The organism is Paenarthrobacter sp. JL.01a, from assembly GCF_025452095.1.
Taxonomy (GTDB): Bacteria; Actinomycetota; Actinomycetes; order Actinomycetales; family Micrococcaceae; genus Arthrobacter.
This window is the reverse complement of sequence record NZ_CP104877.1, coordinates 733,870-961,348: the sequence shown is the minus strand read 5'-3', so window position 1 is coordinate 961,348 and position 227,479 is coordinate 733,870. Positions and strand designations below refer to the sequence as shown.

Below are 227,479 nucleotides of genomic sequence, written 5' to 3'. Positions count from 1 at the left end.
AGTTGCTGAAGCAGCCGGTGTTTCAACCGCCACAGTCTCCCTGGTGATCAACAAAAAGAAGAATGCCCGCATCGCGGACGAGACGCGGCGGCGCGTCCAGGAGGCCATCCGGCGCCTGGGGTACCGGCCCAATGCCATGGCCAAGAACCTGGTCAGCGGAACCTCGAAATTCATCGGGCTCGTGGCGGACGGGGTTGCAACCACCCCCTTCGCCGGCCAGATCATCCACGGCGCGCAGGACGAGGCGTGGAAGCACGGCTATGCCCTCCTGATCGCCAACACCGAGGGCAACGTGGACCTTGAAAAAGACGCCATCGCCATGATGCTCGAGTACAAGGTCCGGGGCATCCTGTACTCCACGTGGTTCCACCGGGCCACGGAGGTTCCGGAAACGCTGCGGGAGTCGGACTTTGTGCTGGTGAACTGCTTTTCGCCCGATTCCTTGACCTCCCGGGCCGTAGTGCCGGACGAGGCACAAGGCGGGAAGTCGGCCACGGAAATCCTGCTGCGCGGCGGGCATCGTCGCATCGCCTTCATCAACACCACGACACCCGCGCCGGCCAAGGACGGGCGGCTTCAGGGTTACATGGACGCGTTGGCGGCTGAAGGAATTGCGTTCGATCCCGGGCTGGTGCTGGAGGCTTACCCGGACCAGGAAGGTGGCTACGGCGCTACGGAGGAGCTGCTCAAGCTCAACGTTTCCGCCGTCTACTGCTACAACGACCGCATGGCCATGGGGCTTTACGACGGTCTCCGGGAGCACGGGCTCGCCATCCCCGACGACATCGCCGTCGTGGGCTTCGATAACCAGGAGGTCATCGCTGCCCACCTACGTCCTCCTTTGTCCACAGTGTCCCTCCCCCACTACGAACTTGGCGCGGCAGGGGTACGCCTTTTGCTGGGCCTGGACCAGGCAAGCGGCGATGGTCCGGTGAAAATTGAGTGCCCGGCAGTTGAGCGGGCCTCGGTGGCAGTGCACTCGGCTGCTTGATACCGGGTCCATCGGGTTTGGCAGAGACGCCTCCACCTGTCTAGGCTGGAAATCATAAGCTTACTTAGCTTTGTGTTCCATGCCTAAGCAACCGGAGGACCACCATGACTGACCAGTACACCTTCCGCAACCCAGTCACTGCCTACGAGCAGATCTCCCCGCCAAAGCAACACCAGCCCGAACCGGGCCTCGACGCGGAGCTCACACCCAAGGCGGACCTCGGCGAGGAAAGCTACCGCGGGACCGGACGGCTCGAGGGCCGCAAGGCGATCGTCACCGGAGCCGACTCCGGAATCGGCGCAGCCACCGCCATCGCCTTCGCACGCGAGGGTGCCGACGTCGTGCTTTCCTACCTTCCGGAAGAAGAAGAGGACGCAGCGCGGATCGCGGGACTTATCGAGGCCGCAGGCCGCAAGGCCGTGAAGGTTCCGGGCGACCTCAAGGACTCCGCAACCTGCCAGGAAGTGGTGGACACCGCCGTCGAGGCCTTTGGCAGCGTGGACATCCTGGTCAACAACGCCGGCAAGCAGGTGGCCCAGGAAGACCTGGCCGACATCACCGATGAACAGTTCGACCACACGCAGAAGACCAACGTGTACGCGATGTTCTGGTTGACGAAAGCCGCGCTTCCCCACATGCCCGCCGGCTCCACGATCATCAACACCACCTCCATCCAGGCGTACAACCCGTCGCCCACCTTGGTGGATTACGCCACTACCAAGGCGAGCATCAACAACTTCACCAAGGGGCTCGCGCAGCAGCTCGCGCCAAAGGGCATCCGCGTCAACGCCGTGGCGCCGGGCCCCATCTGGACCCCGCTGCAGGTCAGCAGTGGCCAGCCCAAGGAGGAACTGCCCGAGTTCGGCCAGTCCACTCCCCTGGGCCGCGCAGGACAGCCGGCAGAACTGGCGCCCGCCTATGTCTTCCTGGCGTCGCCGGAGTCCAGCTATGTCGTGGGAGAGACGTTGAACGTCAACGGCGGCAGCCCCACGCCGTAGCGCGACACAACAGAAGTACGACGGCGACGCCTCCACGCGCGGGGGCGTCGCCGTCGTCGTAATGCCCTCGCGTCAGGGCCGGACAGCACTTGGGGGAAGTGCGTCCGGCCCTGCGCCGCGGATCCCTTGGGCAGCACCGGCCGACGAGGGGGGTCATGGGCCGTTGCAAGGATCCGCTGGATTCAGTAAAGGCGCGGCGGCGGCCAAAGACACGAGTAATCGGTACTCGCTTTTTGACACTCTCGACGTTCGAGCTACTTGCTTGCCCCGGAAGCCCTACACTAGGGCTGGAAGGGGGTGCATATGGTTTCACGGGGCATCTGCGTGGTCATCGAAGATGACCACGACATCCGCGACCTCATCGGCCTGATTTTGAGCGCCGAAGGCTTCGAGGTCCACTCGTTCGAAACGGGAACCGAAGGCGTAATGGCTGCCGAGCGGCTGAACCCCACCCTGATTACCCTGGATCTCGGCCTTCCGGACATGGATGGCCGCGAGGCGGCAAAGCTGGTCGCCGCCGTAACCCCGGCGCCGATCCTGATGATTACGGCGTTCGCCGAGCGGGAGGATGAACTCCAGGGCATGGCGTCCGGGGCAGCTGCCTACCTGATCAAGCCATTCCGGCCCCAGCAGCTCCGGGAAGCCGCACTGGAACTCGCTCCCCTCGAGCTGACTCCCACCCCGCTGGCTCCAGTCCCGCTGGTGTAGTCCGGCTACTTGGACATCATGCGGTCGCGAGCGGCCGCGCGATCCACCCTGAGTTCCTGGAGCAGGGCGGTCACGGGGTCGTGCTCCCCCCTCTCCAGCAGCGAAACCACAAGGCTCGACGACGTGATCTTCCTGGCTTTCTGGTCCACCGCGGATTTCAGCATCGCAGCCATGACTTCCTTGGCGCCGGAACTGAAGGGCGGCTTCCTTCCACGGGTTGGCATCGCAGCCCGGGTCAGGTCTTTGCTGTCGAATCCGATGGCCTTCAACGCAGCGGCGTCCAATCGCGCCGCCGCCTTCCGGGCATCCTCCAGCGAGACTCCCAGAGCCTCGGACGGACCACGTTCGTGAAGGGCGCCCAGCAGCAGGTGCTCCGTTCCCATCCTCTTGTCGCCCAGACTGCGTGCCTCCTCCATGGCATAGCCGACGATCCGGCGGGTGTCGTGCGTAAATTGCTCAAACATGGCTCAACTCATTCCCTGTACTTGGCGTGCACCGATTGCCGGGAAACGCCCAACGCGTCACCGATCTGCTCCCACGTCCAGCCCTGTTCGCGGGCAGCCCGCACATGGACGGCCTCGACCTGTTCACCCAGGCGATGAAGGGCGCCCACGGCCCGCAATCCGACGGCGGGGCTGGTGGAGTGGATCTGCTCGGACAGTTCATCGGCTTCCATACCCGTCAGGCTAGACTGACGGAACTTGGCTGTCAATACAGACTGACAGACTCACGTGGCATTCACAGCCTGCCGTCACAGCTAGACTCATCACCAGAAGGACGGATTGGGGGATCCATACGACGCGAAATCGTCGTTCCGCTGGTCGGTCGAAACCAGCGAGCAAAGGACAACTGTGGCCTTCTTCCAGGATTTCCCCCTCCCAACGCAGCCACAACGTGGCCGCCAGGTCCGGTACGTTCCACCGCCCTGGTCCGGCGCACCCCGCTACGAGCTCCCCGCATTGGTCCAGGTGGGCCAGTTCCTGCACTACAGCCCGAGTCGCGTGATCGCCGTCAAGAGCGTCGAGGTCTTCTCGACGGGCTGCAACATCGACCTGACCTGGATCCTCCGCCGGGTCGCAGAGACCGACGAAGAGTGGGAAGCGTTCAACGGGGTGTTCTTCCAGCACGGATTCCGGCCGAAAGCCGGCCAGAACCTGCTGGATGTGCTGTTTCTGTTCGGCGTCGAACTCCCTGACGGTTCCCGCGCCTTCACCGGGGCTCACGGAGGTAACCGGTACATGGACCCGTCCCAGCAACCCACGGCTCCCGTCCTGACCTTCAACGGCGGTGGTGGCAGCGGCGGGGATGACGAACTGGCAGGCTCGGGATCGCTCTGGCTGTGGCCCCTCCCTGAAGCCGGCGACCTCCGGCTGGTCACGCAATGGCCAGCCCTCGGCATCGATGAAAGCTCCCTGATTCTCGACGGCGGACAGCTGCGGGCCGCGGCGGCGGGGGCCAAGGCGTTCTGGACTGACGATTCCGCGGGATCCCAGGGCTGAACCCATGGCACCGTGGACCGTGCTTATTGCCGTGCATGCCATCACCGCAGGCTACGCGCTGATCTTTGGCGCTGTTAACCTGCTTCGCCGCAACAAGGGCACATCAGCCCACAAGATCCTGGGCCGGATCTGGGCAGTGAGCATGTACGTAGTGGTGCTCAGCTCCTTCGGGATCCGGACCATCGACGGCGGATTCAACTGGCTGCATGCCCTCTCCGCGCTGACGTTCTGCACCCTCACCCTCGGCTTGTGGGCGGTGCGCAAAGGCAACATAGCGTCCCACCAGCGATTCATGACGGGCAGCTATTTCGGGCTCGTCGGTGCGTTCATCGGCGTCGTCGCCGTACCCGAAAGGCGCTTGCCGCAGATGGCCGTCCACGACATCGCTGGACTCGCCCTCTGGGTTGCCGCGCTGGCGCTCACTGCCGGACTGACTGTTGCAGGTCTGGCGCAGCTGCGCGGGACAGCCGATGGCGTTCTCCAGTCCCGCAAGTCCGACGCCTAGCTTCCTGAAAGCCGTTGCGACGAGCGTCGCGGTTTTGAGAACAAGCAGGCCGGATATACTCATTTCCCTTCATTATGAGAAAACTGCCTCTCAGTCTTCTCAAAGGAACCAGGGGACTCCAAGAAGGACCGGGAGCCAGTAAGAGGGTGGACGGATCCACGCAGCCCGGTTGCCACCCGCCGGGTCTACCTCCGGACGTGCTGCGTCCGCATGATCGTGCTTGTTTGAAGCGTTATAACCCAAGTCAGGTTTTTCCGGCCATGGTTATTTGACAACTCAACATGATCGGCAGCCGGGAGGACGGGCCGGCCGTATGCGTAGTGCACCGCACCGAACCGATCGGCATCCTGGCGTCGACGACCCGTCAAGACGAGCACGGCATCGTCTGGGGGCATTCCTGCGGACCGGCCAACTCCGGGGCCGCCTGCCGGGCTCTTGGAGAAGCTCGGACTCCGAGCCTGCCGCTGTCGCTGCCGCCGCGAGGGACTTCCTATGAACAAGAGCCTGCAGCCATCCTCCTATCGCTTGTGTGTTCGAATTTTTCGATTATCCTCAAAGGTATGACTGCAATCATGCCGGACCACACTGTCCTACCTCCCGTGAACGAAGACGTGTTGCCTGCTGTCGCAGAAGCACTGCACCGCAATGACCACGCTGCACTGGTGACGGGCGATGGTTCCACCCTGGCACTGCCGGCCGAGGTGTACGAGGCATTGCGCGACGTCGTGACGGCGATGGCCGGCGGCCAGGCCATCACTATCGCACCTCACAACACCGTGCTGACGACCCAGGAAGCGGCTGATCTGCTCAATATGTCCCGCCCCACCCTGGTACGCCTACTCGAAGCCGGGGAGATCCCATTCACGCAGCCCGGCCGACACCGCCGCGTCTATCTGGCGGACGTGCTGACTTATCAACAGCGGCTTCGAGAAACGCGACGGGAAACCTTGGACACCATGACCAGGGATGCCGCGGAAGATGATTCCTACGCCAAGCTGAACACCTTCATCGAAACCCGCTGAAGCGCCCATGGCCTTCAGAGTACTTATCGACGCGTGCGTTCTGCTGCCCTATCAGCTCTGCGACCTGCTCCTTCGCCTCGGCGAAACGGACATTTACCAGCCGCTATGGTCCGACCAGATCCTGGAAGAAGTTGAACGCAACCTGGTCACATCCTTGGGCCGGACGGAGCAGCAGGCCGCCCGCCGTGTAGGGCAGATGCGAAAAGTCTTCCCGCACGCAACCGTGAGCGGATATGAGGCTCTGGTCCCGGCCATGACAAACGATCCCAAGGACCGCCATGTGCTGGCCGCAGCCATCCACGGACAAGCCGCACTCATCGTCACGGCGAACCTCAAGGATTTCCCAGCCGAGGCTTTGGCGCCCTATGGCATCGAGGCGGTGAACCCGGACGAGTTTCTGCTGGACCAGCTCGACCTCTACCCGCAACAAACAAACCGATGTCTGCAACAGCAGCGAGCCGCCTACAGGAACCCGAGCTTCACCCGGTCCGAGTTCTATAACAGTCTCAGCCAGACAGCACCACAGTTTGCTGATGCCGCTCAGGAATCAGAAGGAGCGGGCGTTTATCTGGAGTTTGTTGCGGGCACCGCGCACGGAACGGTCCCGGGTGGGTGATCACTGGTGCGAGGGGCACGGTCGGCCACCTCAGGGGTCAGCTTGAGGGCCCGGACAAGTGGTACGCCCGCAGGCGTGTCATGGTTCCGGGTTCGTTGGAGCCCCCTGTCGGATTCGAACCGACGACCCCCGCTTTACAAGAGCGGTGCTCTGGCCAACTGAGCTAAGGAGGCGCGCTCCGGTATCCCGGAGCAAAGCGCGAAAGAGCGCTAGATAAGGGTAGCCCAGACCATTCCCTTCAACGAAATCTGCCTGAACCAACACCCGGCTGAACCGCAGCGGCCGGCCACCCCCCTAACGCGAGGTGACCGGCCGCCGTCGTAATTCAACTAAGAGGCTTAGCCCTTTGCGGTGATGGCGGTCTGGATCTCAGCGTTGAGGTCGGTGCTGCCGTCCCACTGCTTGCCGTCGACGAAGACGGTCGGGGTGCCGGTGATGCCGATTGCGGCAGCTTCCTGGGTGGCAAATTTCACCCACGGACGGTACTGCTTGCTGTCAACGCATGAGTCGATGTTGGCAGCCCCAACCTCCGTGGCCATGGCCTTGAGGTCCTTGTCGGAGATGCCTGCGCTGCCTTCGGCGGGCTGGCGCTCGAAGAGCAGGTTGAAGAAGTCCGCGTACTTCTCCGGGGAGGTGTTCGCTACGCAAGCTGCTGCGTTGGCAGCGCGGGAGGAGTAGTTGGTGGTGGACTGCTGGTCCAGGAACCCGAGGGCGCGGTACTCGAGGGAGATCTTGCCGTCGTTGCGGAGCTTGGTCAGCGCATCACCGTAGGTGGTCTCGAAGCGCTTGCAGACCGGGCAGATGAAGTCGATGTAGGCAATCACCTTGACGGGCTTGCCTGCCTCGGCCTCGCCGCCGGGCACGGTCACCGTGGCAGGCTTGGTAGCCGGGGCGGAGGGGATGTCTGCCAGGTTGACTGAGCTGGGCTCGGACTTTTGGACTTCGCTGCCTGCCAGCAATGTGACACCGCCGTGGACGTTGCCGTTGGCCGGCGTCGGGCCCTGATCGGCGATCGGGGCGTTGTTCTGGATATTACCGACAACCACGGCTGCGATGATCGCAACAATGACGACGATGGCAACCACGATGCCCCAGCCGACCAGAAGCTTGTTGCGCTTGTCCTTCTTCAACTGTTCTTCGCGGATTGCCCGCGCTTTCTCCCGTGCCTGGGCGGTGCGTTCGGCCTTTGACAGGCGGGATTCGTTTGCGGGGCTCATCAGTTCCTCGGGTTACTCGACGTCGTAGTGAATAGCTAGGGCAACGGGGACAGTTTACGGGAGCCAACTTGGAGCTCCACCGCATACCCTCCCGTCCGGTTGTTGAACGATCAACCGCCGGGGAAGATTCCGCTAGTAGGCTGGGAGTTGAGTCACAGCAACCCCAGGGAGCATTAATGCAGGAACCGGCAAGCGAAAAACTCACAACCGAGCAGGGCACCCGGTCGTCTCCGACCAGGAAGCCCACGGCGAGCAAGTTCGAGTTCATGGTGGTCTCCAACAGACTGCCAGTGGACCGTTGCAATGACGACGGAGACGGCGGAGGCGGCTGGCGCCGTTCGCCCGGCGGTTTGGTCACGGCTTTGGCGCCAATGATGACGAAGTCCGACGGCGCGTGGGTGGGTTGGCATGGCGCCCCGGATGAGACTGTGCGCCCGTTCAGCCATGAAGGCATGGACCTGGTCCCGGTACAGCTGAGCAGCCATGAAGTTGAGCTGTATTACGAAGGCTTCTCCAACGCCACCATCTGGCCGCTGTACCACGACGTCATCGCTCCGCCGGAGTTCCACCGTACGTGGTGGGATTCCTACCGGGCCGTGAACAAGAAGTTCGCCGACGCCGTCATCCGCCACGCTGCCGACGGCGCCACGGTCTGGGTCCAGGATTACCAGCTCCAGCTGGTTCCCCGCCTCCTCCGTGAAGTCCGGCCCGACCTCAAGATCGGCTTCTTCAACCACATCCCGTTCCCTCCCCCGGAGATCTTCGCGCAGCTCCCGTGGCGCCGTGACATCATCGACGGCTTGCTCGGCGCCGACCTCCTGGGATTCCAGCGGCCCAGCGATGCCGGCAACTTCATGCGCTCGGCACGCCGGTTCCTGGGTGCCAGCGTTAAGCAGCAGCAGGTCCATGTGAAGGGCCCCGACGGCGAAGTCACGCATATCGCCAGGGCCCAGGCCTTCCCGATCTCCATCGACGTGGACCAGATCCGCGAGCTGGCAGGCCGCCCGGACATCATTGAGCGCGCCAAGCAGATCCGCAAGGACCTCGGCGATCCCAAAACCATCCTTTTGGGCGTGGACCGCCTGGACTACACCAAGGGAATCGGCCACCGGCTGAAGGCTTTCGAGGAACTCCTGGCGGACGGCCAGATCAAGGTCGAAGACGCCACCCTCATCCAGGTCGCAAGCCCCAGCCGTGAGCGCGTGGAGCAGTACCGGCTCCTCCGCGAGGAAATCGAAGGCACCGTGGGTCACATCAACGGCACCTACGACACCATCCAAAACACTGCAGTCCGCTACCTGCACCACAGCTACCCGGTGGAGGAAATGGTGGCACTCTACCTCGCGGCCGACGTGATGCTGGTGACGGCTTTGCGCGACGGCATGAACCTGGTGGCCAAGGAGTACGTCACGGCACGCTCGGAGGACGACGGCGCGCTTGTCCTGAGCGAGTTTGCCGGCGCCGCCGACCAGCTCAAGCAGGCGTTCCTGATCAACCCGCACGATATCGACGGCCTCAAGTCCGCAATCCTGCGGGCCGTGAACCTCCCGCCGAAGGAAGCCCGCCGGCGCATGAAGCTGATGCGCAAGCAGATCCTGGACCACGACGTCGACTACTGGTCGGCTGCGTTCCTGGCTGCCCTCGAAGAGAAGGTGGTCCGCGATGACAGCTGAGCACCTCTCCCTGGCACCTGAGCTGCTCGACGCAGTGCGCCGCATCTCCACTACCGAACATCTGCTGGTTGCACTGGACTTCGACGGCACCCTGTCGCCGATCGTTGACCGTGCCGAGGACGCACGGCCGTTGCCGCGGTCGGCGGCGGCATTGGAGAGCCTCGCCGAACTGCCACGCACGACGACGGCCCTCATCTCGGGCCGCGCCCTGGACAGCCTGCGGTTGGTCGCCTCTCCTCCGGCGGCCACGCTGCTGATCGGGAGCCACGGGGCCGAGGTGTGGCTGGGCGAGGGATCCCTTGGCTTGGAACTGGACGAGGACCAGCGGCAGAAGCTGTCCGCCGTCCGTGAAGTCCTTGCCGAAATCGTGAATATCGCCCCAGGCACGGTCCTCGAAGACAAGCCGGCCGGGGTGGTCCTCCACACCCGGATGGCTGACGACGACGTTGCCGAAGACGCCGTCGAAGCCGCCACCAGGGTCCTCAGCGAGCACCCGGGCGTCTATCTGAAGACGGGCAAACGCGTGCTGGAAACCTCCGTGGTCCATGCTTCCAAGGGCGAGGCCGTGGAGTTCCTCCGGCAGGCAACAGGGGCCACGGCCATCCTCTTCGCCGGTGATGACGTCACTGACGAAGACGCCTTGGGCCGGCTTATGGGCGACGACGTGGGCATCAAGGTGGGCCTCGATTTCACCCAGGCGCAGTACCGGGTGGAGGCTCCCGTCCACGTTGCGGAGCTGCTGGAAGCGTTGCTGCGGGAGCGTCGCCGCGTGACGGCTGAGGCTTAGGGTGATCAACACAACATGTGATGTTCGTAACATTTGAGCGGTTACTCAAAAAGTCTGACATACTCTTGCTTGTGACGTGACGCACAGTATCCGTGCGGCGTTGCAGGATCCTCCCCGGCCCTTGGCCGGGGAGTTCAACTGAAGAAAATGAACCATTCACAACGGATCGTCCGGCACGTACCTGCCGGTGAAGGGATTGATAACTGTGGCTACAGTTACTTTTGATAACGCTACGCGTCTGTACCCGGGCACAGATAAGCCCGCCGTCGATAAGCTCAACATCGACATCGCCGATGGCGAATTCCTGGTCCTCGTTGGACCCTCCGGTTGCGGTAAGTCCACCTCCCTGCGCATGCTCGCAGGTCTTGAGGATGTGAACGCCGGCCGCATCCTGATCGGTGACCGCGACGTCACGGATGTTCCCCCGAAGGACCGCGACATCGCAATGGTCTTCCAGAACTACGCTCTGTACCCGCACATGACTGTCGCGGACAACATGGGCTTCGCACTGAAGATCGCCGGCGTTTCCAAGGAAGAGCGCGCAGAGCGTGTCCGCGAAGCCGCCAAGCTTCTTGACCTTGAGCAGTACCTGGACCGCAAGCCGAAGGCACTCTCCGGTGGTCAGCGCCAGCGTGTTGCCATGGGCCGCGCAATCGTCCGTAACCCGCAGGTCTTCCTCATGGATGAGCCGCTGTCCAACCTTGACGCCAAGCTCCGTGTCCAGACCCGTACGCAGATCGCATCCCTGACCCGCCGGCTCGGCGTCACCACGGTTTACGTGACGCACGACCAGGTCGAGGCCATGACCATGGGCGACCGCGTTGCAGTCCTCAAGGACGGTCTGCTGCAGCAGGTTGACACCCCGCGCAACCTGTACGACCGCCCGCAAAACGTTTTCGTCGCCGGCTTCATAGGCTCCCCGGCCATGAACCTGCTGGAACTGCCGGTTGTCGACGGCGGCGTCCAGTTCGGTGGAACGGTTTACCCCGTGCCGCGCGACGTCCTCGAAGAGGCACACGGCCAGACCGTCACCGTCGGTTCCCGCCCGGAGGACCTCGAGACGGCTCCGCAGGGCGAAGGCCTCCAGGTTGAGGTCGACGTCGTCGAAGAGCTCGGCGCCGACGCTTACGTCTACGGCCACACCGTCCTCGATGGCAAGAGCCACGACATCGTTGCACGCGTCGACGGCCGCCGCCCTCCGATGAAGGGTGAGTCCATCTTCGTTCGTCCGCAGTCCGGCCACGTGCACCTGTTCGACACCAAGACGGGCCTGCGCCTGGGCGACTAACCGCGTCTGTACGTTCCGCATTGTGATGGCGGCCCGACCCCCTTCGGTCGGGCCGTTATCACGTTAACCTTCTTCCCGTAAAGAACGGCATGAACACCACAGACAACTTGATTCCACGGCCGTCCCACGTTGCGCCCCATGACGGTCCCGTCTTCACCCTCGCCCCCGGTGCCAGGATCGCCGCCAGCGGCGCCGCCGTGCCGGTCGCTGAACAGCTGGCCACGCTGCTCCGCACCGCCACCGGCTACGGACTGCCGATCGTTGACGCATCCCGCCCCGGGGACATCGCCTTTGAGTCGGAGGACGCGTTCGACGGCGGTCCGGAGGCTTACGCTTTGGACGTCACCACTGATGGGGTCCGGCTTACGGCGTCCACGCCCGCGGGACTCTTCAATGGAGTACAGACGCTGCGGCAGCTGTTCCCTGCCGCCATCGAGGAAAGCGCCGGAGACGGCGACGCCGGCACCTGGGTGGTTCCCGCCGTCGAAATTCTGGACGCCCCGCGCTTTGGGTACCGTGCGCTGATGTTGGACGTTGCCCGGAACTTCCTCACAGTGGAGGAGGTGAAGGAGCAGATCGACGTCATGACCCGGTTCAAGTTCAATGCCCTCCACCTTCACTTGACGGATGACCAGGGCTGGAGGATCGAGATCCACCAGCCGGCGGAGAGCCCTTCGGGCCTGGACTACAGCCAGCTGACGGCGGTCGGCGGGCAGGGCGCTGTGGAGGTGCCAACGGCAATTCCGACTCGGGGCAACTCCGGATTCTATACCCAGCAGGATTTCAAGGACCTCCAGGCCTATGCCGCGAGCAAGAACGTGGTGGTGGTACCCGAGGTAGACCTTCCCGGCCACGTCAACGCAGCCCTCGCCGCGATTCCCCAGCTCAACCCGGACGGCCAGGCAAAGCCCATGAGCACCACCTCGGAGGTGGGTTGGTCGACGCTGAGTGCGGCCCTGCCGGTGACGTACGAATTCGTCCGTGAGGTGCTCGGCCAGCTTGCCGCCATCACGGACGGCCCCTATCTGCACATCGGCGGCGACGAGGCACATGTCACCGGGCACGATGACTACGTCGCCATGGTCCAGGAGTTCGTCAGGATCGGCGCCGAAACCGGCAAAACGGTGGTGGGCTGGAACGAGTACGCCGCCGTCGAGCTTCCGGAGGGTTCGGTCATCCAGTACTGGTTCGGCGATCTGGACGCGACCGTCCGCAAGGCCTCCGCCACCGCACCAACCGTGATCATGTCCCCCGCGGCCACCACGTACCTTGACCAGAAGTACTCTCCGGAGAGCCCCATCGGCCTCGAGTGGGTGGAGGGTGGACCGTTCACCTGGGCCGAGTACTACAACTGGGACCCGGCCCAGGGCGGCTTGAAGGACGAGCAAATCCTGGGCATCGAAGGACCCCTCTGGACCGAAACTGTGCGCAACAACCAGCAGGCCCAGTGGCTGCTCTACCCGCGGGCAATTTCCCTTGCGGAAGTCGCCTGGTCCGAACAGGAGGTCCGCAACGCCGGTGACTTCCGACGTCGGCTGGGCGCCTTGGGTGAGCGCCTCGCCAAGCAGGGGGTCGTTTTCCAGGAGGCCCCCGACGTCGAATGGTCGGCAAAGCCGGCAGATCCCTTCGCGGCGCCAGGTGCGCCGGTATCCCCCGAGTACGGAACAATTGAAGCATGAGCGAGCAAAACGAAGCCCAGTGGCACGACGAACCCACCGACTACGGGCAGATCGGCAAGCTCCCCCGGACTGAGGCCGCCAGCGCGCAGGATTCCGCCCCTCCAGCCAGTGTGATTGGTTCGCTGAACATCACGGCCGCAGCCGCCGACCCTGAGCTCCTGGACCTGCCATGGCACATCGCCTTGGAGGACTGGCCCGCTGAGTACTTGGCTGCGCTCCCCCGCGGTATCTCCCGTCACATTGTCCGTTTCGCCCACTTGGGCGGCTCGGTGATCGCCATCAAGGAAACGTCCGAGCACGTGGCACGCCACGAGTACCACATGCTGCGCAAACTCGCCCGTCTGGACGTCCCGTGCGTGGAGCCCGTGGCCGTCATCACCGGCCGCACGACAGCCGACGGCAAGCCGCTCAACCCCGTGCTCGTGACCCGGCATCTGAAGTTCTCCATGCCGTACCGCGCCCTATTTTCGCAGATGCTCCGCAAGGACACCCTGACCCGATTGATTGACGCGCAGGCTCTCCTGCTGGTCCGGCTGCACCTGATTGGCTTCTATTGGGGCGACGTTTCCCTGTCCAACACGTTGTTCCGCCGTGATGCGGGCGCGTTTGCGGCGTACCTGGTGGATGCGGAGACGGGCGAGCTCTACCCGGACCTGTCCATGGGCCAGCGGGAATACGATCTTGAGATCGCCCGTGTGAACATCGCCGGTGAGCTGATGGATCTCCTCGACGGCGGACTGATCGAGGAGAAGGTGGATCCAGTGGCCACCAGCGAATTGATCATGGGCAGCTACCGCCGGCTCTGGACGGAACTCACTGAGAAGGAATCGTTCGAATTGGGCGAGCGCTGGCGCGTGGGCGCCCGCATCCGTCGCCTCAACGAGCTCGGCTTCGACGTCGAGGAATACGCCATCAAGACCACGGCGGACGGCTCCACCATCCAGCTTCAGCCAAAAGTTGTCGACGCCGGCCATCACCAGCGGCGGTTGCTGCGCCTTACCGGCTTGGATGCCCAGGAGAACCAGGCACGCAGGCTCCTGAATGACATGGACCAGTTCCGGGCTGACAACAACCCCGACCTGGACGAGGAAATCAGTGCCCATATCTGGGTCAGCCAGATCTTCGAACCCATTGTGCGTTCCATCCCCCGGCACCTGGCTGGAAAGCTGGAGCCGGCCGAAGTCGTGCACGAAGTCCTTGAGCACCGTTGGTACATGAGCCAGAAGCAGGACCGCTACGTGCCCTTGGCTGAGACTGTGCAGTCGTACCTGGATACCGTGCTGCAGCACCGCCGCGACGAGGCAGCCATCATGTTGAACCCGGACACGGAACTGCTCAAGATCCTTGAGGTCGAGGTAGAGGAATCCGGCCGGTACGACGACGAAGAAGACGCCTACCCCGACGCCGACGACTAGTGGAGTTTTTGTACAGATAACGCCCTTTAGAGGGCCTTTATAGGGCGTTATCTGTACAAAAACTCAAGGTTCCAGGGTCTCCGCGAGCCCGGCCAGGACAGGCTCGCGGCCCAGTTCAATGTGCGAGTACGCCAGGGAGTAGGCAAGGTCGGGCTTGCCCTTGAGGATCGCGTTGCAGAGCTCAGTGTGTTCATCGCGCTGGAGTTCATGGCTGCGGTTGTGCGTCAGCCCGAAAATCCAGCGCATCCGCCCGAACAACGGCTTCACCGACTCGATCAGGAGGCTGTTCCCGGAGAGGCGCACGATTTCGGCGTGCAGCTCGGCGCTGATCAAGGCGACGTCGTCAGTGCGGTCCTCGTCGATGGCCGCGCGGGAGGCCTCCATAAGTTCCACGAGCCGTCCGCCGTCGCCGCCCTCTGCCACCCGGGTAGCGGCCATGCGTGCAGCAAACGTCTCCAGGCAGAGCCGGACGTCGAAGAGTTCATTGACGTCAGTGAGCGTCAGCTGGCGCACCACGGCGCCGCGCCGCGGGAAGGTGGCCACGAAGCCGTCCTGCTCCAGCCGCTGGATGGCCTCCCGGACCGGGATGCGGGAGACGTTGTAGATCTCGGAAAGTTCACGTTCACGCAGCCGGGCACCCTGGGCGTATTTGCCTGTGACAATGCCTTCGAGTACCAGTTGGTACACGTTCTCCGCGCGGGCCTCGTCATCGCGGCCATTCCCGGTTTCCGGCGTCGCCTCAGCCACTGTGGAACTTCCCTTCATTCCTGCGTACGCTCCCGTCACCGGTCGGCGCCGGTCAGCGTTCCAACCGAGCATACACGGGAGGAAACAGCTCATCGGCAGGACGGTTCCTGATGTCACGTTGGCTGTAGGCCCGGCGCATCTTGTCGAAAAGTTCCTGCCCCCTGGAGCGCCAGAATTCCAGGTCAACTCCCTCGATCCTGCCCTCGGCCATGATGGTCCGTCCGGCTACAACTGACAGCACGGCCTGGCGGGCTGTTCCGTTGAGAAGGAGGGTCCGCAGCGGGTCCTCGTGGACGCCGTCGCGAATGTCCCCCAAGGAGAATGCCACCAGGTCCGCCTGCGCCCCTGGCTCGAGTCGGCCGAGATCCGGGCGCCTGAGCGCCTGCGCACCGCCGAGGGTTGCGGCGTCGAAGTATCCGGCGACGTCACCGGCGTCGTTGGTCCCGGCGAGGATCTTGGCGAGCTGAACTCCGGCATCGATGCCGCGAATGAGATCAGGCGGGAAAGAGTCCGTGCCCAGGGAGATGTTGATTCCCGCATCCTTATAGGCGTTGAAGGAATCCAGCGTGCTGCCGTAGCGCATGGAGGTCAGCGGGCAGTGGATGATACTGGCGCCACTCTTAGCCAGCAGGGCAAGGTCTCCGCGGTCCTCGCCATATACTGCGGGATTTCTGTCAGTGTACGTAGCGTGCGGGATCAACAGGCGCTCATTGAGCAGCCCGACCTGATCCAGGAGTTCCAGGGGCGTCATGCCGTGCCAGTCCATGATGAGCTGGCGTTCCACGAGGCCTTGGAGCGAGTGAAGGCGTACAAGGACGTCCCGTTCAGTGGAGGCAGCTGCGGTCTCCTTGAGCAGCTGGAGGTCCAAGGTCTCGATCCTGCAGGGAAGCAGGACTCCGTTGACCAGTGGATCGTTGAGTTCGTTCGCGTAGTCAATGAAGCGCAGGGCGTCGGCCAGCCCCTCACGGCCGCGTTCGTCGTCGAACATCACTGACCGCGCGCCGTTCTCCAGCACCACGTTCACTCCCGAGCGATAGGCGGGGCCGAGGTATCCGCGCAGGCCCAGGCGCCGGCTGGTCTCCGCCATGCCGGCCAGTTCCTCGAAGGGCTCGGCCCATTCGGAGTGCACCTCGGAGGCGATGGGCACGTAGGTGGTGATGCCGTGCAGGACCAGCTGTATCAAGGCGTATTCGCGGATCTGATGGCGTTCTTCGGCGCTAAAGACGTTGGCACGGCGATTCCGGAAGTAGTCCTCCGACCATTGGTGGCCTTTGGCCTGCTCCGGGCCGGCCCAGCTGTCCAGGATGAGGTGGTCGATGTCCGTGAGGGCATCCAGGTCAATCAATCCCGGCATCAGCAGGGCATCGCCCAGGTCCCGCTCCTCATCCACCGGTCCCGGGTAGTCGTATCCGACGTAGTCGATGGTGTGGCCGCTGTAGACCACGCAGGCGTTTTCCAACAGGACATGGCGTCCGTCGTGATGGCCCAGCACATAGCGGGCGGTGACCTTGGTGGGCACGGCAGCTCCTGTTTCCTGTCCGGGAAGGACAGCTCGTCATAGTCTCTGGTATTCCAAACAGTACATTATTTGTGATTTACATCGCACGAATCCTGATCTAATCTATTTTGGTATACAAAAACTCCGGAGCCCGCTCCAGATCATGAAACGAGCAGAACCGTTGACCCAAATACAGTCCGTCGAACCCAACACCGGCAGCCCGCCGTTTCCGCCAGCAACGACGCCGGCGACGACGGCCACAGCCGCTGCCCCCGCCGAAGCACGATCCCTGCTCGCCACCGCGTGGATGAGGATCAGGCGCAGCAAGATCGCCCTCACCAGCTTGTGCGTCGTCGTGGTGATCATGCTGTTCGCGGTCCTGGCACCCGTGCTCAGTGCAATGTCCGGGAACGATCCCTTCACCTCAAACACCAGCCCGGAGGTACTCGACGATTTCCAGACTCCCGGGCTGCCCCTCCCCGGTTACATGTACCCCTCGGCCCAACACTGGTTGGGCGTGGAGCCCGGCCTGGGCCGGGACCTTTTCGCCAGGCTCGCGTACGGCGGCCAGGTTTCCCTGACCATCGCACTGCTGTCCACTGCCGTCTCCGTGATCCTCGGAACCGTCCTGGGCGCCGCCGCCGGCTATTTCGGTGGCAAGACCGACGCCATCATCAGCCGGATCATGGACCTGTTCCTGGCCTTCCCGCACCTTCTGCTGGTGCTCTCCCTCACGCCCATCCTGCAGTCGCGCCTCCGGGACACCCCGCTGGGCGAGGGCAGCTTCCTCCCCATGGCTTCCCTGGTGATCATCCTGGGCTTCTTCGGCTGGGCGTACCTCGCACGCATTGTCCGCGGCCAGGTGCTGAGCCTGCGCGAGCGCGAGTTCGTCGAAGCCGCGCGGTCCTTCGGCGCCTCGCACCTCAGCGTCCTGTTCCGGCAGATCATCCCGAACGTCATGGGCGTCGTCCTGGTGTACGCCACCATGCTGATCCCCACCAACATCTCCGCTGAAGCAGCCCTGTCCTTCCTGGGCGTCGGTGTCAAGGACCCCACACCGTCGTGGGGCCAGATGCTCAACGCCGCCCAATCCGGCAACTGGTACCTCAGCGACCCATGGTTCCTTGCCGTCCCGGGCGTCATGCTCATCGTCACCGTTCTGGCGTTCAACCTCCTCGGCGATGCCGTCCGGGATGCACTCGATCCCAAGGCCTCACGCCACTAACAAACCCCCGTTTCACTCACATCCCTAGGAGCATTATGAAAACCCCCACGAGAGCACTGGCGCTTTCCGTGCTGATCGCAGTGGCCGCTACCGGCTGCGCGGCAGGCCAAAACCAGCCCAACAGCTCAAAGCCCGCCGAATCCGTCACCGAACTCGCACCCGTTGTGGTCAAGTCCGGCTTCACCGGCAAGGGCGGCAACATCAACGTCCTGATGTCCTCGGACTTCCAGACGCTCGATCCCGGAAACAGCAACTACGTTCAGACCGCCAACGTCGGACAGCTCTACTACCGGACACTCACCATGGCCAAGGAAACAGCAGGTCAGCCTCCGACGGTGGTGCCGGACCTCGCCACGGACACCGGCAAAGCGTCCGACGACGGCCTGAGCTGGACCTTCACCCTCAAGGAAGGCGTGAAGTTCGAGGACGGCACGCCCATTACTTCGGCCGACATCAAGTACGGCGTGGAGCGCACCTTCGCGCAGGACGTTTTCACCCAGGCGCCGCAGGAGTTGAATGCAGCGCTCGACGCCGGCGGGTACAAGGGGCCTTACAAGGATCCTTCCGCTGTGCTCAAGGCGGTTGAAACACCGGACGAGCGCACCGTGGTCTTCCACCTGAAGAAGCCGTTCGCCGAATTCCCGGCGCTGGCTTCCCGGTCCAACACCGCGCCGGTCCCCAAGGCCAAGGACACCAAGCTGGACTACACCAACCACCCAGTATCGTCCGGTCCGTACATGGTGGAGTCCTACAACCGGGGCAAGTCCTTGAAGCTGGTTCGCAACCCGCACTGGGACCCGTCCACGGACCCCAACCGTTCGGCGCTTCCGGACACGTTCAGCTTCTCCCTCTCCACGTCCCAGGCCACCATCAGCCAGCAGCTGCTGGCGGACTCGGATCCAAACGCCATCACGCTTGATTCCAACGGCGCCCTGCAGACCTCGGACTCCGCGAAACTCGCTGACGCCAAGGTCAAGGACCGTGTGGCATCCGGGCTGCTTGGCTGCAACGACGTCCTGAGCCTGAACACGGAAAAGATCAAGGATCCCGATGTCCGCAAGGCAATCGCCCTGGCCCTGGACCGCCAATCCATTCTGGTGCAGTACGGCGGACGACGCTTTGGCGAACTGACCCAGAGCCCGCTGAACGACAAGATGCGCGGCTACGTGGAGACGCCGCTGGAACTTGACCCGGCAGGCAAGCCCAAACTGGAAGAGGCCAAGAAGCTGCTTGAAGGAAAGGAATACCCCAAAACCCTCACGTACGGCTACGCCAACAACCGCGACGCCTTCAAGAACACCGGCACCGTGGTCCAGCAGAACCTGAAGGCCCTGGGAATCGACGTCGAGCTCGTGCCGATTCCCGCCCCGAACTACTACTCGGTCCTTGCCAGCGAGCAGCTTCCGGACATGGGCCGCTCCGGTTGGTGTGGAGGGGCCGATCCCGCTTCCGTCCGTACCTCCGCGGATCCGTTGCTGGGACCGAACAATGACGGCACCAGCTACGGCTTCTCCAACACGTCCCGCTACTTCGATCCCGTAGTTTCCAAGACGATGTTCGAGCTGCGCAACACGGACGGCTCCTCCGAGGAACTGGGCAAGAAGTGGTCGGAAGCCTTTGGTACAGCGTTGAAGACCTACCCAATTGTGCCGCTCATCCGCACCCACACCAACAGCGTCGTGGGCTTCAATGTCCGCAACGCCCAGGTGGGCTACTTCTTCGGTGGCATCGACCTCTCGATCGTCGGCGTCGAGCACTAACTGCGCTTTCGAACCATTAGTCCAGAAGGAGAAGCGGGCCGCCTGCAGTGGCGGGCGGCCCGCAACCACCACCATGATGACGTTCATTCTTCGCCGGGCCGGATCGTTGGTCCTGCTCCTTTTCGCGGTAAGTTTCATCACCTTCACCTTGTTCCAGCTGGGACCGTCCGACCCCGCAGCGGCTGCCTGCGGCCAGGAGTGCACACCCGAGCGCGTCTCCGAGGCCCGTGTTGCCTTGGGCATGGACCAACCGTTTTTCATCCAGTACTTCGACTACATCCGGGGGCTCTTCTCCTCGAGGATGATCGGAGCCCCGGGGGCACAGACCCTCTGCGAATGGCCTTGCCTGGGCAAGTCCTTCCAAACCAACGAGAACGTCGCTGACATCATCGGCCGATCACTGCCCTACACCTTCTCCATGGCCATCGGCGCGTTGGTGCTCTGGACCATCACGGGCGTGGGGCTCGGCCTCCTCGCTGCGTTGCGCAAGGGAACCCCGGTGGACAAGTTCATCGTCGGGGCCGCCTCTGTGGGCGTCTCGCTGCCTATCCCCGTCACAGGCCTCTTCCTGCTGCTCTTGTTCGTCAACCAACTCCATCTGCTGCCCTTCACCACCAACGAGATCAACAGCCCGTTCGGTCCACAGGGTCCGGGAGCCTGGGTGGCCAACTACCTGCTGCCCTGGATCGCCTTGGCAGTGCTCTTCAGCGCCTCCTACATCCGGGTGACGCGCACCAACATGATTGAGACGTTCGGTGAGGACTTCATCCGCACAGCACGCGCGAAAGGCCTCGCGCCCCGGACCGTCACGTTCAAGCACGGCGTCCGGGCCGGCATCACCCCGGTAGTGACGATGCTGGGCATGGACATTGGCCTCTTGCTCGGCGGCGCTGTCCTCACGGAGCAGATCTTCTCCGTCCCTGGCCTGGGTTTCACGGCAGTGCACGCCGCGATCTCCGGCGACCTCCCTGTCACCATGGCCATCACCATGCTGGCCGCGTTCTTCGTCATCGTCGCCAACGTTGCCGTGGACCTCGCCTATGCCGCCATCGATCCCAGAGTGAGGCTCCAATGACCCAGCTCCACACAGCAACAACGGCGGGCGCCACAGCTACCGCGCCTTTCCTTGAGGTCCGCGACCTGACCGTGAAATTCCCTACGGACGACGGCGTTGTCTCCGCAGTGAACGGCATGGACTTCACGTTGGATCGCGGCCAGACCCTTGGCATCGTGGGTGAATCCGGCTCCGGAAAGTCCGTGACCAGCCAGGCGCTGATGGGCCTGTTGAAGGGCACCTCGGCAAAGGTCAGCGGCCAGGCAATGTTCCAGGGCAAGGACCTTGTTGCCCTCCCCGAGTCGGCCATGCGCCAACTTCGCGGCCGCAACATCGGCATGATCTTCCAGGATCCCCTCTCGGCCCTCCACCCCTTCTACACGGTGGGGCACCAGATCGCAGAGGCGTACCTGGTCCATAACAAGGCGAGCAAGAAGCAGACCCGGGCTGCCGCCGTCGACATGCTGGGACGGGTGGGGATTCCCAGCCCGGAGCAGCGCTTCGACGAGTACCCGCACCATTTCTCGGGGGGCATGCGGCAGCGCGCCATGATCGCGATGGCGTTGATTTGCGAGCCCGAACTCCTGATCGCGGACGAGCCCACCACAGCCTTGGATGTAACGGTCCAAGCCCAGATCCTGGATCTCATGTCAGAGCTCCAGGAGGAGACCAACTCGGCGCTCATCCTCATCACGCACGACCTCGGCGTCGTGGCCGAGGTCTGCGACAACGTTCTGGTCATGTACGGCGGCCAGTGCGTCGAGTCCGGGACGGTGGACGAAGTCTTCTACGACACCCAGCACCCGTACACCTTGGGCCTGCTCAACTCAATGCCGACCCTCACCGGCGCTGCAAGCCAGCTGACCCCCATCCCCGGCCAGCCGCCGTCGCTCCTTGACCTGCCCAAGGGCTGCATTTTCAGCGCACGGTGCCAATACGCCGATCTCGCCGGCGACGGCGTCTGCGCCAGCCAGCGGCCCGGACTCCGCGTCGAAGATGGGCACGGCAAGCGCTGCCACCTGAGCGGCCCGCAGATCATCACCATCCGGAATTCCCGTTAGGACTGCCATGGAACAGCAAGCAATTCTCCAGGTAGAGAACCTGCAGAAACATTTTCCGCTGAAGGGCGGCCTCCTTCCGGGCGCCGCCAAACGTTCGGTCAAAGCGGTCGACGGCGTATCGTTCAGTCTCGCTCGAGGCCAGACTTTGGGGCTGGTCGGTGAGTCCGGGTGCGGTAAGTCGACCACCGGACGCATGGTGGCCCGGCTACTGGATCCGACCGGCGGACGAATCCTGGTGGACGGCGAGGACATCAGCCAGCTGCGCGGCCGGGACCTGTACAACTTCCGGCGCAAGGTCCAGATGATCTTCCAGGACCCTTTCGCGTCCCTGAACCCGCGGCAATCCGTGGGGACCGCCATCGCGGCTCCCATGGTGGCGCAGAAGATCAACCCACCAGGTGGACTGAAGAACAGGGTCAAGGAACTTCTGGACCAGGTGGGACTGAAGCCGGAGCACTACAACCGCTTCCCCCATGAATTTTCCGGCGGGCAGCGGCAGCGGGTGGGCATCGCCCGGGCCATATCACTGAACCCGTCGGTGATCGTGTGCGACGAACCTGTGTCCGCCTTGGACGTTTCAGTCCAGGCGCAGGTAGTGAACCTGCTCCAGCAAATCCAGCGGGACACCGGGGTTTCCTACATCTTCATCGCCCACGATCTCTCTGTGGTCCGGCACATCTCCCACGAAGTCGCTGTTATGTACTTGGGCAAGATCGTGGAACAAGGACCCCGTGATGTTTTGTTCAGCAACCCCTTGCACCCCTATACCAAGGCCCTGCTGTCCGCGGTCCCGCTGCCGGATCCGCGTGCTGCCCGGGAACAGGTGAAGGTGCGGCTCCGGGGTGATCTCCCCTCTCCCGCCAATCCGCCCAGCGGCTGCGTCTTCCGGACCCGTTGCCCGCTGATTGGCACGCTGCCGGAGGAACAACGCCGCCGCTGCATCGACTCGATTCCTGCACCGGCCACCCCCGCCGCGCCGGCCTGCCACCACGTGGACAATGCCGCAAAAGTCTTGACCGCCGCGCAATAACCGGCAGTCAATGGATTCACAACCGAAGGAGCAACCATTGAATACCCTGATCCGTGCCGTCCGCCCCTGGGGGCAGGCCCTCAGCGACGTCACCCTCGCCGCAGGCGAAGCGGGCGACGCCGAATCGGGCGGCAAGATCACCGCCGTCGAACCGCATGACCCGTCACGCGTCATTCCAGGTGACGTGAGCGTAGTGGAAGGCCGTGGGCGTTTGCTGCTGCCGTCCTTCTCCGACGTGCACGTCCACTTGGATTCCACCCGGATCGGCTTGCCGTTCCGTGAGCACACCGGCGGCCCGGGTGTGTGGACCATGATGATGAACGACAGGCAGAACTGGCGCAACGCCGAGGTGCCCTTGCAGGACCGGGTGAACGACACCCTGGGACGGATGATCGCGCGGGGCACCACCCGGGTGCGTTCCTACGCCCAGGTCGACGTGGACTGCCGTCTTGAGCGTTTCGACGCCGTTGCTGCCGCCAAGGAGAAGTTCGCGGCGCAGGCGTCCGTGGACATCATTGCCTTCCCGCAGGCTGGCCTGTTGCTGGAGGAGGGCACCGTGGAACTCATGGAAGAAGCCCTGAAAGCCGGGGCCAACGTGATGGGCGGAATTGATCCTTGCAGTGTGGACCGGGATCCGGCCAGGCATCTGGACATCGTGTTCGGCCTGGCGGAAAAATACCAGGTTCCCATCGATATCCACCTCCACGAACCTGGTGAACTGGGTGTCTTCAGCACCGATCTGGTACTGGAGCGCACCCGCGCTTTGGGCATGCAGGGCCAGGTGACCATGTCCCACGCCTACCAACTGGGCAGTGTTAATGAGGCCACCACCCGCAGGCTGATTGACGCCTTCGCGGAGCTTGACGTCTCCCTGGCTTCGGTTGCACCCGCTGCCGCCGGTCAGCTGCCGATTCCTCTGCTGACCGAGGCCGGGGTCCGTCTGGGTCTGGGCGAGGACGGCCAGCGCGACTACTGGTCCCCCTATGGCAACACTGACATGCTGGACCGGACCTGGCAGCTCGCCTTCACCCATGGGTTCCGGAAGGACGAGCTGATTGAGCACTGCCTGGCCATCGCCACCATTGGTGGTGCCAGCATTCTGGACCCCGGCGCGACCAGGCTGAAGGACACCGCCCACCGTCCCGGCGTCGAGGTCGGCGATCCCGCGGAGCTGCTCCTGGTGGACGGCGAAACCGTGGCCTCCACGGTGATGGACCGGGGCAAGGACCGCACGGTCATTCATGCCGGTCGCGTTGTGGCGGACCAGCTGGAACTCGTTTAGCTGTTGCCGAACCCGCTCTTGCACGGAGCTCTGGCCGTCGTACGGTGAGGGCTCCGCGTAAGGGCGGGTTCTTTGCTGCCCGGCCTACTCGCTCCGCGCCGTGGGTGCTTTATCCATCGGGGTCCACCACGTATCCGGCGGCGTCACCGTGAACCGGCGTCCGGTCACGGAAGAGGGAATGATCCTGATGAACTGGTCCTTCTGGCCCGCCTCCCAAGGGAAAAGCAGGAGGCCGATGGTATCCAGCACTTCCTGCGTCAGGCTCACAGCGGTGGCTTGTCCCTTGACGACTACGCTCCAGGCCACTCCGGTTTCAGGATTCACGCCGTCGGCCTCGATGGCGACAGGGGTATCGCTGAGTGCCGCGTGCAGCTTGGTGCCTTCTCCTGTCCGGAACACCATGGTGCCGTGGTCCACCTTGTAATTCACGGGAAAAATGTCCGGCTGGTGGTCCACCACCACGGCCAGCCGGCCCACCGAAACGCCGCGGAGCAGTTCCCAGCATTCGTTGGTTTCAAGGATTTCCGTTGCCGGGCTACTTGGCTGGTTCGTCGATGATGAGTTGCTCATACCGCGAGGATACGCCGCTGGATTGCCCTCTGACAGTCCCGGGACCGACGCTCACCAAAGGCCCGCGGATGGCGAAGAAACCGGCGACGGCGAGCACCACCGCTTCCGCGGCCAGCACGCAGAAGGTTACCTCCCAGCCTCCGGTGATCTCGTGCAGCAGCCCCGCCAGCAACGGACCCAACGAGGCCAGCGCGAAGCCAAACCCTTGGCTCATGGCGGACAGTTTCCCGGCCGACTCCGGTCCGGCTGATCGAATCACCATCAACGCCATGCCGAGTCCGAACCCGGCGCTTTGCACAACCCCCAGGATCCCCACTGCCAGGAACTGAAGCTCCGCAGGCGCCGCCAGAACACCCAGCAGTGCCGCAGCCACCGAGAGTCCCAGCCCCGGCGCCAGGATCCGAAGGATTGCAGGCCGGCTGGCCAGGACGGGAGCCAGCAGGCTGGCCGGGAGTCCGGCGAGGCTGAACCAGGCAAGGAGCGCAGCGGCATCGGCAGGGCCAAGGCCACGGGACACCAGGTAGACAGCCAACCAGGATGTGATGGCGAAGTACAGCATGGCCTGGAGGCCAAAGAAGGCCGTCACGGCCCACGCGGTGCGTTGCCTTCTGAGCGGAGCGCTAACGTCCGACGGCGGGACGTCCGACGGCGCTCCTGGCGCGCCGACCGCGGTGGCGCCGACCGCCGTGGCACCGACCGCCGTGGTGACGGAGGCGGACGAGGCGAGTGCCGCCGTCGGACGCCCTCCAGAGCGGTGGATCAGGAACGCACCGATGAGGGCCGGTACCGCCCACACCGCCAGGGCTGAAGCAAGATTGCCGCCGAAGGTCAGTTCCAGGGGTTGGACCAGGCCCGCACCGAGCGCAGCGCCAAGACCGAATCCCATGGTGCACAGCCCCGTCCACCATCCTGTGCCGCGGTTGGCTTTGACGATCTGGGGCACCAGCACGCTGGCGGTCATGATCGCCATGCCGGCCAGGAAGGTCCCGGGCAACAGGAGTGCAGGTACGGTCGAGCGGATGATCAATGCTGCCGCCAATACCAAAAGCGCGACGGCGACGGCCCGGCCTGTCCCGAGGCGTCGGGCCAACCACGGCCCGATCGGCCCGGACACTCCGAAGGCCAACACAGGGAGCGTGCCTAACAGGGGCAGCAGAGCCGGATCCAGGCCGAACGCGCCGGGCACCTGCGCCATGACGCCCGCGACTGTGGTGATGGCGGGACGGAGATTGACAGACACCAGCACCAAGGCGAGCAACACCAGAGCCGTAGGGACGTGGGAGCGACGTCCCGAAGATTGGGGCACCGCCCGGCGCTGTTCTGACACGTCGATCTCCTCATAGCCTCTTTGGTATACCAAACAAGAGTATGGGTTGATCGCTTGGATGTAAATCCGCGTTATTGCGCGAGGTCAACCTGACGTTCACTCGACCGCGAGTAAGCTTGGGATACCACTGAGAATCAGTGCTGGAGTGCCCCTCGCCCGCGGGTCACTGCATGCCAGCAGAAGGAACAGGAACCGTGAGCTGTTCAACGGCGATCCCACCGCCGATGACGAACTCCCCCACCACTTTCTTGCCGTTGACGTCATACACGGGAATCGCCACGGACTTCCCCGCCCGTGCCTCCTGCCAAGCCAAAGCATCGGCAGGGCTCCTGAAGGTCTTCATCGCAGCCGTCCCGTCCGCCTCTTCCAGATCCGTTCTGTACACGTAGCCCCGCGTTTCATTGGTCGCAATCACAGCGATCAGGTCCGGCGCCCCTTTTTCGTTCTCCATCCCGTAGGTCTTTCCATCATCGTTAACGGCCCATTCAGTTGTTTCCTGATTGACGTACTTTGCAGTGATCTTCCAGCGCGTGTTGGAGCCAGTGGAAATCGTCAGGCTCGTCCGGCCAGGTATGAGCGGGCTGATTCCCCGGGAGGTGTAGGGGCCCCGGACAAGGTCCTCGCTGGTGCAGCCAAGGCCAGCTCCCCCGTCGCCGATCTTGAGGAATCCAGGTGAAAGGCACGTGAGCTCCATTTGAATACCTGTGGTGCCGGCAGGCGGTTCGCCGAGGTCGACGGTGGCTGTTCCTTCATAGCTCCCCGAGACGGGCGCGGAGAGGGACGTCACTTGCTGGCTCCCCGGCATCACGAAATATCCTGCCGCCGCTGCGCCTACACCGCCCAAGAGCCCGACGCCCACCACGCAGCCTGCTCCCAACCAAAGCCGCATGTGCTTGCGTTTTCGGGACGGGGAGGCCTTGTGAACCCGTGCGACCAGCTCTGAGCGCAGGGCCCTGCTCAACAATTCATCCGGCTGTAACTGGCTCATGATCGGTCGCCTTCCAATGCAGGTGCTGACTGAAACGTGCCCCATGCCGCTTTCATCCTTTGACGCGCACGGTGCATCCGGGTTTTGGCGGCCGCGGGCGTCAGGTCCAACACTTTCGCGGCCTCGGCGATGGTGTAATCCTCGAAGATGACCAGGCTCACGAGCTGCAGGTCAAGATTGTTGAGCGTGCCCAGTGCCCGCGCAGCGTCCTGGTCCATCTCCTTTTGGAGCACGAACTCATCCGAGGCCGTACTCGCCGCTTCGAATCTCGGCAGGGAGTCGAGCAATTTCCTGTAACGGAACATGGCCCTCTTGCTGTTCCGGGCGATATTCGTGGTTGTTACCAGCAGCCACGGAAGCACCGATCCCTCGACCAGCCGAACTTTGGCCCTGCACCGCCACAGTTCAAGAAATGCCGTGGACATGATGTCTTCGGCTTCGGTCCGGTCCGCCGCCAGCCGGTAAGCGTGGCGGAAGATCCGGTCCCGGTGCCGATCGAACAGCAGTCCGAAGGAGGCACCGTCGCCCCTCAGGCTTTCCTGCCACAGCCGGAAATCCCCGGCCTCATTGTTCCCCATGCCCTGTATTGTCCGGGAGCCGGCAAAAGGTTTCACACCTTCGGAAAGTTCTGAAACTCCCGCGCAGCGTCTGACGCTAGATGGCCTTCCCCGGATTCAGGATCCCCTGCGGATCAAACAGCTCCTTGATCCTGCGCTGCAGCTCACGCACCGGCTCAGGCTGCTCCAGTCCAAGCCACCGCAGCTTGTACTGTCCTACCCCGTGCTCACCGGTGATGGTGCCGCCCATTTCCAGGCCCACACGGATCGATTCGTCCAGGGCAGCATTGAGTCGCACCAAGGCATCGGCGTCTGTTGCGGGATCCACCCGGTCCATCCAGAACGTTGGGTGCAGGTTACCGTCGCCGGCGTGGGCCACCACTTTGAGGTTGACCTCGAAGCGCTTGGCCATTGCCTCGAGCGAGGCTACGAAGTCCACCAGGCGCGACCGCGGAACCGCAATATCCTCCCCCACCCTGAACTCGTCGTCCACTTCCACGCCGCGGCTGTTGCGGCGCAGCTCCACCAGCATTTCGGCCTCGGCGCTGGCTTCCGTGGTCACAGTGGCGCCGCCTGCGGCGAGAACCTGCCGGACGACGTCGGCCTCTGCAGCCGCACCGAAACCGTCGGTTTGGATCAGGAGCAACGATTTCCCGCGCTTCTGCAGATCCCCTCCGTGGAGTTCATCGAGCTGGACCAGTGTTCCGTTGTCCAGCAGCTCCATGATGGCGGGCTGCACGCGCGCCTTGCCCACAGCCAGGACGCCCGCGGCAGCGCTGCGGAAGTCCTGGTAGAACGCCGCGATGGTGTGCACCTCCCGTGGCAGGTATTTCAGTCGGACGGTCACCCCCACCACGATGCCCAGGGTTCCCTCCGATCCCACCAGCAGCGCCGTGAGGTCGTAGCCGGCCACGCCCTTGAAGGTCTGGTGTCCGGTACGCATGAGCGACCCATCCGCCATGACGACGTCGAGCGCCAACACCGAGTCGCGTGTCACCCCGTATTTGGCGCAGCGGAGCCCTCCGGCGTTGGTGGCTACGTTGCCGCCAATGGTGGACATCTTGTAACTTGCCGGGTCGGGCGCGTACATCAGGCCGTATTCGGCGGCGGCGGCGTTCAGGTCGGCGTTGATGACGCCGGGTTCGACGACGGCGGTCTCGTCGTCGGGGTTGAGGTCCAGGATGCGGTTCATCCGCTCCAGGCTCAGGACGATGCAGCCTTCGGTGGCGTGCGCTCCTCCCGAGACCCCCGTTCCGGCGCCGCGCGCGACGATCGGCACCTGATGCGCGGCACAGCTGCGGACCACGTGCTGCACATCCGCCACCGATTCTGCCCACACGACGGCGAGCGGAAGGTGCCGCTCCACCATTGGCCCCTGATCGATCGAGTAAACCGTCAGTGTTTCTTCGTCCCGGGCTACCTGCTTGGCCGCAAGCCCGCTGGCTAACTGGTCCAGGAAAGCCGCTCCAGCCGGGGACACCCCGGCTTTTGCCTCACCCATGGTGCGGCTTCTGATGCTTTCTGCTGATGTTCCGGCGATGGCCGTTTCGTCCGACAAGACATTCCCTCCACATGAGCACCGCGGACACGCCAAACCGGCAGTCTTCGCAGTCGTCAGGCCAGTCTAGCCAGAGCATCGCGGATGCTTTCAGGGCCGCATCTGCAAACGTTTCCAACAGTTCGACTGTCACGCTGCACGCAATACGGCGTGCATGGCTTAGGGCTTGTAATAACAGCATCCTCAGCACTGGAAACGTTTACAATTTTGGTGATCCTCTTCTACGATGACTCCATGTCCGTTGATTCTCTGCTCCAGGATTCCGCCGTCGAGCCCCCTGCAGCGTTTACGCAAATCACCCCCATCCACGATGCCTCCACGGCCCACGGTTGGTGGCGTTCCGCCGTCATTTACCAGATCTATCCGCGGTCCTTCCGGGACTTCAATGGCGATGGCATCGGCGACCTTGCGGGCATCACCGCCGAGCTCGCGCAGCTGGCAGGCCTGGGAGTCGACGCCGTATGGTTGTCGCCGTTCTACCGCTCGCCTCAGCGTGACGCCGGGTACGACGTCAGCGACTATTGCGACGTCGATCCCCTGTTCGGAACGCTGACAGACTTCGATGCCCTGATTGCCGAAGCCAACCGGCTCAATCTCCGGGTGATTGCCGACATCGTCCCCAACCACTGCTCGGACCAGCACGTCGCTTTTCAGGCCGCTTTGGCAGCGGGGCCGCACAGCCCCGAGCGCGAAGTCTTCATTTTCCGGGACGGACTTGGACCGGACGGCAACGAACCACCCAACAACTGGCAGTCGCACTTCGGCGGACCGGCCTGGACCCGGGTCATCGAGTCGGACGGTCGGGCAGGGCAGTGGTACCTCCACCTCTTCGATTCCTCGCAGCCGGACTTCAACTGGGACAACCCAGCGGTTCACGCGGAGTTCGAACGCGTCCTCCGCTTCTGGCTGGACCGTGGGATTTCCGGTTTCCGCGTCGACGTGGCCCACGCGTTGGTCAAGGCCCCCGGCCTGCCAAACTGGGGCGGGCGGCCCGACGGAAACAGCTCGGAAGGCTTCCCCGGCCAGGACGCTCCCATGTTTGGCCAGCGGGCCCTGCATGACATTTACCGTCGCTGGCGTTCCATCCTGGAGGAGTACGGCCCGGACCGCATCCTGTGCGCCGAGGCCAACGTGGATCCGCTGCCCCGTCTTGCCCAATGGGTCCGCCCTGATGAAATGCACCAGGCCTTCAACTTCCCCTACCTCCACGCCGGCCTGGACCTCAACCGCCTGCGCCACATCATCACGGACTCGTTGATTTCCCTGGACGCCGTAGGCGCCCCGAGCACCTGGGTCCTGTCCAACCACGACGTCGTCCGCCACGTCTCGCGCTTCGGTTACGACGGCCCGGGCCCCCGTGACGGCGACGGTATCGGCCCGGACGACGAACAGCCCAATGAAGAACTCGGACGACGCCGGGCTGCCGCGGCAACCGCGTTCATGCTCGGCCTGCCGGGCGGGGCGTACCTCTACCAAGGCGAAGAGCTCGGCCTGCCCGACTCCACGAGCATCCCGGGAAGCATGCGCCAGGACCCCACCTTCGTCCGCACCGGCGGGGCCAGGATCGGGCGCGACGGCTGCCGCGTGCCGCTGCCCTGGCGTTCAGCTGAACCCCACGCGGGATTCGGGCACGGACAGGATCCCTGGCTCCCGCAACCCGAGTCTTGGCCCACGTTGGCGAGGGACCAGCAGGAGTCCGATCCGGCGTCGCACCTTAACCTGTACCGCGCGCTGCTTGCCGAACGGGCGCGGCTGCGGCTGGGCGCAGGGTCGCTCGCCTGGGTGGAGGACTACTGCACGGAATCCACCCTCGCGTATCTGAATGGAAACACCCTGGTTGTCATGAACGTCGGGGCGGAATCCCTTCCGTTGCCAGCGGGCGAGGTCATCCTGCGCAGCTCCGCGGCCGAAGCCACGCATCCACTAGGCTCGGGGGAGACAATCTGGCTTTCAGCCAGCTAATTTCCCACCAAGGAGCAGCATGACCGGCATCAAGGACGTGGCCGAGCACGCAGGGCTTTCCGTCGCTACGGTGTCGCGGGCCTTGAGCGGCAAAGGGCATGTCTCCCCCGCCAGCCGGGAGCGCGCACGCGCCGCGGCCGCCGAACTTGGTTTTGTGTTGTCTTACCACGCCTCAAGCCTGGCGTCCGGCCGTACGCACAACGTTGGCCTTGTGGTTCCCTCGGTCCACCGCTGGTTCTATTCAGCGGTGGTCGAGGGAGCCTCGGCAGCACTCCTCGAAGCTGGCTACGACCTCACCCTGTACAACATCGGCGAAAACCCTGCGCGGCGCCACAGCGTCTTCAGCGATTTCCTGCTGCGCAAACGCGTCGACGCTGTGATCGCCGTGTCCCTGGAACTCAGCGAAAGCGAGACCCGGCAACTCCACGCCATGCACCGGCCCATCGTGGGCATTGGCGGGCCGCTGCCGGGAGCGTCGACCATCCGGATCAATGATGCCGGCATCGCAATGCAGGCCACCAACCATCTGCTGGGACTCGGCCACAGGAAAATCGCGCACATCACGGGAAACGAAACGTACAACCAGGACTTCCAGCTGCCCGGAACCCGCCGCGGCGGCTTCGAAAAGGCAATGAACGACGCCGGCTGCCAGGTCAGGCCCGAATGGATCGTTACTGCTGACTTCACTATCGAAGGTGCGTACGCGGCTGCGCGGCAGCTGCTTGCAAGTGCGCCTGAGCGGCCCACAGCTGTCTTCGCGGCCTCCGATGAGATGGCTATCGGAATCATCCTGGCGGCCCGCGATTTTGGTCTACGTATTCCTGAGGATCTCTCCGTCATGGGCATAGACGGACACGACCTCGGAGCTGTCCTGGGCCTGACCACGATCGACCAGGACGCCAAAGGCCAGGGGGCGTTGGCCGTCCGGACGCTCCTTGGAGCGATCAACAATGGACTGGTCCTTGAGGCCGCCGATGCGGAGCATCCCACCAAACTGGTTGTTCGCAACAGCACGGCCGTGCCAAAAACTGTTGCTGGCTAGGCACGGGTTCACGCGTCTGGAATCATCTGCCAGCCAGCTACGGCAGCTGGCGCTCCATGAAGAGCTCCAGTTTGGTGGTGTCCTGCGGGTACGGCCGGCTGGCGCCCGTGATCACGAAACCGTGGCGGCGGTAGAAGGCCTGGGCACGCGCGTTATCCTCGTGGACACCCAGTTCAAGGGAATGGGCGCTGAGCTCCTTGGCCGCTGCCTCGACCGCCTGCTGCAGGAGTTCATCGGCCAATCCAAGTCCACGATATTCGGGCGCTACGTACACACTGATAAGCACTGCCTGCAGCGACCGCGCCGGATCCTGGGGATGCTTCACGGCCACCCGCATGAGGGCACAGAACCTGGAGCCGTCCTCACCGTCGTCGGCCACCAACGTGATGCTCGCGTCCCCGGACATGGCAACGGCGCGTTCCTGCCACTGACTGTCCGTCTGGCGTCGTGCAGCGTCAACACTCTCGATATAGGCCATGGGAGTATCCGCGAGCATCTCCAGACGGACCTTCTTCAGGAGTTGCCAGTCAGCTGCGCTGAGCCTGCGAACCCTAGGCAACTGCTCCGCCCATGAACCTTGCGTAACGCTCCAGAACCCGGGGCCAGCCTTCCGCGTACGACGCCCTGGAGGCTGCAGGGTCTTCGGCGCCCTCCCAACCGTCGTGGATGAGGCGCACTTCCGTGCCACCCTCGACTGCACTGAAGACCACCCGGATCTCGGTGGACCATAAGGGCGTGCCAGCGGGGTACCAGCTGGCGTGGAAGGACAACGGCGGCTGCCAGTCATCAATGGTGCCCCACACTGATGTACGGCCGTCCTCGGCTGTCTCCAGGATGAGGTTCTCCTCAAACTCCACGTGGGAGCCAGCGCCGTAAACGCTCTCCTCTTCCAGCGGCCACCAAAGGTGGGGATGATCCGTGAATCCCTGGAAGGCATGCGGGACGGTAGTGGGTACGACGACACTGACGATGAGCGGCTCAAGGTCCTCGCCGGTGCGGGACGCCTCGGGCTCTTGGTCAGGGTGGCTGAAGAGATTTTCCATGACCACCAACTCTACCGGGGGTGGAAGCGTCGGCGGTGGCGGAGACCAACCTCATTACATGGTGTTTGTGGTTGTTAAAGTCGAAAGGCCCCAACCGTCGTGGTTGGGGCCTTTCTGAATGTGTGTCCGGCGGTGTCCTACTCTCCCACACCCTCCCGGGTGCAGTACCATCGGCGCTGTGGGTCTTAGCTTCCGGGTTCGGAATGGGACCGGGCGTTTCCCCCACGCTATGACCGCCGTAACCTTGTTACCCGTTCCCCCGCTCTTGTGTGGTGGGGGTGGGAAGACTGTTGGTTACAACTGTGGTGTTGTTATTTAGTTGTTGGTTCCTGTTTCAACTGGTGGGTTGTTGGTTGGGAACCACATAGTGGACGCGTGCAGTGTGTTGTGTGTGGTGTAAGTTGTTGGCCTATTAGTACCGGTCAGCTTCACGAGTCGTTAGTCCTCGCTTCCACATCCGGCCTATCAACCCAGTGGTCTGGCTGGGGGCCTCTCACACAAATTGTGTATGGAAATCTCATCTTGAAGCGAGCTTCCCGCTTAGATGCTTTCAGCGGTTATCCCATCCGAACGTAGCTAATCAGCGGTGCACTTGGCAGTACAACTGACACACCAGAGGTTCGTCCGTCCCGGTCCTCTCGTACTAAGGACAGCCCTTCTCAAATTTCCTGCGCGCGCAGCGGATAGGGACCGAACTGTCTCACGACGTTCTAAACCCAGCTCGCGTACCGCTTTAATGGGCGAACAGCCCAACCCTTGGGACCTACTCCAGCCCCAGGATGCGACGAGCCGACATCGAGGTGCCAAACCATGCCGTCGATATGGACTCTTGGGCAAGATCAGCCTGTTATCCCCGAGGTACCTTTTATCCGTTGAGCGACGGCCATTCCACAATGTACCGCCGGATCACTAGTCCCGACTTTCGTCCCTGCTCGAGATGTCTCTCTCACAGTCAAGCTCCCTTGTGCACTTACACTCGACACCTGATTGCCAACCAGGCTGAGGGAACCTTTGGGCGCCTCCGTTACTTTTTAGGAGGCAACCGCCCCAGTTAAACTACCCATCAGGCACTGTCCCTGACCCGGATCACGGGCCGAAGTTAGATGTCCAAAGTGACCAGAGTGGTATTTCAACGATGACTCCACCCGAACTGGCGTCCGGGCTTCAACGTCTCCCACCTATCCTACACAAGCCACTCCGAACACCAATACCAAACTATAGTAAAGGTCTCGGGGTCTTTCCGTCCTGCTGCGCGTAACGAGCATCTTTACTCGTACTGCAATTTCGCCGAGTTTATGGTTGAGACAGCGGGGAAGTCGTTACTCCATTCGTGCAGGTCGGAACTTACCCGACAAGGAATTTCGCTACCTTAGGATGGTTATAGTTACCACCGCCGTTTACTGGGGCTTAAATTCTCAGCTTCGCTCCGAAGAGCTAACCGGTCCTCTTAACCTTCCAGCACCGGGCAGGAGTCAGTCCGTATACATCGTCTTGCGACTTCGCACGGACCTGTGTTTTTAGTAAACAGTCGCTTCCCCCTGGTCTCTGCGGCCCACACCCGCTCACGGAGAGCAAGTCTCCATCACGGGGCAGGCCCCCCTTCTCCCGAAGTTACGGGGGCATTTTGCCGAGTTCCTTAACCATAATTCTCTCGATCGCCTTGGTATTCTCTACCTGATCACCTGTGTCGGTTTGGGGTACGGGCGGCTAAAACCTCGCGTCGATGCTTTTCTAGGCAGCATAGGATCACCGGATCCCCCCGAACGGGGGTCCCATCAGATCTCAGGATCGTGCTCGAAACACACAGGAACGGATTTGCCTATCCCTGACCCTACATCCTTAGACCGGGGCAACCATCGCCCGGCCCGGCTACCTTCCTGCGTCACACCTGTTAATACGCTTACCTCCCGGGATCAGGTCCCGCGCTCGGCCAAAACCCACAACACCACAAGGGTGAGCGGGCAGGCTCCGGGCGGTTAGTATCCCCCGCTTGGCATGGGCGGTTTTTCGCCGGTACGGGAATATCAACCCGTTGTCCATCGACTACGCCTGTCGGCCTCGCCTTAGGTCCCGACTTACCCAGGGCAGATTAGCTTGACCCTGGAACCCTTGATCATTCGGCGGACGGGTTTCTCACCCGTCTTTCGCTACTCATGCCTGCATTCTCACTCGTGTAGGCTCCACCGCTGGTTTCCACCGCGACTTCACTGCCCACACGACGCTCCCCTACCACTCCACACCCCTGAACCACGAAGGCTAGGGTACTGTGTGAAATCCACAACTTCGGCGGTGTACTTGAGCCCCGCTACATTGTCGGCGCGGAATCACTTGACCAGTGAGCTATTACGCACTCTTTCAAGGATGGCTGCTTCTAAGCCAACCTCCTGGTTGTCTTCGCAACTCCACATCCTTTCCCACTTAGCACACGCTTAGGGGCCTTAGTTGGTGGTCTGGGCTGTTTCCCTCTCGACTATGAAGCTTATCCCCCACAGTCTCACTGCTGCGCTCTGACTTACCGGCATTCGGAGTTTGGCTGACGTCAGTAACCTTGTAGGGCCCATCGGCCATCCAGTAGCTCTACCTCCGGCAAGAAACACGCAACGCTGCACCTAAATGCATTTCGGGGAGAACCAGCTATCACGGAGTTTGATTGGCCTTTCACCCCTACCCACAGCTCATCCCCTCCATTTTCAACTGAAGTGGGTTCGGTCCTCCACGACGTCTTACCGTCGCTTCAACCTGGCCATGGGTAGATCACTCCGCTTCGGGTCTAGATCACGCCACTACACTCGCCCTGTTCAGACTCGCTTTCGCTACGGCTACCCCACACGGGTTAACCTCGCGACGTAACACTAACTCGCAGGCTCATTCTTCAAAAGGCACGCCGTCACAACTACAAAGGCTGCTCCGACGGATTGTAAGCACACGGTTTCAGGTACTGTTTCACTCCCCTCCCGGGGTACTTTTCACCTTTCCCTCACGGTACTGGTCCGCTATCGGTCATTAGGAAGTATTTAGGCTTATCAGGTGGTCCTGACAGATTCGCACGGGATTTCTCGGGCCCCGTGCTACTTGGGATACTCTCCAGGCGGCACACAACATTACGGTTACGGGGCTCACACCCTCTCTGGCCGGCCTTTCAAGACCGTTCACCTATGCACGCACTCTCACCTCACTGGCCCGGCAGAACCAGAACGGAAAGTCCCACAACCCCGCCCATGCAACGCCCGCCGGCTATCACACATGGAAACGGTTTAGCCTGATCCGCGTTCGCTCGCCACTACTAACGGAATCACTCTTGTTTTCTCTTCCTGCGGGTACTGAGATGTTTCACTTCCCCGCGTTCCCCCCACGCACCCTATGTGTTCAGATGCGGGTCACACAATCACCTTGCAGCGTTGTGCGGGGTTTCCCCATTCGGACATCCTGGGATCAACGCTCGGTTATCAACTCCCCCAGGCTTATCGCAGATTCCTACGTCCTTCTTCGGCTCCTAATGCCAAGGCATCCACCGTGTGCCCTTAAAAACTTGACCACACACATCGAACAAAACGCCCGATCATGATGCATCAACTACTCGAGAGAACCACGACCACAAAAGGCCAGGTTCATCAAAAAGAAATTGCTGTAGAAACACACACACAAGTGCGTGTGTCTCAGATGCTCGCGTCCACTATGTAGTTCTCAAACAACAACCCCATCAACCAGACCACCACACCCCCAACAAGGGAACACGGCAGTACCGGAAGCAGGAACAAAAGAAACACCAGTCTCCAATGCATTGCTGCAAAAAGGTCCTGTTGCCTCAGGACCCAACAGTGCGCCAAACACAACCCCCACAACCAACACCCCGGACACGTTCCCAACAACCCCGAAGGACCGCCGTACTAGCACCAGGACACCACCGCAAAGGCCATGCCAAAAAAATGATTCGTTGATATTCCACCCATGAGCACCCACCGCAGAACAAACGCCTGCGCAATGGGCAACACTGACAACCACACCCCCACCCATGCAGGCAGGGACAACAGATTGTAAGCAGCTCCTTAGAAAGGAGGTGATCCAGCCGCACCTTCCGGTACGGCTACCTTGTTACGACTTAGTCCCAATCGCCGGTCCCACCTTCGACGGCTCCCCCCACAAGGGTTAGGCCACCGGCTTCGGGTGTTACCAACTTTCGTGACTTGACGGGCGGTGTGTACAAGGCCCGGGAACGTATTCACCGCAGCGTTGCTGATCTGCGATTACTAGCGACTCCGACTTCATGGGGTCGAGTTGCAGACCCCAATCCGAACTGAGACCGGCTTTTTGGGATTAGCTCCACCTCACAGTATCGCAACCCTTTGTACCGGCCATTGTAGCATGCGTGAAGCCCAAGACATAAGGGGCATGATGATTTGACGTCGTCCCCACCTTCCTCCGAGTTGACCCCGGCAGTCTCCTATGAGTCCCCGGCCGAACCGCTGGCAACATAGAACGAGGGTTGCGCTCGTTGCGGGACTTAACCCAACATCTCACGACACGAGCTGACGACAACCATGCACCACCTGTAAACCGACCGCAAGCGGGGCACCTGTTTCCAGGTATTACCGGTTCATGTCAAGCCTTGGTAAGGTTCTTCGCGTTGCATCGAATTAATCCGCATGCTCCGCCGCTTGTGCGGGCCCCCGTCAATTCCTTTGAGTTTTAGCCTTGCGGCCGTACTCCCCAGGCGGGGCACTTAATGCGTTAGCTACGGCGCGGAAAACGTGGAATGTCCCCCACACCTAGTGCCCAACGTTTACGGCATGGACTACCAGGGTATCTAATCCTGTTCGCTCCCCATGCTTTCGCTCCTCAGCGTCAGTTACAGCCCAGAGACCTGCCTTCGCCATCGGTGTTCCTCCTGATATCTGCGCATTTCACCGCTACACCAGGAATTCCAGTCTCCCCTACTGCACTCTAGTCTGCCCGTACCCACTGCAGAACCGGAGTTGAGCCCCGGTCTTTCACAGCAGACGCGACAAACCGCCTACGAGCTCTTTACGCCCAATAATTCCGGATAACGCTTGCGCCCTACGTATTACCGCGGCTGCTGGCACGTAGTTAGCCGGCGCTTCTTCTGCAGGTACCGTCACTTACGCTTCTTCCCTACTGAAAGAGGTTTACAACCCGAAGGCCGTCATCCCTCACGCGGCGTCGCTGCATCAGGCTTTCGCCCATTGTGCAATATTCCCCACTGCTGCCTCCCGTAGGAGTCTGGGCCGTGTCTCAGTCCCAGTGTGGCCGGTCACCCTCTCAGGCCGGCTACCCGTCGTCGCCTTGGTAGGCCATTACCCCACCAACAAGCTGATAGGCCGCGAGTCCATCCAAAACCACAAAAGCTTTCCACCCCCCACCATGCGATGAGGAGTCATATCCGGTATTAGACCCAGTTTCCCAGGCTTATCCCAGAGTCAAGGGCAGGTTACTCACGTGTTACTCACCCGTTCGCCACTAATCCCCCAGCAAGCTGGGATCATCGTTCGACTTGCATGTGTTAAGCACGCCGCCAGCGTTCATCCTGAGCCAGGATCAAACTCTCCGTTGAAGTAAAACAAATCAAACAGACACAACCACACCCACCGGAAATAACGGCAAGAACGCGGCTGCACAAAATTCGAAACCAGCTGAAAACCAGACCACCACACACGGGGGTGCGCGACAGTACTGGCATAAATTTCAACCAATCAAAAAACAATCGGTATCAACAAACTTGGCACACTATTGAGTTCTCAAACAACAGACACTACCGGCACCACCACCAACCCCACAGGGCCACTGGATCGCTCCGAAGCAACTTTTCAAACTTACACGCTGCCTGCCTCCGGGTCAAATCGGTGAGCTGGACTTGATTTTCCTTGCGGGTTCTTGTCAGCATCACCGCCCTCCACTGGGGAGCAGCGCGGGTATTAACTATACACACACTCTGCCGGGTTGGCAAAGCCCCGGTTCGGCGGGCATGTGCCCGCCGAACCGGGCAGGTAACCCGGCAGTGTGTGGTCCTGGCTTCCGGCGCCGTTCGGAACCCAAACGCCGCAGCCGGGGTCCGCCGTCGAACGCTTCACTGGCACCTAACCAGCAACGCTCCTCCACCGCAGTGAAGGAGCGTCGCGTGAAAGCGGCCGTTACGTGAGCGAGCATCCGCACCAAACCCCGGGAACATGAGCGAGCATCCGCACCAAACCCCGGGAACATGAGCGAGCATCCGCACCAAACCCCGGGAACATGAGCGAGCATCCGCACCAAACCCCCGGGAACGTGAGCGGGCGTCCGCTACTCAGCCGGACTGAACCATGCGGCTCCGAGCGGCGGGAGGGTGACCGACAGCGCGGCCGGTTGCCCGTCGGTTCCCGGCGTCGTGGCCTTCAAGGTGCCGGTGTTGATTACCCCGGAACCTCCATAGGATTCGGCATCCGTGTTCAGCACTTCCGTCCACTCCCCTGCTGAAGGAACACCCAGGATGTAGTCGTGGTGCGGACCGCCGGAGAAGTTCACCGCACACACCAGGGGCTTGCCGTTGTTGCCCCGGCGGATGAAGGTGAGGACGTTGTGGTCGGCGTCCCCGCCGTTGATCCACTGGAAACCACTGGCCTCGTTGTCCTTCTCGTAGAGGGCCGGCGTGGACGAATAGACCTCGTTGAGGTCCTTCACCAAGAGCTGCAGGCCGCGGTGCGCCGGAATGTCCGCGAGGAACCAGTCCAGTCCGTATTGCTCGGACCACTCAGCTTCCTGGCCGAATTCGCTGCCCATGAAGATCAGCTGCTTGCCCGGGTGCGACCACTGGTAGGCGAAGAAGGCGCGGAGGTTGGCCAGCTGCTGCCAACGGTCGCCCGGCATCTTGCGCAGCATGGAACCCTTGCCGTGGACAACCTCGTCGTGGCTGATGGGCAGCAGGAAGTTCTCCGTGAACGCGTACACCAGGGAGAAGGTGACGGTGCCGTGGTGCCACTTGCGGTTGATGGGGTCCTCGGAAATGTACTTGAGGGAGTCATGCATCCAGCCCATGTTCCATTTCAGCCCGAAGCCCAATCCGCCATGGTTGGTGGGTGCCGTAACACCTGGGAACGCAGTGGACTCCTCAGCGATGACGATCGCGCCCGGGTGGGTTTTATAGACCGTGGCATTGACTTCCTGCATGAAGGAGATCGCCTCGAGGTTTTCCCTGCCGCCGAACTTGTTCGGACGCCACTGGCCTTCTTCACGGGAGTAGTCCAGGTAGATCATCGAGGCCACAGCGTCCACGCGCAGGCCGTCGACGTGGAACTCCTCGAGCCAGTACAGCGCGTTGGCCACCAGGAAGTTGCGGACCTCACTGCGGCCGAAGTCGAAGATCAGGGTTCCCCAGTCAGGGTGCTCCCCCAATGCGGGGTCTGAGTGCTCGTAGAGTGGTTGGCCGTCGAACTGCGCCAGCGCCCACGAGTCCTTGGGGAAATGCGCAGGAACCCAGTCGAGCAGGACACCGATGCCGGCCTGGTGGAGCGAGTCCACCAGGAACCGGAACTCGTCCGGGTGCCCGAAGCGTGACGTCGGCGCGAAGTAGGACGTCACCTGGTAACCCCAGGAGCCGCCGAAGGGGTGCTCGGCAACGGGCATGAATTCAACGTGGGTGAAGCCGAGCCACTTCACGTACTCCACGAGCTCCTTGGCGAGTTCCTTGTAGCCAAGGCCCAGGCGCCAGGAGCCAAGGTGGACTTCGTAGACGCTCATGGGCGAGTTGTGCGGGTCCTTCTTGGCCCGGGCGGCCATCCACTCCGCGTCTTTGAAGCGGTAGCTGGGGTCCACTACGCGCGATGCCGTCAGCGGAGGAACTTCGGTTCCGAAAGCCAGCGGGTCGGCCTTTTCGATCCAGTGGCCGGACTTGGTGAGGATCTCGTATTTGTAGCACGCCCCTGCTACAACGCCCGGGATGAAGAGTTCCCACACCCCGGAGGAGCCCAAGGACCGCATGCCGTGCGAACGGCCATCCCAGCCGTTGAAGTCACCCTTGACGCGGACAGCCTGGGCATTCGGAGCCCAGACGGCGAAGGAAACACCGTCCACGGCGCTCAGCGAGGAACGGTAGTGCTGGACGTGCGCCCCCAAAACATCCCAGAGCCGTTCGTGGCGGCCTTCACCGATCAGGTGCAGGTCCACCTCACCCACGGTAGGCAGGTAGTGGTACGGGTCATCGATGGTGACGGGTTCGACGTCGTACACCACTTCCAAACGGTAGTCCGGCACGTGGCCGGCCTGAAGCGGTTCGAGGACCGCTGTCCACACGCCGTGGGATTCGTGCTCCATGGGGGTACGGCCGGCCTCGGTCACTACGGTGACGGTTTTGGCCAGATGCTTCACCGTCCTGATGGTCACATGGCCGTGGTCATCGAGGTGGGCACCAAGGACCGAATGCGGCGCGTGGTAAGCGCCGGCCGCCACGCGTTCCAAGGTCTCGGAGTCCACGTGCAGGGGAACTCGGGGCCGTTCGGTACGTGCTGAGCCAGTCATGTCATTACCTTCCGCTGTTGCTGCCGCATGCTTGCCGCGGCTTGTATTGTCGAGGATTTGTCGCGATGCGTGGACCGGTATCGACAACCAGTCGGGCCGGTTACGCAGCTCGTACACCACCTCGTATAAGGCCTTGTCCAGCCACAATGCCACAAAGAGCGGCGACTGGCGGTCAATGGTTCCAGGGGTGACGTCGCTGTACCCCTCGATGAAGGCTGCGGCGCAGTCATCCACCCAGTTTTCCGGCACCTTCGCCTCGGGGTTTTCCCGGATGGCTGCCCCGGCTGCGTAGTCGAACGAGCGCAACATGCCGGTGACGTCCCGCAAGGGAAGGTCGGGGTTGTTGCGCTCATCGATCGTCCGGAGCGGCTCACCTTCGAAGTCCAGGATGGCCCAGCGTCCAGGCTCCCCCGCTGCGCCGGGAACCTGCAGGATCTGGCCCAGGTGGAGGTCGCCATGGATGCGCTGCAACTGGCCCACGGACTGCGGATCGAGCGCCGACAGCAGCTCTTCAAGACTTCCGTCATAAGGCCCGACGGCGGTTGACGCCTCAGCCCACGACTGCCGGACGCGCCGGGCAAGGGTTGCGATGATGTCGGAGCCCTGCTCCTGGCCGTCGTGGGTGCCAAAGGTTTCCGCCAGCCTGGCGTGGACTGTAGCCGTGGCCTTTCCCAGTCCACGGGCTTCGTCCGTGAAATCCTGGCCGGCCGCTGCCGAGTCAACAGCCAGGCGCCAAGCGTCCAGGCCACCGCTCAGGAATTCGTGCGCAACCGTCAGCTCGCCGGATGACTCCGCAATGGACTCCCCAGCATTGGTTTTCGACGCCGGCTCATGCCACGAGCCCGTGATCCACCCCAACGTCGCGGGAACCTCGCGGGTGTCAGCGGCTGTCAGGGCGGCGCCCAGCTCCACTTCCGGGTTCTTGCCTGCCGAGAGGACGCGGAAGATTTTCACGATCGCGGCCGACTCGCCGTCGTCGATAATGACGGACGTGTTGGACTGCTCACCGGACAGGACCCGCACCGATACCGGAGTCCCCGGGAGCGGAACGCGACCATGGGTGAGGTGGCCCTGGACCGAAGCCACTGCTCCTTCGCTGCTCATCAGCTGCAGCCAGGCCGAAATAAATCCGGGATCGTAGACGGCGTCGTACACCAGGCGAAGGCCAGGATCCGTGATCTCACCCAGGAGGGCCGTCGGCGCGTCAACCAGCGGCTGGCTGTGGAAGCTCAGCGGTACCTGCACGACGTCGGTCCGCGGACCGCCGTCGGCCGTCCTGTGGGTGACGGCCAACAGCAGGACTTCCAACACGGCGTCGCCGCCGCTTGGAAGCCGGAAGCTGCCCACTTGCTCCAGTGCAAAGTCGGGGCTCTTGACCGGGAACCAACGTTTGCCGGGAAGCCATGCCCGAAGAAGTCCTTCAACGGAGGGGTTCAAGTTTTCCTTGTTCATCTCATCCTTTGGAGGTCACCACTGGAATCGCCTGGGTAAAAGGCGACGAGGGATTGGAAAATGCCGAGCGGAGCCGCAGCCAGTAAAAACTGTGGCTGCCCAGCATCACGGTCAGATGACCGTTGTCGCCGACGGCCGGGAAAGGCTGGCCGCCGAAAATATCGCGCAGGCCGCGGCCCGCGAACTCGGGAACATCCAGCGTTGCCGCCACCGGGTGCTGGGAAAGGTTAAAGACGCACAGAATGGTTTCCGCGTCCGCCCCTTCCGGATTTCCCGCCGGCAGCTCCCGGACGTAGGCCAGCACCACCTCATGATCAGCTTCGATGTGGCGGAAGCCGCCCAGGCCAAACACTGGATGGTTCTTGCGGACGCTGAGGATCTGCCGGGTCCACCGCAGGAGGGAACCGGAATGAGCGGCTTCGGCCTCGACATTGGCCATGCTGTAGTTGTAAACCAACGACTGGATCACCGGCAGGTAGAGCTTGCCCGGGTCCGCCGAGGAGAAGCCCGCATTGCGGTCGGGATTCCACTGCATGGGCGTGCGGACGGCATCGCGGTCATCGAGCCAGATGTTGTCGCCCATGCCGATCTCGTCCCCGTAGTAGAGGAAGGGACTGCCGGGCAGGGACAGCAACAGGGCATTGATGAGTTCGATCTCTGCCCGGGAGTTGTCCAGGAGCGGAGCCAAACGACGGCGGATGCCGATGTTCGCCCTCATGCGTGGGTCCGGGGCATACCAACCGAGCATCGCCGCGCGTTCCTCCGCGGGAACCATCTCGAGCGTCAGTTCGTCGTGGTTCCTCAGGAATGTTCCCCATTGTGCGCCGCGCGGGATCTCGGGGGTATCACGCAGCGTCTCAATGATGGGTGCGGCTTTTTGGTCCCTGAGGGCGTAGTACAACCTGGGCATGATCGGGAAGTGGAAGGCCATATGGCATTCGGGGGCTTCGTCAGTGCCGAAGTACTCCACCACTTCATGCGGCGGCTGGTTTGCCTCCGCGATGATCACCCTGCCGGGATAGTTGGCGTCCACCATGCGGCGGAGGTCCTGCAGGAACGTGTGCGTCGCCGGCAGGTTCTCGCAGTTGGTCCCTTCCTCCTCGAAAAGGTAGGGAATGGCGTCAGCGCGGAAACCATCGATTCCTTGGTCCAGCCAAAAGCGGATGACGTCGTACAGCGCCTCGATGACTTTGGGATTCTCGAAGTTCAGGTCCGGCTGGTGGCTGAAGAACCGGTGCCAGAAGAACTGCCGCCGGATGGGATCGAACGTCCAGTTGGATTCTTCGGTGTCCACGAAGATGATGCGGGCGTCCTGGTATTTCTCGTCAGTATCGCTCCATACATAGAAATCGCCGTAGGGTCCCGTGGGGTCCTTCCGGGATTCCTGGAACCACGGGTGCTGGTCCGAAGTGTGGTTCAAGGGAAGGTCGATGATGACCCGCACACCCCGGGCGTGGGCCTCGGCAACCAGGCGTTTGAAGTCGCTGATGGTGCCGAATTCGTCAAGGACGGACGTATAGTCGGCGATGTCATAGCCGCCGTCGCGCAACGGGGAATGGAAGAACGGCGGCAGCCAGAGACAATCAACGCCCAGCCACTGGAGGTAATCCAGTTTGTCGATCAATCCCTGGAAATCGCCGGAACCATCCCCGTTGGCGTCCGCAAAAGCCCGCACCAGCACTTCATAGAAGACTGCCTTGCGGTACCAGAGCGGATCATGCTGGAGACCTGGGGCATTCAGCTCGAAGGTGTTCTTCGGAGTGAAGTACTGGCTGGGATTCTGCGGGGAAAAACTCACTAAGGCTGCCTCCGGATGCTCAGGACGTGTGCCGGCTCAACGTGTGCATCCAGTCGGACGTAATTGTGTTCCCCCCACCACCAGCTCTGTCCGCTGATCAGGTCATCCACGCGGAACTGTCCGTCCTCGTTGAGGTCGGCCGGGTCCAGCGCCAAGGCTGCCAGGTCCAGCGAGACCGTGCTTTCACGGGTGCTGTGCGGATCCACGTTGACCACGATGATCAAGGTGTCCTTGGTGCCGTCGGGCAGCGTCTTGTGCTTCGAGTAGACGATCGTGGCGTCATCGGTGCTGCGGTGGATGGTCAGGTTCTGCAGGTCGCCCAGCGCCAGGTGGTCCTTGCGGATGGTGTTGAGCCTGGTGATGTACGGGGCCAGGGTGCGCCCGGACCCGGCCGCGCCTTCCCAGTCCCGCGCCTTGTATTCGTACTTCTCGTTGTCGATGTACTCCTCGGCGCCCGGCCGTGCCACGTGCTCGTACAACTCGTAGCCGGCATAGACACCCCAGAGCGGGCTGGCTGTCGCGGCAAGGACGGCGCGGATCTTGAAGGCCGCCGGGCCACCGTACTGCAGGTACTCGGTGAGGATGTCCGGGGTGTTCACGAAGAAGTTCGGCCGGAAATATGCCGGGCTGACGTGGCTGACTTCGTAGAAGTACTCTTCCAGTTCAGTCTTGGTGTTGCGCCAGGTGAAGTAGGAGTACGACTGCTGGAAGCCGGCCCGGCCCAGGGCGTGCATCATGGGCGGGCGTGTGAAGGCCTCCGCCAGGAATACCACCTCGGGGTTCTTCTTGTTGATCTTCCCGATCAGCCATTCCCAGAACCACACGGGCTTGGTGTGCGGGTTGTCCACACGGAAGACCTTGACGCCGTGGCTGATCCACAACTGCACGATGCGCAGGATTTCCTTGGACAGGCCCACGGGATCGTTGTCGAAGTTCAGGGGGTAGATGTCCTGGTACTTCTTCGGAGGATTTTCGGCGTAGGCGATCGAACCGTCCACGCGCGTGGTGAACCATTCGGGGTTGGACGTGACCCAGGGGTGGTCCGGAGCTGCCTGCAATGCCAGGTCCAGGGCCACTTCGAGGCCGAGCTCGTTGGCCCTTGCCACAAAAGCGTCAAAATCCTCGAACGTTCCCAGCTCAGGGTGGATGGCATCGTGGCCGCCGTCCTTGGAACCGATGGCCCACGGCGAGCCCGGATCCTGGGGCCCTGGAGTCAGCGTGTTGTTGCGCCCCTTGCGGTGCTGGAAGCCAATCGGATGGATGGGCGGCAGATAGATGATGTCAAAGCCCATCTCTGCCACGGCGTCAAGCCTCCTGGCCGCGGTGCGGAAGTTGCCGGAGGTCCACACACCCGTGGAGTGGTCCAGCACGGCGCCTTCGGACCGCGGGAAGAACTCGTACCAGGAGCCGCGGCCGGCCAGGTCCCGTTCCACCTGCAGCGGGAATTGTTCGGAAACGGTCACCAGTTCACGGATGGGCAGACGCTCGACGGCGGCAAGCACCGCGGGGCTGAAACCGGCGCCAAGGCGCTCCTCGGCGGATTTGGTGGTGTCGGCGAGAGCGACTGAAGCGGCACGCAGGGTGCGCTTTTCAGCGCCGGTACGTCCGGCGTCGTCGGCTGCTCCGGACAGAAGGGCCGCACCCTCGGCGAGCATCAATTCGACGTCGATGCCGGCGGCGACCTTCACTTCGGCGTTGTGGTGCCACGTGCCATAGCGGTCGTGCCAGGCCTCGATGACGAACGACCACGCACCTGTGCCGCTGGGGGTGATCAGGCCCTCCCAGCGGTCAAGGCCCTTCCACTGCTCGCCCTGGGCCGGGGCCAGCCGCACGCGCTGTCGCTCCTTGCCTCTGGGATCGAGCAGCACGGCGGTTACGCCCAGCTGGTCGTGCCCTTCACGGAAGACCGTGGCGCCAACCACGAGGTCCTCGCCAGGCAACGCCTTCGCCGGGAAACGGCCACCCTCCACCACCGGCTGCACGGCCGTGATGGGAAACCGGCCGAAGCGAAGTCCGTCGGTGATGTCCGTTGTCGTCTTGGATTTCAGAGCGGTGGTGGTTCGCGCAGTTTTCGTCACAAACATGACGTTAGCGAGAAAAATCACAGAATGCTAAGCAAACGAGGTTTCTACTCGACGCAAGATGACATTTACCTAAAAGAAACCCGATCCTGTTCCGACTGCCATGTGAGTCGGTTAGTGTGGCGCTCGTGAAGGCAATTCGAAGGTTTACAGTCCGTACCGTCCTCCCCGAGCCCATCCGGCCGCTGGCCCGATTGGCGACCAACTTGCGCTGGTCCTGGCACCGGCCAACCCGGGAACTCTTTGAGAGCATCAACCCCGGTCTGTGGGAGGCCGCCCAGCACGACCCCATAGCCCTTCTCGGATCCATCAGCCGCGAACAGCTGCAGGACCTGGCCAACAACGGCGAAGTAGTGGACCGCGTGCAGGCTGCGGCTGCGGACCTTGACCGCTACCTCAGTGAACCGCGCTGGTACCAGGGCCTCGGCCAGGACGCTCCGGCGTGCATTGCCTACTTCTCCCCCGAATTCGGCATCACGGAAGTTCTGCCGCAGTACTCCGGCGGCCTGGGCATCCTTGCCGGTGACCACCTCAAGGCCGCTTCGGACCTCGGTGTGCCGCTGATCGGCGTCGGGCTCCTCTACCAGGCCGGCTACTTCAAACAGTCCCTGTCCCGCGACGCCTGGCAGCAGGAAACCTACCCCGTCCTGGATCCCGACGGCCTCCCGCTGACCCTGCTTCGCCACCCGGCCAAGGACGGCGGCCAAGGCAAGCCTGTCCATATCTCCCTGCCGCTGCCCAACGGCCGCGAGCTGCACGCGCACGTGTGGCGTGCCGACGTCGGACGCGTTCCGCTGCTGCTGCTGGACTCCAACGTCCCCTCGAACGACGAAGCCGCGCGCGGAATCACCGACCGGCTCTACGGCGGCGGCGGCGATCACCGCCTGCAGCAGGAGCTCCTGCTGGGCATGGGTGGCGTCAAGGCCCTGCGCGTCTACCAGGAACTGACCGGCACTCCTGCGCCGGAAGTCTTCCACACCAACGAGGGACACGCCGGGTTCCTGGGGATTGAACGCATTCAGGAAGCCATGTCCGATGCCGAAAACCCGCTCAGCTGGGACGAAGCACTCGCCGCTGGCCGTGCGTCCACTGTGTTCACGACACACACGCCCGTACCTGCCGGCATCGACCGTTTCGAGGCGCTGCAGATCAAGCACTTCTTCGACGCCGGACTGGCACCGGCGGTGCCCACGGAACGGATCCTGGAGCTCGGCCGCGAAAACTACGACGGCGGCAACCCCTCGGTCTTCAACATGGCCGTGATGGGCCTGCGCCTGGCGCAACGCGCCAACGGTGTGGCCAAGCTGCACGGCGTGGTCTCGCGCGAAATGTTCTCCGGCCTCTGGCCAGGGTTCGACCATTCCGAAATCCCGATCACCTCCGTTACCAACGGCGTCCACGTGCCCACCTGGGTGGACCCCCGGATTTCCTCCCTGGCACGCCACCAGTTCGGTGCCGAAGCCGAAGCGTTGGGACGCTGGGACCTGGCCTACAACGTCAGCGACGAGGACGTGTGGGGGCTCCGCCGTGAACTCCGCACGCAGCTCATCGAAGACGTCCGACGCCGGCTCCGGGCATCCTGGAAGAAGCGAGGCGCCGCCGATGCCGAGCTGGGCTGGACCGAGAAGGTACTGGACCCGGATGTGCTCACCATCGGTTTCGCCCGCCGCGTGCCAACGTACAAGCGGCTGACGCTCATGCTGCGCGACCCTGCGCGCTTGAAGGCCTTGCTGCTCGACCCCAAGCACCCCATCCAGCTGGTCATCGCCGGTAAGTCGCACCCGGCAGATGACGCCGGCAAGAAGATGATCCAGGACCTGGTCCGTTTCACCGACGACCCCGACGTCCGGCACAGGATCGTGTTCCTGCCGAACTACGACATCGCCATGGCACGGACGCTGTTCCCGGGCTGCGACGTATGGCTCAACAACCCGCTGCGTCCCCTGGAAGCCTGCGGCACGTCCGGCATGAAGGCCGCGATCAACGGCTCGCTCAACCTTTCCGTCCTGGACGGCTGGTGGGATGAGATGTACGACGGCGAGAACGGCTGGGCCATCCCGACGGCCAACAACGGCGCATCCGCCGACGAACGGGATGACATCGAGGCCGCGGCGCTCTATGAGCTGCTTGAAACCCAGGTGGCACCCCGCTTCTACGGCACCACGGTTGCCCAGGGCGCCGGAGCCGCAGGACCGTCCGAGTCCAGCCACGAGACCGTGCCGACCCACTGGGTCTCCATGATCAAGCACACTCTCGCCCACCTCGGTCCTGCCGTTTCGGCTGAACGGATGCTCCACGACTACGTGAACAACCTCTACTGCCCGGCCGCGGTGTCAGGCCGCAGGGCTGTTGCCGAGTCCTTCAAGGAAGCCAAGGAACTCGCAGCGTGGACGTCCAAGGTCCGCGAGGCGTGGCCGCAGGTTGTGGTGGAACACGTTGACTCCGTTGGTGTGTCCGAGGAGCCCCAGGTAGGCGACAGCCTCCAGGTCAACGCCTACGTCGCGCTGAACAACCTGACTCCCGACGACGTCTCCGTGGAAGTGGCCTTCGGGCGTGCGGAGGAATCCGACGAACTCGAAGACATCGTCGTGGCGGAGCTGGACCCGGTGGAGGACCTCGGAAACGGGCGGCACCTGTTCAACGGCTCGCTGGTCATCAACCGCTCGGGCTCCTTCGGCTACACCGTCCGGGTGTTCCCGAAGCACTCGGCGCTGGCGTCCAAAGCTGAACTTGGGTTGATCGCGAACGCCTAGCCCCAATCACGTCGGTGACCCGCTTTTACGTTGTTGCCCAACAACGTAAAAGCGGGTCACTGACGTTTTAGTGCTCGAAAACTGCGATGATCGCCAGGTCACGGCCTGCGTAGCGCTCTGCGTCCTGCAGGATTTCGCACACGACGCCGAAGGAACGGTCCGTGCGGTAGGCGGCGGGGACCTGCCAGATCATGGTGACGGGGCTGCCGTCGTCCTCTGACAAGGCATCGGCGTAGTCGTGGAGGGAATCGTTCAGGGCATCCAGGTTCACGCCGTAGTACTCGGGGAAGTCCAGGACCTGGCCAAAGACCTCCAGGACTGCCTGCTTGGTTGTTGCCGGTGGCACAAGGACTGTCCTGCGGCCGGCGTCGGAAAGCTGCTCCTGCAGTTCCTCCACGGTCCAGGTGTCTGCTGAGTAGATCTTCATGGGCTCCTCTATGTGTCCTCGGCTACTTGTCCTCGACGATGAACGCGAACGACTCGTAATGGTCCGGCGTGTAGTACTTCGCGGCGTCCTTACCCACGATGATCCGCCGCGCTCCGCGATCCGATTCCCCCGGGGTGGGCACGGTGTACTCCTTGTAGAAACCCCCAGGCTTCTTGGGCAGCAGGCCCTCGAAATTGCCGAAGTTCACGCCGTCACGGTCGTAAGGATACGGGCCCCCTTTGGCGATCAATGCCAGAGTTTGGCGGGCTTCCTTCGGCAGTTGCGAGGCGTTGATGGAGGGCAGGCCGGAGGGGTTCTCCACAGCCTGCGGGGCCGTGGTCTTCCCAGGCACGGCGGCCGTTGACGTGGGCACAGGGCCAGGTGTCGGCGTCGTGGTTTGGACGCTTGGCGCCGGTGACGGTGCCGTCAGCGCGCCTCCGCCCACCATGGCAACCACCAGCACGACGACGGCGATCACCAGTCCCGCGAAAGCCACCAGTTTGCTGCGGCTGCGGTTCATGCGGAGAACTCCCTGTGCTTGGTACCTAGGTGCGGTAGATGTTGATGGTGTTGGCTTGCAGGATATCCCGCTCGCCGCTGGCCACCAACGCGCCCTTCCGGCGGTCATGCAGCACCGAGGTGGTGAAGCGCAGTTCGAACATGCGCTTGCCGATGCCCGACTCACTCAGGATCTCCGGAAGCACCATCTTCACGTCGTGGTTGTTGCCGTTGACCACAATCAGCCCGCGGATTTCGCTGTCCTCATGGCCCATCAGCAGCTGGACGGCACGAACACCGGGATCGTTCCAGCGTGCCGGCGTCATCCGCTGACCCTTGTCATCGAACCACTGAAGGCTGGAGCTGTTGGCCTGGCCGGGGAAGCTCTCCGGCTGGTGCCGCAGGAACCAGCGGCGCAAGCGCACCAGCTCCCGTGTGGTCCGGAACATGGCGTTGGCTTCCTGGGTCCGGCTCCAATCCAGCCATGCCGTGGGGTTGTCCTGGCAGTAGGCGTTGTTGTTGCCCTGCTGGGTGCGACCCAGTTCATCACCGGCAGTGATCATGGGAACACCGATGGAGATCAGCAACGTGGCCATCAGGTTCCTGATGGACAAGGCCCGCGCCGCAACGATGGCCTCGTTCTCACTACGGCCTTCCACCCCGTGGTTGTAGCTGCGGTTGTCTCCGTGGCCATCGCGGTTTTGCTCGCCGTTGGCCTCATTGTGCTTGCGGTCGTAGCTGACCAGGTCCTTGAGGGTGAAGCCATCGTGGGCCGTAATGAAGTTCACTGACGCCAGGCGAGTGCGGCCCGAGGACCCAAAGAGGTTTGCGGACCCCGCCATCAGCTCGGCCAACGACGCCACCGAACCGCCCTGGCCGCCGGCTTGCATGGCGGCACGGTCAGAAAGCCAGAAACTGCGGACACCGTCCCGGAAGTGGTCGTTCCAATCAGACCAACCCTGCGGAAAACGGCCCGTCTGCCAGCCGCCGTAGCCCACGTCCCACGGCTCGGAGATCAGCTTGACCTCCGACAAAACCGGGTCCTCCGCAATGGCCTGCAGAAAGGGGTGCCGGGGATCGAAGGTGTTTCCGGCGTCGCGGCACAAAGTCACGGCGAGGTCGAAGCGGAAACCATCCACATGGAACTCGTTGACCCAGTAGCGCAGGGAATCGAGCGCAAGGTCCACCACCACGGGTTCGCTGAAATCCAGGGTGTTGCCGCACCCCGTGGTGTCCAGGTAGCGGCCATGGGCATCATGGCGGTAGTAGCGCTTCTCCCCCAGACCCCGGAAGCTCAGGACCGGTCCGTCGGGGCCGGCTTCAGCGGTGTGGTTGTAGACGACATCGAGGATGACTTCGATCCCGGCCGCATGGAGCAGCTTCACCATGCCCTTGAGTTCGTCCTGCACGGCATGCGGACCTGCATTGCGTGCAGCTTCCGTGGCGTAGTCGGCGTGCGGAGCGAAGAAGGCCGCGGTGTTGTAGCCCCAGTAGTTGGTCATGCCGAGGTCCTGGAGGTGCGACTCATCCAGGTGGAAGTGGATGGGAAGCAGCTGCACGGCCGTAATGCCGAGCTCGGTGAGGTGCTGGATCATCACAGGATGCGCCATGCCGGCGTAGGTGCCGCGCAGGTGCTCGGGAATTTCCGGGTGAAGCATTGTCTGGCCCCGGACGTGGGCCTCGTAAATGACGGACGTCCGCATCGGGGTACGCGGCGGCTGGTCGTTGCCCCAATCGAAGCCGGTGTCCACGTGGACGCTCGTCAGGAACTCGCCACGTTGGTCCACGGCCCGCCCGTAGGGGTCCAGCAGCAGCGGCTGCCGGTCGTCGTCGTCGAGGTCCAGCGCCGGAACCGTCATCGGAAGCAAGCCTTCGGACGGCGCGGCCCGAAAGCCGTAGCGGGTTCCCGGAGGCAACCCGCCAACCAGGCCGAAATGCACGTCATTTTCCGTGTTGGGAAGGATCTGGGCACGCCACGATTCGCCCGGCGCTTGGAACACGATCTCCACCCGCTCCAGGTCCGGCGCAAAAACGGCCACGTTCAATTCATGGTTTCGCGTTCTCTCCGCATCCGAAAGAGCGGGCTGGGGTGCGCTCAGTCCGAGGGGGCGGGGCCGCGACGCATCTACGGCGGCTTCTGTGTCAAAGATAGGCATAACCATTGAAGGCAAGTTTAGTTCCACGCCCGGTATGTGCAGCCTTGGCGGCCCATATGACGACGAACTGCCCACTGATTTCATTAGTTGGCATACTGGGAGGCAGAGAATTGGAGGTTCTATCGTGCGCGTGGCACTCGCCCAAGTCATCTCCGGCCGGGACCTGGCCGACAACCTGCGGCTCCTGGAGGAGTATGCACGGCGCGCCAAAGACGGCGGCGCCGAGCTGGTGGTCTTCCCCGAAGCCATGATGCGCGCGTTCGGAAACTCATTGCTGGACATTGCTGAACCCCTGGATGGGCCGTGGGCGGCCAAGGTTCGCGCCATCGCGGAGGAACTGCAGCTGGTCATCGTCGCGGGCATGTTCACACCAGGCGCTGCTACGGAGGCCGGAGCACCCCGTGTACGCAACACCCTTCTGGCCACCGGCCCCGGCGTGGACGCCAGTTACGACAAGGTCCATCTTTTCGACGCTTTTGGCTTTGCGGAGTCGGACACCGTTGAGGCCGGCACAGATCCCGTAACGTTCGACGCCGGCGGCCTCACCTTTGGTTTGGCCACCTGCTACGACATCCGCTTCCCTGCCCTCTTCACTGCCAATGCGCAACGCGGTGCCCTGGTAAACATTGTGTCGGCGTCCTGGGGAGCCGGTCCCGGGAAGGCCGACCAGTGGCAACTTCTGGCCCGGGCACGCGCAGTGGACACCACCACGTTCGTTCTGGCGTGCGGCCAAGGCGATCCGGCAACCCAAGGCATTGAAGCGAAGGGCGCGGCGCCCACGGGAGTCGGGTACTCCGCCGTCGTCTCCCCCTTCGGGCAGGTCCTGGAGGGCCTCGAAGGTGAGCCGGGGTTGATCTTCGCAGACCTCGACCGGGCTGTGGTGGACGACGCCCGCCAGAAGCTCCCGGTCCTGGCCAACCGCCGCGACTTCTGACCCTCTCTCACATCCCCCGGGATTGGCGCGAACCCTCACTCACATCCCACCTGCTTCACGCCAACCCTCACGCACATCCCCTGGGCAATGACCGGGAGGGGGCTACCGCCGTCGTGTCTTCGCGACCGAATCACGCTGGACGTGAGCGAGCGACGCCACCAAACCCGCGGGACGCGAGAGAGCGTTGGTATGCAAAAGGCGGCGGCCGCGTCAGCGACCACCGCCCTTAAAGCAACCGCTTACTTGGCGGAGCGTTGCCGGGAGACCTCGTACAGCGAGATTCCCACGGCCATGGAGGCGTTGAGCGATTCCATGGCTGAGTCGATCGGGATGGAGACGATCTGGTCGCAGTTTTCGCGAACCAAGCGGCTGAGGCCCTTGCCCTCTGAACCAACCACGATGCAGACAGGCTCGGTGGCAACCGTGAGGTCGGGCAGCGAGACATCGCCATCGCCGTCCAGGCCAAGGACGTAGATGCCCATGTTCTTGAACTGCTTGAGCGCGTTGTTAAGGTTCGACGCGCGGGCCACCGGTACGCGGACAGCGGCACCGGCGCTGGTCTTCCAGGCGGACGCCGTAACGCCCACCGAACGACGCTCGGGCACGATCACGCCGTGACCACTGAAAGCGGACACGGAACGGATGATGGCGCCGAGGTTGCGGGGATCGGTAATGCCATCCAATGCCACGAAGATCGGGGCGTTGGAAATGTGTCCCTTCTTCCACTTCTCCACGGTTTGTTCCGCGAGCTCGTACGCGTCCTCATACTCGTACGGCGGGATCTGCAGAACGAGTCCCTGGTGGACGGCGTCCTCGGTCATTCGGTCCAGCTCAGGCTTGCCGGTCTCCAGCAACGGGATACCGCGCTCGGCCGCGAGCTTGAGGGATTCCTTGACGCGGTCATCCATTTCGATGCGGATGGCAACGTGCAGCGCCTTGGCCGGGATGCCCGCGCGCAGGGCTTCCACTACGGAGTTGCGGCCGGTGACCAGTTCCTCGGTGGCACGGCCCTTCGGGCCCGAGCGGGCGCCTGCGCCACCCGGACGTGCCGGTCCGCGCTTGGCAGCCGAGCGCTCGGCAAGCTCCTTGTTCTTGTAGGCCTTGTGGTAGACGCGGTCCTCCGCCTTGGGAGTGGGGCCCCTGCCTTCGAGGGCCTTGCGGCCGTGGCCTCCGGTACCAGCGGAGGGGCCCTTCTTCTTCTTGACCGACCGGTTACCGTTGTTGGCCATGGGGTTCCATCCTTGATTTTTGTGAGTAAGTCTGGAATCAAGTCTACTGACCCAATGCAATTCGGCCGCAGCGCCGCTTTGTCAGTCGCGCTTGAGGCTCCAGCTGGCGCCGTCCGCACCATCTTCGACGACGACGCCGGCGGCCGCGAGCGTATCGCGGATCGCGTCGGACGCGGCCCAGTCCTTGCTGGCCCTGGCTGCGGCGCGGGCTTCGAGCTGTGCGTCGACGAGGACCTTCAGCGCAGCATGTTCACGGCCCTGCTCGGCTTCGGGCTGCTTCACCGCGTCCAGGCCTAGTACCTCGGTCATGGAAAGCACGCTGTACAGGGCTGCCTTGGCGGCGTCCAGGTCACCTGAGGCGAGGGCCGTGTTGCCTGCCCGGACGGTTTCGTGCAGCACACCGAGAGCCTGGGGAACATTGAGGTCGTCATCCATGGCGGCGCTGAAGGCTGCAGGCATGTTGGCTTGTGGTGCCACGTCCATGCCACCGGGGACTTTCGCGGAAGCTTTCGAGATAAATCCGTCAATGCGTTCGACGGCGGCCGCGGCCTCCTGCAGCGAAGTGGGCCGGTAATCCAGCACGGACCGGTAGTGGGCCTGGCCAAGGTAGTAGCGGACGACGCGGGGTGAGGCGAGTTCAAGCATCTCGGCCGGGCTTACGGTGTTGCCGATGGACTTGGACATCTTTTCGCCCTCGTACGTGACCATGCCGTTGTGCATCCAGAAGTTGGCAAACTCATCGCCGGCGGCCTGTGACTGGGCCATCTCGTTCTCGTGGTGCGGGAAGCGCAGGTCCAGTCCCCCACCGTGGATGTCGAAGCGCGTGCCCAGGTATTTGGTGACCATGGCTGAGCACTCCAGGTGCCAACCGGGCCGGCCTGCGCCCCAGGGAGAGTCCCATTTGGCGGTGACGGGTTCGCCCTCTTTGAATCCCTTCCACAGCGCGAAGTCGCGGGGGTCGCGCTTGCCCCGGGGGTCGGCGTCGGCGGCGCCTTGCATGTCGTCGATGTTCTGTCGCGTCAGCGAGCCGTACTTGCTCCAGGAGCGCACGTCGAAGTAGACATCGCCGGAACCGTCCAGAGCGGCGTAGGCGTGGCCGCGGTCCATGAGGCGCTGGATCAGCGCGTGCATTTCCGGGATGTGCCCTGTGGCACGCGGCTCGTAGGTGGGACGCTGCACGCCCAGGGACTCGTAGGCCTTCTCGAATTCCTGCTCGTAGCGGTAGGCAAGGGCCCACCACTCCTCCGCCTGGCGGGCCGTGGGTTCACTGTCCCACTCCGGCCCGAACGACTGCGCGGACTTTGCCAGGATCTTGTCGTCGATGTCCGTGACGTTGCGTACGACAGTCACGCGCAGCCCGCGGAATTCGAGCCAACGGGTCAGCTGGTCAAAGGCGATCGCTGACCTGACGTGGCCCACGTGGGGCATTCCCTGGACAGTGGCCCCGCAGTAGTACACGCTGGCCTTGCCGTCTTCGAGGGGAACGAAGTCACGGACTTCGGCGGAGGCGGTGTCATAAAAGCGCAGGGTCACCGCTCCAGATTAGCCGATGACGCGGCGTGACTTGCCTACTTGCAGTATTCACCGATCTTGTTGAACTGAACCTTGAGTTTTTCCTGCTGCTCCTGCGTGGCCGCTCCCAGCGACGACGCGGCGGCCTTGTCCATGATCGCGGCCATTTCCTTGATGGGATCGCCGATTTCCGGCGCTACCTTATCCGCGATCTCGTGATAGTGCTCAGCAAGCTGCTTCGACTGCTGCTGCTGGTTGCCGTCCGGCTTGAAGGCGTCGTTGTTCAGGAAATCGCAGCTGGCCTTCACATCCATCCTGGGCGTCCCTGCGCAACCTCCCAGCAGGAGCACGGTGGCCAGCGCGGCCGCCAGCACCACTGCCGAACGCACGACGCCGGCACTTGGCTTACGCATGGGGCGCACCTTTCGCCGGGCCCGGCTCAGCGGGCGGTACCTCATGGCCGGACACCACGTAGACCAATGCAGTGGCCACGGCCGAAATGCCCTCGCCGCGACCCGTGAATCCCAGGCCATCGCTGGTGGTGGCCGTGACACTGACCGGGGCCCCGGCTGCTTCGCTGAGGACTTTCTGCGACTCTTCCCGCCGTGGCCCGAACTTGGGCCGGTTGGCCACGAACTGGACCGCCACGTTTCCGATCTCGAAACCTGCCGCTCGAACGATCCGGGCGGCCTCTGAAAGGAGCGTCACGCCGGAAGCGCCGGCGTACTCGGGCCGGTCCGTGCCGAAGTGTGTGCCAAGATCACCGATGCCGCACGCGGAGAAGAGGGCATCAGCGGCAGCGTGCGCGACGCAGTCGCCGTCGGAATGCCCTGACAGCCCCTGTTCGCCTTCCCACAGCAGGCCGCCCAACCAGAGCGGCTGGGGGTCATCTTCAGGAGCGAAAGCGTGGACATCGATACCGATGCCGGTCCGCGGCAGGACGTTGTTCTCCAGCGCCATCAGCCCTCCACCCAACGCATTCCCAGCGGACCTTCGAGGAGCCCCTCGGCGATGATGAGGTCCAATGGCGTGGTGATCTTCAGGGACTGGCTCGCCCCCCGGACAGCGTGGACCGGGACACCGAGGAGTTCCACCAGCATGGCGTCGTCGGTTACTGCGGCAGCCTGCTTGTCATCGAAGAGTTCGGCGGCCTGATGCGCCCGTTGCAGGGTGGCGAGCTCGAAACCTTGGGGGGTTTGGACGGCCCGGAGCTGCTCCCGGGGAGCGGTGCCCGTGACAACTTCCGGCGCAATCGAGGCATCCGAAGGATCCGTTTCCGCGACGGTCTTGATGGTGTCGACCACCGGCATCGCGGGAATCACGGCCTTGGCACCGGACGACAAAGCATCGGCAACGCGCTGGAACACCCGTTCAGGGGCCAGGGCCCGGGCAGCGTCATGGACGAGGACGAACTCGGTACCGTCTTCCAAAGCAGCCAAAGCGGCGCGGACGGAATCCGCGCGGGAGGATCCGCCGTCGACGACTGTCACTTCAGGACCACCGTCCACCAGGTCCACCGTGAAGTCCGCGATCGAAGCGCGCAACACGGTGTCACCCTTGGGCACAGCAACGCAGATCTGGCGGGCGACGTCGGAGGCGACAACTCCGCGCAGGGCGTGCATCAGGATGGTTTCGCCGCCCAACGGAACCTGGGCTTTGGGCATGCCGTAGCCGAGGCGCTCACCGGAACCGGCGGCAACCACAATCACGGCCGTAACGGCGCGCTTGGAAGGATGAGTCATGCGCTCAAGGGTATGCAAGATATGCATGAAATACCCACATTCCGGGTATTTCCGCCGTGCAGCAGCCTCTGAGGGCAAAAAGAAACCCGGCGGCGCTTTCGCACCACCGGGCATCAATTCTTAGGAAGCCAAGACCTCGTCAAGAACGCTTGCAGCCTTCTCTTCGTCTGTCTTTTCGGCCAGGGCCAGTTCTGAAATCAGAATCTGCCGCGCCTTGGCCAGCATGCGCTTCTCACCTGCGGAAAGGCCGCGATCGTGATCACGACGCCAAAGATCGCGGACGACCTCTGCCACCTTGATGACATCGCCTGAAGCAAGCTTCTCCAGGTTTGCCTTGTAACGACGTGACCAGTTGGTGGGCTCTTCAGTGAACTCGGCGCGGAGAACATCGAAAACGTGCTCCAAACCGTCCTTGCCCACTACGTCCCGGACCCCAACAAGGTCAACATTCTCTGCTGGAACTTCAATGGTCAGATCACCCTGAGCCACCTTGAGCTTGAGATACATCTTCTCTTCGCCCTTGATGGTGCGCATCTTGATTTCCTCAATTTTTGCTGCACCGTGGTGAGGGTAAACTACTGTCTCGCCGACCTCAAAAACCATGTGGACTTTCCCCTTTCCCGCAGACTAGTCTATCACGATTAAGGCATACGACTGGCATCGAACAGCTGTCTCGCCCGCGCCAATACTGGGAAAGAGGCCCCAAACGGGTTCATCCAAGCTCTTGACGTATTCGCCGAAAGATGCATCGGGCAGGCAACGCGAGGCGCCGGGCTTCTCCGTCAACTCCGCCACAAAGCCCTCACGAATCCTTGTTTTGGGCCGTTTGCCGATAGGCTATGGCTGAAAAAGTTTCCAATGACTCTAGGAGTAGGTGTCGTGCGCATTTCTGCGATGAACACTGTCCAGCGCGGCAAGCTGGCAATTGCGGCCGCTGCAATCGGCGTCGGTCTTCTGTCCGTTACCGGCTGCGGCTTCGTCAACGCCCAGCAGACTTCGCACCAGTACTCGGCTTCGGACGGGGTCAGGGCCGACCTCGGAAAGCTGCAGCTGCGGAACATCCTCATCGTCGCTTCCGGCGAGAAGGAACCCGGCCGCGTCATCGGTGCCGTGTTCAACCAGTCCAACTCCGACGCCACGCTGACGCTCAGCGGAGCAAACGGCGCCCAGACCGAAATTCCGGTCAAGGCAATGTCGGAAACATACCTCAACGACACCGCCGACGCCGCGATCCTCAGCACCGCGGGCGTGATCCCCGGTGGCCTGACCCCCGTGACCATCCGCAGCGGATCCGACTCCGCAACGATCAACGTCCCGGTAGTCAACGGCACTCTCCCGGAGTACGCCAAGTACCTGCCCAGCCCTTCGGCAACCCCCAGCGGCTCGGCAACTCCTGGCGCAACGGGTACCGCCACCAGCTCGGCAACCCCGTCTGAGACCTCCACGAGTTCCGCAGCCGGCCACTAACGGCCGGGGCCAGCGAACAGACAAAAGGAAGGGTCCCGCCGCGGCGGGACCCTTCCTTTTTGCCCCCACTGAGCGAGTTTTTGTACAGGTAATGCCCTTAAGAAGCGTTCTTAAGGGCATTACCTGTACAAAAACTCCCGGGGGGACGGGGCAGGCGGTGCGGGGGTTACGGCTCGAACTTGTAGCCCAGGCCCCGCACCGTCACCAGGTACCGCGGCGCGGACGGATCCGGCTCGATCTTGCTGCGGAGCCTCTTCACGTGCACGTCCAGGGTTTTGGTGTCGCCAACGTAATCCGAACCCCACACACGATCAATGAGCTGTCCACGCGTCAGGACCCGGCCGGAATTGCGGAGCAGCATTTCCAGCAGTTCGAATTCCTTCAACGGCAAGGAAACCTGCTCGCCGTTGACGCTCACTACGTGGCGCTCGATATCCATGCGGACAGGTCCCGCCTGCACGGTGGAGGTGATGAGTTCCTCGGGTTCGCCCTGCCTGCGCAGCACGGCGCGGACGCGGGCCACCAATTCACGGGACGAGTAGGGCTTGGTGACGTAGTCGTCCGCCCCCAGTTCCAGCCCAACAACCTTGTCGATCTCCGAGTCCTTGGCGGTCAGCATGATCACCGGGACGCTGGAACGCTGCCGCAGCTGGCGGCACACTTCCGTACCGGGCGTTCCCGGCAACTGCAGATCCAGCAGGACCAGGTCCGCACCGTTCCGGTCGAACTCCACCAAGGCGTCGCTGCCGTTGTCCACTACTTCGACGTCGAATCCCTCTTTGCCCAGAAGATAGGACAGGGGGTCGCTGAAGGACTCTTCGTCCTCAACTATCAAAATCCGGCTCAAGCGCTGGCTCCTTGTTCTCGGGCGCCGCTGGCGCCCCCTTGCTGATTCACGTGCTGGGGTTGCTGGGTAGCAGGTTCACGTTCGACGGCGGCCGGGCCACCTGCGGACCCAACGGCGACTGCCGCGGTGGCTACGGAAGGCGGAAGGCCGGCGTCGTCGTCCTGCTCTTCCATCTCCGGCAAGCGGATGGTGAAGGTGGAGCCCTGGCCGGGCTGGGACCAAACGGTCACTTCGCCGCCATGGTTGGAGACCACGTGCTTGACGATGCTGAGTCCGAGACCGGTGCCGCCTGTGTGCCTGGAGCGTGCTGCGTCAACGCGGTAGAAGCGTTCGAACACCCGCTCCTGGTCCTCGGGCGTCAAGCCTTCGCCTTGGTCGGTGACTGAAATGGCCACGACGCCTTCGCGCGTCCGGACACCGACGCCCACGCGCGTGTTCTCGGGCGAATAGCGGATGGCGTTGTCGATCAGGTTCCGCAAGGCAGTCACCAGGAGGTCGCGGTCGCCGAACACCAGGGAATCGGAATGGCCGCCCACCACGATCTGGATGTTCTTGCTCTCGGCCGGAAGCTGCGAACGGTCCACGGCTTCGGTGATCACCGTGTTGATGTCCACCTTGTTGCCTTGCTGCGCGACGTTGGCACCCTGGAGGCGGGAGAGTTCAATAATGTCCTGGACCAGCGCGGCCAGGCGGCCGGACTCCTTGTGCATCCGCTTGGCGAAGCGGCGCACGGCTTCCTCGTCATCGGGCGATGCTTCCAGCGCCTCCGCGAGGAGGGAGATCGCGCCGACGGGGGTCTTGAGTTCGTGGGAGACGTTGGCCACGAAGTCGTTCCGGATCTCCTCGGTGCGGGTGATCTCGGTGCGGTCATCGGCCAACAGAACGATATATTCCCAGCCGAGCATGGCCGCCCGGACCTGGACCACAATGGTGCCTTTGCCCAGGGGTCCGCGCGGGAGTTCGTACTGCTCCTCAAGGATCACGCCGTCACGGCGGACCTTTGCCGTCATGTCCAGGAGCTGCTTGTGGACCACCGTGTGTCCCCGGACCAGGCCATAAGCGTAGGCGGCAGGGCTGGCGCGGACGACACCATCGATGGCGTCCACCACCACGAACGCACGCCCGACGACGGCAAGGACTTCCGCTGCACCTTCAGGGAGCAGTGGCTCGGTGACATCCAGATCCACGATGCTGCGCTGACGTTCGCTGATCCTGAAAGCGAGCATGCCAAAGACGCCCAGCGACAGGCCAACCAGGCCTGCAATGACACCTATAAGCAACGGATCCACGTGTCCAGCTTATGCTGTGGAATCAGGCCGAAGCATTGATCCGGCGCCAAACCTCCACGGTTCAACAAACGTTCATCTAAAGGTGCCAAACAGTTCATGGTGCCCTGACACAGTTACTGGTTGGACTGCCAATGGTTTTGAAGTCCGTCCCCGCCCCGGGACAGGATTTCCAAGGAAAGGACGCCTTAGTGCGCAAGGTTTTTCAGGAGGAGCTCACCCAGGTAGGTGACGACCTCATCGAGATCTCCAAGCTGGTTCACGAAGCAATCACGAAGGCTACAACGTCCTTCGAAGGCGCTGACGTGGATCTTGCACAGGATGTCATTGCGGCAGACGCCCGGATCGACTTCCTCCAGAACAGCCTGGACGAGCGCGCCATCGACATCCTGGCGCTGCAGGGCCCGGTGGCGAGCGACCTTCGCATGATCGTTGGTTCGCTCCGCATGAGTGCTTCGCTCGAACGCATGGGTGACCTCGCCCGCCACGTGGCCCAGCTGGCACGCCTCCGCTACCCCGCAACGGTGATCCCGGCTTCGCTGACCCAGACCTTCAAGGCCATGGCCCAGCATGACATCGAGATCGTCGCCAAGGTCATTGAACTGCTCGAGACCCGCGACCTTGAAGTTGCCCGGGACATCCTCAAGATCAACATTGCCGTGGACGACCTCCACCTCAGCGTCTTCAAGGCGATCGCAGCCCCGGACTGGAGCGAATCAGCAGCCACCACCGTGGACGTCGCGCTGGCCAGCCGCTACTTCGAGCGCTTCGCCGACCACGGCGTCTCCGTCGCCCGCAAGGTCACCTACCTGGTGACCGGCGAATGGCAGCCCGAGGGCTTCTAGCGCTCAAACTGCAGAACATACGACGGCGGCCGGTCACCCTGAGGTGACCGGCCGCCGTCGTTTGCCTATTTCTTGCCTTGGTTCGCTACTGCGAGGATGGCCTCGGCCGCGGCGTCGGGATCCAGGTAGGTTCCACCGGGGGTGACGGGCTGGAAGTCTTCATCGAGTTCGTACACCAGCGGGATGCCCGTGGGGATGTTCAGGCCGGCGATGGCGTCGTCGCTGATGCCGTCCAGGTGCTTGACCAGCGCGCGCAGGGAGTTGCCGTGGGCCGTGACCAAAACGGTCTTGCCGGCCTTGAGGTCTTCCTTGATGTCCGATTCCCAGTACGGAAGAAGACGGACAAGGACGTCCTTGAGGCACTCGGTGCGGGGCAAGGCGTCGCCGAGGTCCTTGTAACGGACGTCGTGTGCCTGGGAGAACTCGCTGTCATCGGACAGGGGCGGCGGCGGAGTGTCGTAGCTGCGGCGCCACTCCATGAACTGCTCTTCGCCGAACTCGGCAAGGGTCTGGGCCTTGTCCTTGCCCTGCAAAGCGCCGTAGTGGCGTTCGTTGAGGCGCCAGTCGCGCTTGACCGGGATCCAGCCGCGGTCAGCCTTGTCCAGGGCCATGTTGGCCGTGTTGATGGCACGCTTAAGGAGCGAGGTGTAGAGGATGTCCGGGAGGATGTTGTTCTCCACCAGGAGCTCCCCGCCGCGCACTGCTTCTTTGCGGCCTTGGTCGTTCAGGTCAACGTCCACCCAACCGGTGAACAGGTTCTTGGCGTTCCATTCGCTGTGGCCATGGCGCAGCAGAATCAGCTTGTAAGTCATGGTTTTCATCCTAGCTGAGCGGCCCCCTGCCCTGCCCGGCGTTACGGGCAGCACGATAAAGTGGGGCCGTGGTGCAAAAGGCGGAACGCGTGGGCTCTCCCCGCAGCAGGGGCGGCAAACCGGTCGGCAACATTACCCGTGGAACCACCAACCCCAACCGGATGCGGCGCCTGGACCGCTGGCTCGCCGGACCGCAGGCGTGGCGGCTGCGCACCGCCGTCGAGCCCCTTGTGGTGGACCTGGGCTATGGCGCCTCGCCGACCACCGCCGTCGAGCTGTTCGACAGGCTGCAGGCCGTCCGCCCGGACGTGCGGGTGAGCGGAATCGAGATCGAGCCTGAGCGCGTACGGACCGCGAAGGCGCTGGAACGGCCCGGGCTGAGCTTCCACGTGGGCGGCTTCGAAGTCCCGGTGCCGGGCAATCCCGTGCTGGTCCGGGCATTCAACGTGCTGAGGCAGTACGAGGAGGCGGACGTACCCGCTATCTGGTCGCTGGTGCAGTCGCGGCTTGCCCCGAACGGGCTGTTCATCGACGGCACCTGCGACGAAATCGGCCGCCGCGTCACCTGGGTGGCACTCGACCGGGAGCGAGCCTTGAGCCTGAGCTTCTCTGTCCGGTTCGGCAGTTTCGAGCTGCCGTCCGAGGTTGCCGAGCGGCTGCCCAAGGCGCTTATTCACCGCAACGTGCCGGGCGAGCCAATCCACGCCTTTCTGCAGGCCATGGACAAAGCCTGGCTGGACGCGGCGCCTCTGGCGTCGTTCGGAAACCGGCAGCGTTGGACAGGGATGTGCCGTTCACTGCGCGACGCCGGGTGGCCGCTTCAGGATGGACCCTCGCGGTGGCGCCTGGGTGAACTGACGGTGGCGTGGGACGCCGTGGCGCCGAACTGACCCCGTTTTACCAGGGGCCGTACGGACCCACGTTCCGGTTACCGCCACTGCCCGCTTCACGGACAGCCGGGCGGACATCGGCGAGGTAGACGCAGGCCGCGGTGACGGCGGCGATCCCGAAGAGGCCAAGGCTGCTGCCGCCTGTCAGCAACGTCAACGCCCCGATGGCCAAGGACACACCCGTCAGCGCAAGCCAGAAGGTCTTGGTCCGCTTGGAAGCAGCCACGAACAGGGTGGGCCGGTGCCGCAGGCAATCAGCGAACGCCCACAGTTCCAAGGCCAGGGCCACCAGCCCCAGGATGAGGTAAACGCCGGTGCTGACGTACGCGATCAAGATTTTTCCGTCCACGCCCTCCAGCCTAACTGTCCAACGCCTTGAGTGCTTGCTCGAGGTCGGACCAGAGGTCTTCAACGTTCTCGATTCCAACACTCAAGCGGACCAGGTTGTCCGGGACGCTGAGCGGCTCGGCCGTGTGCCGGCGCCGTCGTTCGATCAATGACTCAACCCCGCCCAAGGATGTCGCCGGTAGCCACAGCTGCAACGCGCGGACCAGTTCGTCCGCGGCGTCGGCGCCGGAGCGGTGCTGGTCTCCGGCGAGCTGGATGCAAAGGATGGAGCCGAAGCCCTTCATCTGGTCTTTCGCCCGCTCGTGTCCGGGGTCGGCGGCCAGGCCCGGATACCTGATGGCTTCGACCCGGGGATGCGTGCTGAGCCGTTCGGCGAGGGTGGCTGCCGAGGCCTGCGAGCGCTCGATCCGCAACGCCAGGGTACGCAGGCCGCGAAGGGCCAGCCAGGCCTCGAACGGGCCGGCGATGCCGCCGTGGATGATGCGGTGGTGCAGCAGGGCCGCGCGCAGCTCCGGGTTGGATGTCACCAAGGCGCCCAGGACGACGTCCGAATGCCCGGCCAGGTACTTGGTCACCGAGTGAAGCACGACGTCGGAGCCCAGGCTCAGGGGCTGCTGCACCAGGGGCGTGGAGAAAGTATTGTCGGTGACCACGATCGCGCCCGCGGCATGGGCGGCATCGGTCAAGGAGCGGATGTCGGCGATGCCGAGCATGGGGTTGGTGGGGCTTTCGAGCCAGAGCAGGTCTGCCTTCCTGCCGTGTTCCGGGCTGATCAGGGCCTTGACCGCTTCAGTGTCCGTGATGTCCACGGTACGGAGTTCAAGGAAGCCCTTCTCTGCCAGTTCCGTGGCCATCACCAAGGAGCCCGCGTAGCTGTGGGTGGGCATCACCACGACGCCCCCTGCCGGCACCAGTGAGAGCGCTGAACTGACCGCGGCAAGGCCTGATGCGTACAGCAGGCCCGGGAGCGTGGCGCCTTCCAGTTTTGCCAGCGCGTCCTCGAAGGGGTCCCAGGTGGGGTTCGCATAGCGGCCGTAGCCTCTGTCGCCGTCGCCCAGGCTGCCTGTACCGAAGTATGTGGAGGACAGGACGATGGGCGGATTCACCGGTTCATCGTGGGATCGATCCGGACGACCGGCAGCAACCACAACGGTTTCAGGCGACAATTCGGCGGCGTGCTGATCGGAAAGGCTCATGGTTTCAGCGTAGTCGCGGGCGATGCTGTGGATGAAAGGCATTACGCGCCTTTGCTGTCAGGGAAGCTCGGTAGGCTAGACGCGTGAGTATTCAGAGCACAGGTCTTTTCATCGCGTTCGAAGGCGGGGACGGAGCGGGCAAGTCCACACAGGCCGCCCGGCTGTCCGATGCCCTCGAATCCCGGGGCCTATCCGTCCTGCGGACCCGCGAACCGGGTGGCACCCCGATCGGCGAGAAGCTGCGCTCCCTGGTGCTGGACCATGGTCATGGGACCATCGATGCCCGTACCGAGGCCCTGATGTTCGCCGCTGCCCGCGCCGCCCACGCCCACCAGGTCATCCGTCCTGCCTTGGCCAACGGGACGGTGGTCATTACGGACCGCTACATCGATTCCTCTGTCGCCTACCAAGGTGCCGGCCGCGGCCTGGGTGCCGACGGTGTCTTGTCCCTTAATGAATGGGCCACCGAAGGGCTCCATCCGCACCTGACCGTTTTGCTCGACGTCGATCCCGCCGACGGCCGCCAGCGCCGCACGGCCGGGGACGCTGCCGAGGACCGGCTTGAATCCGAGCCGGACGAATTCCACTCAGCCATCCGCCATGCTTTCCTGGACCTGGCCGGGGCCGCGCCCTCGAGCTACCTGGTCCTGCCTGCCGGCGATGACATCGAGGCACTCGCCGCCCGGATCCTGGAGCGGGTGGAGTCGCTGTTGGGTGACCGAGTTCCCGGCCTCCGCCCGTGAGCGTCTGGGACGACCTCCAGGGGCAGGCTCCCGTTGTCGCGCAGCTGAAGCAGGCGGCGCAGGGCGAGTCGGGCCTCACCCATGCGTGGCTCTTCACCGGTCCCCCGGGCTCCGGACGCTCCAACGCGGCCAAAGCCTTTGCGGCCGCACTGAACTGCGAACAGGACGACGTCACCCAGCGAGGCTGCGGCGTCTGCGCGGCCTGCCACACCATCCTTGGTGAGACGCACTCGGACGTGACGTTCGTGCGAACAGAGAAAGTCACCATCACCATTGATGAAGCCCGCGAACTCGTTTCCAAAGCCGGCGACCGGCCGGCCACGGGCCGCTGGCGCATCATCGTGGTGGAAGATGCGGACCGCATGGCCGAGCGCACCACCAATGTACTGTTGAAGGCCATCGAGGAACCAACGCCGCGCACCATCTGGATGCTCTGCGCCCCCTCCCCTGCCGATGTCCTGGTCACCATCCGTTCCCGCTGCCGCCCGGTGAGCCTGCGGCTTCCCCCGGCCGCCGACGTCGCCGATCTTTTGGTAAGGCGCGACGGCGTAGACCGCCAACTCGCGGAACGGGCCGCCCGCGCGGCCCAAAGCCACATCGGCATCGCCCGCAGATTGGCCCGCGACGCCGAGGCCAGGGAGCGTCGCCTGGAGACCGTCCGCATTCCCCTGGGTTTGCGGGGAGTGACAGCTGCCGTGATGATGGCCGAAAAGCTGGTCAAGATCGCAACGGAGGAAGCCAACAGCTCCAACGATGAACGCGATGCCGCCGAGAAGATCGCGCTGCTCGCCAGTCTGGGCGCGCCCGAGTCCGGAACGTTGCCGCCGTCGATGCGCAGCCAGGTCAAGCAGCTGGAGGATGACCAGAAGCGGCGCGCCAAGCGCTCCATCACCGACTCCCTGGACCGCACCCTGACGGACCTCTTGTCCTTCTACCGGGACGTGCTGATCATCCAGTTGGGGAACGCCGTTGAACTGGTCAACGTTGAGCTCAGGGGCGAACTGGAAGAATACGCAGGCCGTTCAAACCCGGAAACCACCCTGGCCCGGATGGACGCCATCAATAAAGCCCGGGTCCGCATTACCACCACCAACGTGGCGCCGCTGTTGGCGGTCGAGTCCATGGCAACCAGCCTCATCCAGCAATAGGAGAACGCATGACGTCCGCACGACGCCGGCCCGCCGGTAACCCTTCAAGGGACCGGTCTGCCCAGCCTTCTGCCGGTGGTGCTGCGTACCGTGGCAAGGCACGGCCGGGATCCCGTGCCCGCGGGTTCGCGGCAATGTGCGTGGCCTTGGCAGCCATGCTGGCCCTCAGCGCCTGCACCGTACCCTTCCTGCAGGGGCCCACGGCGAAGCCCTCCACCAGCACGGTGGAACCATCCATCGCGGCGTCGGCTCCCAAGGGGTTGGAGAAGTTCTACTCGCAGGCCGTGGAGTGGAGCTCGTGCGGGGACGGCCTCCAGTGCGGGAGGGTCCGTGTTCCCATGGATTACGCCCAGCCCGGAGCCGATGAAATCACGCTGGCCGCGATCAAGCTGCCCAGCACGGGCAACAAAAAAGGTTCAGTCCTGGTCAACCCCGGCGGCCCCGGAGGCTCGGGCGTGGACTTCATCAAGGACGCTGGCACCACCCACTTCACGGAGAAACTCCGGAACAACTACGACGTCGTGGGCTTCGACCCCCGCGGCGTGAAGGACTCGGCACCGGTGAAGTGCATGACCGACGCCGAGCGCGATGCCGCCCGCGCAAAAGTCTTCCGAAAAGATACCGATGAGGGCCTGGCAGCTGCCATCGCCTTCAACAAGTCCTTCGCCGGGCAGTGCGCCCAACAGACCGGTCCTGTCCTGGGACACATCGACACCGTCAGCGCCGCGAAGGACCTGGACATCCTGCGCGCCGTGGTCAATGATTCCAAGCTCAACTACCTGGGCTTCTCCTACGGAACGTTCCTTGGCTCGACCTACGCTTCACTCTTCCCGGACAACGTGGGCCACTTGGTTCTTGATGGAGCCGTGGACCCGTCCATCAGCAACGAGGAACTGACTTCGGGGCAGGCCCGCGCCTTCGAAAAGGCCATCCACACCTACGTGGCGAGCTGCCAGAAACAGAACCAGTGCCCCATGAGCGGCTCCGTGGACAACGGCGTCCAGGAAATCAGGGACCTCATCAGCGCTGTGGACCAGAATCCGCAAACTGCCAAGGACGGCAGACTGGTGACCGGAAACGACTTCGTCAACGGCCTCATCCTGCCGCTGTACAACGACCAAAGCTGGCCGGCATTGACCCAGGCATTGGACAGCGCCTTCTCCGGCGACGTGTCGCAGATGATGCGCCTCGCCGACCTCGGCGCGGACCGCGAACCCAACGGCACGTACAGCTCCAACTCGGCCTTCGCCTTCCAGGCCATCAACTGCCTGGACTACCCGATGGTCATGGACACCGCCGGAATGCGTGCTGAGGAAGCCCGTCTTCTCCAGGAGTCCCCCACCTTCGGCGCATTCTTTGCCTACGGCGGCGTGAACTGCAAGGACTGGCCGTACCCCAGCACGCGCACACCTGCACCGGTCAAGTACTCCGGCGAAGCCCCCATTGTGGTGGTCGGCACCACCGGAGACCCTGCCACTCCCCTGGAATGGTCCCAATCGCTGCGCAAACAGCTTGGGAACGCCTCCCTCGTCACCTGGGAAGGCGAGGGGCACACCGCCTACGGCCGCTCGAACTCCTGCGTCAGCACCGCCGTCGACGACTACTTTGTTGACGGGAAGCTGCCGCAGGACGGCCTCACCTGCTAGAGGTGCCTGGCTTCGCGCTTCTCCACCAGGAGCGGGAGCTGCTTGATGGAATCGACGACGACGGTAGCACCGGCCGCGCGAAGGGTCGCCTCTGAGTGCGAGCCGGTCAGCACGCCCGCAATAAGGGACGCCCCGGAGCGGACTCCTGAGAGCATGTCCGAGCTGGTGTCCCCGACCACCGCGACTTCCCGCACGTCATCCAGGTCAAGGGCGAGCACAGCGGTGAGGATCATGTCCGGGTAGGGCCGTCCCCTGCCTGCGTCTGCCGGGCACAGGCTGAGATCGGCCAGCCCCATCCACCCCAGAGACTCGAGCACCATGTTCTGGGTGTGGCGGCCGAACCCCGTGGCCAGGCAGACCTGCATGCCGGACTCACGCATCCACAGGATGGCGTCCTCCGCGCCTGGGATGGCGCGGACTCCGCCGTCTTCGATGAGTTCGTCATAAGCCCGCTCAAATACTTTGTTGGCACTGCTGGCCACCGCGGGGTCCTCGAAGAGGCGGCTGAAAACGGTCATTTTGGAGAAGCCCATGGTGTCCCGGGCGTAGCCGAGCATGCTTTCAAAACGGCTGCTCCCCGGCTCAATGCCGTGTTCGGCCAGAGCACGGGACAGGGCCTGTTCGGTGCGGCCGTCGTCGGTGATGGTGGTCCCCACCATGTCCACCACAGCCAGCCGCAGCCGGTTGGGTGTGGTGTTGGCGTCCCTGGTCAGTGCGTCCCCGGTCATCGAGCGGCTCCTTCGGCTGGTGGTGTGGCGACGTGGTGCCACAGGTGATGCCCCAGCTTCCGGCGACCGGGAAACAGCCGCCTGAACCCGGCCCGACGCCCGGGTGAACATCCCCGCAACGGCGGCCTCCTCGCTCGTTTTGACCCGGGCGCGGTGCCTCTATTACAGTTATGTCTTGCGTGATCGCCCGGGAAACCGGGGATAAACGCGGTGCTTCCTTAGCTCAGTCGGTAGAGCGTTTCACTCGTAATGAAAAGGTCATCAGTTCGATTCTGATAGGAAGCTCGGAGCAGAAGAGGCCCCAATCCCAGTAGCCACAAGGGATCGGGGCCTTTCCCATTCCCCCACGTAACGGCCAAGAAACTGCCCAAGTGTAGCCAACGGTGTAGCCGACGACGCTAAACGTGCATGGAATGGAACCAGCGTGCATGAGGTCCAAAAGTACCCGAAAAGGTGTAGCCATTCACTCTGGCAGGAATCCTGGTAGCCGCTTCCCCCACTGCGCAGGCCGCAACCACTCCGGGCATCGGTTGTATTGGTCGATGTCCCATTCGGACTCGGTGACTGGTCGGACTTGGTCGCGGAGTAGCCAGGCTGTGAGGCTGTCTTTGTTGTCGTCGTGCCAGCGGACGTGGATTTGGGTTCGGTTCCAGTGGGTGGCTTCTGCGTATACGGTGATGGTCCCGCCAGTTTTGAGTGGGATTTGCGCCTGGACTTTGGGTTGGTTGCCGAGGCCCCATGATTGGACGTCTTCCACCGGCCCTATGCGGTCGGGCTGGATGAAGTCGTAGGTGACGCCGTCAAGGTGGAACGATGTTGGCGGGAGGATCGGCATACGTCCCATCATGCCAAGATGGTGGGGTGGAAGTTATCTTGACCATTGAGAACGCGGCCGGCGGACAGAACACCGTGCGAGCATCCGGCGCCGACTACGCGACGGCTTACGCTGCTGCCCAGGCACTGATCCCCGAAGACTCCAAGGCCATCGTCATCCGCACCTCTTAAACACGGCAAGAGCCCCACCCTCAGAAGAGGATGGGGCTCTATTACGCAGGGGAACAATACCGGTCTTATTTGCCCCTAGCGGGCACCGTAGAATGGCCTTTGACTTTGCATAATCTGGGGATGGGGAATGATGGCACGGAAGCGGCAGCGTAACGCTCGCGTAGGTGTAATTGTTGGGCTCGCAGCGCTGGGCATCGCGGCTGCTGGTGTAGCCGGTTTTGCGGTCCTTCGCCCCACACCCCCGCCGCCGGTCTCAGAGAAGGTGGCCAACTACTCAGCCACTCCTCTTCCCACAAAAGCAGCTCCGGTCAAGGTGGCATCGATTGGTGACTCTTATTCAGCAGGGTCGGGTGCCACGAATCTTGACCTCGGCTGGGTGCAGCAGCTTGGCCGCAACCAGGCATGGCAGTTGCAGAACTTCGCACGCGGGGGGACTGGCTACGTGGCTGGGACCAAGGATCCAGTAAAGGCTAAGGATGCCTGCAACCGCGAGGCCTGCCCAAGCTACGGGGAGATGATCGCCGAGGCTAAGGCATTCGCGCCCGAAGTCGTCATTGTTTCCGGTGGGCGCAATGACTACGCCATCGAGGTTGAGGATGAAGTCGCCGCAATCAAAGGCTTTTACACGGATCTTCGTCGGGAGCTACCGAACGCGAAGATCGTAGCTTTCAGCCCGCTTTGGGATGATGATCCCGCTCCTGCTGCCATCCCAACCATCGCGGCGGCCGTGAAGGAGTCTGTCACGGCCGTTGGAGGCGTCTACCTGGATAGCGGCCAACCATTGCAGGGAAAACCAGAACTGCTCGCATCGGATAGCAAACACCCAAATGACGCTGGTTACAAAGTGCTTTTCGAGAAGAACCTCAGCCTGTTGCAGCAAGCGGGGATAGCAGCCAAGTAAAGCAAAAATGCTGAGGAGGGGCGTGAACAGGGTAGAACCTATTCACGCCCCTCCTGCTTTCTAGGCAATCATCTGGTACTGAGCCTTCATGGCTGCCACGTGCGCGGCTCGCTGGGTGGCGTCAAGGATGAATGGCCAGACGTTCGCTTCGGCGACGTCGATCGTTCCCCCCATGCCGCCGACTTGGGGGCCAAGCTTGGTGAAGCCTGAGTACGCGGTTGCCTTGCCGACGATCGTCCCGGCATTGGCGGATACGGTGGAGTTCACGACCAGCCGGGAGTTTGTGCCGTCGCAAAGGCCGAACAGCACGACGTAGTCGTCAGTGGCCGGCAGTGTTACAAAACCGCTGGTGGCTGGGTCGGCCTGTCCGCCTCCGAGGAACCATGTGCCGTTCTGCGCCCGCTGGAGCCTGTAGCCGTCAACGGAGAAGATGTTGAAAGCGTTGGCAAGGGACCGTACGACGATGGCCATGGTGAATGGTGCGTTGAGGGTTGCCGGGTTGGCTCCCAGTGCACCAACTGTTCCGACACCGACGGCGCCAGGCACGAACTGGGCTGTGAAGTCGTCGCCCACCTGAGCGATCCGGGGGAAGGGGTTTGCTCCCATTCGGACCAGGTCAGCGCTTCCGGCTTGGTCCTTGACCGAGACGATTTCCGCTCCCACTGCGGCCGTGTTTGTGGAGAGAACGTAGCGCTGTACCGCTCCGGCGACACCGTTGCTGTGCAACGTGACTGGCGGTACGCCAAGATCAGGCAAGCTGGCGACGTTCCATCCCCTGCCGTTCAGCACGTGCGGCAGAACCTTGTTCAACAGGGCATAGCCGGTAGCGTTGAGGTGCACAATGTCGCTCCGGAACGACGTGGGGGTAAGCCCGTTGCTGATGTCAGTGATGTCCTGTGCAGTCTTCGTCACCCCAGCGATAGTGAAGGCCGTGTCAGTGCGGAGGAAAGCCGCAACATCCCACCATGCACCCGGGAACTCTGTCCGCAAAGCGTCATTGAGTTCGTCCAGAATTGCTCGCGCTGCCGTTCCGGCGGTGTCCTGATCAGCGCGTGGCAGCACGGAGAGGACTAGAGCCCGAGCCGGCTGCCGTGACCAGCCCAGCATCTTCTTCATGTCCGCGATGATGTCCGCCTTGGGGACCCGGAACACGCCCGCGCCGATGTCGTTTCGACCGGTCCAAATAATCGGCCAGGAGTCCTGATAGGGAAAGCCCGCGGCGAATGGTGAGGCTGGCGGGCAAGGCATTTCCAACCCAGCATCCTTGCGGCTAAAGGTGTACGTGTACGTGGTTCCGGACTGCACCAGCTTCAACGTTCCGGCAACACCCGCGAGTACGCCATCGATGGTCTGGGTTCCGTCGCTCGGACGCTGCAAGAGGTTCTTGCTGTACGCCGTCACGGAGACGGGCCCGGATGCAGGGATGACGTTGCCAGTGACCGTGAGCAGCGCTGGAGAGCCGCCCTGGCGCGCAGCGATCTGGCCCGTTCCCTGGCCGCCGATCCCGATGTTATCGACGGTCCGCCCCAGAGCGGTGATCAGTGGTTGCAGGTAAGAGGCCCAGTTCTGGGTCAGCGAGTCTCCTACCTGCACCGTTTTGGCCACCCCAGATCCAGAACCCACAGCGTTGTCCACGTAGCTCTTGGTGGCATACGTCGCCGCTGCCTCTACCTTGTCCAGCTTTGCTGCGACATTAGTGGGTACGTTCCAGTTCGCGGCACTGTAGTTGGTCCCAGAGGTGAAGTTCTCCTTGGCGGTCACTGTGTCACCAGTCGGAGAAACGACAGCCTCACCTGCGAGGTACGCAGTGTTGGCCTTCCACTTGGGGACATAAGTGGCATTAAGTGCCGTGTCTTGGAGGCGGTCGGGGATGTGCTTGTTGAAGATCTTGCCGGACCCGTCAAGCGACGGGACTTTCTTGATGGCCATGGGCGGGGCTCCTATCAGGCGGTGATGAGCAGGGCGTCAGCGTCGGCAGGATCCACGGCAATGGAACCATCAGACTTGGTGGTGAAGACGAGAGTGTCAGCGTCGGTAGGGTCGAGCGCTACGCCGCCACCGGTTGCTGCCTGGGCGGCGAGTTCGGCGGCGGCTTGGGCGACGGCTGCACTGGCACCCGCGCCGGCGGCTTCAGTGACGGCGTCTTGGGCCGCGTTTTTGGCGGCTACGGCTTCGTCTCGGAGGCCGATGAATGAGTTGTAGAACCCGGTGAATTCGCCGGACTTCCAACGCACTTGCGGGAGTGGTGCGAGGAAGGGCGGCAGGAACCCGTACGCATTAGACGTCAACGGGTTCGCGAGGGGGAAACCGTTCGCGTCCTTCAACGCCAACAACGTCGTGCCTGCCGTGTCTTCCGGCGCGTAAATCCCCACCGAACCATTCACCACAACATTCATCGGGTTGTCAGGATCAACAACCAGTTCCATCCCAATGGGGTAGTCAGTCATTCAAAAGCCTCCAAGGCGGGTGGTGGGGTTAGGCGCGGTGGGTGGGTTCGTCGTTCTTCTTGGCATCAGTGGCGGCCTGGATGGCGCCAGTAACGCCGAGCTTTTTCCATGCCTCGCGGTAAGCAGTACCGGCGACGATGAAGACCAGCAGCACGGCAGCCACCCAGCCAACGACACTGAACAGGCCGTTGAGCCAGACCCACACACCTGCGACTACGACGTAGAAGAGGAACGCCACGATGGACTGCTTGCGGGCGGACCACCGTGTTTGCTGAATGACAGCGATGACCGGCGGCGCAAAGAAGGCCACAGCCATCAGCCAGAGGACGGGCGTGCCCAGCTTCGCGAGGGCTTCAAGGGCGGCCGGGTCAACTCCGGGAACGATCGGTGTCATAGATCAGCCCTCCTTCGTGATCGGGGTAATTTCGAAGGTCGGCATGTTGTCGGCGATGGCCTTCTCAATGCGGTCATAGTCGATGACCACGCTCGCGCCGGATGACGTCGCCGCCAGGATCTGCTGCAGGATGGCGCGGTCGGCACGCTGGTTCGCTTCGATCCGGGCAAGAGCCTGGGCGTTGAAAGCGAGCTGGCCGTACGCGCTGGTCTTGTATTTGCCCCAATCGATCTGGGGATTCCAGAGAGCGTCCACCGGTGCTTTCTCGATCTGCTGCTCAATGGAGAGCCCGTCTTTCATGGACGGGCCGCCCTCCACCAGAGCCTCAGGGCCGAAACGCAGATAACGCTCGTTAGTCATACCTTCAGGGAGTTTTCCCATGGTCTTTTCCTTTACGGGAGGGGGATGCCGAGATTGACCAGCACCAACTGGTCCGCGGTGTAGGTGGGCGCTGGCGCACTGTTGCCAGACGATTCGATGGATGCCCCAGAGAAGAGGTCTTCCGGGTTGCTGCGGCCGTAGTAGCGGCTGTTCAGCACGTAGCCATCGCGGAGGATCTCGAAGTGAAGGTGAGGCGCCACGGACGCGCCGGTGGAACCGGACAGGCCAATGACCTGGCCCTCGGACACCCACTGGTCCTTGTTGACCTTCGCTCCGCCGTCGAGGCAGTGGCCGTAGATCCCGATGAAGGCGCCGTGGTCGATCACGTAGCCGTAGCCGAAGAAGCTGGGCAGGATCCACCACGGGTTGTCCGCGTAGGTGCCACTCAAACGCCCAACATGCAGCACGGTTCCCGAAGTGACCGCGTACACCTTGGAGCCTGAGCTGGCGCCGTAGTCCTGCCCCGTATGACCGTCAGGCTGGTAGTTGCCGTACAGCCACACGTAATAGCCCATTCCGGAAGCAGGGTCCGAGTTTGGGACAACGCCAGCGGTTGCGCCGTCGCCGAAGTCCTGCGTCAGTCGGGCGTCGACAGGTCGCCTCATGATGCCTCCTGGTCCAGTGATTCGGTGGTTGGCTTGTAGCCCTTGGGTGGCGTCGGGATCTCCACGTGCGGGAGGTGGTCCTCGATGATCTTCAGCAGCGTCGTGATGTACGCGTACGCCGAAGCCAGGCCACGCTGCAGCATGTCCACCAAAGCCCCAAGCTCGGCCTGCGCCCGGCCCTGGTCCTTCTGGGTTTCCTCTACGGCGGCAAGGCGTTCCTGCAGCTTCCCGTTGTTCGCCAGCAGCGTCGCGTTCACGGCGAGGACAGCGTCAAGGTTCGCCCGGTGGGTCGTGGCCACGAGGTTGTCTACCTCAGCCGGTGTCTTCAGGTCGCGGGCCTGCGCCTCGGACTTCACATTCCGGCGGTTGATCAATGACCCCACCAGAGCCACAATGGCGCCCAGTGTGCCGCCGCCGAGGATCAATGGCAGAATTTCAGTCATTCTTGTCCTCCTGCGGCAATGGGAGCTCCTTGATCAGCAAGAGCCGGTTGTGCGCCTCGATCCATAGGGCCCGGACTTTCACGATGCAGGCGCACGCAACGATGGCGTAGGTCAGGCCGCCCATAGCGGCGCGGTGCTGCCCGCTCGTGGCGATGCTCTCCATGAGCCCGGCCGCGTAGGTGAAAAAGACGACAGCGGCCAGTGACATGCCCACCATTTCCAGCCCGAACGACCAACGGTGTTTGCCCCGTATGAGGCCGGAGAACATCAGCACGCCGGCCACCAATAGCAACAGCCGGAACAGCACGTTCCACGGTGGTGACAGGGCGCTGATGGAGGCTGGCGTGAACTTCTCATCGAACGTGACAAGCACGCCGGTGATGATCAGCACCAGGGCAACGGCGGCCTCGAACGGTTGCGCGTAAAGATTCGCGAGACGATGACCAGTGAACCTATGCGGCATGATCGGCCCCTCTCACACGTACCACCCGAGCCCGCCGAGTTGGAACACCATCGCCCGGGCCACCTGAAGCGGTACGCCTGACCGGAAGCTGATCTTGATTTCGCCGGCGGGAGTAACTCGTAGGTCCGCCTGATAGGCGTTCACCAGCAGCGGCGTCAGAACCTCGCTGGGAGCCTTCGGTGCGAACTCCGGAGGAACCGTTGCCAAGGTGTACTCAGTGGCCGGCTTGTTGACGTCCATGGCGTCATACTTGATCGGGATCACGTTGGCCAGGCCGCCTTGCAGCTCAACTCGCCGCCCGATCCGGGAGACAGCCGGCGCCTTGACAGCGTTCTTCATCCACGTGCCCTGCTCGATGTAGATGCCCGGGTCGAAACCCAGCGGTACCGGGCCGCGCATCACGCCGCCGACATTCACCCACGTAGGCGAATCGTTATCGCTAAGGATGTACTGGTACTGCTCATAACCGACCGTGACCATGCCGCCGAGCTGGCCAAGGTACTGGCAAGCAAGGACGTCCTTCGCGTACACGCCACCGTTGCCAGCCCAGCACCGGATGTCCACGATCTCGCCCGGCTGGGTCTGATTCTCGATGATCGGCACCAAAGCAATGGGCTGGTCATCAATCGTTCCCGGCCCCGACAGCCTCGCACCGGACACAGCCTTCGTGGAACCGCCAGGGATGATCACGAACTTCGACTCACCCGCGGTCGGCGTCCAATCACGACGGACAGCGACAGTGTCCCAACGCGTCCCAGAAGCGGACGGCGGGAACTGCAGCGTCTCATTCTCCGACGTCTGATCCGTGATGCCGCACCCAAACCCCGTGCCAGCAGTTATTGACACGGTACGAGTAGCGCCGGCCACGATGCTGACCTTCCAGTCGTTCGCGCCAGACACCCCATACCGGGACGTGCCGATAGGGGCCGTCGAGTGAGCCAAAGCCCACGCGTCCTCGTTGTACGGTTTAGCCGGCGTGGTGTCATACCCGCGGGACGTGAATTCCACTGGCATCAGATACGCTCCTGATTCCGCTGCCCCTTACTAAGGGCAGCAAGTCGCTGTGCGAAAATCCGCGCAGGCTGGTTAGTTATCTCCCCAATGGACGGCTCAATCAGGGCGTAATCCTTGGACTTCCACGTGAGCTTCACTTCGCGGATGGTTTCGGTGATGACCACGCCGTTGCCGATGTCCACCGGGACGCGGTCGCCGACGCGGAACCCTTTCGGCCCGCCGTACTGGAAGATGCCGGTCCCGGCGAGGTCGAGTGAGAGCCCGTTCTTGGGCCCGTTCTCGTCAAGGGTTTCGCGGCCGCGGGCGTCCATCACCGAGTCAGTGTTGCCATCCCGGGCGTCCCGGAACGCCTCTGCACGCATGCCGTACTGGGCTTCACGTGCGGCGTCGATGAGTTGCCGGAACTTCCGGTCCACGCCTTCGCCCTGACCGGCCACCACCACGCGGGACGACGTCGGACGGGTGCGGGTCCATTTGGTCGTCTTCAGGGTGCGGCCCTTCACGGACAGTTTCCGCGGGAACAGGCGCGGCTCATAAACATCCAGGACCAGATCCGAGCCGACCTGCCGCACCGTCACGCCAATCCCGGCCAGTTCAAGGGCGGGGAACATCTTGTCTATCAACGGGTGCATCCGTACAGGAACACCACCCGGCACCACGGCGCCACGGTTCGCGTTGGCCGCCACAACCAGCCCGGGGATCCCCATGCGGGTCACGCCGTTCTCTTGCACCGCCGTCTTGATGATCGTCTCCGCGTTGCCCGTATAGGTCCGGTACTCGACGTTCTGCCCGGTGAGCGCCGCGCCCGGAACAGGCCAGCCAAGGATGTCCCGGAGCACCCGGAAGTCATCCTCAACCGTGAACGTCACATGCCCATCCACACCGTTCGTCTCGCCCTCTTCACCAGTGATAGGCCCAGAGATCAGATGCTCACCCTTGTACTTCACCCGCAACCGGGCACCGTCCGCCATGAGATGCGGCAAACGCTGATGGTTCAGCGGCACCGTCAACTGCAGCGTCCCGGGAAGGTTATGCCTTGGCGTCACCACCAGCGCGGACGGGTTACCGATCTGGCACTTGAACTGCCGGTCCTTATCGAACACGCTGACACGGAAGATGCTCACCACGCCCTCCGATACAACGACGGCAACAAAGCCTCAACCGTGCCAGTACCTGCAAGAGACAAAGACAAGGGGACGCTGGCGCCTGCAGGGATCGGCGCAAAATCCGCCTCACCCAGATCCGCCGAACGATCCACCGGGTTCACCATGTCCACACCGATCACACGCTCAGACGGTTTACTTGGGGCGCCCGGGACGACGTCGTACATGGTCGCGCCGATAAGGTCCGGTTCCGACTCGATCACCAGACACTTGCCCTCCGGCACATCAAACGGCACCTCAGCCACAAGACCATTCACGCCAACAGCAGCCTCAGTGGTTTCCCCATCAATGAACCAGCGAGCATACGACTCAACATCGCCAAGGTTGTCAATGGTCGCCTCAGAGATCTCAGCCCCGGAACCGATGTTGAAAAGGTGCGGCCCGTTCGGCTCGAAGAACGGCTGATACTCGCCGTTCTTCCAAGACCGGACAACCGGTTCACCCTCCCAGTAAGGATGCTCAGCCACGAACTTCAGCCCATAGCTTTGCCACCCGTGCTTCATCGGGTCATAGGTGAACGTGTGGTCACCGTCATCACGGAACCGGATCCGCAACCGGCGCTTAGTGCTATCCGGAAGATGCACCTCCCACACGCCCGTGTCGTCCGGGTCCATGCCCTGCCAGAACGCCCGGTCCCGCTCCATCCAGGCAGCAGAACCAGCAGCATCATCCACCCGGTAATCCGAATAGATATGGACCGGCCAAAACACCTCCCGGTCAAGAACTGAAGTGCCTTCATGCCTGGACCCGGCCACCGCGGGAGACGACGTCGAATGCCGCTCCGTGGTGACCGTCCCCAGCCCCCGAATGCCCGGCATCAGGAACAACCCTGACGCCGGGCTTGTCAGCGGCCACGTCACACCCTTAGCTGTCCACGTCATCCGGAGACGAGTCCAAGGACTCGCAGCCGGCGCAGGCGGCCGATAAGGAATCGCATAACTGATACCCATGGGGCTCCTTGCCTTATTGGTGGACCGCTTGCATGTCAGACAGCGAGTTCTCGAACTTCCGGACAGCCTCGTCAGCGTCACGGACAATGAGCTGCTCGATATTCAGGCCCGGCCCATTCCCGCCGCTCGCAGCGAGGCCGTACATGGTTTCCCACTGCCTAGCTGTCAAGATCGCTTCCGGCTTGCGAGTAGCGTTCATGATCTGCGACAGCCCAGGGTTCAACACCCCGCCGTTGTCATGCAGATACGGCAGCCCAGTGGACCCAAGACCGTTGTCCTTACCTCCCTGACCAGTGATGAAGTCAGAGACAGTGTTCAACAGCTTGTGTCCGACGCCGATAGCGACGTCAGCGAACATGCCACCCTGTGGGAATGCACTCTTGAACGCGCCAACCAGGCCGTCGATGATCCCCGAAAGCGGGTTCCAGGCCCCACCAGCCTCGCCGCCACCATCAAGGTATGCGGCAGGGTCGGTGTAGTGCGGCCATCCACCGTTGAGCACCATGTAGTGAAGGTGCGGGCCCGTGGAATTACCGGTCGAACCAACCTCGCCGATCTTGGAACCGGCCGTGACCATCTGCCCCATCTTCACCGCGAACGATGAAAGGTGCGCGTACCAGGTCTGCAACCCGTTCGGGTGATCAATGTGGATCTCGTTACCGCCGCCATACGATGACCAACCAGCAGAGGACACGCGGCCAGGACCAGCAGCAACAACCGGCGAGCCGGTGGGTGCTGCGAAGTCGATACCGTTGTGCGTGTTACTGAAAGGCTGCGAAACCGTGGCGCTGCCGATAGGACGGACAAGGCCGCCCTTCGCGTAACCAGACAAGGCTTTCGCCATTGCGTAAAGGTTGCCCACGCCGGCGCGGGATGTCTGCTCCTTCGTGAAGACAAACTCCCCAGCGTGCACAATGCCTGCCGGCTGGTACTTGCCGCCGTCACCCGTGTAGCCGCCATCAGCAAAACCAGCAGGCAAGGCAACACGCGGGAGCTTGTCCACGCCCGGCAACGAACCGGCGATGGTGTTGAACGCGCCAATCAGACCATCATTGATGACCGTATCGATGACAAACCGCACCGGCGCCTTCGCAACCTCCTGGATGCCCTCCCAGATCTTCTTGATCGCAGCAACACCAGTCTCGAACGCCTTGGGAATGTCCTCGTTGATCGCCTTCGTCAGGAAGTCGAACACCGGCTTAATGACCGTGTCCCAAGCCGTCTTGATCGCCCCGCCGATGCTGTCAAACACCGGCTTGATGCCGTTCGTGTACAACCAGTTCAACGCGTTCGGGATGACAACCATGAAGACGTTCACCCACGTGTCAAAGATAGGCTTCAACAGGTTCAGCCACACCCAATTGACCGCGTTCCCAATAGCGTCAAACACAGGCTTGACCGCGTTCAGGTAGAGCCAGTTCAACGCGTCAGGGATTACCTTCGTGAAGAACCACACCCAAGAGTCAAACGTCGGCTTCAGAACGTTGTTCCACGCCCACGTGATAGCGGCGCTGATCCCGTCAAAGACCGGCTTCACCACGTTCTCGTACAACCACGTGAACGCTGCAGCGAAGACGTCATGGACGAACGTCACAGCCGTGTTGAAAATCGTCACAGCCGCGTTCCACCAGTCAGCAATCGTGTTGCCGATCCCAACGAACGCCTCAACCATGCGAGCCCAGAAGTACTGGAACAGCGGCACAACGATGTTCATGATGATCGACACGATGACCTGGAACACGCCCCGGAAGAACAGGTAGAACCCGCCAATGATGACGCTCGCCGAGTCGAACACTGGCTTCAAGACGTTCAGGTACAGCCAGTTGAAGACCGCACCGACAACGTTCGCCGCCGTCGTGATGCCATCAAAAATCGGCTTGATCACAGACTCATAGACCCAGCGGATTGCCGCCGAGATTCCTTCGAAGGCTGGCTTGATCGCGTTTTCGTAGAGCCAAGTGAAGGCGTCACCGACCCAGCGCAGAGCGGAGTCAACGCCGTCCTTGAACCAACCGACGTTGTTGTAAGCCCAGACGAACGCGGCCACAACTGCCGCGATAATGCCGATGATCCAGCCGACAGGCCCCATAGCAAGCAACCACCCAGCCGCGATCCTTGCGCCCTGAATCATTGCTTGGGCGCCCATCAGTATCCAGCTACCGACGATTGCTGCTCGAGCGGCCACCATCGCGGCAACAGCCTTTACAGAGTCCCACTGGTACATCAGCCAGACAGCGGCAGTGATAGCGCCTGAGGAAACTGCCGCGGCGGCAGCGGCCACCCAGCCGGCGATGATCCTCGCGAAGCCCCATAGCTGCGAGTAGGTTGACTTGATCGCGGCACTTTGAGTTGTCACCCACGAGAGCTTCTGTTTTGCGGCTGATGTCAGCGCTTCGATGCCAAGCCGAACCCAGTGCGGGATGAGGGCAGTGATGATAAGGCCTGAAATGATTCCGATAGGGACTCGCATGTCCCACAGGAACTTGGCCACGTCAGCGCCGCCATCGATGACCTTCTTCAACGCGTCGGGAATCTTCAGCACGGTTTCACGCACCGTCAGGAGGAATCCAACGAACCGAGAATCCTCTTCCCACCCGAAAGTGCGACGCAGCATGCCCTGGTAGTCGCCCTTCACAATCAGGTCATAGAGTCCGATAGCGCCATCGCGGGCCTTCAGCAGAAAGTCCACAAATGGCGAGTCTTCTTCCCACCCGAAAGCGGTTGTGAGCTTGCCGGTGAAGTCGCCCTTTACGATCAAGTCATAAAGCCCTCGAGCGCCAGTCAGCGCCTTGTTCAGGAAGTCGCCAATCGCAGCGCCCGCGACCTTCGCACCCTCTTCAAGCGGCTTCAACCACTCGATAGCGCCAGCGAAGAAGTCCCGAATCTTGGGGTAAACACCGGACAGCAGGCTTGCCCCGATGCGACCAACAGCCGCCATGGTGTTCTTGAAAGCACCCTGCAGCGTGTCACCGGACTTCAGAGCGGCGCCGCCTAGGCCGTTCTCCATTGCCTTCTGGAAGATCTCGAAGTTGATCTTGCCCTCAGATGCCAAGTTGACTGTTTCTTCAGCCGTTTTGCCGAGCTCCTTGGCCATGAGCTGAACAATGGGGATACCCGCGTCGTTGAGCTGGGCGATCACATCACCCTGGATCTTGTTCGAGGATGCAACCTTGTTGAAGATCGCGCCCATCTCGCCCATGCCAACGCCGGCGATAGTCGCTGCGTCACCAGTCAGCCGGAGAGTGCGCTCCAGGTCCTTGCCCGGCTTCACGCCAGCGGCGACAGCGCCAGCGGCAACGGTCGCGGCTTCGTCCAGGCCGAACGCGGTTCCTTTGACAGCGGCCATTGCGTCGTTCATGATGCCTGTGACCGTCTCGACGTCATGGCCAAGGCCGGACAGCTTGGCTTTGGCGTTTTCGATAGCTTGCAGACGACCGAAGCCCTTGGTGAGTGCCACGCCAAGCCCGGTAATCGCGGCGCCGCCAACGGCAACCGCGCCAACCTTCAGCGCAGTACCAAGTGCCGTGCCCATCCTGGCACCAGCCGAGCGCCCTGATTCCTCAGCTATTCCATCCAACTCGCGGGCAACACTCTGCTGAGCGCCCTTGAACGATGGCTTGACCAGCACTTCAGCTACGCCGATGACGGGCACAGGGCCTCCTATTGAGTTGTCACAGGTCCTCCGCGGAGAAACCAAACTGGCCGGCGAACTGCACAGCCCATTCGCGCTCAGCAGCCTTCATAGCCGCCTGAATCTTCGTCTGCGGAGTCGGGAACGGCTTCACATCGCCTGGCTTGCCGCCGTTGGCCTTGATCGTCGCGGCAGTGAGCACCTTGATCCCGTTGGAAATCTCACTCAACAAAGTCGCGTTGAGATCCCACTCGGAAGTGCGCGGCGCCCAAGGATCACTCGCCCTACCCTGGCTCGCTTCAGCAATCGCTTTGGCCGCTTCAGGGTCATTCGCTATAGCCTCGTTGAGCCGGCAAGCGGCGGGCAGCATGTCGATCAATTCGAGCAACGCCACCCACCGCTTGCCCGCGAACCACTCCGCAAGATCCACGCCGGGATACTCGTGTGCGAGGTCGGCGCGGATCTGCGGACGGTAGCGGGTTAGGAGCTCGCGGAGGCGCGCCCTTCCCCCGGCTTCCCAACCGTCTGCTCGTAGTAGTCCATGACACGCTGAATCAAGGCAGCATGAACGCGGAGCGGGATCTTCTCAGCCTTGTACGCCTCGAAGTCCTTAGGGGCCAGCCACTTCTCCAAGAAGGAGAAGTCATTCTGGCCAGTCTGTTCGAGGTCTTTGAAGAACTCGTTTGCCTCGTCCGCCGGCATGTCAAATAGGTCGGGGAAGGTGATGCGCTTACCGCCAGAAAGAGCAAGCACGAACGCTTCCGGCTTTGACACCTCAGCCTCGAGCGCGGAAAGGGACAGGTGGATGGTTGGCTTGTCGTTAGCCATGGTGTTACCTCCGGGTGGTGGTTGGTTTGTTTATGCGGGGATGATCTCGGAGTCAGTGCTGGCGTCAAGCATTGGCAGCGCTTCCTCCATTAGTGCGGTGTACTGTCCATAGGTGTATGCGCGGCTGTCGAGGATCACGAGAACGTCAAGCGAGACGCCCCTCATCGCACGGGACTGGCGGGAGAATATGTGTAGCTCGCCGCCCTCCCTTGAGGTGATTCGCTCGCGGCCATTTGTCCGCGTGATTTTCTCTGCGGTTTCGGCCATCACCTCGGCAACGCGGGAGAACACTTCATGCGCACCGACTTGCGTAAAGCCAACGAGCCCGACGCGAAGACCATTGGCAAGATCGCGCTGAATTCCTTCTACGACGTATCGGCTCATGGTTACTTGCTGGGTGTGGTTGCGGGCTTGGCCGCGTCGGATTCCTTCACAGCGGCCGTCTTGGCCTTCTGCTCAGTGAACCCGCCGGCGCGGAGCTCAGCGGCTTCGCGAGGAATGGAAGTTTCGACCGCAATGGTTCGGCCGTCAGATTCTTTGGTGAAGCGGGGCATGATGACTCCCTTGGGCTTGTCGGGTGGTTGGAGGGTTTGAAGCGGGCCACGCCACCACCACCCGGAAAAGTGGCGCGGCCCGCGGTCTATTACGGCGTGCCCTGCGTGAAGCCCAGGACAGTCGAGGCCGCCTTAGCGCCCGTACCGCCCATGTACTTCCGGACAGGGGTGCCGATCTCTTCGTCAGTGAAGACGTCAAACGTGAGAGGCTGAGTGACCGGGTCGCTCGAACCCCACTTTTCGGAGTCCGTCGAAGCAAGCTTCACCGAGCCGTATCCGCGGCCGATGATCCAGTTCTTGTCCGCCGGCCCGTCCGAGCCGATCACAAGGAAGCGGTACTCCTGACCAACAGGCAGCTCCGGCTCATCAAACACAACCTCACCGGTCGTGGCGTTCTGCGTGACGGCGGTCAGGTCCGTGCCGTTCTGCAGCTCAAGCATGTGCTTGCGGCCATACTCCAACGGTGTCAGGGTGATGGACCGCGCAACTTCGGTCACGTCAGAACGTGCCGCGCCTGCGTAACCGAAAGCGCTGACGTCCTCCTTGGAAACGTCACGGCCGAACTCATATCCGTCAGGCGTGACAATGCCGATGGGCAGCCATCCGGCAGCCTTCAGGTCAACGAGAGCCCCAGCGCCCGTGAACAGAGTGTCAGGAAGATCCACGCTCGTTGGCGCGAGGAAAGCAACCGCCTTCTGAATCTTCCGGATCAGCGTCCGGTCATCAGCTTCCTGGCGGATAGTGTCAAAAGTAGGCATGGCAATGAACCCCTTTCAAGGGCAATGGTTTTTGGTATCCCCGTTCGGGGTTCAGAGAGGGCGGGACGTGACCAGGAAAGTCGCGTCCGCCTTATTCAAGGTGTCCGAAGCGTACGGAACATCCGTTGGCACCTGGTCAACGCTGATGCCATCCAAGTAACCGTGAACCGTCTCGATATCGGTCCCGCAGATGAACGCCTTGATGGACTCCAACGTGTTTACCGCCTGCGTGCCCGGCGCGTAGCATTCCAACGTCACCCGGTCCACACGATCGATGTAGCCCTCGGTGCCGCCAGTCGTGTACACGAGCACCACCGGGAACGGGCCCTGCAACACCCCGTAATCATCGGCCGGCAAATGCCACACCATCCGGACTGTCTCGTCCAAATGCTCCGTGCCGTCCACCAAATCAGTCAGGCACTCACGAACATCCGGGAAAACAAGACCATCAATCACTGACCCACCACCTTCATGGCCTCAATGACGCGGCGCAGAATCGAATCCCGGGCGTCCTTGTAATCGTGCGACTTCTCCCGAACAACAGCACCGGCGCGGCGCTCATTAGCCCAGCCCGCCGTAACGGTCGCTGGCGCCGCCTCGTACGTGCCCCGGCCCACAGCTTCCGCGTTCCCAGCAAGCCGCTTAGCAGCCGCCAAAGTCGCGTCACCAACAGTCTGATATGTGGCCAACTCCTTCAGCCCCGCATCATCCGCCTTGTAGTTCCGTGAACCACGGACACTCCGAAGTGCCATCAGGACCTCACTAATCCGACCTCGTCACCCAAAGGCCACTCACCCGGCAACCCATCAACAGACCACTCACCAGACATCCGGGCACCAGCCGGCACCCGCACCCGGTCCTTGGGAAGGAACGAAAAGCCAGGATCAGGATCCCGGTACAGAACTGCCGTACTCGCAACAAGGTCCGCACGGTCCGCCGGCTCCGACGTTGCACGCGGCGCCACGATGCAATCCCGAACCGGGATCTCAGTGACAGGCAAAGGGTTGCCTTTAGCGTCCCGACCGCCACCACGCAGCACCACAACATCAGTGCGCCACTTCCTCGGAAAGCGCTTGACTATACCCATCAGGCGCCCTCGAATATCGGTTCACCAGCGATGTCCGCACCGCAAGAGCAGTAGGTTGCTCCGAAGTTCAGGTTGCACCATGGCAAATGGTTCGCCGTGCTTGGCCCTGCGATGGTCACACCGAAAGCCTTCTGCACACCATCACCAAGAGCCTTGCGTTCCTGTTTCGTGAGGTAGAAGTCACCGTTCGGGTTGACCGGCTTGAACGTCTGCGAGAACGGTCCACCGGATTGCTGAATGCTTTCCATGCCGGCTTCGTCCGACTCAGGCATTGCCCGCTTGACGACAGCGCAAACAATCCGCCGGCGCGTTTTCGGATCAGCCGCACCAGCAGCCGGAACAGTGTCCAGGATGAACTGGGACGCATCCTCCAACTGAGTGTTGGCGTAGGCATCAGCCCCAACCGGGAAGTCAGGCCAACGATCCTTCAACTCGCTCAACGTAGCGAACGGGAACGGTGTCACATCGGCCATTGGCCTGACCTCCTAGTTGTGGTGCTTACTCGGACTCGAAGAGAGCCTTGATTTCCTCGCGCTTGAGGTCCTTCAGCTCTTCCTCAGTCTTGCCCTGAGCAGCCGCGTACGCCTGCCACTCAGCAAGGCCAGCGTTCCCTGCCGGCTTTTCCGCGCCAGACGGGGCTGCCGGATCGCCGCCAGTAGCGGCACCGGCATCGGTCTCTTCTTCGTAGGGGACGTAATCGGGGCCGAGATGCACAGCGTCAGCCTCGGAGACGTTCACGCGGGATCCTGACTGCTTGTTTGTGAACCGCGGCATCAGACGGCATCCACGATCTTGGCGAAGCGGTCAGCGAAGACGTACCAGCCGTAAACAACCTCGAGTCGCAGTGCGATCTGGTTGTTGCGCTTCAGGTCGCCCTGCCCATCCGGATCGCCGAAGCGGATCAGTTCGACCGGCAGTTCGCGCTGGATTCCCCAACGGATGCCGTTCTGGAAGTCACCCACAATGGCGCGAACCTTCGTGTCAGTAGCCTCTGGAGTGCCCGAAACTGTGTTGCCCTGGGCCGCGTTGATGCCCAGGATGGAGGTCACGTCAGTGCCGAAGCCAAGCTGCGGGTAACGCTGCGTGCCGGAAGGAGAACCGTCCGCGTTCTTCGTCTGCAGGTTGGCGAGCGCCCATGCGAACTTCGGGTCGATGGCCACGCCGTTGACACCCCACGACGTCGGGGTGTTAACCAGCAGGCCGACAGCGGCGCGAAGGTCAGCGTCAGCTTCCGCCGTCGCGATCTCAACGCTCTTGGTCGTCGCAGTGACATAGTTGTCCCAGCCGGTGATAACCGAACCCGTGAGCGGGTTGATGCGGTGGTACAAGCCGAGGTCAAGTGCGCGGGAAAGAGCGACTTGACCGGCGCTACCAAGCTGGCCAAGTACGTCAAGCTGGTAGTCCTCAGAGGCCCACTGAACTTCCTCGTTGAACCGCATGGTGACCTGAGCCTTGTGGGGCTTGGACTTCACGGAGCCGAAGCCGCCCGTGGTGGATCCCTTCTGGGCGCCTTCCTCCACAAACTCAGCCTTGGGGAAGTCGTTGAAGGTGATGTACTCAGTCTCACCGAAGCGCTGAGGCTCACGATTGGAGAGCTTGGCGACAGTGGACAGGGTGCGGGTCTGCTGGATCATGCCGTCCGCGATATTGCGGGGCAGCAGAACCTTAGTTTCGGCGGTACCGAAAACAGCCATGGTTTTACCTTTCGATTAGTCTTTGCCGAACAACTGCTTGACCGCAGCGCGGTCATCAGCGGCCGGAACGTTGCCTGGCGAGACTTCCTGGCCCGGGATAATTGGGCCGGAAGGTTTGAGCAATGCGGCGAGCTGGTCAGCGTGGGCCTCAAGCTCTTCACGGGTAGAACCGCGGAGAGCATCAGCCGGCACCTTCTTGGCAGTTGCGACATCAGCAAGAAGCGCGGAACGCTCCTTCTCTGCCGCGAAGCCCTTGACCTTGCCGTCGAGCTCAGTGTTTGTGGCCTCAAGCTCAGAGATGCGCGACTGGAAAGTTTCAACCTGCCCGGCTTTCGCCTTGAGATCGTCATAATCCGCAAACTGGTTCTTGACTCGTGCCACCCGGTCCTGAATGATCCGGTCCAACTCGGCCTGACTGGCAGGCGCCTTGAACTCCGCAATCTGACCGTTCGGTTCTCCCGCTGCTGCGGTACCTGCATCAGGATCAACTTCCATGACCGCATCGCCGAAAGTCAGGCGGTGAAAGTCAAGGAGCTTCTGAACACCACCGGGGGCGGTGATGTCGATTCCATGCAGCATCTTCTTAGGCATGTGAATGCGCCTTTCCGTTTGGCCCCGTCGGGCATGTTGAACCGCGCTACGGGCGCGTACCGCCTCGCGGGAGAACCGCGGAAGTTTAGTGGGTGTGGACGCCGTCTTTCACAGCGTCCGGATGCAGCCGCCGGAAAGCAGCCGCAATGTCCTTCACGTCATTCGAGCCAGCCTCATCACGGGCTGACTGGTACATGTCGTAGTAGTCATCCGGCAGATAGCCGGGAGGGTAGTCAGCGCTGGAACCGATCCGGACAGCCTGGCAGTCACAATCACCGTGATAGTCCTCGCCACTCTTGTCCTTCTTGGCTGCCCGTTCGGAAACGTACACAGCATCACGAGAGGCGAGGATCAGGCACCAAGTGCAAGTCTTGGCGCCCGTGGGCACGCGGGCCCAAGCCACACCTTCACGCTTCGCGTTGAGGGCCATCGTTGACCGGCCTGGCTGCTTCACGTACTTGTCAGCAGCGGTCAGCAGCGGGCCAACGATTGCCTCCGGCGTGGGCGTCCATAAATGGCCAGCGAGGTACCGAATTTTTGACTGCACAGCATCAGCCGGCACGTTGGCCGCGAGAGCCAGCCGGAACCGCCCCACAGCCCCATCAGCCGCCCGCTGCTCCTGGTACCACTCCGCAGCAATCGAAGCCGCCACGGAGCCATACTGGGCTGTCAGTACCGGCATGAATTCCAGCAGGGCATCACGCACCAACTCGGGCTTGGTGAAGTCCAGCGACCGCACGAACGCCTCAAGAGTGTCCTTCACCCGCTTAGAGAGCTCACTGTTGGCGGCACGGAACTGCTCGATATCCTCCCGTGCCACCATTCAGCTATTCCCCCTCAGCGCGGATCGTGATCGGCTGGCCCGGGATGAACTTCACACCATCCAAGCCAACAAGCTGCGCCGCCGACTCAGCGTCCACTCCAGCACGCCGGAGCGTACCCAGCGCGGCAGCCTTCAGGTTCAAAACCTCAGCCTCAGCCTTTTGCGTCTCGTCAGGTGCGCCGCCTGCGGCAGGCACGCCAAGCAGTTGCCCAATCAAGCCGCCAGCCTGATTCAGCTTCCGCTCATCCTGGATCCGCTCAACCTGGTCATCATCGAACACCGTCTCAAGCAGGACAGGCGAGCTCTTCAGATCCTCATTGGCGCCGGCCAGCTTCACGTAAGCATCAGCATTTGCCGACGTCGAACGGAACTCCGGATCCGCGAACCGTGCCGACAACTTCCACGACTCCGCAGACGGCTCCGTAAGCCCGTCACGGACCATGACCGCCAGCCGCGCAACGTTAGCCACAGCGTTACTCAGCACATACTTGTTCTGGTACGTCACATCAATCAGCAGGTCATGCTCCGCGGCCCGGATCGCCTCAGCGCTTGCCGGATTGTCATGGATGACACCCAACGAGTTCAACGGGATGCCAGTCTCACCAGAGAACGCCGATGCCACCGTCCGGAGCATGTCCGAGTGAGGCGTCATCGTCGCCTGCTGCAACTGCTTGATGCTCGGCGCGTTACCGTCAGCATCACGAGTCAAAGCAATCAGACGATCCATCGCAAGCTTGAACTTCTTCGACTCCGAAACCTCACCGAACGAATCCGGGTCGATACCCTCAATAGCAAGCTGCGGGGAGCTATAGAACTCCGCGTTGCCCTCCATGCGGACATAAGCCCGGACGGCCATGTCACACAAAGCCATCACTGGCTGAGTGATCCTCGAACGGCCAAACGGCTTCGTCAACTGCGGATCGTAAGTCAGCGGCTCCACAAGAGTCCGGCGGATCTTGTTCTCGATCCGTTCAGCCCGCCAGCGCCCAAGTGCGTTACGAGCACAGCGAAGAACCACATCCGGCAGGTACACAATGAACTCAGACGGGCGGTCGTCACTGAAAGCGGAGATCGTCAGGGCAGCGCTGATACGCCGGCGGCGACGATCCCACAGCGCCGCGGACGTTTCAGCAGAATGCGACTGGATCTGAACATCAGGCTCACCAACATCGCCCTTCGCCACAGTGACGAAAGCCGGGCCATGCTTGTACGCCGAAACAATCCCCTGGGAGAGTTCCAAACCAAAGTTGTTCTCCGTGAGCGTCCGGCCCAAGCCCAAAGGATCCTCAGAGCCAGGCAGCCGCAACCCCTCGAACTGCGAACGAATCGCAGCCTTCCGGACAGCCATCGTGCCCCACCCCAGATAGAACTTCGCGTTCTTCAACTGCGGGGGAAGCATCAGGTTGAGATCCTTGAACGCCTGCTCACCGTCGTAGTACAGCGACCGCTTCAAGTTCTTGTCTCGACGGGCGCTCCACTCAGCAAGCAAGCTCCGGATCTTCGACAGCTCATCCACAGTTACGTTGTCAATCCGCAGGCCAGTAATGTCAGTGGCGGTCCATGCACTCACAGGAAACCCGCCTTTCTGCCTGGTCGGCGTCTCGTCGTCTTTACGCCCCAATGGGCAAGGGTCACAGCATCCAGCAAAACCACACTCTCGCCTTCCGGAGCAGCCCAGCCAAAGCCGCCAGTCGCGCCGATCTTCCGCTTCTCAGCAGTCTTAACCTGGTCGTCCAAGTCCTTCTGGCCGAGGTGGGACAATTCCTTGTCATGGGACACGATGGCCGCCTCAAGCATTGAATGAGCCGCGACCACCTGATCAGTTCCAGGAGTCCAGATAACAGACTTCGGAACACCACCCTCAATGAGTGCATTCACGAGATAACCAACGCCGGACTTGCCATCAACGACGATCTGCGCGGCGCGCTCATGACGTTCCAGCAGCCAATCCACAAGCCAGCGCGTCCCGTCCGCCATCCATGACATCTTGATGCCCTCAACATGGACAGCGCCGACGTCTGGCCGGCGTGCAGCCGCGAGTGCCACGGCGGAACCGTCAATCGCAAACTTCACCGCGAACACTTGCCGGCTGTCATCATCAGGAACATCGTCCTGGCTGATCTTCAAACCATTCCAAGCGCTGACCTTGATTGCCTTCTTGGTAAGAGCTTCCTCATCCCACTCGCCGTAAGCCTCGCGGCGGTAGCTTTCATCGGAGCCCAACAGTTTCCGCATGCGTTGAATCGCCGCGTCACTGGTCCGGTGGGGATAGGAAGGATTCGCCTTCGCTAGCTGCTTCCGATCATCCAAGCTCGCGCCCTTATCGGCAGAAAACTCGATGTAGAGCGTGTCAGGGTCCCCGTTCAGGGCAGCCTGCCGGACGTTCGTGAACACCTCGCCAGGGTCCTTGGGCCGCGGCGGGGTTCCCATCATGAACACAAGACCATTCGGGGCCGCATTCGTCGCCGGCACCATATCCGACATCGCATCAGCGGTAAGGATCTGGGCCTCATCCAGCACAAGGATGTCAACCTCATCGAAGCCACGGCCAAAACCAGACTCACGGGCGCCAAACAAGATCCGAGACCCGTTCTTGAACATGATCTCTTGCTCACCGTTAGTCGCCCGGACATTCTCGATGTACGGGGCGATCTTCGGCTTGCGAGACATGCCCTGCATCTTCTTGAACGTCTCGTTGTGAGTCCTGGTCCGGTGAGCCGTCCAGATCACAGTCAAGTTCGGGAAGATAGTGCAAAGAGCAAAAACGATGGCAGCGATCAGATACGTCTTGCCGACCTGCCGAGGAATCGAAAGAACCACACCACCGATGCCGGCCGCGTATAGTCCATCCTCACGCTTAGCCAAAGCCAAACGGGCCGCGCCATCCTGCCAAGGATCCATCGGCATACCCATGGCCTTCGCCCGGTCACGCACAGGCGGGAACCCAGTCGAAACAATCCCAGTCGGCCGGCAAATATGCCGCGCAACCTCAGATAGCTTCCTCTGACCACTCTTCGTCGGCGGAGATGTCACTCTCTCGTTCCTCCTCGAGCTTCTGACGCCTCAAGGCATCAATCTCCTTGCTGATCTCAATCTGGCGACGAGACAAAGCAGCGAGATCCCGGGGAGAAGTGTTTTCGTTGTCCAAAGCACGAGCAATCACACGACGCATAGCCATCAACTCAGCAACACGATCACCAGACTCAGCAGCCTCCAAGACCGTCTTAGGCTCAGTGCGCTCAGCCTTCTCATCAGGACCCACAGCACGCAACGGGCTCTTAGACATGCCGCCACCTCCTGACGGGCTGTGTGGAAAAAACGCGGGGAGAGATCGCTATGCAGGGTGGGGCTAGGCGGGTGGGGGGTCCTGGGGTATACCCCCTGGGGGCCTGTGGATAACCCCTCTTTGGGCTCCCTGGCTACCAGTTTGTGCCGGTTTCTAGCTCTACGGTGTTGACAATGGGTCTTGATTTCTTGCGGTTTAGGAGCCCGCCAAGCTGTTGATTGCATTGTCGGCAGATGGTTCGCGTGTTTTCGAACGTGTCCAGGCCGCCTTTTGACCATGGGATGATGTGGTCTGGTTCGGGGCTGTTGGGGCGGCGTGTGTAGACCCAGTCGAGTCCGATGCCGCAGCGTGGGCAGTTGGTTAGGCCTGCGTCTCGGTCGTGGTCGAGTCGTTGTTTGCGTACTCGTTGCCAGTTCGCTGTGCCTGTCCTGCTGCTTGCCATGGTGTCCTCACATGGTTGGTGCCAGGCCCGGCCGTGGTGCACCGTGACCGGGTCCGGCGTTGCTGCGGTCTCACCCATCCGTCAGCTATGGGATGTGGTGATCTACTTTGCTAGGCCGCGTTTTCTGTTGTTGGTCGGCGTGCGTTTCGATCAGTGGACGTGGACCGGCTCGAACGGTCAGCAATGCCTTGGCTTGGCACGCCCTTTGTGCCGGCGTCGTCTCGACGAGCGGCGGTGTCCGTATCGCTGGACTGCGAGATGTCGGCCTCCATGGGGGGGTGAGGGCAAACAAAAAAGGTCCCACCGTGTTGGTGGAACCTGAGTGTAGAGCCAGCTCTGCCGCGCTCTACCCACACTTTAACAGGACATTTGACAGTGGGCAATTACATCGGTGTTATTTCCTCCCGATTCGTTGCCAGACGTCGATCACGTCTGCTGGGTGGTATGCGGGTTGGCCGTCGTTGCTTGCTGCTTTGAGGTGCCCGTCTCGTACCCAGTCGCGGATGCGTTGGCTGATGAGGTGGACGCCTGCTTTGTCTCGGAGCCATGGGAGTAGTTGCCTTGTGGGCATGGGTTGGAGGTTGGCTGCTTTGAGTTTGGCTTTGTTGGCTGCGTGGTCCACCATCTCCGCTTCGGGCCCGGATACCAGGAGTTCGGCTTTGGTTACCCAGTCTTGGATGAGCCAGGCGAGGCCTGCTGCTCGTTCGTCGTGGGCGTAGTCCTTGGCGCTTGTTCCGACGCTCTTGAGGTTCTCTTGGAGTTGTAGTGCGTCGAGGTTGAGTGGTGCGGCGGATCCTGGTTTGCCGCCGCCGTTCCAGCCGCCTCCTACGGGCCGTACGTGGTCGAGTTTGGCGATGGTGACCGTGAGTGCCGTGATGAGTGTGGGGACCTTGTCTAGCCATGCTTGGAGGTCGCGGACGCATTGCGGGCAGAGGTAGGTGTCTGTGTGGTTGAGGCAGCCGTCCGTGGTGCACTCGTGACTCATTCTTGCCTCCTGTACGGGTTGCGGGTGTGGGCGTCCGGGTCGTCCATGTTCACGTCATGCATTGGGCCGCCTTGCTTGTAGCCTTCATCCCATGCGATGGCCATGAGAGGCTGGGCGGCGGCAAGAATGTCTGCTGCGACGTTTGGGCGGTACTTGGCCAGGGCTGCCTCGACTTCCCTGCCTGCGGGATCTTTTGTATCGGTTCGCTCACCTCGGTAGTCGAGTGGGAATTGTTCGCCGCAGAGTGTGCACTTCCAGCCTTTGTGGACGTCCAGCTCAAGATGGTGGTGGTGTTCTTGCTCCGTCACATTGCCTCCTTTGCTGGTTGTGTGATGGTGATGAGGACGCCGGGGTTGCCGTGGTAGGTTTTGGCGGCGTGGAAGCTGACTATGCGGGCGTCGTCCACGATGACTCCGGGGATGACGGTTTTGGTCTTCTTGTGTTTGGTGGTGCTGAGTGAGTCGAAGACTGCGCGGGTGAGTTTGTCGAGGTCTGGTTTGACGGCGGGGAGTGGCCATCGTGGTCGCTGTGGTGGTTTGAGTTGGAAGACCATGCTGACTGTGATTGGTCCGTCGAGTGGTTCGCCGGTGTGTTTGGCGAGGGTGGCTTTGCGGATGGCGAGTCGCCAGGCGGCGAGTTCGGGTTTGACGCCGACGATGCGGCCGCGCCAGAGCTCAACGGATCCTTGTGGGACAGGATCCCCAGGGACGAATACGTGGATCATCATCATTTGAGGTCCTCCCAGAGTGAGCGTGCGAATGCTTGTTCTTGCCATGGTGCGAGGCGGCCCCATCCGAAGGCGTCCATGAGGGGCTGGAAGGTTTCGCGGACTGTGGCCCCGATGCTGTTCCCGAAGTGCTTGAAGGTCTGCACGTGCCGCTGCTTGCGTTCGATGGCGCGGAAGTGGTCTGGGTAGGTTGCGTGGACGGCGCATTCCTCGCACGTAAACACCCAGCGTGCTTTGCCTTCTTTGCGGATCATGCGTGTGGCTCCTTGTCGGCGAGGATGAGTTCGTCTGGGGCGTACCAGAGTGGGCTGATGGGGTTTAGGCCGGTTATGCGGAAAGGCATCATGGCAGTGGGTGATTTATCGATGCTGGTCACGCGGCCTACTTGGTCGAAGTGGTAGTCAGCACGGTCGATGACGCGGACGGTGTCGCCGAGGCGGAATTTCATGGCGGTCACTTCCGGAGCTCTGCGAGGTTGCGGGTGAGGTCCAGGGATGCACGGCGGAGTGCCCCTGTCTCTGCTGAGCCCCAACTGTGGTCGCTTTGGTAGGTGGTGTCACGCCGTTCGTTTTCGGCGTTGATCCGCTCAAGGGCGGACTCGGCCTTGCTGATGAAGCGTTGCGCTTCAGTGATGGCGCCTTCGATCTTGGATCGGGTCATGGTCATTTGGTTTCTCCTTGGGTATGGCTAAGCCCCAGCGTTTGCCGGGGCTTTGTTGTCTTCGATGTGGGGTTCGTAGATGTTGGGTGGGTCGTAGTGTCGGCCGATCATGTCCATGGGTCGGATGCCTGCTTTGTAGTCGGCGTTGCAGCACCGGCATTGGTGGGCGGGTTCTCCGATGTGGTCTTGGCATGGTGCGGGCCGTGGGAGGTGTTTGCGGGTCTCTTGTGGCCAGAAGCGTTGGTCGTGGAGGAAAGCCCCGGGTGTGTCAATGAGTGGGTCGCGGGCTGCGCTGACTGCAGCCGCCGCGATGTCAGCGAACGGGGCGGGGTGAGTGTGGTTCTTCTCCAAGAGTTTCAGCATGGCCGGGGCGGACCAGCGTGGCCTGATTTCGTGGAGTAGGGATGCCAGCGCTTTGGCTTGGTTTTCGGTGATCAATGGTTGCTCCTTCCTTCAATCAGATGTCTCGGCGGGTGCCCTCACTTAAGTGACGATTGATTGAGAACTTTCACCCATCTCTCTAAAAAGCACCCCAAACAGAAGGTGAGATAGACACTTAGGTGAGTAGCTATATAGGTGTTGGTGTTGGTGCTTATTTTGGGTTACAGGTTTGCTATGGATTTGCTATAGCGTTTTGTAAGCGGCCGCTTACAGTTCTGCTTATCCCGCTTATGCACCGTTCGGGACGCTCACGCACAGTTCGCAGTCCTCTTTGAACACTCCACGGTCCACGTGCCAGCGTTTGTGTGCTGACTCTTTACCGCCTCTGGTGCCGCGTTCCTGCTTCTCTTGCCGGCGCTGGTCGATCTCTAGCTTCGAGGGTTGGTGGCTGAGGTAGTCGTGGAGCTGGTACCCGTCCTTTGTCTCTTCGACCAGGCCCGCTGAGATGAGTTCCTTGCCTGCTTTGATGCCGCGCATGTTCAGTTCGTGCTGGCTGAACTTCCCGTCGCTTTTCGCCTCGTTGCAGTCCGCTATGAGTTCGACGTGCAGCCGGAATGCTTTGTCTGACAGGGTGCGGATCTTGCGGTGCCGCGGGTACTCATTCGTGAGCGTGAAGTACGGGCGGGTGTCCTTCGCCACGGCTACTCCTTTCTTATGCGCTTGTTGCGGTCGTTCATGTAGGTGTTGTGGGCGCCTTTACATGCTTGGCATGCTGGGATGCCGTGGTTTTGGTGTTGCCGGTAGCCTTTGCGGGTGCCGCACTTGGAAGGGTCAAACGTGATGGTTTGCCGGGGCCCGGACCATGTTTCTGCGCCGTTGTAGCGGTAGGTCACGCCGCCTTCCTTCTGCTTGAGTGTTTTTGTCGGCCCCAGTCGTATTGGTGTTCTTGGCGGAGGGTGCGTTGGTGTTCGGCGCGTTGTTGGTGGTCCCATTTGGCGTGTGGGTAGTGGCGGCGCATGGTTTCGGGGTCTACGTGGTGGGTGCGGCAGATTTCGGCTTGTGACCAGCCGTCTGCGATGGCGGCTTCGATGGTGGCGCGTCGTTCTGGGGTGAGTAGGTGGGGGCTTGTGAGGCCGAGTTCTGCGCGGACGTTGGCGATGCCACGGATGCTGCATCCGAGGTCGTGGGCGATTTGTTCGAGTGTTTGGCCTTGTTGGGTGCGACGGCGGACTTCTTCGCGGTCGATGGATTTCTTGCGGCCGTTGCCTGGGCGTGGTGTTCCGCGGCGGGTGCGTGGGAATGCTTCGGCGGTGGCGTCTAGGAGTCGTTGGTTTGTCATCGGTCTTCTCGTGGGTAGTTGAAGGGGCGTTTGGGGGTGGGTTGGGTTTTGCGGTGTTGGGCTCGCATGACGTTGTTGACGGCTTGGTTGCCGGTTGGGTCGCGGTGGGTGGTCATTGCGCGGTCGTTGGCGTCTTGCCGGCGTCGTGCGTCTACGTGGTGGTCACATGTGCCCCGGGTCAAGCAGATGCCCGATGCGGACTTGCACAGGTAGCAGCAGTTGTCGGTGAGCAGCTTGCTCATGCGGCTTCGTCCTGGGCTGTGCGTGCTGTGACTTCGGCGAGTAGGTCCGGGCGGAATCCGTACCAGTGTTTGTCACCGGCGACGACTACGGGTGCGCTCATGTAGCCGAGTGCTTTGACCTTGGCGAGGTCTTCTGGGCTCTGCGTGAGGTCGATGATTTGGTACTGGTCTTTGAGGTTGCCGCGTTCGGGGTCGTCCAACCATTTCTTGGTCATGTTGCATTGGCTGCATGCGGGCTGGGTGTAGAGCGTGAGGGTCAAGTTGTGGTCCTTTCGGGGGTGCGGCGCCCGGTGGTGTGCCGGGCGCCGCGGGGCATGAAAAAAGCGCCACGGTGAGCGCTTGGGTTGTCGGGTGGTGCGGGTCAGAACGGAGGCGAGGACTGCTCCGGCCATCCGCCGGTGCTGGCGGGTGGTGTCGCCCATGGGTCTTCGGCCGCTGGTGGCTGTTCGCTGCTGCCAGCCGCGTATGCCTGACCGTGGAAGGTGAGGTCTTTGCCGATTGTTTCGACGCGGATCTCTTCGGCGGTGCGCTTCTCGCCGTCCTTCTCGTATTCACGGGTGGTGAGCTCGCCGTACACGATTACGTTGTCACCCTTCTTGAGAAGGTTCGCGATGTTCTCGGCCCGTGTGAGTTTCCCTTGGTTCCAGGCGGCGCATCGCCAGTACTTGGTGGGCTGGTCTTTCCATTCGCTGGTGTTCTTGTCGAACTTTTGTGCTGTTACTGCGACGGTGAAGTTGGTGACGCCGGCGCCGGACGGGGTGAACCGTAACTCAGGGTCGGCTGTGAGGCGGCCGCGGACTGTCAGCATGGTTTCGCCGCTCATTCGCTGGCCTCCTTGGCTACGGGGGTGAGGGCTTCGATCCATTGGGCTGCTGCTTCGGGGGTGAAGTGGAAGTGGTTGATGTAGCCCATTTGGAATTGGTGGGTGTTTTCGCCTTTGTTGCCGGTGGCTACGAGTTCCCCGGCGTTGATGCTGACGCTGATGATGCCTTCTGGTCTGGTGGTCATTCGGTGGGCTCCTGGTGGTTGTCTTCTCGGACGGCGGCGAGGACTTTTTGTGCGTCTTCGGGGCTGATTTTGTTGGGGTGGTCCCATGTGGTGCCGAGGATTTGTCCGGCGGTGGTGAGCATGGCGGGTCCGTCGCCTTCGTATCCGGCTTCGGTGAGTGCGTTGGTGATTGCCTGCCATTGGGCCCGCCACGGTTCGGTTTGCGGTTCAGCCAGGACGGTCACGGTGTGTTGCTTGACTTTCTTTTGGCTGATGCGGACGGGGATTGTGAAGTCCGCGGGGATGTGGGACATGGCGATGACTTCGACTCCGCCTACTTTTTCGCCGGCGTAGATGACTTCGGGGTTGTTGGTGAGTTTCACGAGGCGGCCGATCCAGGCGTCTGATTCGGTGCCCCATGCGTGGGCGATGACGCGGAGCATGCCTTTGGATGGTTTCCATGGCCGCCCGTCCATGCCTACGAGGTCGATGATGACGGGCTTGGTTGCGTCGCCGCGGCGGACGTTTTGGATGGTGGCGACGATTGGGGCGCCGGTCAGGTCCGAGGCATTGAGCTGATCACTCTTAGCTACCAAGGCTTTTGAGATGTCCATTAGAAGGTGATCTCCAGTTCGGGGAAGTGGATGATGCGTTCGGTGTCGGGCATGCCGGCAGTGGCTTCGAGGTAGTCACTGACCATGTCCGAGATGATGCGCTCGGCTTTGCTTGCGGCGGCCAGGATCGTTGCCTGCCATACGGGGTCCGGATGTACGCGCTTGGTCCATAGCTTCATGCCGCCGGAGTATGAGACGTAGTCGATCCATTCGCGGCCGGACACGAGTAGCCCGGTTTGAAGCTGGGCCATGTTCTCGCCGGGCACTTCATCGGCGAGTACGGTGCGGAGTTGGATCTTCTGGGACCGGGACTTGACTTCGATGAGGCCCTTGTCGGCAACCAATCCATCAGGTGAGTAACCCAGCCTGTAGCCGTCGAACTCGCGAACCATGAAGCCCAACTCTTTGACCTTGGCGTTGTGCGTGGCGTAGGCGTCCCGGGCGTACGGCTCGTCCAGTTGCCCGCGTTCCATGGACCTTGACTGCACCGTTGGCTCCACGAAACCGGTGATGCGTTCGGCGGCGAGGGTCATGAGCAAGCCCAGCGCCGTTTCGCTGGTGACGTCGGCGGTGATGACCTTGTCGAGTTCGCGGGCTGCAGCGGCGCGTGCCGGGTGGAGGGTTTTGAGCGGCTCGGGTGAGCGTTTGCCGATGCAGGGCCCGGCTGCCAGTGCCCCGCAGTCTGGGCAGTCGGTTTCGATGGCGGTTGGTTGGCGGGAGGAAACGAGGTTGACGATGACGGATGCGGTGAGGATGCCGCAGCGTGCCTGCAGCCATTCCTCGGTGCCTTGTTCGAGGTCTTCGTAGACGTGGAGGGTCATGGCTGCTCCGTTTCTGGGCAAAAGAAAGGCCCCTTGTGGGGCCTTGTGTGGGTGGCTGGTATGGGATGCCGTGGTCTCGGGCTGTTGCCGTGTAGATGGGTTCGGCGGATTGTTGGCGGGTGTCGCGGGCGGTGTGTTCCTGGAGGCTGCACATCAGAAGTCAGTGCTTTCAACGGATAGGACTTTCACGACGGCGGCGAACGGTAAGCCTTCCGGGGTTGTGCCGTAGAGGTTGATGACGCCCTCTCCGCCTGCCCAGTCTGTTTCGCGGATGTCGAAGTCTCCGCCGAGCGCTTCGCTGCCGATGTGTTCCGCTATGTCACTGATGCTGGGCAGGGTGCGCGCCCTCATCTCTTCGAGGGTTCGGACCAGTTCGACGTGGTCTTCTCGGACTTCCACGTTGTTGATGCCTCCGTGGTTGCTTCCGTAGTAGTAGCCGTATCCGTCGTCAGCGTCGGCTTCCTCTGCGGTGACGTAGTCCTCAACTTCGAATTCCACGCCCTTGTTGTATTTGTATCCGTCTTCGTGGTGCGCGGTGGTGGTTCGGAGCATTGCCCCGTACTCGAATGGCTCAGTCATTTGGGCTCCTTGGTTCCGTGCAGTTTGCAGTCTGCGTTGGTTGGTTTGGGTTTGGTTGGGTCATATCGTGCGGGTGGGCAAGAACATCCGGGTTGGCGGTTGGTGCGCCGTTGCCAGAAGTCGCCACCCATGCTCGGCGTGTCAGACATCTTGGTAGGTGATCGTGACGTGGTCGCCGTTGGCTGCCGTGTACCGGACTGTCATGCCTTCCCGGGTGTGCCGGGTCTTGTTCTCTTTGAGTCGGGCTACTCGTTCGGTGATGGCTTCCTCGGCGGTGATGTAGTGGTCCACGAACTCGTGTGTTGATTCGGTCGTGACTACTGCTTTGTGCCGGGGTTTGTCGTGCCGTGGTGGGGGCGGCGGTCCTTGCCTTGCTACCCCGATAGTCCATTGGGCTGGCAGCTCGTCGGCGCTCATGCTTCGCCCCTGAGCGCGGCCTCAACAGCGGACACGGTTTCGCAGGGCCATTGCTCGTGGCAGGCGAGGCATATCTCCACCGACCCGGCTGGCGGAGTTAGGAAGTGGTGCGTGAATGGCTTGTGCAGTTCCTCCACGGCTTTCACGGCGGCGAGTAGGCGGGCGGTATCCGTGGGAGAGTTCGCGATGAACTCGGCATCTGGGCGAAGGATGCCAAGTGCGACGCCCAGCGTCGAAGTTTCAGGCTCACCCGGATCCGGAGCAAGAACATGCGCCAGTTCGTAGGTGCCATCCACGTCCATGTCCACGACATCAGACGCTTCCCATGGCCCCGGAGTCGCGGCGTCCAAGCGTGCCTGGATGGGTTCGAGCAGGGCAGGGATACCAGCGGCGGTCATGCTGTTGTCTCGACTTCAGGTGTTACCACAATGTCGAACCCGTACCCGTAGTAGAAGGGATTGCCGCAAGACCATCCGACCGTAAGCTCTGCGACGTCTCCAAGGTCGGCGTAGATGTGCCATTTGGTGTAGCCCTCGGTGGTGCCTACGCCTGTGATTACGTGGTCGATTTTGTCCAGGTTGAGGATGACATCTTCAAGGTCCGTGTAGGCGCAGCAGTCGCCGTTGTTGATGAGGGTTACGCGCTGGCCGTTATCAAGGACGAGGGCCGTGCCTGTGACATCGCCAGACCATTCGTAGGGGCCGCGGGTCCTGGCATCGCGGTCTATGGCAACGATTCGGCGGCCGACAACATGCTTGGACAGATCGGCTACGTTGTTCGGCATGGTGCCGTCGTCGTCGTTCTCATCCAGTACTTCCACGGGGTATGGGCTGTTGCTCATTTGGTGGGTTCTTTCTCTTCGGTGGTGAGGATTGTTGCAAGTTCAACTTGCAAGGGATTGCGAGCCTTAGAGGCGAGGATCGGGCACGTCACTGCAAGGGCCGCAAGCTCAGCAGGAGTCATGGCTTGCGGCCGTTATGGATGAACTGCTTCCGTTTGATGACAGCGACTGGCGGTGCCTGCGCGGCCTGAGTCGCCCTCTTCTTTGCTGGTTGGTCGCCGCTGATGGGGTATTCGCAGCCGGTCGCGGCACGGGCCAGGGTGTCGTACCAGTACGCGGGCAATTTCAGGTCAGCGGCCGCCCAACCACCCGGCGGCATACCCTCAGCCGGACGCTGCCTGATGTGGGGTGCGCGGCGTGGATTGCGGATCATGGTTGCTCACCAAGGATCTGCTGCAAGGCCTCGATCAGCGCCGGCAGATCCGGATAGCGGACGGCCACCCTGACCTCTGACTCGTCGTCACAGTCAACGGTGGCGATGATTGCGCCCTGCATGCCAGCAACCACAGTGAGTTGGTCGCCATCCCAGTCGGTGTGGGAAAACCTGACATCTCTCATCGCTCACCCTTCCGCCAGGCGTTCCTGGATGGGTGCGAGCAGGGCAGGGATACCAGCGGCGGTCATGATTCGGCCCCTTCGTGCAGGACGGTTGCGGGGAGTGCGATCTCAGTTGCAGGCCCCCTGTATACCTCGCCACCTATTGATATGGCCGTGATGCAGAACCAGTGCCCGCGACGGTAACTCCAGATGTCCGGTGTTGTTCGTCCGTTGAATTCAATGTCTGCTGATTGGACGACGGAACCATCCGGTAGCGCGTCGAGTTCTTCGGTGGTGGTGATCGTGCGGGGGTGCCGGTAACCAGCGGCAAGGAGCGCGTCGGCAAGGTCAATAGGAGCTTGCAGGGTCCAGCGGGTTATCTCATCTGTCCGGTGCATCACAACTTGAAGCAGCTCGGCCAGTTCGTCGCGTTCGGTGCTCATCAGAGGCCCAGCCTTTCCGTGATGGTTTCCAGGTCAACAATGTCGCCGTACCCGTAGAACGCGATGAGATTGGCGGTGCGCTGCTCATGGGCGAGGGCGAGGGTTGCAAAGGCGTTGGCCATGGTTGCCATGATGAGGCGGTCTTCGTAGTTCCAGGCGTTGTGCTCGGAGGCTTCGGCGGCGTATCGCATGCCATCATCGGCGTGCGGGTTACCTTTCAGGGTGTCCATCTTGTTCTTCCTTGGTGGTTTGGAGGATTGTTGCAAGTTCAACTTGCAAGGGGTTGGCGGCTTTGGCTGCTAGGTGCGGGCACGTCACAGCAAGGGCGGCCAGTTCGGCGGCGGTCATGGCTCCTGCTCCTTGCTGCAGCGAGGGCAGAACATGTCAGCGCCCGAGTCGTATGGGTCGTACTTCCATCCAGCCATCAGTTCACGCCAGTTCATGACACCCATCTCTTGGTGGTCTATGGTCCACTCGTCGCACCCGTACTCGGAATCGCAGGTGATGATCGGGACTGTGCCTTTCATGGCGCCTCCCTCTGCTCTGGTTGTTGGTCGCCGCTGATGGGGTATTCGCAGCCGGTCGCGGCACGGGCTAGGGTGTCGTACCAGTACGCGGGCAGGTTCAGGTCAGCGGCCGCCCAACCACCCGGCGGCATACCCTCAGCCGGACGCTGCCTGATGTGGGGTGCGCGGCGTGGATTCCGGATCATGGTTGGGCCTCATCAGCTTGCAGGGCGGCCGCGACATACTTCCAAGAGTCGATATGGAATGGGTCGCGGTTCTCGTTCTGCTCGCACCAGTCCTCGTGCCAGTCAGACAGCTTGCGGGCTAGTTCGTCCTGCTGGCTCATGACTCACCTTTCCTGTAGCTGTCCGCGTCGTCTTCGTATCGGGTTTGGGCTTCCTCTTCGACGGCGTCGTAATCGACCGGCTCAACGGGCTCAAAACGGCGGTCGTGCTCACAGGCCTTGTGCATCATCAACGGGGCCGCGAACACCGTGGCCACCATCAAAAGGAAAGTAATGCCGTCGATCATGACCGCGCCCCCTTCTTCTTCGTCCACAGCTTCAGGGCGCTGCGGTTCCGGCTCGGGGTTGTGGACTTCACGTAACGGCCATCCACACCCTCGATCAGGCCAAGGTTGCGGGCCTTCGAAAAAGCGGTACCCGGCCAATGCGAATCATCCGGTTCGCGCATCTCCCGGCGCAGATCATCAGCCGTGAACGTGGGTTGCGACTCAGCCAGGCCAACAATCGTCGCCACCGCATCCTCCAGCCACTCGTCCTTATCCTGCTCAAACGCCATCGCCCTCATTTGGTCAACGCCGCTTCGCACTTCGAGCAGGTCAGAAGCTCGCTGAGTAGGAAGTCATCGACATCCCATCCCCAGTCCTCTTTGCCGCAACTCGCAACGATCCGCCCCTTGTAATCCTTGGCAGTGACGAAGGAGTGGCGGTTGGATGATTCCCCATCGAACGGGATCAAGTGCATGGTCTTGCCGCTGCTGGACTTGCCCCACGCCATTCCCTCCGGCGGCGTGGTGTCAGGAACTCCCCACTTAGGGGTGTGCGGGCAATTGCCGCCCAAGTTCTTCGTGCTGTCTTCGTGGCGCAACAATCGGAAACTGTAACCGCGCTTCTTCTCACGGTTCCGGATTGCAGCGGTTTCGAAGTACTCCTTCCAGGCGGTGGCCTCGTCAGGGATGAGGTACGTTCCTGACTGCGCAACGATCACGCCGGACTGGCACCCGCACGGCGAATAAACAGCCCACGTGAGCTCGCGGGCAGGGACTGGCTTGCCCTCGTATTCCAAGAACACGCTCGGGCCTTGTACACTGGTCATTGGTTTACTCCTTGATAAGGGTTTGTCTGGGCCGCCGGCGTTGCAGCGCTGGCGGCCTTCTCTTTGTCCACACGAGCGGACGCTTCCTCCCCAGTCGGGTCGGAATACTGGATGAACCTCGCAAGGTCCGGATCGAACAAGCCCTTCTTGAACTTGTTGGCCAACTTGTCAGCGCGTGCCATAGACAAGCACTCGCCATGGTCATACGCCGTCCAGATGAGCTGGTCGCGTATCTCGTTTTTGGGCCGCGAACGGTCCACGAATCGGTAAAACAACAGACTTCTCCCTTGAAAACTCAAGTCTCGAAAGACAAGAGGGAGGCGGATCAGTTTGGGTGTCTGCCCTGAAGCGGGCGGAGGGGCCGAAGCGTCGGCGGTTACTTGCTGGGTGATTCTGCGGGAAGACTGTCGAGCCATTCGGCCAGGTCTTCGTGGCGTATGACGCCTTTGGAGTTTGCGTAGCGGGCTGCGAGGTTGCCGTCTGCTACTTGTTGCTTGAGTGTTCGTACTGAGTAGCCGCTTTGCTCTGCAGCTTCTTCGAACGTGTAGGCGAGTTTCTGTGTCACTGTCCGACCTCCGTTAGGGAGGGTGGAAGGAGGATTTGTGCCGGGACGTTTAGTGCTCCGGCGATGCGGCCGATTTCTCGGATGGTTAGGCTGCGGCCTCCTGTGAGGCTGCGGCGTAGGGTGGGGTAGCTGATGCCTGTTGCGTCTGAAAGTGCTCGGGCGTTTGTGCCCTTCACGATCAGGGCATTTGCGATGCGGCTACCAATTTCAGTGTCTGCGGTGGGGACTCCATCGCCCTGGTCGGTACTCATGAAAGTACTCTATGTATTCAAACGAGTACACGCAAGTCCCAATCAAGTACTCGGCGTGTCGGCAATCTGAGTACTCGTTTTGGCAACATAAGTAGTCTTCAGGTTGCTTCAAGTACTCATATGCACTTAAACTTGCACACATGACAACAACTTATGGGGAACAACTCGAAGCTGCTCTTTCCACCCAGATCAAGGTGGAGCTAGTCGAGCGAGACATGACCCAAAAGGATCTCGCTGAGGCAATCGGCATTGGCCGCCCCGCGATGAATCACTACCTCAAAGGTCACAAGAGCATGCCCATGCCGACCTTTATGAAGGTGGCCGAAGCCCTGGGCCTCACGCCAGTAGCCTTAATGGCTCGCGCCGAGGCTCGGATCCAGCCAGAATCTCAGTCGGCATAAATCCTCTAGACGCCGCAAGGTCGCCGAACTCTCGGACTGTCATCCGCTGCACTGCACAGCAGAGCGTCCCCGTCCCACTATGGGATAGGGGGCGCTCTTCTCTTTTAAGCGCAACCACGACGGTGTGGTTGGTGGCTGCGTTGGTGGCCGGTGCAGTCAGGCGCTCAGAGTGCATAATCTCCCCAGATCGAATATGTGTTCGAATGAATCTCAACCCTATGCTGCCGGGCCGACAAGATAGCAATCTCGCCTCTGCTTGACGGGATTAGGTCCAGATGGGTTAAAGAGTAGCCTCTGATGAGTCTGAGAGTTAAATTTGAGCTTAAGGACTTCCATGGTCCATGCTTAGAGTTAATATTGAGCCACCAGAACTTATATGAGTTCTCACGACGAGTTGAGGCGTCTGCATGCCGCTTACGGCTTTCTGACTCCGGAACGGATAGATTATGGTCATGCCTGCCGTAAAGCAACCAGAATCAGGACCACTCGCGAAGGCTTTCGCCGGGGAGGTCCGCGCCTGCCTTGCTCGGCGACGGATCACAGCAAAGCAGTTGGCAATCTCGACCGGCCTCTCCCCTACTTACGTGAACAAGCGGTTGCGCGACGAGGCTCCCTTCACTCTGAACGACGTCGAGGTTATTTGCGAGAAGCTTGACGCGGACTCCGAAGGTTTCCGGGCAGCAGCAGCCAAGGCGTTGCGTGAAGCTGGCGCTGAGGACGAATAAGGAACAACGAAAGAAGGGCCCCCACTCAATCGAGTGGGGGCCTTCTTGCTGTCTACGCTTCGATCATCTTGGACATCTGCTTGAGTGCCGTTTCCAGGCGTTTGATGTCCACCTTGGTTCGGTACTCGCGGGACATTTGCCGGGTACTGTGACCGACGATGTCCTTGATGGTGTCCCAGTCCACCCCGGCGGCGTCCAGGAGGTCCACAGCGGTGTGTCTGGCGCCGTGGAGGACCACGTTGGTTGGCAGCCCAGCATCAGCCAGTAGTTTCGCCCACGCGTCCGTGGCGCTGTCCGGGTCCCACGGGTTGCCGTTGTTCAGGAACACCAGTCCCTCGCCGCTGTGCTTTTGCATGTGGAGCTGCAGGATTGACCTGAGCGGTTCCACGAGCGGGAGGATGCGCCACCCGCTGGATGACTTCGGGCGGGTCAGGTACATGGTGCCCTGCAAGTGCCGGCGCTCGTAGTCGGCGGGGATCTTCGTTTCGTCGCTGATGCGGATGAGCTGCCAGGACAGGTCCAGGGTGTCACCGATCCGGTCAGCTTCAAGTCCGAGGATTTCGCCGCGCCGGGCACCTGTGAGTAGGTAGGTTGCCCAGAGCGCCCCATGCGGCTGCGTGGCGAGGTGGGCCATGAGTTGAATAGCTTCGTCAGCGGTGAGGGCGTGCTGCTGGGTCTTGGCCTTCTTGGGTGGGTCCACCATCTCGCAGACGTTCCGGGTTGCTTTGCCTTCGCGCATGGCTGTCTTGAGTGCGGTGGATAGGACGGCGTGGGCTTTGATGGCAGTGTCCGGGCCAACCACCTTGACGTCTTCCGGCCACTCGCTGGGATCCCGTTCGCGCATCTTCAAAGACTTGGGCGTGGACATGATGACCTTGAACATGTGCCGGACGTGGTCGGCGGTGAGCTCATCTATCTTCTTCTTGCCGAGTACTGGGATGAGCCAGCCGTCAGTGGTGGACTTGTATGAGGCGTAGGAGTTCGGTCGAACCTCATTGGGTGCGATGTCGTCTATCCACCGACGCAGCCAGGTTTCGAGTTTGAGGCCCGACGTCGGCAAGTCGCCTAACTGGTTGAGTTCCTTCTTGACCTCGGCCAGCTTCTTCATGGCCACTTTCTTGTCCTTGCTGCGGATCACCTTCCGGCGACGCTTCCCATCCGGGCCGGGCGGCAACTCGATAGCTACGGTCCACAGCCCGCGAGCGTCTTTGAACAGCGCACCCTCACCCTTGCCCCTAGCCACGGGCGGCCTCTGAAACATGCTTGGATACGTTCGCTGCCGCCGCCGATACCCCAGCCGCCGGCGGGGACATGTAGCCGCACAGGCACTGAGGATCTCCGTTGTGATTAGTCAACAGTTCATGAGGGCCGCAGGCGTGAGGAACTGCCATCGTCACAGGTAGGAGCAAGCTGCTGCCACTCGGCCGCCGGGGGCCAACCTTGATAGCTTCGGCCGTGACCATGAAGACGCACTTTCCGCAGGCGGGGCAAACGGCGTTGTAAGAGAGCGTCTTGTCACTCCACTCGATGGGCACACTCATGCTGCCCACTCTTGCTGGTAATCCGGGTGATCCTTGTAGATGGTGGCAAGGGCGCAGAGGGTGTCGCATGGATAATCGTCAGCATCGCCAGTCGTGTAGTCAGTGCAACGGTTACAAATAGAATGCGGGGCCGCAAAGAGACGCCGATGCAACTCGATGATCGCCCGTTTCGCCGCGCACTCGGCAAGGACGCGTGCAGGATCATGGCGGGCGATGTGCTCAGCTTGATTTGGGTCGTGGCCGCCCTCGTCGTAGATGACGATGCTGTCACCCTCGACTCGGCATTCGTCCTCATCAGGCATCCAACCGTGGCCTCGATGCCACTCGCCGTCAGAGCCACGAGCAGCTTTCGTAGCCAGAGCTTCGTCCTCAGCAATTCTGGCTTGCAGGAACTCGGTGATGGTCATTTTCCTCCCCATTCGGTAGGTGTAGCCATTAGTGTAGCCATGCATACGCTGGATTGCACGTGCATGCACTCACTTTCAGCCCCTAGATTCCGCTATTTTATGCGGATTTCCTACTCTAAGTGTAGCCCACCGTTTCACTCGTAATGAAAAGGTCATCAGTTCGATTCTGATAGGAAGCTCGGTTGAACCCCCGGAGATCTGCGGATTTCCGGGGGTTTCTTATTTTTTCCTTGACAAGATCGATCACCTGTGCGTGCGGCCGAATACCTGGCATGTCCGGAGCTCTTCGTACTTTTTTCGTCACCTTTCTTGGCGTCGCTTTGCAGTTGACATCCGACGGCGGTGCATCCTGGTCTGTCGACTCAAAGCACCTTCAGAGCTGTGCACAAGGCGGCAACCACGCTACTGAGCGCACTTCCAAACCAAAATCTGGGGGCCAACACCCCCGGCCCTATGATGGCCAAATGCTTCGAATTAACTCGCGCCGACACCTTTGCCAGCAACCATGACAGGAACACACGACTCTTACTTTCGGCACTTATCGCGATACGAACCTGATCTGGAACGGTGGAGGGTCCGCGTTCACCAACTGGAGACGCCACAACCCGGAAGCGAACTGCACGACGACAATAAAGCTTTCCTCTATCACCCCGTGAGCGATGTTGCACGACTCTCACTTGCTTCATCCGGAGAACATCTTCGAATGGCGTGGACAGCGATCAAGGCTGGCGAGCTGTATCCCTCCGCACACTTCACCTCTCTCCGTGGTGCCTTGGTGGCAGCCGCCCAAGCCCTTTACATTCTCGGACCAGACGACGCCAGCACTCGACGACGGCGCGGGCTTGCCGTCATCGTGGAGTCCTATAGGCGCCTCCGACAGTTCCACGCCGACTGCCTGGGCCTACCAGACCTATCCGACGGTGAAAAGGAAGCGGTCCAGAAGCAACTGAACTGGCTGGATTCACGAATCGAAAGTGCCGTTGCCGCCGGCGCGGACACCAGCGGCCTTAAACTGACCGGAGCGGTAATTCCCTACGCAGCAGCGTACGTGTACGGTGCTACTCCTGAGCTCGAGAAATCCCTTAATCTGCAGTGGCGCCAAATGAGCGGTGACGCCCACGCGCTTGGGTGGGCTCTCACCCTGAGGGCAACGCTTGGCCCGCCGCGGCCTGGCGAGCCTCTCACTTCAGGAACGGCCGGCGGCTCCCTGGAGGATATCGCGCAACCCTTTGAAGCTTCCTATCGCCTGTTGAAAGCCGGCTGGTCACTCTTCGATCGCCGATGCGAGGCAAGGCAGAAAAACAACTAACCCCAGCTCCTCGGTCAGGCAACAAGACAAGGATTGCGATGGTCGGACTCGGGTAGGGCAAGATACTTCCATGGGTTCAGCAAGTTTCGAAGACGTCCTCGACCGCCTCTATTTTTCGGCGACCGATCAGCATGACAAAGGGACGAAATTCGAACACCTGATGAAGCGCTACCTGGAACTGGAACCCAAGTACGCCGACCAGTTCTCCGACGTCTGGCTTTGGACGGAATGGCCAGGCCGAAGCGGGCACGTCGACACCGGCATCGATCTTGTCGCGAAGGATCGCTACACGGGCGAACTGACCGGAATCCAGTGCAAGTTTTACGACCCGGCCCGGACGCTGGACAAGAAGCAGATCGACTCGTTCTTCACCGCCGTCGGCAAGGCCGACTTCTCCTATGGCATGGTGGTTTCGACAACCGACAAATGGTCCAAGCATGCCGAGGACGCTCTTGAGGGCCAATCAAAGCCAATGACAAGACTCCGTTTTGCGGACTTGGCAGACTCCACAATTGACTGGACGGAGTTCAGCGTTGACGCCCCGGAGCAAATGAAACAACTGGGCGGCAAGGAACCACGAAAGTACCAGCGCCAGGCCATCGATGACGTGAAAAAGGGCTTCACGACGAGCGATCGCGGCCGGCTCATCATGGCCTGCGGGACCGGCAAGACGTTCACCTCCCTGAAGATAGTCGAGGAGATCGTCCCCATCGGGGGATCTGTCCTGTTTCTCGTCCCTTCCATCGCCCTTCTGCAACAAACCCTAAACGAATGGACCGCCCAGGCTTCCGTCCCATTGCGGCCCCTAGCCGTCTGCTCCGACACCAAGGTCGGCCGGAAGGAACACGAAGACGTCAGTGTCCACGACCTGGCCTTCCCGGCCACCACCGACCCTGCAAAACTGCTCAACCGGGCGAGGATCAGCACGGGGCAGGAAGCCATCACAGTGGTGTTCTCCACCTACCAGTCCATTGACGTCCTCCACCAAGCCCAGAAGGAAGGGCTGCAGGAGTTCGACCTCATCGTCTGCGACGAGGCCCACCGCACAACCGGTATCACCGAAGCCAGCCACGACGACTCGTCGTTCGTTAAGGTGCATGACAACACCTACATCGAGGCCGGCAAACGGCTCTACATGACCGCTACCCCACGGATCTACGTCCAGGAGTCCAAAATCAAGGCCGCCCAGGACAACGTCACCGTCTACTCCATGGACGACGAAGCCGTGTATGGCCCCGAGTTCCATCACCTCGGCTTTGGCAAGGCCGTAGAGATGGGCCATCTGGCCGACTACAAGGTCCTGGTCCTTGCCGTGGACGAAGAATCCGTCAGCAAGTCCTTCCAGAGTCTCTTCGAAGGCAACGGAGACCTCAATCTCGACGACGCTGCCCGGATCGTCGGCTGCTGGAACGGCCTGTCAAAGCGGGGCGTCAACGGCCAACGCCTGGACATCACCGACGCCTCCCCCATGCGCCGAGCCGTTGCGTTCGCGCGCAACATCAAGGAGTCCAAGAAACTGGCCGCCGACTTCGAGCTTGTCGGCCGGCAGCTGCTGGTCAACCGCGGTGAGTCCGACGGCCCGGCCCTGAAGCTGGAAGCGGACCACGTGGACGGCACCTTCAACGTGCTGGAGCGCTCATCCAAGTTGGATTGGCTCAAGGCCAAAGACACCGCCGGCGCCGACGGTGAAGACACCTGCCGGATCCTTTCCAACGCCCGCTGCCTCTCCGAGGGGGTGGACGTGCCTTCCCTTGATGCTGTCCTGTTCCTGAACCCTCGAAACTCCCAGGTCGATGTCGTCCAGTCCGTCGGCCGCGTCATGCGCAAAGCCGAAGGCAAGGAATACGGCTACATCATCCTGCCCATCGCGGTGCCGGCCAGCCAGGACCCCGAGACAGCCCTGAACGACAACAAGAAGTACAAGGTCGTCTGGGACGTCCTGCAGGCCCTCCGCGCCCACGATGACCGATTCGAAGCCATGATCAACAAGCTCGAGCTGAACCGGAACGCCAACGACAAAATCGACGTCATCACCGTGGCCGATCCGTTCGGCGACGGCCCCGGTGGCGGTGGGGGCGAGAACACCAATGGGAGTGGCACCGAGGCCCTGTTCCACATGGCCGGCGCGGACCAGTGGCGCGACGCCATCTTCGCGCGGATGGTCCGCAAGGTCGGCGACCGCCGTTACTGGGAATCCTGGGCCAAAGACGTCAAGGAGATCGCCGACCGGCACGTACTCAGGATCCGCACCATCCTGAACGGCGACGACCAGCGTCCCCGCGAGGAATTCAGCGTCTTCCTTCAGGGCCTGCGCGGCAACCTCAACGACTCGATCAGCGAGTCGGACGCCATCGACATGCTTTCCCAGCACCTGATCACTAAACCGGTCTTCGAAGCGCTGTTTGAGGGTTATTCCTTCGCGGCCAACAACCCCGTCTCCCAAGTCATGGATTCCATGGTGGACATCCTGGAGAAGTACAACCTAGACTCCGAGGTCGCCAGCCTGGAATCCTTCTACCGCTCCGTCCGGGTCCGTGCCGAAGGTATCACCAACGCCGAAGGCAAGCAGAAGATCGTCACCGAGCTGTACGAGAAGTTCTTCAAGCTGGCCTTCCCCCGCACTGCCGAATCCCTGGGCATCGTCTACACCCCGGTGGAGGTCGTGGACTTCATCATCCGCGCCGTCGACGACATCCTGGCCAAAGATTTCGGTGCCTCTATCAGCGACGAAGGCGTCCACGTCCTGGATCCGTTCACCGGCACGGGGACCTTCATCGTGCGGCTGCTGCAGTCCGGCCGGATCAAGCCGGAAGACCTGCTGCGCAAGTACACCCAGGAGCTGCACGCCAACGAGCTGCTCCTCATGGCCTACTACATCGCCGCGATCAACATCGAGGCCACCGTCCACGGACTCATGGAAGAACAGGCGGCGGCCGAGGGCAAGGACCCTGGCGAAGTGGCGTACCTGCCATTCGACGGCATAGTCCTGACCGACACCTTCCAGATGACCGAAGACGGCGACACCCTGGACGACCTCGTCTTCACCTCCAACAACGACCGGGTCAAAGCCCAGAACGCCCTCGACATCCGGGTAATCATTGGCAACCCCCCGTATTCCGTAGGCCAGTCAAGTGGCAACGACAACAATGCCAACCTGAGGTACCCCACCCTGGACGCCTCCATCACAGGGACATATGCCAAGGAGTCCTCGGCCGGGCTCAAAAGGAATCTGTACGACTCCTACATCCGCGCCATCCGCTGGGCCTCCAACCGTATTTTGGACCAGGAAGCCGGTGGGGTCGTCGCCTTCGTCTCGAACGGCGGATACATCGACGCTAACAACGCAGACGGCCTTCGCCAGACTCTCTACCGGGAGTTCAACTACATTTACGTTTTCAACCTCCGCGGCAACCAGCGGACCTCCGGGGAGCAGAGCCGCAAAGAGGGCGGCAAGGTCTTTGACTCGGGCAGCCGCAACACAGTAGCCATCCTCATCTTGGTCAAACGCCCAGGGACTGTAACGGAGTGTCGGTTGAAGTACCGGGACGTCGGTGACTACCTGGATCGCAAGGAAAAACTAGACATCGTCGATCACGCCACACTGGCCAACATTCCATGGGTAGACATCGCCCCGAACAGCGACGGTGACTGGATCAATCAGCGCAACGATCTGTTTGAATCCTTCACGCCCTTGAGCGCTAAGGATGGTCCGAATGGCTCTCTACTGTCCGCTCAAGGGCCCGGTTTGGTGACTAGCCGTGATGCGTGGGCGTACTCCTTTGGTGAACGTGCGCTCAAGGAAAAAGCTCAATCACTGACATCTGCTTATGCCGACTCACTCGCTTCAGGGAGCCCTGTCGACAGCCCGAACCGCATCAGCTGGTCACGTGGCCTTCGGGGAGCCCTGGATCGGAAACAGATTCGGCAAAGCTCGGGTGAGACCTCACGAACTGTTGCATATCGTCCCTTCAACAAACAACTTGTCTTCGGGGAAAATGACTTCATCGAGAGCGTCGGTCGGACACCCGGCTGGTTTGACGCTCCGGGAACCAACTGGGGCATTTGTCTCACAGGTGCAGGAAGCCACTTCCAGTTCTGCTGCATCGCTGCGGACAGCACTACAGACCTACGCCTCCTCGATTCAGGACAACTCTTTCCGCGGTACACTTACTCGGCTCCAATGCAGCAAGAGGGTCTTTTCGCCGGCATCCCTTCATCCCACGAACCTGACCGAATCGACAACGTAACTGACTTTGCCCTCGAGGACTATCGCGCTACCTACGGACCGGCAGTCACAAAGGATGACATCTTCCACTACCTCTATGGCTTACTGCATTCCCCTGAGTACCGGACCCGGTTCGCTGCAGACCTGAAGAAGATGCTTCCGCGCATCCCACAGGTACCCGGGGAAGACCGATTCCGGGCTTTCGTTGACGCCGGCAAGGCACTCTCCGTCCTGCACATAGGCTACGAGTCACTGGAGCCGTACGCCTTAGACGAGGTGCTAACCGGGCTAACCGTCCAACAGGACGAGTACGACCGGTACGCGGTGAAGAAGATGAAGTACGCCGGAAAGCCGGGCTCGTGGGACAAGACCAGGATTATCTACAACTCGCAGATCACTTTGGAAGGCGTCCCCGAGGACGCCCACCGCTACATGCTGGGTTCCCGATCCGCCATCGACTGGGTCCTGGAGCGGTACCAGGTCAAGATCGACAAGGCTTCGGGCATCGTGAACGACCCGAATGACTGGTCCTACGAGCATGGGCAGCCGCGCTACATCATCGACCTAATCGGCCGAATCGTGACGCTTAGTCTGGAGACGAACCGGATCGTGGACGCGTTGCCGGAGCTTGGGCTGGCCTGTGAGGATCTCTCATCCTAGGTTAACCGGAACCATACATAGTCACGGACTGAGGATGCTACCTTGGCCTGCCGGCATGGCTTCCAACCTTAGGCGGCGATTCCTACGCCAACGGCGGCCTTCAGAAGCAGCGGGACGAGTTCCTGGATTTCCTCGAAGGTGCAGCCGAACGTTTCACGGACGGTGACGCCTTCGGGGCCGGTGAGGAACACGGCTTTGTCGGTGTACACGCGGGTCACGCAGCCGACGCCGGTGAGCGGGTAGGTGCATGCTTCGACCAGCTTTGAGGCGCCGTCACGGGTCAGCAAGGTCATCATCACGAACACGTCCTTCGCGCCGGTGGCCAGGTCCATGGCACCTCCGACGGCGGGAATCGCGTCCGGTGCGCCGGTGTGCCAGTTCGCGAGGTCACCGGTGGCGGAGATCTGGAACGCTCCGAGGACGCAGATGTCCAGGTGCCCGCCGCGCATGATCGCGAACGAGTCGGCATGGTGGAAGTAGGAGGCGCCGGGAAGCTCAGTGACGGGGATCTTGCCGGCGTTGATCAGGTCGCCATCAACGGCATCCCCCTCAGCCACCGGGCCCATGCCGAGCATGCCGTTCTCGGTGTGGAGGGTGATGTTCTGGTCCTCGGTGAGGTAGTTCGAAACCAGCGTCGGCTGCCCGATGCCCAGGTTCACGAACGAGCCCGGGGCGATATCGCGGGCCACCAGTTGTGCGAGTTCGTCGCGGCCCAGCGGCTTCTCGGAGGTCTGGATGCTTGTCTGCGTGCCCATGCTCAGGCCACCTTTCCTGTTGCTTCGGCAGAAACCACGCGGACCACCGAATTCACGTAAATCCCCGGCGTCACCACGTTCTCCGGATCCAACGAACCCGTGGGCACGATCTCGGAAACCTGCACAATGGTGTGTTTTGCCGCGGCGGCCATGATCGGGCCGAAGTTCCGGGCGGTCTTGCGGTACACGAGGTTGCCCTTGCCGTCGGCCTTCAACGCCTTGATGAGCGCGACGTCGGCGTGGATCGGCGTCTCGAACACCTGCCATTTCCCGTCGAGGAACCGGGTTTCCTTGCCCTCGGCCAGCGTGGTGCCGTACCCGGTGGGCGTGAAGAACCCGCCAATACCGGCCCCGGCAGCACGGATGCGTTCGGCCAGGTTGCCCTGCGGAACAAGCTCCAGCTCGATCTCCCCCGCGTGGTACTTCGCGTCGAAGTGCCAGGAATCGGACTGCCGCGGGAAGGAACAGATCATCTTCCGCACGCGGCCTTCCTTGATCAGCAACGCCAAGCCCTGGTCGCCCTGGCCGGCGTTGTTGTTCACCACGGTCAGGTCCTTCGCGCCGCAATCCATGAGCGCATCGATGAGTTCGAACGGCTGCCCGGCATTGCCGAACCCGCCGATCATCACCGTGGAACCGTCCTTGATCCCGGCCACGGCCTCGCCAACAGTGTCAATGAAATTCAACATGGCCCTTACGCTCCTTCAATGCCAGAGGTTACGTTTTCAAGCACCACGGCCAGTCCCTGGCCCACTCCGATGCAGATCGCGGCGACACCCCAGCGCTGCCCGGAGGCCTGCAAGGAACGGGCCAGCGTGCCCAGGATGCGGGTACCGGAGGCACCGAGCGGGTGGCCCATCGCGATCGCACCGCCGTGGCGGTTCACGATCGACGGGTCGATCCCCCACGCATCAATGCATGCCAGCGACTGCGCGGCGAACGCCTCATTAAGTTCGACGGCGCCAACCTGGTCCCAGCCGATGCCCGCCTTCGCGAGGGCCTTGTTCGCGGCCTCCACCGGGGCGAACCCGAAGTACTGGGGATCATTGCCGTGCGCGCCGCGGCCGGCGATACGGGCCAGCGGCTCCAGGCCAAGGATCGAGGAAGCAGCTTCGGAACCGATCCACGCCGCAGAAGCACCGTCAGACAAAGGCGAGGCGTTCCCGGCGGTGACCGTACCGCCGTCGGGCCCTGAACCCTCGGGACGGAACACCGTCTTCAACCCGGCCAGCTTCTCAGCGGAAGAACCGGCACGGATGCCCTCGTCGCGGACCAGGTCCGTCCCCGGAACCTGTGACACCAAGTTGTCGTAGAAGCCTTCATTCCACGCAGCGTCGGCCAGATTATGCGAATCAGCCGCAAAAGCATCCTGCCGTTCGCGGGTGATCCCGTACTTCTCGCGCAACCGTTCCGTGGCCTCGCCCAGGGAAATGGTCCAGTCCTTGTTCATGGCCGGGTTCACTAAACGCCAACCCAACGTGGTGGACGCCAAGGTCATATCACCAGCAGGGTAGGGCTTGGACGTCTTCGGCAGCACCCACGGCGCCCGGGACATCGACTCGGCCCCACCAACCAGCACGACATCGGCGTCGCCGGCGTTAATCTGACGCGAGGCGATGATCGCCGCATCCAACGACGAACCACACAAACGGTTCACGGTCGTGCCAGGAATCGAGACGGGCAGGCCAGCCAGCAACGTCGCCATGCGGGCCACGTTGCGGTTCTCCTCGCCGGCACCGTTCGCGTTGCCGAACACCACCTCATCGATCCGCTCCGGATCCAGCCCGGGTGCCCGGCGAACAGACTCACGCACAACATGGGCCGCGAGGTCATCGGGTCGGACGGCAGCAAGCCCGGAGCCGAACTTGCCAAACGGCGTGCGCACGGCGTCGTACACAAAAGCCTGGTTCATGGGGATTCCTTTGGTTCTGGGTGGAGTTTGCTGAGTGTTCTACATCCCGTGAGATGGGATACGGGGCTGCATCAGCTTCTGGCGAGCCCGCAAACCATGTGGTCTGGGCACGAGATCGGCGTCGTCACTGCCCAGGAAAGTGTCAATCTGACCCTCGGAAAAGCCGCTAGATCGTTATTTATGTGGGAGGCGTCAGGGCGCTTGTCGTCAATCGCACTTTTAGGTGTATAGAACAAATGGGTTCTGTAGTAGCCGTTTTTGTTTGAGTTGCGCGGGGCGTGAAGACAATCGCGTGGGTCGAGGGATCGGGGAAGGAACGCGTCTGCTGAGGCCGCAGAAGAACCTACGCTGAAACTTACTGGAATGGGTACTGCGGTCAGACATGAAAACTTTCTGCTGCAGGGCTAGTAGAGCGTTCCTCATCCTCAGGCTCGTACCAGCCTGCCCACGGTTCGTGCACAAGCCGGCTCTCGGAAGCTCCCCGCCACGGGTTTGTAAGTCCAATAGAGACGGGAGGAAAACCTCGCCTCTGGTAGTTGGCCAGCGTTGAAGCCTGGTGAGCGAACAAAGCGGCTATGAACTTGAACCGCCACATGCGGGTCTTAATGATCTGCGCCATTGCTGATCTCTCCTTAGTAGTTTTAGTCCTCCTGTGGATGACTAACTTGGAAGGTAAGCCTAGGTCTCGCGTCTTGCGTCCGAAATCCCTTTTGCGCAGTGCGCTATCAATATTGCGTAGTCACGGCGATTGCCGCCCACTGTTCAGGGTCGTGCCGCCTGCACTCCACCGAGGACGGCCCCGGTCTTTCCTAGCAGGATGCCATGAAGCCTAGTGTTGGCTTTTGGGGAACAGTTGGTGCCGGAGGAAGATCAGCGCGGGCGAGAGGCCGAGGGAGTCTCGCCGAAACGCTCCCGGTAATACTTGGCAAACTTTCCCAAATGGTTGAAACCGCATTGCATGGCGATATCACTGACAGGCAGCCGGCTGGTCAGTATCAGCTCGCGTGCGAGGTCAAGGCGTGCGTTCCGCAGGTACGTCAAAGGTGAAACGCCGAGGTGGTCATTGAAGCTGTTTTGCAATTGCCTGGCACTGATGCCGGCAATCAAGGACAGGTCCCCCAGAGTGTAGGGGGTTGAGGGATTCTCCCGTATGGCATCCATAACCCGGCGAACAGTTCGGGGACGGACAGGGCCGCCGGTCTCCCGCAGCATCTCGTAGAAGGAGTGGTGCTGCGTCAGGATCAAACCACTTATGAGCGTACGTTCCAGGTTCTCTACGTGATGGGAAGCGGCAGGAGTCCTGTCCATGTCATTGACGTAGTCAACCATCAATTTCATGCCTTCAAGCCACCTGCTGCCCGCAGATGAGCTGAGGTCAAAGGCCAAGTCAAAGTCGATTTTTCCTTTGAGGGATCTTCCCAGGAGTGCTTCCATTTCACGCTCGACCGCGATGCGGTCAATTTTCCAGCACCATTGCGGGGACATTTCGTCCCAGTTGGGGAGGAAGGTGCGTTGACCCGGGGTGAACACAGCAGCGCGTAGGGGTGTTGCGATTACTTGTTCCTGGCCACAGAACGAAACAACCTGCCCGTGGAGGGGTACGTTGACGTGATAGGCGCCCAGATCGCCAGGGTCTACGGATACGCGCCCCCTAAAGTGCACGAGTCCGATGGTCGAGAGCCTAAGGTGCGAGACGCTGAGCCGGGGCTGTATGTCTGAGTCGCTCGGCTCCCGCAGTTGCACGCGAGCCGGATAAAAGTGGCTGTTTAGAGCTTGGCTGAATTCATCAAAGTCAGTAGAGCGGCTGACTTCCTTGCCTGCTAACAGCTCATCATCTGATGGAAACAACGCCTTTGCCGTTCCTTGTCTTTCCTGGCGCGGGGAGCACTTGTTGGTGGCCCAGCCTGTTCTGTTCTGTCCGATAGGTGTTCAAACACTAGTGTCGCCGGATTCATTTCACCCTGGGATAGAGCGGTTGCGCTTTGGGGATAGTCCCCTTCGTCAATGGGATTTCTACCTCGGAATCCCGGACCTACGGTAGTTGAACCAGTGATCCACATCATATCTCTAAGGACATATCATGACGCAGACCCTCAGTGAAGCGGGCCGTGACTCCATAGCCGCTCCCGTCGATATCGAACCCAACGAGGATATCGTCGCCCGCGCTACCTCACTCATTCCGCTCATCCGCAAGTACGCGGAGCAGTCCTCCGACGACCGCCGCGTTGCCCCCGAGGTCATCGCTGCCTTGGAGGAGGCGGATCTTTTCAGCCTCCTGGTTCCTGCCCGTTACAGCGGGCACGAGGCGAACCTGCGCACTGCGATGGAGACAATCGCAGAAGTGGCCAAGGGAGATGGTTCTACTGCATGGGCTGTCGCGCTGCTGAACGTTTGCACCTGGTTCGCCACCACCTTCTCCCAGGAAGCCCAGGATGACGTCTTCGGCGCAAACCCGAAGGCCAAGGTATCCGGCATCTTCACCCCAGGCAGCAAAGCCGAACGGGTCGAGGGGGGATATCTCGTCAGCGGTGAATGGCCCTACTCCTCCGGCTCGTTCGCCGCAGACTGGGCCACGTTAGGAATAGCCCTTCCGGATGCCGGTGACAATGATCCCCGCGCCCTGGCCCTGATCCCCAAGGAGGCGTGGACGATCCGCCCGACTTGGTTTGTCGCTGGCATGCGTGGCTCCGGCAGCGACACGATTGTCGTTGAGGACCACTTCGTCCCTGAACATCGGGTGCAGCGCTTCGTTGACATGCGCGAGGCAAATTTCCTGACACCGCACCAGGCAGAGGAACGCAATTCCAACATGGCCTTCATCCCGGTCGCTGCCCTGATTTTGGTCGGGGCCCAGATTGGCTTGGCGCGCCATGCCTTGGAACTTACCTTGGCCAAGCTCCCGGATAAGCGGGTCGCCTACACGCAGTACACGGCAGCGAAGAACTCCCCCACCCACCAGCTGGGAGTTTCACGCGCAGCTAACCGGTTCCACCTCGCTGAACTGCTTATGCGCCAGGGATGCCTGGATATCGACCGGGCAGCAGCAGAGAGGCACCTTCCGGATCTGCTCACCCGAGGCAGGATCCGCAATGACACCGGCATCATCGCCGAACTGGTCAAAGAAGGTATTGACGACCTCATGACCGCCAACGGTGCTGGCTCCTTCGCAGATGCCAACGTTCTGAACCGCATCTGGCGGGACGCGGAGATCGCGGGCCGGCACGCCTACGTCACGCCTGAAGTAGGCAAGGAAGTATACGGGCGCCTCCTGTTGGGCGCCGACAACCCCCTCACCATGGATGTGTGAAATGACAACTCTTGCAGAATTCGAGACAGATCAAACAGTGGACCCCCAGGAATTTCGTCAGGCGATGAAATTTGTCCCGACGCCCGTCGCGATCGTGACGGCGATGACAGAGGACGGCCCCGTGGGCATGACCGTAGGCTCTTTCACCTCTGTCTCGCTGTCACCTACGCTGGTGACGTTCTTCGTGGACGTCAGCTCAACGACCTGGCCTCGACTCAAAACGTCCCCGACTTTCACCATCAACGTCCTCGGACACGACAAGGGAGACCTCTGCCGCGCCTTCTCCAGGAAGGGATCGGACCGGTTCGACGGAGTTGACTGGTCTGTGAATAAGAGCGGGAATCCCGTTTTGGCCGATGCTTCAGTCAGCCTGGAATGCACCACGTACAGCACCCTGATCCTGGGCGACCACGTACAAGTGGTGGGCGAAGTACGAGGTTTCGAGGTCCACGACGAAGGGATGCCCCTGGTCTTTTTCAACGGAAGCTTCCTTGACCTGGCCGACCGCGCGTAGCAGACAGGAGATACCGGCATGATCTACGAACACGCGCACCTGACCATCAGCCCCGAGGAATCGGACGCTTTCGAATCGGCATTCGCATCAGCGCGGCACCACCTGGAATCTGCTCCCGGATGCCGCTCCGTCGATCTCACGCGCAGCATCGACCAACCGTCGACCTACTTGCTGAAAGTTGGATGGGACCGCATCGAAGACCATCTTGAAGTGTTCCCCACCACGGACAACGCCCGAAGCTTTGGACAATCGGTTGCTACCTATTTCCAAGAAAAGCCCCTCGTAGTGCACTTTCCCGGGTAGGGCTTGGAATCGCGGGGCCGGTTTCCGGCCCCGCGACCTCCGGCCAACAACAGCGCGAAGCCGGAGCCGGCCACTGGGGCGAATCAAAGTGCTTGGGGCAGGGACGTTTCCGCCCGAGACGAGCACAGAAAGACGAGAATTTAATGGAATTTGAACATGTCACCCTTGGTCAGCGGGTTCTCTTCGGAACAGGCCAAGTCTCCACTAATATCGCCAGGGAGGCGCGTCGCCTGGGAAGCAGGCGCATCATGGCTATTGCCTCGAAATCGGAGGCCTCAGCCGCCCGTGCATCATTAAATGATGTCCCCGTAGCCCTGTGGTGGCATAACGTGGCTCAGCACGTCCCCGTTGAGGTAGCCGAATCCGCCCGATCCGCCGCCGCTGAAGCGGAGATTGACCTGATCGTGTGCGTAGGCGGGGGGTCAACGACTGGGCTGGCAAAGGCCGTGGCGCTGACCAGCGGCATCCCCGTTGTAGCCGTCCCCACAACCTACGCCGGATCCGAAGCCACCAATATGTGGGGTATCACCGAAAACCGCACCAAGACCACCGGCATAGACGACAAGGTCCTCCCGGTCACCGTCATCTACGACGCGACACTATCCAGGACGCTGCCGGTGGCGCTGTCGGTCTCCTCCGGCCTCAACGCACTTGCACACTGCGTGGATTCCCTCTGGGCACCCAAAGCAGACCCCATCAACCAGGCTCTGGCACTGGAGGGAACCCGGGCGATCGCACGGGCTCTGCGCGGCATCGTCTCCAACCCGGATGACATGGACGCCCGCGAGCAAGCACTCTACGGCTGCTACCTTGCAGCCGTCTCCTTCGCCTCCGCCGGATCTGGCCTGCACCACAAGATCTGTCACGTTCTGGGTGGAACATTTGACCTGCCTCACGCCGAAACACACGCCACCATCCTGCCCTACGTGTTGGCACTGAACGCACCGTCGGTGCCAGAGCTGTCCTCGCGCTTGGCCGAAGCGCTGAGTACCCCCGAAGCCAATAACAGGCAGGCCCCTGAGGGCGCCGTTGATGCACTAAACGCACTCCGTGACATCCTCGGCGCGCCCACACGTCTTTCCGACTACGGCTTCAAAGCCACCGATATATCGGAAGCTGTCCATCGGATCCTGAAAGTGGCTCCCGCGTCCAACCCGGCACCCGTTACCGAGGCCAGCATCCGCCGCCTGCTCTCGGACGCGCTCGACGGAACAGCACCCTCCGTCGCGCTGAGCTTGGCACAGTAACCACAACCAAACGCAAGCAGGAGATGCACCATGATCGACACCACCTCTCACGGTGTCAGCCCGGCGCAAGCCGCAGCCGAGAAAAAACTCACTGACACCGTCGTCGCGTCTTTCGAAGCCACATCAGATGACCGGCTGAAAACACTGCTGCAGGCCCTAGTAAAGCACCTGCACGCCTACATCCGCGAAGTTCGACTCACCGAAGACGAATGGAACCAAGCCATCGAATTCCTCACCCAGGTGGGGCACATAACGGACGACAAACGTCAGGAATTCATCCTTCTCTCTGACGTACTGGGCGCTTCCATGCAGACCATCGCCGTCAACAACCCGGTCTCCGGAAACGCCACCGAAGCCACCGTCTTCGGTCCCTTCTTCACGCAGGATGCCCCGGAGATACCCATCGGAGGAGACATCTCAGGAGGGGCACCGGGCCAAAGCTGCTGGGTGGAAGGAACCGTCACCGACACCGCGGGCAATCCTGTCCCCGGCGCACGGATTGAGGTGTGGGAAGCAGACGAAGACGGGTTCTATGACGTTCAGTACGACGACGGCCGCGTCACCGGCCGCGCGCACCTTTACTCCGACCATGAAGGAAAGTACGCCTTCTGGGGGCTGACTCCGACCCCCTACCCGATCCCACACGACGGCCCCGTCGGACGAATGCTGGAGGCTACCGACCGCTCCCCCGTCCGAGCGTCCCACCTTCACTTCATGGTGACCGCCCCGGGCCAACGGACCTTGGTCACCCACATATTCGTCGAGGGAGATCCCCAAATCGAAATAGGTGACTCCGTCTTCGGCGTCAAGGACTCGCTCATCAAGCGTTTCGAGACAAAAGCCCCTGACACCCCTACCCCTGACGGGCGCGACCTTAACGGCCATTCATGGGCAAGGACCCGCTTCGATATCGTCCTTGCCCCCGCAGAGATCTAAGGCCTTACGCGCCCGTCCGCCAAAGGCTGCGGGCGCGTGCAGAAGTACCAGCCAAAATGAGCACTCAAACGGCAACAATCAACCCAACTAGATAGAGGAGGCACCGGTGAATGCAAAGTCGCTTTTTCCGGTTCAAAGGCGAACGATTCTTCAAGCAATGGGAGTGGGTGCTGTTTCCCTCCCGCTGGCAGCAGTGGGGACAGCGCCGGCCAGCGCAGGGGGCCCAGCCTACGGGGCAAATGGTCCGTCCAGGATCGATGTACATCACCACGCGTCGCCGGCCTTTTATAAAGACTGGCTGGTTTCCCGCGGCCAGACCGCAGGAGGATTGAAGATCCCCGACTGGTCAGTTCCCATGGCTAAAGAGATCATGGATCTGCACGGAGTCAGGACCTCAATCCTTAGCATCTCAACACCAGGCGTCCACCTTGGTGATGATACTGAAGCGCGAACGATGGCGCGCCGCGTCAATGAACACGTTGCAGAAATAGTCAAAGACGAACCCGCCCGGTTCGGCCTCTTCGCAACTCTGACTCTCCCCGACGTTGCCGGGGCCCTCGAAGAACTCGCCTACGCCTTCGACACCCTGCACGCCGACGGAGTCATCCTTCTGGCAAATTCACGAGGCGTTTACCTGGGCGACCCGGCGTTCGATCCCCTCATGGAGGAACTAAACCGCAGGCACGCAGTTGTCTTCGTTCACCCCTCAAGTCTTCCTGCCAACCCCATCGCAGGAGTCCCTCCATACATCGCCGACTTCCTCCTCGACACCACAAGGGCCGCCGTGAATCTGGTGCGCAAAGGCACCACCACTCGATACCCGAACATCCGGTACATCCTGGCGCACGGCGGAGGATTCCTGCCCTACGCCTCTCACCGGATTGCCTTCACCTTCGGGCTTGATGGATCGGCCTGGACACCTGAAGCCGTACTCAATGAACTGGGCAAGTTCTACTACGACACCGCGCAAACCTCTGCCCAGGCTGCCTTCCCGACACTCCTGGAATTTGCAGGAGAAGACCGTGTCCTGTTCGGAAGCGACTTCCCGCACGTCACGGCGCCAGGGGTGGCATATTTCACCAAACAGCTGGACGAATCACGATTGCCGGCAAAGACACAGCGGGCAATCAATCGCCAAAACGCACTTGCGCTCTTCCCGCGACTCGCGAACTAGGTATGCCCTCACGGCACTGAAAGCCCCAGGGCTGACCGCTTAGGGCTAGGAATGGGGGCCCCTCAGGCCCCCATTCCCGTGCTCACATCCATCAAGAGCAGACGGGATCGTCGATACCAGATGACCTCCGTCAGTTGAGTCAGGAGAACCATGTCCCCTATACATGATCCGCAGTCCCTCATCCGGCGCCTGGAAGAAACCCGCTATACGGCGGCTCTTGAACCCGATCTGGCAACCTTTGAAGGCCTATGCCACCCACAGCTCGTCTACTCACACTCCGGTGGCAACCGGGATTCACGAACCGAGTACCTCGACAAACTCCGGACGGGGGCGCTTCGCTACCGCCGTATAGAGCATGACATTGACAACATCCTCATCATCGGAGACACGGCACTAGTCTTCGGCCAGATGAGCGCGGACGTCACAGTAAACGGCACCGACAAGACCATAAACAATCGGTCGTTGGCGGTATGGGTTCAGGATGCCGGGAACTGGAAGTTTGCCGCATACCAGCCAACTCCCTCTTCGGGCGGGTAAAACCTTAAACCACGTGCGGCCCAGGTAGAAATACATGAACAATAGAAACACTCTGACGAGTACAGGCAAGCTCCCGGCAGTCCACTCATGCGAACCGGGTGTTCACATGACGCCTCCGCGCCGGGGTTCACCCCTCCTGATAAAGCAATGGAAGTACCTGTGGCGGGCCGAGTTTATAGAACTCAAACGCGGACCAAAAGTACTCGAAACAGGCTGGGTCGACGACCTAACCGGCGACGGGACCATCCTGTGGATTCAACTCAGCCAAGGGAAGGGGAGAAAGATGATCCACCAGAACGATGGCATCGACGTCTGGCGCGTAGACTCGCGCATCTACCAAGACCGCGACCCCGACTTCAGCTAGCGGCCCTTGGCACTGCCAGCCGGCCGCCTCGTTGCTTACGGCCCCACTTCTGCCCCGGCCATCCAGGACAGCAACAGACCTGGCAATGCCGAGACAGACATCCAACGACGGGCCAGAAATGACTCGCCCGGCCTTCTTTGCGAGGCGGTGCGCGAGCCGTTCGACAGAGGTGGCACAGCAGGCACTGGCGGAAGGGAACTTCGGGGCCCTGGGCGACGGCTACATATCCATGTACTTCTTCAGGAACGAACCCCACAAACACGGAGCGGTTCCGGGCATCACTCCCAGTCCCAAGCGCATCGCCAGGCGCTTCCGACTATGGATAAGGCCACCTTCGGAACTCCAGACCAAGTGTTGCCCCGGTGGGCCGAATCGCAACCGGCGCAAGCCGGCATTCCTACTCAGTTCGACCAGCAATCCACACGAAGAGGAGTTCCAGATGACATCTCACACCATCAGCCAGCACGCTGTGGCATCAACCGACGGCACCATGATTGGGTTCCGCAAAGCGGGCGACGGCGCCCCGATAGTCATAGTCCACGGCAGCATCTCCACGGGAGACCAGTGGCTCCCCGTTGCCGAGCAACTGGCTAAAAGCAACACCGTATATGTAATGGACCGCCGCGGGCGCGGGCTAAGCTCCGACGCCGACGACTACTCACTAGCCACGGAAGTCGAAGACATCAAAACCATAATGGCCGTCGCTGGCGACAACCCAGCCCTTCTTGGCCACTCCTACGGCGCCATTTGCGCCCTGGAAGCTGCAAGGACCGGGGCACCCGTATCGGACCTTGTGCTCTACGAACCGCCGCTGCCAGTTGACTCACCGACCGCCGGCCCGGCTCTCGACGACTATGCCGCCGCCATAGAGGAAGGCGACGGAGAGAAGGCCATCCACATCGCCGCCGCACACTTCCTTCGCATCAGCCCTGAAGAGACCGAAGCCTTGGCGGCAACACCCCTGTGGCCCGACATGGTCCGGCTCAGCCCCACATGGACGCGTGAACTACGAGAGATCGACCTAACAGCGGCACTCATTCCCCAATATCTGAAGATACCAACACGCACGCTGCTACTGGTCGGCGAAGCAAGCCCATCACACATGATTGGCGCCTCCCGCCACCTAAAGAACCTACCGAACTCCACAGAGATAACGTTCCCTGGACAGACACACTTCGCCCACATCACCGACCCAGCAGGAGTAGCAGAAGTCATAAGGCTGTTTCTGCAAAAGTAGTTCGGTCGTTGAACACCCCCTTTAGCCAGCACTTCAGTGGCGGCCAACATCTGGGGAGTTCCTTATTGCCAGGCTCATCCGCTGCGCTCAGGCCCGTAATAGGAACGCTGCCCAAGTAGTTCCCTCTCATCGGGCTCGGGACTTGTCGGATTGGGCAACGCGAAACCTTGGGTCCCACGGACATGTATCCACCCGCCGTGCTGTGGGAGCCCATGCTCGCATTAGGCAAGCTGTTGTCGGGGCGACAGAGTTGCTGGAAGCGGCGGCTTGCGGCCGGTCTTTCCTCCGTGGGCAACGGCAGCAGCCGATACAGCACGAGCGCGCTCGAAAGCTGCCGTTCATTGAGCTGTGCGGAGGCGGCCACGATCGTCATCATGGCGCGTGCCAGGGCTGCCCCAGACATCCCGGTCGAGACCACAGGCAATGGCATCGCTCAGGCAGCCCAATACTTGAAGTCGTGCCCTGTGAATCCCTCCGGAAGCGCCCCGTAGATGTCCTGGTGAATGACCAGCGGTCTATGCCGGCGCACCGCCTCGATAGACCGATAATCTGCCGGCAACGCTCATGCCGGGCCGGCGCTGACGGCAGATATTATCAGGGCCCAGGGCGCAGCTGTGCCCGATCCGGCAAGCCTTCCACGTCCCCCATCGAGGTTTGTCGCACGTCGGTGGAAACGCTGCCGATAGACCATCCGTCGTCGTCCATCAGTCTGCCGATTAGCTTGATCGTCCGAAGGACCGTTGTTCGATCAACGATCCGTAGGTGTGGGAGCTTGCGCGCGATTTCCGCTTCGAAGGTTTGGACGTGTTCCAGTGAACGTAACCAGGCGGTGATGAAAACATTGTGCTTTCCTGCATGCGTACTGACTCCGCGGATTTCCGGCAGGGTGGTGAGGGCTTCAGCAGTGGAGTCGAGTCTCTCCGCCGGGCACACACCGAAGAACGTGGCGTAAACGGGAGTTCCGGAGAGACTGCGAGCTACCTCCGTGCGGAGAATTGATTGATTGTTGAGCAGATCGTCGAGTCGACGCCGGGCAGTCGAGGGACTAACCCCAAGCTCGTAAGCCAATTGTTTGATCTCGATGCGGGGATCCCTGTTCAGGGCATTGAAAACTGCCCATTCCGCGTCTGTCAACTGCCTCGATAGAGGCTTGACCATTACGGCACTAGGCGGGCGCAGGCGCCTACTCTGTTCGGCGTTCAGCGCGCCCAATCTCCAGCCAGTGGCTTCCCTGTAGATCCTGACGATAGGAAAAGTCCGGACGGCGCGGATTCCGTCGATCTGGGCGAGTCGGTCCAGAACGTACCGTGCGAGCTCCTTGCTGGTACATGTCCAGACCATGACCTGCAGATCACGACCACCTGCGTTGATGGTGATGGAGACAGACGCGCTATCACGGGCGAGCTGTTGTGCAACGTCGGCCGTGCGCCCGTGGACACAGTCGATTTCGACGTGGGCGATAGCTGTGAGCGACTCGTAGGGAGGATTGCACGCTATCCATGCCGCACCTGCATCTTCGAGGCGACGCCAGCGACGTGCCGCTGTGGCGGGATCAATGCCAATTACGCCGGCGATCTGGCTCCAGGACGCTCTGGGCCTGATCTGTAGGGCATTGATGATTTGCAGATCCACCTCATCCGGAATGAACGAATCAGACATGAGCATCTAAGAAATTTCTCTGATCATGCATAAAAGATTACACGCATGAAAATCCGGTCAGAATGAAAAAACCACCGCAGCTTTGAGTTCACCCTCCGCGCAAGGGATCTCGGCTTTGGAGGGGCCTCCCGGCCAGCGCCGTAAAGAGGCCACCCACCGCAAGCAACCACGTTCCAAACCCGTCCGAGTACGTCTTGAAGAGTACTCAAATCAGGAGGTCATCATGGCGCTCAAAGAGGAGACTCTGGGCTCTGCTCATCCAAGGACCGCACAGGATATCAAGGCCCGCGTCCTGGCGGAGATCGACAGGCAGGCTGAACGGATCGTCGCGATTAGCCGTGAAATCCAACTGCACCCGGAGACAGGATTCCGCGAATTCGGCACCGCCCGTCGTATTGCTGCTCAATTCGAAGACATGGGTATCGATTACCGTTCAGGCCTTGCCAGGACTGGTGTCAAAGCTCGTATGACTGGACGATCAGATCGTCACACAGTGGCACTTCTCGGTGAAATGGATTCCGTCATCACCCCGGACCATCCCCTGGCAAATCAGCACACCGGGGCGGCGCACGCGTGCGGACACCACATCGAGATTGGCGCCATGATTGGTGCCGCCCTAGGACTTCAAGGCGTTATGGACCAGCTCGATGGTGACGTGGTCCTCTTCGCACTCCCAGCCGAGGAACTTATCGAAGTGGACTGGCGGCTTTCGCTGCGTGAGGCCGGTGACATCGAGTTCGTCTGCGGAAAACCCGAACTCATCAGATTGGGAGAATTCGACGATATCGACCTGGGCCTGATCACCCATCCAAGCACGGACAGCACCGCACCACTATTTACGATGGGCCACAGTTTCACAGGCTCCATCTTGAAAAAGGTCACCTTCACCGGCAAAACCGGACATGCAGGTGAGAACCCGCATGAGTCAATTAACGCGCTCAAGGCACTGACGCTGGCTCTAACGGCCCTCGAAAGCCAACGTGAGACTTTTAGAGACGAGGACTCCGTCCGGATCAGCCAGTTGATCACCAACTCGGGCGAAATGGTCAGCACCATCCCAGGTCTGACTGAACTCGAAGTCATGATCAGAGGAAGATCAATCGAGGCCTTGGAAGACGCATCCAACAAGGTCGATCGAAGCATGCAGGCCGGTGCCGTGGCGGTGGGCGCAGAGGTAGAGATCACCACGGTCGTCGGATGCTTCCCATTCAAACAAGATCAGCCATTGGTAGAGCTGGTTGACAGCAACGGAAGGCAACTCTTCGGAGACAATGCCATCGAGGGCCACGGCAGGCCAATCGGTGCATCAACCGACTCCGGAGACCTTCAGTTGCTCCTCCCGCTGGTCCTCCCCTTGGTCAACAGCGGCTGCGACGGCCTCATCCATTCCCGCGACTTCACCATCGCCGATCATGTTCTCACCGCCGTCAACAACGCAAAACTTCTAGCTGTCAGCGTTGTTGACCTCCTCTGTGATGGTGCAACCAAGGCGAGCCAAGTCATCGAAGAGAGCGGTCCCAAGCTCGACCGCGAAGCATTCCTAAAGCTCCGGCGCCGGATGGAAAACACCAAGAAATTCCTCTGATGGCACACCAACGCGCACCTTACGAAGCGGCGCGCGACAACTCCCCAACATCCCAGCTCAGAAAGTAAGACCGATGAATGATTCACAACTAACCCAACTCTCTCCAACCAAGAACGCCGATACAGGCCAAAGGCAGCAAAAGCGCAAAAACGCCCTTGGTACTGGCCTCGGCAATGCTCTTGAGTTTTACGACTGGACCATCTACGCCACGTTCACCCCCTTCTTCGCCACCCAACTGTTCAACAACGCTGACCCGCTTTCCGCCGTGTTATCCACCCTGGGGGTCTTTGCCATAGGTTTTCTCGCACGCCCGCTAGGTGGTTTTGTTTTCGGTTGGATCGGAGACCGAGTCGGTCGAAAGACCTCGATGAGCCTAACGGTGGGACTCGCGGCAGTCGGGAGCCTGCTGATCGGTGTTGCTCCCACTTTTGCAACCGTTGGGGCCTGGGCCTCGGTGGTCCTGGTGTGTGCAAGGGTACTGCAAGGCCTTGCGCATGGTGGTGAACTGCCCAGCGCCCAGACCTTTATCTCAGAAGTAGCTCCAAGGGAGAAACGCGGCCTGTGGTCCTCCCTTATCTACGTCTCGGCAACTATCGGTGTGCTCTTTGGGACACTGCTGGGCGCGGTGCTTACCGTCATACTCTCCAAGCAGGACATGCTCGCGTGGGGCTGGAGGCTCCCCTTTCTTTTGGGTGGCGTGTTCGGCCTCTACGCACTCGTTATGCGAATGCGCATGAGCGAGAGCGAAACATTCGCCAACGACAGTTCAAAGGCCCGACAGTCTTCCATGTGGCGCGAGATCGTCAAACACCGCAAGCAGGCCATTCAAATCGTGGGAATCGGGATGGGTGGAGGCGTGGCCTTCTACGTCTGGAGCGTCGCAGCCCCGGTCTTCGCATCCACGTCCTTGGGAATCGACCCCGGCCAAGCGTTGTGGGCCGGGGTCGGTGCCAACGTGGTGTTCCTAGCTGCACTCCCCTTGTGGGGCAAAGCATCTGACCGCTTCGGCCGCAAACCAATCCTGTGGATCAGTTTCATCGGCGCAGCCATCATGTTTTTCCCCATGACCTGGCTACTGCGCGACTCCGCCTGGCAGCTGTTCATCTCCATGTCAGTCATGCTTTTCTTTATCGCAGCGAACGCAGCAATAGTCCCAGCGTTCTTCGCCGAGATGTTCCCCACAGGCATCCGCACAGTGGGCGTAGCGGTCCCCTACTCCATCCAGGTTGCCATTTTCGGTGGAACCGCACCGTATCTGCAGACATGGCTGAACTCAACCGTGGGTCCCGTCGCCTTCACGGTTTACGCGGTCACCTTACTGCTCATCGCTGCTGCCGTCATCATCACCGTTCCGGAGACGAAAGCCAAGGACCTCAGCCAAGGAGCAACCGGGCCTGAGATGTGACGGACACCGACGTTCGGCCCGCTGTTCCAGGCCAAATCGGAGGTTGGATTTGGTTTGGACGCGGGCTGGACGGTGTATGGGTCTCGCGAGCTAAACGGTTTCCGTGCAATTGGATGAAGCACGACGAGAGGGCGGCGATAAACACCTCAGACACACAAAGGGTAGGCATTTCCGGCTCCCTTATTACGACAAGTGTCAGACTAGCTGCGCGAGGACGAACGCGTTGAAGCCACGCGAAGGTGCGAACCCGCCGCTCCAGATGCGCGTCGGACATTCCGGGTCCTGGTCAGTGTCGAGATTTTTCGTAATCATGCCGGACGCGTGTCATGGCGCGCACGGCCTAACAGGTCGGCTGACCCGGAGCACATCTTGGTACCATCCCGAGATGGGTCCGCCGCATGTAAATCCTCCGTTTGTCCACTCTCATTCCCGTACGACTTGGCGGGCGCTATCACCGGCGGGCAGGGGCCCGCAGAAATTGAGAGTCTCCCCCCACCCCTTCGCTTGCATCAGATCATGGGCATGGTAGTTGTCACCCATATTGAAGCGGTTACCGGTCTCAAGGGTTGCTGCCATTGTTGATTCCCAGATGCCGGTTGGACCAGACGCATCAGGCAAGGCGGACATCACCCTGTGATGCGTCGAGATGATGCACTCATGGACTACTCGAAGTTGCCACCAACGGCTTTGGCAAGGTCTTTACGGCAGTTACTGGGAAAGGGATGATCATTTCATGCCAGTCGCAAGCGTTGTGCGCGCACTCAAGGTCACGTCGTGGGCACTCGTTGCCCTCGGCTTCCTGCTGCTGGCGACCGGCGTCCTGAGTGGCTTGTGGGCCTGGACCTACATCGCATTGGTAATGGCAATGTCGCTTGCGGAGTCGATACTTAGGGGCCGCGAGGAAATCCGACAGGAACGGGCCCACCAGACGAACGCCGAGTAGGGTCGGACATGCCCACGGCTCAGTCAGCAGCACCTGTCAAGCAAGAAATTGCGTGGGCACGGCGACACTTAGGAGAGAGCCATTCCTACCCAGCTGGCGGTGACATTCGTAGTGGTGCCTGCCGGCTCAGCAGCCCCACAGGAGGCCGTGTGCGCCGAGATTCTGACGACGCTTCGATTGCCTCCGGGGCAGGGTAGCTCGACCAAACACACGTGCATTTTCGCGGTGCGACCTGGTCTCCGCGATAGAGCATCCTCGATCCCCACGAGAGCTGGGTGGTTCTGGGGATGGGCCACGCGTACTGCATCTGAGTGACGCAGGTGCGCTTTCCGTTATTCCGCGCGAGAGACGCGGGTGAGTTTCCCTCCCCACCTCGCCCTCCTAATCGCCCTAGCTCGTACGAGAGACGCAGGTGACTCCGAAAAAGGAGGCACGACGATACAAGCCACGGACGCTTGTCTTGACGGCACGGTGTCAATGGCCAGTAGTTTCTGCCCACGGGCGGCCAGTTGATGTTCCCGCTGGTGGCGAGCAAATTCTGCCCGGTGTGGCCAACGGATCTGCCCACTGAGCTTGGCGACGCACCGTGCCAGGGTGGGTGTACGCCATAGGTGCCCGCGAGGAACTAAGTGATCGGTGGGGTATGACAGCCCGGACGTTCCGTCCGGAGGCCCCGGTACAGATCCCAGATGGAGACACTCTATGGTCCAGGCCGAGCCCCACCATCACTGGTAGCTTGTCAGCCCGCCGATCCGCGCGGTTGGCTCCGCGGGCCGCCAGCAGCCAACACCCACTAGATACCTAAAAGGGTCACTGCGGACCCAGCAATCGAAAGCAGGCCGAAAACCGCCCAGTGGCGCCTGGAAACCGGGGGCCGGATAGGCTGAAGGGGCTGAAAAAGTGGGACAAGGATGGGCGCGATTTGGCTAAGGGGAAGACCTGCCTAGAGGGCGGCTGCGAGGCACGGGCAATCAAGCGGGACATGTGCGAGAAGCATTACAAGGCGTGGTTGCGTAAGCAGCCGCAGTGTCGGGCGGAAGGCTGCACCACAAGGTTGTTCCCCAGGGACAGGAAAACGAGATCCGACTACTGTCGGCCCCACGAGCAACTAGCTCTCACCACCAGATCCAAAGCTGCCCAAGAGAAGACACTGGCCAGATTCCTTAGTGCTATCGAACCTGACTGGGTGTACGGCTGCTGGTTATGGCGAGAGACCCCTGATGACGGTTACGGGAAGTTCCATGCCGGCGGGCCATGGCTAGCCCACCGCTTCGCCTACGTCTGGTTCTACGGTGGCCACGCCAAAGGTAAGACTTTGGACCACATTTGCAACCGTAAGCTCTGCGTGCGGCCAGACCACATGCAGGTTGTCACCGGGACTGTAAACACCAAGCGCCGCGATGCGAGAGCCTTTGCTCCCGCCGGGACAGCCTGGGCCTTGGGCCACATCCCTGTCAGCCCGGAAATGGACGCGTGGGCCGAAGCCAATGGCCTGCCCTACGGGAACCCGGCCGGGCTGGGACACCTTGCCAGTTTCGCCGGGGTTCCAACACGTCCCGAGATTGGTCACCCCACGGTATCCCTTTCCAGCAACAACGCGGAATCCTTTTGATCCCGGCGGCTCCCCATTCCGTACGCGAGGAAAGACGCTCGCACTACGCCTCGAACATGTCGCAGGCCCTGCAGGATATCCACCCGTTGTGCAATCTTTCCGCCGAAGGCAGATCCCAGATTCGCGGTAAACCTGTCATCCGGCCTCTCATCCGGGCCGCGCTCGACTCTTAAACAACTCCATTTTCTGCGCCTATGGCATGCTCGGGACACTACCTGTCATCTGATTTGCTCATCGCTCTGCTGCCGCCTCGATACGGAGTCACTGATGGACGGCTCTGAGCAGGCACAAACAATTCAGTGACGTCACAGTCCAGGACCGCGGCGATGTCCCACAACCGCTCATAAGCAACACTCTTCCGACCCCACTCGATCCCGATGATCATGGTCCGGCTAAGGCCTGACTCCAAGGCCAGGGCTTCCTGTGACAAGCCCTGCTCAAGGCGAATCTCCCGGATGCGGCCCCCAACAAGCGCACGCCTTTCAGCCCAGCGGAGCGTTTGCTCCCCGGAAGACTGCTGCGGACGTATAGGCACAAATCAATGCCAGTGGAAGTACACTTGGTTTGTCTGCAGCACTAGTAACACATGGTCGATCCCGACGCTTTTAGACCGGGTGGCTTTCGCCACATGAGGACCTGCAGTGATCCGCTCTTACAAGTTCCGCATGTACCCGACCTCGAAGCAGGACGCACTGCTCCGGGCAATGCTGGACGACCACCGGTCCCTCTACAACGCCGCATTGCAGGAAGGTAGGGATGCATGGAAACGTGGCAAGCAGGTTTGGTTTGCCGATCAGGATGCCCAGCTAACTGCGGTACGTGCAGAGGACGAGGATCAAGCGCGCTGGTCCTATTCGGCGCAGGAACAGACACTCCGACGGCTTGACAGGGCATTTAAGGCCTTCTTCCGCCCCTGGATATCCGCGCTTCAAGGGCATCGGCTACTTCGACACGGTGGACCATCGCAATGGCGACGGTGCCAAGTGGGACTCCCACCCGACCCAGACCAGGGTCTACTTTCAAGGTGTTGGCCACATCAAGGTCAAGCAGCATCGCCCTGTCGTGGCACGGCGGTTGACCAGAATCGGCATCAGGCGGGAAGGCCGGCGCTGGTATGTCGTCCTGGCCGCCGATCAGGCGCTGCCGGTGGCGCTGCAAATGACGGGCGTCAGGGTTGGGATTGACCTGGCCACTGGGCCCAACGGGCTAGCGTACACGTCCTTGGGAGAGCGTATCGAAAACCCCGCCTACGGCAGGGCTTCCCAGTCCCGGCTGGCTGATGCCGACAGGACGCTGGCCCGCACCCAGCGGGGATCCAACCGGCGGCGCAAGGCCAGGGAGCGGCTCGCCGATGTGCATCGGAAGATCAGGAACCAGCGCCACGACTATCTCCACAAGGCGGCACGCCGGCTAGTGGACCGTTACGACGTCATAGTGGCCGAAGATCTGAATATCGCCGGTATGACTCGGCGTGCAGCGCCCCGGCCCGACGGGACCGGGGGCTACGAGCACAACGGAGGGAGCGCAAAGACTGGACTCAACCGGTCCATCCGCGACGCGGGCTGGAGATTGTTCCTGGAAATGATACGTGCCAAGGCTGAGAGCGCCGGGCGGGAATTCATCCAGGTCGACCCCGCTTACACGTCCCAGTCATGCAGCAAATGCGGACACCGGGAAGCCGCCAACCGAAATGGCAAGTTTTTCAATTGTCTTTTATGTGGGCATGTGGATGACGCCGATGTCAACGCTGCGGTCAACATACTCAAGTCCGGGCTGGCCCTGCGTGACACAGCGGAAGCCGCTACGAGAAGCCCATCCATCGGGATGACTTCACTTGGGGCTGGGCGCGTCCTTTTTGGTTAGGTACCGAGACGTCGGCGACATCTGCCCGGCGTAACGACATTCAGGGCCGGGCTGGCCCTGCGTGACACGGCGGAAGCCGCGCTACGAGAAGCTCGCATCGTGGAGTGATGTCACATCTTTCTGAGTACGTCTTTAAGGGGAATGAGGTGTTGTCAAGAAATACAAGCCCACGGCCCGTCTAAGCACATTCAGCGGCCATCCATCGGCTTAGGCGTAGGGCTCCAATGTCGGTCAATCCGCATCATCATTTGCCATGGACGGGCTGCGCGGAAGGTTCAGCTCCGAGCTCCCCGGTGCGTTCGAGTTCCCCACACGACGTCACTGGTCCCGCCGTCTTGTCAAAACCTTGTTGAAAGCGGCTGCTGATGATCGATACCGTTCCCGGGTGAGGATGGACCCCGCGGTCCCTAGTGCTGGGACCGTTGTCAGAAATTCGGCGCTCAGGGCCGCTAAATGGCCTTCTTGGGGCGCAGCCCCGCTGAAAGCTTGGCCCCGTGGCGCGGGCTCCACGAGCTCCACCCGTTTACCCGCTTCACGGGAAAAGTGTCCACAACTGCCTCGCATGCGTGGCAGGGCGGCTTGGACAGGGAAAAGCCCAACTGGTGTCCGTATGCCGCCTGAGCGGCACAGGGGTAGCAGAGACCCAGACGCACATAACGGCGCTTGTAGGCGTCGAACGAACGGGCCTGCCTGAGGCTTTCCACACATGCGGCACGCCCGGACGCAGATTTTGTCATGGTTTTCCTCCATCGGGTTGTTTGTGCCGGAGGCACGTCTCAGAAATCGTTGAGTTACGCGGAGCTTGCTCCGCCCTGCGGGCTGCGCGGCGCTCCGCTTGCCTTCACAGCCGAATCGATGAATTCGGCAATTTATATGCGATGCATAGTTGAAACCTGTCCCTGCCCTGAAGGCAGGGTGGGAACAGCCGGAGGCTGGATCTTTAGTGCGGCACCGCCGCTTAGGAGGGGCGCCGTCAGGGGCCCCGACCTCGGAGCACGACGTGGTGGCCATTGGAGTAGTTGTAGTAGAGGTAGTTCCGCAGAGGTAGAACTACTGAGGTAGTTCTACTCTGAGGTAGTTAACCGTGAGGTAGTTAGGGAACGGTTTTGTGGGGGTACCTCGGCCTCTTTGTTGTGGCCAGGGGTACCCCCATTTGCATGAGGTAGGTAGCGGCAGGAGGATCAGCACCCAGCAGTGTCTGCAATACCCACCCCACAAACCAGCGAGTGTTGCCTATCCCTCCTTCGAGGGCTCGTCGAGGCCGTGAATAGACCGAAGCCAGGCTTCGGAATGCACTGCAGCTTCCTCGCACTTGGCCATCGCTACCGACTCCGGTGCATCCGACGGTGGCGTTGTGATGACATACCAGATGGAGTTGTTGAACCGCTGATGCTTCAGAAGATACCCCTCAGATTCAGCAAGAATCGTGTGCTTCGAGATCGTAGCCTTGGAGAGCCCCGTGGCCTTGGAAAGGGCCCGCAGGGACGGAAATGCCTTGCCCGTGTTGTTGTTGGCGAAACTGGCAATCGCCCAACACACAGTCCGTGTCGTCGTGGGAAGGTCCGAATTGCTGATTGCCCTTGCGTACTGCAGTGGGCGCGATGGAATGCCCCGGATCGGAGTCTTCACAGCCCCTCCCCGGGAAGGGTCAGCCGCCAACCGAAGGAATAGTAATATTCGGTGCCCGTATACCAGTTCAGATAGCCGCCAACCTGAAGCTCCTTGATGCCGGCGAGAATGGCGCGGTCAGTGCGGCTGCGGTTCATGTAGCTGTTCAGCCGATGCCAATTGCTGGTGACGATCCGCCCGAGCCCCATCGAATCGCCAATCGTGTATGCCACCTTGCACGCCGCGGAGCTCATCGAGATGTCATTCTTGACGGCCTGAAGCCAGTTGTCCCTGTATTCATTGACCCCGAAACTCACTCGGCCTCCCGTCCAGCAACAACCTGGGGCCGATAATTAACGGAGGGAACAGTCGGCCGCGAACACAGCGCGGCGGTAAGTGGATTCATTTGTCTCCTGATTGATTGGACTGTGAAGACCGGCAATTCGTGCGAGCCGGAGTTCGCTAAAGGGTGGCGTGGATTGTTCACGGGGGGGCCAGGTGTTCGTTCGAGCCGCCCACTGGCGCTAGTTGTGGTCGCTAATGCCGCGTAGCCCGCTGCTGGCGGGCCCAGTTCAGGACGTCGTCGCGCAGGTAGCGACACCGAGAGCCGAACTTGTAGAAACGGGGACCGGATGCCTTGTACTCCGCCAACCATTTCTCGGTGACGTTCAGGTAGGCGGCGACCTGCTTGCGGGTCATGTAGGGCGAAGCGGGCAAGGGTTCGCCCGGCATGGGCGATCCCGAAGCTGCCACGGCAGAACTGCTCATATGTGCATCTCCTTCGTCAAAGCACAGCTCAATCACCAAGCAAGCTGTGCGCATTTCTGAAGACCTTGACCACATTCAGTGGCGGTCTGCGGTGATATAGATCACCCTAATGGCCTAGCTAACGAAGAAAGGGTGAAACATAAATACAGCTGACTTGGCAAACAGGCTGTGCTATCGTTTGGGCATGAAATCGCCGTCGCTTCCGTCCCTAGGCCCCAACGTAAAATACCTCGGTAAGCGCACAGGGCCAGACGAAGAATACTGCCGGCTCGACGGCCTGCCATTCAAGCGACTTGTCGGCAGGTACCGGGTGGACGACTTCCTGGTTGAGATTGGCTGGGTTGTCGACTACAAACTTGGCAGCTTTCGTGAGCCCCATCAGTTGACGATCCAGTTTGACTCGGAGGACTTCGGCATCAAGGTTGCCTCTGACCCACATTCCCAACATGCCTCCGCGCTAAATGGAATCACCACGTCATTGTTGCGTTCCATCCCCATGGCGCATGCGCGTGCGCTCATGCGCGACCGGCACGAGCAACTGTCGGTTGCCGCCCTAAAGGATGAAATAACGCCGCTACCGGCCCGCGTCAATTCGGAAGCCGACTACGTCCATGTGTCATGCGCCTACGTTGCCCTTGGCTCCTGTTCCGTGGAACCCATTAAACGACTTGCTGAGTGGACCGGCGAGAGCGCGGACACATGGTCGGCGAGGCTGCGTCGAGCCCGTGCCAAGGGGATTCTCGAAGGGCGTGGCCGCAACTCGCGGATAGCTCCGTCCTATCTCAAACGGTCAAACGAACTCTGGATGAGGATGCGCGCAGGCAAGGACAACCCTGATGGCCGTCACTAAGCTCTCCAGCGGCAAAAAACGCTGGCAGGCAGACTGGACCACCCCAGACGGACGTCGGCACCGAAAAAACTTTGACACCAAGCGCGAAGCCCATGACCACTGGCAGGCGATGCTGCGCTCGATCCGCAGCGGGACCTACATCGACCCGAAGGCAGCGTCCAAGCTCACCGTTGACGGCCTCTACCAGGACTGGATTCACCGGATCTCGACGGTGGGCGCAAGAGGACGAAAACCCGCCAGCCCCAAGACGGTAGACAATTACAGACGTTGTTATGAGAACTACGTGAGCCCTCGCTGGGGCACCACCCCTATCAGCAAGGTTCACTATGACGATGTTGCGGCATGGGTAGTCGGCCTAAACGGGCAGGATGGGAAGCCTGCTGGACCCACCACCAGGCGCGAGGTTGCACTGCACTTCGGTCGGCTCATGGGCCACGCCGTTAAGCGGCGCCTGCTGGCGGCCAACCCCGCCAAGGATGCTCTCGGCCAAATGGACTATGTACCTGCCCGCGTCAAACAGCGACAGCACGTCTACCTGACGATGCCTCAGCTCGCATCCCTCGCTGCAGCGTGCAAAGGCTTTGAACTGATGGTCATGGTTGCGGGAACATGTGGCCTCCGATGGGGCGAAATCACTGCGCTCACGTACGGAGATCTCCATCTCGGCGCAAAACCCAGCTTGACCATCAGCAGGGCCTACTCCGAGATCGGTGGAAAGCTCGTTTTGGGTCCTACAAAGAGCGGGGAAAACAGGGTCGTGCCGTTGCCGAAGGTTGTGGCCGAGCGACTTGCTGCCACAGCGGGTTCCGGCTCGGTAGGAACCCGAGTTTTCAGCGGCGGGCGAGGATCGGCGCTCCGAGACAGTACGTGGACTAAACGCCACTACTCCCCCGCCATCGCACGCCTCCGCGCGGAGGATCCTGACTTTCCCCGTCCAACGTTCCACGATCTCCGCCACACGGCTGTCAGCTTGGCCATCAGCTCCGGGGCCAACGTCAAAGTGGTTCAACGCATCGCCGGTCACGCCACTGCTACGATGACCTTAGATACGTACGCTGGACTCTTTGATCACGATCTCCACGACAGCGCCGAGCGTCTGAATCGAGCCTTGGAAGCGATGAACTGGAAGTAGGGTCGTCACTTTTTCGACACCCAACCCGGCTGAATCCCTTGGAATTACTGCCTGTTGGTTTTCACTCGTAATGAAAAGGTCATCAGTTCGATTCTGATAGGAAGCTCGGGACAAACCCCCTGGAGATCTTCGGATTTCCGGGGGTTCTCGTTTTTTGGTCAGACGCCTGCGCATCACGCCACCGGGACCTTCAACGATCCGGCCCTCCAGCGGGTTCCGGTTTCCGCCTGCGGCGCACAAGCGTCCGACGGCGGACGGTCACCCGGTAGACTGGCCCACACTATGGATGACCCTCCTTCACATATGCCCAGGCCCCTCTGCTCACTGACCGGATTGCCGGTTTCCACGGGAGAGGGGCGCCCGAATGTATGAGTGGATCATGCTCGGCATAGGCCTTGTCCTCACTGTCGGCACTGGATTCTTTGTTGCTTCGGAATTCGCACTGGTCAACCTGGACCGCGCTGAACTCGAGGTCCGCCAAGCCCGCGGCGAAAAGCGGCTGGGGCCAACCATCAAGGCCCTCAAAATTACCTCCACGCACCTCTCCGGCGCGCAGCTGGGTATCACTTTGACCACCCTGCTTACCGGGTACACCTTTGAGCCTGCCATCAGCAGCATGCTCAGTGCACCCCTGCAGTCTTTGGGACTGCCCGCAGCTTTGGTTCCCGGAGTCGGAGCCGTCGTGGGTATTTTCGTGGCAACCGTGTTCTCCATGGTGATCGGCGAGCTGGTTCCCAAGAACTTCGCGCTGGCCCTTCCGTTGGCAACTGCCAAGGTGGTAGTCCCCTTCCAGGCTCTGTTCACAGCTGTTTTCAAGCCGGCGATCCTGCTGTTCAACAACACTGCCAACAAGATCATCCGTTCCTTCGGCATCGAACCGAAGGAGGAGCTCTCCGGCGCCCGCTCGGCAGAAGAACTGTCATCGCTGGTACGCCGTTCCGCGACTGAAGGCCTGCTGGACCAGGACCACGCCGAACTGCTGAACAGGACCCTGCGCTTCTCCGAGCACACCGCTGGTGACGTCATGACTCCGCGTGTCCGGATGGTTGCCGTGGATGCTGATGACACGGCGGCCGAAATCGTTGCCCTCGCATCAGCTACCGGATTCTCGCGGTTCCCGGTGATTGGCCGGGACCGGGACGAGGTGCTGGGTGTGCTGCACGTGAAGCAGGCCTTCGCTGTGCCCCTGGAACGGCGTGAAGCAGTGACCGCCACGGAATTGATGACCCAACCGCTGTACGTTCCTGAATCCAAGGACGTCGACTCTTTGCTGGTTCTTCTGCGGAAGCAGGGCCTGCAGGTGGCCATCGTCTCGGACGAACACGGCGGAACTGCGGGGATCGTCACCCTTGAAGACCTGGTGGAAGAAATCGTGGGCGAACTTGAAGACGAACACGACCGTGCCCGCGCCGGCGTGGTCCGCGTTGGCCGCTCCATCACCTTTGATGCCTCATTGCGACCCGATGAACTGCTGGACCGCACGGGGATCGTGGTTCCGGAAGGCGAGGAATACGACACCGTCGCCGGTTTCATGTCCGACCAGTTGGACCGTGTGCCGGAGCTCGGCGACGAAGTTGCCATCTCCGGGGGTGTCCTTCGCGTGGAACGCGTAGCAGGAGCCCAGTTGGGACGCATCCGCTTCACGCCGGGTCCCGACGCGGAAACAACCAGCACCCACGACCAGATCGTTGACAAGATTTCCGAGGAGCTCGGCCATGAGTGAGTACCTTCCAGGCATTATCTGGCTGGTCATCCTGCTGGTAGTCAACGCCTTCTTCGTTGGCGCCGAGTTCGCTGTGATCTCGGCCCGTCGTTCGCAGATCGAGCCCAAGGCCGAGGCTGGCAGCAAGGCCGCCAAGACGACACTGTGGGCCATGGAGCACGCCACCCTCATGCTGGCCACGAGTCAGCTGGGCATCACCGTGTGTTCCCTGGTGATCCTTAACGTCTCCGAACCTGCCATTCATCACCTGCTGGAGATTCCGCTTGGCCTGACGTCACTCCCGGCAGAAGCCATTGGCATCATCGCGTTCGTGGTGGCTTTGCTGCTGGTGACGTTCCTGCACGTGGTCGTGGGCGAGATGGTCCCGAAGAACATCTCCTTCTCCGTCCCGACCCGGGCAGCCCTGATCCTCGCTCCCCCGCTGGTCCTCGTGGCCAAGATCTTCAAGCCGGTGATCTGGACCCTGAACGGGATCGCCAACTCTGTGCTCCGCCTCTTCCGGGTGGAACCCAAGGACGAGGCCACCAGCGCCTACACACTGGACGAAGTGGCCAACATCGTTGAGCAGTCCACGCGCGTGGGCACGCTCAATGACACCAGTGGCACATTGACCGCGGCCTTCGAATTCACGGCCAAGACCGTGGGCGACGTCGAAGTGCCGATCGCCCGGATGGTGCTTCTACCTGCCACGTCGACACCGGCCGACATCCAGCGGACGGTCGCGGAGCACGGCTACTCCCGGTACATCCTCACTGACGCGAACGGGGAGCCATCGGGGTACCTTCACTTGAAGGACGTCATGGACCTGACGACGCCGGAGAAATTCAACCGGCCCGTACCTGAGAAGCGGATCCGCCAACTCGCCTCGGTGTACGTGGGAAGTGAACTGGAGGACGCATTGGCTTCCATGCGCCGCAGCGGTTCGCACGTCGCCCGCGTCTTCAACGCCGAGGGTGTCACTACCGGCATGTTGTTCCTCGAGGACATCATCGAAGAGCTGGTCGGTGAAGTCCAGGACGCGACCAGCGCCTGACGACGCACTGCAGCCCTGTTGTGAGGCCCGCTCTGCGCCCCAAGATCACGCCAAAGCGCGCAGAGCGGGCCTCGCAACGGGAGTAGTCAGGAAACCAAGGCGCGGTACTTTGCCCGGCGGGCCTGCAGTCCCGCAGCACCCGTAAGCAGCAGCCCTTCGAGTTCGACGGCGATCACCGCACCGAGCCGGCGGCAGAAGTCACCGGGTTCCTTCGCGGCGTCGGGCAGTTCCTCCACCACCACGTCCACTATTCCCCGGCCTGCCAGCACGGCGGCGGTGATGCCTTGGCTCTCGGCGAGCGCGGGAGCCTGCGACGTTGTCCGGTGGACGATCGCCGACGCGCCTTCCGGTGGGAGCGGGGCCAGCCAGGCGTGCTGGGCGGCGACGGTGCGGTCGGCGGGAAGGAGTGCCAGTGCTCCCCCGCCGGTTCCCTGCCCCAGCAATACCGAGAGCGTGGGAGTCGCCAAGGCCAGGAGGTCGTAGAGCGAGCGGGCGATTTCAGCTGCCAGCCCACCTTCTTCGGCGTCCTTGGAGAGCGCTGCTCCCGGAGTGTCAATGACGGTCACCAGCGGAAGCCCGAGTTCCTGCGCCAGCCGCATCCCGCGCCGGGCGTCCCGCAGGGATGCCGGCCCCATGGACTGACCGGATGCATGCCCTACCACGACGCATGAGACCCGACCAAAGCGGGCAAGGGCCACCAGCATGCCGTGTTCCTTGGCTCCGTCCCCGGCACCGCGCAGCAGCACGGTGTTCCCGGACGCCCGCCGCAACAGCTCCTCCGTGGATGGCCGTCGTGGGTCGCGGCAGCGCACCACGGAATCCCAGGCTTGCGGCACAACGGACGGAGCCACGACCGGAGGGGCCACCGCAGGGCCACGTCCCGGGGAAAGCAACAGGTCCAGCACCCGACCGAAGTAGTCACCCAACCCCTCGGGAGGCACGACGGCATCAACCAGCCCATGGTCGAAGAGGTTCTCGGCAGTCTGGACTCCGGCCGGAAACTCGTCGCCGTGGAGGGCGGAATAGACCCGGGGTCCCAGGAACCCGAGCAGGGCTCCCGGTTCGGCAACGGTCACGTGTCCCAGCGAACCCCACGAGGCCATGACTCCACCCGTGGTCGGGTGCCGGAGGTACACCAGGTATGGCAGCCCCGCCGCACGGTGTGCCTGGACCGCGGCAACAATTTCCACCATGGCCAGGAAGGCGGACGTGCCTTCCTGCATCCGCGTTCCGCCTGAGGCGGGCATGGCGATGAGTGGCAAACCCTGTTTGGTGGCGCGTTCGACGGCGGCCACCAGACGATGTGCCGCATCCCGCCCGATCGAACCGGCCAGGAATGCGAAGTCGGAAACCACGACGGCGACCCTATGGTTCCGTATCCGGCCTTCCCCGGTGAGGATCGACTCGTCGCTGCCGGACTTGTCGGCGGCGGCAGCCAGCTCGGCGGCGTACCCTTCAGGGACGGAGGGGAAGCCGTCGACCCCGCGAACGGGAGCATCCCACGAAACGAAAGTCCCGGCGTCGAGCATTGTCTCCAGCAGTTCGCGCGCGCCGAGGCGCCGCCGGGTAGCGGTGGCGGTCATCTGGCTTCCTCCCCTGCTTCGAGCCAGCCGCGGATCTCCTCGTCGTGCTGGTTAAGCACCGGAGGCGCAGAATGGGCCCGCCGGGTGGCTTCCGCCCCCGAAACGTTGTCGAAGAAGCGCAGCGGAGGTCCGGGAAGGGTGACAGGTCCAAGGACCGGGTGGTCCACCTCCACCAGCAAGCCTTGGGAAGCCAGTTGCGGCCACTCGTAGACCTCTTTCAAGGAGCGCACCTTCCCGGCGGGAATCCCCGCGGCGGCGAGCTTCGCCAACAGCGGTTCGGCGTCGTAGCCGGCAAACGCTGCTTCAACGACGTCGATCACGTGTGCGCGGTTCCGCACCCGGTCAGCGTTGGTGGCAAGGCCGTCGGCTGCCGGGTCGAGGCTAAAGGCGGAGGTGAAGGCCGCCCACAGCTTCTCGCTGCCGACGCTGATCTGCACGCTCCCGCCCCGGCAACGGAAGAGCCCGTACGGCGCGATGGAGGGGTGGTGGTTGCCCTGGGCTTCGGGCGACTCCCCCGCGACCGTCACCTTGGTTCCTTGGAAGGCATGGACCCCCACGAGCGAAGCCAAGAGGGACGTCCGGACCACTTGCCCTTGCCCCGTCCGTTCGCGTTCCAGCAATGCCGCAACCACACCGTAGGCTCCATACATGCCGGACAGGAGGTCGGCGATGGGAACCCCGACGCGCTGCGGGTCGTCCGGGCCGGAGCCGGTGAGCGACATGAGCCCGGCTTCGCCCTGGAGAATCTGGTCGTAGCCGCTGCGATGGGACTCCGGTCCGTCGTGGCCGAAACCGGTGATGGACAGGATCACCAGGCGCGGGTTGATGGCATGCATGGCGTCGGTACTGAAACCAAGCCGTTCAAGAACGCCAGGCCGGAAGTTCTCCACCACCACGTCGGCTCGTTCGAGGAGTTGGCGCAGGACTGTCCGGCCGTCGTCGCTCTTGAGGTCCAGTGCCAGGGACTCCTTGTTGCGGTTGCAGGAGAGGAAGTAGGTGGCCTGAGGATCGTCCTCGGGGCCGACGAAAGGCGGACCCCACCCGCGGGTGTCATCCCCCGTGCCAGGATTTTCGATTTTGATGACCCTCGCGCCGAGATCACCCATCATCATGGCAGCGTGGGGGCCTGCGAGCGCGCGGCTGAGGTCCACCACGAGCCTGCCGGACAGCGGGCCTCCGGTCTCCTGAAGCGCGGGTGCCGGTTCGGTCAATGCTGAAGTCATGGGAGGCTCCTAGCAGCTCAGTTGCCCAAGCGGGACAGGAGGACGGCGACGGCGGCAGAGACTCCCCCGGCCAGGGAACCTTCAAGCTCGGGGGCGAAGAAGGGCGAATGGTTGACCGGGACTGGTCCCGGGCCGTCAAACACAGCGCTGGGCGTGCCGCCGAACATCCAAAACACGGACGGGACGCCGATGGCCGTACCCAAGTGTCCGAAGTCTTCGCTGCCCATCATCGGCGGGGTAACCTCGACAGACCCGTCCCCCAACGCACCGCGCAGTGCCTCCAGAACGGAAGGTACGGCGTCGGGGTCGTTGTAGCACTGCGGGAAGCGGTACAGCTCCTCGATCTTCGGGGTCGGCGCTCCGGAGGCAGCCGCTTCGGCCTCGATGATCCGTCGGACCGCGGCCAGGACCTGGCCGCGGACCTCTTCGTCGAAGGTGCGGATATTGAGGGTGAACTCCGCGGAAGCGGGGATGATGTTTTCCTTCAGCCCGGCGTGGAAGGTTCCGATCGTGACGACGGCGGACTTCCGGGGATCCAGCTCGCGGGACACGATCGTCTGCAGCCGGGTGACCATGTGGGCTGCCATGACGATGGGATCGATGGAATCCTGGGGCTGGGAACCGTGCGACTGCTGTCCGTGGACTGTCACGCGGAGGGAGTCGGCCATGGCTGCCACCGGACCGCTGGAAATCGATACTGTGCCGACGGGCCGCGGCATGACGTGCTGCCCGAAGACCACCTCCGGGCGGGGAGCCCTGTCCCAGAGCCCGTCCTCCAGCATGGCGAGCGCCCCGGCGGCCGTTTCTTCACCGGGCTGGAAAATCAACACCAAGGTCCCGCTCCACGTGTCCCGGTTTCCGGCAAGGATCTCCGTGGCCCCGAGCAAGCTGGCCACGTGTGTATCGTGCCCGCAGCCATGCATCACCGGAACCTCGGAACCGTCCAGGATTCCCGTGTCCGTGCTGGCATAGTCCAGGCCGGTGGCCTCTTCGATGGGCAGCCCATCCGTGTCTGCGCGGAATGCGACCATTGGCCCCTCACCGTTGCGCAGGATGCCGACCACCCCTGTCCCGCCGCAGCGGAAGTGGTCCACCCCGAGCCGGTCCAGCTGTTCCTCGATAAGGCCAGCCGTGGCGTGCTCCTGCATGGAAAGTTCGGGGTGTGCGTGGAGCTTGCGGTAGAGCTCGTGGAGCGCCGTGGTCTGTTCGGTATCGAGCTGGAGGACAGTGGCTGTTTGGGTCATGGTCTTCTTCTTTCTGCTGCGTGCTGACGGTGGGGGCGGCGGCGGTGGCTACTCGATGTGGATCGGTGTGGCGGCCGCAACCTGCTTTCCGCGGAAAAACCACGCCAGCAGGATGGTCCCCAGCACGGCGATCGCGGTGGACACCATGGCAAGCGACGGCACCAGGGGCAGCACCACGAAGACGACGACGGCGGACACCACCAGTGCGAACACGGTGGTGCGGGGCTGCTTCATGGAGACGATGGCCTGGACCAGCACCGCGCCGAGGACGGTGGGCAGGACGTACAGCCGGGTAACGGTCAGCACCGACGGCGGAATGACGCTGATAAGCCAGCTGCCCAGGAGGCCGACGAAGATGGCGAGCGAAACCAGGTGCACCACTGCGGCTCCGCAGATGGCAACGACGGCGGCCAGCTCGGCCCGCTTGCTTCCCGGCTTTGCGCCGATGTTGGTTTGGGCAATCAACGCCGCGGGCAGGAGCTTGTTGGAAATATTGCCGATCATGAAGGCCTGGTACATGGCTGCGGGTCCGAGGATCGGGAAGTAGGTCAGCGGCTCCACGATCCAGATGATGCCGAATGTTGCAGCGACCGCGGCAAAGGCGATCCAGAGCTGGGCCGGCGCGATGTCCAAGCCACCGGCGAAGACCAGGTACAAGGGACCGGCCACTGAGATGAGGAGTCCGGCGATCATGGTGATCTGCCCCCAGCGGGACGTGGTCCGGTTGAAGTCCGCCATGGCATTCGTGGTGGCTGAGGTGGTGAGGGTGGAGGTCATGATGTTGTTCCTTTCGTGTCCCTGACGGTCTCTCAGGCGGCCAGTCCGGGGGCGGCGGCCAGGAAAGCGGCACCGAGGCCGATGACGATCGAGAAGCCCAGGCCCCATTCGCGCAACCAGCTCTTGCCGAGCCGCTTGGCCAGCAGCAGGCAAAGCCCCATGACGGCGGCAGAGACTACGAAGGAAAGGACGTGGATGCCGGACTTGGGAAGTTCGGTCAGGCCAAGGCAGGAGAACGCACCGATCAATGCGGCTGCCGGGACAATCGCCATGGCGGCCGGATTCACCGAGCGGATCTTGGCGTCACCCTTGCGGAGGATTGGAGTGAGGATCAGGGTGGCCAGCATCCACATGGCTCCGCCGATGCTCATGGCGAAGAAGGCCACCGCGAAGACGCTTTGGGTGTAGCTTGCGTCGCCGAGTTTGGCCCCCATGGAGCCGGCTGCGATGCCCGCGGCCGAGACGTCATAAGCTGCCGAGCCGATGAGGCCGATCCTGGAGAGGACCGCCGGGGCGCCGAACAGGCCAAGGAGGGCGATGGCTACGAGGGAGACAGCGAGAGAAGGACCGATTGCCGAAACCGCCCCGGATCGGAACGACGTCCGGATGTCCTGGCTGCTCATCTCCACAGACGGTGCGGCGCGGCGGGCTGCCTTCATGAAGATGATGGACTGGATGATGATGACACCGAACACGCCTGCTACACAGACCCACAGGACGGGGGTGTTGGCGACGGCCAGGATGTCGCTGGAGCCGCCGGATGCGAGCGGTTGGCTTGTGAGCGGTTGAAATGCCAGGGGTTGGTGCATGGGGAAACCTCCGGGTGAAAGCCCCGCTGCATCTTCACTTCCGAACCACGTTGTGCGGTCGCGTTGCATTGGGGGCGAAACCAGCCCATCGACCGGATCGGCCAGTGGGTTAGCAATACCTTCCGCTATGAGCCGGATCACACACAATAGCTGACGGAATCCGCCAAATTTCTGGCCGAAACAGTCAAACGGCACCGCTTGGGTAGCGCACCCTTCCGGGGGTCCGATGTGACCCGGCACACTTTCAGCAAGCGAATATCCAGCAAAGGAGCACCATGTCCAGCACCATTGGCGAGTTGTCCGCCGTCGAACTCACCGCCGCAGTCCGCAGCAAGGAAATCTCGGCGCGCGAAGCCCTGGATGACCATCTCCAGCGGATTTCGGACGTGAATCCAGTGATCAACGCCGTGGTGACGTTGGATGCCGAAGGCGCACGTGCCCTGGCCCTCAAAGCCGATCAGTTGACGGCTTCCGGGGCGGAACTGCCGCCCCTGCACGGCCTTCCCATGACCCATAAAGACACCAACAACACTGCCGGCATGCACACCACCCAAGGCTCGCTGGCGTTGCGTGACTTCGTGCCCGACGCCGACGACCTCATCATTGCGCGGCTCAAGTCGGCGGGCGTCGTCAGCACCGGCAAGTCCAACGTTCCCGAGTTCGGAGCCGGCTCGCATACGTTCAACGAGCTCTTCGGAACCACCACCAACCCGTACGCGCCCACCCTGAGCGCCGGCGGGAGCAGCGGCGGGGTGGCCGCCGTCGTCGCTTCCCGGATCCAGGCGATCGGCGACGGCAGCGACATGGGCGGCTCGCTCCGGATCCCGGCTTCGTTCTGCAACGTGGTGGGCTTCCGGCCGTCGACGGCGGTGATCCCCATGCCGTCCGACGTGAACGCCTATGCGTGGTTGGGAAGGACAGGGCCTATGGCCCGCAGCGTCGAGGATATCGCTTTGTTCATGTCCGTCACCGCGGGCAGCGATCCCCGGGTTCCCTATCCGGCGGCCCTGCATCCGCAGGTTTTCCGCGATTCGTTGGAAACGGACATGCGGGGTGTGCGGATCGGCTGGTCCAGGGATTTCGGGATTGGAGTGCCGGTGGAACCGGAGATCCTTGAGCACCTGGAACGGCAATTGTCAGTGTTCGAAGACCTGGGGGCGGTCGTGGAGGAAGCAACGCCAGACTTCGGCGAGGCCGACCTCGTCTTCGGCAACACCCGTGCCATGGATTTCGCTGCCGGCCTTGGTCCAATCCTTGAGCGTTCCGGTGATGTCATCAAGCCGGAGGTCCATTGGAACGTCAACAAGGGCCTCGGCCTGACTGCACAAGACTTGATCGAGACCGCAGCAGCCAGGACCCGTTTGGAACGGAGTGTGCAGGACTTTTTTGGCCGTTACGACCTCTTCGCCAGCCCGTGCGCCCAAGTACTGCCTTTTGATGCAGCCCTGCGTTACCCGGCCTCGGTGGCCGGCGTGGAATCGGAAACGTACCTCGACTGGATGCGCTCGGCTTGCCTGCTGTCCGCCACCGGGCTGCCCGTGCTCAGCGTACCCGCTGGCTTCAGCAAGGCAGGACTGCCGATTGGACTGCAGCTGGCCGGCAACCACTACTCCGATATGCAACTGCTCCGCTGGGGCCGCGCCTTCGAGCAGCAGACCGGGTACGCCGCCGTCGCCCCTGTGTTCACAGCAGAACCGGCACGGCTTACGACGGTGAGCGCATGAGCCGACCACCGCGCTTGCGGGCATCGAGCAGGATGGAAACGTCCACGCCAGCGGCGTTCCGGGCCCATTCCGAATCGGTGATGAAGCGATAGAGGGACGACATGTCCTCCACAGTGACGTCGGCCATGATCTGGTAGTCGCCGGCAATTGCCGCAGCATAGCGGACGGTGGGGAGCTCCGCGAGGCTCTTGCCCACCGGCTCGACCTGGTGCGGCGACGCCCGGATCCACAGCAGGGCCTCGACACCGAGACCGAAAGCGGCTGGCTCAACGATCGCCCGCAGGTGGACCTGGTTGTTGGTCAGCAGCCATTCGCTGCGCCGGCGCGCCGTAGCCTCGGAAACACCAACCCGGCGCCCCAGCGCTTCAAAACTCATTCGGCCATCGGCACACAGCGCATCGACGAGCTCGTTGTCCTGACGGTTGAGCTCCTGCTGCGGAACCAGGACGCCCGAATCGGGGGTCAGCGCTGAACGGAATGCCTCTACCCGGTCAGCGGTGAGGATCTCAGGCCGCCAACCTCGGATGGTGCGGAAGTACCGAAGGACGGGATAGCTGGTGGAATCACGTAAACCGATAGTGGACGGCAACTCATCGGACAGGACGGTGCCCATACGGGACGGTTCGGTGAGGATCTCGGCCACGCAGTCGCCGGTTCCCGTGGTGGTATAGACGAAGGTCGTGTCATTGCGCTGCGACAAGGCCTGCGCGGCGGCACGGACCGTTCCAGGCATGCATCGCATCTGCACAAGCACTACAGCGGGCCTGGGTCGAATCCCGACAACAGCCACCGCACCGGAATCCAGCAACTGGGATCCTCGGCGTGCAACTGTTCGCTCAGCTTCGCCCAGCACCGCGGCCATCTTGCGCCACGGGCAGCGCGGATCGAGTTGCAGGGCGGCGACGATCTGCCGCTCCAACGCGTCAAACAACACCAAGGCCCTCCGTTCGCTTCGATGGGAGCCCCGGGATTCCAACACGGGCCCACAGCCAGAATATAAGGGAGCGCGGGTCACCCACGGGATGCTGTCTACTGGCCGGCGGCTTCGACAACAGCGAACGACGGCCAGGGCGCCAGAAAAATTCTGGCACCCTGGCTCTGCCGCGCAGGCCGTCCCGTAGCAGGGGCAAGTCAAATGCGCCCCCGGTCCGCCTTCCCCGCATTGATGTCAAGTGCTCGGGGTTGACGCAGCAGTTCAGTGGAGGCGCGAGTCGAGCAACCCGGCCGCAAGTGCCGGAGCCAGACCGGGCGCCAGCGGGAGCCGTGGAACAACGAGGCAGTGCCACAAGTGGTAGACGTCTGCCTTGCCCGACCACACAGTCGAAGCCACGTTGCCTTGCTCGTCCAGTTCCTGCTTCCAGGAGCCATGCTCGTAGTCGATGAACCAGTCGCGTGCGTGGTCCCAGATCCGTTCGTACCAGTCTGCGTAGCTCTGGTCTCCAGTGGCCATGTACAGCGCCGCTGCACCGCCGATCGCTTCCACCGGCACCCACCGGATGCGGGACGTGACAACGGGCTTCCCCTCCCAGTCCACGGAGTACACGAAGCCGGGATGGCCATCCGGCTGCCAGGCATCGCGGATGGCGGCGTCGAACAGGCCCCGGGCGTCCTCCGTCAGCCAGGACGGCGCCTCCAAGCCCCGGGCCTCGAGGCCGGCCCGGAGGTGCAAGAGCAAGCGCGCCCATTCCACCCAGTGTCCGGGCGTTCCGCCGTAAGCACGGAACTGGCTTGCGCGGTCGTCCGTGTTGTACTCCGGAATCGGATTCCATTCCGAGTCGAAGTGCTCAAAAACCCGGTAGTTGTTGTTGCGCGCGAAGTGATGAATAAGCACTTCGGCGATGTGGAGTGCGCGTTCGATCCAGCGGTTGTCGCCGGTCACGTCAGCAACAATGAGGTAAGCCTCCACGGAGTGCATGCTGGCGTTGCCGCCACGGTAGGCCTCGGTTTCCGTGAAGTCGCGGTTCCAGGAGTCAAAGCACATGTTGGCTTCGTGGTCCCAGAATTTGGAGTCGGCTATGTGCAAGGCTTCCTCGAGCAACTCCTGCGCGCCCGGCCGGCGGGCCGCGACGGCGCTGGCCGCTGCAAGAAGTACGAACGAATGCTGGTACCCGGACTTTGCGTCGTTCACGGGCCCGTTCTGGTCCACCTCGGCGTACCAGCCGCCATGCTCAGTGTCACGGAAAACTCCGTTAAGCGCGGCTATGCCGTGGTCCACCATGGATGCCGCACCGGGCCGTCCCATCAACGCTGCCACCGCGAAACTGTGGACCATTCGCGCAGTGATCCACAGGTGGGTCGGCATGCCCGGGTCCACCTTGCCGTAGTTGTCGAGCCAACCGAATCCTGTGGCGACCTTTGAACCGGCCGCGAAGTTGATGAGCCGGTCCGTTTCTGCTTCGAGCCAACGTGCGTGAGCGGCGCTGTTCAGCCACGTCATGTGCTTCTCCTCAATGATTATGGGGCCGCCAAAGGGGCCTGTTGCGATCTTAACTCCTTTTGGTGAAATTCCACCAAAGAGAGTTTGAATTCAGACATTTAGATTTCAAGGCTGCGCCAAGGTTGACGACGCGCCGTGCAGCGGCGGGTTCCGCCGTCGTCAATCCGGACGTAAGGATGCCCGACGCCGGTCAATCGCCAGGGCGGGTCAGGAACGAGCCGCTCCGGCAGGCAGGCAGGACCGCGTAATGCGGTCAGGCCGCCACGATGAGTTTCACATCGGCAGCCTTCAACGCGGCCTCAATCTCCCGCGGCGGCGGCGCGTCCGTCACCAGAACATCGACCGCATCAAACACCGCCAGTTTGGCCAGCGCATACCGCAGCATTTTCTGGTGCGTAGCGACCACTACCACCTGCTCGGCCGATGCCATGAGGGCGAGCTTCGTGGCCCGTTCAACATCACGTTCAATGTAGAACGCTTCATCGTGGATCCCGCTGACTCCAATGAAGGCGGTCTTGGCGCGCAGGCCCTGGGCGGCACTGACTGTCATGGGACCGTTGAACGCCTGGCTGTCCAGCAAGAGTTCGCCGCCCAGGCAAATGGTCCGTGCGGACGTCAGTTGCAGGCACCGCTGAATGGCTGGCGCCGAATGGGTGATGATCGTGCCCATGAAGGACGCCGGCAGTTCCTGGGCGATCTGGTACGTCGTGGTTCCTGCATCAAGGATGATGGCGTCACGTTCGGCCACCATATCCACGCAGGCCTTGGCAACCCGCTGCTTCGCATCGGCATCCTCACGGGCACGTGCCGCGAAGTCAGCGTTTTGTCCATGTCCCTCAACCGCACTGACCCCACCATGGACCACCTTGACCAGTCCCAGCTTGGACAGCGCCCGGGTGTCGCGGCGGACTGTCATGTCCGAGACGTCGAAAGTCCCGGCCAGGTCCGCCGTGGAAAGGAACCCCCGCCGGCCGAGCTCGTCCAGAATGGTGCGCTGACGCGGCGTCAGCGGCGCCTCTTCCCGTGCGATGCTCATGGCTTCCCCTTTCCTGTCATGCCCCTGGACGACCTAAGGTGTCGCATTGTGTTGCAATTCCAACACAATCCTACTTATCTCCGGGCGCCAACCATCGGCGCCTGGAGTTCAATGGCGCGTCCTTCCACAATGGACTGCTCGGCTGCAAGGCCCATCCTGACTGATTGAAGGCCATCCGCCACTGTCACATCCACAGGCCCCTCACCCAGTATGGCCTTTCGGTAGCCCAAGTGCTCGTAGTAGGTGGAACCGTGGTGCGCCCCTGCGGCAAGGACTGCCTCGTCCACTGGAACGTCATGCTTTTCCGGACCCAGCGGCGAGCGCGGACTGAACTCGACGGTTGCTTCGGTTTCGTCGCCTTCGATCCAGTGGTTCGCAGCCACCGGGATGAGGGTCTCGATCTTGGCTGCGTCCCCCACGATCGAGATGCGCTCCTGGAACTTGGATCCCTCGGCGAACATGGACAGTTCGAGCATGGCCCGGCGGCCGCCCTTGAAATCGACGATCACATAGGCGTTGTCCACCATGTCCGGTGTGCGTCCGTCGTAGGACTCGTCCAGGTGGTTGACGTCGTGCCCGCCACTGGCGTAGACGCGGGTGGGCTCGTCCTGCAGGATCAGGCGCATCAGGTCGAAGAAGTGGCAGCACTTTTCCACCAGGGTGCCGCCGGTGCGCTCGGCGAACCGGTTCCAGGCGTCCACCTTGTGCAGGAACGGGAAGCGGTGTTCGACGATCGAGAGCATGTGGATGTTTCCGAGCTTGCCACCATGCGCGGCCTGGATGATTTCCTGCACCGGCGGCATGTAGCGGTACTCCATGGCAACCCATACGGGGGCGGGGTACGAACCGGCCAGCACTTCCAGTTCGTCGGCCTGCTCCGCACTGGTGCACACCGGCTTCTCCACCAGGACCGGCAGGTTGGTGCCGCTGGCGAAGATGTCCTTCAGGATTCCCAAATGTGTATCGTTCGGGCTCGCGATCACGAGGGCGTCCACCAGCCCCGATGCCAGCAGGTCCTGGTGCGAGGAGAACGTCTTCACCTCATAGCCAATTTCGCGAGAGGTCTCCTCGAGGGAGGAGGGCGTGGGATCGGAGACCGCTGTGATGCGGCTTCCTGGGATCAAAGCAAGGTTTCGCACATGTTCGCGGGCCATGTGGCCGGCGCCGATGAGGCCGTAGCGAATGGTCTGGGCTGTTTCCTCAGAGGGCAATGCCATGAGCTGCTCCGTTTCTCTGCGTTGAGTGGGGGATCGACGTTGCATCCCAAACATCACTATACAGAATGTGTTGTTTTTCACACATAGCGTGTGTATATTTTTTCAAACCAGCCCAACTACAACGAGGTGGATCGTGCCCCAACCGTCATCCGGAACCCTTCTCTTCGTCGGGTGTGCCACTTTGGACTCCATCGCCCTGGTGCAGGAGTATCCCGGTGCCGACAGCCGCACCGTAGCCGCAGATTTTGCCACTGCAGGCGGTGGCCCGGCCGCCACGGCGGCAGTCGCGGCAGCCCGTGCCGGAGCAAAGGCGGCCTTTGCCGGCGTCGTAGGTGAAGACGAGGAAGGCGACCGGATCATCAGCGGCCTCGAAGCGGAAGGCGTGGACACCTCGGCCGTCATCCGCAACCCCGCGGTGAAGACGGGCGCCAGCGTGATCGTGGTCAGCAGGTCGACCGAAAGCCGGGCGATCGTCACCCGGCCCGTGCCTCCCGTCCGCTTTCCCGCAGGCAGCCGTTTCCATGAGCTGGTGCGCAGTGCGGACTGGGTCCATGTGGACCACTTGGGATGGAATTCCATTGCCGATCTGCAGGGCCTGCGGATCAGCGTGGATGCGGGAAACCCCATCCCCTCCTTCAGCCCCGAAGGTGTGGCGCTGTACGTTCCCACGATCGAGCGCTTGCGGGCCGAGTACGGTGACCACCTGTCCCCTGGGGCCCTTGTGCAAAAAGCCGTCGACGCCGGTGCCTCCGCCGTGGTGGCCACGGCAGGTTCCGCGGGAGCCTGGGGCCTGGAGCGGGACGGCGTTCCCTTCCACGTACCGGCAACAGCGGCAGAGATCGTATCGACGCTTGGTGCCGGCGATGTCTACCACGGCGCTATCCTGGCCGCCGTCGCAGCCGGACTCCCCCTGGCGGAGGCAGCAGCCTTCGCCGGCCGCACAGCCACGGCTTCGTGCGCAGGTCTGGACGGACGCTCCATGATTCCCCGGCAGGCCATCACCCCCGTTTTGACCATCAATCCCACTGCCTAGCTGAAAGAAGCAGCCCATGACCACCACCGACCTTTCTCCCCTCCAGCGGCCTTCAGGTGCGTTCGCGATGCTCGCAGTCGATCAGCGCGAAGCCATGCGGAACATGTTCGCCGAGCACACCGCCCAGCCCGTCACCGACGAGGACCTCCGTGACTTCAAGCTCGCGGCCGCCCGGATCCTCACTCCGTATGCATCCGGCGTTCTCATCGACCGCCAGTTCGCACTGGACCAGGCCATTGAAGCGAACGTCGTCGCGCCCGGCTGCGGGCTCATCGCCTCCGCAGACCACTTTGAATCTGCCCACGACGAGCTGGTGGGCGAAGTGACCATCGACAAGCTCGTGGATCCCGCCAAGTACGCAGCGCTGGGCGCGAAGGCCCTTAAGCTTCTGGTGCTCTACCGTCCGGACGAGCCCGCCGAAGGCCGCGTGGCAATGGTCCGCGAGTTCGTAGAGAGCTGCAAGTCCGCCGGGCTCATCAGCATCATCGAACCCGTCTCCCGTAAGCCCCTGGCCGGTGGCGACTTCGATTGGAATGCCGGCATCCTGGCCGCAGCCAAGGAACTCGGCGGCCTGGGGGCCGACCTTTACAAGGCCGAGGTCCCGTTCAAGGGCCAGGCCCCCGAAGCAGAGGTCCGGGCAGCGTGCGCCGAACTGACCAAAGCCATCGACGGCCCATGGGTGGTCCTTTCGTCCGGAGTCCCGGAGGACGTCTTCCCCGACGCCGTGCGGTGGGCGTGCCTGGAAGGGGCCAGCGGGTTCCTGTCCGGACGGGCCGTTTGGGCGTCCTGCATCGGCTCCACCGACGTAGAGGCGTCCCTGTCCACGGATGCTGTCCGTCGGCTGCAGCGGCTCTGCGCCGTAGTGGACGAGGTGGTGGCGGCACAACGCACCACCGCCTGATCCTTCCAGCGGCCGTGAAAGCGCCCCATTCCAAACAACGCCCCATTCCAACCAGGCACAGCAACACTCAATGAGGAGAATATTGTGAATCAAATTTCACGCAGGCAGGCCATGGCCGTTCTCGGCGCCCTGGGTCTCGGTGCCACTGCAGCGGCATGCGCAGGACCCGGCGGTTCCACAGCCCCTGGTGGCGCCACCGGGCCGGTTGCTCCGGCCACCGGTGACATCACTGGCAAGGTGTCCTTCGCCCACTGGCGTGGCGAAGACAAGGCAGTGTTTGACGAGCTCATCAAGCGCTTCGTTGCAAAGAACAGCGGCGTGGAGGTTGTCCAGGACATCTCGACCTCCAACGACTACAACGCCCAGGGTTTGCAGAAGGTCCGGGGCGCGGCCATCGGCGACGCGTTTGCGACCTTCCGGGGTGCACAGTTCAAGAACTTCGGTGAGGCCGGAATCTACACCGAGCTGAAGAACAGCAAGGCCGTTGGCAACTACCAGAAAGGCCTGCTCACAGCCGGGCAGTCCGGCGACAGTCAACTTGGCCTGCCCTACCAAGTGGTGTTCCCCATGCCGATGGCCAACACCGAGCTCTTCGACAAAGCCGGCGCGGAGCTGGCACCGAAGGACTGGGACGCCTTCCTGGCCATGTGCGAGAAGCTGGCGTCTTCCGGTGTCACGCCCATCTCGTGGCCCGGCGGCGATGTGGGAAACGGTGGCCAGCTCTTCAACTGCATGATCGCCAACAACGCCCCAGTGGACGACATGTGTGCACAAATCGAGCAGGGCAAGCTCAAGTGCACTGACGACTGGTTCATCAGGATGTTGAACCAGTACAAGGACCTGGCGCCGTTCCTGCAGTCCAACGCCACGGGCACCGCGGTGGAGCCGGCACAGAACCTGTTCTCCCAAGGCAAGGCCGCCATGCTGGCCACGGGTTCCTACCACCTCGCGGCGGTCCGGAACCTGGGCGCGAAGTTCCCGATCGAGTTGGTTTTCCCCAATACTTCAACCGACGGCAACGCCAAGTATGAGGGTGTCTACAACGCCACGTTCATCCTCGGCGTCAACTCGGCCAGCAAGCACCAGGCCGCGGCGGCAGCCTGGATCGATTTCCTGTCCGAACCGGAAAACGCCGGGTACTACGCCAACCAGACAGCCCAGCACGTCTCGGTCAAGGACGTCGACTACACCAACGCGGACCTCAAGCGGCTGAGCCCGTGGCTGGACAAGAAAACGGCGCTGGCCGCCCGCTTCCAGTTCCTGAACCTGGACGTCCGCAATGCCGTGGAGGCAAGCGCGACGGCGGTCATCTCCGGTACCAGCCCTGAACAGGCGGCCGAAGCTGCCCAGAAGATTGTGGACGAAAGGCTATGAGCACCCACACCGGAATGGCTGCGAAGCGAAAGGCACCGGAAAGCAGCGCGGAAGCTGCCACGAAGAAGCGCCGGTCCCCTACGCGCGTAAATCCTGCGCTGTACCTTTTCCCGCTCCCCGCCGTTGCGGTCATCGCCTTCTTCCTGGTGATGCCCACCCTCCAGGCTTTCCAGTATGCCGTCACCGACTGGAACGGCTTCTCGGCAGCGTTCAACTACGTGGGCGTGGACAATTTCATCCGGGCGTTCACCAAGGACTCGTTGTTCACCAACGCGCTGACCAACAACCTGAAGTTCGTGTTGCTGGTGGTCATAGCCCAAACCGCATTCTCGCTCCTGCTCGGCCTGCTCCTCACCAAGAACTCCCGCGGCAGCATCCTGCTCCGCGCCTTGTTCTTCTTCCCCACCATCCTGTCCTCCGTGTCGGTGGCCTTTATTTGGAAGTTCATCTACGATCCCAACTTCGGCCTGGCCAACTCGGCCCTGGGTGCGGTGGGACTTGGAGGACTCCAAGGGCCCTACCTCGGAGATAACAACCAGGCGCTCTACTGGGTGGCCGTGACCCAGGTCTGGTTCCACGCCGGACAAATGATGGTGGTGTACATCGCCGGGCTGCAGTCCATACCGCGCGAACTCTACGAAGCAGCGGAAATGGACGGCGCCAACAAATGGCAGCAGTTCAAGTCCATCACGTGGCCTTTCGTGGCCCCGGCAACGTCCATTGTGGTGGCTTACACCACTGTGCAGTCGTTCAAGGCTTTCGACCTGATCCTTGGTATCGCGGGCAACCCGCCCAAGAGCTCTCTGGACATCCTCTCCACCCGCATCTACAGCACTTTTGCCAACTCGGAGTTCGGCTACGCCGCCGCACAGTCGATCATCTTCATGGCGATGATCGCCCTGGTCACCTGGCTGCAGCGCCGGTTGCTCCGGCTGACCCCGAAGGGGGAATAACAGCATGCTCGCTTCAATCAGCCGCCGCGCCATCCTCGGTATCTACGCGCTCATCATCATCATTCCGCTGACCGTTGTTGGTTTCGGAAGCTTCAAATCCACGCAGGAACTGTTCGAGGGTCCGTTCAGCCTGCCGCAGTCCCTTTCCCCCGCCAACTACGCCGAGGTGATCGGTGGCCAGGACCTGGGTTCCTCCTTCTGGAACAGCGTCGTCGTCACCGCCATCTCCGTACCAGTCACGCTCTTTATTGCCAGCCTGGCCGGTTACGCCGTGTCGCGGCTCAGGGGCTTCGTGTCCTGGGCCATCTTCGGCTTCCTGGTGCTGGGCATGGCCATTCCCGCCCAAGCCAACATGGTTCCGCTCTACGTACTTTTCGGACGGCTGGGACTGCTGGACAACCTCGCGGGACTGATCGTGGCCAACGTGGTCTCGACACTGCCCATCGCCGTGTTCATCCTTGGCGGCTTCATGCGGACGCTGCCCAAGGAACTCTACGAAGCCTCCTCCATCGACGGAACCGGACCGTGGAAGACCTACGCCTCGATCGCACTGCCGCTGTCCGCACCATCAATCGCGGCCGCAGCAATCTTCCTTTTCGTCATCCATTGGAACGAACTGCTGTATCCCCTCCTGTTCATCCAGTCCCCCGGAAACCGCACGCTGCCCTTGGCGTTGCTCAGCTTCCAGGGCGAATTCCAGACCAACTACCCGCTGCTGTTCGCAGGAGTCATCCTGGCTTCCCTGCCGGTGGTGGTGGCCTACATCTTCCTGCAGCGCTACTTCGTGGCAGGCATCACTGCCGGCGCCAGCAAGGGATAACCACGCCACCCAGCGGAAAGGCACTACGCATGAACCTGAAATCTGCACAACACCTGATCAACGGAACCTGGCACTCAGCCGGAACCTCCAAAGACGTCACGGATCCCGGAAACGGTTCCACTGTGGGTGAGGTTGCCTGGGGCAGCGCGGACCACGCTACCCAAGCCGCCGATGCGGCCGCCGAAGCGTTCGGCAACTGGTCCCGGACCACCGCCCGAACCCGGGCCGACCTGCTCCACAACGCCGCCGGTCTCTTGGCCGAACGCCGCGACGAACTGGCCCAAACCTTGGCACTGGAAGCCGGCAAACGGCTTCCCGAAGCACAGGGCGAAGTGGACTTCTCCGTGGAGTACCTCCGGTGGTTCGCGGAGGAAGCCCGGCGAACCACCGGGACAGTCAGCCCACCTGAGCTCCGGGGACGCCACCACCTCAGCTCCCGCAAGCCGATCGGCGTCGCCCTGAGCCTCACACCCTGGAACTTCCCGGTGTCCATCCAAGCCCGGAAACTCGCGGCCATGCTCGCCGCCGGCTGTACCGTGGTGGGCCGGGTCTCCGAGAAGGCACCCCTTGCCGCGACGGGCCTGTTCGAAATCCTGTACGACGCAGGGTTCCCCGCCGGCGTCGTCAACCTTGTCCATGGACCATCCCGGGAGGTGACCGGGGCCCTGCTCAAGCACCCCGCCGTTCGGGCGGTCAGCTTCACAGGATCCACCGGCGTCGGACGACAGATCATGGCCTCCGCCTCCGAGCGGGTCGTCAGGCCGCTGCTCGAGCTGGGCGGCAACGCGCCGTTTATCGTCTTTGAAGACGCCGACCTCGATGCCGCCGTCGACGGCGCAGTGCTTGGCAGGCTCCGCAACACCGGCCAATCCTGCGTGGCCGCCAACCGCTTCCTGGTCCAGGACAGCGTCGCGGACGAATTCGCCCGGAAGCTGGCCGCACGGTTTGATGCGATGACAATTGGGCACGGCGTTCCCGACGGCGGCACACCGGTACCGGACCTTGGTCCCGTGATCGATGCCGAGCGCGTGGCGGCTGTCCAGGCCCTGGTGGGCGACGCCCTCAACCGCGGCGCCCAACGGGTCACCAAGCGCACCGAGGTTCCTGGCGAAGGATCCTTCATGGCACCCACGCTCCTCGTGGACGTTCCCGACGACGCGCTTCTGGTGAGCGAGGAAGTCTTTGGTCCGGCGGCTGGCGTCGTAACTTTCGCTTCGGAAGAGGAAGCGATCCGCAAGGCGAATGCCACGGAAATGGGCCTCGCAGCCTACGTCTGGACCAACAGCCCCAAGCGCGGCTGGGACATTCCCGAGCAGCTGGAAGCCGGCATCGTCGGCGTCAATGATCCCCTTCCGTCGGTGGCCTTCGCGCCCATGGGCGGGGCCAAGCAGTCCGGCCTGGGCCGGGAAGGATCCAGCCTGGGCCTCGAGGAATTCGAGGAGGTCCAGTACGTTGCCTGGAAAGCCTAGATGCTGACCACCGGGCTGGTGCTGGGCGCCGTCGTGATGGGCGCCGGGATGCAACGGGTGACAGGGATGGGATTCGCCCTCGTGGCGGCTCCCTTCCTGGTCCTGCTGCTCGGTCCAGTGGAGGGCGTAGTGCTGGTCAACGTCTGCGGAGCCGTGACGGCCGGGGCCATCATCTTCCGGGTAGCCCGGGATATCGACTGGAAACGGTACCTGGCACTGGCCGCATCAGCCCTCCTGGGGATTGTCCCCGCGGCCATCCTCATACGGTTCATGCCGCCTCCGGTACTGGAGATCTCGATCGGCGTCATCCTCGCCGTCGGGCTGACAATCCTGCTGTTGATGAAATCCGCGGTCCTGCCTAAACGTCGCCGGTACCTCTTCACCGCCGGAGGCCTCAGCGGTTTCATGAACACCGCGGCCGGGGTGGGAGGGCCAGCCGTCAGCATGTACTCCATCGCAACCCGGTGGCAGCACAAATCGTTCGCAGCCACCATGCAGCCCTACTTTTTCACCATCGGCTCCTTGTCGCTCGCCTCCAAGGCGGTCACCGCACCGGAATCGTTTCCCGTCCTCCCGGCAACTATGTGGGTGGCAGTCGCCGTCGCCTGCCTGGTGGGCCTCGTCCTGGGCGACCTCGCCTCCAAGCGCGTCTCTGCGCGGGCCGCGCAGATCCTGCTGATCGTGCTGGCCTATCTCGGTGCGGCAGCCACCATTGTCCGCGGCGTCCTCGACGCCGTCAGCTGAACCCCATACCCCCTACGAAAAGGACCATCATGTTTGACGTCTCCTCCAAAGAAAGCACCCTGCGAGTTTCCACCTCCAACGGGGAACCCGTGTCGCTCACGGTTGATCCGAGCGGAGTCCGAGTTGAGATCGACACCAACTGCGGGTGCAGCGAAACCCCTGAGCGGCGCGTCGGCTCGTACACGGATACCGACTTCGGCGCTCGCTGAATCATGGATCTTTCTTCGTCATTCAAGGCCTACGATGTCCGCGGCATCGTCGGCACATCATTGACCGACCAGGTTGCCGAAGCCATCGGTGCCGCTTTCGTCGACGTCCTGGGCCTTGCCGGGAAGACCGTGCTCTGCGGCGGTGACATGCGTCCGTCATCTCCGGGGTTTGTCTCTGCATTTTCGCGCGGTGCCTCCACGCGCGGCGCCAATGTGTCCGACCTCGGCTTGATTTCAACCGACGAGCTCTACTTTGCCTGTGGATCCCTCAACTCGGCGGGCGCCATTTTTACGGCCAGCCACAACCCGGCACAGTACAACGGGATCAAAATGGCTAAGGCCGGAGCCGTCCCCGTTTCCGCCGATTCAGGGCTGTTCGACATCCGGGACCTCGCCGAGCGCTACCTCGCTGAGGGAATTCCGGCAGCCGGCTCACGGGGGACCGTGGTTGCACTGGACGTACTTGGCGACTACTCACGCAAGCTGCGGTCCCTCGTGGATCTTTCCGGCGTCCGCCCACTCAAGGTGGTGGTGGACGCCGGAAACGGAATGGCCGGGATGACCGTTCCGGCGGTGCTTGGCAGCCAACTTCTGGAGGCCCTGCCGCTGACGATCATCCCCCTGTACTTCCAGCTGGACGGCACCTTCCCGAACCATCCGGCCAACCCTTTGGAACCAGAGAACCTCCGCGACCTGCAGGCGGCCGTCGTCGTGCACGGCGCCGACCTTGGGCTGGCGTTCGACGGCGACGCTGACCGCTGCTTCGTGGTCGACGAAACCGGCCAACCCGTGACGCCATCCGCCATCACCTCCATGATCGCCGTGCGTGAGATCGCCAGGGCCCAAGGCGCCGGAGAAGTGGAGCCCACCGTGATCCACAACCTGATTTCCTCGCAATCAGTTCCAGAGTTCATCCAAGCCGCCGGTGGCCGGCCCGTACGTACACGTGTGGGCCACTCGTTCATCAAGGCCCGCATGGCCGAAGAGCATGCAGTTTTCGGTGGCGAGCATTCCGCCCACTACTACTTCCGCAACTTCTACAATGCGGATACCGGCATGCTCGCCGCAATGCACGTCCTCGCAGCTCTCGGCGAGCAGCCCGGAACTCTCTCCAGCTTGGCGCAAAAGTACGAACCGTATTCCTCTAGCGGTGAAATCAACTCGGCCGTGGCGGACACGGCCAGGTCCATCGCGGACATTCAGGGCTCCTACGAGGGCATGGACGGAGTCCTCCTGAATGATTTGGATGGTCTGACCGTGACCGCGGAATCAGGAGACTGGTGGTTCAACGTCCGTGCGTCCAACACCGAGGAATTGCTGCGGCTGAACGTCGAGGCCAGGGACTCGGAGACCATGGGGCGTGTGCGTGACGGTGTGCTTGAGGTGATCCGGCGCTAGGGCTGGGCAGGTCTGAAGTGTCAGCGCTCCGGGCTCAGCGTCTTCGAAAAAACAACCCCACCGTTGGCGTTGCGCAGGCTCACGTTAAAGGTGTTGTCGGACCCGAGTTCCACATGCCCGAAGAACTGGTTCTCCCCGTTGCGCGGGGACTCACCAGGGAACCGGCCTGCCTTGGAAAACACGACGTCCGGCCCGAAGGTCCCGTCCATGTCGTTCGGGCCGAAGGAGCCCGCGTTGATGGGCCCCGCAACGAACTCCCAGAACGGCTGGAAATCCTTGAAGGAAGCCCGCTCCGGAGAATAGTGGTGGGCGGCGCAGTAGTGGACATCGGCAGTAAGCCACACCGTGTTTTTCACGCCATGCTTCTTGAAGGCGCTCAGGACCCCGGCGATCTCCAGTTCCCGGCCCAGCGGCGCACCGTTGTCCCGGTTGGACAGGCTCTCCTGGTTCACAGGACCGTCAGGCACCACGATGCCCAAGGGCAGGTCCGCGGCGATGACCTTCCAGGTGGCCTTGGACTGACCGACTTCCTTGATCAGCCAGTCCACCTGTTCCTGGCCCAGGATGTTGGTGGTGTAGGGCTCCTTGCCGTCGGTGTTCGGCGACTTGTAGGTCCGCATGTCCAAGCAGAAGATGTCCAGTTGCGGGCCGCGTGAAATCTTCCGATAGATGCGCGCCGGCTGATACTGCCCGGCGTCGTAGGTTCCGGGGCGCCACAGCGCCGCGGAGTCCGCGATCGGCATGTTTTCCTGCCAGGCCTGCCGCCCGCGCGCGGCGAGGACGTTGACGTTGCGTTCGGTGTAGCGGGCGTCGTCCAGGACCTGGCCCGGGTACCAGTTGTTGTGGGTCTCGTGGTCGTCCCACTGTGCGATGACCGGCACGTCGGCGAACAAGGACCGCATGTTGGCGTCGAGGGAGTTGTAGCGGTGCCGGCCACGGAATTCCTTCAGGGTTTCGGCTACTTTGGACACTTCCTCGGTGACGATGTTGCGCCATACCTGGCCGTCCTTCTCGGTAACGGATTCCGTGATGGGGCCATCGGCGTAGATGGTGTCTCCCGAATGGATGAAGAAGTCCGGGCGGACGTCATGCATGGCCTTGTAACCGCGCATGCCGCCGATCTGCTCGTTGATTCCCCAGCCCTGGCCGGCGGTATCGCCGGTCCAGACGAACGACTGTGAGGACGACGCCGGCCTGCCGCCTCCGCGGCCGCCCGGCGTGCCGCCGTCGTCGGGCTTGTTGCCGGGCGCGGTGCTGAAGCTTCCTTGGGCGGCTTCGCCCGTGCCGTTCTCATCCTCGAAGTTCAGCTCCAACCTGAACCTGGTGCCCGGGGGCAGTCCCTTGGCGTGGATTTTCGCGGTGAAGTCGCTGGCTTCCGTGGCCAGGGGTCCACGAATGGTTCGGCTGAACCCGTACCGTCCGCGCAGGAGCTCCCCGGCGTCGTCGACGGCGTTGAGGGTGGCGGTGAGTCGTCCGGGTCCTGAGGCGCGCGACCACAGGACGGCCGAATCCGTGGTGACGTCCCCGGTAGCGATGCCCGTGGGAAGGGTGAGTCGCTTGCGGACCAGCGGGATGGCTGCGGGCGCTGCGCCCGCCGGGGTGGCGACCCCTGTGGTGAGGCCGGCCAGCGTAAGGCCGGCGAGGGAGGACTTGACGAGGGTGCGGCGTGAAAAGTCGGTCATGGCATCCACCCTTTCCGGCCGTCATGAACGGAAGGTGAGGGCGGGGTGAAGGTTCTTGCGGGTTGCTGCTTGACGAAGCATGGCCGGAGTGACGGCCCCCTTTTCCGGTCACCCCTCGACATGCATGATAAGTATGCTTAGCATTGGTCATGCAGCATCGCTATTGCTGACGGACCGGCAGTTCGTCCCCGGACAACCTGCCGGCTGAAAGCCTCAGGCCCTCCGAGCATTCAGGCGGATCACAGGACCCATCCTGCATTTCCAAGTTCCTCGCTGGTTCATCACCGGTATCCAGGTGATCCCTCGCGCCACCATCACAGGTTCCAGACACCCGGCGCTCTCGAGCCGCGCCCGCAATACGTGGTGAATCGGCATGGGCAGAAGAAAAGAGTGGAAGATGAAGGCAGTAGTTTACAAAGGACCGAACGATGTCAGCGTCGAGGAAATCCCCGATGCCAAGATCGAACACCCGGCCGACGTACTGGTAAGAATCACCTCAGCGAACATTTGCGGTTCGGACCTACACATGTATGAGGGCCGGACGAGCTTTGAACCGGGGCGTTCCTTCGGACACGAGAACCTCGGGGAGGTGGTGGAGGTCGGCCCCGCGGTGAGCAAAGTCAAAGTAGGCGAGCGCGTGGTCCTGCCCTTCAACGTCGCCTGCGGCTTCTGCAAGAACTGCGAGCGGGGCTTCACCAACTACTGCCTGACGATGCAGCCCGAGCCAAAGCTTGCAGGCGCTGCCTACGGCTTCGCGGACATGGGCCCGTACCAGGGCGGTCAAGCAGAGTACCTCAGGGTTCCATATGGCGACTTCAACTGCCTGCGGTTGGGTGAGGACGCCGTCGAGAAGGAGCTCGACTACGTCATGCTGGCGGACATCTTCCCCACGGGGTGGCACGCTACCGAGATGGCCGGCGTCTACCCGGGCGACTCCGTGGTCATCTACGGTGGTGGCCCGGTGGGACTCATGGCCGCCTACTCCGCCGTCATCAAGGGCGCGGGCAAAGTCATGGTGGTGGACCGCCACAAGGACCGGCTGAAGCTGGCCGAACAGATCGGCGCCATTCCCGTCAATGACGCCGAAGTGGATCCCGTGGAATTCGTCAAGGACCAGACCATGGGCTTTGGCGCAGACCGCGGCTGCGAATGCGTTGGCTACCAGGCCCACGATCCCGAAGGCAACGAACACCCCAACCAAACCCTGAACAGGCTGGTGGACTCCGTCCGCTTCGTGGGTGGCATCGGCGTGGTGGGCGTTTTCCTGCCGCAGGATCCGGGCTCCCCGGACGAACTCGAGAAGCAGGGCCAGCTCGCTTTCGACTACGGAAACTTCTGGTTCAAAGGCCAGACAATGGGCTCCGGCCAGTGTCCGGTCAAGAAGTACAACCGCGCACTCCGCGACCTCGTCGCCGGCGGAAAGGCCAGCCCTTCCTTCATCGTCAGCCACGAGTTGAGCCTCGATGAGGCGCCCACGGGCTACAAGAACTTCGACAGCCGCGAGGACGGCTGGACGAAGGTCGTCCTGCACCCGGCCGGAGCTTGAGAGGGATCTTCCCATGTCACAACCAACCAGAAACAGGACGGGGTACTGATGAAGGCAATGGTTTACCGCGGCCCCTACAAAGTCAGGGTCGAAGAGAAGGACATACCAAAAATCGAGCATCCGAACGATGCGATCGTCAAGGTCAGCGCGGGCGCCATATGCGGCTCCGACCTGCACCTGTACCACGGCATGATGCCGGACACCCGGGTTGGCATGACCTTCGGCCACGAGTTCGTGGGCACAGTTCACGAGGTGGGCTCTTCCGTGCAAAACCTCTCGGTGGGCGACCGCGTCATGGTGCCGTTCAACGTGTACTGCGGCTCCTGCTATTTCTGCTCGCGCGGCCTCTACTCGAACTGCCACAACGTGAATCCGAATGCGACGGCGGTGGGCGGCATTTACGGCTACTCACACACTTGCGGCGGTTACGACGGCGGTCAGGCAGAGTTCGTGCGGGTTCCGTTCGCGGACGTGGGGCCTTCAAAGATCCCCGACTGGCTGGAGGAAGAGGATGCGGTGTTGCTCACCGACGCCCTGCCGACCGGCTACTTCGGCGCCCAGCTTGGGGACATCGTGGAAGGCGACACCGTGGTGGTGTTCGGCGCCGGCCCTGTGGGGCTGTTTGCCGCAAAGTCGTCGTGGCTGATGGGTGCCGGTCGCGTGATCGTGATTGACCACCTGGAATACAGGCTGGAGAAGGCACGCAGCTTCGCCCACGCCGAGACGTACAACTTTGCCGAGTACGGCGACATTGTGGTCCACCTCAAGAAGGAAACCGACTTCCTGGGTGCCGACGTCGTTATTGACGCCGTCGGGGCCGAAGCTGACGGAAACTTCCTGCAGCACGTCACCAGCAGCAAGTTCAAACTGCAGGGCGGTTCGCCCATCGCACTGAACTGGGCCATCGACTCAGTGCGGAAGGGTGGGACCGTGTCCGTGGTGGGCGCCTACGGTCCGATCTTCAGCGCCGTGAAGTTCGGCGACGCCATGAACAAGGGCCTGACTTTGCGCATGAACCAATGCCCGGTCAAGCGGCAATGGCCAAGGCTCTTCGAGCACATCCGGAACGGGTACCTGAAACCAAGTGACATCGTCACCCACCGGATTCCGCTTGAACACATCGCCGAGGGGTACCACATGTTCTCCGCCAAGCTGGACAACATCATCAAACCGCTCGTTATCGCCGGCCAGTCCTGAAGGGAGCACACCTTGACTAAAACAGCCACGCCTTATGTCGCCGAGAAGACTGGCGAAAGAGAGTCCGCAGAGAGTTTGCGGGCCCGGATTCCGGGGTGGGGTGCCGATCTCGACCCGGCCGACCGCCCCTCCTACCCCCGCGAGCAACCCGGCATCGAAACCGGCGCACACTGGGACTTCCCGGAACGCCAGCCAGAGAAGTGGCCCAGGGAACGGTCGGTGGAACACGCCTTCCTGCCTCCCGTCTTTGGAACCTCCACTCCTCCGGCCGGGGTCTCGGGCGTCATCCGGAAGTACGCGTACAAGTACAGTGAGGGCCGGGCTGCCCACTGGCTGCTGCTGGTAGCAGCAGACAGAGTGGACGCCTGGGAGCACCACCTCCGTTCGTTCGCCACGCTGCATCCGGACAACCCCATCACGGAGACGGGCGTACTCAGCGAGTTCTCCCGTGGAGGTGTCCGTTCCCGGGTGGGACAAAAGCGCACCGACCTCAGCCACCAGTGGATGGATCCGATCATCGTCGGTGGCCCGTGGGCGCTGGCGGCGGGCGGCCTCGCCGTCGTCGTCCTCCGCGGACTGCGGAAGCGCAGGTGACCCTGACGGATCCCCGCTCTGACTAACGGCAACATGGGCTACCGGCAAGGCGTTGCTGGTAGCCCCTGTTGCGTCATCCTTGGGCGAGGTTGGTGACCGCGTTAAGGGATACCGCGATCAGGACCGTACCGAAAAAGTACGACAAGAGAGCGTGGGGAAGAGCTTTGCGCCGGACCTCGGTGCTGCCTGTCTCGACTTCGGGAGGAGCGTAAGTCATACCCACCGTAAAGGCGAAGTACGCGAAGTCACTGTAGGCAGGTTCCCTCCCCCGTTTGTCGTCGAAGCCGCCACCGTCGCGGTCGACATAGTACAGGCGGGCGTACTTCAAGGCATAGACCGTGTTGACCAGCGCCCAGGCGACAAAGGTGCCGAGCACCCCGAGGATCACCAGAGCCGCCGAAGCCACGTCACCGTCCTGGTTTCCCGACTGGAACAACGCAACTCCCACCGCAGCGATACTCACCAGGCAGGCTGTGATGACTGCATTGTCGGTCAACCGGGAGGCAGATTCCTCACGGGCAACCCGCTCCGTCCCTGCCGGATCCTGCTGCCAACTGATCCGCCATGCCCAGGCCAGCGCAATGATGCCGGCCGTGCACCAGACAACCAAGGGCGCAAGGGCGGGGGCCAGGGCGAGCCCGGCTGCTGCGCCGGCCACGACCCCGAATCCCACGCAGACGAGGGCGCGGCGGGCTGAGAGGATCCGACCGTTCATTTACGCTCCTCGGATGGTTCCTACGAGGCTACGCGCCTTGAGCTCCCACGCACAACAAGTGTGGGTGCGATTGGAGTGCGGTCAACTTCCCTTCCTTCCATGGCACCCAGGAGCACCTCCATGCTCATGAGCGCCAGGGCCGTAAAGTCCTGGCGCACAGTGGTCAGCGGAGGCAGGAAATAGTCCGAACCCTCAATGTCGTCGAAGCCGACCACACTTACGTCCTCGGGGACCCGGATGCCGTTCTCGGTGAACGCCCGGATCAGGCCCAGCGCGGTGTGGTCACTCGCCGCGAAAACCGCCTGGGGAATTCTGTTCTCCCGGACGAGGTCAAGGCCGGTTTCGTAGGCCCAGCGCGGGCTCCAATCTCCCTCCAGGCAAAGTCCCTGCGGAAGTCCGGCGTCACGCAATGCAGCTTCCCAGCCGCTCTTGCGCACCCGCCCGTCGAACCAATCCATGGAGCCGGCCAGATGGGCGATGTCGGTGTGTCCCAGGTCTATGAGGTGCCCGGTGGCGAGCCGGGCTCCGAGCTCCTGGTCTTCCGAATAGGTGAAGACCTTCGGAGTTGATGATGCTCCGGCTGCGATCATCTCGACCGGGACCCGGCAGGTGGCATTCCAGACCGCCGATGCCATATCGACCATGGGTGCGACGACGATGATTCCCCCGACACCGGTGTCATCCAAGGTGTCCAGGGCGGCCTGCACGGATTCTTCATAGGGCTGCTCGACACTGATAACAGTGGTGGCGTAGCCCTTCTTCCGCGCGACGGTTTCAAGGGCCATGAGCGTCCCGACCGGGCCAAACCGCGGGGAGCCGTCGGAGAGCAGCCCGATGGACGTCGACCGGTTGGTGACCAGCGCCGTTGCTGCGCGGTTCCTGCGGTACCCGATGTCCTTGATGGCCTGCAGGACGCGTTCGCGGGTAGCGGCACTGACGTCGGGGGCGTTGTTCAGGACCCGCGAGACGGTGCCGAAGGACACACCGGCGATTTCCGCGACGTCGTTGATGGTCGGCTTCCGCCGCAATGTGGCTCCTGCTTGCCCGTGGGCTCCATGTGGACCCGTTATGCCTGACACGCTCTCTCCTGTCTTTGCACCGTCCAACCGGGCCGATGCGTACCAATACTACGTGCGAAGGCCTCCTCCGGTTACTAGAAAGCCGGAAGGACGTGATGTTTGACACTATTCACCGTAAACGTTTACGATCGGTTCCGTAAACGTTCACGGAGATTCCGTTAGCGATTACGGTCACTCTTCACCACGGATGAAGCGGGCCACTCCCCGCAGGCTCTTCGGCGTCCACCATCGACAGTTCGGCCGAGGAGGGTCTGCCCTTCGCCGGCTCCAGCAGCGCTGGAACCCGCCCCTCCACCACCACATCCCCAATAACCATCCACCCATAAGCACTGGAGAACAATGATGATCCGCAGGCTTCCCCTCGTGGCTTTGGCCGCCGTCCTGTCACTTTCCGTCGCCTCGTGCAGCAGTTCGGCAGCGACAACCTCGAATGCGCCGGACGCCGGAGTGTCCGAAAAAGCCCAGCAGGCCCTCGAAAAGATCAAGGGGCAGGTCCTCAGCAAGGGACCCAATGGCGAGACGCCCTCACCGGCATCCGTCGCGGACCTGACGCCGGAAGAGATCGAAAAGGTCAAGGCACTGAACGCCAAGGCCGCCATCGTGATGCACTACGGTGGCAACGACTGGGCAACAGCGCAGGTCAACGGGCTCAAGAGTGAATTCGAGAAGCTCGGCATCAAGGTCATCGCCACAACGGACGCCAACTTCAAGCCGGACAAGCAGGTGTCGGACATCGAGACCGTCATGACGCAGAACCCGAATGTCCTCGTCTCCATCCCCACGGATCCTGTGGCCACCGCCTCGGCCTACAAGAAAGCCGCAGCTGCCGGCGCCAAGCTCGTCTTCATGGACAACGTCCCGCAGGGACTGACTCCCGGGACGGACTACGTCTCGGTCGTATCCGCTGACAACTATGGCAACGGCGTCGTTTCTGCCCACCAGATGGCCAAGGCACTGGGCGGCAAAGGCAAGATCGGCCTGGTGTTCCACCAAGCCGACTTCTTCGTGACCAAGCAGCGCCATGAAGGATTCAAGGACACCATCACCAAGGAATACCCGGACATCCAGATCGTGGAGGAAAAGGGCATCGCAGGCCCCGACTTCGCCGGGGACGCACAGGCTGCAGCCAACGCCATGATCAGCAAGTACCCCGACCTCGCCGGCATCTGGGCCGTGTGGGACGTTCCGGCAGAAGGCGTCATGGCGGCAGCACGCGCCGCTGGACGGCAGGACCTGAAAATCGCCACCGAGGACCTCGGTAAGAATGTGGCGATTGCCCTGGCCAAGGACGAACTCGTCGTCGGCCTCGGCGCCCAGGTTCCGTTTGACCAGGGCGTCACCGAAGCCCGCCTTGCCGCAGGAGCACTTATCGGCAAGCAGGCCCCTCCGTACGTCGCGCTGAGCGCACTGCCGGTTGACCACGCGAACGTCCTTGATGCCTGGAAGCAGGTCTACCACGAGGACGCACCCAAGGACATCCAGGACTCCTACAAGAAGTAGCCAGACCCTACGGTGCGGGGGACCTCTCTCCCGCACCGCGCCGAAAGGGCGGGAAATGAACACCGCAGACAATGTCGTCGAGATGCGCTCGATATCCAAGGCCTTCAACGGCGTGTCCGTCCTGAAGGATGTCGGCTTCGATGTCCGCAAAGGCGAGGTGCACGCGCTGGCAGGCGGCAACGGGGCCGGCAAGTCCACCCTCATGAAAATCCTGCAGGGCGTCTACCAGGCGGACGCAGGCGAAATCCTCATCGCCGGCAAACCCGCCGCCATCAACTCGATCCAGGATGCCAAGTCCGCTGGAATCGGAATGGTCTTCCAGGAATTCAGCCTGGTACCCAGCCTGACCGTTGCGCAGAACATCTTCCTCGGCACTGAGCCGCTCGGGCGGGGCGGTCTCATCGATGACCGCGCCGCTGTGCGACGGGCCAACGAAGTCTTTGCGGAGATGGAAGTGGACGTCGACGCCGGCGCGCAGGTCTCGCGGTTGGGCACCGCCTACTGGCAACTGACAGAGATCGCCAAAGCCCTGTCGCAGAACGCCCAGGTGCTGATCATGGACGAGCCCACGGCAAGTTTGGCCCGGCATGAATCCGAAGCGCTTTTTGAGCTCATAGACCGGCTCAAGCAGCGTGGAATCTCGATCATCTACATCTCCCACCGCATGGACGAGGTGTACAGGCTCGCTGACCGGATCACCATCCTCCGGGACGGAAAGCACCTGCTTACCAAGCCACTGACCGGGGTCACGCCTGAACAGATCGTCGAAGGTATCGTCGGCAAGAAGGTCGACGGCGAACTCTCCTATCGCGCGCGGAACACCATCCGCCACGATGACGAGCCGCTGCTGGAGGTACGCGGACTGAACGCGGGACAACGGGTCCGGGACGTGTCGTTTGCCCTGCGGCCCGGCGAGATCCTCGGTTTGGCCGGGCTCATGGGCAGCGGACGGACAGAGCTCGCCCGCGCACTTTTCGGCATCGACAAACCGGACAGCGGCCAGGTCCTCATCCGCGGCAGGAAAGTTGCCCTCGCATCACCGCAGCAAGCCATCGACGCCGGCATCGCCCTCGTCCCGGAGGACCGTCGGGCACAAGGGCTGGTCCTGGAGCACTCGGTCCAGGACAACCTGCTGCTTCCGCTGCTGAAGAACATCCAGCGCGGCCCCCTTCTGGACGGTGCCAAGGGCAATGAATTGTCCACATCGCTGATCAAGAGATTCGCAGTGAAAGTCGCGCATCCGCATCGCCCCGTTCGTCTGCTCTCCGGCGGCAACCAACAAAAGGTGGTTATCGCCAAATGGCTGGGGACCAATCCCGACATCCTCATCCTCGACGAGCCAACCGCCGGCGTCGACATCGGTACCAAGAGCGAGATCCTCGACATGATCCGTGAGCTGGCAAGCGACGGCAAGGCCATCATCGTCATTTCTTCCGAATATCCCGAACTACTCGCGGTCAGCGACCGCGTCCTCGTCCTCAAGGACGGCTCCATCATCCGCGACATCCCCCGCAGCGACATCGCTGACGAGGAATATCTTCAACTTGCAGTCCAGGGAGTCTGAACAGTGAGCAAGACAAACACCATCGCGCCACGGGAGACCGGGGCACCCCGCAATGTCAGCGCCATTCTCAAGGACCTCGACTGGCGACGCTACGTCATCTACATCGGCTTCGTCGTCGTCTTCCTGATCTTCGCGGTCCTGCTGCGCGACCAGGGATTCCTGTCGCCCAACAACCTCTTGAACATCTTCCGGCAGACGGCCACCATCACTGTCATCGCTGTGGGCATGACCTACGTGATCGCCTGCGCCGAGATCGACCTGAGCGTGGGATCCGTAGCGGGCCTCTCCAGCGTCTGCACCGCGATGGCCCTCTCGCAATGGGGACTGGTGCCGGGCATTCTCGCAGGTTTGGCCGTGGGTCTGGTGGTCGGATCGGTCAACGGCGCGCTGGTCAGCCTCCTCGGAATCCCATCGTTCCTGGTGACACTGGGCATGCTCGGAATTGCCGTGGGCGTCGCGCAGTGGATCACGGCTTCGGCACCCCAACCCATCCTGAACGACACGTTCAACACACTGTTCGGTTCCGGCAACTTCGGTCCCATCCCCGGCCTGGTGGTCTGGAGCGGCATCTTTGTGGCCATCGGCGCCGTCGTCTTGAACCGCACCCGCTTCGGCCGCCAGGTCCTGGCCACCGGTGGCAACCGCAACGCCTCCGAGTTCACTGGAATCAACACCAAGCGCATCAAATTCCAGGTGCTGCTGATCTCGGGCATGGTAGCCAGCGTTGCCGGAATGCTCTACGCAGGCCGCCTCCAGTCGGGACGGTTCCAGTGGGGTGCAGGCGATGAACTCTCGGCCATCGCGGCAGTCATTCTGGGCAGTACCAGTCTCTTCGGCGGTTTCGGCTCCATCATCGGAACTCTCTTCGGCGCCCTCCTGATCGGCCTGATCAACAACGGACTGATCCTGGCAGGCCTGGACAGCAGCCAGCAGCAGGTGGTCCGCGGCGCGATCATCATCCTGGCTGTCGCCCTCGCCCGGAAGAAGTGACCGGGCATGACGTTTACACCACGCGCAGGCATCATCGGCACGGGGTTCATGGGTGCAGTACACTTTCACGCCGTCCGCGCGGCTGGAGGCACCATCAGTGCCATTGCCGGCAGCAGCCGGGCCAGTGCTGAAGCCGCCGTCACTCGCTTTGGTGCGCTCGCCCCAGCCGATTCCGCGGAATCACTGATCGCACGGGACGATGTGGACGTTGTCCATATCTGCACTCCCAACGCCACGCACGCGGGTCTGGCGCGCCTGGCCATCGCGGCAGGCAAGGCAGTGGTGTGCGAGAAACCCTTGGCCACCAGCGTCGAGGATGCCAAGGAACTGACATCCCTCGCGGAACAGGCCAACGTCGTGACCGGTGTCCCCTTCGTCTACCGGTTCTATCCGGCGGTCCGTGAGGCCAGGGACCGTATCCTCAACGGGGACGCGGGCAGCCTCTGGATGCTCCACGGGTCCTACCTGCAGGACTGGCTGGCAGGTGCGACGGCAACGAACTGGAGGGTCGACTCCACGCTCGGAGGAGCATCAAGGGCGTTCGGTGACATCGGCGTTCACTGGTGCGACCTGATGGAGTTCACCACAGGACACCGCATCACCCGGCTCATGGCCAACACCAGCCGGGCCCACGAGAAACGTGAAACCCACGGCCATTTCTCGCAGGTGTCAACGGAGGACGGGGCAACACTGATCTTCGAGACCGACAACGGGGCCACCGGCTCGTTGGTGGTGAGCCAGGTCAGCCCAGGGAGGAAGAACCGTCTGTGGTTCTCCTTCGATGGCACGGATGCATCCTTTAGCTTCAACCAGGAAACACCGGACACCCTGCACATCGGGCGCGTCGATTCCACCTCACACATTGCCGTGGGCCCGCAGACCCTTTCCACACAGGGCGGCCGGCGTTACGCCACGCTCCCCGCGGGGCACCCACAGGGGTACCAGGACAGCTTCAATGCCTTCATCTCCGACACCTACGCAGCCGTCCGTGGCCAGGCGCCCGAAGGTCTGCCCGGCTTCCGCGACGGTCTCCGGGCAGCCGTCCTGACCGAAGCAGTAGTCGCCTCCGCGGCACGGCAGTCATGGGTCGACGTTCCCACCTCTGACGGCCCCTCCGAATTCCACACGTCTTACCCGGCAGCTGAAAGGCAAATGCAATGAAACTTGGCTACTGTTCCATCACCTGGGGCGGCGTGGTCGGCCACCCCCAAGGCGTGACGAGCGTCAAGGACCTTTTCTACCTGACCCACGGCCCCATGCACGACGCGGTAGGTGACATTGCCGCCGTCGGATATCAGGGTGTGGAGATGTTCGACGGAAACCTGGCCGAATACGCCGACAAGCCCGAAGAGCTCAAAGGGATCCTCAGCAGCAACGGAGTCGAGCTGACGAGCGTGTATACAGGCGCCAACTTCATCTACGCCGACATCCTTCCGGACGAGATGCACCGGATCCACCGCGCGGCGGAACTGGCGGCAAGTTTCGGAGCGGAGCGGCTCGTGGTTGGAGGCGGCGCACGGCGGGCTGCCGGCACCACCGAGCAGGACTACTACCTCCTGGGCCATGCTCTTGACCGGGTCACGGACATCGCGGAGAGCTTCGGCCTGTCGGCGAGCTACCACCCCCACCTGAGCACCATCGTGGAGAGCCCGGACGAACTGGACAAGCTCATGCCGCTGACCAGGATCGGTTTCTGCCCCGACACCGCGCACCTCGCGGCAGGCGGAGCAGATCCGGCAGCGGTGATCCGCAAGTACTCCGACCGGATCCAGCACGTCCACCTCAAGGACTTCCGGCAGGACCCCTTTGCCTTCCTCCCCCTGGGCGAAGGTGACCTCGACTTTCCCGACATCATCGCTGCGATCCGCGAAAGCGGCTACGACAGCTGGCTGATGGTCGAGCTCGACAATTACGACGGCGACCCCGGCGAAGCAGCCAAAATCAGCAAAAAATACCTCGAGACACTCCTCTAAGAAAAGCTTCACGGAAGGACCACGATCTATATGCAAAACCTCAATGTCGGCCTCATCGGCGGCGGCTTCATGGGCAAAGCCCACTCCCTTGCCTATGCCGCAATGCCCATGTTCTTCTGGCCTGCCCCGGCACTGCCGGTCCGCAAGGTCATCGCGGAGGCCAATCCCGAACTGGCCGCAGAAGCCGCCCGGCGCTTCGGTTTCGAAAATTCGACGTCGGACTGGCGGTCCATCATCGACGACCCCGACATCCACGTCGTCGACATCGCAACACCCAACCACCTGCACGCCGAAATCGCCATTGCCGCCGCCGAAGCGGGCAAGCACATCATCTGCGAGAAGCCACTCGCCCGCACCGGCGAAGAGTCCAAGGCCATGTACGACGCCGTCAAGGACAAGGACCTCGTCCACATGGTGGCCTTCAACTACCGGCGCACCCCCGCCGTGGCACTGGCCAAGAAATACATCGAAGAAGGCGCAATCGGCCAAATCCTCAACTTCCGGGGAACCTATCTCCAGGATTGGAGCGCCGACCCGAACTCCCCATTGTCATGGCGTTTCCAGAAATCCATCGCAGGCTCCGGCGCCCTGGGTGACATCGCCACGCACGTCATCGACATGGCGCGGTACCTCGTGGGTGAGTTCAGTGCCGTCAACGCAGTCCTTTCGACGTGGATCCCGGAGCGCCCGCTCCAGACTGGTGGCGCGGATGCGCTCGGCAGTGTACGCGGCGGAGAGGGCCCGCGGGGCGATGTCGATGTCGATGACGAAGTGATGACCATGATCCGCTTCGCAAACGGTGCCGTGGGATCCGTCGAAGCAACACGCAACGCACACGGCAGGAACAACTACATCACTTTCGAAATCCACGGAACCGAAGGCAGCATCGTCTTCAACTACGAACGCCGCGACGAGCTTCAGGTCTGCTTCGCGGCGGACCAGGCTGACCGACGAGGCTTCCGGACCGTCTACACCGGCCCGTCGCACCCGTACGGAGACGGCCTGTGGCCCATTCCTGCCCTGGGCATCGGGTACGGAGAGACGAAGATCATCGAAGCCTATGACTTCTTCAAAGCCATCGCGGAAGGCGGCAGCGTCAACCCCAACTTCGCCGACGGCTACCAAGTCGCCCTCATCGACGACGCGATCGTCGAGTCCGCGGCCAAAGAGTCGTGGGTTGAGGTTCCCCAAATAACCGCTTGATGACCGAGGAAATGCCCACCATCAAAAAGCCGGCAGAAGTGTGGCTCATGCCGGTGTTCAGGGCCAAGGAAGGCTGTGAAAGCCAACTGCGGAGCGTGCTCGGCTCGCTCCAAGCCGAGAGCCGGAAGGACGCCGGATGCCTGGAGTACACCGTCTTCGCGGATGAGCAGCAGCCCGGCACCTTCGTCATGTTTGAAGGCTGGGCCCTTCAGGAGGACCTCGACGCCCACAACCAGCAACAGCATGTCAAGGACTTCGTGGAGGCAGTGAAGCCGTTGCTGGAGGTGCCCTTCCGGGTGACCATGCTGGAACCGTTGGACTGATTCAGTACGCGGCCACCCGCCGTCGGGCGTTAAACGCTGGTGCCCCGCTCCCATGATGGGAGCGGGGCACTTGGCATTGGTTCAGACTTTAGGCGAAGTCGGAGACTGCCGGGTCCGGGCCGATACGGCCTTCGGCACCACGGTCAAGGTTGTTGATGGCCTCGATGTCGGTGTCATCCAGCGTGACGTCAAGTGCCGCGAAGTTCTCCTGGATGCGGGACTCCGTGACGGACTTGGGGATCACGACGTTGCCGATGGCCAGGTGCCAGGCGATGACAACCTGCGCCGGAGTCGCACCGTGCTTGGCGGCGATTTCCGAGATCGTTGCGCTCTCGAGGAGCTCGCCACCTTGGCCCAGCGGGGACCAGGCCTGCGTGAGGATGCCCTTGGAGGCGTTGAACTCGCGCAGTTCAGCCTGGTTGAAGAAGGGGTGCAGCTCCACCTGGTTGATGGCCGGAACGACGCCGGTTTCATCGATAATGTGCTGCAGGCCTTCCTTGGTGAAGTTGGAGACGCCGATGGACTTGACCCGGCCGCGCTTCTTCAGCTCAATGAGGGCCTTCCAGGTGTCGACGTACTTCTCCTGCTTGGGCTGCTGCCAGTGGATCAGGTAGAGGTCCAAGGTCTCCAGGCCGAGGCGGTCGATGGACTTCTCAAAGGCCTCGAGCGTGGATTCGTAGCCCTGGTCCGCATTCCACAGCTTGGTGGTGATGAAGATTTCCTCGGCGGAGAGGCCGGAGGAGGCGATGGCACGGCCGACGCCGGCCTCGTTGCCGTAGATCTTGGCGGTATCGATGTGGCGGAACCCGGCGTCGAAAGCCTGGCGCACCACCTTTTCGGCTACATCGTCTTCAACCTGCCATACCCCGTAGCCGAGCTGGGGGATGGTGTTGCCGTCATTGAAAGTAAGTTCTGGTGACGAAGTCATGGTTGTATCCTGCCAGCCCTACCGCGGAGTTTCACCAGATTATGACGAAGATCAGCTATCCGCTTAACTTCTTGCATGCAGGGAATACGGGCGTGCGCCGGTAGTTGCGAACGCCTCGCATATTAGGGATTCAGCTGGCGCTCCGCGTCGGCCACTTGCTCGAAGACTGACTCGGCCCTGCGCCGCACTGACAGGGCACCGACAGGCACGGGACCAACTGCCAGCCGCAACATGGCCGCAGCTTCAGCCGTGGTCGCGAGCGAGTTGCCTGCTTTGGACAAGGCCCGGTGCACCCCGGCCAGTGCCCCCGGCACGTCCAGGCCGTCGCTTGGCGAGCGCCGCTGCGCCTCTACGCAAACGCTCCGAACCCGGGGCGACAACTCCGCCAACTCATTGGCGATCTGCACCAGCTCGTTGTAGAGCTGTTCGTCGTCCACGCCCTCCAAGACCTGGTGGTAGCGGTCCAGGCCGCGATGGAACCGGTCGTGTGCACGGCGCCACAGGCCCTTGCCGAGCTCAAGATCATCTTTCCGCCCTTGCCGGACGGCCCCAAAGAAACCCACCAGCAAACTCAGAGGTATTGGCCCGGACCGTGGTCGGGATCTTCCGGGCGACCATTGGCAGCGGCGCCGGGAGCGCCAGGCGCAGCAGCCCGCTGCGGCTGCCCGTTTTCGCCAATGACAATGCCCGGAGCGATGACAGTTCCTGGAGGCAGCTGGCGCAGCTGCATCTGGGCGGCGGCGTGTTCCTTGGCCGCCTGTTGCGCTGCAATCGCAGCCTGGATGCCGTGGAACAGCCCTTCCAGCCAACCAACCAGCTGGGCCTGGGCAATCCGCAGCTCAGCATCCGAAGGCGCCTGGTCTTCGGGGAAGGGCAGGCTGATGCGTTCCAACTCTTCGATCAGCTCCGGTGCAAGCCCATCCTCGAGTTCCTTGATGGAGCGCTCGTGGATCTCCGCGAGGCGGTTCCTTGCAGCGTCATCAAGCGGAGCACTCTTAACTTCTTCAAGCAGCTGCCGGATCATGGTGCCGATCCGCATCACCTTGGCTGGTTCGTCCACCAGCTCTTGAAGGTTGCCGCCCTTGGGCTTGGCATCCTTCGCTGCCTCCGTCTGGGAAGCTTGAGGGCCGTCGGACGCCGCTGCGTCGCCGTCCAGCGTGGTTCCTTCCACGGGGGTGTCGTCCGAAGCCTCATCCGTGGGCTGAATGTCGTTCAGATCGCTCATCCGTTCATACTCTCACGTGGTTCCAGTGAACCCCTGGACTCAACCGGAATTTGGACTTCGTTCGTAGCGAAACTACATCTCAGCAGCAGCGTCCTTGCGGGTTGCTGTCCTGCCGGTCCATCCGGTCCCGCCAGAACTCGCGTTCAGTCATGGCGGGACCGGAATGGCCCGAGGTGGTGAAGTGCTCAAGGTACTTCGAATACGCGTCTGCACCCATGATCGATCCCAGGTAGGCCGCGAAACTCCGAAAGCCCTTGGTGATGGCGTTCATCAGTGATGCCCGGCCTTGTGGGTCCGCTTTTCCGCCGGCAGTGCGTTCCATTCGGCGAGCAGTTCCTTCTCCGACGGCGTCGGGACCAGCCCGGCAGGAGCAAAGACCTTGGAGGCCACGGCGGGATCTTCATGATCCTGTCCACCACCGGCGCGGATGGCCTTGATCGTGGCGATCAGGGCCGTGAGGATCACGATGATGCTCAGGGTCACGAAGATCACCGAGAGGACACCCTGGATCATGGTGTTACGGACCACGGCTTCCATGGCTGCGACGGTCTTGGCGGTGCCGAACTCCGTCTTGCCATCCGCCAGCGCCTTCGAGAACGCCGCGTTGTTGGCGAAATAGCCGACCGCGGGGACCGGTGAGAAGATCTTGTGGAAGCTCGCCGTAATGGTGACGACGGCGGCGAACGCCAACGGGACGGCGACGATCCACAAGTACCGGAAGGCTCCCCTCTTTGCCGCGATGGCCATGCACACGGCCAAAGCAATGGCGGCGAGAAGCTGGTTGGCGATGCCGAACAGCGGAAACAGCGTGTTGATGCCGCCCAGCGGATCCGTCACACCCATCAGGAGCACCGCACCCCAGGCAGCGACCATGATGGCCGTGCACAACCATGCACCCGGGCGCCATGAGGCTTCCTTGAACTTGGGAACGAAGTTTCCGATGGAATCCTGCAGCATGAACCGGGCAACACGTGTGCCGGCGTCCACTGCCGTGAGGATGAACAGGGCCTCGAACATGATGGCGAAGTGGTACCAGAAGGCCATCATGGCGGGGCCACCGATGAACTGCTGCATGATGTGCGCCAAGCCGACGGCCAGCGTCGGGGCGCCGCCGGAACGGGAGATGATGCTCTCTTCACCCACGTCCTTGGCAGTCTGCGCAAGGACATCCGGCGTGATGTTCACATTGGCCAGTCCCAGGCTGTTCACCCACTGGGCAGCGGATTCAACCGTGCCGCCGGTCAGGGCCAGCGGCGCGTTCATGGCGAAGTAGATGCCCCGGTCGATCGAGATCGCAGCAACCAGGGCCATGATCGCCACGAAGGATTCCATCAGCATGCCGCCGTACCCGATGAAGCGCGTCTGGCGTTCCTTCTCAATCAGCTTCGGCGTGGTTCCCGAAGAGATCAGGGCATGGAAACCGGACAGGGCACCACAGGCGATGGTCACGAAGAGGAAGGGGAACAGCGCGCCGGAGAAGACCGGCCCGTTTTCCCGGCCGGCAAACTCACTGAACGCCGGGACAGTGATTTCCGGACGCACCACGATGATGGCGACAGCCAGCATCACGATCACGCCGATCTTCATGAACGTGGACAAATAGTCACGCGGTGCAAGGAGCAGCCATACGGGGAGGATGGCGGCGATGAAACCGTAGATGATGATGCCCCACGCGATGGTCACCTTGTCCAGGTGGAAGAATGCTGCGCCCCACTCGGTTCCTGCCACCGCGCCACCGCCGATAATGGCCGCCATCAGCAGCACGAAACCAATGATCGACACCTCCATGACCTTGCCTGGCCTGAGGTAGCGAAGGTAGACGCCCATGAACAGGGCAATCGGGATGGTCATGCCAACGGAGAAGACACCCCACGGGCTCTCGCCCAGGGCGTTGACAACCACCAGGGCAAGGATGGCCACGATGATGATCATGATCAGCAAGGTGGCGATCAGGGCGGCGGTACCGCCAATGACGCCAAGTTCCTCGCGGGCCATCTGTCCCAGCGAGCGGCCACCACGGCGCATCGAGAAGAACATCACCAGATAGTCCTGCACAGCGCCGGCGAATACGACGCCGATGATGATCCAGATAGTGCCAGGGAGGTAGCCCATCTGGGCCGCGATGACGGGTCCCACCAACGGACCCGCGCCTGCGATGGCCGCAAAGTGGTGGCCGAACAGGACGTTGCGGTCGGTGCGGACGTAATCCTTGCCGTCGGCCTTGTACTCCGCGGGGGTGGCGCGGCGGTCGTTTGGCTTAAGCAGGTACCGCTCGATGACCTTGGAGTAGAACCTGTACCCGATCAGATAGGTACACACGGCGGCGAAAACGAACCAGATGGCGTTCACCGTTTCGCCGCGGACCAACGCGAGCATGAACCATGCCACTGCTCCCAGCAGCGAAATCGCCACCCAGAGACCGATCTTCGCGGGGGTCCACTTGCGTTCCTCGGCTTCACGGACCGAATCGTCAACTGCGGGCGCAGGCAGCGTGGGATCAAGTCCCTCCATGAGTCCGGTCTGGTCGGGATTCTTGCCCATATCTCCTCCTTGAGAACTGCTGTGCTGCCCTGGCTCGGACGTGCGTCACGGGCAAGCTAGCAAGTATGTACCCCACTTACCGGGGGAACCCACGGTCCGATACGGCAGTTGCGTTGAGCGGTATCCCCGCTGCGGTGAGCGGTCAGTTCGCCCCGGCGCTGCTTGATCCGCCCTTCCCCAGGCTCTGCACCATCCTCGCTTCGCAGAGGTCCAGCCACCGGACCTCGGCCTCTGCTTGGAAGACCAGGGAATCGAGCACCAGCAGAAAGGCAGTGTCCGAAGCACGCTGGTTGGCTGAGACTGCCTTACGCGCCTGGGTGTGCTCCTGGAGCGCCTTGACGGACACCTCGCGCTGGGACTGGATGACGGCGGCGGCATCCACTCCGGGCATGGTCACGGCGAGCGCCAGCTTGATGGCGATCTCGTTCCGGGGCGGATTCCCCCGGTCAACAGCACCGGCAAACCAGGCCCCGACTTCCTCAACCCCGGCGTCAGTGATGCTGTAGATGACGTGGCCACCGCCGTCGTCGCCGTCTTTGCTGACCAGGCCGTCGCGCTCCAGCCGATCGAGCGTCGTGTACACCTGGCCGATGTTCAACGGCCAGGCGGCACCTGTCCGGTCCTCGAATTCCACGCGCAACTCATAGCCGTACCTGGGCTGGTCCTGGAGCAGGGCCAGCAGACTGTGCCGGATCGACATGAGGCTCCTTGCTGCGCGTCGGTAATGTCAGAGGAGCAGCAGGACCTTGCCCACGTGCTCCCCCGAGTCGAAGTACTCGTGGGCCTCCCGGACCTGGTCCAGGGGGAACGACTTGGCAACCAGCGGCGTGATCCGGCCGTCAGTGACCATGGGCCACACGGACTCGCGCACCGCCGTCATGATGATGCCCTTCTCGGCAACCGACCGCGGCCGGAGGGCGGTGCCAATGACGGCAGCGCGCTTGCTGAGGAGCTGGCCGAGGTTGATTTCCGCCGTGGTGCCGCCCTGCAGGCCGATGATGATCAGCCGGCCGTACTCCGCGAGCGCATCGACGTTCTGTTGCAGGTACTTTGCACCCACGACGTCGAGGATGACGTCGGCGCCTTTGCCGCCGTTTTGTGCCCTGAGGCTTTCAACGAAGTTTTCCTCGGCGTAGTTGATGGCGATGTCGGCGCCCAGGAACGCCTTGGCCGTGCCGACTTTCTCGTCGGTCCCGGCCGTCGTTGCCACAGTTGCACCATAAGCCTTGGCCAGCTGGATGGCCAAGGTGCCGATGCCGCCCGTGGCGCCGTGGATGAGCACCGTCTCGCCGGGCTGCAGTTGGGCCGTCATGATCAGGTTCGAGTAGACCGTGGCGGCCACTTCGGGGAGGGCCGCGGCGGTGATCAGGTCCACGCCCTCGGGGACGCGCAGTACCTGTTCAGCGGGCACGGCCACCTGCTGGGCGTAGCCGCCGCCCGAGAGAAGTGCCACTACCTTGTCGCCCACGGAGAAGGCCTTGGTGACACCGGGGCCGAAGGCCGCGATGCGGCCCGATACTTCAAGCCCCGGAATGTCCGAAGCTCCCGGCGGTGGCGGATAGAAGCCGCGGCGCTGCTGGACGTCCGCGCGGTTCAGGCCTGCAGCGACGACGTCGATCAGCACCTCGCCCTCGCCCGGCACCGGGGAAGGGACCTCTCGGACCTCAAGGACTTCGGGCCCGCCCGGCTCTGAAATGTAGACGGCTTTCATGACGAACTCCCGGTTTCTTGCGTGTCATCCGGCCCCCGGGGCGGGGGCTGGAGGACGTGATGTTTTGGAACAGCCAACTCCCTATGAAACACTACTAGGCGAGGAAGGTTGTCCGAGCGGCCTAAGGAGCTGGTCTTGAAAACCAGTGTGCGGTAACCCCGTACCAAGGGTTCAAATCCCTTACCTTCCGCCAATGAATGCCCCGGGTTGTTGAACCCGGGGCATTTTCGTTGAAAATTGTCAGAGCCCCCGCATAGTGTTCTTCCTGTCTCCACCACTAAACCATCAGCCGCGGAATGTGCCGCGGCCTGACAGCAGGAGCTGAACACATGCCTACGCCCGATATCACTGCCGGTTCGCCGTGTTGGATCGACCTGATGACCTCCGATACAGAGAGGGCGAAGGCCTTCTACAACGCACTGTTTGGCTGGACCTATGAGACCGGAGACGAAGAGAAGTACGGCGGCTACATCACCGCGTCCAAGGACGGGAAGCTCGTAGCCGGGATCATGCAGAAACAGGCCGACATGGGTGCCATGCCGGATCTGTGGTCCACCTACCTGCGCACCGACGACATCAAGGCGACCACCGAAGCCGCAGCGACCAATGGGGGCCAGGTGTACATGGAACCGATGGAGGTTCCTGAGCAGGGCAGCATGGCGATGTACGGGGACTCTTCCGGCGCCTCGATCGGGGCGTGGCAGTTCGGGGAGATGAAGGGCTTCGAGGTCGCCGCCGAACCGGGTTCGCCTGCATGGCACGAGCTTCTGTCCAAGGACTACGACTCCGCCGTGGCGTTCTACCAGAAGGTGTTCGGCTGGGAAACGGATGTCATGAGCGACACCCCGGAGTTCAGGTACACCACCTTGGGGTCCGGGGAGAACGCGAAGGCAGGCATCATGGACGCCTCCGGCTTCCTGCCCGAAGAGGTTCCCTCCATGTGGAGCGTGTACTTCGCCGTTGCGGACACCGACGCCACCGTGGAGCAGGCAACAGCCCTCGGCGCCACCGTGATGCAGCCTGCGGAGGACACCCCCTTCGGCAGGTTGGCCACGTTGTCCGATCCCACGGGTGCCGTTTTCAAGGTGATCCAGGATCAGGGCCAGACGGCCTAGACTATGAAAATTCGGGTCCGGCCGGCTGCCCCCTACCCAAGGGCGGCCGGCCGGAGCCTCTCATCGTCGGCCTTGGGGGATCGACCGGGATGGGATTACCTTGTTGGGTCCCTCATCGATGACCACAGGCCCGTTTCATGCGGATCCTGTGTTCCTCCTGGAATGAGGACCAGAATGCTCCACCTTTCAAAGACCTTCAGGGCTGCTGCCGTATTGACCATGGCATCGCTGGCGCTGGCTGGATGTTCGCTCATCAGCAGTGGGGATGCCAAGCGGGATGAATCCGGCAAACCGACGGAATCGTCCAAAGCTGACGCCTTCAAAGTGAAACTGGGTGACTGCATCGCCAACCCTGATACCGAGGAAGTTGTGGACGTCACCATCATTCCGTGCGATCAGAGCCACGACCTTGAGGCCTACGCCGTTACCAAGCTCGACACTTCCGCGTTCCCCGGGACCACCGAGGTGGGAACCAAAGCAGAAGAGTTCTGTGGCGCGCAGTTTGCCTCGTTCGTCGGAGTGCCCTTCGAAGAGTCCGCCCTCGACGTGACTTTCCTCCACCCCACCAGCGATTCCTGGAAGACCGGCGATCGTGAGATTGTCTGCCTGATCGGCGCCGCTGCCGGGGCCGCAACCACCGGCACCCTCAAGGGCGCCGCCAAGTAGGACCTGTGCTGGCCGGCAAACCCTCCGGCCACCCGGGAGCCACTTCCCATTCATCCGTTCGTGTTCAGCTATGCCCGAGGCAGCTTTACCCCGGAGTAACTTCCGGGCATATCGCCCACTTCACAAGACGGTGGGCGTCGTCCATAGGGCCCCACAGGGCTCCCTCATGAAAGTTAGAGCGGATGCACCAAAACCATTGGAAAACAGCGGCGGGAACAGTCCTGTCAGTCGGGTTGCTTGCGGCCCCGCTGACGGCGGCACCCGCCTTCGCGGCGGACGATCCAGCCGCACCCAGCGGCACCTCGCCGGTGGTGATCAACGAGGCCTATCTCAGCGGCGGCAGCAGCGGGGCAGCGTTCAAGAACAAGTTCGTGGAGCTCTACAACTCCTCTGACGCAGCAGTCAGCCTGGCCGGTTGGTCACTGCAGTACCGTTCAGCCACCAGTGCCGCAGCCCCTACCGGCATCACTGCCCTGACCGGCAGCATTCCGGCCAAGGGCTACTACCTGATCCAGGGTGCCACGAACAGCGGCACCTCCACGGCCCCCGCGCTTCCCGCTGCGGATGTCCAGGCCACCGGCACGCTGAACCCCAGCGGCACGGCAGGAACGCTCATCCTCGCCAAGCAGGCCACCGCGGTCTCAGCTCTGCCTGCCGGCTCCGTGACCGGCAACGCGGCCGTCGCGGACCTCCTTGGCTATGGCAGTTCCAACACCTTTGAGACGGCGGCTGCAACAGGACCGTCCAGCAACACGGATGTCCGCAGCCTCAACCGCACCAACGGGGTGGACACAGACTCCAACGCAGCTGACTTCAGCCTCAACGCTTCCATCACGCCGACGGCATCGGGCGGAGGCGGGACGCCCCCGGATCCACAGCCTGAGCCTGGCACCAAGTCCATCGCCGAGATCCAGGGCACCGGCGCAGCCAGTCCTTTCGTTGGCAGCACCGTGACGACGCGCGGCAAGGTGACCGCCGTCTACGCAACCGGCGGATTCAACGGCTACTACGTCCAGACCCCGGGAAGCGGCGGTGACAACGGCGGGGCGGCCAGGACGGCGTCGGACGCTTTGTTTGTCTACTCACCCACGACGACGGCGACGGTCCAGCAGGGCGACTACGTTGAACTGACCGGCGTGGTCAGTGAGTTTGCCAACCAGACCCAGCTCACGGTCGAGGCTGCGGGCCTCAAGAAGCTCACGGAGGCCGCACCCGAGGTCAAATCCACGCCGTTCACGCTCCCGGCCAATGAAGCAGCCCGCGAAAGCCTGGAAGGCATGCTGGTTGCGCCGCAGGGCGACTTCACCGTCACGGACAACTATTCGCTGAACCAGTACGGCGAAATCGGCCTCGCCGCAGGCACCTCGCCTTTGGTACAGCCGACGGCGGTAGCCAGCTACGGTTCGCCCGAATACGCGGCGGTGGTGGCCGACAATGCGCTCCGGGCCATCAAACTCGACGACGGCGCGTCCACGAACTTCCTCAAGGACGCCACTACGAAGGCCCAGCAGCTGCCGTACCTCACAGCCGCGGATCCTGTCCGTGTGGGTTCACCCGCCACGTTCAAGACCGACGTGATTCTGGGCTACGGCAACAACTCCTGGAAATTCCAGCCGTTGACAGCCCTCACGCCGGCCAACGCCGACTCCGTCCAACCCGCGTCCTTCACGGGTACCCGGCCGAATGGTCCCGCCGATGTTGGCGGGAACCTCAAGCTGGCCTCCTTCAACGTGCTCAACTACTTCCCCACCACCGGTGACCAGCTGAGCGGTTGCGTGTTCTACACCGACCGGGACGGCAACCCGATCACCGTCAAGGACGGCTGCAACGCCCGCGGTGCCGCCAACGCGGAGAACTTCGAACGCCAGCAGGCCAAGATCGTAGCGGCCATCACCAAGTCCGGAGCCGACGTAGTGTCCCTCGAAGAGATCGAGAACTCGGCACAGTTCGGAAAGAACCGTGATGACGCACTGTCCAAGCTGGTGGACGCCCTCAACGTCAAGACCCCGGGCGTCTGGGACTACGTCCGCACTCCTGCGAACGCTCCCCCGCTGAGCGACGAGGACATGATCCGCACGGCGTTCATCTTCAAGAAGGCAACGGCGGAGCCGGTAGGCGAATCCATCATCCACAACGACACCGTGGCATTCGCCAGCGCACGCAAGCCGCTGGCGCAGGTGTTCAAGCCAGTTGGCGGAGCTGATGACAAGAAGTTCATCGCGATCGTGAACCACTTCAAGTCCAAGGGCTCAGCAGCCACCCCGGACGATACCGACAAGGGCCAGGGCGCCTCCAATATTGCCCGGACCAAGCAGGCCCAGTCCCTGCTGGCGTTCTCGCAGGATCTGCAGGCCTCCAAGGGAACCGACAAGGTGTTCCTGATCGGCGACTTCAACGCCTACGGCAAGGAAGATCCCATCAACGTCCTGACCGGCGCCGGCTACACCGACCTTGAGGTTGGCACGGGCAAGCACTCCTACCTGTTCGGCGGAATGGTCGGTTCCTTGGACCACATCCTGGCCTCCCCCTCGGCGGCACAAAAAGTCACCGGAACCGACATCTGGAACATCAACTCCGTGGAGTCCGTGGCACTGGAGTACAGCCGGTATAACAACAACGTGACCAACTACTACGCTGCGGACGAATTCCGGGCCAGCGACCACGACCCCGTCGTGGTCGGCCTGAACCTGGCCCCGGACGCACCGGCAACAGTGGACCTGCAGTTCCTGGGCATCAACGATTTCCATGGCCGCATCGACAACAACACGGTGCTCTTCGCAGGGACCGTGGAGAAGCTCCGCGCTGCGGCAGCACCGGGCGCCACGGCGTTCATCTCGGCCGGCGACAACATCGGCGCTTCGCTCTTCGCTTCTTCGGTTGCGAAGGACCAACCCACCATCGACGTCCTGAACGCACTGGAACTGCAGGCTTCCGCGGTCGGCAACCACGAGTTCGACGGCGGCTGGCAGGACCTGCGCGAGCGCGTCATCGCCGGAGGTACCAACGCGAAGTTCGCCTACCTGGGCGCCAATGTCTACCAGAAGGGCACCACCACCCCGGTCCTGCCGGAGTACAAAGTCCTGGACATGAATGGGATGCGGGTCGCCGTGATCGGCACGGTCACCCAGGAGGTACCAACGCTGGTGACCCCGGCTGGCATCGCCGATCTGGAATTCGGGGACCCCGTGGAAGCCATCAACCGTGTGGCCGCCAAGATCAAGGCCGACAACGCAGCTGACCTGATCATCGTGGAGAACCACGACGGCGCGGCATCCGGAACACCCGAGGGCGCAACGCTGGAACAGGAAGTGGCGGCAGGTGGTCCGTTCGCCAAGTTGGTCAACGAAACCACCCCGGACGTCGCTGCGATCTTCACCGGCCACACCCACAAGGAGTATGCCTGGGACGCACCCATCCTGGACTCCAACGGCCAGCCCACAGGCAAAACCCGACCCATCGTGCAGACCGGCAACTACGGCGAGAACGTGGGCAGCGTGACGCTCACGGTGGACACAGCCTCCAAGTCCGTGACGGCCTACAAGGCTGCTGTTGTGGACCGCACCACTGACACCGCCGCAAGCCTGGTGGCCGCCTACCCGCGCGTTGCCCAGGTCAAGACCATCGTGGACAAGGCCCTGGCCAATGCCGCAGAAATCGGAAACCAGCCGGTCGGTGCGGTAACAGCCGATATCACCACCGCCTTCACTCCTGACCCGGCAGGCGGAGCCCCCAAGCGTGACGATCGCGCGAGCGAATCGACGCTGGGCAACCTGGTGGCGGACTCCCTGGTGGATACGCTCAAGGCGCCGGAACTGGGCGCGGCGGAGATCGGCGTCGTGAATCCTGGCGGCCTGCGCAACGAGCTCTACTACGCGCCGGACGGCACCATCACCTACGCAGAAGCCAACGCCGTACTGCCGTTCGTGAATAATCTGTGGACCACGTCGCTGACAGGTACGCAGTTCAAGACTCTCTTGGAGCAGCAGTGGCAGACCAACCCGGACGGAACGGTGCCCAGCCGCCCGTACCAGCAGCTGGGCCTGTCCAAGAACGTCAACTACACCTACGACGCCGCACGCGCCGCAGGCGACCGCGTCACCGGGATCTGGGTCAACGGCGCGGTCATCGATCCTGCCAAGCAGTACAGGATCGGCACCTTCAGCTTCCTGGCAACCGGCGGTGACAACTTCCGGGTGTTCAAGGAAGGCAGCAACACAAAGGACACCGGCCTGGTGGACCGGGATGCCTGGATCAAGTACCTCCAGGCCCACAACCCGGTATCGCCGGACTTCGCCCGGCGTTCCGTCGCTGTTGCCGACACAACTGCCGCCGAGGTCAAAGCTGGCGACCCGATCACCCTGGCAGTGTCCAAACTGGACCTGACATCGATCGGCAGCCCGGCCAACAAGACGCTGAAGGCAGTCTTTACCGACGCCAAGGGCGCCTCGCTGGTGCTCGGCGACGTGCCCGTTGCAGCCGGCTCCGCCACAGTGAACCTCAAGGTTCCCGCAGCGGCCGCCGCAGGAACCGGCACCGTGGTGCTGACCGCCGTCGAAAGTGGAACCACGGTCAAGGCGGAGGTCTTGGTGGCTGCAAGCGGGCCCCAGCCACCTCAGTGCACCGAGCCAACCAAGCCGTCCAAGTGGTACGACATCGTGGGCTGGCTTCGTTATGCCTTCGCCTGGCTGGAGTACCAGAAGTGCCTGCGGGGCTAACCCTCCCCTGACAGCCAAAGAGCCAGGCTCCTCGACTTCCGAGGGACCTGGCTCTTTGCTTGGGTGTCAGCTGCGGACAGATTCGGGTTCGTTCACCCGCTCAGCGTCCTTCTGCAGCTCGGCCTTGAAGTGCTCGTAACGGGCCAGGTGGGTGGGCCGTTTGCGAAGGACCGCCCAGGCCACGCCAAGCGCGAGGAACCACACCGGAGTGACCAGCAGCGCCATGAGCGTGTCCGGCTGGGTGGTCAGGGCCCAAAGGATGAACGCGAAGAAAGCAAACACCACCCACACCATCACCACCCCACCCGGCATCTTGAAGGCCGAAGAATCATGCAAGTGGGGACGGCGCTTCCTGAAGGCCAGGTAGCTGGCCAGGATGATCGACCACACGAACACGAAGCAGACAGCCGAAACTGTGGTGACCATGTCGAACGCCTTGCCCACATCCTGCCCGGCGTACATGAGCACGACGCCGGACAGCAACAGGACGCAGGAAAGGAACAGGGCGTTGCGGGGTACTTTGCGTCCGGACAGGGCGCTGAAGACCGCGGGCGCGTCGCCTTCCTGGGCCAGGCCGTACACCATGCGTGACGTGGAGTAGATGCCGGAGTTGGCCGAGGACATTGCGGAGGTCAGCACTACCAGGTTCACGATCGTGGCCGCTGCACCAAGGCCTGCCAGGGAGAACATGGCGATGAAGGGGCTGTGGCCCGCGGCGAACTGGGTCCACGGAGTGACGGACATGAGGATGATGAGCGCGCCTACGTAGAAGAGCAGCACGCGGATGGGGATGGAGTTGATGGCCTTGGGCAGGTTCTTATCCGGGTCCTTGGCCTCGGCAGCGGTGGTGCCCACCAGCTCAATGCCCACGAACGCGAACACGGCAATCTGGAATCCGGCAACAAAGCCCATGAACTCGTTCGGGAAGAAGCCGCCATGACTCCAGAGGTTGCTGAAGCTGGCCGGTCCGGCGTCGGACTGGAAGCCGCTGAGGATCATGAACAGGCCAACGATAATCAGGGCGGCGATGGCCACAATCTTGATAAGCGCGAACCAGAATTCGGTCTCGCCGAAGGCCTTGACCGTGGCCAGGTTCAGGAGCAGCAGGATGCCGATGGTGATAAGACCTGGAATCCACAAGGGCAGCCCTGGCCACAACTCCTCCGAGTACCCGGCAATCGCAATGACGTCTGCGATGCCCGTGATGACCCAGCAGAACCAGTAGGTCCACCCGGTGAAGAAGCCGGCCCAGGGACCGAGGAGGTCTGCGGCGAAATCGCTGAAGGACTTGTAATTCAGGTTGCTCAGGAGCAGCTCGCCCATGGCGCGCATGACGAAGAACAGCATGAAGCCGATGATCATGTACACGAAAATTACGGAGGGGCCGGCTGCGGAAATGGTCTTGCCGGAGCCCATGAAGAGGCCGGTTCCAATGGCACCGCCGATGGCGATGAGCTGGATGTGGCGGTTGCTGAGCTGGCGTTCGAGATGCGGTGAATCGTTGCCGGTGGTGGGATGAATCGTCAAAGGAACTCCGTCGTTCAGGCGGCACTGTGGTGCCGCATTGATTCGGGTTCCTCCCCGCTCTGTAGGTAGACCTGAGAGTTTCCGCAGGCATGGGCCTGCTTGCACCTTCGGTGAGTCCGGTGGCCGGACTGCTTTCCAGAGTTGCCTCGCCGCGGCGGTACATGGGCCTGAGAGATTCCTGGGGAGGGTTTGCTCCTACGGCGCCTGACGAAATGTACCGGCAGGGCTCTCCCGCCGCAGATCAAAAGCGCGCACACCCAACGGGTGATGCAGCTCACACACTAACGAAGGCTGGCTGGTGACGCAACCCGGGGGCTCTGGAGTCCCAGAATGCTACGGGCGATTTCGTCGGCGTCGCGCAGGGTCCGTTGCCCGCTGGCATAGGCGGGGCCGGTGCGGGGACGGGCCTCCGCGGCGATGGCATTGCCCCACTGCGACGCAGACAACTGCAGCCCGAGCACGTACATGTTTTCCGTAACGGACCCGTTGGCGGCTATCGGGCGGTACGGGTGCGGTTCGACGTCAAGGCCGGTGGTCTGCATGGGGGTGCCCTCAACGCTCATCATGATCTTGGTCCGCACCAGGCCGTCGGCCATGAGTTGCTCAAGCAGCGGGGAAATATTGATGCCCACCCTGTTCGCCGGCGACATCGCCTCAATGAGGGTCTCCGCCTCCACGGGCCCGTCGTGAACCCACGGCGAAGCCGCCCGGAACACCTTTGCGCTGCGATCGACGCTGAACTTGGGGTCCGGTCCGACAAAACTTACGACGCCGGCACGCGCCAAGGCGGCGAGCTGCTCCGAGCGGAGCGCGGGCGGCCCGCTGGCCAGTCCTTCGACAAACGATTCGAACCAGCCACGCAGACCGGCCAACCAGGACTCGTCCGTGATGCCGCCGTCCGCTACGACAGTCTTGAGGATCGCCCGGCCGGTGTGGAGTGCCCCAATGGCCATCTTCACGGGGTCGGCTTCACCCAAAGCCGAGCGCCGGGCGTCGTCGTCCAGGTAGGCGGTGATCGCGGCATCCAGGTCACGCCGTGACGCGAACGTCCGTCCCGCCAACGGCGCCGCGAGCCCACGAAGATTCAAACGGCGCGAAGCAACCACGTGCTTTTCAACCAGGACCTCCACATCGTGTTCCCAGTGCGCCGTGGTGTGGGCATGCGGTTGCAGCGCGTCCTGCAGGTCGGCCAAAAACTGTGCCGGATCCTTGATCGCGGCGGGCTGGGACCTGGCCAGCGTTGAGTAGTAGGCCCACAACGCATCCCTGTGCAGCAACGGCCAGAGATCGTGGTCGAAACCGGGCTGGATGCCTGCTGCCCGGAACCGGTCAACCGCGTCTTCTGTCAGGTACCGCATGGTGATGCTGCGTGGGTAGTAGCCGTCCAGCCCTGCCTTGGCCCGGTACGGCGTACCGCGGCGGGAGGCAGCGAAGATCCTGGGTTCACGGCCCGATGGCCGGTACTCCAGGACACCGGCTCCGGGCACCCCTGCCTCGACAAACTTGCCTCCGCGACCCTCCGTCAGTTGGCCCATCACGTCAAAGAAGTTCAAGCCCATGCCCCGGACAAGAACGGGTTGGCTGTCCGGCACCGCCTGCCAATCCACATCCGCGGGCGGTGCCGGCGGGAAATACGCCAAGCCCAGCTCGTCGGCCGCGCGCTTGAATGACTTCTGCTCAGGGTTGAGCCGCGATTCGATGTGCCCCAACGCCAGCACCACCGAACCGACGGTGAGCGTCGTGCCGTCGGCGAGTTCGACGTCGAACTTCCCGTCAACCGGACGCGCAGCAACGGCGGGCATTTCATGGAAGGTGACCTCGACGCCGTCGGGCAGCCGGTCCAGCAGCCCCTCCAGGGTTTGGCGCAGATAGCGCCCGTACAGGGCGCGGCTGGGGAAGTCGTGTGATTCCAGGGTGGCCAGCTCGGCTTTTTCGGCGTCGTCCAGGCCCGCACCATCACGACGTCGGGCCTCTCGCCACTGGTCGAAGGAGCCACCCGTCAGCGGGGTTGCGAGCTCGGGATCCTCGGGGATCAGTGTCGGGTAGAACGCCTGTGTATTCATCAAGTACAGGCGGGACTGCCCGGGCTGCCAGACGTGCCCGGAACCGGCAGGGAAAGGATCCACAACATGGATGTGGAGGGTGGCTCCCTCGGTGTCCCCGGCAGCCCAGTTCGCGAGCAACCGCTCAAGGACACTGGTGCCCCGAGGGCCGGCCCCCAGCAGGGCAACACGGTTGGTTTGCGATTTAGCCACGCTCAAGCCTAACTCTGCGTGACTTGCCTACCGTCGAACAGTGTTGCTTGGATGGGGCCATGACCACCACAGCAGCTGATCCCTCGCCATTGTCAGAGAATGCCGCAGCGCCGGAACCCACGGATGAGAACGCCTGGCTGGAGGACATCCACGGCGAAGAACAGCTCGCCTGGGTCAGGGAACAGAACGCACGCACAGAGGAACTGCTGGAAGACGCCGATTATGCGGTGCTCCAGTCCGGCATTTTGGAAGTCATGGACTCCACGGACCGGATCGCCATGGTGAACAAACGCGGCGATTTCTACTACAACTTCTGGAAGGACCAGGAGCACCCCAAGGGCCTGTGGCGCCGCACCACGTGGGAGAGCTATCTCAGCGACCAGCCGGAGTGGGATGTGCTGCTCGACATCGATGCCCTGGCAGCCGCGGAAGGCGTCGAATGGGTCTTCCACGGCGCCGGTTTCCTTCGTCCCGCCGACGGTTCCGATTACCGCCTGGCCATGGTTTCGCTCTCCCCCGACGGCGGCGACGCCGACCGGCACCGGGAGTTCGACGTCGAATCCCGCACCTTCGTGGACCCGGCGGCAGGTGGCTTCGACATCCCTACAGCCAAGGGCAACGTGAGCTGGCTTGATGCCGACACCCTTCTGGTGTCCAGCACCGCCGAAGGCCTGCCCGCAACGTCCTCCTCCTACGCACGGACCGGCGTCAAGCTTCGCCGCGGTCAATTGCTTGCGGACGCTGAACGCCTCTTCGAAATCCCCGAAAACCACATGCTTGCCATGGTGGCGCACGACTCCACTCCCGGCTACGAGCGGACCTTCGCCGTGGACTACATCGACTTCTACAACCGCAGCACGTGGTTGCTCCGGGACGACTCATGGGTGCCCATCGACGTTCCCACCGATGTGAACCTCAGCGCCCACCGCGATTGGCTGCTCTTCCGGCCCCAGGGTGACTGGGAGGTGGACGATGTAACGTACCCGGCCGGATCCTTGTTGGCAGCGGATTTCGAGAGCTACCTTGCCGGTTCGCGTGCCCTGCTGGTTCTTTTCACCCCTGATGCACACACCTCGTTGCAGTCCTGGAGCTGGGCCAAGGACTACCTGCTGCTGAACCTGCTCCGGGACGTTTCCTCGGAGATCCGCGTGCTGGACCCATCTTCTGTGGACAGCGACGGGACGTGGGCTTCCACCATCCTGGATGCCTGCCCTCCCCTGCATGATGTCAACGCCTACGCCGTGGACGATGAAGACGACGCTGAATCCGGCGCCGGGAATGACTTCTGGTTGGTGGCCACCGGTTTCACGACGCCCACCACCTTGACCCGGGGCACGCTTGGTCCTTCATCCTCCGGGTCAGCGTCCGCTGGCGTGGCGAGCGAGCACTCGGTGGTGAAGCGGTCGCCGTCGTTCTTCAACGAAGCCGACTATGAAGTCCAGCAGCACTTCGCCACCTCCTCGGATGGGACCAAGGTCCCGTATTTCCAGGTTGCGTCCAAGGACCTGGTGCTCGACGGCGAGAACCCCACCCAGCTCTCCGGCTACGGCGGTTTCGAGGTTTCCCGGACTCCGGCCTACAGCGGCACCATCGGACGGGCCTGGCTGGAGCGCCGCACAACGTCCGACGTCGGGGCTGCCGCCCACTCCCGCGGCGGTGTCTATGTTGTGGCCAACATCCGCGGTGGCGGAGAGTACGGCCCTTCTTGGCACCGTGCTGCGCTCCAAGAGAACCGGCACCGCGCCTACGAGGACTTCGCCGCCGTAGCCAAGGACCTGATCTCTCGCGGCGTCACCAGCCGGCGCCGGCTTGGCTGCGTCGGCGGCTCCAACGGAGGCCTCCTGGTGGGCAACATGCTCACCCAGTACCCCGAACTCTTTGGTGCCGTCTCCTGCGGCGTACCGCTCCTGGACATGCGCCGGTACACCAAGCTTTCGGCGGGCTACTCCTGGATCGCCGAATACGGTGACCCAGATGTCCCTGAGCAATGGGAATTCATCCGGACGTTCTCGCCGTACCACCTGCTGCGCGATGGCATCGAGTATCCCGAAACGTTCATCTGGACGGCGACCTCCGACGACCGGGTGAGCCCTGTGCAGGCCCGGAAGATGGCGGCACGGATGCAAGCCATGGGCATCCCGAACGTGTGGTTCCACGAGGCATTGGAGGGCGGGCACGCCGGAGCGTCCGACAACAGGCAAGCTGCAGCGCTCCAAGCCCGGAGCAACCACTTCCTGTGGCTCGCACTGGCCGGGAGCAAGTAACCCCTTCCAGGACGCTGACACTGGATTGCACGGCTGTTTTGCACTGGACGACACCTTCTGCGTATCCTTGGTGGGCTAGCAATAGCGGATGGAGACGTGCCAGAGCGGCCGAATGGACTTCACTGCTAATGAAGGGTCGGGGTTAAACTCGACCGGGGGTTCAAATCCCCCCGTCTCCGCGAATTGGTCCCGGTTTTCGAACCGGGACCTTTTGCGTTTAAGTGGCGTGGCGCGGGCTCGGGTTTTTGGCGTCCCCAGCCCGGGTGTCCTTCAGCTGCGGTCCGTCCCGGCCGCTGCTCCGCTGACTTCCGCTCCCGCGTGACGGTGCAACGTCAGGCTGTCGATGGTACTGATCAGCATCAGGACAGCCATGGCGATGAACGCCCCTTTGTAGGCTCCCGAGTGGTCAGGGCCGAACAGGCGTGTCGCGTCAAAGAGGCGCAGGAACAAGGCCCCGACAGCGATTCCGGCCGCAGCCGCCAGCTGAACCAGCGTGGCCGAGATCGCGTTGGCGGAAGGCAGCTGACCGGGAACGATGTCCGCGTACTGCACGGAGGCGTACGCGGAAAATCCGATGGAGCGGAAAGCGCCGCTGAACAGCAGCAGAGCAAAAATCAGGGGTTCGGGCGTCTGCGCGTTGAGGAAAGCACACAGGGCGAACGTCACGGCCGAGGCCAAGGAAGCAAATACCAGGACGGCTTTGAAACCGAAGCGCCTGATGAGCGGCGTCGTGGCTGGCTTGATGCCGATGTTGCCCACGAACACCGCCGCGACCATGACGCCGGCTTTCAGGGGATCCCATCCGAAACCGTCCTGGAACATCAGGGGCAGCAGGAATGGCACGGAACTGATGGTCAGCCGGTAAATGAACCCGCCCGTGGAGGTGGCCCGGAAGGTCTTGGTGCCAAACACACTGAGGTTAAAGAGCGGTACCTTGGCCTTCCTCATCCAGAAAACTGCCCCGGCCAGTGAAAGCACCCCGGCTACCACCACCAGGACTGCAAGGAGGTTGGAGGCGTGGCCGCCCAGGGTTTCAAGACCGACCACCAACGCTCCCACGCCCAAGGTAGTCAGCAGGAGGCCAAACCAGTCGAGGCGGCGGCCGCCGTCAAACTGTGTGCGCGGAACCAACCTGAGCGCGGCGATGAATGCCGCCAGGCCCAAGGGAACGTTGATAATGAAGATCCAGTGCCACGAAAGGAAAGTGGTGAGGGCCCCGCCCACCATCGGAGCCAGGACGGGGGCCAGGAGCCCCGGCCAGACCAGATAAGCGGTTGCTCGGAGGAGCTCGGACTTGGGCGTACCCCGCAGGACTACCAAGGTTCCCACGGGTACCATCATGGCCCCGCCCATCCCCTGGGCCACTCGGCTGAGTGTGAGCATGGTCAGATCGGGGCTCACCGCGCAGAGCAGGGATGCGATGGTGAAGACGGAGATCGCCAGGCAGAAGATCCTGCGGGCACCGAAGCGTTCAGCCAGCCAACTGCTCAGCGGGATCCCCATCGCGACAGTGACCAGGTATGCCGTCATGGTGATGTTGATGTCCGCTGGAGCAACCCGGAAGTCGGAGGCGATGCTTGGAATGGCCGTAGTCAGGATCGTCCCGTCAAGGAACTCCATGAAGAACGTCGCCGCGACCAGCAAGGCCAAACGCGGCCGCCAGCTGGTTTGGCTGGCATCGGTGACATGGGCGCTGGGTCTTGTGGTCATGGCTCCGGTCCAGGTTCGGCTGCGCTCTGCGGCTGGCTCAGCGGTTGAGCAGAATCAGCGTTTCCTCGATCCTATAGACCTGATGTGGGAGCGATCACAACATGACGCTTTCCTACTGCCGGCTACCCCGCCTGTGCCAGCGCAAGGGGAAGTACTGCTGCAACACCCGCCTGACGCAACGCGCGCGCGGACACTGTCATGGTCCACCGGCTGTCGACCAGATCGTCCACCAAAAGCACTGGCTGGCTCCCGATCCCCGACAATGCCTGGGCAAGTTCCGGCCCCACAACCAGCCGTTCCCACACCCCGGCGAGCCTGTAGGCGCTGTTGCCTCCCCGCGAGCCGGTGGGTCCTCCGTGAGCCACCTGAAGCTGGCCCAAGTATGGCATCCTGCCGATCCCGGCGATTCCCTGAGCCAGCGACTCAACCAGTTGTGGTTTGCTGCGCGAGGGAATGCTGACGACAGCGGCGGGCCGGCCTGCTCCGCTCCATGGGGTTCCGCCCTCGGCCCCGGACCACTCCCGCAGAACCTGGACGCAGGCCTGCAGCATTTCCGGATCGACCACCCGGTCCGGTGCGCCTGCTGCGAACAGTTCACGCAAAGCACCACCCCAACCCAGGTCCGTCAGCCTGGCAAGAACGCGACCCTCGGCCATGCTCTCGTCCGGCTTGATCTTTCCCTTGACGGCGACGCCCAACCGGTCCATACCACTGGGCCACTGAAGCCGCGGTTCCACGGCGATCCCTGCCCGGCGGAGCGTCTGCCCGGCCGCATCCGCAGCAGATTCCGCCACGTCAACGGGGAACCAGCGGCCCGCACAGTTGTCGCAGCGCCCGCAAGGGGCAGCTGTCTCGTCGTCGAGGACTGACGTAATGTACTCCATCCGGCATCCGGCTGTGTCCTGGTAGACCACCATGGAATCCTGCTCGTCTACCCGGGCCTCGGCAATGCGGGCGTAGCGTTCGGCGTCGTAATGCCACGGCCGTCCGGTTGACCTCCAGCCTCCGCCTACGCGCTCGACGGCTCCGTCTACGGCCAGAACCTTCAGGAGAAGCTCCAAAGGCGTGCGCCGAAGGTCTACGCGTGCTTCCAGCGCGACGGTGGACATGGCAGAGCCGGCATCGCCGAGCACAGCCAGCACGGCCGCGGCCTTTTCTTCCGATGGCATGGATGCAGTGGCAAAGTATTGCCAGATCTCGCGGTCCTCTGAGCCCGGCAGGAGAAGGACGTCTGCATTGGCTGCACCACGGCCTGCACGACCGACCTGTTGGTAATAGGCGACAGGTGACGACGGAGCACCGAGGTGGATCACGAAGCCGAGGTCCGGCTTGTCGAATCCCATGCCCAGGGCGGAGGTGGCTACAAGGGCTTTCACCTGGTTGTCCTTGAGCAGTTGCTCTGCCCGCTCCCTGTCTGCGGGGTCCGTCCTGCCCGTGTAGGACAGGACGTTATGTCCGGCCTCGGCGAGGAGCCGGGCGGTGTCTTCGGCCGCAGATACCGTCAGCGTGTAGATGATGCCGCTGCCGGGCAAGTCAGCCAGGTGGGTCAGCAGCCATCCGAGACGGTCCCTGGAGTCGGGAAGGTTGAGCACCCCCAGGCGCAGGGACTCCCTCCCCAAGCCGCCGCGGATGGTCAGCACTCCGGCACCAAGCTGCTCTTCAATGTCGTGGACTACCCGGGAGTTGGCCGTGGCAGTTGTTGCCAAGACGGGTACAGTCTCGGGCAACTGTGAGATGAGGTCCGAGATGCGCCGGTAATCGGGGCGGAAATCGTGCCCCCAGTCGGAAATACAGTGGGCTTCATCGATCACCAGCAGTCCTGTCCGCCGGATGAGCTCGGGCAGCTGGTTCTCCCTGAAGGAGGGGTTGGTCAGCCGCTCCGGCGACACGAGCAGGACATCTACGTCGTCCGCGGCCAGTTGCGCCAGGACCGTGTCCCATTCGAGGGCGTTGGCGGAATTGATCGCCACCGCCCGGACGCCCGCACGTGCAGCCGCGGCAACTTGGTCACGCATGAGCGCCAGCAGGGGTGAAACGATCAGCGTGGGCCCGGCTCCCCTCCGCCGCAAGAGCAGCGAGGAAACGAAGTAAACCGCTGATTTGCCCCAACCGGTACGTTGGACCACCAACGCCCTGCGTCCCGCATCCACCAGCGCTTCGATGGCTTCAAACTGGCCATCGTGGAACTGGGCTTCCGGGTGGCCAACGAGTTCACGAAGGCATGCCAGCGCTTCCTGCTGGGTTGCTGATTGCACGGGAACGGCAGTGTTTGGGGAGTTGTTGGCCATAACCCCAGTATTCCAGCCGCCCCTGACAGCAAAAACGGGCGGACTGCGCTATGTGGATAACGGGTATCCACATAGCGCACCCACGGGTTCCTGCCCTGATGGGTAGCCACAGTAGGATTGAGCCCGTGACTAGCGAGCAGAACAAGACATTCGACCTCTCGGCATCCTTTAAGGCGTACGACGTCCGGGGCATCGTAGGTGAATCCATCACCGCTGAAATCGTCGAGGCCGTCGGCGCTGCCTTCATCGACGTCCTGGGCCTCGAGGGGGAAACCGTCCTCGTTGGCGGCGACATGCGCCCTTCGTCCCCTGAGTTCAGCCAGGCCTTCGCCAACGGTGCGGCAACCCGTGGTGCCAACGTTCAGCTCCTTGACCTGATCTCCACCGACGAGCTCTACTACGCTTGTGGCGCCCTGAACGCCGCCGGTGCCACGTTCACCGCGAGCCACAATCCAGCCGAATACAACGGCATCAAGATGGCCAAAGCGGGCGCCCAGCCGATCTCGTCCGAAAGCGGCCTCAAGGAAATCCAGGCACTTGCAGAGCAGTACCTGAACGACGGCTCCATTCCGTCCGCGGCGACCCGCGGCGAAATCGGGGTCCATGATGTCTTGAAGGACTACTCCGAGTACCTGCGCAAACTGGTGGACCTCTCCGGTTCCCGGCCCCTGAAGATCGTGGTTGACGCCGGCAACGGCATGGCCGGCCTGACTACTCCGGCCGTCCTGGGCGACAAGCTGCTCCCGGCGCTCCCCTTCGAAATCATCCCGCTCTACTTTGAGCTGGACGGCTCCTTCCCGAACCACCCGGCAAACCCGCTGGAACCGGAAAACCTCCGCGACCTGCAGGCTGCCGTCGTCAAGCATGGCGCGGATATCGGTCTCGCTTTCGACGGCGACGCCGACCGCTGCTTCGTCATTGACGAAAAGGGGCAGCCTGTCTCCCCGTCGGCCATCACAGGAATGGTTGCCCGACGCGAGATCGCCCGCGCCCGGCAGTCCGGCGAAGAAACCCCTGTGATCATCCACAACCTCCTGACCTCCAAGGCTGTCCCGGAGCTTGTTGCCAACGACGGCGGCCGAGCAGTCCGCACGCGCGTGGGCCACTCCTTCATCAAGGCAGTCATGGCTGAGGAGGGCGCAGTCTTCGGCGGAGAACACTCCGCGCACTTCTACTTCAGGGACTTCTGGAACGCTGACACCGGAATGCTTGCAGCCATGCACGTACTTGCTGCGCTCGGCGAGCAGGATGGACTGCTTTCTGAGCTCGGCCGCCAGTACGAACCCTACGTATCCTCGGGCGAGATCAACTCCGAAATCGAAGACAAGGCGGCCGCTGTGGAGCGCGTGCGCGTGGACTTTGAAACCGAAGACATCGAGATCGACCACATGGACGGCAGCACGTTCACGGCCAAGGACGGCAGCTGGTGGTTCAACCTGCGGCCCTCCAACACCGAGCCCTTCCTGCGGTTGAACGCCGAGGCCAAGGACCAGCCCACCATGGAAAAGATCCGCGACCGCGTACTCGCGTTGGTACGGGGTTAGGCTTACAGCCATGACGCAGCTTCCGCCCGAGGCACGGACCTCCCCCGAATCCGAATTGGCGGCTGTCGTGGCCGAGGCCCTGAAGCTAGCCGACGCTCAGTTGGTCCTTAACAAGAGCTTTGCCCCGTTCGTCTTCATGCTCGACTCCGAGGGCGCCATCCACCGTGGCGAAGTCCCGCAGGAAATCCGGGGAACCTTGCCCCCGGACCCTGTGAAGGCGGTGAAGCTGACCGTCGATCTCTTTTCCGGCTACGCCGAAAACCTCCTCGCGATTGTCGCTGTGCTGGATCCGCAATCCGGCAAGACCGAGGACACGCTCCACCTGTGGGCGGAACACCGGAGCGGGATCAGCCAGCTCATCCGCGTGGACTTCACCAGGAAGAAGTTCCTGAAGCACCCCACCTTCGGCGAACCCCGGACGGAAGACCAGGATGCCCACGTTTGGACCGGCGAAGCACCGGCCCCGGCGGAAGAATGGTGGCACGAGGGCCTCTCCGAGGAGGCAATCCAGGACGTCTTCAAGCTTGTGGGAGCGGCTGTTCCTTTCGCCCAGGATCAGCTGGGCAAGAACGGCGTGCTGGCCCCCTACGGCATCACCACGGATCTCACTGGCGAACTTGGGCACCACATGGCCTATCAGGAGGCAAACGAGGACGGCGAAATAGACTCCACTGAATCCGTCCAGATGATGACCGAGGGATTCCGCAGCAAGAAAGACACTCTGCGGGGAACCTGCATACTGACCGACGTTACTGTCCAGGTTGGAGACAGTGGGGCCGTGGACGCAGTCAGGCTGCACATCGAACACGCCGAAGGGCTGTCCATGAACATCTTGAAGCCCTACGAAATCGACGGGCAATCCAACGCCGTCGTCTTCGGAGATTCGGCAGTACTTCCCACTGAAGCACGCGTGTGGTCGGCATGAGTGATCAAATGTCCAGCGCCGTCCCGGAAGAGTCTGCCGAGGACCGCGAACTGCGGGAGACACTAGGCACAGGTCTTGGAACCGCGCAGGAGCATCTTCAGCAGAACGGCGGCTTCTTTCCCTTCGGCATCACCCTGGCCAACGATGGCGAACTACGGATCGTCATGGTCACGCCGGGTGAACCTGACGAGGATGGACAAGTGGACGCCGGACAAATGCTGTCCGACCTCCACGAGCTGCTTCGCCAAGGCCGCGACGAATACCGGGCGGTAGCCATCGTCAGCGATGTCAGCTTGCCGGAACACGGCTCCGACGGTATTCACGGCGCGGCCGAACACCGTGAAGGGGCTGTCCTGGCCGCCATCATCCCCTATGTGCCCGGTGCAGACGGATTCGACTTCGCCCCCATGGAACCGGATACCCACGAGCCATCCATCTGGGTGGACTAGACCGAGCACCTGGACTGATGCCATGAAAATCAACGCCTTCGCAGATGTGAGCCTTCGAGCCCTCATGGTATTGGCCGCGGCTCCTGACGGTGCGTTGCTGACCACGCAGGCGGTGGCAGATGCCGTGGGAACTCCCTACAACCACGTCAGCAAGGCAATGGTCCGCCTGCGCGCGTTGGGACTTATAAACGTCGAACGGGGTCGGCTCGGCGGATCCCGCCTGAACGACGCAGGGCGGGAAGCCACGGTCGGACAGGTCCTGCGTCACCTGGACAGTCGCCAGGACCCGGCCGAGTGCCAGTCGCCCGCCAAGGTCTGCCCCTTGATCACCGAATGCGCACTCCGTCATGCCATGACCCGCGCCAGGGAGGCCTTCTACCGTGAGTTGGACGGCATCGTGATCTCATCACTCCCCCACACCCGCCAAATGGACCCGGTGTTCGAATCAATCGGGCTTCGGCCCGAGATCCGGATGAGCGTGGCACCCTAGCGCTTCATGACGACGGCGGCCCGTCACCTTCCAAGCGAAAGGTGACGGGCCGCCGTCGTGCACTTAAGAACGCCGTTGTTCCTAAGGGGTCTAGCCCAGACGGGTCTTGAGACCGTCCAGTTCGGACTGGAGAGCCGCCGGGAGGGATTCGCCGAAGTTGGCGAACCATTCCTCGATGGATGCCAGCTCGGTTGACCATTCGTCGGCGTCGACGCGAACAGCGGACTCAACCTCGGCCGGAGTCATGTCCAAGCCTTCGAGGTCGATGGATTCACCGGTCGGGACGAACCCGATCGGGGTCTCCACGGCGTCTGCCTTGCCTTCAAGGCGCTCGATGGCCCACTTGAGCACGCGGGCGTTGTCGCCGAATCCGGGCCACGCGAAGCCACCCTCGGGGTTGCGGCGGAACCAGTTGACCAGGAAGATCTTCGGCAGACGCTCCGGGTTGGCCTTGGCAGACAGGTTGACCCAGTGGTTCAGGTAATCGCCTGCGTCGTAGCCGATGAACGGCAGCATGGCCATGGGGTCGCGGCGGACAACACCGACAGCGCCGGCAGCGGCAGCCGTGGTTTCCGAGGACAGCGTGGAACCCATGAAGATGCCGTTGGACCAGCTGCGGGCTTCGGTGACCAGCGGAATGGTGGTCTTGCGGCGTCCACCGAAGAGGATGGCGGAGAGCTCCACACCCTCAGGGCTGAAGTATTCCTCGGCCAACATGTCGATCTGGTCGATCGGCGTGCAGAAGCGGGAGTTCGGGTGGGCTGCAGGCGTGTCGGAGTCCGGTGTCCAGGACTCGCCGCGCCAGTCGGTCAGGTGCGCAGGGGTTTCCTCCGTCATGCCTTCCCACCAGACGCCGCCGTCGTCGGTCAGCGCAACGTTGGTGAAGATGCTGTTGCCCTTGGCAATGGCGCGCATGGCGTTGGGGTTGGTGCCCCAACCGGTGCCGGGAGCGACGCCGAACAGGCCGGCTTCGGGGTTGACTGCGCGGAGTTCGCCTTCCTTGCCGAAGCGCATCCAGGTGATGTCGTCACCAAGAGTCTCGACCTTCCAACCCTTGATGGTGGGGTCGAGCAGCGCAAGGTTGGTCTTGCCGCAGGCGGACGGGAACGCAGCTGAGACGTAGTAGGTCTTCTGCTCGGGGGAGGTCAGCTTCAGGATGAGCATGTGCTCGGCGAGCCAGCCCTCATCGCGTGCCATGACGGAGGCGATGCGAAGGGCGTAGCACTTCTTGCCCAACAGGGCGTTGCCGCCGTAGCCGGATCCGAAGGACCAGATGGAGCGCTCTTCCGGGAAGTGGACGATCCACTTGTCCGGGTTGCAAGGCCATGCGACGTCGGCCTGGCCGGGTTCCAGCGGCGCGCCCAGCGAGTGGAGGGCGGGAACGAAGAAGGCATCGGTCTGGGTGATGCGGTCCAGGACGTCCGTGCCGATGCGGGCCATGATGCGCATGGAGGCTACGACATAGGCGGAGTCGGTGATCTCAACGCCGAACTTGGGGTCTTCTGCATCGAGGTGGCCCATGACGAACGGGATGACGTACATGGTGCGGCCACGCATGGAACCGGCGAAGAGTCCGCGCAGCTTCTGCTTCATCTCGGCCGGAGCCATCCAGTTGTTGGTGAAGCCTGCATCGCGTTCGTTCTCGGAGCAGATGAAGGTCTGCTCTTCCACACGGGCGACGTCAGCGGGGTCGGAGAATGCCGCGAAGGAATTGGGGAAGGTTTCCGGGTTCAGTCGCTTCAGCGTTCCGGCCTCGACGAGTTCGTCGGTGAGCTTCGTGTTTTCTGCTTCGCTGCCATCAACCCAGTGAATGCGGTCCGGCTGAGTCAGCTCGGCAACTTCCTCAACCCAGGCCAGCAGACGTGCATGCGTAGTAGGTGCCTTCTCAAGCAGCGGCAGTCGCGCCAGATCGCCCATTGCGGTTCCCTTCCTCGGGTTCAGTGGTGTGTCCTAAACGATAGGGGTCGCGGACCAGACCATTCCGCTGTCAGACATCGGACATCCATCGGCTTGAAAAGTAAAAAGCCCTAGAATTCAAGGTTCCCGTTTTCGGAAAGGCTAATTTAAGTGACTAAGGTCACGTAGACCGGTCTAGTTGCGCAGATTACAGCTTTTCGATTTGGAACTTCACATGAACTTCTGTAAAGTTTATTGAGGTTCGAGGGGGTCAGAGAAACAGACCGCCGAGAATCACACGAAATGCGCCCATAGCTCAGCTGGATAGAGCGTCTGTCTACGGAACAGAAGGTCAGGGGTTCGAATCCCTTTGGGCGCACAGATCAAGACCCGCACCGGTTCGCCGGTGCGGGTCTTTTGTTTCCCCCAAACCAACCAGGGGACAGAACAGGGTCCTATGAGCGCTCAGTAGGACAGGTGCTGTCCCCTAGTTGGGTGAGGGTGGGGCTAAATACCCGGGGCGAACGGCATCGGCGGGACATAGGAACGCCTCCGGGCTTTGGGAATCCCGTGCACCGGAGACGCGCCGCCCACAACGTTGGTCAGAGTTCCAAGCCGTTCCACCGTCAGGCTCACAACGTCGTCCCGTTCCAAGGCCGGCGGAGCCTCGGTTCCGTACCAACCCCAGAATTCAGCAAGACAGCCTCCGCCACTGGTTCCGGACCCCAGGATGTCGCCACGTCGAACCCAGGTTCCCCGACTCGCATAGGACACCAGCTCAGAAAAATTCCAGGCCATGTTGGCCAGAGAATCCGTGGCAAGGACCTTGCCATTTACAGAGACGCTCATGGACAGATCAAGGAACCCGTCCGAGGTTACGTCCTCCAGCTCGTCCTTGGTCACGAACAACGGCCCCAGGGATGTCGCCGTGTCCTTGCCTTTGGCTGGTCCCAGGCCGACGGTCATTTCGCCGCGCTGCACATCCCGGGCTGACCAATCGTTGAGGATCATGTAGCCGGCGATGTGATTTCCCGCCTCCTCCACGGAGAGGTTGAAGCCGTCGGCGCCTATGACTGCCGCAACTTCCAGCTCAAAGTCGAACTGCCGGGAGCCCGGCGCCATGGGAACAGTCGCGTTGTGGCCTATCGCCGCGTGCGGATTGGTGAAATAGAACGACGGCGCCTGGTACCAGGCGTCCGGGACACCCTTCTCCGGGGCTACTGAGCGCAAGGCACCCTCCGTGTGCTGCTCGAAGGTGATGAAGTCCCGGATGGTGGCGACCTGGATCGGAGGCAGAAGCTCAACGGCGGCAAAATCCACAAAGTCACCGTCGGCGGCAATCCCCGGACGGGAGATCACCTCAAACGCGTCCAGCCCTGCCGGATAAAGCCGGCCAGAGACCAAGTCCGGATTGGCCAGCCCAAGGCGGGGAACGCCGTCGAGCATTCTCCGGAAGAACTTCATTTGCCCGCCTCCGTATCCAGAATCGCAACCGCGCGGGTCCACCCTGCGGAGGCTCCGTGGATTTTCACCGGGAAACAAGAGATACGGAACCCCGTGGCAGGCAAGGCCTCAAGGTTGTGCAGTTTCTCGATGTGGCAGTACCCGATCTCCATCCCGGCTTTATGGCCTTCCCAGATCAGCGAGTTGTCCCCGGTTTCCACGTAGCGCTTGGCCGTGTGGATGAAGGGGGCGTCCCAGCTCCAGGCGTCGGTGCCGGTGACCCGGACTCCGCGGCTGGTGAGGTAGAGGGTGGCTTCGCGGCCCATCCCGCAACCCCTGGACAGGTAATCGTCGAAGCCGTACCGCGCGCCGGCCGCGGTGTTGACCACCACAATGTCTCCCGGCTCGAGCTGGTGCCCCACCCGCGACAGTTCAGCCTCGACGTCGTCGGCCGTGGCGACGTAGCCATCCTCGAAGTGGCGGAAGTCCAGTTTCACTCCGCGGCCGAAGCACCATTCCAGCGGAACTTCATCGATGGTGATGGCACGCGCTCCCCCGTCCATGATGGAGGCGTAGTGATATGGAGCGTCCAGATGTGTACCGGTATGGGTGGTGGCATTGATGCGCTCGATGGCCCAGCCTTCCTCCCCCGGCAGATCCGCCTCATTCATCCCGGGGAAATAGGACACCAGGTCCTTGGCGGTTTCCCGATGGGTGAAATATTCGATCTCGGGCGTCATACCCGGCGGATCCGAGGCGATTCCCCCGCGGAGGCTGACGGACAGGTCTATAAGGTCAGGCATTGTTGATGGATTCTTTCTGAAGGTTGGGCTCGATTGCCGGATTGTCCGCGGAGGAGCCGCGGTGGGTGTGGGCAGGAAGAGCATGAGAGCGCCACCTGCCAGGAAGACTGCGCCGGAGAGGATGAGCCCGGACGAGAAGCCCCAGGTCGCCGCGATTCCGCCCATGGCCAGAGGCGCGAAGGCCGCGACGCCCCGCCCGATGTTGAAGCAGAATCCGGCGCCGGTTGTGCGGATCCTGGTGGGGTACAACTCCCCGAGGTAGGAGCCGAACAGGCCGGCAAACGTCATGAAGAACGCGTACAGCGGGCCCATCCACAGCAGGACGGCCTGGTTGGTGACCAGTCCATACAGCGGCATCAACAATCCGGTGCCGGCCAGCGAGAGCATGATGGCGTTGCGGCGGCCAATCCTGTCCGCGATCCAGCCGAACACGATGTACCCGGCGAACATACCCAGGTTCAGGATGGTCATGAAGAGGCTGACCTGCCGGGGATCGAGGCCGCGCTCGGTCGCCAGGTAGCTGGGCATCCATGTTGAAGCCCCGTAGAAACCAACGAAGGCGCAGACTGCGACCAGGGTGGCGAAGATCGTGCGGCGGCGATAGCTGCCGGTGAACACTTCTTTGACGGTAACGGTGGACGCCTGCTGGCCTGCCCGCTCTTCCAGCCAGGCCTTGGATTCGGGGAAGAAGAACACCACCATCAGCAGGGGCAGAAGTGCGGACAAGCCCGTGACCAGGAAGAGCGTCCGCCAGTCGGGCATGAAGACGCCTGCGATCAAGGCCGCACCGGCGCCGCCGAGCGGGTACGCGGCAAGCACGAACGCCACCGCCCGTCCGCGCTGCTGCGCCGGCCAGGTTTCGACGATGTAGGTGGACAGGACGGACCAGACGCCCCCAAGGCCAATACCCGCCAGAAAGCGAAGGGCCACGAAGATGCCGTAGTTCGGCACGACAAACAACGCGGACGTCAGCGCGACGAACACCGCCATGGACACGATGAGCGCAACCCGGCGACCACGGTTATCGGCCAGCCAACCCGTGATCACACTGGAGCAGCCCATGCCCAGCAGCGTCGCGGTGGCCAACAACCCGCCTGCCAGCGGAGTGAGCGCCAATTCCTTGCTTATGGCCGGGAGCGCGAAGGACAGCACAGCAATTTCGAGGGCATCGAAGAGGTAGATGACGAATGACCCAACGAGGATGAACCATTTGGTTCCACGTTTCATGTGGAAATCCCTTCTGAAGCGGGCCACGTTGCCCGGAGCGAAACGGAACTTTTACACTCGTTCAGTTTCTTGTGGGATAGAATTTATACACCCATTCAGTTTGTGTCAACGGTTACCGCCCACGGAGCTATAGGCTGGAACCCATGTCCACAGAAGTGCAGGGGAATACGGCAGGAACGCGCCGCCGGGAGCAGATCCTTGATGTCGCGGTGAAGATGTTCGCCGACCGGGGCTTCGAGGCCACCACCATGCGGGCGGTCGCCGAGGAAACCGGGACCACCGCACCGTTGGTCATCTACCATTTCGCCACCAAGTTGGAGCTCTACAGGGCGGTCTTCACCCGTTACCAGCACCTCAACGAGGAACGTCGCCGGCAGGTCCTGGCCGTCGAGACCTCGGCGAGTGACGCCGTCGAGCGGATTGTTGACGCCTTCCTCATGCCCACCCTGAAGGCCCAGGAAACTGAAGACGGGAAGCTGTTCGCCCGGCTCGTTCTCCGCGAGGCTTCCGATCCGGGCGCCCACGAACGCGGCATCCTGGCCGAATACTTCGATCCCATGGCGCGGGATTTCATCGAGGTGATGCGCAAGGCCTTGCCTGACAAGCCACGCGGTTTCCACGAATGGGCCTACATGTTCGGCGTGGGCGCGCTCACGGGCACGGCACTTCCCCAGAGGATCGCAGCCCTGTCGGACCTCGGCAACATCAACGATTTCCGCTACGACTACCTGCGCTCGGTGCTCGTGGCGGGCTGGCGCGGCGCCGCACCCAAGTAGGGGACAGAAAACGCTGTTCTGAGCGCTCAGTGGAACCGGTACTGTCCCCTAGTTGGGTGACGGGGGCAGAAACGGCAAGGGCCGCCGTCGTACTTTTCGTTAAGTACGACGGCGGCCCTTCGGTTGGGTGCGTTACTCGCCCACGGCCTCGCTGATGCGGCGGCGGATGCCATCGAAATGCCGGTTGAGCAGTTCGGCGGCCGCGGCCTTGTCGCCAGCGGCCACGGCGGCATAGATGTCCCGGTGCATCGCGGCCGTCTTCACCAGGTCCTCGTTGCCAGGGCCGATCTCCACGTGGATCTTCCTGTATACCTTCCAGAAAACGCCCATCAGGTTGATCAGGAGCTCGTTATTGAGGGGTTCGAAAAGCCGGCGGTGGAACTCGGCATCGGCGGCTACGAAGTTCTCGCCGGCTGCTGCCAGCTCCTCCATCTGCTTGACCGATTCCTCGATGGATGACAACTGCTCCGACGTCATGACGTCGATGGAGGAACCGATCAGTCCGGACTCAAGGGCTTGGCGGACGTCGACCAGCTGCAGCGCTTCGAGCCCTTGGTGGCGGAGTGACAACCGGCCGCGGAACGTGAGGCCGTCGGCGAGCGCATCGAAGTTGCTGGGGGCGACGAACATGCCGAACCCGTGGCGGATTTCGATGACACCCAGGGCCTGGAGCACCTTGAGTGACTCGCGGAGGGTATTCCGCCCGACCCCAAGAGCGACCGACAGCTCACTTTCGGTGGGCAAAGGATCGCCGGCCTCGAGCTCGCGCTCAAGGATCAGTTCCATAATGTCCGACTGCAACGCACGCAGCCGGGCCTGTGCACTGAACCGCGCCTGCGGAACCACACCGGAAGTTGTCATGGCTTTCTCCTTGCCGTGCACCGACCCCGGAACAGGTGGCGGTGCAGTGTTAATGTTGAGGCGAGCTTAGCGCCCGAGGCAGAACGAGTAGCTCGCAACATACAATATCGGATGTCCCACCTCCTTCCTAGCCATGCGCGTAATTTCCCAGCAGGCGGCATCCTCCCCCGGAGCCACGCACGGCCCACCGCACCAATTCTCACTTGACGTTCCGTTGTGACCGCCCTTACAGTTTCCATACGAGCATCGGACGTCCTACATCCGATAACCCACGAAACTCGATTGGTGAGGCACCCTATGAGCAAGACGATCCAAAGCCTGCCGCTGGTCAACGATGCCAGCCGCCGGAACTTCCTGAAGCTAAGCGGCGCAGTTGGTGCAGCAGCCGCCTTCACGGCTACCCTCTCTGCGTGCGGCGGCGCTGCCAGCACCACCACCGGAAACGCAACGAACACCGCTGCAGTAAACAAGGACCTCACCATCGAGGCAGGCATCTCCTACGCACTCTCAACGGGGTTCGATCCGCTGAGCTCCTCAGGTGCCACCCCGATGGCCGCAAACCTGCACATCTTCGAAGGCCTTATCGAACTGCACCCGGCCACCCGCGAGCCCTACAACGCGCTGGCTGCCTCAGACCCCAAGAAGGTCAACGACACCACCTACCAGGTGACCATCCGCGAGGGCGCCAAGTTCCACGACGGCACCCCCGTCACCACCGAAGACGTAGCCTTCTCCTTCACCCGCGTCATGGACCCTGCCAACAAGTCCCTGTTCTCGCAGTTCATCCCGTTCATCCAGGACGTCAAGCCCGTTGATGCCAAGACGGTGGAGTTCACCCTTAAGTACGCCTTCCCGGGCTTCGGTCCGCGCATCTCCGTGGTGAAGATCGTTCCCAAGGCCCTTGCCACGGACCTCAAGGCCTTCGACGCCAAGCCCGTTGGCTCCGGCCCCTACAAGTTGGTCTCCGCCGTCAAGGACGACAAGATCGTCTTCGAGGCGTTCGCCGACTACAACGGCCCCAAGCCTGCCCTGGCCAAGGGCATGACCTGGCTCCTCCTTTCAGACGCCGCCGCCCGCGTCACCGCCGTCCAGTCCGGCCGTGTCCAGGCCATCGAGGACGTGCCCTACCTTGATGTCGACGGACTTAAGTCCAAGGTCAAGGTTGAGTCCGTACAGTCCTTCGGTCTGCTGTTCCTGATGTTCAACTGCGCCAAGGCACCCTTCGACAACAAGCTGGTCCGCCAGGCCCTGCACTATGGCCTGGACAAGGAAGCGATCATCAAAAAGGCCCTGTTCGGCAATGCCAAGGCAGCCAGCTCCTACTTCCAGGAAGGCCACCCGGACTACGTCAAGGCAAAGAACGTCTACGGCTTCGACACCTCCAAGGCCGCAGACCTTTTGAAGCAGGCCGGCGTGACCAACCTCGAATTCGAACTCCTCACCACGGACACTGCCTGGGTCAAGGATGTCGCACCGCTGATCCTCGAATCCTGGAACAAGATTCCCGGCGTCAAGGTCACCGTCAAGAGCCTCCAGTCCGGTGCCCTGTACAGCGACCGCGTGGGCAAGGGCGACTACTCGGTCGTCGCCGCCCCGGGTGATCCTTCCGTGTTCGGCAACGACGCGGACCTGCTCCTGAGCTGGTTCTACTCGGGCTCTACGTGGATGGAAAAGCGCGCCTTCTGGACCGCTCCGGAGCGCACCAAGCTGCAGGACCTCATGAACAAGGGCTCCCAGGCCTCCGGAGAGGAAGCCAAGAAGACCGTCGGCGAAATCGTGGACCTCGTCTCCGAGGAAGTCCCGCTGTACCCTGTCTTCCACCGCCAGTTGCCCAGTGCCTGGGATGAGAAGAAGCTCAACGGCTTCAAGCCGCTGCCGACAACCGGCCTGTCGTTCATCGACTTCGGACGCACCGCCTAGGCGGTCCCCCAACCGTTGCGGGTCCTGCTTTGCGTCCTAAAGCCCCCACTTGGCGCGCAGAGCAGGCCCCGCAACCCACAATCAACCGGAGAACACATTGGTCACGATATTGCGTCTGCTCGGCCGCAGACTTGCAGCATTGCCATTAATGATCCTGGGCATCACGTTGCTCGTCTTCCTCGTCCTGCAGGCCGCTCCCGGCGACCAGGCCAGCTCGGCCCTCGGTGACGGCGCCAGCGAAGAAGCCAAGCAGCAGTACCGCCAGGAGAACGGCCTCAACGATCCCCTGGTCCTGCAGTACTTCCGTTTCCTCGGCAAGCTCCTGCAGTTCGACCTCGGGGTCACCACTCCCCCGGCAAAGTCCGTCGCTTCCATGATCGGCTCGGCCTTTCCCCTGACTCTTCAGCTGACCTTCCTTGGTGTGCTGATCGCGATTGTTGTTTCGCTGGCGTTCGGCATCATCGGAGCCCTGTACCGCGACAAATGGCAGGACCAGCTGGTCCGCGTCTTCTCGATCGCCGCGATCGCCACGCCGTCATTCTGGCTCGGCATCCTCCTTATCCAGTGGTTCGCACTCGGCGAGAACCCGATGTTCCCCTCGGGCGGTATCGCGACGCCGGAATCCGGCTTCGGCGGTTGGCTCAACTCGATGGCCCTCCCGGCTTTGGCGCTCGGCATTCCCGTCTCGGCCTCCCTGATCCGCGTGGTCCGGACGTCCATGGTTGAAGAACTCGACCGGGACTACGTCCGCACCGCCATCGGCAACGGCGTCCCCTACCGCGAGGTCGTTTCCAAGAACGTCCTCCGCAACGCGCTCGTCACCCCGGTCACCGTGCTGGGACTCCGCGTCGGCTACCTCCTGGGTGGCGCCGTCGTGATTGAAATGATCTTCGCCCTGCCCGGCATGGGCCAACTGATCCTCAACGGCATCACCAACCTGGACGTCAACCTGGTCCAGGGCGTGGTGCTCACCATCTCGGTCACCTTCGTTCTGGTGAACATCGTGGTGGACCTTCTCTACCTGCTCATCAACCCCCGAATCAGGACGGTATAGCTCATGCGCAGCAAGCTCGCAGAACGGCTGAGCGCCCCGGGCCTTCGTTTCAAGGCCCTGCCTTGGGGCTCCCGCATCGCCCTGTCTTTCCTCATCCTCATTGTCCTTGCGGCCATCCTGGCTCCCGTGCTGGCACCGCACGATCCGCTGGAGACGTTCACCCCGGCAACTCCGCCGGGCGCCGAGCACTTCTTCGGCACGGACCGCCTGGGCCGCGACATCTTCTCCAGGCTCCTGTTCGGAGCCCAGTCCTCGCTCATGATCGGCCTCGGCGCCGTGGGCCTGGCGATCCTGGTGGGCGCGCTCTTGGGCTCGTTCGCCGCGACTTCGAGCAAGTCCGTCAACGAAATCATCATGCGGATCATGGACATCCTCATGGCGTTCCCGGGTATCGCGCTGGCCGCCGTACTCCTGGCGGCCTTCGGCAACTCGGTCCCGACCATCATCATTGCGATCGCCATCATTTACACCCCGCAGCTGGCCCGCGTGGTCCGGGCCAATGTCCTGGCCCAATACGGTGAAGACTACGTCCGCGCCGAGCGTGTGATCGGCGCCGGCCGGTTCTACATCCTGGTCAAGCACATCGTCCGCAACACCGCAGCGCCGGTGCTGGTGTTCGCCACGGTGATGGTGGCCGATGCCATCATCCTCGAGGCATCCCTGTCCTTCCTGGGTGCCGGCGTGCAGGATCCCGCTCCCTCCTGGGGCAACGTCATCTCCTACGGACGCAACCTCGTCCTCTCTGGCGGCTGGTGGGCCACCACCTTCGCTGGCCTCACCATCCTGCTGACCGTCCTGTCCCTGAACATCCTCGCCGAGGGCCTCACCGATGCGATGGTGAACCCCCGGCTCCGCAAGGCTCCCGTGGTGAAGGACGACGACGGCTCCTCGGCTTCCGTGGCCGTGGACACCGAGGTGGCTACGTCAGTTGCCCAGCCTTCCGTTGTTGAGGAACACGAGCTCGACGGCGTCCGCGCGGCTTCCGGTTTGGGTGCCACTTCCGAGGCCGGCCAGTCCGCCCTGCTCACCGATGTGCGCACCGCCGCAGCCAACCCGCATCTCCTCCTGGACCGCGAATTGGAACTCCTTGCCTCGATCGAAGCGAAGCGCAGCGACCGCCTCCCCCAGGTACCGGCAGGCGCACGCAACGTCCTTGAGGTAAAGAATCTGTCCATCCGCTTCCCCGGCCGCTTCGGCGATATCCCGATCGTGGACAACGTGTCCTTCACGGTCCGGGAGGGCGAAACCATGGGCCTGGTTGGCGAGTCCGGCTGTGGCAAGTCCATCACCTCCCTGGCCGTCATGGGGCTCTTGCCGAAAACCGCCCAAGTCACTGGCTCAATCACCTTTGACGGCAAGGAACTGCTGGACCCCAAGACGCAGCACAGCAACCCCAAGGCCTACGTTGGCCTGCGCGGCGAGCAGATCGCCATGGTCTACCAGGATGCGCTGAGCTCGCTGAACCCGTCCATGAAGATCAAGGAACAGCTGGAACAGCTCACCAAGCGTGGCGGCCGCAAGACCCCCACGGAGCTGCTGGAAATGGTCAAGCTGGACCCGGTCCGGACTCTGGCCAGTTACCCTCACGAACTCTCCGGAGGCCAACGCCAGCGTGTGCTGATTGCCATGGCGTTGTCCCGTTCGCCGAAGATCGTGGTTGCGGACGAACCCACCACGGCACTCGACGTCACCGTCCAGAAGCAAGTGGTGGACCTGCTCAACGAATTGCGGGAACAGCTCGGTTTTGCCATGGTGTTCGTCAGCCACGACCTCGCCTTGGTTGCCTCGCTCGCGCACCGCATCACGGTGATGTACGCCGGGCAGGTGGTGGAATCGGCACAGGCTTCGGAGTTGTTGCAGAACCCCAAGCACGAGTACACCCGTGGCCTGCTGGGCGCTGTTCTCTCCATCGAGGCCGACGCCGCCAGGCTCCACCAGATCCCCGGCACGGTTCCTTCACCACACGATTTCGCTGTGGGAGACCGCTTCGCGGCCCGCTCGCTGCGGCCCGACGCCGACCCCAACCAGAAGCTGGTCCTCACCACTGTCGCGGCGGCGAACGGTGACGATGCCGACCACTACTGGGCGAGCCACCTGAAGGAGGATGCAAAGTGACTGCCACCCCAGTAATTGAACTCAAGGACGTCAAGGTCTACCACCGGGCGCGCACCGGCGGCCTGTTCCGTCCCAACATCGTCAAGGCCGTCGACGGCGTGGATTTCACCATCAGCCGCGGCGAAACCGTCGGCATCGTTGGCGAGTCCGGCTGCGGCAAGTCCACCCTCGCGTCAGTGCTCGTGGGACTGCAGCCGCCGACGTCGGGCCAGGTCATGTTCCACGGCAAGCCGGCCATCAAGCGGAACGCTGCCATGCGGCGCGAGTTCGGCCGATCGGTTTCCGTGGTCTTCCAGGATCCGTCCACGGCGCTGAACCCGCGCATGACCATCCAGGACATCCTGACCGATCCCCTGCAGGTCCACGGCATCGGCACCGCCGCGAGCCGTGCTGCCAAGGTCAAGGAACTGTTGGCGCTTGTCGGCTTGCCGCAATCGGCAGCCGAAGTGACGCCGTCGCAAGTTTCCGGCGGTCAGCGGCAGCGTGTGGCGATCGCCCGCGCACTGGCACTGGACCCGGACATCATTGTGGCGGACGAGCCGACGTCGGCCCTTGACGTTTCGGTCCGCGCGCAGGTGCTGAACCTGCTGTCCGACCTGAAAACGCAGCTGAACCTCGGCATGGTGTTCATCTCGCACGACATCCAGACCGTCCGCTACGTCTCGGACCGGATCTGCGTCATGTACTTCGGCAAGATCGTCGAACAAGGCACAGCCGCCCAGGTCTTTGATAACCCCAGCAACGACTACACCCGCAAGCTGCTTGGCGCTGCCCCCAGCCTGCTCCACATCTAGCTTTTCCTTTCACAAGTTACAAACAACGGAGATTTCTGTGTCCACTCAGTTCCAGGGCGTCATTCCCCCGGTCATTACCCCCCGCCACACCGATGGCAGCATCGACGTCCAGTCGTTGAAGAACGTCACCAAGCACCTGATCGACGGCGGTGTGTCCGGACTCTTCGTGCTGGGGTCCTCCGGCGAAGTTCCCTACCTCACCAACGAAGAGCGCGAGCTGGTGGTGACCACCATCGCCGAAGCCAACGCCGGGGCCGTGCCCTTGATCGTAGGGGCCAACGAGCAGACCACCAACCGTGTCATCGAGGAGGCCCGCAAGGTGGTTGACCTCGGCGCCGACGCGATCGTGGTCACGTCCATGTACTACGCGATCGGCAATGCCGCGGAAACCGAGACGCACTTCCGCAGCATCCACGAAGCCATCGACAAGCCCATCTTTGCCTACGACGTTCCCGTCCGCACCCACTTCAAGCTGCCCACCGATTTGTTGGTTCGCCTGGGCCGCGATGGGGTCATTGCCGGTGTAAAGGACTCTTCCGGCGACGACGTTTCCTTCCGGCAGCTCCTCCTGGCGGCCAAGGACATCCCCAACTTCGACATCTTTACCGGCCACGAAGTTGTGGTTGACGGCGCCCTCCTGGGTGGCGCGCAGGGCGTTGTTCCGGGCCTCGGCAACGTTGATCCTGCCGGTTACCGCCGCCTCTTCGACGCCGCGCAAGCCGGCGACTGGGCTGCCGCTGCCCGCGAGCAGGATCGCTTGGCCGACGTCTTCGAGATCGTCTACACCCCCGGTGGCCGGGTGTCGGGCGGTGCCGCGGGCTTGGGTGCTTTCAAGACCGCCCTCCAGGTCATGGGCATCATCGAGTCCAACACGATGAGCTCGCCGATGCTTTCCCTGAACGAGTCCGAGACTGCCGCGATCCGCGAAATCCTGGAACGCAACGGGCTGGTCTAGTCATTCATGCCCCCTTCCATGACCCACGTAATCGGCGTTGACCTCGGCGGCACCAAAACCGCCGCCGGGGTTGTCTCCTCCTCCGGGGAAGTGCTGTTCCCGGACACCATTCCCACGCTGAACAGGGCCGGTGGCGAGGCGATCCTTGATGCCACCGCTGCGCTGGTTGCGGGCTTGGTGGAGCGCGCCGCCGACGCCGGACTGACCGTGTCCGGCGTCGGTGTGGGCTCTGCCGGGGTCATCGACGCTGCTGCCGGGGTGGTTGTCTCGGCCACGGATGCCATCCTCGGCTGGGCCGGGACCCCGCTGGTTTCCGGGCTCTCGGCGCGTCTGGGGCTTTCCGTTCGCGCCGTCAACGACGTTCACGCCCATGCCCATGGCGAAGCGTGGATCGGTGCCGCCGCTGGTTCCTCAAGTTCGCTCATGGTGGCGTTCGGGACCGGGGTCGGCGGCAGCTTTGTCCTGAACGGTCACCCTGTTCTCGGGCATCGTTTTGTGGGCGGCCACGTTGGGCACTTCGCTTCACCCCTCGCCTCATTTGAGGGCCGGCCCTTACCCTGTGTGTGCGGTTCCGTCGGGCACGTGGAGGCCGTGGCTTCCGGTCCGGCAATCCACGGGTCCTTTCTTCGTTTTGGCGGTTCCACGGCCAAGGCGACGGACACGCGTGGCGTGTTCGAGCTCGCCAAGGGAACCCCCGACGGCGGTGCTGTCGCGGCCGCGGCGCGTACCGCCGTCGAACTCGGTGCGGTAGCCGCAGGGCAAGCGGTGGGTGGGCTGATCAACATCCTCGATCCCGAAACCGTGGTCATTTCCGGTGGCCTCGCTGATTCCGGCGAGCTGTGGTGGAAGCCCATGGAAGCCGCACTACGGCAGGAGCTGCTGGCTCCCTTGGCCGCCGTTCCTGTTGTCCGCGCGGCCCTGGGTAACAGCGCCGCCATTGTTGGTGCCGCGAAACTCGTTCTCCCGTAAAGGAATTGTCCTGTGATCCTCACGTCCGAAAGCCTCGAAGCCCTGCGTTCCCAGCTGATCGTCTCTTGCCAGGCGTATCCGGGCGAGCCCATGCGGGATCCCCGGACCACGGGGCAGGTGGCGGCCTCGGCGGTGATCGGTGGTGCCGCGGCGGTCCGCGTTCAAGGGCTTGCCGACGTGCAGTTCACGCATGCCGCCGTCGAAGTTCCTGTGATTGGACTCTGGAAAGACGGGCACGACGGCGTCTTCATCACGCCCACGCTCCGTCACGCACTGGCCGTGGCCAATGCCGGGGCGCATGTGGTGGCTATTGATGGAACGCGGCGTTCACGTCCGGACGGTCTTTCCTTGGCCGAGACGGTGGCCGGAATCCACGCGGAATCGCATGCACTGGTCATGGCGGACTGCGGTTCTTTCGATGACGCCGTTGCTGCTGTTGAAGCCGGCGCAGACCTCATCGGCACGACGCTGGCGGGGTACACCGGCGAGCGCCCGAAGACGGACGGTCCGGACCTGGGGTTGCTGGCGGAGATCGCTTCAGGGGACCTGGGCAAACCGCTCATCGCAGAGGGCCGCATCCACACCCCGGCCCAGGCGCGTCAGGCCCTCGACGCTGGTGCCTTCACCGTGGTTGTGGGCACGGCGATCACCCATCCGGCCAGCATTACGGGCTGGTTCAAGGGCGCGATGCACGCCTAGTTACATTTTCTGCTGGATCATTCGTAGACCCATCCTGCGTCTTCCCTACCTGGCAGGGTTATCCAAAGTGCAGCACTGAATGATTCAGCAGAATCTCCACAGGCCTGTCCATCGCATGTCCGTACTGGGACCACCCTCCGACGAACAGCTTGCCGTGCCCCATTCCGAGGTGTTCCATCATCAGCAGGTTGTGGCACGCGGTAACTCCTGAGCCGCAGTAGGTGATGGTCCCCGGTGCAGAGACAACGCCTGCCCGTTCGAAGTTTTGCCGAATCTTCGGTTCCGGCAGAAGGTATCCGGCGGCATCGAGGTTCTCCCGGCAAGGGACGTTCACGGCGCCAGGGATGTGCCCGGGTCGCGGATCGATGGGGTCTTGCCGGCCCTCGAAGCGGTCACGGTTCCTGGCATCAACCGCGGCGCCTGAAGCTGCCTCCGAAATGTCCGCAATGAACCGCGAGGGCCATGCCCCGGCTGTGAAACTGCCCCTGCCCGGCGAAGGGGTGTCCGTCGAGGGCTCCCCCGGGTAGGCACCCATTCCCCCGTTCAAAATCGCCGCGTTGTGCCCTGTAGACCGGAGCATCCACACGAGCCTGGCCGCAATGACTCCGCCGGCGTCGTCGTAAGCAACCACGGTGTCAGAGTCATTGATGCCGGCTTCCCGCATCCCTTCGGCGAACACCCCGGGATCGGGCAACGGGTTGCGCCCGGCTTCCGGGGACGCCGGGCCCGAAAGCCAGCGGTCCAAGTCCATGAAGACCGCACCGGGAAGGTGTCCACGTTGGTACGCGTCCAGCCCGGAAGCGCCATCGAGATACCAGCGGCAATCTGCAAGAACGAAGGTTCCGGCCCTGGCCGCACACCAGTTCCAGTCGACAAAAGGCTTCAGCTCATCACCCATACAGTGCAGCTTAGTCCCGCGTTCCACATAGCAAGACGCCTATCCCATTATTTGGACAAGCACCGCACTTGTGAGGCCTGCTCTGCGCCCCAAAACACACACCAAGCACGCAGAACGGGCCTCACAAGGGGAGGGGTCCGGCGTAGGCTTTCCCCATGACTGCCGAAAGCTCCCGCGAGTACGACGTAATAGTGATCGGCGCAGGCGCCGTTGGGGAAAACGTGGCCGACCGGGTGGTTCGTGGCGGCCTGTCGGCGGTGATCATCGAAAGCGAACTGGTGGGCGGCGAGTGCTCCTACTGGGCCTGCATTCCCTCCAAGGCGCTCCTTCGCCCCGGCAGCGTCCTGCACGCCGCCCAAGGAATCCCCGGCGCCACGGAAGCCATCACCGGAACCTTGAACGCACCGGCAGCCCTGAAGCACCGGGACTGGTTCACCAACAACTGGCAGGATGGCAGCCAGGTCGAATGGCTGGACAGCGCCGGCATCGACCTGGTTCGTGGACGGGGCAGGATCACGGGTCCCCGCGAGGTCCACGTGGATGCGCTCGACGGCAACAGCTACGCCCTCAAGGCCAACCATGCGGTCGTCGTGGCAACGGGTTCAATGCCCACCATTCCGGACATCGAGGGGCTCAAGGACGTGCGCTATTGGACCACCCGTGGAGCGACCGCAGCCAAGGAAATCCCGCAGCGGTTCGTGGTCCTCGGCGGTGGCGTGGCAGGGGTGGAACTGGCGCAGGCTTTCGCCCGCCTCGGATCCAGCGTCACCATCGTGGCCCGCGGACGGCTCTTGAGCAGCTACGCCGAGGAAGCGGCGAACCTGGTCCTCGCCGGGCTTCGGGCCGATGGAGTGACGGTCCACCTCCACACCGACGTCACCAAGGTTGGGAAGAACGACGACGGCTCCATCAACGTGACGCTCGACGGCAAGACACTCCAGGCCGACGAGATACTCGTCGCGTCCGGCAGGCGTCCGGCCCTGGCCAATCTGGGCCTGGAGAGCGTGGGAATTGAAGGTGAAAACGGCAAAGCCCCCCGGCTCACGACCGATGCCAGCGGGTTGGTCGAAGGACCGGTTAGCGATGGCACGAGCGGTTCCTGGCTTTACGCTGCCGGCGATGCCGCAGGGAAGGTTCTCCTGACGCATCAGGGCAAATACGAGGCTCGGGCTACGGGTGACGCCATCGTTGCCCGCGCCAAGGGTGAGCTCAAGGGCAGCCCGCAGCCGTGGAGCCCGTGGGCACACACAGCCAACGACCACGCCGTCCCCAGCGTTGTCTTCACGGACCCCGAGGTGGCCTCGGTGGGACAGGGCCTCGAGGAGGCACTCCTGCAGGGAAAGAACGTGGCCGGGGTTGAACTTCCCATCAATGTCAGTGGCTCCCAGCTGCACTCCCCGGACTACAAGGGGTGGGCCCAGATCGTGGTGGATGAGGACAGGAGGGTGATCATCGGAGCCACTTTTGCAGGCCCCGGCGTTTCTGAACTCCTCCATTCGGCAACCATTGCGATCGTTGGCGAGGTTCCCTTGGACAGGCTCTGGCATGCCGTGCCGTCGTATCCGACCATCAGCGAAGTGTGGCTCCGGCTGATGGAGAAGTACGGCCTTTGAGTTCTATTTGAACTGACCAGTCAGTTTAGTTAGACTTATCGCAGACAACAGTTCTGCGAAAGGCTTCATTGTGCTGTCCGTACAGCAACTCCAGATCAACGGCCGCCGGGACGACCTCCTCCCGGCCACGTCGCTCCAAGTTCACCGCGGCGAACTCCTGCTGGTCGCCGGAGAAGGCCAGGACCAGCGCACCGCCCTCGCCTTGGCGTTGAGCGGTCGCATGAAGCCCGGCAACGGTGTGCTCAGCTGGGATAACGTCACCAAGACCAAGAAGATCCGGCTCGCGAGCGCTTTGGTGGACTCCCCCGGCGTCAACGAACCCGAGCAACACCTCAGCGTCCGCGACCTCGTCACCGAAGACCTTTCCCTGATCCCCCGCCGCTACCGTGGCGCGCTGCTGAGCAAACCGTGGCTCAAAGTAAACAGCTTCGAAGACATCGCCGGACTCTGGATCGAGCAGCTCCCCGCCTCCCGGCGCCTGGAACTCCTGACGGCACTGGCCCTGGCAGACCCTGCCACGGACCTGTTGATCGTGGACTCCCCCGACCGCCACAGCGCCGATCCCGGGACCTGGCTGCCGAGGCTCCAGGCTTTGGCGTCCGACGCCGGGCGGCCGCTTGCCGTCGTCGCCGTCGTGGGTGCCGTCCCGGAGAACTGGACCGGCCCGGCAGCGGTGATCGGCAACTCGGTCCGGCATCCCCCTGAACCGGAACCAAAGCCTGCGCCCGCACCCACTCAGCCAGCCGTCGTCGTCGAGCCCAAAGCCAAGCACGCCGCCGATACCGCGCCGGACCTGGCCGAAGAAGAACCTGAAACCGAAACCCTCCAAAGGACTGCAAAGTGACTGTTCTGCGGCTTGCCCGCTCCGAACTCAAGCGCATGACCGGCGGGCTCCTGCCCAAGCTGACCATCCTCGCCCTGACCATGGTGCCTCTGCTGTACGGCGCCGTGTACCTGTACGCCAACTGGGATCCGTACGGCAACCTGAACCAGATCGACGCGGCATTGGTGGTCGAAGACAGCGGCGCCACCGCGAAGGACGGCACGCAATTGCAGGCCGGCAAGAAGGTGGCGGACAGCCTGGTGGAGGGCCACGTCTTCAACTGGAAGCAGGTCTCCAACGCCGAAGAAGCCGACGCCGGGGTCAAAACCGGTGAATACGCTTTCGCCCTGCGGATCCCCAAGGACTTCTCGTCCAACCTGGTTTCACCCGGCAGCTTCGACGCCGCCAACCAGGCCATGCTGCACGTCACCACCAACGACGCCAACAACTACCTCCTGAGCACCATCGTGGACAAGCTCACCACGGCCGTGCACTCCACCGTGGCCAAGGAAGTGGGCGAAGAAACCGCCAACCAGCTCCTCACTGGTTTTGGCACCATCCACGCGTCCATCGTGAAGGCCGCTGACGGCGCCTCCGAGCTCGCCACCGGTGTCGGAAAGCTCAGCGACGGCGCCGCCACCCTCCACACCGGCACCGGCCAGCTGGTCACCGGCGCGGACCAACTGGTTGCCGGCCAAACCCAGTTGCGCGACGGCGCTGTGCAGCTGAACGCGGGTGCCGGCCAGTTGAGCTCGGGGCTCACGGAGCTCAAGAACAAGACGGCTGCTCTCCCCGCGGATTCGCAGAAACTCGCCGACGGCGCCGCCCAGGTGGCCGCTGGAAACGCCGAGTTGAACGCAAAGGTCCAGGAAGTCGTCGGGCAATTGGACGCAGCGGACAAGGGCCTTCGCAACCGGGTGGTCGAGTCCAACGCCCGGCTTGTCAGCGCCGGTGTGCTGACCCAGGAGCAGGCCGACAAGGTCCTCGCCGACTTCGATGCCGCCGCAGCTTCCAGCCCGGTGACGGACGCCAAAGCGAAGATCTCCGGTGACGCCGCCAAGATCCAGCAGCTCTCGGATGGTTCTGCCGCAGTCAGCGCCGGCGCCCAAAAGCTCGCTGGCGCAACGCCGGCCCTGACCGACGCCATCTCCCAGGCGGCAGCCGGAGCAGGGCAGCTGAATTCCGGCGCGGCCACCTTGGCCGCCGGGCAGCAGACCGCTTTGGATGGCGCTGTAAAGCTCGACGACGGCGCCCACCAACTGGACGACGGCGCCGGACAGCTGGCCAGCGGCGCAGTGACGGCAGCCGATGGCTCCCACACGCTCGCCACTGAACTCGCCAAGGGCGCCGGAGACATCCCGAACCCGAACGATGAGCAGAAGAGCAACGTCTCCAAGGTCATCGCCGATCCCGTTGCAGTGAACAACGTCTCCCAAGCGAAGGCAGGTTCCTACGGCGCAGGCCTGGCCCCATTCTTCCTGACGCTGGCCCTCTGGATCGGTGTGTTCATGCTTGTCCAGGCGATGCGACCCATCACCCAGCGGGCTTTGGCTTCGAACGCCCCCTCCTGGAAGATTGCTGTAGGAGGCTGGCTGCCGTTCTTCGTGGTCTCGGTGCTGCAGGCCACCATCCTCACCGTGGTTGTTGATCTGGGTCTGGGCCTGAATCCGGCCCACCCGATCGGGATGTGGCTGTTCATGCTGGCCGCGGTGATGGCGTTCAGCGCGATCATCCAAGGCATCGTGGCCCTGCTGGGTACGCCTGGCAAGTTCGTGGTCCTGATCCTGCTGGTCCTGCAGCTGGTCTCTTCCGGTGGTACGTTCCCTTGGCAGACCACCCCGGCGCCCCTGCACGTTGTGCACGAGGTCCTGCCCATGGGCTACGTCGTCACCGGCATGCGGCACCTGATCTATGGCGGTGAACTCAGCATGATCTGGCCTACCGTGCTGGGCCTGCTTGGATACACTTTGCTGGGAGCGGCACTGTCCACACTGGCAGTCCGCAAGCACAAGATGTGGACCCTCAAGACCCTGAAGCCGGAGATCGCAGTATGAGCACCACCGAGCCGGCCGCCACCGGAACTGCTGGGAAGAAGCTGCGTCCGGGCCGCACCAACGCCACCAAGCAGCGGCTGTTCGAGGCGTCCATGGAGCTGATCGGTGAACGCGGTGCGGCGGGAGTGACCGTCGACGAGATCGCGGCCGCGGCCGGGGTGTCCAAGGGGACCGTGTACTACAACTTCGGCAGCAAGTCGGACCTGATCGCCCAGCTTCTGCGGCACGGCGTTGACATCATGCTGGTCAGGCTCCAGGACGTCCAGGGGCAAAGCAGCGACCCCCTGGAGTCCATGCAGAACATGGTGGGCCAGGCCATGGAGTTCATGGACGACTACCCCTCCTTCGCCCGGCTCTGGGTCAGCGAAAACTGGCGGACCCCCGGCGAATGGAGTGCCGTCTTTGCCGAGCTTCGGGCTGAACTCCTGGCCGTGATCGGTTCCGCCGTGGAGCGCGTCGCGGCCGGCTACACGGTGGACACTTCCATTGCCCGTGGCAGCCTTGAAGCGGCCATCTTCGGAGCCATCTTCGTGGTGGGCCTGGACCGGCAGACCTACAACCCCGAGCGGACCCGCGAGCAAAGCGTGGCCGCGGTGATGACCATCATGCACGGGTACGTCATCAAGTAACGCGTTGCGAGGCCTCCTCTGCGTTCCATGGCATGGCCATTGGACGCAGAGCAGGCCACACAACGGTATCCAACTGCAATGTACGACGGCGTGGCGCGGCCACTTGGTCGGCGATGATTAACCTCATGCGTCACATGGGGAACAGCGGGAAGCTTGCGGTGGTGTCCGCCTTTGTCGCACTGGCGCTGTTGGTTCTTGCAGCGGTGGTGCTCGAAGAACTGGTGCTGTACCTGTTCCTCGGCAGCGTGCTGCTTTGCTACCTCGCGTCCCTCGTTCAGCTCTTCAACCGGCGCCGCTACTTCGTAATCTTGCTCGGCGCCGTCGGCACGAGCCTGTTCATTGGTTGCAGCATCGCCTTCCTGCGGATGTGGGGTATCGCGTTCACCCAGGACGCCAACGCCTTGGGCGGTGCCGTGGGCACTGGCAGCGCCATCAGCACCAAGGACTCCGATATCTACTTCTACCTGGCAGTCGCTGCCGGACTGGGAACACTGGCCGTGATGTTCCTCGGAGCCGTGGTGCCGTCGTTCGGATCGCGGGCGGCTGCACCTGTGAAACGGCCGGCACCTGCCCCCAAACGGGCACCTGCCCAGCGGAAATCTCCCCCGCGCCCTGCCGGCCAGCAACGTCCGGGCGCCCAGGCCCAACGCCCCGTCAAGCGCCCGGCCACCCCTGCTCCCAAGCGCCCCGCTCCCCAGGCAACCCCCGC

221 protein-coding genes, 5 tRNA genes, 3 rRNA genes, 2 pseudogenes and 1 riboswitch (2 of these 232 running past the window's edge) are annotated in these 227,479 nt (G+C 62.5%); of the genes and pseudogenes, 99 read left to right on the top strand and 132 right to left on the bottom strand.

The features are described from left to right. The 3 genes from N5P29_RS04730 to N5P29_RS04720 all read left to right on the top strand — a co-directional run. On the top strand, positions 1-991 hold the 3' portion of the coding sequence (locus N5P29_RS04730) for a LacI family DNA-binding transcriptional regulator (RefSeq protein ID WP_262277503.1). The gene continues 83 nt to the left of window position 1, outside the view; 991 of the gene's 1,074 nt are visible here — the last part of the coding sequence; its start codon lies off the left edge, out of view; it ends in the stop codon at positions 989-991. Positions 992-1,095: 104 nt separating this feature from the next. Next, positions 1,096-1,989 carry a glucose 1-dehydrogenase gene (locus N5P29_RS04725; RefSeq protein WP_262277502.1) on the top strand — a complete coding sequence of 298 codons (894 nt, stop codon included), beginning with the start codon at positions 1,096-1,098 and terminating at the stop codon, positions 1,987-1,989. A gap of 303 nt (positions 1,990-2,292) precedes the next feature. Further along, the gene (locus N5P29_RS04720) at positions 2,293-2,697 is read left to right on the top strand and encodes a response regulator transcription factor (RefSeq protein WP_262277501.1); all 405 of its coding nucleotides are present in this window, start codon (positions 2,293-2,295) and stop codon (positions 2,695-2,697) included. A gap of 5 nt (positions 2,698-2,702) precedes the next feature. Here N5P29_RS04720 and N5P29_RS04715 read toward each other — a convergent pair whose 3' ends face one another. Further along, positions 2,703-3,161, bottom strand: coding sequence for a Clp protease N-terminal domain-containing protein (locus N5P29_RS04715; RefSeq protein ID WP_262277500.1), 459 nt, complete (start codon positions 3,159-3,161; stop codon positions 2,703-2,705). Positions 3,162-3,169: 8 nt separating this feature from the next. Further along, a complete protein-coding gene (locus N5P29_RS04710; protein ID WP_262277499.1) occupies positions 3,170-3,373 on the bottom strand; it encodes a helix-turn-helix domain-containing protein in 204 nt (67 codons plus the stop codon). 106 nt (positions 3,374-3,479) lie between these two features. Between N5P29_RS04710 and N5P29_RS04705 the strand changes: the two genes are divergently transcribed. From N5P29_RS04705 to N5P29_RS04690, 4 genes are all read left to right on the top strand, one after another. Further along, the gene (locus N5P29_RS04705; RefSeq protein ID WP_262277498.1) at positions 3,480-4,196 is read left to right on the top strand and encodes a hypothetical protein; all 717 of its coding nucleotides are present in this window, start codon (positions 3,480-3,482) and stop codon (positions 4,194-4,196) included. 4 nt (positions 4,197-4,200) lie between these two features. Continuing rightward, positions 4,201-4,701, top strand: a complete 501-nt coding sequence (locus N5P29_RS04700) for a DUF2306 domain-containing protein (protein ID WP_262277497.1) — start codon at positions 4,201-4,203, stop codon at positions 4,699-4,701. A 560-nt stretch (positions 4,702-5,261) separates the two neighbouring features. Continuing rightward, the gene (locus N5P29_RS04695) at positions 5,262-5,723 is read left to right on the top strand and encodes a helix-turn-helix domain-containing protein (protein ID WP_262277496.1); all 462 of its coding nucleotides are present in this window, start codon (positions 5,262-5,264) and stop codon (positions 5,721-5,723) included. A 7-nt stretch (positions 5,724-5,730) separates the two neighbouring features. After that, positions 5,731-6,339, top strand: coding sequence for a PIN domain-containing protein (locus tag N5P29_RS04690; protein WP_262277495.1), 609 nt, complete (start codon positions 5,731-5,733; stop codon positions 6,337-6,339). Between the two features lie 96 nt (positions 6,340-6,435). Here N5P29_RS04690 and N5P29_RS04685 read toward each other — a convergent pair. Both N5P29_RS04685 and N5P29_RS04680 read right to left on the bottom strand, forming a co-directional pair. Continuing rightward, positions 6,436-6,512, bottom strand: a tRNA-Thr gene (locus N5P29_RS04685). Between the two features lie 165 nt (positions 6,513-6,677). Then, positions 6,678-7,556 carry a DsbA family protein gene (locus tag N5P29_RS04680; protein WP_262277494.1) on the bottom strand — a complete coding sequence of 293 codons (879 nt, stop codon included), beginning with the start codon at positions 7,554-7,556 and terminating at the stop codon, positions 6,678-6,680. Between the two features lie 176 nt (positions 7,557-7,732). Here N5P29_RS04680 and N5P29_RS04675 point away from each other — a divergent pair, with 176 nt between their 5' ends. From N5P29_RS04675 to N5P29_RS04655, 5 genes are all read left to right on the top strand, one after another. After that, complete coding sequence (locus N5P29_RS04675) at positions 7,733-9,229, top strand: alpha,alpha-trehalose-phosphate synthase (UDP-forming) (protein ID WP_315973375.1); 1,497 nt, start codon at positions 7,733-7,735, stop codon at positions 9,227-9,229. After that, positions 9,219-10,016: a trehalose-phosphatase gene (gene otsB, locus N5P29_RS04670; protein WP_262277493.1), complete on the top strand. Its 798-nt coding sequence runs from the start codon at positions 9,219-9,221 to the stop codon at positions 10,014-10,016. The genes N5P29_RS04675 and otsB overlap by 11 nt, the downstream gene beginning before the upstream one ends. A gap of 205 nt (positions 10,017-10,221) precedes the next feature. Further along, positions 10,222-11,304, top strand: a complete 1,083-nt coding sequence (locus N5P29_RS04665) for an ABC transporter ATP-binding protein (RefSeq protein WP_262277492.1) — start codon at positions 10,222-10,224, stop codon at positions 11,302-11,304. An 89-nt stretch (positions 11,305-11,393) separates the two neighbouring features. After that, the gene (locus N5P29_RS04660; RefSeq protein ID WP_262277491.1) at positions 11,394-12,983 is read left to right on the top strand and encodes a beta-N-acetylhexosaminidase; all 1,590 of its coding nucleotides are present in this window, start codon (positions 11,394-11,396) and stop codon (positions 12,981-12,983) included. After that, positions 12,980-14,398, top strand: coding sequence for a DUF4032 domain-containing protein (locus tag N5P29_RS04655; protein ID WP_144662839.1), 1,419 nt, complete (start codon positions 12,980-12,982; stop codon positions 14,396-14,398). The genes N5P29_RS04660 and N5P29_RS04655 overlap by 4 nt, the downstream gene beginning before the upstream one ends. Positions 14,399-14,461: 63 nt before the next feature. Here the strand turns inward: N5P29_RS04655 and N5P29_RS04650 are convergent, their stop codons facing one another. Both N5P29_RS04650 and N5P29_RS04645 read right to left on the bottom strand, forming a co-directional pair. Continuing rightward, a complete protein-coding gene (locus N5P29_RS04650; RefSeq protein WP_262277490.1) occupies positions 14,462-15,163 on the bottom strand; it encodes a GntR family transcriptional regulator in 702 nt (233 codons plus the stop codon). A gap of 34 nt (positions 15,164-15,197) precedes the next feature. Next, entirely contained in the window at positions 15,198-16,664 is a 1,467-nt protein-coding gene (locus N5P29_RS04645; RefSeq protein WP_262277489.1) for a chlorohydrolase family protein, read from the bottom strand. 142 nt (positions 16,665-16,806) lie between these two features. Between N5P29_RS04645 and N5P29_RS04640 the strand changes: the two genes are divergently transcribed. The 6 genes from N5P29_RS04640 to N5P29_RS04615 all read left to right on the top strand — a co-directional run bounded on the left by N5P29_RS04640 (position 16,807) and on the right by N5P29_RS04615 (position 24,055). Then, positions 16,807-17,868, top strand: coding sequence for an ABC transporter permease (locus N5P29_RS04640; protein ID WP_262277488.1), 1,062 nt, complete (start codon positions 16,807-16,809; stop codon positions 17,866-17,868). Positions 17,869-17,903: 35 nt separating this feature from the next. Next, positions 17,904-19,628, top strand: coding sequence for an ABC transporter substrate-binding protein (locus N5P29_RS04635; RefSeq protein WP_262277487.1), 1,725 nt, complete (start codon positions 17,904-17,906; stop codon positions 19,626-19,628). A 73-nt stretch (positions 19,629-19,701) separates the two neighbouring features. Next, the gene (locus N5P29_RS04630; RefSeq protein ID WP_144662842.1) at positions 19,702-20,703 is read left to right on the top strand and encodes an ABC transporter permease; all 1,002 of its coding nucleotides are present in this window, start codon (positions 19,702-19,704) and stop codon (positions 20,701-20,703) included. Beyond that, complete coding sequence (locus N5P29_RS04625; RefSeq protein WP_262277486.1) at positions 20,700-21,743, top strand: ABC transporter ATP-binding protein; 1,044 nt, start codon at positions 20,700-20,702, stop codon at positions 21,741-21,743. The genes N5P29_RS04630 and N5P29_RS04625 overlap by 4 nt, the downstream gene beginning before the upstream one ends. Positions 21,744-21,750: 7 nt before the next feature. Beyond that, positions 21,751-22,773 (top strand): ABC transporter ATP-binding protein, encoded by a 1,023-nt coding sequence (locus tag N5P29_RS04620; RefSeq protein ID WP_262277485.1) that lies wholly within the window; start codon positions 21,751-21,753, stop codon positions 22,771-22,773. A 37-nt stretch (positions 22,774-22,810) separates the two neighbouring features. Further along, positions 22,811-24,055: an amidohydrolase family protein gene (locus N5P29_RS04615; RefSeq protein ID WP_262277484.1), complete on the top strand. Its 1,245-nt coding sequence runs from the start codon at positions 22,811-22,813 to the stop codon at positions 24,053-24,055. 84 nt (positions 24,056-24,139) lie between these two features. On the opposite strand, the gene N5P29_RS04610 is transcribed toward N5P29_RS04615, so the two are convergent. The 5 genes from N5P29_RS04610 to N5P29_RS04590 form a co-directional block, all read right to left on the bottom strand. After that, positions 24,140-24,625, bottom strand: a complete 486-nt coding sequence (locus tag N5P29_RS04610) for a pyridoxamine 5'-phosphate oxidase family protein (protein ID WP_262277483.1) — start codon at positions 24,623-24,625, stop codon at positions 24,140-24,142. Next, positions 24,591-25,952: an MFS transporter gene (locus N5P29_RS04605; RefSeq protein ID WP_262277482.1), complete on the bottom strand. Its 1,362-nt coding sequence runs from the start codon at positions 25,950-25,952 to the stop codon at positions 24,591-24,593. The genes N5P29_RS04610 and N5P29_RS04605 overlap by 35 nt, the downstream gene beginning before the upstream one ends. 163 nt (positions 25,953-26,115) lie before the next feature. Beyond that, on the bottom strand, positions 26,116-26,940 hold the full coding sequence (locus N5P29_RS04600) for a peptidase M56 family protein (protein ID WP_262277481.1): 825 nt from the start codon (positions 26,938-26,940) through the stop codon (positions 26,116-26,118). After that, positions 26,937-27,518, bottom strand: coding sequence for an RNA polymerase sigma factor (locus tag N5P29_RS04595; RefSeq protein WP_262277480.1), 582 nt, complete (start codon positions 27,516-27,518; stop codon positions 26,937-26,939). The genes N5P29_RS04600 and N5P29_RS04595 overlap by 4 nt, the downstream gene beginning before the upstream one ends. 76 nt (positions 27,519-27,594) lie before the next feature. After that, positions 27,595-28,998, bottom strand: coding sequence for an FAD-binding oxidoreductase (locus N5P29_RS04590; RefSeq protein ID WP_262278505.1), 1,404 nt, complete (start codon positions 28,996-28,998; stop codon positions 27,595-27,597). A gap of 291 nt (positions 28,999-29,289) precedes the next feature. On the opposite strand from N5P29_RS04590, the gene N5P29_RS04585 reads away from it, so the two are divergent. Beyond that, on the top strand, positions 29,290-31,017 hold the full coding sequence (locus N5P29_RS04585) for a glycoside hydrolase family 13 protein (protein ID WP_262277479.1): 1,728 nt from the start codon (positions 29,290-29,292) through the stop codon (positions 31,015-31,017). A 19-nt stretch (positions 31,018-31,036) separates the two neighbouring features. Beyond that, on the top strand, positions 31,037-32,059 hold the full coding sequence (locus N5P29_RS04580) for a LacI family DNA-binding transcriptional regulator (protein WP_262277478.1): 1,023 nt from the start codon (positions 31,037-31,039) through the stop codon (positions 32,057-32,059). Positions 32,060-32,096: 37 nt separating this feature from the next. Here N5P29_RS04580 and N5P29_RS04575 read toward each other — a convergent pair whose 3' ends face one another. The 8 genes from N5P29_RS04575 to N5P29_RS04540 all read right to left on the bottom strand — a co-directional run bounded on the left by N5P29_RS04575 (position 32,097) and on the right by N5P29_RS04540 (position 46,941). Then, on the bottom strand, positions 32,097-32,618 hold the full coding sequence (locus N5P29_RS04575; RefSeq protein ID WP_262277477.1) for a GNAT family N-acetyltransferase: 522 nt from the start codon (positions 32,616-32,618) through the stop codon (positions 32,097-32,099). Beyond that, a complete protein-coding gene (locus N5P29_RS04570) occupies positions 32,611-33,102 on the bottom strand; it encodes an SRPBCC domain-containing protein (RefSeq protein WP_262277476.1) in 492 nt (163 codons plus the stop codon). The genes N5P29_RS04575 and N5P29_RS04570 overlap by 8 nt, the downstream gene beginning before the upstream one ends. A 124-nt stretch (positions 33,103-33,226) precedes the next feature. Continuing rightward, positions 33,227-33,343: ribosomal RNA gene (rrf, locus tag N5P29_RS04565) — 5S ribosomal RNA — on the bottom strand. A 150-nt stretch (positions 33,344-33,493) separates the two neighbouring features. Then, a 23S ribosomal RNA gene (locus tag N5P29_RS04560) occupies positions 33,494-36,637 on the bottom strand. A 515-nt stretch (positions 36,638-37,152) separates the two neighbouring features. After that, positions 37,153-38,671, bottom strand: a 16S ribosomal RNA gene (locus tag N5P29_RS04555). Together the 16S, 23S and 5S rRNA genes form the textbook arrangement of a ribosomal RNA operon. 725 nt (positions 38,672-39,396) lie before the next feature. Then, the gene (locus N5P29_RS04550; protein ID WP_262277475.1) at positions 39,397-43,059 is read right to left on the bottom strand and encodes a 1,4-alpha-glucan branching enzyme; all 3,663 of its coding nucleotides are present in this window, start codon (positions 43,057-43,059) and stop codon (positions 39,397-39,399) included. Between the two features lies 1 nt (position 43,060). Then, the gene (gene treS, locus N5P29_RS04545; protein WP_262277474.1) at positions 43,061-44,857 is read right to left on the bottom strand and encodes a maltose alpha-D-glucosyltransferase; all 1,797 of its coding nucleotides are present in this window, start codon (positions 44,855-44,857) and stop codon (positions 43,061-43,063) included. Further along, complete coding sequence (locus N5P29_RS04540) at positions 44,857-46,941, bottom strand: alpha-1,4-glucan--maltose-1-phosphate maltosyltransferase (RefSeq protein WP_262277473.1); 2,085 nt, start codon at positions 46,939-46,941, stop codon at positions 44,857-44,859. The genes treS and N5P29_RS04540 overlap by 1 nt, the downstream gene beginning before the upstream one ends. A 125-nt stretch (positions 46,942-47,066) precedes the next feature. Here N5P29_RS04540 and glgP point away from each other — a divergent pair, with 125 nt between their 5' ends. Then, positions 47,067-49,691: an alpha-glucan family phosphorylase gene (glgP, locus tag N5P29_RS04535; RefSeq protein ID WP_262277472.1), complete on the top strand. Its 2,625-nt coding sequence runs from the start codon at positions 47,067-47,069 to the stop codon at positions 49,689-49,691. 67 nt (positions 49,692-49,758) lie between these two features. Here the strand turns inward: glgP and N5P29_RS04530 are convergent, their stop codons facing one another. Genes N5P29_RS04530 through glgX form a run of 3 tightly spaced genes read right to left on the bottom strand, consistent with a single transcriptional unit; the run spans position 49,759 to position 52,778 of the window. Then, positions 49,759-50,118, bottom strand: a complete 360-nt coding sequence (locus tag N5P29_RS04530) for a barstar family protein (protein ID WP_262277471.1) — start codon at positions 50,116-50,118, stop codon at positions 49,759-49,761. Positions 50,119-50,140: 22 nt separating this feature from the next. Beyond that, on the bottom strand, positions 50,141-50,638 hold the full coding sequence (locus N5P29_RS04525; RefSeq protein ID WP_262277470.1) for a guanyl-specific ribonuclease: 498 nt from the start codon (positions 50,636-50,638) through the stop codon (positions 50,141-50,143). Positions 50,639-50,663: 25 nt separating this feature from the next. Beyond that, on the bottom strand, positions 50,664-52,778 hold the full coding sequence (gene glgX / locus N5P29_RS04520; RefSeq protein ID WP_262277469.1) for a glycogen debranching protein GlgX: 2,115 nt from the start codon (positions 52,776-52,778) through the stop codon (positions 50,664-50,666). A gap of 118 nt (positions 52,779-52,896) precedes the next feature. Between glgX and N5P29_RS04515 the strand changes: the two genes are divergently transcribed. Next, positions 52,897-53,706 carry a carbon-nitrogen hydrolase family protein gene (locus N5P29_RS04515; protein WP_262277468.1) on the top strand — a complete coding sequence of 270 codons (810 nt, stop codon included), beginning with the start codon at positions 52,897-52,899 and terminating at the stop codon, positions 53,704-53,706. Between the two features lie 239 nt (positions 53,707-53,945). Here N5P29_RS04515 and rlmB read toward each other — a convergent pair whose 3' ends face one another. The 6 genes from rlmB to N5P29_RS04485 all read right to left on the bottom strand — a co-directional run bounded on the left by rlmB (position 53,946) and on the right by N5P29_RS04485 (position 58,792). After that, positions 53,946-54,935 carry a 23S rRNA (guanosine(2251)-2'-O)-methyltransferase RlmB gene (gene rlmB / locus N5P29_RS04510; RefSeq protein ID WP_262277467.1) on the bottom strand — a complete coding sequence of 330 codons (990 nt, stop codon included), beginning with the start codon at positions 54,933-54,935 and terminating at the stop codon, positions 53,946-53,948. Between the two features lie 81 nt (positions 54,936-55,016). Beyond that, complete coding sequence (gene cysS, locus N5P29_RS04505; protein ID WP_262277466.1) at positions 55,017-56,468, bottom strand: cysteine--tRNA ligase; 1,452 nt, start codon at positions 56,466-56,468, stop codon at positions 55,017-55,019. A 35-nt stretch (positions 56,469-56,503) separates the two neighbouring features. Further along, a complete protein-coding gene (locus N5P29_RS04500; RefSeq protein WP_262277465.1) occupies positions 56,504-56,860 on the bottom strand; it encodes a hypothetical protein in 357 nt (118 codons plus the stop codon). Beyond that, the gene (ispF, locus tag N5P29_RS04495; RefSeq protein ID WP_262277464.1) at positions 56,853-57,407 is read right to left on the bottom strand and encodes a 2-C-methyl-D-erythritol 2,4-cyclodiphosphate synthase; all 555 of its coding nucleotides are present in this window, start codon (positions 57,405-57,407) and stop codon (positions 56,853-56,855) included. Before ispF ends, N5P29_RS04500 begins: the two co-directional genes overlap by 8 nt. After that, positions 57,407-58,189, bottom strand: a complete 783-nt coding sequence (gene ispD, locus N5P29_RS04490) for a 2-C-methyl-D-erythritol 4-phosphate cytidylyltransferase (protein ID WP_262277463.1) — start codon at positions 58,187-58,189, stop codon at positions 57,407-57,409. The genes ispF and ispD overlap by 1 nt, the downstream gene beginning before the upstream one ends. A 120-nt stretch (positions 58,190-58,309) precedes the next feature. Beyond that, positions 58,310-58,792, bottom strand: coding sequence for a CarD family transcriptional regulator (locus N5P29_RS04485; RefSeq protein WP_009357288.1), 483 nt, complete (start codon positions 58,790-58,792; stop codon positions 58,310-58,312). A 291-nt stretch (positions 58,793-59,083) separates the two neighbouring features. Between N5P29_RS04485 and N5P29_RS04480 the strand changes: the two genes are divergently transcribed. Continuing rightward, positions 59,084-59,656: a hypothetical protein gene (locus tag N5P29_RS04480; RefSeq protein ID WP_262278504.1), complete on the top strand. Its 573-nt coding sequence runs from the start codon at positions 59,084-59,086 to the stop codon at positions 59,654-59,656. A 166-nt stretch (positions 59,657-59,822) separates the two neighbouring features. On the opposite strand, the gene N5P29_RS04475 is transcribed toward N5P29_RS04480, so the two are convergent. Both N5P29_RS04475 and N5P29_RS04470 read right to left on the bottom strand, forming a co-directional pair. Then, positions 59,823-60,503: a winged helix-turn-helix domain-containing protein gene (locus N5P29_RS04475; RefSeq protein WP_020608526.1), complete on the bottom strand. Its 681-nt coding sequence runs from the start codon at positions 60,501-60,503 to the stop codon at positions 59,823-59,825. After that, positions 60,500-61,783 carry a sensor histidine kinase gene (locus N5P29_RS04470; protein WP_262278503.1) on the bottom strand — a complete coding sequence of 428 codons (1,284 nt, stop codon included), beginning with the start codon at positions 61,781-61,783 and terminating at the stop codon, positions 60,500-60,502. Before N5P29_RS04470 ends, N5P29_RS04475 begins: the two co-directional genes overlap by 4 nt. Before the next feature lie 197 nt (positions 61,784-61,980). Between N5P29_RS04470 and phoU the strand changes: the two genes are divergently transcribed. Beyond that, entirely contained in the window at positions 61,981-62,634 is a 654-nt protein-coding gene (gene phoU / locus N5P29_RS04465; protein WP_262277462.1) for a phosphate signaling complex protein PhoU, read from the top strand. A 65-nt stretch (positions 62,635-62,699) separates the two neighbouring features. Here the strand turns inward: phoU and N5P29_RS04460 are convergent, their stop codons facing one another. Further along, complete coding sequence (locus tag N5P29_RS04460) at positions 62,700-63,446, bottom strand: phosphoglyceromutase (protein ID WP_144661627.1); 747 nt, start codon at positions 63,444-63,446, stop codon at positions 62,700-62,702. Positions 63,447-63,514: 68 nt separating this feature from the next. Between N5P29_RS04460 and N5P29_RS04455 the strand changes: the two genes are divergently transcribed. Continuing rightward, complete coding sequence (locus N5P29_RS04455) at positions 63,515-64,336, top strand: class I SAM-dependent methyltransferase (RefSeq protein ID WP_262277461.1); 822 nt, start codon at positions 63,515-63,517, stop codon at positions 64,334-64,336. Between the two features lie 7 nt (positions 64,337-64,343). On the opposite strand, the gene N5P29_RS04450 is transcribed toward N5P29_RS04455, so the two are convergent. After that, the gene (locus tag N5P29_RS04450; RefSeq protein ID WP_144661626.1) at positions 64,344-64,685 is read right to left on the bottom strand and encodes a DUF2516 family protein; all 342 of its coding nucleotides are present in this window, start codon (positions 64,683-64,685) and stop codon (positions 64,344-64,346) included. A 10-nt stretch (positions 64,686-64,695) separates the two neighbouring features. Next, positions 64,696-65,880: a trans-sulfuration enzyme family protein gene (locus N5P29_RS04445; RefSeq protein ID WP_262278502.1), complete on the bottom strand. Its 1,185-nt coding sequence runs from the start codon at positions 65,878-65,880 to the stop codon at positions 64,696-64,698. A gap of 83 nt (positions 65,881-65,963) precedes the next feature. Between N5P29_RS04445 and tmk the strand changes: the two genes are divergently transcribed. The 3 genes from tmk to N5P29_RS04430 are packed head-to-tail and all read left to right on the top strand — an operon-like array spanning position 65,964 to position 69,417. Continuing rightward, positions 65,964-66,623, top strand: a complete 660-nt coding sequence (tmk, locus tag N5P29_RS04440; protein ID WP_262277460.1) for a dTMP kinase — start codon at positions 65,964-65,966, stop codon at positions 66,621-66,623. Further along, complete coding sequence (locus tag N5P29_RS04435; protein WP_262277459.1) at positions 66,620-67,771, top strand: DNA polymerase III subunit delta'; 1,152 nt, start codon at positions 66,620-66,622, stop codon at positions 67,769-67,771. The genes tmk and N5P29_RS04435 overlap by 4 nt, the downstream gene beginning before the upstream one ends. Positions 67,772-67,779: 8 nt before the next feature. Next, positions 67,780-69,417, top strand: coding sequence for an alpha/beta hydrolase (locus N5P29_RS04430; protein WP_262277458.1), 1,638 nt, complete (start codon positions 67,780-67,782; stop codon positions 69,415-69,417). On the opposite strand, the gene N5P29_RS04425 is transcribed toward N5P29_RS04430, so the two are convergent. Continuing rightward, entirely contained in the window at positions 69,414-70,145 is a 732-nt protein-coding gene (locus N5P29_RS04425; protein ID WP_262277457.1) for an HAD family hydrolase, read from the bottom strand. The two genes, N5P29_RS04430 and N5P29_RS04425, sit on opposite strands and share 4 nt — an antisense overlap. 212 nt (positions 70,146-70,357) lie before the next feature. Between N5P29_RS04425 and N5P29_RS04420 the strand changes: the two genes are divergently transcribed. Continuing rightward, positions 70,358-70,430, top strand: a tRNA-Thr gene (locus N5P29_RS04420). 178 nt (positions 70,431-70,608) lie between these two features. Here the strand turns inward: N5P29_RS04420 and N5P29_RS04415 are convergent. Then, a complete protein-coding gene (locus N5P29_RS04415; protein WP_262277456.1) occupies positions 70,609-70,992 on the bottom strand; it encodes a hypothetical protein in 384 nt (127 codons plus the stop codon). Positions 70,993-71,018: 26 nt separating this feature from the next. On the opposite strand from N5P29_RS04415, the gene N5P29_RS04410 reads away from it, so the two are divergent. Both N5P29_RS04410 and N5P29_RS04405 read left to right on the top strand, forming a co-directional pair. After that, a complete protein-coding gene (locus N5P29_RS04410; RefSeq protein ID WP_262277455.1) occupies positions 71,019-71,150 on the top strand; it encodes a hypothetical protein in 132 nt (43 codons plus the stop codon). Between the two features lie 313 nt (positions 71,151-71,463). Continuing rightward, a complete protein-coding gene (locus N5P29_RS04405) occupies positions 71,464-72,051 on the top strand; it encodes an SGNH/GDSL hydrolase family protein (RefSeq protein WP_262277454.1) in 588 nt (195 codons plus the stop codon). Positions 72,052-72,111: 60 nt separating this feature from the next. On the opposite strand, the gene N5P29_RS04400 is transcribed toward N5P29_RS04405, so the two are convergent. From N5P29_RS04400 to N5P29_RS21070, 58 genes are all read right to left on the bottom strand, one after another. Beyond that, a complete protein-coding gene (locus N5P29_RS04400; RefSeq protein WP_262277453.1) occupies positions 72,112-73,980 on the bottom strand; it encodes an SGNH/GDSL hydrolase family protein in 1,869 nt (622 codons plus the stop codon). Positions 73,981-73,994: 14 nt separating this feature from the next. Continuing rightward, positions 73,995-74,498, bottom strand: a complete 504-nt coding sequence (locus tag N5P29_RS04395) for a hypothetical protein (RefSeq protein ID WP_262277452.1) — start codon at positions 74,496-74,498, stop codon at positions 73,995-73,997. 28 nt (positions 74,499-74,526) lie between these two features. After that, complete coding sequence (locus tag N5P29_RS04390) at positions 74,527-74,892, bottom strand: hypothetical protein (protein WP_262277451.1); 366 nt, start codon at positions 74,890-74,892, stop codon at positions 74,527-74,529. Between the two features lie 3 nt (positions 74,893-74,895). Then, positions 74,896-75,252, bottom strand: a complete 357-nt coding sequence (locus N5P29_RS04385) for a hypothetical protein (RefSeq protein WP_262277450.1) — start codon at positions 75,250-75,252, stop codon at positions 74,896-74,898. A 32-nt stretch (positions 75,253-75,284) separates the two neighbouring features. Next, a complete protein-coding gene (locus N5P29_RS04380) occupies positions 75,285-75,878 on the bottom strand; it encodes a M23 family metallopeptidase (protein WP_262277449.1) in 594 nt (197 codons plus the stop codon). Beyond that, positions 75,875-76,321 carry a hypothetical protein gene (locus N5P29_RS04375; RefSeq protein WP_262277448.1) on the bottom strand — a complete coding sequence of 149 codons (447 nt, stop codon included), beginning with the start codon at positions 76,319-76,321 and terminating at the stop codon, positions 75,875-75,877. The genes N5P29_RS04380 and N5P29_RS04375 overlap by 4 nt, the downstream gene beginning before the upstream one ends. Continuing rightward, positions 76,314-76,784 (bottom strand): hypothetical protein, encoded by a 471-nt coding sequence (locus N5P29_RS04370; RefSeq protein ID WP_262277447.1) that lies wholly within the window; start codon positions 76,782-76,784, stop codon positions 76,314-76,316. The genes N5P29_RS04375 and N5P29_RS04370 overlap by 8 nt, the downstream gene beginning before the upstream one ends. 12 nt (positions 76,785-76,796) lie before the next feature. Beyond that, on the bottom strand, positions 76,797-77,798 hold the full coding sequence (locus N5P29_RS04365) for a hypothetical protein (RefSeq protein WP_262277446.1): 1,002 nt from the start codon (positions 77,796-77,798) through the stop codon (positions 76,797-76,799). Beyond that, complete coding sequence (locus N5P29_RS04360; RefSeq protein ID WP_262277445.1) at positions 77,798-78,922, bottom strand: Gp37-like protein; 1,125 nt, start codon at positions 78,920-78,922, stop codon at positions 77,798-77,800. Before N5P29_RS04360 ends, N5P29_RS04365 begins: the two co-directional genes overlap by 1 nt. Beyond that, complete coding sequence (locus tag N5P29_RS04355) at positions 78,919-79,635, bottom strand: phage tail family protein (RefSeq protein WP_262277444.1); 717 nt, start codon at positions 79,633-79,635, stop codon at positions 78,919-78,921. The genes N5P29_RS04360 and N5P29_RS04355 overlap by 4 nt, the downstream gene beginning before the upstream one ends. Before the next feature lie 289 nt (positions 79,636-79,924). Next, entirely contained in the window at positions 79,925-83,563 is a 3,639-nt protein-coding gene (locus N5P29_RS04350; RefSeq protein ID WP_262277443.1) for a peptidoglycan DD-metalloendopeptidase family protein, read from the bottom strand. 19 nt (positions 83,564-83,582) lie between these two features. Further along, positions 83,583-83,972 (bottom strand): hypothetical protein, encoded by a 390-nt coding sequence (locus N5P29_RS04345; protein WP_262277442.1) that lies wholly within the window; start codon positions 83,970-83,972, stop codon positions 83,583-83,585. A gap of 50 nt (positions 83,973-84,022) precedes the next feature. Then, on the bottom strand, positions 84,023-84,370 hold the full coding sequence (locus tag N5P29_RS04340; protein WP_262277441.1) for a hypothetical protein: 348 nt from the start codon (positions 84,368-84,370) through the stop codon (positions 84,023-84,025). A 30-nt stretch (positions 84,371-84,400) separates the two neighbouring features. After that, complete coding sequence (locus N5P29_RS04335) at positions 84,401-84,754, bottom strand: hypothetical protein (protein WP_262277440.1); 354 nt, start codon at positions 84,752-84,754, stop codon at positions 84,401-84,403. A 2-nt stretch (positions 84,755-84,756) separates the two neighbouring features. Continuing rightward, entirely contained in the window at positions 84,757-84,924 is a 168-nt protein-coding gene (locus N5P29_RS04330) for a hypothetical protein (RefSeq protein WP_262277439.1), read from the bottom strand. Between the two features lie 89 nt (positions 84,925-85,013). Then, positions 85,014-85,682: a hypothetical protein gene (locus N5P29_RS04325; protein WP_262277438.1), complete on the bottom strand. Its 669-nt coding sequence runs from the start codon at positions 85,680-85,682 to the stop codon at positions 85,014-85,016. A 51-nt stretch (positions 85,683-85,733) separates the two neighbouring features. Continuing rightward, a complete protein-coding gene (locus N5P29_RS04320; RefSeq protein WP_262277437.1) occupies positions 85,734-86,138 on the bottom strand; it encodes a hypothetical protein in 405 nt (134 codons plus the stop codon). Beyond that, positions 86,135-86,434 carry a hypothetical protein gene (locus N5P29_RS04315; RefSeq protein WP_262277436.1) on the bottom strand — a complete coding sequence of 100 codons (300 nt, stop codon included), beginning with the start codon at positions 86,432-86,434 and terminating at the stop codon, positions 86,135-86,137. Before N5P29_RS04315 ends, N5P29_RS04320 begins: the two co-directional genes overlap by 4 nt. A 334-nt stretch (positions 86,435-86,768) precedes the next feature. Beyond that, positions 86,769-87,242 carry a hypothetical protein gene (locus tag N5P29_RS04310; RefSeq protein ID WP_262277435.1) on the bottom strand — a complete coding sequence of 158 codons (474 nt, stop codon included), beginning with the start codon at positions 87,240-87,242 and terminating at the stop codon, positions 86,769-86,771. 25 nt (positions 87,243-87,267) lie between these two features. Further along, complete coding sequence (locus N5P29_RS04305; protein WP_262277434.1) at positions 87,268-87,507, bottom strand: hypothetical protein; 240 nt, start codon at positions 87,505-87,507, stop codon at positions 87,268-87,270. A 35-nt stretch (positions 87,508-87,542) separates the two neighbouring features. After that, complete coding sequence (locus tag N5P29_RS04300) at positions 87,543-88,463, bottom strand: phage major capsid protein (protein WP_262277433.1); 921 nt, start codon at positions 88,461-88,463, stop codon at positions 87,543-87,545. Between the two features lie 15 nt (positions 88,464-88,478). After that, positions 88,479-89,054 (bottom strand): hypothetical protein, encoded by a 576-nt coding sequence (locus N5P29_RS04295; RefSeq protein ID WP_262277432.1) that lies wholly within the window; start codon positions 89,052-89,054, stop codon positions 88,479-88,481. 85 nt (positions 89,055-89,139) lie between these two features. Beyond that, positions 89,140-89,877 carry a VG15 protein gene (locus N5P29_RS04290; RefSeq protein ID WP_262277431.1) on the bottom strand — a complete coding sequence of 246 codons (738 nt, stop codon included), beginning with the start codon at positions 89,875-89,877 and terminating at the stop codon, positions 89,140-89,142. 4 nt (positions 89,878-89,881) lie between these two features. Then, entirely contained in the window at positions 89,882-91,447 is a 1,566-nt protein-coding gene (locus N5P29_RS04285) for a phage portal protein (RefSeq protein WP_262277430.1), read from the bottom strand. Continuing rightward, positions 91,444-92,784, bottom strand: coding sequence for a terminase large subunit domain-containing protein (locus tag N5P29_RS04280; protein WP_262277429.1), 1,341 nt, complete (start codon positions 92,782-92,784; stop codon positions 91,444-91,446). The genes N5P29_RS04285 and N5P29_RS04280 overlap by 4 nt, the downstream gene beginning before the upstream one ends. 82 nt (positions 92,785-92,866) lie before the next feature. Beyond that, entirely contained in the window at positions 92,867-93,163 is a 297-nt protein-coding gene (locus N5P29_RS04275) for a hypothetical protein (protein ID WP_262277428.1), read from the bottom strand. Between the two features lie 133 nt (positions 93,164-93,296). Beyond that, the gene (locus tag N5P29_RS21075; RefSeq protein WP_410007911.1) at positions 93,297-93,605 is read right to left on the bottom strand and encodes an HNH endonuclease; all 309 of its coding nucleotides are present in this window, start codon (positions 93,603-93,605) and stop codon (positions 93,297-93,299) included. Positions 93,606-93,999: 394 nt separating this feature from the next. Then, positions 94,000-94,590, bottom strand: a complete 591-nt coding sequence (locus N5P29_RS04270) for a hypothetical protein (RefSeq protein WP_262277427.1) — start codon at positions 94,588-94,590, stop codon at positions 94,000-94,002. After that, positions 94,587-94,898 carry a hypothetical protein gene (locus N5P29_RS04265; RefSeq protein WP_262277426.1) on the bottom strand — a complete coding sequence of 104 codons (312 nt, stop codon included), beginning with the start codon at positions 94,896-94,898 and terminating at the stop codon, positions 94,587-94,589. The genes N5P29_RS04270 and N5P29_RS04265 overlap by 4 nt, the downstream gene beginning before the upstream one ends. Further along, on the bottom strand, positions 94,895-95,320 hold the full coding sequence (locus N5P29_RS04260) for a RusA family crossover junction endodeoxyribonuclease (protein WP_262277425.1): 426 nt from the start codon (positions 95,318-95,320) through the stop codon (positions 94,895-94,897). Before N5P29_RS04260 ends, N5P29_RS04265 begins: the two co-directional genes overlap by 4 nt. Then, on the bottom strand, positions 95,317-95,571 hold the full coding sequence (locus tag N5P29_RS04255; RefSeq protein WP_262277424.1) for a hypothetical protein: 255 nt from the start codon (positions 95,569-95,571) through the stop codon (positions 95,317-95,319). Before N5P29_RS04255 ends, N5P29_RS04260 begins: the two co-directional genes overlap by 4 nt. Then, complete coding sequence (locus N5P29_RS04250) at positions 95,568-95,774, bottom strand: hypothetical protein (protein WP_262277423.1); 207 nt, start codon at positions 95,772-95,774, stop codon at positions 95,568-95,570. Before N5P29_RS04250 ends, N5P29_RS04255 begins: the two co-directional genes overlap by 4 nt. Further along, positions 95,771-95,983, bottom strand: a complete 213-nt coding sequence (locus N5P29_RS04245; RefSeq protein ID WP_262277422.1) for a hypothetical protein — start codon at positions 95,981-95,983, stop codon at positions 95,771-95,773. The genes N5P29_RS04250 and N5P29_RS04245 overlap by 4 nt, the downstream gene beginning before the upstream one ends. A gap of 21 nt (positions 95,984-96,004) precedes the next feature. Then, the gene (locus N5P29_RS04240; protein ID WP_262277421.1) at positions 96,005-96,415 is read right to left on the bottom strand and encodes a hypothetical protein; all 411 of its coding nucleotides are present in this window, start codon (positions 96,413-96,415) and stop codon (positions 96,005-96,007) included. Between the two features lie 231 nt (positions 96,416-96,646). After that, positions 96,647-97,057: a hypothetical protein gene (locus tag N5P29_RS04235; protein ID WP_262277420.1), complete on the bottom strand. Its 411-nt coding sequence runs from the start codon at positions 97,055-97,057 to the stop codon at positions 96,647-96,649. A gap of 190 nt (positions 97,058-97,247) precedes the next feature. Continuing rightward, positions 97,248-97,697 (bottom strand): hypothetical protein, encoded by a 450-nt coding sequence (locus N5P29_RS04230; RefSeq protein WP_262277419.1) that lies wholly within the window; start codon positions 97,695-97,697, stop codon positions 97,248-97,250. 238 nt (positions 97,698-97,935) lie between these two features. Next, complete coding sequence (locus N5P29_RS04225; RefSeq protein WP_262277418.1) at positions 97,936-98,199, bottom strand: glutaredoxin domain-containing protein; 264 nt, start codon at positions 98,197-98,199, stop codon at positions 97,936-97,938. A 101-nt stretch (positions 98,200-98,300) separates the two neighbouring features. Then, complete coding sequence (gene ssb / locus N5P29_RS04220; protein WP_262277417.1) at positions 98,301-98,762, bottom strand: single-stranded DNA-binding protein; 462 nt, start codon at positions 98,760-98,762, stop codon at positions 98,301-98,303. Next, the gene (locus N5P29_RS04215) at positions 98,759-98,947 is read right to left on the bottom strand and encodes a hypothetical protein (RefSeq protein ID WP_262277416.1); all 189 of its coding nucleotides are present in this window, start codon (positions 98,945-98,947) and stop codon (positions 98,759-98,761) included. Before N5P29_RS04215 ends, ssb begins: the two co-directional genes overlap by 4 nt. Further along, positions 98,944-99,540: a hypothetical protein gene (locus N5P29_RS04210; RefSeq protein WP_262277415.1), complete on the bottom strand. Its 597-nt coding sequence runs from the start codon at positions 99,538-99,540 to the stop codon at positions 98,944-98,946. Before N5P29_RS04210 ends, N5P29_RS04215 begins: the two co-directional genes overlap by 4 nt. Continuing rightward, positions 99,540-100,361, bottom strand: coding sequence for a YqaJ viral recombinase family protein (locus N5P29_RS04205; RefSeq protein WP_262277414.1), 822 nt, complete (start codon positions 100,359-100,361; stop codon positions 99,540-99,542). The genes N5P29_RS04210 and N5P29_RS04205 overlap by 1 nt, the downstream gene beginning before the upstream one ends. 153 nt (positions 100,362-100,514) lie before the next feature. Beyond that, the gene (locus N5P29_RS04200; protein WP_262277413.1) at positions 100,515-100,940 is read right to left on the bottom strand and encodes a hypothetical protein; all 426 of its coding nucleotides are present in this window, start codon (positions 100,938-100,940) and stop codon (positions 100,515-100,517) included. A gap of 141 nt (positions 100,941-101,081) precedes the next feature. Further along, positions 101,082-101,357 (bottom strand): hypothetical protein, encoded by a 276-nt coding sequence (locus N5P29_RS04195; RefSeq protein ID WP_262277412.1) that lies wholly within the window; start codon positions 101,355-101,357, stop codon positions 101,082-101,084. Then, positions 101,354-101,755, bottom strand: coding sequence for a hypothetical protein (locus N5P29_RS04190; RefSeq protein WP_262277411.1), 402 nt, complete (start codon positions 101,753-101,755; stop codon positions 101,354-101,356). The genes N5P29_RS04195 and N5P29_RS04190 overlap by 4 nt, the downstream gene beginning before the upstream one ends. Further along, on the bottom strand, positions 101,752-102,198 hold the full coding sequence (locus N5P29_RS04185) for a DUF7448 domain-containing protein (protein WP_262277410.1): 447 nt from the start codon (positions 102,196-102,198) through the stop codon (positions 101,752-101,754). Before N5P29_RS04185 ends, N5P29_RS04190 begins: the two co-directional genes overlap by 4 nt. A 118-nt stretch (positions 102,199-102,316) precedes the next feature. Beyond that, on the bottom strand, positions 102,317-102,571 hold the full coding sequence (locus N5P29_RS04180; protein WP_262277409.1) for a hypothetical protein: 255 nt from the start codon (positions 102,569-102,571) through the stop codon (positions 102,317-102,319). Continuing rightward, positions 102,568-102,756, bottom strand: coding sequence for a hypothetical protein (locus N5P29_RS04175; RefSeq protein ID WP_262277408.1), 189 nt, complete (start codon positions 102,754-102,756; stop codon positions 102,568-102,570). The genes N5P29_RS04180 and N5P29_RS04175 overlap by 4 nt, the downstream gene beginning before the upstream one ends. A gap of 62 nt (positions 102,757-102,818) precedes the next feature. Beyond that, a complete protein-coding gene (locus tag N5P29_RS04170) occupies positions 102,819-103,178 on the bottom strand; it encodes a hypothetical protein (protein ID WP_262277407.1) in 360 nt (119 codons plus the stop codon). After that, the gene (locus tag N5P29_RS04165; protein WP_262277406.1) at positions 103,178-103,408 is read right to left on the bottom strand and encodes a hypothetical protein; all 231 of its coding nucleotides are present in this window, start codon (positions 103,406-103,408) and stop codon (positions 103,178-103,180) included. The genes N5P29_RS04170 and N5P29_RS04165 overlap by 1 nt, the downstream gene beginning before the upstream one ends. Continuing rightward, on the bottom strand, positions 103,389-103,526 hold the full coding sequence (locus N5P29_RS04160; RefSeq protein ID WP_262277405.1) for a hypothetical protein: 138 nt from the start codon (positions 103,524-103,526) through the stop codon (positions 103,389-103,391). The genes N5P29_RS04165 and N5P29_RS04160 overlap by 20 nt, the downstream gene beginning before the upstream one ends. Further along, entirely contained in the window at positions 103,523-103,705 is a 183-nt protein-coding gene (locus N5P29_RS04155) for a hypothetical protein (RefSeq protein ID WP_262277404.1), read from the bottom strand. Before N5P29_RS04155 ends, N5P29_RS04160 begins: the two co-directional genes overlap by 4 nt. Positions 103,706-103,886: 181 nt before the next feature. Then, the gene (locus N5P29_RS04150; protein WP_262277403.1) at positions 103,887-104,030 is read right to left on the bottom strand and encodes a hypothetical protein; all 144 of its coding nucleotides are present in this window, start codon (positions 104,028-104,030) and stop codon (positions 103,887-103,889) included. Continuing rightward, complete coding sequence (locus N5P29_RS04145) at positions 104,027-104,215, bottom strand: hypothetical protein (RefSeq protein ID WP_262277402.1); 189 nt, start codon at positions 104,213-104,215, stop codon at positions 104,027-104,029. Before N5P29_RS04145 ends, N5P29_RS04150 begins: the two co-directional genes overlap by 4 nt. Next, positions 104,212-104,484, bottom strand: a complete 273-nt coding sequence (locus N5P29_RS04140; protein ID WP_262277401.1) for a hypothetical protein — start codon at positions 104,482-104,484, stop codon at positions 104,212-104,214. The genes N5P29_RS04145 and N5P29_RS04140 overlap by 4 nt, the downstream gene beginning before the upstream one ends. Before the next feature lie 5 nt (positions 104,485-104,489). Continuing rightward, positions 104,490-105,020 carry a hypothetical protein gene (locus N5P29_RS04135; protein WP_262277400.1) on the bottom strand — a complete coding sequence of 177 codons (531 nt, stop codon included), beginning with the start codon at positions 105,018-105,020 and terminating at the stop codon, positions 104,490-104,492. Next, entirely contained in the window at positions 105,017-105,202 is a 186-nt protein-coding gene (locus N5P29_RS04130) for a hypothetical protein (RefSeq protein WP_262277399.1), read from the bottom strand. Before N5P29_RS04130 ends, N5P29_RS04135 begins: the two co-directional genes overlap by 4 nt. Positions 105,203-105,396: 194 nt before the next feature. Then, positions 105,397-105,585, bottom strand: coding sequence for a helix-turn-helix domain-containing protein (locus tag N5P29_RS04125; protein WP_262277398.1), 189 nt, complete (start codon positions 105,583-105,585; stop codon positions 105,397-105,399). Beyond that, positions 105,582-105,836: a helix-turn-helix domain-containing protein gene (locus N5P29_RS21070; protein WP_410007895.1), complete on the bottom strand. Its 255-nt coding sequence runs from the start codon at positions 105,834-105,836 to the stop codon at positions 105,582-105,584. Before N5P29_RS21070 ends, N5P29_RS04125 begins: the two co-directional genes overlap by 4 nt. 140 nt (positions 105,837-105,976) lie before the next feature. Between N5P29_RS21070 and N5P29_RS04120 the strand changes: the two genes are divergently transcribed. Next, positions 105,977-106,237: a helix-turn-helix domain-containing protein gene (locus N5P29_RS04120; protein WP_262277397.1), complete on the top strand. Its 261-nt coding sequence runs from the start codon at positions 105,977-105,979 to the stop codon at positions 106,235-106,237. Positions 106,238-106,689: 452 nt separating this feature from the next. Further along, positions 106,690-106,962, top strand: coding sequence for a helix-turn-helix domain-containing protein (locus N5P29_RS04115; RefSeq protein WP_262277396.1), 273 nt, complete (start codon positions 106,690-106,692; stop codon positions 106,960-106,962). A 52-nt stretch (positions 106,963-107,014) separates the two neighbouring features. On the opposite strand, the gene N5P29_RS04110 is transcribed toward N5P29_RS04115, so the two are convergent. Then, positions 107,015-108,205 carry a tyrosine-type recombinase/integrase gene (locus tag N5P29_RS04110; RefSeq protein ID WP_262277395.1) on the bottom strand — a complete coding sequence of 397 codons (1,191 nt, stop codon included), beginning with the start codon at positions 108,203-108,205 and terminating at the stop codon, positions 107,015-107,017. 294 nt (positions 108,206-108,499) lie between these two features. After that, on the bottom strand, positions 108,500-108,910 hold the full coding sequence (locus tag N5P29_RS04105; RefSeq protein ID WP_262277394.1) for a DUF6221 family protein: 411 nt from the start codon (positions 108,908-108,910) through the stop codon (positions 108,500-108,502). A 703-nt stretch (positions 108,911-109,613) separates the two neighbouring features. On the opposite strand from N5P29_RS04105, the gene N5P29_RS04100 reads away from it, so the two are divergent. Both N5P29_RS04100 and N5P29_RS04095 read left to right on the top strand, forming a co-directional pair. Further along, the gene (locus N5P29_RS04100) at positions 109,614-110,219 is read left to right on the top strand and encodes a hypothetical protein (RefSeq protein WP_262277393.1); all 606 of its coding nucleotides are present in this window, start codon (positions 109,614-109,616) and stop codon (positions 110,217-110,219) included. 70 nt (positions 110,220-110,289) lie between these two features. Next, on the top strand, positions 110,290-115,104 hold the full coding sequence (locus N5P29_RS04095) for a DEAD/DEAH box helicase (RefSeq protein WP_262277392.1): 4,815 nt from the start codon (positions 110,290-110,292) through the stop codon (positions 115,102-115,104). Positions 115,105-115,172: 68 nt separating this feature from the next. Here N5P29_RS04095 and N5P29_RS04090 read toward each other — a convergent pair whose 3' ends face one another. The 4 genes from N5P29_RS04090 to N5P29_RS04075 form a co-directional block, all read right to left on the bottom strand. Next, the gene (locus N5P29_RS04090) at positions 115,173-115,859 is read right to left on the bottom strand and encodes a 3-oxoacid CoA-transferase subunit B (RefSeq protein ID WP_262277391.1); all 687 of its coding nucleotides are present in this window, start codon (positions 115,857-115,859) and stop codon (positions 115,173-115,175) included. Between the two features lie 2 nt (positions 115,860-115,861). Further along, on the bottom strand, positions 115,862-116,548 hold the full coding sequence (locus N5P29_RS04085; RefSeq protein ID WP_262277390.1) for a 3-oxoacid CoA-transferase subunit A: 687 nt from the start codon (positions 116,546-116,548) through the stop codon (positions 115,862-115,864). A gap of 5 nt (positions 116,549-116,553) precedes the next feature. After that, the gene (locus N5P29_RS04080) at positions 116,554-117,771 is read right to left on the bottom strand and encodes a thiolase family protein (RefSeq protein WP_262277389.1); all 1,218 of its coding nucleotides are present in this window, start codon (positions 117,769-117,771) and stop codon (positions 116,554-116,556) included. Positions 117,772-118,641: 870 nt separating this feature from the next. After that, positions 118,642-119,619 carry a helix-turn-helix domain-containing protein gene (locus tag N5P29_RS04075; RefSeq protein ID WP_262277388.1) on the bottom strand — a complete coding sequence of 326 codons (978 nt, stop codon included), beginning with the start codon at positions 119,617-119,619 and terminating at the stop codon, positions 118,642-118,644. 232 nt (positions 119,620-119,851) lie between these two features. Between N5P29_RS04075 and N5P29_RS04070 the strand changes: the two genes are divergently transcribed. The 9 genes from N5P29_RS04070 (at position 119,852) to N5P29_RS04030 (ending at position 127,390) form a co-directional block, all read left to right on the top strand. Beyond that, a complete protein-coding gene (locus N5P29_RS04070; RefSeq protein WP_262277387.1) occupies positions 119,852-121,078 on the top strand; it encodes an acyl-CoA dehydrogenase family protein in 1,227 nt (408 codons plus the stop codon). A gap of 1 nt (position 121,079) precedes the next feature. Beyond that, entirely contained in the window at positions 121,080-121,592 is a 513-nt protein-coding gene (locus N5P29_RS04065) for a flavin reductase family protein (protein ID WP_262277386.1), read from the top strand. An 18-nt stretch (positions 121,593-121,610) separates the two neighbouring features. Further along, complete coding sequence (locus N5P29_RS04060) at positions 121,611-121,895, top strand: antibiotic biosynthesis monooxygenase family protein (protein ID WP_262277385.1); 285 nt, start codon at positions 121,611-121,613, stop codon at positions 121,893-121,895. 143 nt (positions 121,896-122,038) lie between these two features. Then, on the top strand, positions 122,039-123,142 hold the full coding sequence (locus tag N5P29_RS04055) for a maleylacetate reductase (RefSeq protein ID WP_262277384.1): 1,104 nt from the start codon (positions 122,039-122,041) through the stop codon (positions 123,140-123,142). A 30-nt stretch (positions 123,143-123,172) separates the two neighbouring features. After that, positions 123,173-124,078 (top strand): hydroxyquinol 1,2-dioxygenase, encoded by a 906-nt coding sequence (locus N5P29_RS04050; protein ID WP_262277383.1) that lies wholly within the window; start codon positions 123,173-123,175, stop codon positions 124,076-124,078. A gap of 157 nt (positions 124,079-124,235) precedes the next feature. Then, the gene (locus tag N5P29_RS04045) at positions 124,236-125,252 is read left to right on the top strand and encodes an amidohydrolase family protein (RefSeq protein WP_262277382.1); all 1,017 of its coding nucleotides are present in this window, start codon (positions 124,236-124,238) and stop codon (positions 125,250-125,252) included. A gap of 150 nt (positions 125,253-125,402) precedes the next feature. Further along, complete coding sequence (locus N5P29_RS04040) at positions 125,403-125,789, top strand: nuclear transport factor 2 family protein (protein WP_262277381.1); 387 nt, start codon at positions 125,403-125,405, stop codon at positions 125,787-125,789. A gap of 106 nt (positions 125,790-125,895) precedes the next feature. Further along, positions 125,896-126,153, top strand: a complete 258-nt coding sequence (locus tag N5P29_RS04035) for a hypothetical protein (protein WP_262277380.1) — start codon at positions 125,896-125,898, stop codon at positions 126,151-126,153. A gap of 169 nt (positions 126,154-126,322) precedes the next feature. After that, entirely contained in the window at positions 126,323-127,390 is a 1,068-nt protein-coding gene (locus N5P29_RS04030; RefSeq protein WP_262277379.1) for an alpha/beta fold hydrolase, read from the top strand. A gap of 594 nt (positions 127,391-127,984) precedes the next feature. Here the strand turns inward: N5P29_RS04030 and N5P29_RS04025 are convergent. After that, entirely contained in the window at positions 127,985-129,049 is a 1,065-nt protein-coding gene (locus N5P29_RS04025) for an Lrp/AsnC family transcriptional regulator (protein ID WP_262277378.1), read from the bottom strand. A gap of 223 nt (positions 129,050-129,272) precedes the next feature. On the opposite strand from N5P29_RS04025, the gene N5P29_RS04020 reads away from it, so the two are divergent. From N5P29_RS04020 to N5P29_RS04005, 5 genes and pseudogenes are all read left to right on the top strand, one after another. Beyond that, positions 129,273-130,634: an amidohydrolase gene (locus N5P29_RS04020; RefSeq protein WP_262277377.1), complete on the top strand. Its 1,362-nt coding sequence runs from the start codon at positions 129,273-129,275 to the stop codon at positions 130,632-130,634. A 73-nt stretch (positions 130,635-130,707) separates the two neighbouring features. Continuing rightward, complete coding sequence (locus tag N5P29_RS04015; protein ID WP_262277376.1) at positions 130,708-132,039, top strand: MFS transporter; 1,332 nt, start codon at positions 130,708-130,710, stop codon at positions 132,037-132,039. Positions 132,040-132,772: 733 nt separating this feature from the next. Then, positions 132,773-132,982 carry a hypothetical protein gene (locus N5P29_RS04010; protein ID WP_262277375.1) on the top strand — a complete coding sequence of 70 codons (210 nt, stop codon included), beginning with the start codon at positions 132,773-132,775 and terminating at the stop codon, positions 132,980-132,982. Between the two features lie 982 nt (positions 132,983-133,964). Further along, a pseudogene (locus tag N5P29_RS21065) lies at positions 133,965-134,309 on the top strand (hypothetical protein); the annotation flags it as partial. Between the two features lie 33 nt (positions 134,310-134,342). Further along, a complete protein-coding gene (locus N5P29_RS04005; protein WP_262277374.1) occupies positions 134,343-134,594 on the top strand; it encodes a hypothetical protein in 252 nt (83 codons plus the stop codon). A gap of 211 nt (positions 134,595-134,805) precedes the next feature. Here the strand turns inward: N5P29_RS04005 and N5P29_RS21060 are convergent, their stop codons facing one another. After that, the gene (locus N5P29_RS21060; RefSeq protein ID WP_410007894.1) at positions 134,806-135,129 is read right to left on the bottom strand and encodes a helix-turn-helix domain-containing protein; all 324 of its coding nucleotides are present in this window, start codon (positions 135,127-135,129) and stop codon (positions 134,806-134,808) included. A 130-nt stretch (positions 135,130-135,259) separates the two neighbouring features. On the opposite strand from N5P29_RS21060, the pseudogene N5P29_RS21055 reads away from it, so the two are divergent. Both N5P29_RS21055 and N5P29_RS04000 read left to right on the top strand, forming a co-directional pair. Further along, a pseudogene (locus tag N5P29_RS21055) lies at positions 135,260-135,310 on the top strand (hypothetical protein); the annotation flags it as partial. Positions 135,311-135,476: 166 nt separating this feature from the next. Next, the gene (locus N5P29_RS04000; protein ID WP_262277373.1) at positions 135,477-136,457 is read left to right on the top strand and encodes an RNA-guided endonuclease InsQ/TnpB family protein; all 981 of its coding nucleotides are present in this window, start codon (positions 135,477-135,479) and stop codon (positions 136,455-136,457) included. Between the two features lie 1,233 nt (positions 136,458-137,690). Here N5P29_RS04000 and N5P29_RS03995 read toward each other — a convergent pair. From N5P29_RS03995 to N5P29_RS03985, 3 genes are all read right to left on the bottom strand, one after another. Further along, positions 137,691-138,086, bottom strand: coding sequence for a helix-turn-helix domain-containing protein (locus N5P29_RS03995; protein WP_262277372.1), 396 nt, complete (start codon positions 138,084-138,086; stop codon positions 137,691-137,693). After that, a complete protein-coding gene (locus N5P29_RS03990) occupies positions 138,083-138,382 on the bottom strand; it encodes a hypothetical protein (RefSeq protein ID WP_262277371.1) in 300 nt (99 codons plus the stop codon). Before N5P29_RS03990 ends, N5P29_RS03995 begins: the two co-directional genes overlap by 4 nt. Before the next feature lie 220 nt (positions 138,383-138,602). Further along, a complete protein-coding gene (locus N5P29_RS03985; RefSeq protein WP_262277370.1) occupies positions 138,603-138,833 on the bottom strand; it encodes a helix-turn-helix transcriptional regulator in 231 nt (76 codons plus the stop codon). 184 nt (positions 138,834-139,017) lie between these two features. On the opposite strand from N5P29_RS03985, the gene N5P29_RS03980 reads away from it, so the two are divergent. The 4 genes from N5P29_RS03980 (at position 139,018) to N5P29_RS03965 (ending at position 143,571) form a co-directional block, all read left to right on the top strand. Further along, a complete protein-coding gene (locus tag N5P29_RS03980; protein ID WP_262277369.1) occupies positions 139,018-139,683 on the top strand; it encodes a hypothetical protein in 666 nt (221 codons plus the stop codon). Further along, positions 139,670-140,815: a tyrosine-type recombinase/integrase gene (locus N5P29_RS03975; protein WP_262277368.1), complete on the top strand. Its 1,146-nt coding sequence runs from the start codon at positions 139,670-139,672 to the stop codon at positions 140,813-140,815. The genes N5P29_RS03980 and N5P29_RS03975 overlap by 14 nt, the downstream gene beginning before the upstream one ends. A 364-nt stretch (positions 140,816-141,179) precedes the next feature. After that, positions 141,180-142,538, top strand: a complete 1,359-nt coding sequence (locus N5P29_RS03970; RefSeq protein WP_262277367.1) for a hemolysin family protein — start codon at positions 141,180-141,182, stop codon at positions 142,536-142,538. Continuing rightward, positions 142,531-143,571, top strand: a complete 1,041-nt coding sequence (locus N5P29_RS03965; protein ID WP_262277366.1) for a hemolysin family protein — start codon at positions 142,531-142,533, stop codon at positions 143,569-143,571. The genes N5P29_RS03970 and N5P29_RS03965 overlap by 8 nt, the downstream gene beginning before the upstream one ends. An 86-nt stretch (positions 143,572-143,657) precedes the next feature. On the opposite strand, the gene N5P29_RS03960 is transcribed toward N5P29_RS03965, so the two are convergent. The 5 genes from N5P29_RS03960 to N5P29_RS03940 are packed head-to-tail and all read right to left on the bottom strand — an operon-like array spanning position 143,658 to position 149,207. Next, entirely contained in the window at positions 143,658-145,154 is a 1,497-nt protein-coding gene (locus N5P29_RS03960; RefSeq protein ID WP_262277365.1) for a carboxyl transferase domain-containing protein, read from the bottom strand. Then, positions 145,151-146,377 (bottom strand): CaiB/BaiF CoA transferase family protein, encoded by a 1,227-nt coding sequence (locus N5P29_RS03955; protein WP_262277364.1) that lies wholly within the window; start codon positions 146,375-146,377, stop codon positions 145,151-145,153. Before N5P29_RS03955 ends, N5P29_RS03960 begins: the two co-directional genes overlap by 4 nt. 17 nt (positions 146,378-146,394) lie before the next feature. After that, positions 146,395-147,621, bottom strand: coding sequence for an amidohydrolase (locus N5P29_RS03950; protein ID WP_262277363.1), 1,227 nt, complete (start codon positions 147,619-147,621; stop codon positions 146,395-146,397). Between the two features lie 48 nt (positions 147,622-147,669). Then, complete coding sequence (locus N5P29_RS03945) at positions 147,670-148,398, bottom strand: hypothetical protein (protein ID WP_018777911.1); 729 nt, start codon at positions 148,396-148,398, stop codon at positions 147,670-147,672. Positions 148,399-148,430: 32 nt separating this feature from the next. After that, positions 148,431-149,207 (bottom strand): DUF5058 family protein, encoded by a 777-nt coding sequence (locus N5P29_RS03940; protein ID WP_262277362.1) that lies wholly within the window; start codon positions 149,205-149,207, stop codon positions 148,431-148,433. A 275-nt stretch (positions 149,208-149,482) separates the two neighbouring features. Here N5P29_RS03940 and N5P29_RS03935 point away from each other — a divergent pair, with 275 nt between their 5' ends. Then, positions 149,483-150,931: an amidase gene (locus N5P29_RS03935; protein WP_262277361.1), complete on the top strand. Its 1,449-nt coding sequence runs from the start codon at positions 149,483-149,485 to the stop codon at positions 150,929-150,931. On the opposite strand, the gene N5P29_RS03930 is transcribed toward N5P29_RS03935, so the two are convergent. From N5P29_RS03930 to N5P29_RS03915, 4 genes are all read right to left on the bottom strand, one after another. Continuing rightward, positions 150,912-151,865 (bottom strand): Lrp/AsnC family transcriptional regulator, encoded by a 954-nt coding sequence (locus tag N5P29_RS03930; RefSeq protein WP_262277360.1) that lies wholly within the window; start codon positions 151,863-151,865, stop codon positions 150,912-150,914. The genes N5P29_RS03935 and N5P29_RS03930 overlap by 20 nt on opposite strands. A gap of 261 nt (positions 151,866-152,126) precedes the next feature. Continuing rightward, positions 152,127-153,368: an AGE family epimerase/isomerase gene (locus N5P29_RS03925; protein WP_262277359.1), complete on the bottom strand. Its 1,242-nt coding sequence runs from the start codon at positions 153,366-153,368 to the stop codon at positions 152,127-152,129. A gap of 253 nt (positions 153,369-153,621) precedes the next feature. Further along, positions 153,622-154,404, bottom strand: a complete 783-nt coding sequence (locus N5P29_RS03920) for a DeoR/GlpR family DNA-binding transcription regulator (protein WP_262277358.1) — start codon at positions 154,402-154,404, stop codon at positions 153,622-153,624. Between the two features lie 74 nt (positions 154,405-154,478). After that, on the bottom strand, positions 154,479-155,621 hold the full coding sequence (locus tag N5P29_RS03915; RefSeq protein ID WP_262277357.1) for a Gfo/Idh/MocA family protein: 1,143 nt from the start codon (positions 155,619-155,621) through the stop codon (positions 154,479-154,481). Between the two features lie 133 nt (positions 155,622-155,754). On the opposite strand from N5P29_RS03915, the gene N5P29_RS03910 reads away from it, so the two are divergent. From N5P29_RS03910 to N5P29_RS03870, 9 genes are all read left to right on the top strand, one after another. Then, positions 155,755-156,654 (top strand): carbohydrate kinase family protein, encoded by a 900-nt coding sequence (locus tag N5P29_RS03910; RefSeq protein WP_262277356.1) that lies wholly within the window; start codon positions 155,755-155,757, stop codon positions 156,652-156,654. 16 nt (positions 156,655-156,670) lie between these two features. Further along, on the top strand, positions 156,671-157,555 hold the full coding sequence (locus tag N5P29_RS03905) for an aldolase (protein WP_262277355.1): 885 nt from the start codon (positions 156,671-156,673) through the stop codon (positions 157,553-157,555). Between the two features lie 84 nt (positions 157,556-157,639). Further along, positions 157,640-158,929 (top strand): ABC transporter substrate-binding protein, encoded by a 1,290-nt coding sequence (locus N5P29_RS03900; protein WP_262277354.1) that lies wholly within the window; start codon positions 157,640-157,642, stop codon positions 158,927-158,929. Beyond that, positions 158,926-159,882, top strand: coding sequence for a carbohydrate ABC transporter permease (locus N5P29_RS03895; protein ID WP_262277353.1), 957 nt, complete (start codon positions 158,926-158,928; stop codon positions 159,880-159,882). Before N5P29_RS03900 ends, N5P29_RS03895 begins: the two co-directional genes overlap by 4 nt. 4 nt (positions 159,883-159,886) lie before the next feature. Then, complete coding sequence (locus tag N5P29_RS03890) at positions 159,887-160,702, top strand: carbohydrate ABC transporter permease (RefSeq protein ID WP_262277352.1); 816 nt, start codon at positions 159,887-159,889, stop codon at positions 160,700-160,702. 29 nt (positions 160,703-160,731) lie between these two features. Next, on the top strand, positions 160,732-162,171 hold the full coding sequence (locus N5P29_RS03885; protein ID WP_262277351.1) for an NAD-dependent succinate-semialdehyde dehydrogenase: 1,440 nt from the start codon (positions 160,732-160,734) through the stop codon (positions 162,169-162,171). Further along, positions 162,172-162,915 (top strand): sulfite exporter TauE/SafE family protein, encoded by a 744-nt coding sequence (locus N5P29_RS03880; RefSeq protein ID WP_262277350.1) that lies wholly within the window; start codon positions 162,172-162,174, stop codon positions 162,913-162,915. A 29-nt stretch (positions 162,916-162,944) separates the two neighbouring features. Continuing rightward, the gene (locus N5P29_RS03875) at positions 162,945-163,124 is read left to right on the top strand and encodes a hypothetical protein (protein ID WP_262277349.1); all 180 of its coding nucleotides are present in this window, start codon (positions 162,945-162,947) and stop codon (positions 163,122-163,124) included. A gap of 3 nt (positions 163,125-163,127) precedes the next feature. Then, positions 163,128-164,522 (top strand): phosphomannomutase/phosphoglucomutase, encoded by a 1,395-nt coding sequence (locus tag N5P29_RS03870; RefSeq protein ID WP_262277348.1) that lies wholly within the window; start codon positions 163,128-163,130, stop codon positions 164,520-164,522. A 20-nt stretch (positions 164,523-164,542) separates the two neighbouring features. On the opposite strand, the gene N5P29_RS03865 is transcribed toward N5P29_RS03870, so the two are convergent. Continuing rightward, the gene (locus N5P29_RS03865) at positions 164,543-166,204 is read right to left on the bottom strand and encodes an alkaline phosphatase D family protein (RefSeq protein WP_262277347.1); all 1,662 of its coding nucleotides are present in this window, start codon (positions 166,202-166,204) and stop codon (positions 164,543-164,545) included. Positions 166,205-166,601: 397 nt separating this feature from the next. On the opposite strand from N5P29_RS03865, the gene N5P29_RS03860 reads away from it, so the two are divergent. The 3 genes from N5P29_RS03860 to N5P29_RS03850 are packed head-to-tail and all read left to right on the top strand — an operon-like array spanning position 166,602 to position 169,541. After that, positions 166,602-167,750: a glutathione-independent formaldehyde dehydrogenase gene (locus tag N5P29_RS03860; protein WP_262277346.1), complete on the top strand. Its 1,149-nt coding sequence runs from the start codon at positions 166,602-166,604 to the stop codon at positions 167,748-167,750. A gap of 48 nt (positions 167,751-167,798) precedes the next feature. Further along, on the top strand, positions 167,799-168,947 hold the full coding sequence (locus tag N5P29_RS03855) for a zinc-dependent alcohol dehydrogenase (protein ID WP_262277345.1): 1,149 nt from the start codon (positions 167,799-167,801) through the stop codon (positions 168,945-168,947). Between the two features lie 12 nt (positions 168,948-168,959). Continuing rightward, complete coding sequence (locus N5P29_RS03850) at positions 168,960-169,541, top strand: hypothetical protein (protein WP_262277344.1); 582 nt, start codon at positions 168,960-168,962, stop codon at positions 169,539-169,541. A 73-nt stretch (positions 169,542-169,614) separates the two neighbouring features. Here N5P29_RS03850 and N5P29_RS03845 read toward each other — a convergent pair whose 3' ends face one another. Beyond that, positions 169,615-170,256 (bottom strand): DUF1345 domain-containing protein, encoded by a 642-nt coding sequence (locus N5P29_RS03845; protein ID WP_262277343.1) that lies wholly within the window; start codon positions 170,254-170,256, stop codon positions 169,615-169,617. A 20-nt stretch (positions 170,257-170,276) separates the two neighbouring features. Next, the gene (locus N5P29_RS03840) at positions 170,277-171,335 is read right to left on the bottom strand and encodes a LacI family DNA-binding transcriptional regulator (RefSeq protein ID WP_262277342.1); all 1,059 of its coding nucleotides are present in this window, start codon (positions 171,333-171,335) and stop codon (positions 170,277-170,279) included. A 339-nt stretch (positions 171,336-171,674) separates the two neighbouring features. Here N5P29_RS03840 and N5P29_RS03835 point away from each other — a divergent pair, with 339 nt between their 5' ends. The 7 genes from N5P29_RS03835 to N5P29_RS03805 are packed head-to-tail and all read left to right on the top strand — an operon-like array spanning position 171,675 to position 178,888. Further along, complete coding sequence (locus tag N5P29_RS03835; RefSeq protein WP_262277341.1) at positions 171,675-172,835, top strand: substrate-binding domain-containing protein; 1,161 nt, start codon at positions 171,675-171,677, stop codon at positions 172,833-172,835. 55 nt (positions 172,836-172,890) lie between these two features. Beyond that, on the top strand, positions 172,891-174,399 hold the full coding sequence (locus tag N5P29_RS03830; RefSeq protein WP_262277340.1) for a sugar ABC transporter ATP-binding protein: 1,509 nt from the start codon (positions 172,891-172,893) through the stop codon (positions 174,397-174,399). A gap of 3 nt (positions 174,400-174,402) precedes the next feature. Continuing rightward, complete coding sequence (locus tag N5P29_RS03825; protein WP_262277339.1) at positions 174,403-175,389, top strand: ABC transporter permease; 987 nt, start codon at positions 174,403-174,405, stop codon at positions 175,387-175,389. A 6-nt stretch (positions 175,390-175,395) separates the two neighbouring features. Next, the gene (locus tag N5P29_RS03820) at positions 175,396-176,550 is read left to right on the top strand and encodes a Gfo/Idh/MocA family protein (RefSeq protein WP_262277338.1); all 1,155 of its coding nucleotides are present in this window, start codon (positions 175,396-175,398) and stop codon (positions 176,548-176,550) included. Next, positions 176,547-177,362, top strand: a complete 816-nt coding sequence (locus N5P29_RS03815) for a sugar phosphate isomerase/epimerase family protein (protein WP_262277337.1) — start codon at positions 176,547-176,549, stop codon at positions 177,360-177,362. Before N5P29_RS03820 ends, N5P29_RS03815 begins: the two co-directional genes overlap by 4 nt. 30 nt (positions 177,363-177,392) lie before the next feature. Further along, the gene (locus tag N5P29_RS03810) at positions 177,393-178,565 is read left to right on the top strand and encodes a levoglucosan dehydrogenase (RefSeq protein ID WP_262277336.1); all 1,173 of its coding nucleotides are present in this window, start codon (positions 177,393-177,395) and stop codon (positions 178,563-178,565) included. Next, entirely contained in the window at positions 178,565-178,888 is a 324-nt protein-coding gene (locus N5P29_RS03805; RefSeq protein WP_262277335.1) for a putative quinol monooxygenase, read from the top strand. The genes N5P29_RS03810 and N5P29_RS03805 overlap by 1 nt, the downstream gene beginning before the upstream one ends. 88 nt (positions 178,889-178,976) lie before the next feature. Here the strand turns inward: N5P29_RS03805 and N5P29_RS03800 are convergent, their stop codons facing one another. The 7 genes from N5P29_RS03800 to N5P29_RS03770 form a co-directional block, all read right to left on the bottom strand. Beyond that, the gene (locus N5P29_RS03800; RefSeq protein WP_262277334.1) at positions 178,977-179,816 is read right to left on the bottom strand and encodes an aldo/keto reductase; all 840 of its coding nucleotides are present in this window, start codon (positions 179,814-179,816) and stop codon (positions 178,977-178,979) included. Between the two features lie 122 nt (positions 179,817-179,938). Continuing rightward, the gene (locus N5P29_RS03795; protein ID WP_262277333.1) at positions 179,939-180,379 is read right to left on the bottom strand and encodes a hypothetical protein; all 441 of its coding nucleotides are present in this window, start codon (positions 180,377-180,379) and stop codon (positions 179,939-179,941) included. 8 nt (positions 180,380-180,387) lie between these two features. Next, positions 180,388-181,041, bottom strand: coding sequence for a bacterial proteasome activator family protein (locus N5P29_RS03790; protein WP_262277332.1), 654 nt, complete (start codon positions 181,039-181,041; stop codon positions 180,388-180,390). Positions 181,042-181,120: 79 nt separating this feature from the next. Next, complete coding sequence (locus N5P29_RS03785; RefSeq protein WP_262277331.1) at positions 181,121-181,312, bottom strand: YbdD/YjiX family protein; 192 nt, start codon at positions 181,310-181,312, stop codon at positions 181,121-181,123. Then, positions 181,312-183,582, bottom strand: coding sequence for a carbon starvation CstA family protein (locus N5P29_RS03780; RefSeq protein WP_262277330.1), 2,271 nt, complete (start codon positions 183,580-183,582; stop codon positions 181,312-181,314). Before N5P29_RS03780 ends, N5P29_RS03785 begins: the two co-directional genes overlap by 1 nt. A 142-nt stretch (positions 183,583-183,724) precedes the next feature. After that, positions 183,725-184,282 carry a PadR family transcriptional regulator gene (locus N5P29_RS03775; protein WP_262277329.1) on the bottom strand — a complete coding sequence of 186 codons (558 nt, stop codon included), beginning with the start codon at positions 184,280-184,282 and terminating at the stop codon, positions 183,725-183,727. Positions 184,283-184,309: 27 nt separating this feature from the next. Then, complete coding sequence (locus tag N5P29_RS03770; RefSeq protein WP_262277328.1) at positions 184,310-185,293, bottom strand: NAD(P)H-quinone oxidoreductase; 984 nt, start codon at positions 185,291-185,293, stop codon at positions 184,310-184,312. 102 nt (positions 185,294-185,395) lie between these two features. Here N5P29_RS03770 and N5P29_RS03765 point away from each other — a divergent pair. From N5P29_RS03765 to N5P29_RS03750, 4 genes are all read left to right on the top strand, one after another. Then, positions 185,396-185,486 (top strand) — tRNA-Ser (locus N5P29_RS03765). Positions 185,487-185,622: 136 nt separating this feature from the next. Then, on the top strand, positions 185,623-186,408 hold the full coding sequence (locus tag N5P29_RS03760) for a VOC family protein (protein ID WP_262277327.1): 786 nt from the start codon (positions 185,623-185,625) through the stop codon (positions 186,406-186,408). Positions 186,409-186,582: 174 nt separating this feature from the next. Then, entirely contained in the window at positions 186,583-187,074 is a 492-nt protein-coding gene (locus tag N5P29_RS03755) for a septum formation family protein (protein WP_262277326.1), read from the top strand. Between the two features lie 182 nt (positions 187,075-187,256). Further along, positions 187,257-191,789, top strand: coding sequence for an ExeM/NucH family extracellular endonuclease (locus N5P29_RS03750; RefSeq protein ID WP_262277325.1), 4,533 nt, complete (start codon positions 187,257-187,259; stop codon positions 191,787-191,789). A 66-nt stretch (positions 191,790-191,855) separates the two neighbouring features. On the opposite strand, the gene cycA is transcribed toward N5P29_RS03750, so the two are convergent. Further along, complete coding sequence (cycA, locus tag N5P29_RS03745) at positions 191,856-193,316, bottom strand: D-serine/D-alanine/glycine transporter (RefSeq protein ID WP_262277324.1); 1,461 nt, start codon at positions 193,314-193,316, stop codon at positions 191,856-191,858. Positions 193,317-193,461: 145 nt separating this feature from the next. After that, positions 193,462-193,560, bottom strand: a riboswitch (glycine riboswitch). A 37-nt stretch (positions 193,561-193,597) separates the two neighbouring features. Then, positions 193,598-195,571: an FAD/NAD(P)-binding protein gene (locus tag N5P29_RS03740; RefSeq protein WP_262277323.1), complete on the bottom strand. Its 1,974-nt coding sequence runs from the start codon at positions 195,569-195,571 to the stop codon at positions 193,598-193,600. Between the two features lie 59 nt (positions 195,572-195,630). Here N5P29_RS03740 and N5P29_RS03735 point away from each other — a divergent pair, with 59 nt between their 5' ends. Both N5P29_RS03735 and N5P29_RS03730 read left to right on the top strand, forming a co-directional pair. After that, positions 195,631-197,835, top strand: a complete 2,205-nt coding sequence (locus tag N5P29_RS03735; RefSeq protein WP_262277322.1) for a prolyl oligopeptidase family serine peptidase — start codon at positions 195,631-195,633, stop codon at positions 197,833-197,835. A 90-nt stretch (positions 197,836-197,925) separates the two neighbouring features. Further along, a tRNA-Ser gene (locus tag N5P29_RS03730) sits at positions 197,926-198,014 on the top strand. A 91-nt stretch (positions 198,015-198,105) separates the two neighbouring features. Here N5P29_RS03730 and N5P29_RS03725 read toward each other — a convergent pair. Both N5P29_RS03725 and N5P29_RS03720 read right to left on the bottom strand, forming a co-directional pair. Then, a complete protein-coding gene (locus N5P29_RS03725) occupies positions 198,106-199,545 on the bottom strand; it encodes an MFS transporter (protein WP_262277321.1) in 1,440 nt (479 codons plus the stop codon). Between the two features lie 122 nt (positions 199,546-199,667). Beyond that, positions 199,668-201,833: a RecQ family ATP-dependent DNA helicase gene (locus N5P29_RS03720; protein WP_262277320.1), complete on the bottom strand. Its 2,166-nt coding sequence runs from the start codon at positions 201,831-201,833 to the stop codon at positions 199,668-199,670. Between the two features lie 125 nt (positions 201,834-201,958). On the opposite strand from N5P29_RS03720, the gene N5P29_RS03715 reads away from it, so the two are divergent. The 4 genes from N5P29_RS03715 to N5P29_RS03700 are packed head-to-tail and all read left to right on the top strand — an operon-like array spanning position 201,959 to position 205,241. Continuing rightward, complete coding sequence (locus tag N5P29_RS03715; RefSeq protein WP_262277319.1) at positions 201,959-203,377, top strand: phosphomannomutase/phosphoglucomutase; 1,419 nt, start codon at positions 201,959-201,961, stop codon at positions 203,375-203,377. 10 nt (positions 203,378-203,387) lie between these two features. Further along, on the top strand, positions 203,388-204,302 hold the full coding sequence (locus tag N5P29_RS03710; RefSeq protein ID WP_262277318.1) for a hypothetical protein: 915 nt from the start codon (positions 203,388-203,390) through the stop codon (positions 204,300-204,302). Continuing rightward, positions 204,299-204,751, top strand: coding sequence for a hypothetical protein (locus N5P29_RS03705; protein ID WP_262277317.1), 453 nt, complete (start codon positions 204,299-204,301; stop codon positions 204,749-204,751). The genes N5P29_RS03710 and N5P29_RS03705 overlap by 4 nt, the downstream gene beginning before the upstream one ends. 22 nt (positions 204,752-204,773) lie before the next feature. Then, entirely contained in the window at positions 204,774-205,241 is a 468-nt protein-coding gene (locus tag N5P29_RS03700; RefSeq protein WP_262277316.1) for an RrF2 family transcriptional regulator, read from the top strand. A gap of 90 nt (positions 205,242-205,331) precedes the next feature. On the opposite strand, the gene N5P29_RS03695 is transcribed toward N5P29_RS03700, so the two are convergent. Continuing rightward, positions 205,332-207,158 (bottom strand): phosphoenolpyruvate carboxykinase (GTP), encoded by a 1,827-nt coding sequence (locus tag N5P29_RS03695; protein ID WP_262277315.1) that lies wholly within the window; start codon positions 207,156-207,158, stop codon positions 205,332-205,334. A 284-nt stretch (positions 207,159-207,442) separates the two neighbouring features. Here N5P29_RS03695 and N5P29_RS03690 point away from each other — a divergent pair. Further along, a tRNA-Arg gene (locus tag N5P29_RS03690) sits at positions 207,443-207,516 on the top strand. A 128-nt stretch (positions 207,517-207,644) separates the two neighbouring features. Here the strand turns inward: N5P29_RS03690 and N5P29_RS03685 are convergent. Both N5P29_RS03685 and N5P29_RS03680 read right to left on the bottom strand, forming a co-directional pair. Beyond that, positions 207,645-208,601: a fumarylacetoacetate hydrolase family protein gene (locus N5P29_RS03685; protein ID WP_262277314.1), complete on the bottom strand. Its 957-nt coding sequence runs from the start codon at positions 208,599-208,601 to the stop codon at positions 207,645-207,647. After that, positions 208,598-210,610, bottom strand: coding sequence for an MFS transporter (locus N5P29_RS03680; protein WP_262277313.1), 2,013 nt, complete (start codon positions 210,608-210,610; stop codon positions 208,598-208,600). Before N5P29_RS03680 ends, N5P29_RS03685 begins: the two co-directional genes overlap by 4 nt. Before the next feature lie 143 nt (positions 210,611-210,753). Here N5P29_RS03680 and N5P29_RS03675 point away from each other — a divergent pair, with 143 nt between their 5' ends. Then, on the top strand, positions 210,754-211,386 hold the full coding sequence (locus tag N5P29_RS03675) for a TetR/AcrR family transcriptional regulator (RefSeq protein WP_262277312.1): 633 nt from the start codon (positions 210,754-210,756) through the stop codon (positions 211,384-211,386). Between the two features lie 132 nt (positions 211,387-211,518). Here N5P29_RS03675 and N5P29_RS03670 read toward each other — a convergent pair whose 3' ends face one another. After that, positions 211,519-212,247 carry a FadR/GntR family transcriptional regulator gene (locus N5P29_RS03670; RefSeq protein WP_262277311.1) on the bottom strand — a complete coding sequence of 243 codons (729 nt, stop codon included), beginning with the start codon at positions 212,245-212,247 and terminating at the stop codon, positions 211,519-211,521. Between the two features lie 297 nt (positions 212,248-212,544). Here N5P29_RS03670 and N5P29_RS03665 point away from each other — a divergent pair, with 297 nt between their 5' ends. The 7 genes from N5P29_RS03665 to N5P29_RS03635 all read left to right on the top strand — a co-directional run bounded on the left by N5P29_RS03665 (position 212,545) and on the right by N5P29_RS03635 (position 220,753). Then, positions 212,545-214,167, top strand: coding sequence for an ABC transporter substrate-binding protein (locus tag N5P29_RS03665; RefSeq protein ID WP_262277310.1), 1,623 nt, complete (start codon positions 212,545-212,547; stop codon positions 214,165-214,167). Positions 214,168-214,315: 148 nt separating this feature from the next. Continuing rightward, a complete protein-coding gene (locus N5P29_RS03660; RefSeq protein WP_144661656.1) occupies positions 214,316-215,221 on the top strand; it encodes an ABC transporter permease in 906 nt (301 codons plus the stop codon). 3 nt (positions 215,222-215,224) lie between these two features. Continuing rightward, positions 215,225-217,336: a dipeptide/oligopeptide/nickel ABC transporter permease/ATP-binding protein gene (locus N5P29_RS03655; protein ID WP_262277309.1), complete on the top strand. Its 2,112-nt coding sequence runs from the start codon at positions 215,225-215,227 to the stop codon at positions 217,334-217,336. After that, positions 217,333-218,130, top strand: coding sequence for an ATP-binding cassette domain-containing protein (locus tag N5P29_RS03650; protein WP_262277308.1), 798 nt, complete (start codon positions 217,333-217,335; stop codon positions 218,128-218,130). The genes N5P29_RS03655 and N5P29_RS03650 overlap by 4 nt, the downstream gene beginning before the upstream one ends. Positions 218,131-218,167: 37 nt before the next feature. After that, on the top strand, positions 218,168-219,085 hold the full coding sequence (locus N5P29_RS03645; protein WP_262277307.1) for a dihydrodipicolinate synthase family protein: 918 nt from the start codon (positions 218,168-218,170) through the stop codon (positions 219,083-219,085). Between the two features lie 18 nt (positions 219,086-219,103). Beyond that, the gene (locus N5P29_RS03640; RefSeq protein WP_262277306.1) at positions 219,104-220,054 is read left to right on the top strand and encodes an ROK family protein; all 951 of its coding nucleotides are present in this window, start codon (positions 219,104-219,106) and stop codon (positions 220,052-220,054) included. A 12-nt stretch (positions 220,055-220,066) separates the two neighbouring features. Then, entirely contained in the window at positions 220,067-220,753 is a 687-nt protein-coding gene (locus tag N5P29_RS03635; protein ID WP_262277305.1) for an N-acetylmannosamine-6-phosphate 2-epimerase, read from the top strand. Between the two features lie 58 nt (positions 220,754-220,811). Here N5P29_RS03635 and N5P29_RS03630 read toward each other — a convergent pair whose 3' ends face one another. Beyond that, positions 220,812-221,651: a sulfurtransferase gene (locus N5P29_RS03630; RefSeq protein ID WP_262277304.1), complete on the bottom strand. Its 840-nt coding sequence runs from the start codon at positions 221,649-221,651 to the stop codon at positions 220,812-220,814. Positions 221,652-221,806: 155 nt separating this feature from the next. Here N5P29_RS03630 and N5P29_RS03625 point away from each other — a divergent pair, with 155 nt between their 5' ends. The 5 genes from N5P29_RS03625 to N5P29_RS03605 all read left to right on the top strand — a co-directional run. Then, a complete protein-coding gene (locus N5P29_RS03625) occupies positions 221,807-223,264 on the top strand; it encodes a dihydrolipoyl dehydrogenase family protein (protein ID WP_262277303.1) in 1,458 nt (485 codons plus the stop codon). Positions 223,265-223,334: 70 nt separating this feature from the next. Continuing rightward, the gene (locus N5P29_RS03620) at positions 223,335-224,108 is read left to right on the top strand and encodes a P-loop NTPase family protein (protein WP_262277302.1); all 774 of its coding nucleotides are present in this window, start codon (positions 223,335-223,337) and stop codon (positions 224,106-224,108) included. Next, positions 224,105-226,141 carry a YhgE/Pip domain-containing protein gene (locus N5P29_RS03615; protein ID WP_262277301.1) on the top strand — a complete coding sequence of 679 codons (2,037 nt, stop codon included), beginning with the start codon at positions 224,105-224,107 and terminating at the stop codon, positions 226,139-226,141. Before N5P29_RS03620 ends, N5P29_RS03615 begins: the two co-directional genes overlap by 4 nt. Continuing rightward, complete coding sequence (locus N5P29_RS03610) at positions 226,138-226,770, top strand: TetR/AcrR family transcriptional regulator (RefSeq protein ID WP_262277300.1); 633 nt, start codon at positions 226,138-226,140, stop codon at positions 226,768-226,770. Before N5P29_RS03615 ends, N5P29_RS03610 begins: the two co-directional genes overlap by 4 nt. 134 nt (positions 226,771-226,904) lie before the next feature. Further along, positions 226,905-227,479: the 5' portion of a hypothetical protein gene (locus N5P29_RS03605; RefSeq protein WP_262277299.1), read on the top strand. Its footprint extends 91 nt past the window's final position; the window shows 575 of its 666 coding nt (coding positions 1-575); the start codon lies at positions 226,905-226,907; its stop codon lies off the right edge, out of view.

Excerpts from the sequence above, each read along its gene's own strand:
- N5P29_RS04725 (WP_262277502.1), top strand. The coding sequence starts at position 1,096 with ATGACTGACCAGTACACCTTCCGCAACCCAGTCACTGCCTACGAGCAG.
- N5P29_RS04720 (WP_262277501.1), top strand. The coding sequence starts at position 2,293 with ATGGTTTCACGGGGCATCTGCGTGGTCATCGAAGATGACCACGACATC.
- N5P29_RS04715 (WP_262277500.1), bottom strand. The coding sequence starts at position 3,161 with ATGTTTGAGCAATTTACGCACGACACCCGCCGGATCGTCGGCTATGCC.
- N5P29_RS04710 (WP_262277499.1), bottom strand. The coding sequence starts at position 3,373 with ATGGAAGCCGATGAACTGTCCGAGCAGATCCACTCCACCAGCCCCGCC.
- N5P29_RS04700 (WP_262277497.1), top strand. The coding sequence starts at position 4,201 with ATGGCACCGTGGACCGTGCTTATTGCCGTGCATGCCATCACCGCAGGC.
- N5P29_RS04695 (WP_262277496.1), top strand. The coding sequence starts at position 5,262 with ATGACTGCAATCATGCCGGACCACACTGTCCTACCTCCCGTGAACGAA.
- N5P29_RS04690 (WP_262277495.1), top strand. The coding sequence starts at position 5,731 with ATGGCCTTCAGAGTACTTATCGACGCGTGCGTTCTGCTGCCCTATCAG.
- N5P29_RS04680 (WP_262277494.1), bottom strand. The coding sequence starts at position 7,556 with ATGAGCCCCGCAAACGAATCCCGCCTGTCAAAGGCCGAACGCACCGCC.
- N5P29_RS04675 (WP_315973375.1), top strand. The coding sequence starts at position 7,733 with ATGCAGGAACCGGCAAGCGAAAAACTCACAACCGAGCAGGGCACCCGG.
- otsB (WP_262277493.1), top strand. The coding sequence starts at position 9,219 with ATGACAGCTGAGCACCTCTCCCTGGCACCTGAGCTGCTCGACGCAGTG.
- N5P29_RS04660 (WP_262277491.1), top strand. The coding sequence starts at position 11,394 with ATGAACACCACAGACAACTTGATTCCACGGCCGTCCCACGTTGCGCCC.
- N5P29_RS04655 (WP_144662839.1), top strand. The coding sequence starts at position 12,980 with ATGAGCGAGCAAAACGAAGCCCAGTGGCACGACGAACCCACCGACTAC.
- N5P29_RS04650 (WP_262277490.1), bottom strand. The coding sequence starts at position 15,163 with ATGAAGGGAAGTTCCACAGTGGCTGAGGCGACGCCGGAAACCGGGAAT.
- N5P29_RS04640 (WP_262277488.1), top strand. The coding sequence starts at position 16,807 with ATGAAACGAGCAGAACCGTTGACCCAAATACAGTCCGTCGAACCCAAC.
- N5P29_RS04635 (WP_262277487.1), top strand. The coding sequence starts at position 17,904 with ATGAAAACCCCCACGAGAGCACTGGCGCTTTCCGTGCTGATCGCAGTG.
- N5P29_RS04630 (WP_144662842.1), top strand. The coding sequence starts at position 19,702 with ATGATGACGTTCATTCTTCGCCGGGCCGGATCGTTGGTCCTGCTCCTT.
- N5P29_RS04625 (WP_262277486.1), top strand. The coding sequence starts at position 20,700 with ATGACCCAGCTCCACACAGCAACAACGGCGGGCGCCACAGCTACCGCG.
- N5P29_RS04620 (WP_262277485.1), top strand. The coding sequence starts at position 21,751 with ATGGAACAGCAAGCAATTCTCCAGGTAGAGAACCTGCAGAAACATTTT.
- N5P29_RS04610 (WP_262277483.1), bottom strand. The coding sequence starts at position 24,625 with ATGAGCAACTCATCATCGACGAACCAGCCAAGTAGCCCGGCAACGGAA.
- N5P29_RS04600 (WP_262277481.1), bottom strand. The coding sequence starts at position 26,940 with ATGAGCCAGTTACAGCCGGATGAATTGTTGAGCAGGGCCCTGCGCTCA.
- N5P29_RS04595 (WP_262277480.1), bottom strand. The coding sequence starts at position 27,518 with ATGGGGAACAATGAGGCCGGGGATTTCCGGCTGTGGCAGGAAAGCCTG.
- N5P29_RS04590 (WP_262278505.1), bottom strand. The coding sequence starts at position 28,998 with ATGGGTGAGGCAAAAGCCGGGGTGTCCCCGGCTGGAGCGGCTTTCCTG.
- N5P29_RS04585 (WP_262277479.1), top strand. The coding sequence starts at position 29,290 with ATGTCCGTTGATTCTCTGCTCCAGGATTCCGCCGTCGAGCCCCCTGCA.
- N5P29_RS04580 (WP_262277478.1), top strand. The coding sequence starts at position 31,037 with ATGACCGGCATCAAGGACGTGGCCGAGCACGCAGGGCTTTCCGTCGCT.
- N5P29_RS04570 (WP_262277476.1), bottom strand. The coding sequence starts at position 33,102 with ATGGAAAATCTCTTCAGCCACCCTGACCAAGAGCCCGAGGCGTCCCGC.
- N5P29_RS04550 (WP_262277475.1), bottom strand. The coding sequence starts at position 43,059 with ATGAACAAGGAAAACTTGAACCCCTCCGTTGAAGGACTTCTTCGGGCA.
- N5P29_RS04540 (WP_262277473.1), bottom strand. The coding sequence starts at position 46,941 with ATGTTTGTGACGAAAACTGCGCGAACCACCACCGCTCTGAAATCCAAG.
- N5P29_RS04530 (WP_262277471.1), bottom strand. The coding sequence starts at position 50,118 with ATGAAGATCTACTCAGCAGACACCTGGACCGTGGAGGAACTGCAGGAG.
- N5P29_RS04525 (WP_262277470.1), bottom strand. The coding sequence starts at position 50,638 with ATGAACCGCAGCCGCAGCAAACTGGTGGCTTTCGCGGGACTGGTGATC.
- glgX (WP_262277469.1), bottom strand. The coding sequence starts at position 52,778 with ATGGTTATGCCTATCTTTGACACAGAAGCCGCCGTAGATGCGTCGCGG.
- rlmB (WP_262277467.1), bottom strand. The coding sequence starts at position 54,935 with ATGGCCAACAACGGTAACCGGTCGGTCAAGAAGAAGAAGGGCCCCTCC.
- N5P29_RS04500 (WP_262277465.1), bottom strand. The coding sequence starts at position 56,860 with ATGCGTAAGCCAAGTGCCGGCGTCGTGCGTTCGGCAGTGGTGCTGGCG.
- ispF (WP_262277464.1), bottom strand. The coding sequence starts at position 57,407 with ATGGCGCTGGAGAACAACGTCCTGCCGCGGACCGGCATCGGTATCGAT.
- ispD (WP_262277463.1), bottom strand. The coding sequence starts at position 58,189 with ATGACTCATCCTTCCAAGCGCGCCGTTACGGCCGTGATTGTGGTTGCC.
- N5P29_RS04485 (WP_009357288.1), bottom strand. The coding sequence starts at position 58,792 with ATGGTTTTTGAGGTCGGCGAGACAGTAGTTTACCCTCACCACGGTGCA.
- N5P29_RS04480 (WP_262278504.1), top strand. The coding sequence starts at position 59,084 with ATGAACACTGTCCAGCGCGGCAAGCTGGCAATTGCGGCCGCTGCAATC.
- N5P29_RS04460 (WP_144661627.1), bottom strand. The coding sequence starts at position 63,446 with ATGACTTACAAGCTGATTCTGCTGCGCCATGGCCACAGCGAATGGAAC.
- N5P29_RS04445 (WP_262278502.1), bottom strand. The coding sequence starts at position 65,880 with ATGAGCCTTTCCGATCAGCACGCCGCCGAATTGTCGCCTGAAACCGTT.
- N5P29_RS04430 (WP_262277458.1), top strand. The coding sequence starts at position 67,780 with ATGACGTCCGCACGACGCCGGCCCGCCGGTAACCCTTCAAGGGACCGG.
- N5P29_RS04425 (WP_262277457.1), bottom strand. The coding sequence starts at position 70,145 with ATGACCGGGGACGCACTGACCAGGGACGCCAACACCACACCCAACCGG.
- N5P29_RS04415 (WP_262277456.1), bottom strand. The coding sequence starts at position 70,992 with ATGATGGGACGTATGCCGATCCTCCCGCCAACATCGTTCCACCTTGAC.
- N5P29_RS04400 (WP_262277453.1), bottom strand. The coding sequence starts at position 73,980 with ATGGCCATCAAGAAAGTCCCGTCGCTTGACGGGTCCGGCAAGATCTTC.
- N5P29_RS04395 (WP_262277452.1), bottom strand. The coding sequence starts at position 74,498 with ATGACTGACTACCCCATTGGGATGGAACTGGTTGTTGATCCTGACAAC.
- N5P29_RS04390 (WP_262277451.1), bottom strand. The coding sequence starts at position 74,892 with ATGACACCGATCGTTCCCGGAGTTGACCCGGCCGCCCTTGAAGCCCTC.
- N5P29_RS04385 (WP_262277450.1), bottom strand. The coding sequence starts at position 75,252 with ATGACTAACGAGCGTTATCTGCGTTTCGGCCCTGAGGCTCTGGTGGAG.
- N5P29_RS04380 (WP_262277449.1), bottom strand. The coding sequence starts at position 75,878 with ATGAGGCGACCTGTCGACGCCCGACTGACGCAGGACTTCGGCGACGGC.
- N5P29_RS04375 (WP_262277448.1), bottom strand. The coding sequence starts at position 76,321 with ATGACTGAAATTCTGCCATTGATCCTCGGCGGCGGCACACTGGGCGCC.
- N5P29_RS04370 (WP_262277447.1), bottom strand. The coding sequence starts at position 76,784 with ATGCCGCATAGGTTCACTGGTCATCGTCTCGCGAATCTTTACGCGCAA.
- N5P29_RS04365 (WP_262277446.1), bottom strand. The coding sequence starts at position 77,798 with ATGCCAGTGGAATTCACGTCCCGCGGGTATGACACCACGCCGGCTAAA.
- N5P29_RS04340 (WP_262277441.1), bottom strand. The coding sequence starts at position 84,370 with ATGGCTAACGACAAGCCAACCATCCACCTGTCCCTTTCCGCGCTCGAG.
- N5P29_RS04335 (WP_262277440.1), bottom strand. The coding sequence starts at position 84,754 with ATGAGCCGATACGTCGTAGAAGGAATTCAGCGCGATCTTGCCAATGGT.
- N5P29_RS04330 (WP_262277439.1), bottom strand. The coding sequence starts at position 84,924 with ATGCCCCGCTTCACCAAAGAATCTGACGGCCGAACCATTGCGGTCGAA.
- N5P29_RS04325 (WP_262277438.1), bottom strand. The coding sequence starts at position 85,682 with ATGCCTACTTTTGACACTATCCGCCAGGAAGCTGATGACCGGACGCTG.
- N5P29_RS04315 (WP_262277436.1), bottom strand. The coding sequence starts at position 86,434 with ATGGCACTTCGGAGTGTCCGTGGTTCACGGAACTACAAGGCGGATGAT.
- N5P29_RS04310 (WP_262277435.1), bottom strand. The coding sequence starts at position 87,242 with ATGGCCGATGTGACACCGTTCCCGTTCGCTACGTTGAGCGAGTTGAAG.
- N5P29_RS04300 (WP_262277433.1), bottom strand. The coding sequence starts at position 88,463 with ATGGCTGTTTTCGGTACCGCCGAAACTAAGGTTCTGCTGCCCCGCAAT.
- N5P29_RS04295 (WP_262277432.1), bottom strand. The coding sequence starts at position 89,054 with ATGCCTAAGAAGATGCTGCATGGAATCGACATCACCGCCCCCGGTGGT.
- N5P29_RS04290 (WP_262277431.1), bottom strand. The coding sequence starts at position 89,877 with ATGGTGGCACGGGAGGATATCGAGCAGTTCCGTGCCGCCAACAGTGAG.
- N5P29_RS04280 (WP_262277429.1), bottom strand. The coding sequence starts at position 92,784 with ATGCCGATGGATCCTTGGCAGGATGGCGCGGCCCGTTTGGCTTTGGCT.
- N5P29_RS04275 (WP_262277428.1), bottom strand. The coding sequence starts at position 93,163 with ATGTCTAAGAGCCCGTTGCGTGCTGTGGGTCCTGATGAGAAGGCTGAG.
- N5P29_RS21075 (WP_410007911.1), bottom strand. The coding sequence starts at position 93,605 with ATGGCAAGCAGCAGGACAGGCACAGCGAACTGGCAACGAGTACGCAAA.
- N5P29_RS04270 (WP_262277427.1), bottom strand. The coding sequence starts at position 94,590 with ATGAGTCACGAGTGCACCACGGACGGCTGCCTCAACCACACAGACACC.
- N5P29_RS04260 (WP_262277425.1), bottom strand. The coding sequence starts at position 95,320 with ATGATGATGATCCACGTATTCGTCCCTGGGGATCCTGTCCCACAAGGA.
- N5P29_RS04255 (WP_262277424.1), bottom strand. The coding sequence starts at position 95,571 with ATGATCCGCAAAGAAGGCAAAGCACGCTGGGTGTTTACGTGCGAGGAA.
- N5P29_RS04245 (WP_262277422.1), bottom strand. The coding sequence starts at position 95,983 with ATGACCATGACCCGATCCAAGATCGAAGGCGCCATCACTGAAGCGCAA.
- N5P29_RS04230 (WP_262277419.1), bottom strand. The coding sequence starts at position 97,697 with ATGACAAACCAACGACTCCTAGACGCCACCGCCGAAGCATTCCCACGC.
- ssb (WP_262277417.1), bottom strand. The coding sequence starts at position 98,762 with ATGAGCGGCGAAACCATGCTGACAGTCCGCGGCCGCCTCACAGCCGAC.
- N5P29_RS04215 (WP_262277416.1), bottom strand. The coding sequence starts at position 98,947 with ATGACCACCAGACCAGAAGGCATCATCAGCGTCAGCATCAACGCCGGG.
- N5P29_RS04210 (WP_262277415.1), bottom strand. The coding sequence starts at position 99,540 with ATGGACATCTCAAAAGCCTTGGTAGCTAAGAGTGATCAGCTCAATGCC.
- N5P29_RS04205 (WP_262277414.1), bottom strand. The coding sequence starts at position 100,361 with ATGACCCTCCACGTCTACGAAGACCTCGAACAAGGCACCGAGGAATGG.
- N5P29_RS04200 (WP_262277413.1), bottom strand. The coding sequence starts at position 100,940 with ATGACTGAGCCATTCGAGTACGGGGCAATGCTCCGAACCACCACCGCG.
- N5P29_RS04195 (WP_262277412.1), bottom strand. The coding sequence starts at position 101,357 with ATGAGCGCCGACGAGCTGCCAGCCCAATGGACTATCGGGGTAGCAAGG.
- N5P29_RS04190 (WP_262277411.1), bottom strand. The coding sequence starts at position 101,755 with ATGACCGCCGCTGGTATCCCTGCCCTGCTCGAACCCATCCAGGCACGC.
- N5P29_RS04185 (WP_262277410.1), bottom strand. The coding sequence starts at position 102,198 with ATGAGCAACAGCCCATACCCCGTGGAAGTACTGGATGAGAACGACGAC.
- N5P29_RS04180 (WP_262277409.1), bottom strand. The coding sequence starts at position 102,571 with ATGATCCGCAATCCACGCCGCGCACCCCACATCAGGCAGCGTCCGGCT.
- N5P29_RS04175 (WP_262277408.1), bottom strand. The coding sequence starts at position 102,756 with ATGAGAGATGTCAGGTTTTCCCACACCGACTGGGATGGCGACCAACTC.
- N5P29_RS04170 (WP_262277407.1), bottom strand. The coding sequence starts at position 103,178 with ATGAGCACCGAACGCGACGAACTGGCCGAGCTGCTTCAAGTTGTGATG.
- N5P29_RS04165 (WP_262277406.1), bottom strand. The coding sequence starts at position 103,408 with ATGGACACCCTGAAAGGTAACCCGCACGCCGATGATGGCATGCGATAC.
- N5P29_RS04160 (WP_262277405.1), bottom strand. The coding sequence starts at position 103,526 with ATGACCGCCGCCGAACTGGCCGCCCTTGCTGTGACGTGCCCGCACCTA.
- N5P29_RS04155 (WP_262277404.1), bottom strand. The coding sequence starts at position 103,705 with ATGAAAGGCACAGTCCCGATCATCACCTGCGATTCCGAGTACGGGTGC.
- N5P29_RS04150 (WP_262277403.1), bottom strand. The coding sequence starts at position 104,030 with ATGAGCCAGCAGGACGAACTAGCCCGCAAGCTGTCTGACTGGCACGAG.
- N5P29_RS04145 (WP_262277402.1), bottom strand. The coding sequence starts at position 104,215 with ATGATCGACGGCATTACTTTCCTTTTGATGGTGGCCACGGTGTTCGCG.
- N5P29_RS04140 (WP_262277401.1), bottom strand. The coding sequence starts at position 104,484 with ATGGCGTTTGAGCAGGATAAGGACGAGTGGCTGGAGGATGCGGTGGCG.
- N5P29_RS04135 (WP_262277400.1), bottom strand. The coding sequence starts at position 105,020 with ATGACCAGTGTACAAGGCCCGAGCGTGTTCTTGGAATACGAGGGCAAG.
- N5P29_RS04130 (WP_262277399.1), bottom strand. The coding sequence starts at position 105,202 with ATGGCACGCGCTGACAAGTTGGCCAACAAGTTCAAGAAGGGCTTGTTC.
- N5P29_RS21070 (WP_410007895.1), bottom strand. The coding sequence starts at position 105,836 with ATGAGTACCGACCAGGGCGATGGAGTCCCCACCGCAGACACTGAAATT.
- N5P29_RS04120 (WP_262277397.1), top strand. The coding sequence starts at position 105,977 with ATGACAACAACTTATGGGGAACAACTCGAAGCTGCTCTTTCCACCCAG.
- N5P29_RS04115 (WP_262277396.1), top strand. The coding sequence starts at position 106,690 with ATGCCTGCCGTAAAGCAACCAGAATCAGGACCACTCGCGAAGGCTTTC.
- N5P29_RS04105 (WP_262277394.1), bottom strand. The coding sequence starts at position 108,910 with ATGACCATCACCGAGTTCCTGCAAGCCAGAATTGCTGAGGACGAAGCT.
- N5P29_RS04100 (WP_262277393.1), top strand. The coding sequence starts at position 109,614 with ATGGCGTGGACAGCGATCAAGGCTGGCGAGCTGTATCCCTCCGCACAC.
- N5P29_RS04095 (WP_262277392.1), top strand. The coding sequence starts at position 110,290 with ATGGGTTCAGCAAGTTTCGAAGACGTCCTCGACCGCCTCTATTTTTCG.
- N5P29_RS04090 (WP_262277391.1), bottom strand. The coding sequence starts at position 115,859 with ATGGGCACGCAGACAAGCATCCAGACCTCCGAGAAGCCGCTGGGCCGC.
- N5P29_RS04085 (WP_262277390.1), bottom strand. The coding sequence starts at position 116,548 with ATGTTGAATTTCATTGACACTGTTGGCGAGGCCGTGGCCGGGATCAAG.
- N5P29_RS04080 (WP_262277389.1), bottom strand. The coding sequence starts at position 117,771 with ATGAACCAGGCTTTTGTGTACGACGCCGTGCGCACGCCGTTTGGCAAG.
- N5P29_RS04070 (WP_262277387.1), top strand. The coding sequence starts at position 119,852 with ATGACGCAGACCCTCAGTGAAGCGGGCCGTGACTCCATAGCCGCTCCC.
- N5P29_RS04065 (WP_262277386.1), top strand. The coding sequence starts at position 121,080 with ATGACAACTCTTGCAGAATTCGAGACAGATCAAACAGTGGACCCCCAG.
- N5P29_RS04060 (WP_262277385.1), top strand. The coding sequence starts at position 121,611 with ATGATCTACGAACACGCGCACCTGACCATCAGCCCCGAGGAATCGGAC.
- N5P29_RS04055 (WP_262277384.1), top strand. The coding sequence starts at position 122,039 with ATGGAATTTGAACATGTCACCCTTGGTCAGCGGGTTCTCTTCGGAACA.
- N5P29_RS04050 (WP_262277383.1), top strand. The coding sequence starts at position 123,173 with ATGATCGACACCACCTCTCACGGTGTCAGCCCGGCGCAAGCCGCAGCC.
- N5P29_RS04045 (WP_262277382.1), top strand. The coding sequence starts at position 124,236 with ATGGGAGTGGGTGCTGTTTCCCTCCCGCTGGCAGCAGTGGGGACAGCG.
- N5P29_RS04040 (WP_262277381.1), top strand. The coding sequence starts at position 125,403 with ATGTCCCCTATACATGATCCGCAGTCCCTCATCCGGCGCCTGGAAGAA.
- N5P29_RS04035 (WP_262277380.1), top strand. The coding sequence starts at position 125,896 with ATGACGCCTCCGCGCCGGGGTTCACCCCTCCTGATAAAGCAATGGAAG.
- N5P29_RS04025 (WP_262277378.1), bottom strand. The coding sequence starts at position 129,049 with ATGTCTGATTCGTTCATTCCGGATGAGGTGGATCTGCAAATCATCAAT.
- N5P29_RS04020 (WP_262277377.1), top strand. The coding sequence starts at position 129,273 with ATGGCGCTCAAAGAGGAGACTCTGGGCTCTGCTCATCCAAGGACCGCA.
- N5P29_RS04015 (WP_262277376.1), top strand. The coding sequence starts at position 130,708 with ATGAATGATTCACAACTAACCCAACTCTCTCCAACCAAGAACGCCGAT.
- N5P29_RS04010 (WP_262277375.1), top strand. The coding sequence starts at position 132,773 with ATGCCAGTCGCAAGCGTTGTGCGCGCACTCAAGGTCACGTCGTGGGCA.
- N5P29_RS04005 (WP_262277374.1), top strand. The coding sequence starts at position 134,343 with ATGCAGGTTGTCACCGGGACTGTAAACACCAAGCGCCGCGATGCGAGA.
- N5P29_RS03985 (WP_262277370.1), bottom strand. The coding sequence starts at position 138,833 with ATGAGCAGTTCTGCCGTGGCAGCTTCGGGATCGCCCATGCCGGGCGAA.
- N5P29_RS03980 (WP_262277369.1), top strand. The coding sequence starts at position 139,018 with ATGAAATCGCCGTCGCTTCCGTCCCTAGGCCCCAACGTAAAATACCTC.
- N5P29_RS03975 (WP_262277368.1), top strand. The coding sequence starts at position 139,670 with ATGGCCGTCACTAAGCTCTCCAGCGGCAAAAAACGCTGGCAGGCAGAC.
- N5P29_RS03970 (WP_262277367.1), top strand. The coding sequence starts at position 141,180 with ATGTATGAGTGGATCATGCTCGGCATAGGCCTTGTCCTCACTGTCGGC.
- N5P29_RS03965 (WP_262277366.1), top strand. The coding sequence starts at position 142,531 with ATGAGTGAGTACCTTCCAGGCATTATCTGGCTGGTCATCCTGCTGGTA.
- N5P29_RS03960 (WP_262277365.1), bottom strand. The coding sequence starts at position 145,154 with ATGACCGCCACCGCTACCCGGCGGCGCCTCGGCGCGCGCGAACTGCTG.
- N5P29_RS03955 (WP_262277364.1), bottom strand. The coding sequence starts at position 146,377 with ATGACTTCAGCATTGACCGAACCGGCACCCGCGCTTCAGGAGACCGGA.
- N5P29_RS03950 (WP_262277363.1), bottom strand. The coding sequence starts at position 147,621 with ATGACCCAAACAGCCACTGTCCTCCAGCTCGATACCGAACAGACCACG.
- N5P29_RS03945 (WP_018777911.1), bottom strand. The coding sequence starts at position 148,398 with ATGACCTCCACCCTCACCACCTCAGCCACCACGAATGCCATGGCGGAC.
- N5P29_RS03940 (WP_262277362.1), bottom strand. The coding sequence starts at position 149,207 with ATGCACCAACCCCTGGCATTTCAACCGCTCACAAGCCAACCGCTCGCA.
- N5P29_RS03935 (WP_262277361.1), top strand. The coding sequence starts at position 149,483 with ATGTCCAGCACCATTGGCGAGTTGTCCGCCGTCGAACTCACCGCCGCA.
- N5P29_RS03925 (WP_262277359.1), bottom strand. The coding sequence starts at position 153,368 with ATGACGTGGCTGAACAGCGCCGCTCACGCACGTTGGCTCGAAGCAGAA.
- N5P29_RS03920 (WP_262277358.1), bottom strand. The coding sequence starts at position 154,404 with ATGAGCATCGCACGGGAAGAGGCGCCGCTGACGCCGCGTCAGCGCACC.
- N5P29_RS03915 (WP_262277357.1), bottom strand. The coding sequence starts at position 155,621 with ATGGCATTGCCCTCTGAGGAAACAGCCCAGACCATTCGCTACGGCCTC.
- N5P29_RS03905 (WP_262277355.1), top strand. The coding sequence starts at position 156,671 with ATGACCACCACCGACCTTTCTCCCCTCCAGCGGCCTTCAGGTGCGTTC.
- N5P29_RS03895 (WP_262277353.1), top strand. The coding sequence starts at position 158,926 with ATGAGCACCCACACCGGAATGGCTGCGAAGCGAAAGGCACCGGAAAGC.
- N5P29_RS03890 (WP_262277352.1), top strand. The coding sequence starts at position 159,887 with ATGCTCGCTTCAATCAGCCGCCGCGCCATCCTCGGTATCTACGCGCTC.
- N5P29_RS03885 (WP_262277351.1), top strand. The coding sequence starts at position 160,732 with ATGAACCTGAAATCTGCACAACACCTGATCAACGGAACCTGGCACTCA.
- N5P29_RS03880 (WP_262277350.1), top strand. The coding sequence starts at position 162,172 with ATGCTGACCACCGGGCTGGTGCTGGGCGCCGTCGTGATGGGCGCCGGG.
- N5P29_RS03875 (WP_262277349.1), top strand. The coding sequence starts at position 162,945 with ATGTTTGACGTCTCCTCCAAAGAAAGCACCCTGCGAGTTTCCACCTCC.
- N5P29_RS03870 (WP_262277348.1), top strand. The coding sequence starts at position 163,128 with ATGGATCTTTCTTCGTCATTCAAGGCCTACGATGTCCGCGGCATCGTC.
- N5P29_RS03865 (WP_262277347.1), bottom strand. The coding sequence starts at position 166,204 with ATGACCGACTTTTCACGCCGCACCCTCGTCAAGTCCTCCCTCGCCGGC.
- N5P29_RS03860 (WP_262277346.1), top strand. The coding sequence starts at position 166,602 with ATGAAGGCAGTAGTTTACAAAGGACCGAACGATGTCAGCGTCGAGGAA.
- N5P29_RS03855 (WP_262277345.1), top strand. The coding sequence starts at position 167,799 with ATGAAGGCAATGGTTTACCGCGGCCCCTACAAAGTCAGGGTCGAAGAG.
- N5P29_RS03845 (WP_262277343.1), bottom strand. The coding sequence starts at position 170,256 with ATGAACGGTCGGATCCTCTCAGCCCGCCGCGCCCTCGTCTGCGTGGGA.
- N5P29_RS03835 (WP_262277341.1), top strand. The coding sequence starts at position 171,675 with ATGATGATCCGCAGGCTTCCCCTCGTGGCTTTGGCCGCCGTCCTGTCA.
- N5P29_RS03830 (WP_262277340.1), top strand. The coding sequence starts at position 172,891 with ATGAACACCGCAGACAATGTCGTCGAGATGCGCTCGATATCCAAGGCC.
- N5P29_RS03820 (WP_262277338.1), top strand. The coding sequence starts at position 175,396 with ATGACGTTTACACCACGCGCAGGCATCATCGGCACGGGGTTCATGGGT.
- N5P29_RS03815 (WP_262277337.1), top strand. The coding sequence starts at position 176,547 with ATGAAACTTGGCTACTGTTCCATCACCTGGGGCGGCGTGGTCGGCCAC.
- N5P29_RS03810 (WP_262277336.1), top strand. The coding sequence starts at position 177,393 with ATGCAAAACCTCAATGTCGGCCTCATCGGCGGCGGCTTCATGGGCAAA.
- N5P29_RS03805 (WP_262277335.1), top strand. The coding sequence starts at position 178,565 with ATGACCGAGGAAATGCCCACCATCAAAAAGCCGGCAGAAGTGTGGCTC.
- N5P29_RS03800 (WP_262277334.1), bottom strand. The coding sequence starts at position 179,816 with ATGACTTCGTCACCAGAACTTACTTTCAATGACGGCAACACCATCCCC.
- N5P29_RS03790 (WP_262277332.1), bottom strand. The coding sequence starts at position 181,041 with ATGAGCGATCTGAACGACATTCAGCCCACGGATGAGGCTTCGGACGAC.
- N5P29_RS03785 (WP_262277331.1), bottom strand. The coding sequence starts at position 181,312 with ATGAACGCCATCACCAAGGGCTTTCGGAGTTTCGCGGCCTACCTGGGA.
- N5P29_RS03780 (WP_262277330.1), bottom strand. The coding sequence starts at position 183,582 with ATGGGCAAGAATCCCGACCAGACCGGACTCATGGAGGGACTTGATCCC.
- N5P29_RS03775 (WP_262277329.1), bottom strand. The coding sequence starts at position 184,282 with ATGTCGATCCGGCACAGTCTGCTGGCCCTGCTCCAGGACCAGCCCAGG.
- N5P29_RS03770 (WP_262277328.1), bottom strand. The coding sequence starts at position 185,293 with ATGAAAGCCGTCTACATTTCAGAGCCGGGCGGGCCCGAAGTCCTTGAG.
- N5P29_RS03760 (WP_262277327.1), top strand. The coding sequence starts at position 185,623 with ATGCCTACGCCCGATATCACTGCCGGTTCGCCGTGTTGGATCGACCTG.
- N5P29_RS03755 (WP_262277326.1), top strand. The coding sequence starts at position 186,583 with ATGCTCCACCTTTCAAAGACCTTCAGGGCTGCTGCCGTATTGACCATG.
- N5P29_RS03750 (WP_262277325.1), top strand. The coding sequence starts at position 187,257 with ATGCACCAAAACCATTGGAAAACAGCGGCGGGAACAGTCCTGTCAGTC.
- N5P29_RS03735 (WP_262277322.1), top strand. The coding sequence starts at position 195,631 with ATGACCACCACAGCAGCTGATCCCTCGCCATTGTCAGAGAATGCCGCA.
- N5P29_RS03725 (WP_262277321.1), bottom strand. The coding sequence starts at position 199,545 with ATGACCACAAGACCCAGCGCCCATGTCACCGATGCCAGCCAAACCAGC.
- N5P29_RS03720 (WP_262277320.1), bottom strand. The coding sequence starts at position 201,833 with ATGGCCAACAACTCCCCAAACACTGCCGTTCCCGTGCAATCAGCAACC.
- N5P29_RS03710 (WP_262277318.1), top strand. The coding sequence starts at position 203,388 with ATGACGCAGCTTCCGCCCGAGGCACGGACCTCCCCCGAATCCGAATTG.
- N5P29_RS03705 (WP_262277317.1), top strand. The coding sequence starts at position 204,299 with ATGAGTGATCAAATGTCCAGCGCCGTCCCGGAAGAGTCTGCCGAGGAC.
- N5P29_RS03700 (WP_262277316.1), top strand. The coding sequence starts at position 204,774 with ATGAAAATCAACGCCTTCGCAGATGTGAGCCTTCGAGCCCTCATGGTA.
- N5P29_RS03695 (WP_262277315.1), bottom strand. The coding sequence starts at position 207,158 with ATGGGCGATCTGGCGCGACTGCCGCTGCTTGAGAAGGCACCTACTACG.
- N5P29_RS03685 (WP_262277314.1), bottom strand. The coding sequence starts at position 208,601 with ATGAAGTTCTTCCGGAGAATGCTCGACGGCGTTCCCCGCCTTGGGCTG.
- N5P29_RS03680 (WP_262277313.1), bottom strand. The coding sequence starts at position 210,610 with ATGAAACGTGGAACCAAATGGTTCATCCTCGTTGGGTCATTCGTCATC.
- N5P29_RS03675 (WP_262277312.1), top strand. The coding sequence starts at position 210,754 with ATGTCCACAGAAGTGCAGGGGAATACGGCAGGAACGCGCCGCCGGGAG.
- N5P29_RS03670 (WP_262277311.1), bottom strand. The coding sequence starts at position 212,247 with ATGACAACTTCCGGTGTGGTTCCGCAGGCGCGGTTCAGTGCACAGGCC.
- N5P29_RS03665 (WP_262277310.1), top strand. The coding sequence starts at position 212,545 with ATGAGCAAGACGATCCAAAGCCTGCCGCTGGTCAACGATGCCAGCCGC.
- N5P29_RS03660 (WP_144661656.1), top strand. The coding sequence starts at position 214,316 with ATGATCCTGGGCATCACGTTGCTCGTCTTCCTCGTCCTGCAGGCCGCT.
- N5P29_RS03655 (WP_262277309.1), top strand. The coding sequence starts at position 215,225 with ATGCGCAGCAAGCTCGCAGAACGGCTGAGCGCCCCGGGCCTTCGTTTC.
- N5P29_RS03640 (WP_262277306.1), top strand. The coding sequence starts at position 219,104 with ATGACCCACGTAATCGGCGTTGACCTCGGCGGCACCAAAACCGCCGCC.
- N5P29_RS03630 (WP_262277304.1), bottom strand. The coding sequence starts at position 221,651 with ATGGGTGATGAGCTGAAGCCTTTTGTCGACTGGAACTGGTGTGCGGCC.
- N5P29_RS03625 (WP_262277303.1), top strand. The coding sequence starts at position 221,807 with ATGACTGCCGAAAGCTCCCGCGAGTACGACGTAATAGTGATCGGCGCA.
- N5P29_RS03610 (WP_262277300.1), top strand. The coding sequence starts at position 226,138 with ATGAGCACCACCGAGCCGGCCGCCACCGGAACTGCTGGGAAGAAGCTG.